The 206,598-nt window shown below is 68.7% G+C and carries 202 protein-coding genes and 3 tRNA genes; 101 read left to right on the forward strand and 104 right to left on the reverse strand.

What is annotated here, in order from left to right:
• The 9 genes from ACIRGA_RS03980 to ACIRGA_RS04020 form a co-directional block, all read left to right on the forward strand.
• A partial coding sequence (locus ACIRGA_RS03980) for an FHA domain-containing protein (protein ID WP_400936305.1) occupies positions 1 to 603 on the forward strand: 603 nt, incomplete at its 5' end.
• Positions 604 to 763: 160 nt separating this feature from the next.
• Positions 764 to 1,231, forward strand: a complete 468-nt coding sequence (locus ACIRGA_RS03985; RefSeq protein ID WP_007030429.1) for an FHA domain-containing protein — start codon at positions 764 to 766, stop codon at positions 1,229 to 1,231.
• Positions 1,228 to 2,625: a PP2C family protein-serine/threonine phosphatase gene (locus tag ACIRGA_RS03990; protein WP_400936307.1), complete on the forward strand. Its 1,398-nt coding sequence runs from the start codon at positions 1,228 to 1,230 to the stop codon at positions 2,623 to 2,625. Before ACIRGA_RS03985 ends, ACIRGA_RS03990 begins: the two co-directional genes overlap by 4 nt.
• A complete protein-coding gene (locus tag ACIRGA_RS03995; RefSeq protein WP_400936308.1) occupies positions 2,625 to 4,103 on the forward strand; it encodes an FtsW/RodA/SpoVE family cell cycle protein in 1,479 nt (492 codons plus the stop codon). The genes ACIRGA_RS03990 and ACIRGA_RS03995 overlap by 1 nt, the downstream gene beginning before the upstream one ends.
• Positions 4,100 to 5,563: a peptidoglycan D,D-transpeptidase FtsI family protein gene (locus tag ACIRGA_RS04000; protein ID WP_400936310.1), complete on the forward strand. Its 1,464-nt coding sequence runs from the start codon at positions 4,100 to 4,102 to the stop codon at positions 5,561 to 5,563. Before ACIRGA_RS03995 ends, ACIRGA_RS04000 begins: the two co-directional genes overlap by 4 nt.
• Before the next feature lie 3 nt (positions 5,564 to 5,566).
• The gene (locus ACIRGA_RS04005; protein WP_400936312.1) at positions 5,567 to 6,862 is read left to right on the forward strand and encodes a protein kinase; all 1,296 of its coding nucleotides are present in this window, start codon (positions 5,567 to 5,569) and stop codon (positions 6,860 to 6,862) included.
• A complete protein-coding gene (gene pknB / locus ACIRGA_RS04010; protein WP_400936314.1) occupies positions 6,859 to 8,820 on the forward strand; it encodes a Stk1 family PASTA domain-containing Ser/Thr kinase in 1,962 nt (653 codons plus the stop codon). The genes ACIRGA_RS04005 and pknB overlap by 4 nt, the downstream gene beginning before the upstream one ends.
• Positions 8,821 to 8,917: 97 nt before the next feature.
• Entirely contained in the window at positions 8,918 to 9,190 is a 273-nt protein-coding gene (locus tag ACIRGA_RS04015) for a type II toxin-antitoxin system Phd/YefM family antitoxin (RefSeq protein ID WP_400936315.1), read from the forward strand.
• Positions 9,187 to 9,603: a type II toxin-antitoxin system VapC family toxin gene (locus ACIRGA_RS04020; RefSeq protein ID WP_400936316.1), complete on the forward strand. Its 417-nt coding sequence runs from the start codon at positions 9,187 to 9,189 to the stop codon at positions 9,601 to 9,603. The genes ACIRGA_RS04015 and ACIRGA_RS04020 overlap by 4 nt, the downstream gene beginning before the upstream one ends.
• Here the strand turns inward: ACIRGA_RS04020 and ACIRGA_RS04025 are convergent.
• Genes ACIRGA_RS04025 through ACIRGA_RS04040 form a run of 4 tightly spaced genes read right to left on the reverse strand, consistent with a single transcriptional unit; the run spans position 9,600 to position 12,221 of the window.
• Positions 9,600 to 10,142 carry an AAA family ATPase gene (locus ACIRGA_RS04025; RefSeq protein ID WP_400936318.1) on the reverse strand — a complete coding sequence of 181 codons (543 nt, stop codon included), beginning with the start codon at positions 10,140 to 10,142 and terminating at the stop codon, positions 9,600 to 9,602. The genes ACIRGA_RS04020 and ACIRGA_RS04025 overlap by 4 nt on opposite strands.
• Entirely contained in the window at positions 10,142 to 10,786 is a 645-nt protein-coding gene (locus ACIRGA_RS04030) for a hypothetical protein (protein WP_400936320.1), read from the reverse strand. The genes ACIRGA_RS04025 and ACIRGA_RS04030 overlap by 1 nt, the downstream gene beginning before the upstream one ends.
• Entirely contained in the window at positions 10,774 to 11,580 is an 807-nt protein-coding gene (locus ACIRGA_RS04035) for an ATP-binding cassette domain-containing protein (protein ID WP_400936322.1), read from the reverse strand. Before ACIRGA_RS04035 ends, ACIRGA_RS04030 begins: the two co-directional genes overlap by 13 nt.
• Positions 11,577 to 12,221 (reverse strand): aminodeoxychorismate/anthranilate synthase component II, encoded by a 645-nt coding sequence (locus ACIRGA_RS04040; protein ID WP_400936324.1) that lies wholly within the window; start codon positions 12,219 to 12,221, stop codon positions 11,577 to 11,579. The genes ACIRGA_RS04035 and ACIRGA_RS04040 overlap by 4 nt, the downstream gene beginning before the upstream one ends.
• Positions 12,222 to 12,332: 111 nt before the next feature.
• On the opposite strand from ACIRGA_RS04040, the gene ACIRGA_RS04045 reads away from it, so the two are divergent.
• Positions 12,333 to 13,652, forward strand: a complete 1,320-nt coding sequence (locus ACIRGA_RS04045) for an FAD-dependent oxidoreductase (RefSeq protein WP_400936794.1) — start codon at positions 12,333 to 12,335, stop codon at positions 13,650 to 13,652.
• A gap of 51 nt (positions 13,653 to 13,703) precedes the next feature.
• Here ACIRGA_RS04045 and ACIRGA_RS04050 read toward each other — a convergent pair whose 3' ends face one another.
• Complete coding sequence (locus ACIRGA_RS04050) at positions 13,704 to 14,360, reverse strand: response regulator (RefSeq protein ID WP_400936326.1); 657 nt, start codon at positions 14,358 to 14,360, stop codon at positions 13,704 to 13,706.
• Positions 14,300 to 16,075: a sensor histidine kinase gene (locus tag ACIRGA_RS04055; RefSeq protein ID WP_400936327.1), complete on the reverse strand. Its 1,776-nt coding sequence runs from the start codon at positions 16,073 to 16,075 to the stop codon at positions 14,300 to 14,302. The genes ACIRGA_RS04050 and ACIRGA_RS04055 overlap by 61 nt, the downstream gene beginning before the upstream one ends.
• A 133-nt stretch (positions 16,076 to 16,208) precedes the next feature.
• Between ACIRGA_RS04055 and ACIRGA_RS04060 the strand changes: the two genes are divergently transcribed.
• The 3 genes from ACIRGA_RS04060 (at position 16,209) to ACIRGA_RS04070 (ending at position 18,171) form a co-directional block, all read left to right on the forward strand.
• Positions 16,209 to 16,919, forward strand: a complete 711-nt coding sequence (locus ACIRGA_RS04060) for an ABC transporter ATP-binding protein (RefSeq protein ID WP_400936329.1) — start codon at positions 16,209 to 16,211, stop codon at positions 16,917 to 16,919.
• Between the two features lie 14 nt (positions 16,920 to 16,933).
• Positions 16,934 to 17,668, forward strand: a complete 735-nt coding sequence (locus ACIRGA_RS04065) for an ABC transporter permease (RefSeq protein ID WP_400936330.1) — start codon at positions 16,934 to 16,936, stop codon at positions 17,666 to 17,668.
• Between the two features lie 110 nt (positions 17,669 to 17,778).
• Positions 17,779 to 18,171: an SCO5389 family protein gene (locus ACIRGA_RS04070; RefSeq protein WP_184897916.1), complete on the forward strand. Its 393-nt coding sequence runs from the start codon at positions 17,779 to 17,781 to the stop codon at positions 18,169 to 18,171.
• Positions 18,172 to 18,176: 5 nt separating this feature from the next.
• Here the strand turns inward: ACIRGA_RS04070 and ACIRGA_RS04075 are convergent, their stop codons facing one another.
• The 3 genes from ACIRGA_RS04075 to ACIRGA_RS04085 are packed head-to-tail and all read right to left on the reverse strand — an operon-like array spanning position 18,177 to position 20,352.
• On the reverse strand, positions 18,177 to 19,148 hold the full coding sequence (locus ACIRGA_RS04075; RefSeq protein ID WP_400936332.1) for an LLM class flavin-dependent oxidoreductase: 972 nt from the start codon (positions 19,146 to 19,148) through the stop codon (positions 18,177 to 18,179).
• 2 nt (positions 19,149 to 19,150) lie between these two features.
• Positions 19,151 to 19,306 carry a hypothetical protein gene (locus tag ACIRGA_RS04080; RefSeq protein ID WP_005161850.1) on the reverse strand — a complete coding sequence of 52 codons (156 nt, stop codon included), beginning with the start codon at positions 19,304 to 19,306 and terminating at the stop codon, positions 19,151 to 19,153.
• Positions 19,306 to 20,352, reverse strand: a complete 1,047-nt coding sequence (locus tag ACIRGA_RS04085; RefSeq protein WP_400936796.1) for a class E sortase — start codon at positions 20,350 to 20,352, stop codon at positions 19,306 to 19,308. Before ACIRGA_RS04085 ends, ACIRGA_RS04080 begins: the two co-directional genes overlap by 1 nt.
• Positions 20,353 to 20,635: 283 nt before the next feature.
• On the opposite strand from ACIRGA_RS04085, the gene crgA reads away from it, so the two are divergent.
• Together crgA and ACIRGA_RS04095 are read left to right on the forward strand one after the other, a co-directional pair.
• Positions 20,636 to 20,902 carry a cell division protein CrgA gene (gene crgA, locus ACIRGA_RS04090; RefSeq protein WP_005161856.1) on the forward strand — a complete coding sequence of 89 codons (267 nt, stop codon included), beginning with the start codon at positions 20,636 to 20,638 and terminating at the stop codon, positions 20,900 to 20,902.
• A 118-nt stretch (positions 20,903 to 21,020) separates the two neighbouring features.
• On the forward strand, positions 21,021 to 21,398 hold the full coding sequence (locus ACIRGA_RS04095; RefSeq protein ID WP_400936334.1) for a PH domain-containing protein: 378 nt from the start codon (positions 21,021 to 21,023) through the stop codon (positions 21,396 to 21,398).
• A gap of 4 nt (positions 21,399 to 21,402) precedes the next feature.
• Here ACIRGA_RS04095 and ACIRGA_RS04100 read toward each other — a convergent pair whose 3' ends face one another.
• Both ACIRGA_RS04100 and ACIRGA_RS04105 read right to left on the reverse strand, forming a co-directional pair.
• A complete protein-coding gene (locus tag ACIRGA_RS04100) occupies positions 21,403 to 22,365 on the reverse strand; it encodes a rhomboid family intramembrane serine protease (RefSeq protein ID WP_400936336.1) in 963 nt (320 codons plus the stop codon).
• A gap of 52 nt (positions 22,366 to 22,417) precedes the next feature.
• Positions 22,418 to 22,978 carry a peptidylprolyl isomerase gene (locus ACIRGA_RS04105; protein WP_034321953.1) on the reverse strand — a complete coding sequence of 187 codons (561 nt, stop codon included), beginning with the start codon at positions 22,976 to 22,978 and terminating at the stop codon, positions 22,418 to 22,420.
• An 89-nt stretch (positions 22,979 to 23,067) separates the two neighbouring features.
• Here ACIRGA_RS04105 and ACIRGA_RS04110 point away from each other — a divergent pair, with 89 nt between their 5' ends.
• Entirely contained in the window at positions 23,068 to 23,778 is a 711-nt protein-coding gene (locus tag ACIRGA_RS04110) for a hypothetical protein (RefSeq protein WP_400936338.1), read from the forward strand.
• 67 nt (positions 23,779 to 23,845) lie between these two features.
• Here ACIRGA_RS04110 and ACIRGA_RS04115 read toward each other — a convergent pair whose 3' ends face one another.
• Positions 23,846 to 24,241, reverse strand: coding sequence for a nuclear transport factor 2 family protein (locus ACIRGA_RS04115; protein WP_400936340.1), 396 nt, complete (start codon positions 24,239 to 24,241; stop codon positions 23,846 to 23,848).
• Between the two features lie 78 nt (positions 24,242 to 24,319).
• Between ACIRGA_RS04115 and ACIRGA_RS04120 the strand changes: the two genes are divergently transcribed.
• Positions 24,320 to 24,907: a TetR/AcrR family transcriptional regulator gene (locus ACIRGA_RS04120; RefSeq protein WP_400936342.1), complete on the forward strand. Its 588-nt coding sequence runs from the start codon at positions 24,320 to 24,322 to the stop codon at positions 24,905 to 24,907.
• A gap of 221 nt (positions 24,908 to 25,128) precedes the next feature.
• Here the strand turns inward: ACIRGA_RS04120 and ACIRGA_RS04125 are convergent, their stop codons facing one another.
• Both ACIRGA_RS04125 and ACIRGA_RS04130 read right to left on the reverse strand, forming a co-directional pair.
• Positions 25,129 to 25,581, reverse strand: coding sequence for a DUF6918 family protein (locus ACIRGA_RS04125; RefSeq protein WP_400936344.1), 453 nt, complete (start codon positions 25,579 to 25,581; stop codon positions 25,129 to 25,131).
• A 169-nt stretch (positions 25,582 to 25,750) separates the two neighbouring features.
• Positions 25,751 to 26,275, reverse strand: a complete 525-nt coding sequence (locus tag ACIRGA_RS04130) for a DUF2020 domain-containing protein (RefSeq protein WP_400936346.1) — start codon at positions 26,273 to 26,275, stop codon at positions 25,751 to 25,753.
• A gap of 72 nt (positions 26,276 to 26,347) precedes the next feature.
• Here ACIRGA_RS04130 and ACIRGA_RS04135 point away from each other — a divergent pair, with 72 nt between their 5' ends.
• The 3 genes from ACIRGA_RS04135 (at position 26,348) to ACIRGA_RS04145 (ending at position 29,089) form a co-directional block, all read left to right on the forward strand.
• Positions 26,348 to 27,076: a hypothetical protein gene (locus tag ACIRGA_RS04135; protein ID WP_400936348.1), complete on the forward strand. Its 729-nt coding sequence runs from the start codon at positions 26,348 to 26,350 to the stop codon at positions 27,074 to 27,076.
• Positions 27,076 to 27,717: a pyridoxal 5'-phosphate synthase gene (locus ACIRGA_RS04140; protein ID WP_400936349.1), complete on the forward strand. Its 642-nt coding sequence runs from the start codon at positions 27,076 to 27,078 to the stop codon at positions 27,715 to 27,717. Before ACIRGA_RS04135 ends, ACIRGA_RS04140 begins: the two co-directional genes overlap by 1 nt.
• A 94-nt stretch (positions 27,718 to 27,811) precedes the next feature.
• Positions 27,812 to 29,089, forward strand: coding sequence for a M14 family metallopeptidase (locus ACIRGA_RS04145; protein WP_400936351.1), 1,278 nt, complete (start codon positions 27,812 to 27,814; stop codon positions 29,087 to 29,089).
• On the opposite strand, the gene ACIRGA_RS04150 is transcribed toward ACIRGA_RS04145, so the two are convergent.
• Positions 29,090 to 30,280 carry a DNA glycosylase AlkZ-like family protein gene (locus tag ACIRGA_RS04150; protein WP_400936353.1) on the reverse strand — a complete coding sequence of 397 codons (1,191 nt, stop codon included), beginning with the start codon at positions 30,278 to 30,280 and terminating at the stop codon, positions 29,090 to 29,092. It abuts the gene before it with no gap.
• A 53-nt stretch (positions 30,281 to 30,333) separates the two neighbouring features.
• On the opposite strand from ACIRGA_RS04150, the gene ACIRGA_RS04155 reads away from it, so the two are divergent.
• Both ACIRGA_RS04155 and ACIRGA_RS04160 read left to right on the forward strand, forming a co-directional pair.
• Positions 30,334 to 31,185, forward strand: a complete 852-nt coding sequence (locus tag ACIRGA_RS04155; RefSeq protein WP_400936355.1) for an ADP-ribosylglycohydrolase family protein — start codon at positions 30,334 to 30,336, stop codon at positions 31,183 to 31,185.
• A gap of 37 nt (positions 31,186 to 31,222) precedes the next feature.
• Positions 31,223 to 31,621 (forward strand): MerR family transcriptional regulator, encoded by a 399-nt coding sequence (locus tag ACIRGA_RS04160; protein WP_400936357.1) that lies wholly within the window; start codon positions 31,223 to 31,225, stop codon positions 31,619 to 31,621.
• Here the strand turns inward: ACIRGA_RS04160 and ACIRGA_RS04165 are convergent.
• The 7 genes from ACIRGA_RS04165 to ACIRGA_RS04195 all read right to left on the reverse strand — a co-directional run bounded on the left by ACIRGA_RS04165 (position 31,536) and on the right by ACIRGA_RS04195 (position 37,310).
• The gene (locus tag ACIRGA_RS04165) at positions 31,536 to 33,002 is read right to left on the reverse strand and encodes a DHA2 family efflux MFS transporter permease subunit (protein WP_400936359.1); all 1,467 of its coding nucleotides are present in this window, start codon (positions 33,000 to 33,002) and stop codon (positions 31,536 to 31,538) included. The genes ACIRGA_RS04160 and ACIRGA_RS04165 overlap by 86 nt on opposite strands.
• Positions 33,003 to 33,046: 44 nt before the next feature.
• Positions 33,047 to 33,559 (reverse strand): YbaB/EbfC family nucleoid-associated protein, encoded by a 513-nt coding sequence (locus ACIRGA_RS04170; RefSeq protein WP_400936361.1) that lies wholly within the window; start codon positions 33,557 to 33,559, stop codon positions 33,047 to 33,049.
• A 2-nt stretch (positions 33,560 to 33,561) separates the two neighbouring features.
• Entirely contained in the window at positions 33,562 to 34,599 is a 1,038-nt protein-coding gene (locus ACIRGA_RS04175; protein ID WP_400936362.1) for a hypothetical protein, read from the reverse strand.
• A gap of 5 nt (positions 34,600 to 34,604) precedes the next feature.
• Positions 34,605 to 34,976 carry a hypothetical protein gene (locus tag ACIRGA_RS04180; protein WP_400936363.1) on the reverse strand — a complete coding sequence of 124 codons (372 nt, stop codon included), beginning with the start codon at positions 34,974 to 34,976 and terminating at the stop codon, positions 34,605 to 34,607.
• A gap of 169 nt (positions 34,977 to 35,145) precedes the next feature.
• Positions 35,146 to 35,230: transfer RNA gene (locus ACIRGA_RS04185), tRNA-Ala, on the reverse strand.
• A gap of 424 nt (positions 35,231 to 35,654) precedes the next feature.
• A complete protein-coding gene (locus tag ACIRGA_RS04190) occupies positions 35,655 to 36,506 on the reverse strand; it encodes a glycosyltransferase (protein WP_400936365.1) in 852 nt (283 codons plus the stop codon).
• 3 nt (positions 36,507 to 36,509) lie between these two features.
• Positions 36,510 to 37,310, reverse strand: coding sequence for a GntR family transcriptional regulator (locus tag ACIRGA_RS04195; protein ID WP_400936367.1), 801 nt, complete (start codon positions 37,308 to 37,310; stop codon positions 36,510 to 36,512).
• A 149-nt stretch (positions 37,311 to 37,459) separates the two neighbouring features.
• Between ACIRGA_RS04195 and ACIRGA_RS04200 the strand changes: the two genes are divergently transcribed.
• From ACIRGA_RS04200 to ACIRGA_RS04295, 20 genes are all read left to right on the forward strand, one after another.
• A complete protein-coding gene (locus ACIRGA_RS04200) occupies positions 37,460 to 37,651 on the forward strand; it encodes a hypothetical protein (protein WP_400936369.1) in 192 nt (63 codons plus the stop codon).
• Positions 37,652 to 37,815: 164 nt separating this feature from the next.
• Positions 37,816 to 38,118: a hypothetical protein gene (locus tag ACIRGA_RS04205; protein ID WP_400936371.1), complete on the forward strand. Its 303-nt coding sequence runs from the start codon at positions 37,816 to 37,818 to the stop codon at positions 38,116 to 38,118.
• Complete coding sequence (locus tag ACIRGA_RS04210; protein ID WP_400936373.1) at positions 38,118 to 38,321, forward strand: hypothetical protein; 204 nt, start codon at positions 38,118 to 38,120, stop codon at positions 38,319 to 38,321. Before ACIRGA_RS04205 ends, ACIRGA_RS04210 begins: the two co-directional genes overlap by 1 nt.
• A 115-nt stretch (positions 38,322 to 38,436) precedes the next feature.
• Complete coding sequence (locus tag ACIRGA_RS04215) at positions 38,437 to 38,925, forward strand: ATPase (protein ID WP_400936375.1); 489 nt, start codon at positions 38,437 to 38,439, stop codon at positions 38,923 to 38,925.
• Positions 38,922 to 39,296: a hypothetical protein gene (locus ACIRGA_RS04220; protein WP_400936377.1), complete on the forward strand. Its 375-nt coding sequence runs from the start codon at positions 38,922 to 38,924 to the stop codon at positions 39,294 to 39,296. The genes ACIRGA_RS04215 and ACIRGA_RS04220 overlap by 4 nt, the downstream gene beginning before the upstream one ends.
• Positions 39,293 to 39,733: an RRQRL motif-containing zinc-binding protein gene (locus tag ACIRGA_RS04225; protein ID WP_400936378.1), complete on the forward strand. Its 441-nt coding sequence runs from the start codon at positions 39,293 to 39,295 to the stop codon at positions 39,731 to 39,733. The genes ACIRGA_RS04220 and ACIRGA_RS04225 overlap by 4 nt, the downstream gene beginning before the upstream one ends.
• Positions 39,730 to 39,960 carry a hypothetical protein gene (locus tag ACIRGA_RS04230; protein ID WP_400936380.1) on the forward strand — a complete coding sequence of 77 codons (231 nt, stop codon included), beginning with the start codon at positions 39,730 to 39,732 and terminating at the stop codon, positions 39,958 to 39,960. The genes ACIRGA_RS04225 and ACIRGA_RS04230 overlap by 4 nt, the downstream gene beginning before the upstream one ends.
• On the forward strand, positions 39,957 to 40,196 hold the full coding sequence (locus ACIRGA_RS04235; protein ID WP_400936382.1) for a hypothetical protein: 240 nt from the start codon (positions 39,957 to 39,959) through the stop codon (positions 40,194 to 40,196). The genes ACIRGA_RS04230 and ACIRGA_RS04235 overlap by 4 nt, the downstream gene beginning before the upstream one ends.
• Entirely contained in the window at positions 40,193 to 40,537 is a 345-nt protein-coding gene (locus ACIRGA_RS04240; protein ID WP_400936383.1) for a hypothetical protein, read from the forward strand. The genes ACIRGA_RS04235 and ACIRGA_RS04240 overlap by 4 nt, the downstream gene beginning before the upstream one ends.
• Positions 40,537 to 40,818 carry a hypothetical protein gene (locus ACIRGA_RS04245; RefSeq protein ID WP_400936385.1) on the forward strand — a complete coding sequence of 94 codons (282 nt, stop codon included), beginning with the start codon at positions 40,537 to 40,539 and terminating at the stop codon, positions 40,816 to 40,818. Before ACIRGA_RS04240 ends, ACIRGA_RS04245 begins: the two co-directional genes overlap by 1 nt.
• Complete coding sequence (locus tag ACIRGA_RS04250; protein ID WP_400936387.1) at positions 40,815 to 41,891, forward strand: hypothetical protein; 1,077 nt, start codon at positions 40,815 to 40,817, stop codon at positions 41,889 to 41,891. Before ACIRGA_RS04245 ends, ACIRGA_RS04250 begins: the two co-directional genes overlap by 4 nt.
• Entirely contained in the window at positions 41,888 to 44,050 is a 2,163-nt protein-coding gene (locus tag ACIRGA_RS04255) for a cell division protein FtsK (RefSeq protein ID WP_400936388.1), read from the forward strand. The genes ACIRGA_RS04250 and ACIRGA_RS04255 overlap by 4 nt, the downstream gene beginning before the upstream one ends.
• A gap of 281 nt (positions 44,051 to 44,331) precedes the next feature.
• The gene (locus ACIRGA_RS04260; protein WP_400936390.1) at positions 44,332 to 44,775 is read left to right on the forward strand and encodes a hypothetical protein; all 444 of its coding nucleotides are present in this window, start codon (positions 44,332 to 44,334) and stop codon (positions 44,773 to 44,775) included.
• A gap of 29 nt (positions 44,776 to 44,804) precedes the next feature.
• The gene (locus tag ACIRGA_RS04265; protein ID WP_400936392.1) at positions 44,805 to 44,981 is read left to right on the forward strand and encodes a hypothetical protein; all 177 of its coding nucleotides are present in this window, start codon (positions 44,805 to 44,807) and stop codon (positions 44,979 to 44,981) included.
• Positions 44,978 to 45,601, forward strand: coding sequence for an HNH endonuclease family protein (locus ACIRGA_RS04270; protein ID WP_400936394.1), 624 nt, complete (start codon positions 44,978 to 44,980; stop codon positions 45,599 to 45,601). The genes ACIRGA_RS04265 and ACIRGA_RS04270 overlap by 4 nt, the downstream gene beginning before the upstream one ends.
• A gap of 14 nt (positions 45,602 to 45,615) precedes the next feature.
• Positions 45,616 to 46,242, forward strand: a complete 627-nt coding sequence (locus ACIRGA_RS04275) for a hypothetical protein (RefSeq protein ID WP_400936396.1) — start codon at positions 45,616 to 45,618, stop codon at positions 46,240 to 46,242.
• Entirely contained in the window at positions 46,239 to 47,198 is a 960-nt protein-coding gene (locus ACIRGA_RS04280; protein ID WP_400936398.1) for a bifunctional DNA primase/polymerase, read from the forward strand. Before ACIRGA_RS04275 ends, ACIRGA_RS04280 begins: the two co-directional genes overlap by 4 nt.
• 25 nt (positions 47,199 to 47,223) lie before the next feature.
• On the forward strand, positions 47,224 to 48,192 hold the full coding sequence (locus ACIRGA_RS04285) for an AAA family ATPase (protein ID WP_400936400.1): 969 nt from the start codon (positions 47,224 to 47,226) through the stop codon (positions 48,190 to 48,192).
• Positions 48,193 to 48,467: 275 nt separating this feature from the next.
• Positions 48,468 to 48,671, forward strand: a complete 204-nt coding sequence (locus ACIRGA_RS04290; RefSeq protein WP_400936402.1) for an excisionase family DNA-binding protein — start codon at positions 48,468 to 48,470, stop codon at positions 48,669 to 48,671.
• Positions 48,671 to 49,858, forward strand: coding sequence for a tyrosine-type recombinase/integrase (locus ACIRGA_RS04295; protein WP_400936404.1), 1,188 nt, complete (start codon positions 48,671 to 48,673; stop codon positions 49,856 to 49,858). Before ACIRGA_RS04290 ends, ACIRGA_RS04295 begins: the two co-directional genes overlap by 1 nt.
• A gap of 52 nt (positions 49,859 to 49,910) precedes the next feature.
• On the opposite strand, the gene ACIRGA_RS04300 is transcribed toward ACIRGA_RS04295, so the two are convergent.
• Positions 49,911 to 49,983 (reverse strand) — tRNA-Ala (locus tag ACIRGA_RS04300).
• A gap of 37 nt (positions 49,984 to 50,020) precedes the next feature.
• On the reverse strand, positions 50,021 to 50,209 hold the full coding sequence (locus ACIRGA_RS04305; protein ID WP_016330468.1) for a DLW-39 family protein: 189 nt from the start codon (positions 50,207 to 50,209) through the stop codon (positions 50,021 to 50,023).
• 155 nt (positions 50,210 to 50,364) lie between these two features.
• Between ACIRGA_RS04305 and ACIRGA_RS04310 the strand changes: the two genes are divergently transcribed.
• A complete protein-coding gene (locus tag ACIRGA_RS04310) occupies positions 50,365 to 50,817 on the forward strand; it encodes a hypothetical protein (protein WP_400936406.1) in 453 nt (150 codons plus the stop codon).
• A 135-nt stretch (positions 50,818 to 50,952) separates the two neighbouring features.
• Here the strand turns inward: ACIRGA_RS04310 and ACIRGA_RS04315 are convergent, their stop codons facing one another.
• A complete protein-coding gene (locus ACIRGA_RS04315; RefSeq protein WP_400936408.1) occupies positions 50,953 to 51,276 on the reverse strand; it encodes a hypothetical protein in 324 nt (107 codons plus the stop codon).
• 1,095 nt (positions 51,277 to 52,371) lie between these two features.
• Between ACIRGA_RS04315 and ACIRGA_RS04320 the strand changes: the two genes are divergently transcribed.
• The 3 genes from ACIRGA_RS04320 (at position 52,372) to ACIRGA_RS04330 (ending at position 53,482) form a co-directional block, all read left to right on the forward strand.
• On the forward strand, positions 52,372 to 52,515 hold the full coding sequence (locus ACIRGA_RS04320; RefSeq protein WP_400936410.1) for a hypothetical protein: 144 nt from the start codon (positions 52,372 to 52,374) through the stop codon (positions 52,513 to 52,515).
• Between the two features lie 120 nt (positions 52,516 to 52,635).
• Positions 52,636 to 52,824, forward strand: coding sequence for a hypothetical protein (locus ACIRGA_RS04325; RefSeq protein WP_400936412.1), 189 nt, complete (start codon positions 52,636 to 52,638; stop codon positions 52,822 to 52,824).
• A complete protein-coding gene (locus tag ACIRGA_RS04330; RefSeq protein ID WP_400936414.1) occupies positions 52,811 to 53,482 on the forward strand; it encodes a hypothetical protein in 672 nt (223 codons plus the stop codon). Before ACIRGA_RS04325 ends, ACIRGA_RS04330 begins: the two co-directional genes overlap by 14 nt.
• A gap of 5 nt (positions 53,483 to 53,487) precedes the next feature.
• Here the strand turns inward: ACIRGA_RS04330 and ACIRGA_RS04335 are convergent, their stop codons facing one another.
• The 10 genes from ACIRGA_RS04335 to dnaA form a co-directional block, all read right to left on the reverse strand.
• Positions 53,488 to 53,730, reverse strand: coding sequence for a hypothetical protein (locus tag ACIRGA_RS04335; protein WP_400936415.1), 243 nt, complete (start codon positions 53,728 to 53,730; stop codon positions 53,488 to 53,490).
• Between the two features lie 128 nt (positions 53,731 to 53,858).
• Positions 53,859 to 53,932: transfer RNA gene (locus ACIRGA_RS04340), tRNA-Ile, on the reverse strand.
• A gap of 47 nt (positions 53,933 to 53,979) precedes the next feature.
• A complete protein-coding gene (locus ACIRGA_RS04345) occupies positions 53,980 to 54,666 on the reverse strand; it encodes a DUF3566 domain-containing protein (protein ID WP_400936417.1) in 687 nt (228 codons plus the stop codon).
• A gap of 36 nt (positions 54,667 to 54,702) precedes the next feature.
• Complete coding sequence (gene gyrA, locus ACIRGA_RS04350) at positions 54,703 to 57,228, reverse strand: DNA gyrase subunit A (RefSeq protein WP_400936419.1); 2,526 nt, start codon at positions 57,226 to 57,228, stop codon at positions 54,703 to 54,705.
• Positions 57,229 to 57,278: 50 nt separating this feature from the next.
• Positions 57,279 to 59,246 (reverse strand): DNA topoisomerase (ATP-hydrolyzing) subunit B, encoded by a 1,968-nt coding sequence (gene gyrB, locus ACIRGA_RS04355; protein ID WP_400936421.1) that lies wholly within the window; start codon positions 59,244 to 59,246, stop codon positions 57,279 to 57,281.
• Between the two features lie 219 nt (positions 59,247 to 59,465).
• A complete protein-coding gene (locus tag ACIRGA_RS04360; protein ID WP_034322026.1) occupies positions 59,466 to 59,957 on the reverse strand; it encodes a DciA family protein in 492 nt (163 codons plus the stop codon).
• A 274-nt stretch (positions 59,958 to 60,231) separates the two neighbouring features.
• Positions 60,232 to 61,386, reverse strand: a complete 1,155-nt coding sequence (gene recF, locus ACIRGA_RS04365; protein ID WP_400936423.1) for a DNA replication/repair protein RecF — start codon at positions 61,384 to 61,386, stop codon at positions 60,232 to 60,234.
• Between the two features lie 9 nt (positions 61,387 to 61,395).
• Entirely contained in the window at positions 61,396 to 62,286 is an 891-nt protein-coding gene (gene gnd, locus ACIRGA_RS04370; protein ID WP_400936425.1) for a phosphogluconate dehydrogenase (NAD(+)-dependent, decarboxylating), read from the reverse strand.
• A gap of 37 nt (positions 62,287 to 62,323) precedes the next feature.
• On the reverse strand, positions 62,324 to 63,457 hold the full coding sequence (gene dnaN / locus ACIRGA_RS04375; RefSeq protein ID WP_020632653.1) for a DNA polymerase III subunit beta: 1,134 nt from the start codon (positions 63,455 to 63,457) through the stop codon (positions 62,324 to 62,326).
• 1,060 nt (positions 63,458 to 64,517) lie between these two features.
• The gene (gene dnaA / locus ACIRGA_RS04380; RefSeq protein ID WP_400936427.1) at positions 64,518 to 66,152 is read right to left on the reverse strand and encodes a chromosomal replication initiator protein DnaA; all 1,635 of its coding nucleotides are present in this window, start codon (positions 66,150 to 66,152) and stop codon (positions 64,518 to 64,520) included.
• 603 nt (positions 66,153 to 66,755) lie between these two features.
• Here dnaA and rpmH point away from each other — a divergent pair.
• The 10 genes from rpmH to ACIRGA_RS04430 all read left to right on the forward strand — a co-directional run bounded on the left by rpmH (position 66,756) and on the right by ACIRGA_RS04430 (position 72,926).
• On the forward strand, positions 66,756 to 66,899 hold the full coding sequence (gene rpmH, locus ACIRGA_RS04385) for a 50S ribosomal protein L34 (protein WP_005154511.1): 144 nt from the start codon (positions 66,756 to 66,758) through the stop codon (positions 66,897 to 66,899).
• Positions 66,900 to 66,922: 23 nt separating this feature from the next.
• Positions 66,923 to 67,315 (forward strand): ribonuclease P protein component, encoded by a 393-nt coding sequence (rnpA, locus tag ACIRGA_RS04390; RefSeq protein WP_400936428.1) that lies wholly within the window; start codon positions 66,923 to 66,925, stop codon positions 67,313 to 67,315.
• Positions 67,316 to 67,319: 4 nt separating this feature from the next.
• Complete coding sequence (gene yidD / locus ACIRGA_RS04395) at positions 67,320 to 67,625, forward strand: membrane protein insertion efficiency factor YidD (RefSeq protein WP_016338357.1); 306 nt, start codon at positions 67,320 to 67,322, stop codon at positions 67,623 to 67,625.
• 4 nt (positions 67,626 to 67,629) lie between these two features.
• Entirely contained in the window at positions 67,630 to 68,733 is a 1,104-nt protein-coding gene (gene yidC / locus ACIRGA_RS04400) for a membrane protein insertase YidC (protein ID WP_400936430.1), read from the forward strand.
• Positions 68,734 to 68,763: 30 nt separating this feature from the next.
• Entirely contained in the window at positions 68,764 to 69,321 is a 558-nt protein-coding gene (locus ACIRGA_RS04405) for a protein jag (RefSeq protein ID WP_400936432.1), read from the forward strand.
• Positions 69,322 to 69,532: 211 nt separating this feature from the next.
• Positions 69,533 to 70,210: a 16S rRNA (guanine(527)-N(7))-methyltransferase RsmG gene (gene rsmG, locus ACIRGA_RS04410; protein WP_400936434.1), complete on the forward strand. Its 678-nt coding sequence runs from the start codon at positions 69,533 to 69,535 to the stop codon at positions 70,208 to 70,210.
• Between the two features lie 64 nt (positions 70,211 to 70,274).
• Positions 70,275 to 71,204, forward strand: coding sequence for a ParA family protein (locus tag ACIRGA_RS04415; RefSeq protein WP_016338354.1), 930 nt, complete (start codon positions 70,275 to 70,277; stop codon positions 71,202 to 71,204).
• A complete protein-coding gene (locus tag ACIRGA_RS04420) occupies positions 71,201 to 72,217 on the forward strand; it encodes a ParB/RepB/Spo0J family partition protein (RefSeq protein WP_400936436.1) in 1,017 nt (338 codons plus the stop codon). The genes ACIRGA_RS04415 and ACIRGA_RS04420 overlap by 4 nt, the downstream gene beginning before the upstream one ends.
• Before the next feature lie 140 nt (positions 72,218 to 72,357).
• Positions 72,358 to 72,543 (forward strand): hypothetical protein, encoded by a 186-nt coding sequence (locus tag ACIRGA_RS04425; RefSeq protein WP_400936438.1) that lies wholly within the window; start codon positions 72,358 to 72,360, stop codon positions 72,541 to 72,543.
• Positions 72,516 to 72,926 (forward strand): hypothetical protein, encoded by a 411-nt coding sequence (locus ACIRGA_RS04430; RefSeq protein ID WP_400936440.1) that lies wholly within the window; start codon positions 72,516 to 72,518, stop codon positions 72,924 to 72,926. Before ACIRGA_RS04425 ends, ACIRGA_RS04430 begins: the two co-directional genes overlap by 28 nt.
• A gap of 48 nt (positions 72,927 to 72,974) precedes the next feature.
• Here the strand turns inward: ACIRGA_RS04430 and ACIRGA_RS04435 are convergent, their stop codons facing one another.
• Both ACIRGA_RS04435 and ACIRGA_RS04440 read right to left on the reverse strand, forming a co-directional pair.
• Positions 72,975 to 73,925 (reverse strand): D-alanine--D-alanine ligase, encoded by a 951-nt coding sequence (locus tag ACIRGA_RS04435; protein ID WP_400936442.1) that lies wholly within the window; start codon positions 73,923 to 73,925, stop codon positions 72,975 to 72,977.
• Positions 73,926 to 73,959: 34 nt separating this feature from the next.
• Positions 73,960 to 75,279 carry a PLP-dependent aminotransferase family protein gene (locus tag ACIRGA_RS04440; protein ID WP_400936444.1) on the reverse strand — a complete coding sequence of 440 codons (1,320 nt, stop codon included), beginning with the start codon at positions 75,277 to 75,279 and terminating at the stop codon, positions 73,960 to 73,962.
• A gap of 195 nt (positions 75,280 to 75,474) precedes the next feature.
• Between ACIRGA_RS04440 and ACIRGA_RS04445 the strand changes: the two genes are divergently transcribed.
• Positions 75,475 to 76,119, forward strand: coding sequence for an N-acetyltransferase (locus ACIRGA_RS04445; RefSeq protein WP_181775548.1), 645 nt, complete (start codon positions 75,475 to 75,477; stop codon positions 76,117 to 76,119).
• A gap of 296 nt (positions 76,120 to 76,415) precedes the next feature.
• Here the strand turns inward: ACIRGA_RS04445 and ACIRGA_RS04450 are convergent, their stop codons facing one another.
• The 9 genes from ACIRGA_RS04450 to ACIRGA_RS04490 form a co-directional block, all read right to left on the reverse strand.
• Positions 76,416 to 77,564 carry an N-acetylmuramoyl-L-alanine amidase gene (locus tag ACIRGA_RS04450; RefSeq protein ID WP_400936446.1) on the reverse strand — a complete coding sequence of 383 codons (1,149 nt, stop codon included), beginning with the start codon at positions 77,562 to 77,564 and terminating at the stop codon, positions 76,416 to 76,418.
• Positions 77,565 to 77,815: 251 nt separating this feature from the next.
• Complete coding sequence (gene trxA / locus ACIRGA_RS04455; RefSeq protein ID WP_007032253.1) at positions 77,816 to 78,139, reverse strand: thioredoxin; 324 nt, start codon at positions 78,137 to 78,139, stop codon at positions 77,816 to 77,818.
• 37 nt (positions 78,140 to 78,176) lie between these two features.
• Positions 78,177 to 79,172, reverse strand: coding sequence for a thioredoxin-disulfide reductase (trxB, locus tag ACIRGA_RS04460; RefSeq protein ID WP_400936448.1), 996 nt, complete (start codon positions 79,170 to 79,172; stop codon positions 78,177 to 78,179).
• Positions 79,173 to 79,387: 215 nt separating this feature from the next.
• On the reverse strand, positions 79,388 to 80,176 hold the full coding sequence (locus ACIRGA_RS04465; RefSeq protein WP_400936450.1) for a hypothetical protein: 789 nt from the start codon (positions 80,174 to 80,176) through the stop codon (positions 79,388 to 79,390).
• Positions 80,173 to 80,832: an RNA polymerase sigma factor SigM gene (sigM, locus tag ACIRGA_RS04470; protein ID WP_037333997.1), complete on the reverse strand. Its 660-nt coding sequence runs from the start codon at positions 80,830 to 80,832 to the stop codon at positions 80,173 to 80,175. The genes ACIRGA_RS04465 and sigM overlap by 4 nt, the downstream gene beginning before the upstream one ends.
• A gap of 31 nt (positions 80,833 to 80,863) precedes the next feature.
• A complete protein-coding gene (locus ACIRGA_RS04475; RefSeq protein ID WP_400936800.1) occupies positions 80,864 to 82,420 on the reverse strand; it encodes a protein kinase family protein in 1,557 nt (518 codons plus the stop codon).
• A 120-nt stretch (positions 82,421 to 82,540) separates the two neighbouring features.
• A complete protein-coding gene (gene murJ, locus ACIRGA_RS04480; RefSeq protein WP_400936802.1) occupies positions 82,541 to 84,547 on the reverse strand; it encodes a murein biosynthesis integral membrane protein MurJ in 2,007 nt (668 codons plus the stop codon).
• 377 nt (positions 84,548 to 84,924) lie between these two features.
• Positions 84,925 to 87,066: a DUF6049 family protein gene (locus ACIRGA_RS04485; protein WP_400936452.1), complete on the reverse strand. Its 2,142-nt coding sequence runs from the start codon at positions 87,064 to 87,066 to the stop codon at positions 84,925 to 84,927.
• Entirely contained in the window at positions 87,063 to 87,587 is a 525-nt protein-coding gene (locus ACIRGA_RS04490; RefSeq protein WP_400936454.1) for an NUDIX hydrolase, read from the reverse strand. The genes ACIRGA_RS04485 and ACIRGA_RS04490 overlap by 4 nt, the downstream gene beginning before the upstream one ends.
• 148 nt (positions 87,588 to 87,735) lie before the next feature.
• On the opposite strand from ACIRGA_RS04490, the gene ACIRGA_RS04495 reads away from it, so the two are divergent.
• The 4 genes from ACIRGA_RS04495 to ACIRGA_RS04510 all read left to right on the forward strand — a co-directional run bounded on the left by ACIRGA_RS04495 (position 87,736) and on the right by ACIRGA_RS04510 (position 92,416).
• Positions 87,736 to 89,154 carry a CCA tRNA nucleotidyltransferase gene (locus tag ACIRGA_RS04495; protein ID WP_400936456.1) on the forward strand — a complete coding sequence of 473 codons (1,419 nt, stop codon included), beginning with the start codon at positions 87,736 to 87,738 and terminating at the stop codon, positions 89,152 to 89,154.
• Positions 89,155 to 89,233: 79 nt separating this feature from the next.
• On the forward strand, positions 89,234 to 90,541 hold the full coding sequence (locus ACIRGA_RS04500; RefSeq protein ID WP_400936458.1) for a sensor histidine kinase: 1,308 nt from the start codon (positions 89,234 to 89,236) through the stop codon (positions 90,539 to 90,541).
• A gap of 16 nt (positions 90,542 to 90,557) precedes the next feature.
• Positions 90,558 to 91,409 carry a class I SAM-dependent methyltransferase gene (locus tag ACIRGA_RS04505; protein WP_400936460.1) on the forward strand — a complete coding sequence of 284 codons (852 nt, stop codon included), beginning with the start codon at positions 90,558 to 90,560 and terminating at the stop codon, positions 91,407 to 91,409.
• 20 nt (positions 91,410 to 91,429) lie between these two features.
• Entirely contained in the window at positions 91,430 to 92,416 is a 987-nt protein-coding gene (locus ACIRGA_RS04510; RefSeq protein WP_400936462.1) for an LLM class flavin-dependent oxidoreductase, read from the forward strand.
• A gap of 127 nt (positions 92,417 to 92,543) precedes the next feature.
• Here the strand turns inward: ACIRGA_RS04510 and ACIRGA_RS04515 are convergent, their stop codons facing one another.
• The 10 genes from ACIRGA_RS04515 to ACIRGA_RS04560 form a co-directional block, all read right to left on the reverse strand.
• The gene (locus ACIRGA_RS04515; protein WP_400936464.1) at positions 92,544 to 94,469 is read right to left on the reverse strand and encodes a TNT domain-containing protein; all 1,926 of its coding nucleotides are present in this window, start codon (positions 94,467 to 94,469) and stop codon (positions 92,544 to 92,546) included.
• Positions 94,470 to 94,509: 40 nt separating this feature from the next.
• Positions 94,510 to 95,631, reverse strand: coding sequence for an ADP-ribosylglycohydrolase family protein (locus ACIRGA_RS04520; protein ID WP_400936466.1), 1,122 nt, complete (start codon positions 95,629 to 95,631; stop codon positions 94,510 to 94,512).
• Between the two features lie 4 nt (positions 95,632 to 95,635).
• Positions 95,636 to 97,660: a YrhB domain-containing protein gene (locus tag ACIRGA_RS04525; RefSeq protein WP_400936468.1), complete on the reverse strand. Its 2,025-nt coding sequence runs from the start codon at positions 97,658 to 97,660 to the stop codon at positions 95,636 to 95,638.
• 19 nt (positions 97,661 to 97,679) lie between these two features.
• Positions 97,680 to 99,926 (reverse strand): ADP-ribosylglycohydrolase family protein, encoded by a 2,247-nt coding sequence (locus ACIRGA_RS04530; RefSeq protein ID WP_400936470.1) that lies wholly within the window; start codon positions 99,924 to 99,926, stop codon positions 97,680 to 97,682.
• Complete coding sequence (locus ACIRGA_RS04535) at positions 99,927 to 101,396, reverse strand: TNT domain-containing protein (RefSeq protein WP_400936472.1); 1,470 nt, start codon at positions 101,394 to 101,396, stop codon at positions 99,927 to 99,929.
• A gap of 5 nt (positions 101,397 to 101,401) precedes the next feature.
• The gene (locus ACIRGA_RS04540; RefSeq protein WP_400936474.1) at positions 101,402 to 101,848 is read right to left on the reverse strand and encodes a hypothetical protein; all 447 of its coding nucleotides are present in this window, start codon (positions 101,846 to 101,848) and stop codon (positions 101,402 to 101,404) included.
• The gene (locus ACIRGA_RS04545; protein ID WP_400936476.1) at positions 101,845 to 108,951 is read right to left on the reverse strand and encodes a toxin glutamine deamidase domain-containing protein; all 7,107 of its coding nucleotides are present in this window, start codon (positions 108,949 to 108,951) and stop codon (positions 101,845 to 101,847) included. The genes ACIRGA_RS04540 and ACIRGA_RS04545 overlap by 4 nt, the downstream gene beginning before the upstream one ends.
• A gap of 10 nt (positions 108,952 to 108,961) precedes the next feature.
• Positions 108,962 to 109,291 (reverse strand): WXG100 family type VII secretion target, encoded by a 330-nt coding sequence (locus ACIRGA_RS04550; protein ID WP_400936478.1) that lies wholly within the window; start codon positions 109,289 to 109,291, stop codon positions 108,962 to 108,964.
• A complete protein-coding gene (locus ACIRGA_RS04555; RefSeq protein ID WP_400936480.1) occupies positions 109,291 to 109,905 on the reverse strand; it encodes a YbaB/EbfC family nucleoid-associated protein in 615 nt (204 codons plus the stop codon). The genes ACIRGA_RS04550 and ACIRGA_RS04555 overlap by 1 nt, the downstream gene beginning before the upstream one ends.
• Before the next feature lie 83 nt (positions 109,906 to 109,988).
• Positions 109,989 to 111,251 carry an MFS transporter gene (locus tag ACIRGA_RS04560; protein ID WP_400936482.1) on the reverse strand — a complete coding sequence of 421 codons (1,263 nt, stop codon included), beginning with the start codon at positions 111,249 to 111,251 and terminating at the stop codon, positions 109,989 to 109,991.
• Positions 111,252 to 111,460: 209 nt separating this feature from the next.
• Here ACIRGA_RS04560 and ACIRGA_RS04565 point away from each other — a divergent pair, with 209 nt between their 5' ends.
• Positions 111,461 to 112,042: a YqgE/AlgH family protein gene (locus ACIRGA_RS04565; RefSeq protein WP_400936484.1), complete on the forward strand. Its 582-nt coding sequence runs from the start codon at positions 111,461 to 111,463 to the stop codon at positions 112,040 to 112,042.
• Between the two features lie 77 nt (positions 112,043 to 112,119).
• Here the strand turns inward: ACIRGA_RS04565 and ACIRGA_RS04570 are convergent, their stop codons facing one another.
• A complete protein-coding gene (locus ACIRGA_RS04570) occupies positions 112,120 to 112,551 on the reverse strand; it encodes a DUF6892 domain-containing protein (RefSeq protein WP_400936486.1) in 432 nt (143 codons plus the stop codon).
• A gap of 50 nt (positions 112,552 to 112,601) precedes the next feature.
• Positions 112,602 to 113,024, reverse strand: coding sequence for an SdpI family protein (locus ACIRGA_RS04575; protein ID WP_400936488.1), 423 nt, complete (start codon positions 113,022 to 113,024; stop codon positions 112,602 to 112,604).
• Between the two features lie 65 nt (positions 113,025 to 113,089).
• On the opposite strand from ACIRGA_RS04575, the gene ACIRGA_RS04580 reads away from it, so the two are divergent.
• The 3 genes from ACIRGA_RS04580 (at position 113,090) to ACIRGA_RS04590 (ending at position 118,085) form a co-directional block, all read left to right on the forward strand.
• Entirely contained in the window at positions 113,090 to 114,241 is a 1,152-nt protein-coding gene (locus ACIRGA_RS04580; RefSeq protein ID WP_400936490.1) for an esterase-like activity of phytase family protein, read from the forward strand.
• 170 nt (positions 114,242 to 114,411) lie between these two features.
• A complete protein-coding gene (gene leuS / locus ACIRGA_RS04585; RefSeq protein ID WP_400936492.1) occupies positions 114,412 to 117,258 on the forward strand; it encodes a leucine--tRNA ligase in 2,847 nt (948 codons plus the stop codon).
• Positions 117,259 to 117,347: 89 nt separating this feature from the next.
• Positions 117,348 to 118,085 (forward strand): 3-oxoacyl-ACP reductase family protein, encoded by a 738-nt coding sequence (locus tag ACIRGA_RS04590; RefSeq protein ID WP_400936493.1) that lies wholly within the window; start codon positions 117,348 to 117,350, stop codon positions 118,083 to 118,085.
• Here the strand turns inward: ACIRGA_RS04590 and ACIRGA_RS04595 are convergent, their stop codons facing one another.
• Positions 118,086 to 118,805, reverse strand: coding sequence for a TetR/AcrR family transcriptional regulator (locus ACIRGA_RS04595; RefSeq protein WP_400936495.1), 720 nt, complete (start codon positions 118,803 to 118,805; stop codon positions 118,086 to 118,088).
• 94 nt (positions 118,806 to 118,899) lie between these two features.
• Between ACIRGA_RS04595 and ACIRGA_RS04600 the strand changes: the two genes are divergently transcribed.
• Positions 118,900 to 119,988: a hypothetical protein gene (locus ACIRGA_RS04600; protein ID WP_400936497.1), complete on the forward strand. Its 1,089-nt coding sequence runs from the start codon at positions 118,900 to 118,902 to the stop codon at positions 119,986 to 119,988.
• On the opposite strand, the gene ACIRGA_RS04605 is transcribed toward ACIRGA_RS04600, so the two are convergent.
• From ACIRGA_RS04605 to ACIRGA_RS04625, 5 genes are all read right to left on the reverse strand, one after another.
• A complete protein-coding gene (locus tag ACIRGA_RS04605; protein ID WP_400936499.1) occupies positions 119,972 to 120,562 on the reverse strand; it encodes a DUF3558 domain-containing protein in 591 nt (196 codons plus the stop codon). The genes ACIRGA_RS04600 and ACIRGA_RS04605 overlap by 17 nt on opposite strands.
• A 32-nt stretch (positions 120,563 to 120,594) precedes the next feature.
• On the reverse strand, positions 120,595 to 120,993 hold the full coding sequence (locus ACIRGA_RS04610; protein WP_400936501.1) for a hypothetical protein: 399 nt from the start codon (positions 120,991 to 120,993) through the stop codon (positions 120,595 to 120,597).
• A 12-nt stretch (positions 120,994 to 121,005) separates the two neighbouring features.
• Entirely contained in the window at positions 121,006 to 121,761 is a 756-nt protein-coding gene (locus ACIRGA_RS04615) for an ESX secretion-associated protein EspG (protein WP_400936503.1), read from the reverse strand.
• 2 nt (positions 121,762 to 121,763) lie between these two features.
• A complete protein-coding gene (locus ACIRGA_RS04620) occupies positions 121,764 to 123,143 on the reverse strand; it encodes a hypothetical protein (protein ID WP_400936505.1) in 1,380 nt (459 codons plus the stop codon).
• 79 nt (positions 123,144 to 123,222) lie between these two features.
• The gene (locus ACIRGA_RS04625) at positions 123,223 to 123,594 is read right to left on the reverse strand and encodes a hypothetical protein (protein ID WP_400936507.1); all 372 of its coding nucleotides are present in this window, start codon (positions 123,592 to 123,594) and stop codon (positions 123,223 to 123,225) included.
• A 190-nt stretch (positions 123,595 to 123,784) separates the two neighbouring features.
• Between ACIRGA_RS04625 and ACIRGA_RS04630 the strand changes: the two genes are divergently transcribed.
• The 7 genes from ACIRGA_RS04630 (at position 123,785) to ACIRGA_RS04660 (ending at position 131,846) form a co-directional block, all read left to right on the forward strand.
• Positions 123,785 to 124,333 carry a YbaB/EbfC family nucleoid-associated protein gene (locus ACIRGA_RS04630; RefSeq protein ID WP_400936509.1) on the forward strand — a complete coding sequence of 183 codons (549 nt, stop codon included), beginning with the start codon at positions 123,785 to 123,787 and terminating at the stop codon, positions 124,331 to 124,333.
• 23 nt (positions 124,334 to 124,356) lie between these two features.
• Positions 124,357 to 124,698: a hypothetical protein gene (locus ACIRGA_RS04635; protein WP_400936510.1), complete on the forward strand. Its 342-nt coding sequence runs from the start codon at positions 124,357 to 124,359 to the stop codon at positions 124,696 to 124,698.
• Positions 124,691 to 125,767 (forward strand): WXG100 family type VII secretion target, encoded by a 1,077-nt coding sequence (locus ACIRGA_RS04640; protein ID WP_400936512.1) that lies wholly within the window; start codon positions 124,691 to 124,693, stop codon positions 125,765 to 125,767. The genes ACIRGA_RS04635 and ACIRGA_RS04640 overlap by 8 nt, the downstream gene beginning before the upstream one ends.
• Complete coding sequence (locus ACIRGA_RS04645) at positions 125,767 to 127,464, forward strand: DUF6346 domain-containing protein (protein ID WP_400936514.1); 1,698 nt, start codon at positions 125,767 to 125,769, stop codon at positions 127,462 to 127,464. Before ACIRGA_RS04640 ends, ACIRGA_RS04645 begins: the two co-directional genes overlap by 1 nt.
• A gap of 320 nt (positions 127,465 to 127,784) precedes the next feature.
• The gene (locus tag ACIRGA_RS04650) at positions 127,785 to 128,645 is read left to right on the forward strand and encodes a ribokinase (protein ID WP_400936515.1); all 861 of its coding nucleotides are present in this window, start codon (positions 127,785 to 127,787) and stop codon (positions 128,643 to 128,645) included.
• A 59-nt stretch (positions 128,646 to 128,704) separates the two neighbouring features.
• A complete protein-coding gene (ptsP, locus tag ACIRGA_RS04655; protein WP_400936516.1) occupies positions 128,705 to 130,339 on the forward strand; it encodes a phosphoenolpyruvate--protein phosphotransferase in 1,635 nt (544 codons plus the stop codon).
• Between the two features lie 103 nt (positions 130,340 to 130,442).
• Positions 130,443 to 131,846 carry an MFS transporter gene (locus ACIRGA_RS04660; RefSeq protein WP_400936517.1) on the forward strand — a complete coding sequence of 468 codons (1,404 nt, stop codon included), beginning with the start codon at positions 130,443 to 130,445 and terminating at the stop codon, positions 131,844 to 131,846.
• Here the strand turns inward: ACIRGA_RS04660 and ACIRGA_RS04665 are convergent.
• Positions 131,843 to 132,505, reverse strand: a complete 663-nt coding sequence (locus ACIRGA_RS04665) for a DUF1707 domain-containing protein (RefSeq protein ID WP_400936519.1) — start codon at positions 132,503 to 132,505, stop codon at positions 131,843 to 131,845. The two genes, ACIRGA_RS04660 and ACIRGA_RS04665, sit on opposite strands and share 4 nt — an antisense overlap.
• Before the next feature lie 120 nt (positions 132,506 to 132,625).
• Between ACIRGA_RS04665 and ACIRGA_RS04670 the strand changes: the two genes are divergently transcribed.
• A complete protein-coding gene (locus tag ACIRGA_RS04670) occupies positions 132,626 to 133,621 on the forward strand; it encodes a hypothetical protein (RefSeq protein ID WP_400936521.1) in 996 nt (331 codons plus the stop codon).
• On the opposite strand, the gene ACIRGA_RS04675 is transcribed toward ACIRGA_RS04670, so the two are convergent.
• Genes ACIRGA_RS04675 through ACIRGA_RS04685 form a run of 3 tightly spaced genes read right to left on the reverse strand, consistent with a single transcriptional unit; the run spans position 133,622 to position 136,637 of the window.
• Complete coding sequence (locus tag ACIRGA_RS04675; RefSeq protein WP_400936523.1) at positions 133,622 to 134,281, reverse strand: response regulator; 660 nt, start codon at positions 134,279 to 134,281, stop codon at positions 133,622 to 133,624.
• A complete protein-coding gene (gene macS, locus ACIRGA_RS04680; protein ID WP_400936525.1) occupies positions 134,278 to 135,444 on the reverse strand; it encodes a MacS family sensor histidine kinase in 1,167 nt (388 codons plus the stop codon). The genes ACIRGA_RS04675 and macS overlap by 4 nt, the downstream gene beginning before the upstream one ends.
• Positions 135,441 to 136,637 (reverse strand): AI-2E family transporter, encoded by a 1,197-nt coding sequence (locus ACIRGA_RS04685; protein ID WP_400936527.1) that lies wholly within the window; start codon positions 136,635 to 136,637, stop codon positions 135,441 to 135,443. The genes macS and ACIRGA_RS04685 overlap by 4 nt, the downstream gene beginning before the upstream one ends.
• 271 nt (positions 136,638 to 136,908) lie before the next feature.
• On the opposite strand from ACIRGA_RS04685, the gene ACIRGA_RS04690 reads away from it, so the two are divergent.
• Positions 136,909 to 137,916, forward strand: a complete 1,008-nt coding sequence (locus tag ACIRGA_RS04690) for a hypothetical protein (RefSeq protein ID WP_400936528.1) — start codon at positions 136,909 to 136,911, stop codon at positions 137,914 to 137,916.
• A 193-nt stretch (positions 137,917 to 138,109) separates the two neighbouring features.
• Entirely contained in the window at positions 138,110 to 141,376 is a 3,267-nt protein-coding gene (locus ACIRGA_RS04695; protein WP_400936530.1) for a beta strand repeat-containing protein, read from the forward strand.
• Positions 141,377 to 141,538: 162 nt separating this feature from the next.
• On the opposite strand, the gene ACIRGA_RS04700 is transcribed toward ACIRGA_RS04695, so the two are convergent.
• Positions 141,539 to 142,729, reverse strand: coding sequence for an ROK family transcriptional regulator (locus ACIRGA_RS04700; RefSeq protein WP_400936532.1), 1,191 nt, complete (start codon positions 142,727 to 142,729; stop codon positions 141,539 to 141,541).
• Positions 142,730 to 142,819: 90 nt separating this feature from the next.
• On the opposite strand from ACIRGA_RS04700, the gene ACIRGA_RS04705 reads away from it, so the two are divergent.
• On the forward strand, positions 142,820 to 143,986 hold the full coding sequence (locus ACIRGA_RS04705) for an MFS transporter (RefSeq protein WP_400936534.1): 1,167 nt from the start codon (positions 142,820 to 142,822) through the stop codon (positions 143,984 to 143,986).
• On the opposite strand, the gene ACIRGA_RS04710 is transcribed toward ACIRGA_RS04705, so the two are convergent.
• Together ACIRGA_RS04710 and ACIRGA_RS04715 are read right to left on the reverse strand one after the other, a co-directional pair.
• Positions 143,983 to 144,753, reverse strand: a complete 771-nt coding sequence (locus tag ACIRGA_RS04710; RefSeq protein ID WP_400936536.1) for a dioxygenase — start codon at positions 144,751 to 144,753, stop codon at positions 143,983 to 143,985. The two genes, ACIRGA_RS04705 and ACIRGA_RS04710, sit on opposite strands and share 4 nt — an antisense overlap.
• Positions 144,754 to 144,813: 60 nt before the next feature.
• Positions 144,814 to 145,164, reverse strand: coding sequence for a MarR family winged helix-turn-helix transcriptional regulator (locus ACIRGA_RS04715; RefSeq protein WP_400936538.1), 351 nt, complete (start codon positions 145,162 to 145,164; stop codon positions 144,814 to 144,816).
• Positions 145,165 to 145,226: 62 nt separating this feature from the next.
• On the opposite strand from ACIRGA_RS04715, the gene ACIRGA_RS04720 reads away from it, so the two are divergent.
• Positions 145,227 to 145,688 carry a MarR family winged helix-turn-helix transcriptional regulator gene (locus tag ACIRGA_RS04720; RefSeq protein WP_037334104.1) on the forward strand — a complete coding sequence of 154 codons (462 nt, stop codon included), beginning with the start codon at positions 145,227 to 145,229 and terminating at the stop codon, positions 145,686 to 145,688.
• On the opposite strand, the gene ACIRGA_RS04725 is transcribed toward ACIRGA_RS04720, so the two are convergent.
• Positions 145,664 to 146,035 (reverse strand): VOC family protein, encoded by a 372-nt coding sequence (locus tag ACIRGA_RS04725; RefSeq protein WP_400936540.1) that lies wholly within the window; start codon positions 146,033 to 146,035, stop codon positions 145,664 to 145,666. The two genes, ACIRGA_RS04720 and ACIRGA_RS04725, sit on opposite strands and share 25 nt — an antisense overlap.
• 86 nt (positions 146,036 to 146,121) lie before the next feature.
• Here ACIRGA_RS04725 and ACIRGA_RS04730 point away from each other — a divergent pair, with 86 nt between their 5' ends.
• Positions 146,122 to 147,075 (forward strand): helix-turn-helix transcriptional regulator, encoded by a 954-nt coding sequence (locus ACIRGA_RS04730; protein WP_400936542.1) that lies wholly within the window; start codon positions 146,122 to 146,124, stop codon positions 147,073 to 147,075.
• Positions 147,076 to 147,079: 4 nt separating this feature from the next.
• On the opposite strand, the gene ACIRGA_RS04735 is transcribed toward ACIRGA_RS04730, so the two are convergent.
• Positions 147,080 to 148,255, reverse strand: coding sequence for a serine hydrolase domain-containing protein (locus tag ACIRGA_RS04735; RefSeq protein ID WP_400936544.1), 1,176 nt, complete (start codon positions 148,253 to 148,255; stop codon positions 147,080 to 147,082).
• 51 nt (positions 148,256 to 148,306) lie between these two features.
• Complete coding sequence (locus ACIRGA_RS04740; protein ID WP_400936545.1) at positions 148,307 to 148,987, reverse strand: TetR/AcrR family transcriptional regulator; 681 nt, start codon at positions 148,985 to 148,987, stop codon at positions 148,307 to 148,309.
• A gap of 69 nt (positions 148,988 to 149,056) precedes the next feature.
• Between ACIRGA_RS04740 and ACIRGA_RS04745 the strand changes: the two genes are divergently transcribed.
• Genes ACIRGA_RS04745 through ACIRGA_RS04755 form a run of 3 tightly spaced genes read left to right on the forward strand, consistent with a single transcriptional unit; the run spans position 149,057 to position 151,608 of the window.
• Entirely contained in the window at positions 149,057 to 150,172 is a 1,116-nt protein-coding gene (locus ACIRGA_RS04745; protein ID WP_400936546.1) for an FAD-dependent oxidoreductase, read from the forward strand.
• A gap of 57 nt (positions 150,173 to 150,229) precedes the next feature.
• On the forward strand, positions 150,230 to 150,826 hold the full coding sequence (locus tag ACIRGA_RS04750) for a TetR/AcrR family transcriptional regulator (RefSeq protein ID WP_400936548.1): 597 nt from the start codon (positions 150,230 to 150,232) through the stop codon (positions 150,824 to 150,826).
• A gap of 2 nt (positions 150,827 to 150,828) precedes the next feature.
• Positions 150,829 to 151,608: an alpha/beta fold hydrolase gene (locus tag ACIRGA_RS04755; protein WP_400936550.1), complete on the forward strand. Its 780-nt coding sequence runs from the start codon at positions 150,829 to 150,831 to the stop codon at positions 151,606 to 151,608.
• Here the strand turns inward: ACIRGA_RS04755 and dnaB are convergent.
• The 12 genes from dnaB to ACIRGA_RS04815 all read right to left on the reverse strand — a co-directional run bounded on the left by dnaB (position 151,605) and on the right by ACIRGA_RS04815 (position 162,702).
• Positions 151,605 to 154,217 carry a replicative DNA helicase gene (dnaB, locus tag ACIRGA_RS04760; protein ID WP_400936804.1) on the reverse strand — a complete coding sequence of 871 codons (2,613 nt, stop codon included), beginning with the start codon at positions 154,215 to 154,217 and terminating at the stop codon, positions 151,605 to 151,607. The two genes, ACIRGA_RS04755 and dnaB, sit on opposite strands and share 4 nt — an antisense overlap.
• Positions 154,218 to 154,692: 475 nt before the next feature.
• Positions 154,693 to 155,490, reverse strand: coding sequence for an ESX secretion-associated protein EspG (locus ACIRGA_RS04765; protein WP_400936551.1), 798 nt, complete (start codon positions 155,488 to 155,490; stop codon positions 154,693 to 154,695).
• A gap of 185 nt (positions 155,491 to 155,675) precedes the next feature.
• Entirely contained in the window at positions 155,676 to 157,028 is a 1,353-nt protein-coding gene (locus ACIRGA_RS04770) for a hypothetical protein (protein ID WP_400936553.1), read from the reverse strand.
• Between the two features lie 3 nt (positions 157,029 to 157,031).
• A complete protein-coding gene (locus tag ACIRGA_RS04775) occupies positions 157,032 to 157,631 on the reverse strand; it encodes a DUF3558 domain-containing protein (protein ID WP_400936555.1) in 600 nt (199 codons plus the stop codon).
• Positions 157,631 to 158,035: a hypothetical protein gene (locus ACIRGA_RS04780; protein ID WP_400936557.1), complete on the reverse strand. Its 405-nt coding sequence runs from the start codon at positions 158,033 to 158,035 to the stop codon at positions 157,631 to 157,633. Before ACIRGA_RS04780 ends, ACIRGA_RS04775 begins: the two co-directional genes overlap by 1 nt.
• A 154-nt stretch (positions 158,036 to 158,189) precedes the next feature.
• Positions 158,190 to 158,645 (reverse strand): 50S ribosomal protein L9, encoded by a 456-nt coding sequence (gene rplI, locus ACIRGA_RS04785; protein ID WP_005168124.1) that lies wholly within the window; start codon positions 158,643 to 158,645, stop codon positions 158,190 to 158,192.
• Positions 158,646 to 158,657: 12 nt separating this feature from the next.
• Positions 158,658 to 158,906 carry a 30S ribosomal protein S18 gene (gene rpsR, locus ACIRGA_RS04790; RefSeq protein ID WP_005168122.1) on the reverse strand — a complete coding sequence of 83 codons (249 nt, stop codon included), beginning with the start codon at positions 158,904 to 158,906 and terminating at the stop codon, positions 158,658 to 158,660.
• A gap of 77 nt (positions 158,907 to 158,983) precedes the next feature.
• Complete coding sequence (locus ACIRGA_RS04795; protein ID WP_007032318.1) at positions 158,984 to 159,490, reverse strand: single-stranded DNA-binding protein; 507 nt, start codon at positions 159,488 to 159,490, stop codon at positions 158,984 to 158,986.
• Positions 159,491 to 159,507: 17 nt separating this feature from the next.
• Positions 159,508 to 159,828, reverse strand: a complete 321-nt coding sequence (gene rpsF / locus ACIRGA_RS04800) for a 30S ribosomal protein S6 (protein ID WP_016338288.1) — start codon at positions 159,826 to 159,828, stop codon at positions 159,508 to 159,510.
• A 78-nt stretch (positions 159,829 to 159,906) separates the two neighbouring features.
• Positions 159,907 to 160,791, reverse strand: coding sequence for a hypothetical protein (locus ACIRGA_RS04805; RefSeq protein ID WP_400936559.1), 885 nt, complete (start codon positions 160,789 to 160,791; stop codon positions 159,907 to 159,909).
• A gap of 100 nt (positions 160,792 to 160,891) precedes the next feature.
• The gene (locus ACIRGA_RS04810) at positions 160,892 to 161,776 is read right to left on the reverse strand and encodes a hypothetical protein (RefSeq protein WP_400936561.1); all 885 of its coding nucleotides are present in this window, start codon (positions 161,774 to 161,776) and stop codon (positions 160,892 to 160,894) included.
• Between the two features lie 134 nt (positions 161,777 to 161,910).
• Positions 161,911 to 162,702, reverse strand: a complete 792-nt coding sequence (locus ACIRGA_RS04815) for a hypothetical protein (RefSeq protein ID WP_400936563.1) — start codon at positions 162,700 to 162,702, stop codon at positions 161,911 to 161,913.
• Positions 162,703 to 162,822: 120 nt separating this feature from the next.
• Between ACIRGA_RS04815 and ACIRGA_RS04820 the strand changes: the two genes are divergently transcribed.
• The 3 genes from ACIRGA_RS04820 to ACIRGA_RS04830 all read left to right on the forward strand — a co-directional run bounded on the left by ACIRGA_RS04820 (position 162,823) and on the right by ACIRGA_RS04830 (position 164,703).
• Positions 162,823 to 163,602, forward strand: a complete 780-nt coding sequence (locus tag ACIRGA_RS04820) for a deoxyribonuclease IV (RefSeq protein WP_400936564.1) — start codon at positions 162,823 to 162,825, stop codon at positions 163,600 to 163,602.
• Between the two features lie 205 nt (positions 163,603 to 163,807).
• A complete protein-coding gene (locus tag ACIRGA_RS04825; RefSeq protein ID WP_400936566.1) occupies positions 163,808 to 164,323 on the forward strand; it encodes a hypothetical protein in 516 nt (171 codons plus the stop codon).
• A 44-nt stretch (positions 164,324 to 164,367) separates the two neighbouring features.
• Positions 164,368 to 164,703 (forward strand): hypothetical protein, encoded by a 336-nt coding sequence (locus ACIRGA_RS04830; protein WP_400936567.1) that lies wholly within the window; start codon positions 164,368 to 164,370, stop codon positions 164,701 to 164,703.
• On the opposite strand, the gene ACIRGA_RS04835 is transcribed toward ACIRGA_RS04830, so the two are convergent.
• Together ACIRGA_RS04835 and ACIRGA_RS04840 are read right to left on the reverse strand one after the other, a co-directional pair.
• Positions 164,660 to 166,207 carry a glycosyltransferase family 87 protein gene (locus tag ACIRGA_RS04835; protein WP_400936569.1) on the reverse strand — a complete coding sequence of 516 codons (1,548 nt, stop codon included), beginning with the start codon at positions 166,205 to 166,207 and terminating at the stop codon, positions 164,660 to 164,662. The genes ACIRGA_RS04830 and ACIRGA_RS04835 overlap by 44 nt on opposite strands.
• 17 nt (positions 166,208 to 166,224) lie before the next feature.
• Positions 166,225 to 167,313 carry an ROK family transcriptional regulator gene (locus tag ACIRGA_RS04840; protein WP_400936570.1) on the reverse strand — a complete coding sequence of 363 codons (1,089 nt, stop codon included), beginning with the start codon at positions 167,311 to 167,313 and terminating at the stop codon, positions 166,225 to 166,227.
• A gap of 55 nt (positions 167,314 to 167,368) precedes the next feature.
• Between ACIRGA_RS04840 and ACIRGA_RS04845 the strand changes: the two genes are divergently transcribed.
• A complete protein-coding gene (locus ACIRGA_RS04845; protein ID WP_400936572.1) occupies positions 167,369 to 168,418 on the forward strand; it encodes a Gfo/Idh/MocA family oxidoreductase in 1,050 nt (349 codons plus the stop codon).
• Here the strand turns inward: ACIRGA_RS04845 and ACIRGA_RS04850 are convergent, their stop codons facing one another.
• The 3 genes from ACIRGA_RS04850 to ACIRGA_RS04860 all read right to left on the reverse strand — a co-directional run bounded on the left by ACIRGA_RS04850 (position 168,419) and on the right by ACIRGA_RS04860 (position 174,383).
• Positions 168,419 to 170,923: a transglycosylase domain-containing protein gene (locus ACIRGA_RS04850; RefSeq protein WP_400936574.1), complete on the reverse strand. Its 2,505-nt coding sequence runs from the start codon at positions 170,921 to 170,923 to the stop codon at positions 168,419 to 168,421. It abuts the gene before it with no gap.
• Between the two features lie 159 nt (positions 170,924 to 171,082).
• Positions 171,083 to 173,473: a transglycosylase domain-containing protein gene (locus tag ACIRGA_RS04855; RefSeq protein WP_400936576.1), complete on the reverse strand. Its 2,391-nt coding sequence runs from the start codon at positions 173,471 to 173,473 to the stop codon at positions 171,083 to 171,085.
• A gap of 496 nt (positions 173,474 to 173,969) precedes the next feature.
• Positions 173,970 to 174,383 carry a DUF5318 domain-containing protein gene (locus ACIRGA_RS04860; RefSeq protein ID WP_400936578.1) on the reverse strand — a complete coding sequence of 138 codons (414 nt, stop codon included), beginning with the start codon at positions 174,381 to 174,383 and terminating at the stop codon, positions 173,970 to 173,972.
• A 247-nt stretch (positions 174,384 to 174,630) separates the two neighbouring features.
• Between ACIRGA_RS04860 and ACIRGA_RS04865 the strand changes: the two genes are divergently transcribed.
• Positions 174,631 to 175,176 (forward strand): PadR family transcriptional regulator, encoded by a 546-nt coding sequence (locus ACIRGA_RS04865; protein ID WP_005168208.1) that lies wholly within the window; start codon positions 174,631 to 174,633, stop codon positions 175,174 to 175,176.
• Between the two features lie 63 nt (positions 175,177 to 175,239).
• Entirely contained in the window at positions 175,240 to 176,328 is a 1,089-nt protein-coding gene (locus ACIRGA_RS04870; RefSeq protein ID WP_219146960.1) for an inositol-3-phosphate synthase, read from the forward strand.
• Positions 176,329 to 176,492: 164 nt separating this feature from the next.
• Here the strand turns inward: ACIRGA_RS04870 and ACIRGA_RS04875 are convergent, their stop codons facing one another.
• Positions 176,493 to 177,128, reverse strand: coding sequence for an HAD family hydrolase (locus ACIRGA_RS04875; protein ID WP_400936580.1), 636 nt, complete (start codon positions 177,126 to 177,128; stop codon positions 176,493 to 176,495).
• 77 nt (positions 177,129 to 177,205) lie between these two features.
• On the opposite strand from ACIRGA_RS04875, the gene ACIRGA_RS04880 reads away from it, so the two are divergent.
• The 8 genes from ACIRGA_RS04880 (at position 177,206) to ACIRGA_RS04915 (ending at position 188,218) form a co-directional block, all read left to right on the forward strand.
• Positions 177,206 to 177,664: a MarR family winged helix-turn-helix transcriptional regulator gene (locus tag ACIRGA_RS04880; protein WP_400936582.1), complete on the forward strand. Its 459-nt coding sequence runs from the start codon at positions 177,206 to 177,208 to the stop codon at positions 177,662 to 177,664.
• Complete coding sequence (locus ACIRGA_RS04885) at positions 177,654 to 178,871, forward strand: MFS transporter (RefSeq protein WP_400936583.1); 1,218 nt, start codon at positions 177,654 to 177,656, stop codon at positions 178,869 to 178,871. Before ACIRGA_RS04880 ends, ACIRGA_RS04885 begins: the two co-directional genes overlap by 11 nt.
• 98 nt (positions 178,872 to 178,969) lie before the next feature.
• Positions 178,970 to 181,012 (forward strand): PhoX family protein, encoded by a 2,043-nt coding sequence (locus tag ACIRGA_RS04890; RefSeq protein WP_400936585.1) that lies wholly within the window; start codon positions 178,970 to 178,972, stop codon positions 181,010 to 181,012.
• Positions 181,013 to 181,191: 179 nt separating this feature from the next.
• Positions 181,192 to 183,285, forward strand: a complete 2,094-nt coding sequence (locus ACIRGA_RS04895) for a PhoX family protein (protein WP_400936587.1) — start codon at positions 181,192 to 181,194, stop codon at positions 183,283 to 183,285.
• Between the two features lie 127 nt (positions 183,286 to 183,412).
• A complete protein-coding gene (locus tag ACIRGA_RS04900; protein ID WP_400936807.1) occupies positions 183,413 to 185,008 on the forward strand; it encodes an SdrD B-like domain-containing protein in 1,596 nt (531 codons plus the stop codon).
• Between the two features lie 32 nt (positions 185,009 to 185,040).
• Positions 185,041 to 185,658, forward strand: a complete 618-nt coding sequence (locus ACIRGA_RS04905) for a class I SAM-dependent DNA methyltransferase (RefSeq protein WP_400936589.1) — start codon at positions 185,041 to 185,043, stop codon at positions 185,656 to 185,658.
• A 53-nt stretch (positions 185,659 to 185,711) separates the two neighbouring features.
• Positions 185,712 to 187,439 carry a hypothetical protein gene (locus tag ACIRGA_RS04910; RefSeq protein WP_400936590.1) on the forward strand — a complete coding sequence of 576 codons (1,728 nt, stop codon included), beginning with the start codon at positions 185,712 to 185,714 and terminating at the stop codon, positions 187,437 to 187,439.
• Positions 187,440 to 187,531: 92 nt separating this feature from the next.
• On the forward strand, positions 187,532 to 188,218 hold the full coding sequence (locus tag ACIRGA_RS04915; protein WP_400936592.1) for an SDR family oxidoreductase: 687 nt from the start codon (positions 187,532 to 187,534) through the stop codon (positions 188,216 to 188,218).
• A 228-nt stretch (positions 188,219 to 188,446) separates the two neighbouring features.
• Here ACIRGA_RS04915 and ACIRGA_RS04920 read toward each other — a convergent pair whose 3' ends face one another.
• From ACIRGA_RS04920 to ACIRGA_RS04930, 3 genes are read right to left on the reverse strand one after another with little or no spacing between them, the layout of a single operon-like run.
• Positions 188,447 to 189,754 (reverse strand): amidohydrolase family protein, encoded by a 1,308-nt coding sequence (locus ACIRGA_RS04920; protein WP_400936594.1) that lies wholly within the window; start codon positions 189,752 to 189,754, stop codon positions 188,447 to 188,449.
• Positions 189,755 to 189,769: 15 nt separating this feature from the next.
• Complete coding sequence (locus tag ACIRGA_RS04925; RefSeq protein WP_038521866.1) at positions 189,770 to 190,420, reverse strand: response regulator transcription factor; 651 nt, start codon at positions 190,418 to 190,420, stop codon at positions 189,770 to 189,772.
• On the reverse strand, positions 190,417 to 192,192 hold the full coding sequence (locus ACIRGA_RS04930; protein ID WP_400936596.1) for a sensor histidine kinase: 1,776 nt from the start codon (positions 192,190 to 192,192) through the stop codon (positions 190,417 to 190,419). The genes ACIRGA_RS04925 and ACIRGA_RS04930 overlap by 4 nt, the downstream gene beginning before the upstream one ends.
• 298 nt (positions 192,193 to 192,490) lie before the next feature.
• On the opposite strand from ACIRGA_RS04930, the gene ACIRGA_RS04935 reads away from it, so the two are divergent.
• Complete coding sequence (locus tag ACIRGA_RS04935; RefSeq protein WP_400936809.1) at positions 192,491 to 193,159, forward strand: ABC transporter ATP-binding protein; 669 nt, start codon at positions 192,491 to 192,493, stop codon at positions 193,157 to 193,159.
• A 73-nt stretch (positions 193,160 to 193,232) separates the two neighbouring features.
• Entirely contained in the window at positions 193,233 to 195,482 is a 2,250-nt protein-coding gene (locus tag ACIRGA_RS04940; protein ID WP_400936598.1) for an FtsX-like permease family protein, read from the forward strand.
• A 215-nt stretch (positions 195,483 to 195,697) separates the two neighbouring features.
• On the opposite strand, the gene trmB is transcribed toward ACIRGA_RS04940, so the two are convergent.
• The 6 genes from trmB to ACIRGA_RS04970 all read right to left on the reverse strand — a co-directional run bounded on the left by trmB (position 195,698) and on the right by ACIRGA_RS04970 (position 200,663).
• Positions 195,698 to 196,381, reverse strand: a complete 684-nt coding sequence (gene trmB / locus ACIRGA_RS04945) for a tRNA (guanosine(46)-N7)-methyltransferase TrmB (protein ID WP_400936811.1) — start codon at positions 196,379 to 196,381, stop codon at positions 195,698 to 195,700.
• 44 nt (positions 196,382 to 196,425) lie between these two features.
• A complete protein-coding gene (locus ACIRGA_RS04950) occupies positions 196,426 to 196,977 on the reverse strand; it encodes a hypothetical protein (protein ID WP_400936814.1) in 552 nt (183 codons plus the stop codon).
• A 159-nt stretch (positions 196,978 to 197,136) separates the two neighbouring features.
• Positions 197,137 to 197,889, reverse strand: a complete 753-nt coding sequence (locus ACIRGA_RS04955; RefSeq protein ID WP_400936600.1) for a hypothetical protein — start codon at positions 197,887 to 197,889, stop codon at positions 197,137 to 197,139.
• Positions 197,886 to 198,806 (reverse strand): ABC transporter ATP-binding protein, encoded by a 921-nt coding sequence (locus ACIRGA_RS04960; RefSeq protein ID WP_400936603.1) that lies wholly within the window; start codon positions 198,804 to 198,806, stop codon positions 197,886 to 197,888. The genes ACIRGA_RS04955 and ACIRGA_RS04960 overlap by 4 nt, the downstream gene beginning before the upstream one ends.
• A 150-nt stretch (positions 198,807 to 198,956) precedes the next feature.
• A complete protein-coding gene (locus ACIRGA_RS04965) occupies positions 198,957 to 199,688 on the reverse strand; it encodes an ABC transporter permease (RefSeq protein WP_400936605.1) in 732 nt (243 codons plus the stop codon).
• A gap of 36 nt (positions 199,689 to 199,724) precedes the next feature.
• The gene (locus tag ACIRGA_RS04970) at positions 199,725 to 200,663 is read right to left on the reverse strand and encodes an ABC transporter ATP-binding protein (protein WP_400936607.1); all 939 of its coding nucleotides are present in this window, start codon (positions 200,661 to 200,663) and stop codon (positions 199,725 to 199,727) included.
• A gap of 190 nt (positions 200,664 to 200,853) precedes the next feature.
• Between ACIRGA_RS04970 and ACIRGA_RS04975 the strand changes: the two genes are divergently transcribed.
• Complete coding sequence (locus tag ACIRGA_RS04975; protein WP_400936609.1) at positions 200,854 to 201,432, forward strand: TetR/AcrR family transcriptional regulator; 579 nt, start codon at positions 200,854 to 200,856, stop codon at positions 201,430 to 201,432.
• On the forward strand, positions 201,433 to 202,344 hold the full coding sequence (locus ACIRGA_RS04980) for an SDR family NAD(P)-dependent oxidoreductase (RefSeq protein ID WP_400936611.1): 912 nt from the start codon (positions 201,433 to 201,435) through the stop codon (positions 202,342 to 202,344).
• Positions 202,345 to 202,439: 95 nt separating this feature from the next.
• On the opposite strand, the gene ACIRGA_RS04985 is transcribed toward ACIRGA_RS04980, so the two are convergent.
• From ACIRGA_RS04985 to ACIRGA_RS04995, 3 genes are all read right to left on the reverse strand, one after another.
• Positions 202,440 to 202,853 carry a VOC family protein gene (locus ACIRGA_RS04985; protein ID WP_400936612.1) on the reverse strand — a complete coding sequence of 138 codons (414 nt, stop codon included), beginning with the start codon at positions 202,851 to 202,853 and terminating at the stop codon, positions 202,440 to 202,442.
• An 81-nt stretch (positions 202,854 to 202,934) separates the two neighbouring features.
• On the reverse strand, positions 202,935 to 203,591 hold the full coding sequence (locus tag ACIRGA_RS04990) for a response regulator transcription factor (RefSeq protein WP_005167029.1): 657 nt from the start codon (positions 203,589 to 203,591) through the stop codon (positions 202,935 to 202,937).
• Positions 203,588 to 204,781: a sensor histidine kinase gene (locus ACIRGA_RS04995; RefSeq protein ID WP_400936816.1), complete on the reverse strand. Its 1,194-nt coding sequence runs from the start codon at positions 204,779 to 204,781 to the stop codon at positions 203,588 to 203,590. The genes ACIRGA_RS04990 and ACIRGA_RS04995 overlap by 4 nt, the downstream gene beginning before the upstream one ends.
• A 209-nt stretch (positions 204,782 to 204,990) precedes the next feature.
• Here ACIRGA_RS04995 and ACIRGA_RS05000 point away from each other — a divergent pair, with 209 nt between their 5' ends.
• Complete coding sequence (locus ACIRGA_RS05000; protein WP_400936819.1) at positions 204,991 to 206,514, forward strand: dynamin family protein; 1,524 nt, start codon at positions 204,991 to 204,993, stop codon at positions 206,512 to 206,514.
• Positions 206,515 to 206,598: the final 84 nt, after the last annotated feature.

Genomic DNA, 206,598 nt, shown 5'->3' on the forward strand with positions numbered 1-206,598 from the left:
GACCAGGGCTACGGCGGCGCGCAGCAGCCCGGGTACGACCAGTACGGCGGCCAGCAGCAGCCCGGATACGACCAGGGCTACGGCGGCGGCGCGCAACAGCCCGGCTATGACCAGTACGGCGGCCAGCAGCAGCCCGGATACGACCAGGGCTACGGCGGCGGCGCCCAGCAGCCCGGGTACGACCAGTACGGCGGCCAGCAGCAACAGCCCGGCTACGACCAGTACGGCGGCGGCCAGCAGCAGTACGGCCAGCCCGCCGCGGACCCGTACGCGCAGGGCGGCGGCTACGGCGGCCAGCCGGCGGCGGCCCGTCAGCTCACCGCGAGCCTCCAGCTGGACGACGGTTCGAACCGCTCGTACTCGCTGAAGCAGGGCGGGAACGTCGTGGGCCGCGGCCAGGACGCCGACTTCCGGCTCCCGGACACCGGTGTCTCGCGCCGTCATCTGGAGATCACCTGGGACGGCCAGAGCGCGACGCTCGCGGACATCGGTTCGACGAACGGCACGACCGTCAACGGCACCCCGGTGCAGACCTGGCAGCTGGCCGACGGCGACGTGATCCGCGTGGGCCACTCGTCTCTCGTGTTCCGTACGCAGGGCTGACCGGCGGCGTCCGGAGGGGGTATCGCAGAATTGCGGTGCGGGACCTGTGGTGGATCGGCACCTCGGGTCGTACGCGGAGAGCAAGGCCGTTCGGAGCCGACCATCCCGGACGGCACGGGCTCTCCGCGGCGTACAGGAGAAACGGGAGCGGACACAACAAGTGCCAGAGCTGGTCGTTCAACTCACCAGGGTGGGCTTTCTCGTGCTGCTCTGGCTCTTCGTGTTCGCCGCGTTGCGTGTCGTCCGTTCGGATCTGTACGCGGCCTCCGGGCTGCGAGTGGCCGTCCCGACGTTCGGTCGCAAGAAGAAGGAAAACAAGAAGCCGCGCGGCGGGAAGTCGCCGCAGCAGCTGCTCGTGACCCATGGTGCGCTGGCGGGAACCAGGATCGCCTTGGACGGCAGGCCGATCCTGATCGGCCGCGCCGACGACTCGACTCTGGTGCTGGACGACGACTACGCGTCGACCCGGCACGCCCGGATCGCCCTGCGCGGGGAGGATTGGTACGTGGAAGATCTGGGTTCGACGAACGGGACGTACCTCGACCGGGCTAAGGTCACGGCACCCCTCCGGGTCCCGCTCGGAGTCCCCATCCGGATCGGCAAAACGGTGATCGAGCTTCGCCCATGACTCTCGTCCTCCGCTACGCGGCACGCAGCGACCGGGGCCTGGTGCGTTCCAGCAACCAGGACTCCGTGTACGCAGGACCCCGCCTGCTCGCCCTCGCCGACGGCATGGGCGGTCACGCCGCGGGTGAGGTGGCCAGCAAGGTCGTCATCGCCTCCCTCGCGCCCCTCGACGACGACGATCCCAGCGACGATCTTCTCGCTCAGCTGCGTGAGGCCGTCCAGAACGGCAACGCCGCCATCGCCGAGCTCGTCCAGCAGGACCCGGACCTCGACGGGATGGGCACGACCCTGACCGCCGTGCTGTTCGCCGGTTCGCGGATGGGTGTCGTGCATGTCGGCGACTCGCGGGCGTATCTGATGCGCGGCGGTCAGTTCTCGCAGATCACGCGGGACGACAGCTTCGTCAACGAACTTCTCGAACAGGGCCGGATCACGCCGGAAGAGGCCGCGGTGCACCCGCAGCGGTCGCTGCTGCTGAAGGCGCTCACCGGCCACGAGGTCGAGCCGAGTCTCACCGTGCGCGAAGCCCGCGCCGGCGACCGGTACCTGATCTGCTCGGACGGCCTGTCCGGCATGGTCAGCGACGAGACGCTGTCCGAGGCGATCCAGATCCCGGATCCGCAGGCCTGCGCGGACCGGATGATCGAGCTGGCGCTCAAGGGCGGCGGCACGGACAACGTCACGGTGATCATCGCCGACGTCGTCGACGTCGACTTCGGTGAGGACGCGCCCATCGTGGGCGGCGCCGCCGGGGACGGCAGCGACGAGTTCCACCAGGGCGACTCCCCCGCCGCCCGCGCCCGTGCGCTGACCCAGCCCGCGCCGCAGCCGCGGCCCGAGGTCCAGCCCCAACAGGAGGACCCCAAGGTCAAGCGCCGGAGGCGATTTCGCTGGCTGGCGGGAGCGGTGGTCGTCCTGATCGTGCTGGCCGCGGCGGCGATCGCCACGCGGTATTTCGTGCTGAGCCAGTACTACGTCGGCGAGGGTCCCGGCGAGGAGGTCGTGATCTATCGCGGCGTCCCCGGCAGCATCCTCGGCATCGACCTGCACGCCTACGAGCAGGGCTCGTGCCCGCCGGGCGGGCTGTGCACCGACAAGCTGCTGGTGCCCGCACTGCAGGAGGACGCGCGGATCGCGGTGAAGAACGGCGTCAAGAAGGACAACCTCGACGACGCCCGCAAGTACATCGACGACTTCCTGCGCCCGCACAAGCAGCTGGCCGACTGCAAGCCGAACACGAGCTCGACTTCCACGCCGCCTTCCGCGTCGTCGCCGCCTCCGGTGTCGTCGTCGGCGGCAGTCCCTTCTACCCCCGCCTCGCCGAGTTCGGCGAACCAGCCTGCGGGGAGGGACTGCTCGACGCCGGCCACGGCAGCACCAGGGGGCGGTAACTGATGAGCACGCCGCTCGCCGATCCGGCTTCGGCCCAGTTCGCCACGAACCCTCCGCGCGAGCTGCCCAAGCGGCGCGGGACGGAACTCGTCCTCCTGGCGTTCGCGACGTTCATCGTCACCGTCGCGCTCGTGCTGGTGGAGGCGAACCAGGAGCAGGAGCTCACCAGCTCGATCATCTGGCTGGGGCTGTCGTACCTCGGCGTGCTGACCGCCGCGCATCTGGCCGTCCGCCGCTGGGCGCCGTACGCGGACCCGGTGATCCTGCCGTGCGTCGCGCTCCTGAACGGGCTCGGCCTGGTGATGATCCACCGGATCGACCTGGCGCTCGCGGAACGCGCGGTCCAGCAGGGCAAGGAGTACACGCCGGACGTCACCAAGCAGGTGCTGTTCACGGCGATCTCGCTGGTGCTGTTCGTGGTGGTGCTCGTGGTGATCAGCGATCACCGCACGCTGACCCGCTACGGCTACACCTGCGGCCTGGTCGGCATCGTGGCGCTCGCGCTGCCCGCGGTGCTGCCGTCGAGCCTGTCCGAGGTCAACGGCGCGAAGGTCTGGATCAAGCTGCCGTTCTTCTCGATCCAGCCGGGCGAGTTCGCGAAGATCCTGCTGATGATCTTCTTCGCCTCGTTCCTGGTGACGAAACGGGACCTGTTCATGGTCGCGGGCAAGAAGATCGTCGGCGTCGAGCTGCCGCGTGCCCGTGACCTCGGCCCGATCCTGATCGCGGCGGCCGCCTGCCTCGGCGTGCTGGTGTTCGAGAAGGATCTCGGGACGTCGCTGCTGTTCTTCGGTGTCACGCTGGTGATGCTGTACGTCGCGACCGAACGGGTCATCTGGGTGGTGCTGGGCGTCGGCTTCTTCGCCGCCGGCGCGATCATCGCCTACAACCTGTTCACGCACGTCCAGCAGCGCGTCCGCAACTGGATCGACCCGCTCGCCACCTACGACGACGCGGGCGGCGGCTACCAGGTCGCGCAGGGTCTGTTCGGGCTCGGCACCGGCGGGGTCGGCGGCACCGGCCTCGGCGCCGGGCGGCCGGACATGGTCCCCGAGGCCAAGACGGACTTCATCACCACCGCGATCGGCGAGGAACTGGGCTTCATCGGCCTCGCCGCGATGCTGATGCTGTACCTGATCCTGGCGATGCGCGGGATGCGCAGCGCCCTCGCGGTCCGCGACACGTTCGGCAAACTCCTCGGCGGCGGCCTGTCGTTCGCCCTGGTCATGCAGATCTTCGTCGTCGTCGGCGGCGTCACGAACCTGATCCCGAACACCGGGATCACCGCCCCGTTCCTCTCCCGCGGTGGTTCTTCACTGCTCGCGAACTACATCCTGGTGGCCCTCCTGCTCCGAATCTCCGACGCCGCCCGCAAACCCGCGGTGCGGCCGAAGCCGCAGCAGCCGCAGGCGCCGCTCGCCGAAGCGCACACGGTGATGGTCCAGCGGCCGTCCGTGAACGGTGAGGGGAGCGCTTCGTGAACACCCCGCTCCGCAAGGTCGGTGTCGCCATGCTCGTCATGGTGGTGCTCCTCCTGGCCAACGCCACCTACATCCAGGTGGTCAAGGCGGACGACTACCGCACGGATTCGCGCAACCTACGGGTGCTCTACGACGAGTTCTCGCGTCAGCGCGGGCTGATCGTGACGCCCGACGGCGCCGCGCTCGCGAAGGTCGACCCGTCGAACGACAAGTACAAGTTCATCCGGACCTACGCCGACGGCCCGATGTACGCGCCGGTCACCGGCTACTACTCGATCAACTACGGCTCGGGCGGCCTGGAGCGGTCCGAGGACGACGTGCTCAACGGTTCCGACCCGCGCCTGTTCGTGCGGCGCCTGTCGGACATGGTCACCGGCCGCGACCCGCGCGGCGGGAACGTGCGGCTGACGATCAACCCGGCCGTGCAGAAGGCCGCGTACGACCTGATGACGCAGAAGGGCTACACCGGCTCGGTGGTCGCGATCGAGCCGAAGACCGGGCGCATCCTGGCCATGGTCTCGACGCCGTCGTACGACCCGAACAAGCTCGCCTCGCACGTCGGCAAGGAGCAGATCGCGGCGTGGGGCCAGTGGCGCGACGATCCGAAGAAGCCGATGCTGAACCGCGCGATCTCGGAGACCTACCCACCGGGTTCGACGGCCAAGCTGCTGGTGACCGCGGCCGCGCTCGAGGACGGCAAGACGGCGGACATGCCGGTCAACACCGCGCCCAACGTCAAGCTCCCCGGCACGCAGACGACGCTGGAGAACTACGGCGGCGCGCCTTGCAAGGGCAGCACACTGAAGGAAGCGCTGCGGTATTCGTGCAACGTGCCGTTCGCCGAACTCGCGGGCCAGCTCGGCAAGGACAAGCTGAACGCGACGGCGAAGAACTTCGGTGTCGGCGAGGACCTGGCCGTGCCGATGCGGGTCGCCGCGTCCTCCCTCGGGCCCCTCGAATCGCAGGCGGCCCTGTTCCAGAGCGCCATCGGGCAGCGCGACGTGCGCCTGACCCCGATCCAGGACGCCCTGCTTTCGGCGACCATCGCCAACAACGGGATGGCGATGAAACCGCAGCTGGTGCAGTCGCTGCTGGCGCCGAACCTGTCGACCATCGAGGACTACACCCCGACCGAACTGACCGGCGACGCCGCGATGTCCAGCGCGAACGCCGCGATCCTGCGCGACATGATGCTGGCGTCGGAGGAGAACACGAAGGGCGCGGGCAAACGAGGCGACATCCAGATCGCCTCCAAGACCGGCACCGCCGAGCACGGCAACGACCCGAAGAACACCCCGCCGCACGCCTGGTACACCGGGTTCGCGCCGGCGATGGACCCGAAGATCGCCGTCTCGGTGATCGTCGAGTCCGGGGGTAACCGCGGGCTCGAAGCGACCGGTGGCACCGTGGCCGCGGAGATCGGCCGCGCCGCCGTCAACGCCATGCTCGGGGGTGGATAGCGGATGCTGTCCTCGGGTCAGCTGCTGGCCGAGCGGTACAAGCTGACGAACCGGATCGCCGTCGGCGGGATGGGCGAGGTCTGGCAGGCCAGTGACACGCGGCTGGACCGGACGGTCGCGGTCAAGATCCTCAAGGCGGAGCTGTCGGGCGACGCGGAGTTCCTGCACCGGTTCCGGACCGAGGCGCGGATGACCGCGTCGCTGAACCACCCCGGCATCGCCGCGGTGCACGACTACGGCGAGACGGTCGCGGACGAGCTGTCGATCGCGTATCTGGTGATGGAACTGGTCGAAGGCGATCCGCTGGCCGCGATCATCACCCGCGAAGGACGGCTGAACGCCGAGCGCACTTTGGACATTCTCGAACAGGCCGGTAACGCGCTGCAGGCCGCGCACGAAACGGGTCTCGTGCACCGAGACGTCAAACCGGGCAACATCATGGTCACCCCCGCCGGGCAGGTGAAGATCACCGACTTCGGTGTCGCGAAGGCCGCCGACGCCGCCCCGGTGACCAGGTCCGGCATGGTCATGGGCACCGCCCACTACATCGCCCCCGAGCAGGCGCTCGGGCACAACGCCGAACCGGCGAGCGACGTCTACTCGCTGGCCGTGTGCGGCTACGAATGCCTCACCGGGCACCGGCCGTTCCTTTCGGAGAACGCGGTGACGGTCGCGATGATGCACATCCGCGACCTCCCGCCGCCCCTGCCGCCGGACGTGCCGCCGGGTGCCCGCGCGGTGATCGAAGCGACCCTGATCAAGGATCCGAGACAGCGGTACAACAGCGGCGGCGAGTTCGCGGCCGCCGTCGCCGCGGTCCGCGCCGGTCTGCCCCTGCCGACGCCGTCCGGGCTGGTCAACGTGGCCTACTCGGCGGGTCAGCCCGTGCTGCAGCCCGGCCCGCATTCCCCGCCGAACCCGATGGCGGCGGTGGGACCGGCGTCGCATCCGGCGATGCACCCGGTCACCGGCCCGCCGCCGATGGCGGTCAACCGGCTGCCCGGCAGACGGCCACAATGGGGCTGGTGGGTGCTGCTCGCGGTGATCCTGATCGCAGTACTGGTGGCAGGAGCCTTCCTCATCGTGAGACTGGTCGGTTCGGGCAACGGACCGCAGTCGGGCGGCGTGGAGACGAGTGAACACGCACCGGCTCCGGGTAAGAAGTCCGAAGGTCCTCCGCCGACATCCGCGTACCCCGCGGTTCCGACGGAGGGCGGCACCGAGGAGCCGGCCGGACAGGCGAATCCAGGAATGATGAGCAGCAAACCTTGGACGGAATGGAACGGCACGCAGAGATGAGCACACCAAGACTGCTCAGCAACCGCTACGAGCTGGGCGAGACGCTCGGCTACGGAGGCATGTCCGAGGTCCACCACGGCCACGACGTGCGCCTGGGCCGGGAGGTGGCGATCAAGATCCTGCGTGCCGACCTGGCGCGGGATCCCCAGTTCCAAGAACGTTTCCGTCGCGAGGCACAGAACGCGGCGGCACTCAACCACCCGGCGATCGTCGCCGTCTACGACACCGGCGAGACGAACACCGAGTTCGGCCCGCTGCCCTACATCGTGATGGAGTACGTCGAAGGACGGACTCTGCGCGACATCGTGAAGACCGAAGGCCCGATGTCGCAGAAACGGGCCATGGAGGTCATGGCCGACGTCTGCGCGGCACTGGACTTCTCGCACCGGCACGGCATCGTGCACCGCGACGTCAAACCGGCGAACGTGATGATCACGAAGAACGGCGCCGTCAAGGTGATGGACTTCGGCATCGCGCGCGCCATGCACGACGGGCAGTCCGCGATGACGCAGACCGCCGCGGTGATCGGCACGGCGCAGTACCTCTCGCCGGAGCAGGCCCGCGGTGAGTCCGTCGACGCGCGTTCCGACGTCTACGCCGCCGGCTGTGTGCTGTACGAACTCATCACCGGCGAGCCGCCCTTCACCGGCGACTCGCCCGTGGCGGTGGCGTACCAGCACGTCCGGGAAGACCCGAACCCGCCGTCGTCGGTGAACCCGGCCGTGGCGCCCGAGCTCGACGCCGTCGTGCTCAAGGCGCTCGCCAAGGGCCCCGCGAACCGCTACCAGTCGTCGGCCGAAATGCGTTCGGACCTGGTCCGCACGCTGTCCGGTCAGCGTCCGGCCGCGCCGATGGTGATGTCGGAGGACGAGCGCACCCAGGTCATGGATTCCGACCGCCGGGCGCCGCAACGCTACGACCAGTACGAGGACGAAGAAGAGGACCCGGCCGCGAAGAAGAAGCGCCGGGCCTGGCTCATCGCCGGTCTCGTGGTCTCGCTGGCCGCCGTGGTGCTGCTGATCATGTGGCTGTCGAACGCCTTCAACAGCACCGGCGCGGAGAGCAAGGCGATCCCGAGCGTGCTCAACCAGAGCGAGGCCTCGGCGAAGGACACGCTCCGGGGCGCCGGGTTCAACTCGTTCGAGCCGACCAAGAAGGTGCCCTGCACCGGTGAAGCCGTCAACGGCATGCCCGCCTGCGACGAGAACGACATCGACAAGGTCATCGCGATCAACCCGAACGTGGGGCAGGTGACGCCGACCTCGGAGAAGATCACGCTGACCGTCGGCGCGAAGCCGGGCAAGGTCAAGACCCCGGACCTCAAGGGCAAGAGCGTCACCGAGGCCACGGCGGCGCTGACCGAAGCCGGTCTGAAGCTCGGTGCGACCACCGAGGAAGAGACCGAAGACACGAACCAGGCCGGCAAGGTCATCTCGCAGAACCCGGCTTCGCAGGCCGAGGTCGACCAGGGTTCGAAGGTCGACATCACGGTCGGCAAGTCCAAGGAACTGAAGACGGTCCCGAACTACAAGGGCAAGCCCCAGGCCGAGGCCGAAGCCGGATTGAAGGCGGCCGGTTTCACCCCGCAGGTCACCAACGTGGACTCCGACCAGCCCAAGGGCACGGTGATCGACCAGACCCCGAACGGCGGCAAGCTGCCCGTCGGCGGTGTGGTCAAGCTGTCGGTGTCGAACGGCAACCAGGAGACCTTCGACATGCCGAACCTGAAGGGCATGACCGAGGAGCAGGCGACGCGGCAGCTGCAGCAGCTGGGCTGGAACGGTCAGCTGGACACGCAGGCCGACAAGAACGGTGACCGGGATCAGGCGGGCAAGGTCAGCAAGACCAACCCGCAGGCCGGCGCGAAGGTCGCGAAGAACGCGCCGATCACGCTGTTCATCGTCGAAGGCGACGAGACGCCGACGTCGTCGAGCTCGCGGCTCTTCCCGCCTCCGTGATCGATCGCTGACGTGAAGAGGGCCCCGCACGGTTTTCGTGCGGGGCCCTCTTCACGTCGAGCGAGTCAAGTCGCTACGAAGCGCTACACTGGGGTCTATGGTCCGGCGGATCACTCAACGCGAACTGCGCAACGACACACCGAACATCATGCGCGCCGTCGAAGAAGGCGACAGCTTCGTTCTCACCCGCAACGGCACGCCTGTCGCGGACATCGTTCCGCACAGCCAGAAGCCGACCTTCGTTCCCTTCGGCGAGCTGCTCGAGCTCCTCGGTGACCTTCCGCCGGAAGATCCTGAGCGGTTCTTCGCGGATGTCGATCGCGCGGCGGACCCTGATCCGCATCGCGGCCCGGGAGAACCGGAGCAGTGACCGACGGGGTTCTGCTCGATACTTCGGCGGTCATCGCCCTTCCTCGTCCCGAGGAACTCGCGCTCGACGCACCTGCGGCCATCAGCTCGATCACTCTGGCCGAACTGGCGGCCGGGGTACACGGTGCTGCCCGCCCCCGCGACCGAGCCTCCCGGCTGGTCCGCCTCCAACGGGTGGAAGCGCGGATGGTCTGCCTCCCGTTCACGCCGGAGGCCGCTCGCATGTACGGCCAGCTGTACGCCATGGTGCTCGACGGCGGCAGGCAGCCACGGGGGCGGCGAATGGATCTCCTCATCGCGGCGGTCGCCGCCATCCATCGGATTCCTTTGGTCACCCGCAATGGCGCGGATTTCACCGACCTCGCACCGCTCGTCAAGGTGATCGCCCTGCCGGCTCTGTCGGCTACCGTTTAAGGCGTCAGACCGTCTAGAAGTCCTTGGTATGCCTGCTGAATCCGCCCGGCGCTCGTGTGCACCACAACCGCCTTCGGTCGCGTCGCGATGAGTGCCACCAGCCGGTCGTACATCGCCGCCAGCCGCTCGGGGCCGCCCAGCATCTCGTGAGCCTCGACGTGTTCGGGCTCGACGGCCGCGCGGGTACGCTCGGCGAACCGTCGGAGCACGTTGTCCTTCGTGTCGAGAAGGACGATCTCGTGGAACTCCGCGGCCGTGTCGCCGGCGAGCGTTTCGAGGCGTTCGAGGAGATCGGGGCGGCCGAGAAACTGCGGGACGATCACGTCGTGGCCCGCGAGCAGATGAGTGCGGGCGGCGCTCACGGCGAGGTCGCGGGCGAGCGTTCCGGCTCGCGCGGGGTGGTCGCGCCAGGCGCCGAGGAGGCCGCGGATCCGGTCGATGTCGAGATTCAACGTCAACGGGTGATCTTCGGCGTACCGCCGGGCGAGCGTCGATTTCCCGCAGGCGGGCGGGCCGTTGAGCACGATCAGCCGCGGCATCAGGCGTTGCGCCGGAGCAGATACGCGACGGCCGTGGTGCTCAGCAGCAAGGCGGCGATCGCCGCCACGACGGCCACCACGAACGGGCCGATCAGGGGTTGTTGCGAGGTCAAGGCCCGCAGCAGCGGGTTGGCCAGCGGCAGCCACTTGACCAGGAGTACGGCCGCGAGAGCGAAGATCGCCGCCAGCACGGACCAGCCGACGCGCGGGATCAGTAGCCGCGAACAGGGCAGGCCGATCGCGATCCCGAACAGCGCGCACAGCGCGTGCGCGGCGGCCCCGAGGGCGAGCGTGCCGATCGGGAAGCCGCCGGAACGGAGACCCGACCAGGCCAGCGTCACGACGATCAGCACCGCGGCGCAGCCGAAGACGGCCAGCGTGGCGCCGCCGAGCACCGATCGCCGTCGTCGTGCGTGGCTGAAGGTCACCAGTCGCTGGACCGGGTCTTCGACGTCGAGCATCGCGATGGTCAGCCAGCACGAGACCACCAGGAGCGAGCCCGCGCTGATCCCGTACTGCGGCAGCAGCGGCGACTTCGGATCCGTGTAGAGCACGGTGTTCACCGCGAGATAGGCGAGGATCGCGGGCAGGTAGCGCTGGGAATGGCCGAGCAGCGCGAGGTAGTAGCGGGTCATGGCGAGCACGGCGCCACCTCCCGCACCGAAAAGCCGCGGTTGAGCGCCCGCAGCAGGACCGCGTCGGCGTGCCCGGGTTCGACCGTCAGGGTGACTTTCCCGTCCTCGGCCACGACTTCGCTCACGCCGGGTTCCGAAGACCAGTCACCTTCGGGTCCGTGGAGGACGATCCTCGTCGCGTTTTCAGCTCTCGTTTCGACGCGGGTCAGGAGGCCGCCGTCGATCCGGTAGACGTCGTCGGCATGGGCGTGCACGACGGAGGCGCGGTGGTCGGTGAAGACCACGCTCGCGCCCCGTTCCTTGGTCTCGGCGACGAGCTCGCCGAGCACGGCGTGGGCTTCGACGTCGAGACCGGACCAGGGCTCGTCGAGGATCAGCAGGTCCGGCTCGGCGAGGACGGCCTGGGCGAGGCCGACCTTCTGGGCGTTGCCCTTCGACAGGGTCCGCAAGGGCGCGTCCGGGCCGCCGACCAGCGCCAACCGGTCCAGCAGCGGGTCGATTGCCGACAAGTCGACATGACCGTCGATGCGGGCCATATGCCGCAGGTACACCCTGGCGCTCATCCGCTGCCCCGCCGGGAAGCGGTCCGGCACGTAGCCGACGCGCGGGCCGCCCGCGACGGTTCCCGAGGTTTCACGGGTGAGCGCCGCGAGGATCCTGAGCAGCGTCGACTTCCCCGAGCCGTTCGAGCCGAGGACGCCGATCACGCGGCCCGCCGGGATGTCGAGGTCGACGTCGGCGAGCACGGGTTCGCCGCGGCCGTAGCGCTTACCGACTCCTTCGAGCCGGATCAGCGAGGTCACGCAGCAGCGGCCTTCTGCAGCGCGCGAGTCGCCTGTTCGAGTTCGTTGACCGTCGCGTCGGGGACCGGGTGCCCGGCGGAGGCCATCCAGTTCGCGAGCATCCGGTGGCCGCCCTGGGTGAGCACGGACTCGGGGTGGAACTGGACGCCTTCGAGCGGCAGCTCGCGGTGCCTCATCCCCATCACGACACCGGACTCGGTGCGGCCTGTGATCTCGAACACGGCGCCGTCGATGGTTTCCGGCAAAACGGTCAGCGAGTGGTACCGCGTCGCGGTGAATTCCGCGGGGAGCCCGGCGAGGACTCCTTCGCCCGAATGGTGGACTTGGCTGGTCTTGCCGTGCAGCAGTTCCGGGGCGCGGTCGACGGTGGCGCCGAAGACCACGCCGAGGGCCTGATGGCCGAGGCAGACGCCGAGCATCGGGATGCGCTTCTCGGCGCATTCGCGGACGACGTCCATGCTCTGACCAGCGCGTTCCGGGGTTCCGGGGCCGGGAGAGACGAGGACCGCGTCGAACTCGCCGAGCCTGTCGAGCTCCACCACGTCGTTACGCCAGACGGTGCAGTCGGCGCCGAGCTGGGCCAGATACTGGACCAGGTTGTAGACAAAACTGTCGTAGTTGTCGACGACGAGCACGCGCATGAAGCCAGCTTAGCGGCTCCCACCAGGTGGACCGTACGCCAGATCACAATGATTGTTAGGGCTGCCTAACTTACCGTGGTAGGAGTGAGCCGTTCTCTTCGTGTAGCCATCGTGGGTGCCGGTCCGGCCGGCATCTACGCCGCCGACATCCTCGACAAGTCCGACGCTGACGTGACGATCGACCTGTTCGAGCGCATGCCGGCGCCGTTCGGGCTGATCCGGTACGGCGTCGCGCCCGACCACCCCCGGATCAAGGGCATCGTCACCGCCCTGCACAAGGTCCTCGACAAGCCGAACATCCGGCTGCTGGGCAACGTCGACTACGGGACCGACCTGAAGCTCGACGACCTGCGCCAGTTCTACGACGCGGTGATCTTCTCGACCGGCGCCATGGCCGACCGCGCGCTCGACATCCCCGGGATCGACCTCGACGGCAGCTACGGCGCCGCGGACTTCGTCTCCTGGTACGACGGGCACCCGGACGTACCGCGCACCTGGCCGCTGAACGCGACCTCGGTCGCGGTGCTCGGCGTCGGGAACGTGGCGCTCGACGTGGCGCGGATCCTCGCGAAGACCGCGGACGAGCTGCTCAGCACCGACATCCCGGACAACGTCTACCAGGGCCTGAAGGCCAGCCCGGTCACCGATGTGCACGTGTTCGGCCGCCGCGGCCCGGCACAGGCGAAGTTCACCCCGCTCGAGCTGCGCGAGCTGGACCACTCGCCGAATGTCGAGGTCATCGTCTACCCCGAGGACATCGAGTTCGACGAGGGCAGCATCGCCGCGCTGCGGGCGTCGAAGCAGATCGACATGGTCGTGAAGACGCTGCAGGAGTGGGCGATCCGCGACCAGGGTGACCGGCCGAAGCGGCTGCACCTGCACTTCCTGCACTCGCCGTGCGAGGTCGTCGGCGAAAACGGCAAGGTGACCGGGCTGCGGACCGAGCGCACCGAACTGACCGGTGACGGCAACGTGCGCGGCACCGGCGAGTTCCACGACTGGGACGTTCAGGCCGTCTACCGCGCGGTCGGCTACCTGTCGTCGCATCTGCCGGAGATCCCGTTCGACCACACCACCGGGACCGTGCCGAACGCGGCGGGCCGGGTGCTGGACATCGACGAGGACCAGGTGCCGGGCGTCTACGTGACCGGCTGGATCAAACGCGGGCCGGTCGGCCTCATCGGCCACACCAAGGGCGACGCGGCCGAAACCATCGCGAGCCTGCTGGCCGACGCCGACAACCTCACGGCCCCGGCCGTCGAGGACCCGGACGCGATTCTCGGCTTCCTCACCGAACGCGGCGTTCCCTTCACCACCTGGGAAGGCTGGGGCAAGCTCGACGCCCACGAGAAATCCCTCGGCGTCCCGCACGGCCGGGAACGCGTCAAGGTCGTGGAACGCGACGAGATGACCCGCATCTCGCGCTCCTGAACCGTTCCGTGAAGGCCTCCTTGAGAAACTCTGGGTCCCTCAAGGAGGCCTTCACGGCGTTCCTAGGTAAGCGAGGACCGCGAGAACGCGGCGGTTCGTGTCGTCCGAGGCGACGATGCCGAGTTTCGCGAAGATGTTCGCGGTGTGCTTCCCCACCGCTCCCTCGCTGAAGTGCAGCCGCCCGGCGATGGCGGCGTTGGAACAGCCTTCGGCCATCAGCCCGAGCACCTCGCGTTCGCGCGGGGTCAGCGCGGAAAGCGGGTCGGAAGCGTTGCCCGCCACCAGTTTCGCGATCACCTCGGGGTCCATCGCGGTCCCACCACCCGCCACCCGCCGCACCGCGTCGACGAACTGGTCCGCGTTGAAGACCCGGTCCTTCAACAGATAGCCGATCGCGCCGGCCCCGTCGGCCAGCAGCTCCCGGGCGTAGAGCTGCTCGACATGTTGGGACAGAACGAGAATCGGCAAGCCCGGGATGTCACGCCGCACCGCGAGCGAGACCTGGAGCCCTTCGTCGGTGAGCGTCGGCGGCATGCGGACGTCGACGACCGAAACGTCCGGCCGGTGCGTGCGCAGCGCCCGCTCGAGTTCCGGCCCGGTGCCCACCGCCTCGACGACGTCGAAACCGTGCGCGGTCAGCAAATGCGTCAAACCGTCTCGGAGGAGGTACTGGTCCTCGGCGACGACGCATCGGGGTCGAGCTGGCACGGGATCTCCATGATCGCCTTCGTCGGCCCGCCGGGCGGGCTGGTCAGAGCAAAAGTACCGTCGAAGGTGCCCAGCCTGCGTTCGATCCCGCGAATCCCGCTCCCCCGGGCCGCGTTCGCGCCGCCCTTCCCGTCGTCGGTCACCTCGATCCGCAACAGACCGTCGTCGTAACCCAGGTCGATCGACACTCGCCGTGCCCCGCCGTGCTTCGCGGCGTTGCCCAGCAGCTCGCTGACCGCGAAGTACGCGCACGCCTCGGCGGGTTGTTCCAACCGAGGCAGCAGGCCGCTCACCGAAGCCCGCAGCGGACTGTCGAGCGCCATCGCGCGCACGGCGTCACCGAGGCCGCGCTCGGACAACACCGGCGGGTGAATCCCGCGCACCAGCAGCCGCAACTCCGTCAGCGTCTCGGACGACGTCCGGCGCAGCTCGGCGGCCAGCCGTTTCGCCGCGGCCGGATCGGTGTCGATCAGCGCTTCGACCGCGCCTAGCTTCATGCCCATCGCGACCAGCCGCGACTGGACCCCGTCGTGCAGGTCACGCTCGATACGCCGCAGCTCGGCGGCCTGCGCGACCGAAGCGTCCGTCCGCGTCTGCTTCAGCCGCTCGACGCGCTGCTCCAGCCGCGAAGCCTCTGTCGGTCCGAGAAGCAGCTTCGCGAAGCGCGCTCCCTGCCGGGCCAGCCACGGCGCTGCAGCCAGTCCGGCGACGAAAGCCACCGCGGCGACAGGAGTCAGCGCGAGCGCTTGCCCGAACGGCCGCCGGATCCAGAGCGCGACCACGCCCCAGAGACCGGAGAACACCAGCGCCGCCGTCGGCACCACCATCAGCAGCAGCACCACGGAGTTGACCACCGCGGCAGCCAGGTCGCGCCAGGTCGCCCGGTCGGATATCGCCCAGCGCAGCCGTGCCAGCCGCGCCGGCCACCACGGCGTGTCGTACAGCTGCCGTCCGTACTGGTACATCCCGTCCGCACGCGGCACCGGGAACGACGGCTCCGGCAGATACGGGCGATCGATCCGCACACCGGTCCAGTTCTTGGCCTCGCGGCGCAGGGTGTCGGTCACCGAACGACCGGCGACGACCATCGCCGGGAACAGCGGCGCCGGCCAGATCAGGGAGAGCAGCGTCGGGATCGCCATCCCCAGCTGCGCGACGGAAAGCGCGAACAGCCCCAGCTGGAACCCCAGTGCCTTCAACCTCCCCTTGACCCAGCCGTCCCGGTCGCGGGCCGGACGAGGTCCGAGCCACCAGCGCGTCCACTTCCCGTACCGCCGGAGGGCACGCGGCCCGGCGAGCAGAACCGCGGGCACGAGCAGCATGCCCGCGAGCGGATTCCACAGCTGCCAGCCGAGATCGCGGCCGGTCGCCGGGTCGTCGGAGATCCACTCGAACCGTTGGGTCCACTTGATGAACCACGACCGCTTGAACAGGCTGTTCCCCTCGCGGTACCAGCCGTCGCGCTCCCGTTCCGGCTCCGGCGGCGCCGGCCGGTACGGCGGCTCGACCTCGATCCCGCACCAGCGTCCGGCCAGCCGCCTGGTGAGCGCGGCGCGCGGACGCGTTCCTTCGAGCGCCAGCGTGTAGGCGAAGACCAGGCCGACACAGAGCAGGCAGAAACCCACCAGTTCGAGCAGCAGGTCCAGCCAGCTCACCAGCGCCAAGCCCGCGAGCACGAAGCCCCGGCGCACTGAGGTGAGGTAGGTGCGGATCATGCGACGAAGTCTTCCCCACCGCCCCGGCCCGGCGCAGTGACCGCAAGCCCCCGATCAGGGTGGGTCCAGCCCCACCCCAGGTGTGGGTTCAGCGCCATTCTGGTGAAGTCCCTTGCGCCATAACGTTTTTCGCATGCCACTCATCGAAGTCACCCACCTCCGCAAGACGTACGGGGAGCACGTAGCGGTCGACGACGTTTCGTTCCACGTGGAACAAGGCGAGATCTTCGGGATCCTCGGGACCAACGGCGCCGGCAAGACCACCACCGTCGAATGCCTCCAGGGACTGCGCACACCGGACTCCGGCACCATGTCGGTCCTCGGGCTCGACCCCGGCAAGGACCACACCGCCCTCCGGCAGCGCCTCGGCTCGCAGCTCCAGGAGAGCCGCCTGCCGGACAAGATCAAGGTCCACGAGGCGCTCGACCTCTACGCGTCCTTCTACGCGAACCCCGCCGACACCGGAGAGCTGCTCGCGAAGCTCGGTCTCACCGGGCAACGGAACCAGTACTTCGGCAAGCTTTCCGGCGGTCAGAAGCAGCGCGTCTCGATCGCGCTCGCGCTGGTCGGCCGCCCCGAGGTCGCCGTCCTCGACGAGCTGACCACCGGACTGGACCCGCACGCCCGGCGCGACACCTGGAAGCTCGTCGAGACCGTGCGCGAAACCGGCGTCACCGTCCTGCTCGTCACGCATTTCATGGACGAGGCCGAACGCCTCTGCGACCGCCTCGCGATCTTCGACGCCGGACGCGTGGTCGCCACCGGCACCCCCGGCGAACTCCGCGACCGCGCCGGTAAATCCACTTTGGACGATGCCTTCGTGACCCTGACCGGCCGCGACTGATCCAGGAGACGGAAATGAACACGCTCGCCAAGATCACCATCACCGAAACGAAACTCGCCCTCCGGACACCGGGCTTCGTCATCGGCGGGCTCGTGCTGCCGACGGCGATCACGGCCGTCCTCGGCGCCATCCCCGCCATTCGCGCGGACAGCGGAACACCGACGGGCCTGCGCTTCCTCGACGCCTGGGTGCCGTCGATGGTCGTGCTCACCATCGCCATGATGGGCCTGCAATCGATCCCCGGGATCATCGCGACCTACCGCGAACAGGGCATCCTCCGCCGCTTCGCCACCACCCCGGTGCACCCGGCCCAGCTGCTGGTGGCGCAGCTGATCATCAACATCGTCGTGACGATCGGCGGGGTCGGCATCCTCCTCGTGGCGGCCGGCGTCGTCTTCGACGTCCCCGTCCCGCGTCACCCGCTCGGCTTCCTGCTGACGTTCATCCTCGGCACGACCTCGATCTTCGGTCTCGGCCTGGTCGCCGCCTCGGTCGCCAAGACGAGCCGCGCCGCGAACGGGATCGCGCTGATCGCGTACCTGCCGATCATGTTCCTCGGCGGCGTCTACCTGCCGCGCCCGTTGCTGCCGGAGGCCATCCGGGACCTCGGCGCGTACATCCCGCCGGGCGTCAAAGCCCTCGAAGACGCCTGGACCGGCACGGGCGCCCAGCCGCTGCAACTCGCCGTTCTGGCGGCTTTCGCGGTGGGCAGTTGCCTCTTGGCGGCGAAGCTCTTTCGCTGGGAGTGACGACGGCTTCCGCCAAAGTGGTGATGATGATCGTTTTCTCTTGTGGCTTGGCCCCCGGGTGAGTAGTCAGGAAGAAGGCCCACGTTCACCGCGTCTCTCTCGGAGGTTCGATGTCTCTGGATGTATCGCCCGCGCTGCTGGAAAAGGCCGAGCGCGGGGAGGTCTCCGACGCCGAATTCGTCGCCTGTGTGCGGGAATCCCTGCCTTACGCCTGGACCGTGATCACCGGTGTCATCGCGGAGGCCGAGGGCGCGTCCGACGGGTTCGCCGACAACGAGACGCCGCCGCCGAGCGAGGCGGAGCGCGGTCAACTGCTGCGGGCGCTGGCCTCGGACGCCATCCGCGGCGGGCTGGAACGACACTTCGGCGTGAAGCTGGCGTTCCAGAACTGCCACCGCGTCGCCGTGTTCAAGAAGTCCCAAGTGGACAGTGACCGCTACCGGGCGTTCGTCTCGGTGCGCGGCCAGCTGCTGAACCAGAGCCCGGAACTGCGCGACTGCTAGCCCCGTCAGCGCAGCGCGGGCAGGACCTCTTCCCCGATCCGCGCGATGTTCTCGAGCGTTCCCTCCGGCGTACCGGACGCTTCCACCATCATGATCACGTGGGAGACCCCGGTACGCCGGATGCTCGTACCCAGCCGGTCGACGCAGTACTCCACTCCACCGATCGGGTGCATCTCGCACAGCCGGTCGGTGTAGGACACCGGATCCTTGTCCAGCCCCCGTTTGCCGTCGAGGTACACGTGCCCGGCGAAGCCCTCTTCGAGGGAACCCGGCAACGCGGACCGCACGACGTCCAAGGCGTCGTCCCCGACCTGGCACATCACCGTCGAGACGTGTTCGGCGGCGGAATCCCCGTACGCGGCAAGGGTTTCGATTTTGGCGTCGTCGCCGGTGTGCAGGCCGAGCAGCATCGGCAGCCCGCGCTCGGCGGCGAGCCGGACCGCACGCGAGCCGGCGTCCCCGCAGGCCACGACCAGGCGTGGATCGCGTTCCGGCCGCGGCACCATCGGCACCTCACGGAACTTGAAATGGTCACTGTCGGCCGAGACCGTCTTCGACGTCATCGCCGCGAGCAACAGGTCGAGGCTCTCCTCGAATCCCGTTTCGTAGCGGGAAGCGCCGGTGCCGAACACCTCGAGGTCCTGCCACGGCCCGCCGCGGCCGACGCCGATCCGCAGCCGTCCGCCGGAAACCGCGTCGAGCAGCGACCATTGTTCGGCGAGCGCCACCGGATGCGCGACGGACAGCACGCTCACCGCGGTGCCGACGGCGATCCGCTCGGTGCGGCCGAGCACGTGCGCGGCGAGCGTGATCGCGGACGGGCAGACGCCGTACGGCATGAAGTGGTGCTCGGCGAACCACACGTCGTCGAACCCGGCCCGTTCCGCGGCGATGGCGGCGTCGACCGACCGGCGCAGCACATCGGCGTCCTCCTGCCCGGGAAACCGGCCGGAGACGAGAAAGACTCCGAATCGCACGCCTACTGAACCGAAACCTCGTTGAACCAGAGGCGCGGTTCCAGCCACGGGAAGACGACGAACATCAGCAGCGCCACGATCCCGAGCGCGAGCACGACCGCCGTCGCCAGCTTCACCGCGAAGGGGCCCGGCAGCTTGCGCCAGATCCAGCCGTACATCAGCGCGCCTCCGAGATCTTGGGCAGGAGTTCGGCGTAGGAACCGACCTGGTTCTTCGGCACCTGCTGGGTCAGCACCGAGTGGATGATGAGCCGTTCCTTCGCCGAGAACTGCGGGTGGCACGTGGTCAGCGTGAGCAGCGAGACCTGATCGGCCTTCGGCAGGATGTCCGGATCCTTGTACGGCACCGGGTTCACCGTGTCGCCCTTGGTCGGGAACACGATACGGCGGCCGTTGGTCTCGCCGTACGGGCCGCCGTCGACGGCGTTCGGGTCGCGCAGTGTCCCGACGTTCTTGCACTTCGGCTGGGCGCCCTTGCCCGCCGCCCAGCCTTCGACCTCGTCCTTGTAGGGCAGCACCTTGTAGATGTAGAAGTCGGTCTGCGTCTCGATGACGATCTGGTCGCACGAGCTGAGGTTGTCGAGGTCGTTGAACGGCGCGCCCTTGCCGACGCGGTGCCCGGCGACGGCGAAGTTGCCCGGTTCGCCCGGCAGCGCGGTGCCCTTGTAGTGGCCGGGGCCGACTTCGAGCGCGGCCTCGGTGGTGCCTTCCTGGATGGTGAAGTTGAAGTCGGCGCCGAACGCCGGGATGTGGATCCTGGCGAACGCCTTCCCGTCGACCAGTTCCGGATGCAGCTGCCGGTCCTTGCCCCACTCGCCGTCCAGTTCCGAACTGGCCTCGGACTGCTTGCCCGCGGAGAAGAGGTCGGTCACGTAGACCTCGTAGACCATGAACAGCAGCACCACCAGGCCGGCGGTGATGAGCAGTTCGCCCACGGTCCGGATCGCGACGCCGCCCTTGCCCAGCTCGCGCGCGGGCGGCCGTTCCTCGGTCGCGGTGCCTCCGCCGACCGGTTCGAAGATGACGGTCTCTTCGGTCGACCCCGGCGGCGGCGTGGGACGACGTCGCGGCGGTGGCGCGTCCGTCCGGCGGCGCGGTGGCGGTCCGTCGTACGCCCTGCCGTCCTGCGACCGCCGTCGAGGCGGCGGCGCCTCTGCGGGGGCACGACGCGGCGGGGTTGCGTCTTCCGGCCTGCGCCGGGGCACTGGACGGCCTCCACCGGGAGGTCGTTCGGGGTACCGCCGTCGGCCCTCGCCCGGCTCTTCCCGCTCAGCCACGCAAAGCTCCTCAGTCTCGAACCAAGCCGCAGTGTCGAACCGGCATCATGTCGAACCGTGTGTGACACCAGTGTCACAGTGCGGGAAATCGACCGGTCCCGGACGGTGCCCAGCGGCGCTCGTTTACGTTAACGTGTGCACGTGGCGCTGGTTGCGCACCCGAAAGCGGGTCATCGCCACCAGGGAAGCCGAACAGTACGCGAGGAACACGATGCCGAAGTCCAAGGTCCGCAAGAAGACGGCGTACACCCCGCCGACCGATCGCCGCACGCCGGTGAAGGTCAAGGCCGCGGGCCCGTCGAACCTGTTCTACAAGATCGTGATGTTCGGCCTCATGTTGATCGGCCTGTTGTGGCTGGTCGTCAACTACATCGCGGGCGACAAGATCCCCTTCATGGCGGATCTGGGCAACACGAACTTCGCCATCGGTTTCGTGCTGATGATCGCCGGGCTGCTCATGACGATGCGGTGGCGGTGAGCATTACCCCGGATGGCGGCTTGACGCCGAATTACACCGGTGTGACTCATCCCCAGTGTGGATAACCCCTGTGGATAACTACCCCACCTCGTGGGCGCCGCAGCGGAACGTTGTGGTAGTGGCCTGGGTGATCACCCTGTTGCTGCTGGCAGGCGTGCTGTGGCTGGCCATCGGCGGCGACGTCGGCGGCACCGTCCTGACCGGGGTCGCGATGCTCTCCGTGGGCGCGCTCGCGCTGCACGGCACCCTGCTCCGCCCCCGGCTGGCCGCCGGCCCCGGCGGGCTCCTGGCCAGGACCGTGGGCGGCACGCACCGCTACTCCTGGGCAGAGGCCCGGCTCCGGCTGCGCACCACGCGACGGCTCGGCCGGGACAGCCTGACCCTCGAGGTCGAATCCGGCGACCACCTGTTGGTATTCGGCCGGATCGACCTCGGCGAAGACCCCCGGGACGTTCTGGACGTCCTCACCGCCCTCAAGGGGCAGGCGTTGGCGTAGCCCGCTAGTCCGGGTAGCAGGCGTAGGACGGCACGCCCCGGCTGGTGGTGAGCTCGCAGGTCGCGGAAATCGTCTGTGAGTCCTTCCAGACGATGAGCCCGATCATCGCCACCACGACGATCGCGATCCCGCCCAGCTGCCATTTCAGCCGGTTCTTGTCCGGCGCGTACAACAGCGCGAAGGTGGCCAGAAGCCCCGCGACGAACCCGCCGGCGTGTCCGAGGATTGAGATGCCGGGCACCTGGAAGGTGATGAAGACGTTCAGGCCGAGGATCACCAGCAGCCAGGTCGGATTGAGCCTCAGCTTGATGACGATGACCGTGTACGCGCCGATGAGCCCGAAGATGGCGCCGGACGCGCCGACCACCGGGACGGCGTCGAGCCCGCTGAAGACCAGGTTGGCGGCCGAGCCGCCGAGCAGCGAGACGAAGTAGAGCACCGTGAACGGGACGCGGCCCAGCGCGGTTTCCAGCGGGCGGCCCACGAACCACAGTGAGAACGCGTTGCTCGCGATGTGCAGCAGGCCGTACTGCAGGAAGCCCGAAGTGACGATCCGCCACCATTCGTCCCCGGCCAGCGTCGCCGGATTCCACAGCTGCCCGAACTGGAACAGCTCGGAGAAGTTGTTGTTGGCGATGCTGCCGGACTGGACGACCGTGATGAGGAAGACGATGACGTTGAGCGCCAGGAGGACAGGCGTCACGACAGCCGTCCGCGCGGGCTGGGCGCCGGCGAGGGTGCGCGAGCCGTAGCCGGCGTCGCGGTACTGCCTCTGCTGGACGCGATCCCGCTGACGGCCCGCCTGCACGCAGTCCGTGCACTGGAAGCCCACGGCGGCTTCGCGCAGGCAATCCGGGCAGGCCGGACGCTCGCAGCGTGCACAGCTCAGCCCGGTCGGCCGGTTCGGGTGCCACCAGCAGCCGGGCATGGCGGCCTGCTGGTACTGGGGATTCGGTGGTTGGCTCACGATGCCACCAACCTACCGAAATCCCCCGTAACCGGCTCTGCGATCAGCGTTGTCAGCCCTCGCGGCTGATGCTGACCTTTTCGATCACGATGTCCTGCAGCGGACGGTCGGCGGGACCGGTCGCGGTGCGGCCGATCGCGTCGACGACGTCGCGGGAAGCCTGGTCCGCGACCTCGCCGAAGATGGTGTGCTTGAAGTTCAGGTGCGTCGTCGGCGCGACGGTGATGAAGAACTGCGAGCCGTTGGTGCCGGGTCCGGCGTTGGCCATGGCCAGCAGGTACGGCTTGGAGAACTGGAGCTCCGGGTGGAACTCGTCGCCGAACTTGTAGCCGGGGCCGCCGCGGCCGGTGCCGGTCGGGTCGCCGCCCTGCAGCATGAAGCCGTCGATGACGCGGTGGAAGATCGACCCGTCGTAGAACGGGCCCGAGTTCGTGCCCTGCGCGTTGGGCTGGGTGTACTCCTTGCTGCCCTCGGCGAGCCCGACGAAGTTCGCGACCGTCTTCGGCGCGTGGTCGGGGAACAGGTTCAGGTTGATGTCACCCTGGTTGGTGTGCAGAGTGGCCTTCAGCGCGCCACCAATGAGGGATCCCTTGCTTTCAGTCACGAGCTTCATCGTGCCATCTGCGGCAAGATCTGGGGAAAAGGGGCACGATAGGTTACAAGCAACGAAGCAGAATCAAAACGATTGATGAGGTGAAGGCCATGACCCGGGCCGCAGATTCGGTGAGCGAGTCGGCGAAGGCCGGCGCGCTCGGCCTGCGCAAACGTGCCGTCGAGGCGGGTAAGGAAGCCACCGCCCACGCCGTCGAGGTAGCCGAGCAGAAGCTCTCCGAGAGCGCCGGTGAGATTTCCAAGACCAGCCGTCGCGCGCGCAAGAAGCTCGCGAAGAAGACGGAACTGACCCGCAAGGAGCTCAAGCGGAGCTCGAAGGCGGCTCGTAAGGAGGCGCTGGCCAGGCTTTCCGAGATGCGGAAGCCGGGCCGCAAGGCACGCAAGGCCGCCATCCAGGCCGCGAAGTCCGCCGGTGAGTCCAAGCGCCGGGGCAAGAAGGACTTCAAGGCGGCGAAGAAGGACTTCAAGGCCGCGCTCGTCGAGGCGAAGTCCGCCGCCAAGGGGACGCGCAAGCGTCGTCGCTGGCCGTGGGTGATCGGTATCGCGGTCGTCGGTGCCGGTGCCGCCTACGCCCTGCGCTCCAAGCAGGAGCCGCCGGTCGCGCCCGCGCCGCCGAAGGCACCGCCCGCTCCGCCAGCCAAGCCCGCCGCTCCGGCCGCGGCCGCTCCGAAACCGGCGCAGCCCGCTCCGGCGAAGCCCGCCGCTTCCGGTCCGGCTGGGGGTTCGGGTGCGGCCAAGCCGTCGGCGCCGAAGAACGGGCACCAGGCTTCGAACGCCGGCTCCGCCGACAAGAAGAACTGACGCCTCACCCTCTTCTGCTTGTCGCGAAGGGCCGCCCAGGACCACTTCTCGGTCCTGGGCGGCCCTTTCACGTCTCGGTGCCGGGGACGGTGCGGGTGAGCATGTTCCCCCGGCGCATCCGGCCGTCGGGGGTGAACTCCCCGAAGAAGTACACCTCCATCGTGAGGTCCCTCTTGCGGTTCGTCACGTACAAGGTGCTCCGGGCGGCGATCCGGTCCCCCTCCGCCACCGCTTCGTGCACCTCCCATCGCGCGGTGGGCCGGTTCTTGCGGACCGGGCGGGCGTGCGCGATGAGGTTGTCCCGGTCGATCCGGTGCCCGTCGGCGATCTGCACGATGTCCGGCGTGTGATAGCGGTCGACGATCACGCCCGCGTCTTCGTCGCTGTTCACCAGTTCGTCGTGGAAGGACAGGTGGAAATCCGCGATGAACTTCTTCGGGTCGGTGCCGTGGAAGGGTTCCATGCTGCTCCCAGCGTCGCGAACGATCTCTTACAAGCTGTAAGATATCCACGACCCGTCAATCCTGACAAGGCGTAAGAGATGCCTCGATCCTTGGCGCGGAACCAGCGTTCCGACGCGCAGCGCAGCAGGGCTTCGATCCTGGACGCGGCGCTCCAGACCCTCGGCGCCGATCCCGACGCCGGCGTCGAAGCCATCGCCACCACCGCGGGCGTGACCCGTCAGACGGTCTACGCCCACTTCCCTTCACGAGGGGAACTGCTGGCCGCGGTACTGGACCGCATCACCGAGGAGGCCGTCACCGCGATGGACGCCGCGGACCTCGACGACGGCCCGGCCGCCGAGGCGCTGGTGCGGTTGATCGAAGCCGGCCGTCACACGTCCGGGCGTTATCCCGCCTTGCTCCGCAAAATCACTTCCCTGCCCGAGAGCCCGGACGCCGATCAGCGGCGCCACTCACCGGTCGCCGAGCGGCTCGAGCGCGTCATCCGGCGGGGCAAGGCGGCGGGCGAGTTCGACGATCGGCTGCCGACGGGCTGGCTGGTGGCGGTCACCGTGAAACTCGGGCACGCCTCCGGCGAGGAGGTCGACTCCGGCCGTATGTCCGCCGCCGAAGCAACAAACGCCCTCCACACCACCCTCCTCCGAACCCTCGGTGCCACCCGATAAACGCGACCCCGCTCCCCACCCGAAGACCATCGCGCCCAATAACGGCACCGGCGGATTCGTCTCGCCGAAAGCGCGCCAGCGCGACGGCGAGACTTCACCAGTCGCGCGCCCTCTTTCGGGCCGAAGGCCCACGTAAACGCGATGAAGGGGCGCCCTCCCCTCCCAACAGGATGTTGAAAGCGGACCGGGCGCCCCTTCGGCGCTTTTACGTCAGCGCGCGATCAGATAGACGCAGCGTGCTTGTCGATCAGCTGGCCGAGGCGGGGAAGGGCCTCCTCGACGTTCTTCTTGCCGTTCGGGCGCAGCTTCGAGTAGACCTTCTTGATGCTGTCGCGGCTGCTCTTCTCGGCGCGCGAGTCGGTGACCGACAGGAGCGCGTCCGAAGCCTCGTCGCTGCGGCCGACCAGGTAGGCGCCGAAGTCGTTGCCGCCCTTGGCCTTGTAGTCGCCGTAGAAGGGCTCGAGGGCACCGGTGAAGTCGTCGAGCAGGGTGTCGACGGCGGCGGGGATGATGCCGGGCTTGATCTTCTTGACGGCGGCGAAGCCGGTCTTCACGACGGCACCCGAAACGCCGCCCTTGTCCGAGACCTCGGCGTCGACGAGGCCTTCGAAGTCGCTCACGACCGCCGGGCGACGGCTGGAGTCGAGCAAGATTTCCTTGAGGGTGTCAGCCACGAAACCTGTCCTTTTGTCTTATGGGGAGAAATGATCTTTTGTGCCGCCGAGCCACACCGCAAGGCGGCCTCCGCCGGATCTGGCGTCGCGCTCTGGTCCCGCGAAACCTCGCGCGTGCGGCACAGGGTAGTACAAGATCAACTTCACTCTGACGTGTGGATACCACTACCTAGAGCTTCAGCTCGCCGATAGCCTCCTTCGCCACCGTACGTGCCTTGATGCTCTGCTTCTGGTTGGTGGTCACGACAACCGCGTTCCCGCCCTTCGCGACGGCGTAAACAGCGCCTTCGCCGGAAGGTTGGTAGCCGCCTTTCCAGCCCGCCGGTTCGTCGGCGGGGTTGGAGGTGTCGATGGGTGCCGCCTGATCCACCAGCGCCTTGGCCACGGCGGGTTCCCCGACGTACACGCGCACGGTGAGCTGCAGTTTCCCGCTGAGCGCGTAGAAGAAACAGGTCGGATGCGGCTGGTCGGCCGAGGTCTTGACCTTGGAGACCTTCTGCCCGTTGGCGTCCGAGACGAACTCGGCGCCCAGGTACGGGCACGGGCCCTTGCCGGTGGGTTCCGGGGCGGGCGGGATGCTGGGCGCCGGGGTGTTCGACGGCGCGGGCGAACTCGCCGCGGGCGGCGGCTGTTCCGTCGGCCCGCAGGCCGCCAGCAGCGGCACGACGAGCGGCAAGATCAGAAGACGTCGCATAGTGGCGTCCAGTGAAGCAGATCGCCTTTCGTGCGACGATGGCCGTGCGCGAGGAGTCTTCGGGAGGCGGCAGTGCTCAGCAAGGAGCAGTACCTGGGTGCGGTGGCAGAGCGCGTCCAGCGCAGCGGGGGCAGGCTGAACACCGTCCAGATCGGCCCGAGCACCGCCGTCGTCGGCCTGTTCACCGAATCCGTGATGCTGTCGACGATGAACTACTGCGTGGTCGCCGCGGCGATCCCGGAGGTGACGGCACCCGCGTTGTACGACTTCACCCGGCTCGCGACGCAGCACGCGCGCGCGAACGTGATGGGCACGGTCGGCTGGACGGCCGCTTCGGTGGTCATCGCCGGGCTGATCGGTGACCGGGTGTACCCGGACGCCGCGCAGGCCGCGTCGGCGAAATCCGGTAACCAGTTCGGCGGCGAGACGCGCATGGTGGCGGTCGACGTTTCGGCGGCGCAGATGTACGCGTTCGTCGGCGGGAAGCTGTGGGGCGCGGCGGTGCAGGGTTCGGTCAACGCGAAGCTGACGTTCTGCTTCCCGCAGCCCGGCGAGGTCTATCAGCAGGTGCAGTGGGCGCAGTCGCAGGGCCAGCAGCCGCCGATGCCGCCCGGGCCGCCCGGGCCGCCCGCCGGTCAGCAGCCGCCGCCAGGCTGGCAGCCACAACAACCGCAGCAGCCGCCACCGCCGCAGTATCCGGTCGGGCCGCCGCCCGCACAGGGCCCGCCGCCGGGGCAGCATCCGCCGCACTATCCGCCGCCCGCGCCCGGTTATCCGCCGCAGCGCCCGCCGGGGTACTGATGGACCGCACCCTGCGCGGCTGGCCTTCGTTCCCCGAAGAACTCCCGGAGTTCGACACCGAGGCCACTCCGGCGGCCCCGCGCGAGCTTTTCCTGGAATGGCTCAACGAAGCGGGTGAACACGTCCTCGCGCCGCACGCCGTCACTCTGTCCACAGTGGACGCCGATGGCGTGCCGGACGCGCGGGTCGTGATCCTCAAGGACGTCGACGGGGACACCTGGGCCGTCGCGACGAGCTCCGAAAGCCCGAAAGGTGTTCAGCTGGCGAAGAATCCGTTCGCCGCGCTGACGTTCTTCTGGCCGGGACGCGGCCGTCAGGTCCGTCTGCGCGGCCCGGTCTCGGTCGCCGATCCCGAAGTGTCCGCGGCCGATTTCACCGCCCGGCCGCCGGCGTCCCGGGTGGAGGCGTTCATCGGCAGGCAGTCGCAGGTGCTGGAGGATCCGGCCGACCTCGACCGCGCGGCCGCGGAAGCGGAGCGGTGGGTCGAGGAGAATCCCGGCGTGGCACCGGAAACGTGGACCCGCTACCTGGTGACGCCGTCCGAAGTGGAGTTCTGGCAGGCGAGCCACGACCGCCGTCACCGGCGGCTGCGCTACCGGCGCGAGGCCGGGACCTGGCACAAAGAACGCCTCTGGCCGTAAACGGTAACTGGGAACGACGATCGTCGGGTTGTCGTGGACGATTCACTTCGGCGACGGTGAACGCCACCTGGTTCCCAGATCGTTCGGAGGCGAAATGTCCACACGCCGTCGCATCGGGGGCGCCTTGGCCGCCACAGGGCTCGCCCTGCTGGCCGTCACGACGCCCGTCGCGAGCGCCCAGACCGGCGACCCGGCGAGAGGGCTCTATTCGGTGGAGGGCGCGTCCACTCCCGACAAACGCACCGAGGTCGCCCGCACCGGCGTCGACGTCGCGGGCTCGCGCGGTGGCGCGCTGACCGTCGTCGCCACGCCGGGACAGGCCGCCGCCCTGCGCGCGAACGGGTTCGGCCTGAAATCGCTCGGCGACTTCGACAGCATGCTCAAGCAGCGCAGTGTCCGGGCGGGCACCGCCGCGGTCGCGGGCGACTTCCCGCCGGGCGACGAGGCGTACCACACCTACGCCGAAACGACCGCGGAGCTGCAGAAGGCCGCGAAGGACCACAGCGACATCGCGACGCTTTCGAGCGTCGGCAAGTCCTACGAAGGCCGTGAGCTGAACCTGCTGAAGATCAGCGACAACGCGGGCACGGACGAGAACGAGCCCGAGGTCCTGTTCACCTGCAACCAGCACGCGCGCGAACACCTCACCACCGAGATGTGCCTGCGGATCGTGCAGCGGTTCACCAGCGGCTACGCGAGCGACCCGGCCATCAAGAAGATGGTCGACGAGCACGAGATCTACGTGATCCCGAACGTCAACCCGGACGGCTCCGAGTACGACATCACCGGCGGCGAGTACCAGGGCTGGCGCAAGACGCGGAAGCCCGTCCCGGGCAGCAGCGCGGTCGGCACCGACCCGAACCGCAACTGGGACTACAAGTGGAACTGCTGCGGCGGGTCGAGCAACAGCCCGTCCGCCGAGGACTACCACGGCCCGTCGGCGTTCTCCGAGTCCGAGACCAAGGCGGTCGCGGACTTCATCAACTCCCGTGTGGTCGGCGGCGCGCAGCAGATCAAGGCGCACATCGACTTCCACACCTTCTCGGAACTGGTGCTCTGGCCCTACGGCTACACCAAGGCCGAGACCGACACGGGCATGAACGAGGAGGAAGCGAAGCGCTTCGCCGACGTCGGCAAGCAGATGGCGGGCACCAACGGCTACACGCCCGAGCAGTCCAGCGATCTGTACGTAACCGACGGCGACATCAACGACTGGGCGTGGGGCAAGCACAAGATCCTCAGCTACACCTTCGAGATGTACCCGAAGGACGGCGGGCTGGACGGCTTCTACCCGCCCGCTTCGGTGATCCCGGAGCAGACCGCCCGCAACGACAAGGCCGTCGACATCCTGATCAACGAGGCGAAGGCCTGATCACGACCGACCACTGAGATCGGCCACTCGCGACGCCCGGCTCTTCGGCGAATCCAAGCTGAAGCTCCGGGCGTCGCCCAGTTGGTCACGGACGAATTCCTCGGTCCTCGCGATCGTCTCGCGCAACGCGGCGTCCTCGTCGCCGAAGAACTCGTAGACGATCTTCCCGGCTTCGGTGTCGAACTCCCACAGACCGGCGACGCGGCCCCTGTCGACGATCACGTGGCTCGGCGGATCAGCCTGCCCGCCCAGCGTCTCCCCCGCCCGGCCTCCGGGCACCGGACGTTCGACGTCGGCGTCGGCGAGCAGCCGCGACATCTCGCGGTGCAGAAGATGGATGCCGTCGACCCCCGCGAGCAGCGCGTAAGACGGCTCGGACGGCACGGTGAACGCGGCGAACTCGTCCGCGAGTTCCTTGGGAATCAAGAGATCGGTGCCGTCGAGCGGCACGAATTCCAGCTGTTCCGCGATCTTCTTGGCACTGGCCGCGGTGAAACCGGAGAACCAGCGGAAATGCTTGAGCGACGCCGGAGCCGCCCACGAGAAGTACCGCCGGGCGAGTTCGGTCCGCGCTGTGTCCATATCGGACAGTCCGCCGCGTGGTGACGGTGTCCAGCGGACGTAGCCGTAACGCTGCTGATCCAGCCGTCCGTTGACCGGCACCCGGCGGATGTCGCCGCGCGCCTGGAGCAGACCGAGCGCGAGCGGCAACGTCGTGGTGGTGCCGCGTTTGCGCCCCGCCTCACCCAGATTGCGCACCGCGGCTCCGGCGGCGTCCTTGATCGCGGCCGGGCCGAGCGGTTCGTCCGACGCCTCGAGTAGGTCGGCGACGGTGACGCACAGCTGCTCGATCTCGGCCTGCGTGACGCCGAGGTACTTCTCCGCGGCCGCGAGTTCACCGGCGGGCGCCCCGGCCCCGACGGTCAGGCCGAGTTCGAAATCCGCCGACGGCAGGACGTAGGTGCAGCCGCGCGCCGAAGGCAGTTCATGGATGGCCAGCCGGGCGACGTCCGCGTCCACCGTCTCGCGATCGAGGCGGGCCCTGGCGAACAGCCCGAGATACGGCGCCGATCCGCCGATCGAGCGCATCCAGCCGGTCCGTTCCAGCACCTCGGCCGCCGTCGACCCGTGCAGCGTTCCGTCGAGCCCCTGCCGATGTGCCCACCACGCGCGCAGCTTGTCGGTCGCCATGACTCCACGGTATGGGTATCAGGCGGCACCCCGCAGCCTGGCAGGATTACCGGATGCTGGTCGAACTGGCCATCGGCGACGCGTACGGGGGCTCCTTCGAGCACGCGTACCCGAGCTTCGTCGCCGAGTACAACAAGCTGACCGGTTACGTGCCGCATCCCGGCCAGCTCGGGGTCCCGGCCGGCCGGTACACCGACGACACGCAGATGACGATCGCGATCGCCGAAGTGCTCGTGTCCGGACGGCGATGGACGCCGCTCCTGCTCGCCGAGCAGTTCGTGCGGACGTATCACCGCGATCCGCACGACGGCTACGCGCCGCGTTTCCATCAGCTGCTCAGCGAGGTCCGGGACGGCGAAGAACTGCTACGGCGGCTCCAGCCGCAGAGCGACAAGAGCGGCGCGGCCATGCGCGCCGGGCCGATCGGGCTCCTGCCGACCGTCGACGACGTCCTCTACCACGCGAAACTGCAGGCCAGGATCACGCACGACACCCCGGCCGGGATCGCCGCGGCGCAGGCCGCCGCGCTGGCCGTGCATTACTGCCACCATCGGGTGGGTCCGCTTTCCGAGGTCGCGAGGTGGATCGACGGGATCCTCCCGGACGACGTCGGGCACGGGGGCTGGGCGCTGCCGTGGTCCGGCAAGGTCGGGCCGCAGGGCTGGATGAGCGTGCGCGCCGCGCTGACCACCCTCGCGACCGGCCGGAGCCTGAGCGGAATGCTCCACTCCGCCGTCGCGCTCACCGGCGACGTCGACACCGTCGCGACGATCGCGCTGGCCGCCGCTTCCCGCTCGCCCGAGGTGGCACAGGATCTGCCGCCGGTGCTGTGGCGCGACCTGGAGAACGGCGAGTTCGGCCGCGACTACCTGGCGGACCTCGATGAGCGGCTGCTGCAAATTTAGGGTTGCCTAACCTTAGTCGATTCGGTGGAATGGGCTCATGTACGTCCTGACGCCGGTTCGCGAGGCCGCCGATCACTTCGGGCTGGCCATCTCCACCCTCCACTACTGGGAACGCCGCGGGCTCATCACGGCCTTCCGCCGCTCGGGCAAGCGGTACTACGACGACGATCAGCTGTATCGCATCGCGCTGATCAAGCACTGGCGGCAGATCGGCGGGCTCGGCCTGGCCAGGATCATCGAACTGCTCGCCGAACAGCACCGCTGGCGGGAGGTGGTGACCGGCAGGCTCGCCGAGATCGAACGGGAGCGCGCACGGCTCGACACCGCGCACGACTACCTGGTCGAACTCCTCACCTGCCGCCGCGAGGCGAACCTTGAGGACTGTCCCTGGTTCCGCGACCGGGTCGATCTGCCCGCGCACGCGGCGGCGAGCTGAGCCCGGGCATCGTCACCGCCGCGACCACCGCGGCGGCCGCGAGACAAGCGGCGGAAGCGAGGAACGCGGCGGTGTAGCCGTGCACCAGCGCCTCCCCTTTCGGCAGGCCGGTCGGCGAACTCGCGGTCACGGCCGCCGCGAGCGCGGTCAACGCGGCGAGACCGAGCGCGCCGCTGGTCTGCCGGACCGTGTTCAGCAGACCGGCGGCCAGGCCGTTCTGGCGTTCCGGTACCCCGCTGGTGGCGGCCACGGTGATCGGTGTGAAGGCCGCCGCCGTCCCGAATCCGAAGACCATTCCCGGCACCAGCACGGAGACGACGTACGAAGCGTGCGCGCCGGCCAGCGCCGCGATTCCGGCGAACCCCGCCGCGCCGATCGCGCAGTACAACGCCGCCGCGCGCCGGGGCCCGATCCGCACCGACAACCCGCCCGCGGTCCGGGCGCCGGCGAACATCGCCACCCCCACCGGCAGGTAGGCCAATCCGGCCCGCAGCGGCGAGTAGCCGTGGACGTCCTGCAGGTACAGCGAAAGCAGGATCGGGCTGGCGAGGAAACCCAGCCCCAGCAAGAAGATCACCAGGTTCCCGCTGCTGACCGAGCGCAGCCGGAAGATCCCGAGCGCGACGAGCGGTTCGTCCGCCCATCGGTGCTGGTGCACCAGGAACACCGCGAGCAGGACGAGCCCGCCGGAAAGCGGAAGCAGCACGGACCCGCTTCCCCAGCCCTCGGACGACGAACGCATCACCGCGTAGACCACGCCGACGAGTCCCGCCGCCGACAACACCGCGCCGAGCACGTCCAGCCTGCCGCGAGGACGGCTTCGCTCCCGGAGCGGCAACACCGCTCCGGCGACGAGAACACTCACCACACCGATCGGGACGCTGACGAAGAACACCCAGCGCCAGCCCGCCCACTGGGTCAGCAGGCCGCCGATCACCGGCCCCGCCGCGGCACCGGCCGCGCCCACCGCGCTCCAGGTGCCCAAGGCCCGCGCGCGGCGGGCGGGTTCGGTGAACGTCGTGGTCAGCAGGGACAACGTCACCGGCATCAGCAACGCGCCACCGAACCCTTGCACCGTGCGGGCGACGAGCAGCGTTTCCGGCGAACCGGCGAGCCCGGCGGCGAGCCGCGCGACGGTGAACAGGCTCATCCCGAGCACGAAGATCCGCCGGACCCCGAATTCGTCGCACAACCGGCCGCCCAGCAACAGGAAACCGGCGAACGCGAGCGTGTACGCGTTCACCACCCACGTCAGCGCGCCCGCGGAGAAACCGAGGCCGAACCGGATCGCGGGCAGGGCGACGGAAACGATCGTCGCGTCGAGGATGACCACGAAGGATCCGGCGCAGGCCAAGGCGAGCACGATGCCTTCACGTTTCATACCGTCAGCGTGCACGCTGAAGCACGCTTGAGGGCAAGCCGTCGCTACCAGGAAGGCCGGTACCGCAGGCCTTGCTCGTAGTACTGATCGTCGGATTCCGCCGGTTCGGGCTGCTCGTCTTCGGCGGGCCCGGCCGGTTCTTCCGAACGGTCCTTGAGCACCACGTTCTCGCCGCCCGCCGTCGGGCGGCGAGCCACCGGCGCCGACGGCGCGACCGGTTCCCCCGCCTGCTGGAACGACGGGGTGAACCCGACCCGCCAGCGGAGCCTGTCCGTGATGTAGCCGGCGTTGCCGATCGGCGCCATCAGCTCCGCACTGCGTTTCGCGGATCCCTGCTGCGCTTCCTGATACGTGCGCATGACGGTGTCCGCGATCTCGGCGGGCGACATCCGCGACACGGCATCGCCCACTCGGAGCCGCGTCATCACGCCGTCGGTGTTGACCGAAACCTCGACCGCCCCGTCCGGCGACGTCGCGTCCACCGAGAGGGCGGCCAGCGCCTCGAGCATCGCTTGCCGGTCGTTACCCGGTTTCTTGGCTGCCGGTTTGTCGGCCACGCTCACTCCTTGAGGGGTGACAGCTCCCGCGGCGGTTCCTGGAACTTGCCGTCGTTCGAGATGTCGACGTTCTTGTCCCGGACCCGCTTTTCCGTTCCCTTGTCGGTGTTCTCCGTTTCGAAGTTGCCGGGATCGAAGGTCTCGCCGGGGCTGACGTCCGGCGGCTCGGGAATGACCGGCAGGTTGTTGATCTCGACGTTGATCTTCGAGATCAGCGACTCCGTCGCGCGGAACATCCCTTCCCGGATGTTGACCACGCCGTCGTGGAAGCTGTTGTAGATGGTTTCGGGGCTGTCCCCCACGACCGCGGAGTTCTCGGCGATCAGCGTCGAGAGCCCCGCACCGGCCGCGGCACCGGCGACCTGGACCCCGTTCGCGGTGGTGAAGAACACCGCCGCGGTGAGGCCGCCGGCCGGGGGCACGGCCGCCACGAGCAGCGCGGTGACAGCGCCGGCGAACCCCGCCGCCAGCGCCTTCATCAGCGCCGATTCTTCTTGCCGTTCCTTGTCTTCGCGGTACTTTTCCGCGGCGGTCAGGAAAGACGCGGCGAGATTGCTCAGGTCCGCCCGTGCGGTCGCGATGGCGTCCCGCGCGGCCACGATGTCGGCTTCCAGCACGGTGAGTTTGGTGCCCACGCGGGAATAGGTGTTCACGAGACCCTGGATGTAACTCTTGGCGGTCTCGGCGCCTTCACCACGCCATTTGAGAAGCAGGGTCAAGGACCGGTCGAGCGGCGCTTTCGTGTCCTGGAAAGCGTTCCAGAGACTTTCGTAGGCCTCGATCATGGTCTGCAGGCTGTTCTCGCCGACGAGCTCCGCCTCGGAGAACTCGAGGAAGAAGTCGCGGACCTCTTCCTTCCGGCCGCCGCTCAAATCCACGTCACTGCCCATGAGCCAGTCCATGAAGAGGATGTCCACCGCGTTGTAGGCCTTTTCGGCCCCCGCGGTGAGATCGTGGGAGATCCCCTCGAGCAGTTCTCTGTTGCGGTCGTCGCCTTCGGAGGTCGTCTCCGCGTCCAGTGCGTTGAAGTACCCGTCCACGCCGCCTACCCCTGGTTCCCGTACGCCGCGCGGTTCATTCGCTGCTTGTTGTCCTCGTCCACGGATTCATACAGTTCGGCGACCCGCTCCAAGGCCCGGGAGGCGTCCTGCGTGCTGCCGTGCAGCTTCGCGAGCATCTTCTCGACGGCCTGGCGGTGTTCCTCGTAAGCCGCCGAAACCCCGCGCATGCCCAGGGTTTTCCCGAAGGCGGTGTCCGGCGCGAAAATACCGGGGAGGAAGCCTCCCGTGACCGGGTCGGGAGCGGGCACGTCCTGCCCTCGCACACCGGTGTGTGCGGTACTGACGATGTCCGCGGCTTTCTGCAGTTCCTTGCTCGACAACCTGAGATCGTCGAGGTCGGTTTCGAAACTGACCATGTCCCCATGTAAGCAGCGTTGACTTGGCTGGGCGCGAGACTTTGTCATCCGCGTACGGTGACGAACGTCACTACCTGTCAGACGCAGACCCAGCAGCAGACCGATCAGCACGTTGGCGAGATCGATCGCGGTAGCCACTACATACTTGTGCGGGTAAGACCGAGGAGAGTGGAGCTGAGGGGAATCGAACCCCTGACCCCCGCCTTGCAAAGGTGGGAACCCGTGTCGCGTCTGACCTGCAGAGCCTCAACTCCCTGGTCAGGAGACCCTGTTCCCCGTTGTTCCCCGTCCGTCTCCCCACGCTCCCCCGGCAACGGGCACGCTAGGGGCACGTGAGGGACACAAGCGGCTGAAACAGGGGGGGCAGCCAAGCCCCGTCCGCCCCACCTGTTCCAGCCGTAGTTACTCCTGTGACATAGAAAAAGAGTGGGAAGAGTGACAGGGCCACCCCTGTCACTCGCCCGTCACCCCTATTTGCACAGGTCACATGGGGTGGAGTGACAGAGTGACAGGGGTGACAGGTTCGACATGCCCCCGCTGTCACTCGACCCTACTGGGAGAACCACGAACAGCAGGGCGCGAAGGTGGTCCCTAACCGGCGATGCCCGACTATGCCGGCATTGCCGTTTCTGCAGGTCGGGCCGCTGTGGATCTTGAACGAGACGGCGCCGACCGAGCTCAACCCCGTTCTTCATCGCCCCTGGTCATGCGCGAAAGCCCCTGCGCTTGCCGCGCCTCCGGTGGCACAGACGTGTCCACCACTGAATCATCGCCGTCGATCGAACCCGGTTGATACCGGGTTCCGTTCGCGTGGATGGCATCCACGCGCATCTGAATTAGCCGCCTGCGCGCCTCATCTTCCTGAGGATTCCAATAGCTCTCAGCGGCCGTGGTCTGAGCTGAATGTTTCCGGTAGAGCATGCTTGGTTCAGCAATGAACTCGCCGGGCGTTACTGCTTCCGCCGCCAGCAGAGTAGCGATCGTTTCGGCTCCCGTGAGCGCCATCCAACCTCCTAAAGACCAGATAAGGTCAGTGTGCATCGCGACATTCGCCGCCAAAACAGATAGCCTGTCTTCTGCCTGCTCTTTATAGAATCGACCAGCCTCAATAGGCCCATTCGGCGGGTCGTACGGACCGGGCGTGATTGTCCCGTCCTCGTGCAGATCAAGGCCTGCAGATACGCACCATGCAACGCGGCGCAAGGTGTCGATATCCCGCGCCAATGCGCCTGGCAAAAGCACGTCATCTGCATCAAGGTTACGGATCACAATCCCCTGCGCTTGAGACAGGGCCATATTGCGCGTGACTGCCGCACGACCCGTGAGGCCGGTACCGTAATGCACCCGTGAGTCGTCGCCGGGAAGCTCCTTTTTCGGAGTACCAGTGTTGCCGTCTTCCTGCACGCACCACTCCCAAGACCAGCCTTTTGGCATCTCCTGCGCTCGTAGGGACTCGTAGGCTTCCCTGAGGTAGTGGTGTCCTCCGTCAAACACAGCTGTCACGACAGAAATCAAACGCGGTGTTGCCATTGCTTACTCGTCCCACTTTCGCAGTTCGGTGGTATAAGACAGGGAAATCCGGTCCGCCGGAGCCAAGAGTTCAGCCACATCCACCGCGCGACCCGACGTGTCGTAACTAATCTTCAAAATTGGGATTACCGGCACATTGAAGGGAATGTCATAGAGTGCCGTCTCTTCCTCGGTGGGCATCCGCGCCGAAACGCGATCCTCAATCTTAGCTACCTCAACTCCGGCCGTATACAGTTGATGAAGAGTGCCACCCGGCCATGGCTCATTGTCCGAGTCGAGAAGCAACGGATGGTCTTTGACGAGCGAATAGGGAAGATAGGAGACCATCCTGCTATACCCCTCCCCTTCCCGATACTGCCGCAAATAGGTTCGCCGGAGAACGTAGTCATCCGGCCCAAGTTCAAGAATCTCGGCGATATTGGCGGGCGCAGGAACGACCTCATACGCAACCGGATCGTCGTTGACTGATTCGATCGCCACATTGGCATCTCGTTCAGCTGAACCGCGGCGACGACGAACTTCCTCACTCGCCTTTACCAGGTCCTTCTCTTCCTGGTAGTTGGTGTTCGAGCGAGTCAGCTTCTGAGGGATCGTGCGTACGCGCACAGGCTGCCCGCGGCCGCCCGGCGCAAGAAGCCCCTCCCCCTTCAAGGTCTGCACAGCCGCTGAGACGACGTTCTTCCCGACGCCGAACCGCTCACGGAGGTGCTCCGTGTTAGGCAGGAGCTCGCCCGGCGCGAACTTGCCACCCTTGATGTCAGCCCGAAGCTGCTCAGCCACCGCTTTCGCGTCCATTCGCTCCATGCCGCCATCCTCCCACACCATCCCGGGTTTTCAAACTCCATCCCGGGATGGTGTTGACAACTCGGGATGGAGTTGGCAGAGTCCTCCTCATGCCATCCCGGGATGGAAACACCATCCCAGGATGAACCACTGAGTAGGGAGACAGCACCATGGCGAAGAACTCGATGCCCCGCTTCAAGCTCGGCGGCGGCAAGGCGAAGTGGCTGGTCGGGGCCCTGCTGGTCCTGGCGCTGGTCTTGATCGTGAAGGCGCCGATCGAGGCGGCCACGTTCGGCAAGTCCGTGTTCGGGGCGATCGACACCGCCGCGACGAGCGTTGTGACGTTCTTCAACAGCTTCTGACCTGCACGTTTACCGCGAATCCAACGCTGAGAGGAATCCCTGATGGTGACCTGTCTCGACTGCTACCGCGCCGGTGAGGGCGACACGGTCCACTGCGGCGACTGCCCGTGCTGCTCGAACTGAATCCCTTGCCTCACAACGAATTCGAACGCTTAGGAGATCCAATGAACGCGAAGCGCAACACCTGGTACCCGGCTTCCCCGGCCACCTTCCCGGAGTTCGCCGACGGCATGACCGGTGAGGGTTTCTACCCGGATGGTCTGACCGAATCCGCGATTGACGCGCTGCTGGAAGAGGTCGATCGGGAGCTGGCGGCCGATGAGCACGCCGCTTCCGCGGCGTTCCTTTACGACTTCACCGACCAGCGCCGCGCGGCACGTACCCGCCGTCGCGCTGGCCGCGAGGCTCTGCGGTCGCTGCCCGCTCGCCTCCCGGTGTCGGTCCCGGCCGCGACCGAGGCCGCGTGATGGCGGCCCCGAACGTGCTCGCCGAACTGGGCGCACTGCACCTGACCCGCCCGGCCGTCGACGCACCGGTGACCTCGATCGCCGCCTGGTACGAGCGCAAGGCCGTCGTGCTGGAGCATCTGGCCGCCACGGGTTCGGCCGGTGCTGCGGAGCAGGCCGACCAGGCACACCGGCACGCGGCCCGCCTGCTGGCGGTGGCGTGATGGGGCAGCACTCGAAGGTCGAGCCCGACCAGCACGAGCCGACGTGTGAGACGTGCGGCAGCGACGAGCACACCGACATGTGGCACGACGACTTTTGGGGCGAAGGAGACGACCTATGACGCACATGACCCCGTTCGGCGACCAGTGGCCCGGAACCGAGATGGTCGGCGACTTCGGACTCCGGGTGACCCCGACCGATTCCGTGACGATCACGCGCGTGGTCATCGAGAGCTTCGGCTACCTGCACGAGGACTCGAAGCCTCGGCCGTTCACCTCTTCGCACCTGGTGATCGACGTGCGCAGCCTGTTCCGAGACCCGCACGTCACCCCTGCTCTGCGCTACAGCACCGGCCGGGACAACGCGGTGCGGGCGAACGTGCTCGACCAGGTCGGCGCGCTCGAATTTGTGCGTGCTCAGGCCGCGGCGATCGCCGCCCTGGTCCCGGCCGCTACTCCGAAGGTGGTCACGGTCGCTGTGGGCTGCGCTGGCGGCCGCCACCGATCGGTGGTCATCGCCGAAGCGCTGGCGCTGCTGCTGGCCGGTGACGGCATCGACGCGGAGGTCTATCACCGCGACATTCGACGGCCGGTGGTGCAGCGATGACCACCAACCTGCAGATCACTTGCCCCGACGCGGCGGCCCACTCCGCCAAGAACGCGCCGACCGCGCCGGGTCCCGACCAGCCAGCTAAGGACTCGAAGGGGTTCCCGATGGTAGAGGAAGAGACCAGCGCCTACGCCGCCCGAACGCGTGAACGCGCTGTGCGGCAGCTCAACGACGCGTTGGACGTCGTGAACGAGTGGGTGAACCTGATCCGCCAGTGCACCGAGATACGCACCGACAGCTTCCGGACCGAGGACCTGGCGACGGACGCCTCCTACGGCGAAGCGCTCGGCCGGTTCGCGCAGCTGTCCGCCGCGGTGGCGTGGTTCAACGAGCGCGGCCCGGTGATCGAAGCAGGTGAGGTCCTGTGAGCGCCGCGCGGATCATCGCCCACATTCCTTGCGGGGACACGGTTTTGGTCGCCGAAGCCCGCGGCTTCCGGGAAGGGCTGCCCTACTTCGGGTGGAACGAGGCCCCGGCCGGGCTCTACACCACCACGCAGTTGCGGGAGGCAGGGTTGTCAGCCGCGGGGCTGGACCCGCGGGCGCTGCTGGTGTTCCGGCACCGCAAGCCCTACGCCCGCGAAACCGTCGCGGAGCTGTTCACCGTGGCCGACGCCGTGGAGCGGCCGGTGCCGTCGCAGGCACAGCAGGTCTCGCGGCTGCGGAACCTGCAGTACGCGATGCGTGCCCGCCGCACCTGCGTCGATTGCGCCGAAGAGAAGGACTACTGCATGCCGACCAGCACCCGGCAGTGCTGGTCCTGCCTCGAAATCGAGATGTCCAACGACGTGGAGGTGGCGGCATGACCGGCCCGGAGCACTACCGCGAAGCCGAACGGCTCGCCGCGATCCTGCTGGCAGGCAAGGACTCCGATGGATGGTGCCTCAATGCTGACCGCGTGGCCCGAATCGGAGCAGCCGCCAACGTCCACGCCCAGCTGGCATTGGCGGCAGCGACAGCAGCAGCCAGCGCCATGGGGATGCCCGTCGGGTACTGGAAGGCCTGGCACGCCGTGGCGGGTGAGAAGTCATGACCACGTTCGACGTGCTGGAAACGCGCGGCACCGGGGCGTTGCTGCGGTTCGTTGCGGCGGTGGTGCTGTTCGCGGTGCTGCAGCTGCTGCGGATTCCGCTGGGGCTGCTGCTGCAGGTCATCACCGGAGTGATGAGCCGCGCGGACGGCTACGCGGTCCGGCAGGTGTCCCGCCCGCCGCGCGGTCCGATCAACCACTTCGCTTGCACGCCAACAGGACGGGAGGTTCGGCCATGAGCAGGAACCGGTGGAACATCGCCGAGTGCCCGGATCTGGTCGCGCATCTGGCGGCCGAGCGGTACGCGGACGCGCAGGAGCAGGCGGCCGAGGACGCCGGGGCCTTGCTGCTCGGTTCGCTGCTGGTGGCCGGTGTGGTGTTCGTGGCCACGCAGGTTCTGTGCGGCGGATGGGTGCCGTTCACGGTCCTGCTGGCCGGGCTCGCCGGGCTGTACGCGGTGTGGGGGCTGGCGAACGTCGTGTCCTTGTTCTCCCGCGGCCGCCCGCTGCTGACGAGCGAGAACTTTCCCGAAGCGCCACCGGCGCACGAGTGCGTGACGGATGAGACGGAGACGCGGTGATGACGAACGAGATCGAGCGGACGCGCACCGAGGCCGCGGTGGCCTGGACGGTCGGGCACGCCGGGGAACTGGCCGGGATCACGCTGCCCGCCGTCGCCGGGGTGCTGGTGTGGCCGTGGCTGGCCACGGTCTCCGGTGCAGTCGCCCTGTGGTGGGCGCTGAACGAGGTCCGCGACCACAAGACGCGGGCGGAGCTGCAGAACAAGGTGGTGCCCCGGCAGATCGAGGCCGGGTCGCAGGGGAATGCCGGCATGGGCAGTGAGCGGGAGGTTCGGGCATGAGCACGTGGAGGGAACAGCAGCGCGCGGACCGGATCGCCGACCGGGAGCAGGCTCGGCTCGATGCGGCCACCCGCACGGAACTGCGGATGGCCGAACGGGCGGCGCTGGCGGAGCAGCAGCGCAAGGACGCCGCCGCGCAGGCCGAGCTCGACGCCGCGGCGAAGACCGCGCGGCAGGCGAAGCGGACAGCCCGATGGGCAGCGCTCACGGCGTGGCTGGCGGCGCACCGGGTGGACGGCCCGATTTACCTGCTGGGTCTGGCCGCGGCAGTGCTGGCGGTGCCCGCGATGGCGCGCCACGGTGTCGAGACCTACGGCAGCGCCCTCGGGGTCGTGCTCCCCGTGATCAGCGAGCTCGGCATGTGGGCGTTCGCGGTCGCCGTGCAGGTGGCGCGGCGGACTCCGGGACGGCCAGTGCGGTCGCTGCAGGCCGGTATCTGGGTGTTCGCCGGATACGGGTTCGCCCTGAACCTGCTGGACGGTCTCCGCCACGGCTGGTCCTCGGGGCTGCTGATGGGGCTCGTGTCGATCGCCGGTGTCATCGCCCACCAACTCGCGGTCGCGTCCCCGCGCCGGACGGCGGCGGAGAAGGCCGCGGCGAAGCTGGAGCGGCAGGCACTCGCGAAGACGATGAAGATCCGCGCGGCGGCGATCCGGCACGCGGTGGGCGAGATCGACCACACCGGAACCGCGACCCTGGTGTTCGCCCCGGGCCGGTACGAGATCAGCCGCCGCGGCCGCCTCACCGAGGTTCCGATCAGTCTCGCCGACGAGGTCACGGCGTGGCTCGCGCAGCAGGATCGACCCTCGATCACCCCGACCACCGACACGGCCGGTACGGGTGTGGTCGCGGTGCTCGATCCGGAGGTTGACCAGCAGGAATCGACCCCGCGGCGCCGCACGATCCGGGCACCGAAAACCCGGTCGGATGCGGAGCTGGAAGCCGAGTTCCGCGCCCTGATCAAGGCCGGGGACGTCAACCCGACGTCGGCCGAATCGATCCGCCGCACCCTCAAGTGCGCGCCGAAGACCGCCCGCAAGCTGCGCGACCAGTTCAAGGGAGACGCCAAGTGAACGAGCACACCACCGAGTCGGCGGAGCTGGCGACCGTGCACCACCTCCCGACCGTCGACGGCGGCGCGATCGAGGGCGAGTTCATCACCGAAGAGGAGTACCAGCGCCTCACCTCGGAGAAGGCGAAGATGATGGCGCGGTACCAGGGGTACCGCAACGACGTGGTCACGGTCGCCCGCGTGACCAAGGCCGTCGCCACGCACGAGCGCACCAAGACCGTCGGGAAGGCGCTGGTCCGCAACGCGGTCTACGTCGGCGGCGGGGCGAAGGTGCTGGTGGTGCGGGCGTGGGAGTCGTCGACGAACGCCCGGTATGAGCGGCTGATGCGCGGGGCGGAGCTGCGCGGGGACATGGAAGCCCTCAAGGAGTGGGACGAGCGCGCCGAAGCGGCGAAGGAACGCCGGCATTCCCGCCGGATGGACCTGCTGCAGGCCCCGGGCAAGGTCGCGAAAGCGCTGGCGATCAGCGTGGCCGCGGGGATCGGGTTCCTGCTGGCGCTGGGGATCGTGCTCGCGGTGGCGAACGAGCGGATCTCGGATGTGATCGCCCCGATCAGCGCGGTGATCGACGCGATCAACTGGGTGGTCATGGTGCTCACGATCGCGTGGGGTCCGATCGTGCTCGCCGCGCCGTGGGTCGCTGTGATCGGCCTGTGGCACCTGGGCCGCAAGGCCGGTGCGGCACCGGGCTGGCTGGCGACGTCGGCGGAGTCCGATGTGGACGTGTCGATTGATGAGACCACGATCGCCGCCGCGCTGTCTGCCCTGCGTATCCCCCAGATCACCGCCTACCTCAAGACCGGTTCGCCGCTGCAGTTCCTCACCCCGGCCCGGGTGGACGGTCGCGGAACCCATGCCGTCGTCCGGCTTCCTGCTGGTGTGACCGCGGAAAAGGTCGCCCGCCGCCGCGGTGACCTCGCCACCGGCCTGCACCGGCTGGCCAAGGAAGTGTGGCCCACCACCGGATCCGAGGCCGGAATCCTCGACCTGTGGGTTGCTGACAAGGGCGCATTGGCCGAAGGAGCGGGCGAATACCCGCTGCTCACCGATGGTGTGGTGGACGTGTTCAAGGGCGTTCCGTTCGGGAAAACGTTGCGGGGCAACCCGATCAACGCCCCGCTGCTGGAGCGCAACACGATCTGCGGCGGCATGCCCGGGCAGGGCAAGTCGTCCGCGGCCCGGATCATCATGGCCGGTGCGGCGCTCGATCCCACTGCTGAGCTGCGGATCTGGGTGCCGGACGCGAACTTCGACTTCGAGGTGTTCAAGCCGCGGTGCACCCGCTACGTGATGGGGGCCGAAGACGACAAGATCGCCGAAATCCTCGCCGACCTGCAGGACCTGCACGCCGAAGTGCAGCGCCGCGGCGAACTGCTGATCAAGTACGAGATCCCCGCCGTGACGCGGGAGTACGCGAACAAGAACGTCGGCCTGCACCCCATCTTCGCGCTGCTGGAAGAGGCGCACGTCGCGATCCAACACCCCTTGTACGGCAAGGAAATCTCGCGGCTGCTGGTCGACATTGTCCGCCTGGGACGCAAGCGTGCGATTCACCTGATCGTCTCCACACAGGCCCCCACCAAGGACTCGATGCCCCGCGACGTCACGCGCAACTGCTCCAACGGTGTCGCGTTCGCCGTCGGGGACCACGTGGCCAATGACGCGCTGCTCGGGCAGGGTGCCTACGCCGCCGGTCACCGCGCGACGGAGCTGATTCCGGGCACCGACAAGGGAACCGCGGTGGTCAAGGGCTTCACCGGCGAACGCTCCGAGATCGTGCAGGTGTACTTCCTGGACGTGTCCCGCGACAACGACCAGGTCACCCCGATCATCGAACGGTCGCTGGCCGCAATGAAGTCCCTGCCGGGAACCCCGGCACCGGCCCGGGAAATCCCGGTCGCCCGGGACCTGCTGGAAGACCTCGACGCCGTCCTGGGGGACACGACAGTGCCCGCCGCGGATGTGCCCGCGCTGCTGGCGGCGCACGCCCCGGGCTGGGAGCCGTACAAGCGGCTCACGGGCAAGGGCTTGCGGGAGATCCTGGCCGCTCAGTACGGGGTCAAAGTGCCTTCCACGGGCAACCGCTGGCCGGTCGATCCGGTCACGGTGCGTGAAGCACTCGCGAAGCAGGCCACCGCTGACCTGGACGGCGACGAGTGACCAGAGTTAGCCCGGTCCAGACGGCGGCAACACCGCCGGAAACCATGATCACAACAGCCTGACGGGCCGGGCTAACTCGCCTCACCCGGCTAACTTTCCGCAGATCAGCAGGCCAGAGCCCTGATCTCACTCCGGGAGTTAGGAACCTAACCGGTCTCCCGGGACCTCACTCCCGATCTCACTCGAACTCCACACCCCGTCGGCGACGCGCCACCGGCCGCCGCCACGGCACCCCCATGCCAAAAACGCTCACTCACCGTCACTGACGAGAGGACTCCGAAATGGGACGCATCGACGAGATCACCGACCTGGAACTGCTGGCGGCCGCCTACCACGAGGGCGGGCACGCCGTGCTCCACAAGCTCAACGGCGGCACCGTGCACCACGTCAAGGTCACCGCCAGCGGCGCGTACACCCGCACCGCCGAAGACTGCCCGGACGAGGACGACCCGTTCCCGTACCTGGTCATGGTCATGGCCGGGCACGCCGCCGAAGCCCGCTTCTACCAGGTCAACGGGTTCGGGAGCTGGAAGGCCGACAGCATGGCCGCCGCCCAGGCAGGCGGGGACCGTGCCAATTTCGGCCGGCATTCCCGCGGCACCGGAATCTCCCGCGGCCAAGCCCTGAACGAGGCGAAACGGCAGGTGCGGCGGCACTGGGGCCGCATCGACCGGGTGGCGCGAGTACTCGCCGCCCGCGGCCACCTGTCCGGCTCGCAGGTCTGACCACCACCCCGTCAACCGGAGGGATCGACATGGGCAGCAAACAGTTCGTTCACCGCGGCAGCAAGAGCTGGTGGTCCGGCGATTTCACGGCCCTGTGCGGGCTGGTCATCCCGGCAGGTGAGGGCCGGTCACCGTGGTTCACCAGCCCGGCCTGTCCGGCCTGCGAAGCCGTCCACAAGGCCAAGAAGAACGGGGGCAAGCGATGAAACCCACGACCACGATCGCCATGGTGGCGGCCGCCGTCGCGCTCGGCACCGCGGCGTGCGTGCCGACACCGGAGACGGCAGCAGCGAAGCAGTCCACCGGCGACTCGAGCACCGTCGCTCGCCAGCTGGCCGCGCTCCGGGTCGCCCCGGCCGACACCGGCGCCCACTACAACCGTGACGACTGGCCGCACTGGGACAGCGTCGGGAAGGGCTGCAACCGCCGCGAGGACACCCTCAAAGTCCAGGGCCGGAACGTGAAGACCGGCAAGGGCTGCAAGGTCCTGAGTGGAGAGTGGACCAGCCGCTACGACGGCATCACGGTCACCGACCCGGAGGCCGTCGACGTCGACCACATGGTGCCGCTGGCCGAAGCCGCCCGCTCCGGCACCCGAGGCTGGTCGGAGAAACAGCGCACCCGCTACGCCAACGACCCCAACGTCTTGGTCGCCGTCACGGCGAAGTCCAACCGCGCCAAAGGCGACCAGGACCCCGCGAAGTGGCTTCCCGCGAAGGACCGGTGCGGCTACGTCGCGCACTGGGTGTGGGTGAAGACCACCTACGCCATGACCGTCGACCAGGCCGAACACGACGCCATCGCCGCCATCCTCCGCCACTGCTGAAAGGGACTCCCGAGATGAGCAGCACCTCCTACCGCGAGACCGCGTCCGCCCCGGGCGTGTGGGCGCACGAGCTGCACGCCACCGCACCCCGCTACCCGCTCGCCGAGATCGTCGACGAAATCGCCGAGCTGACCGGGCGCACCGGTGTGCCGATGACCGCCTACGCCCTCACCACCGGTCATGGGTCGTCCTGGATTCGCCTGGTTCGCGACCCCAGTGTCAGCCACGGCACCCCGGACCCGGACGACTGCGAGCACGCCGCACGCGACCTTGTCGCCGGTGGCCGCTGGGTAAGCGGCGGGCGGCTGGTCCGGCCCGCGGTCATGGTCGCCATCGGCCTGCGCGAGGGCTACGCCCCGGGCAACCGGCTGCACACCTACGACGCCTACCGGGCCCTGCACGACCGCGCCCGGCCGGTCTGGAGCGGGATGCCCGTAGAGCTGATCTCCGCCCGCCTGCAGGCCGACGGCGACGTGCGGACGTATCAGGAGCCGGGCGTGGTGACCATCTGCCCACCGGACGACGTGCCCGTGCACGCCACGATCGCCCGCGCCTTCGCGCAACGCCGGTTCGTCGTCCATGACTGGCTGGCCGATCACACCACCGCGTACGGACGCACCGAGGCCAGGGAGGCCCGATGACCACCACCCTGCTGAGCACCCCCGGCAACCCCTTGCTGGCGGCGGCGCTGGACGCGGCTGGGCGCGGCTGGCACGTGTTCCCGCTCCGCCCTGGCCGCAAGCGCCCGGCCGGGCACAACATCGACGCCTGCCCCCGCACCGGCCGTTGCGCGGATGGTCACCGGACGTGGGAGCAGCGCGCCACCACCGACCCGGACAAGATCCGCGCGGCGTGGTCGCAGGCCGCGTACAACGTCGGGCTGGCCACCGGGCCGTCTGGGTTGTGCGTGATCGACCTCGACGTGGCCAAGCCCGGGGAAGAGATCCCCGCGGAATGGGCGGAGCAAGGCGCCGCCAGCGGGGAAGACGTGCTGGCGATCCTGGCGGAGCAGGCCGGGGAACCGCTGCCCGGGGACACCCTCACCGTCCGGACGCCGTCCGGTGGGCTGCACCTGTACTTCCGGGCCCCGGACGGCGTGCAGCTGCGCAACACCGGTGGGGAGCGCGGGAACGGGCTCGGCTGGAAAGTCGACGTCCGCGCGTGGGGCGGCTACGTCGTCGCGCCGGGCAGCGTCGCCGCTTCCGGCCGGTACAACTACCTGTTCGACGGGCCCGTGGCGGGAATGCCGGCATGGCTCGCGGACCGGCTCACCCCGGCCGCGTTGCCGCCCGCGCCGGTGGTGCCGATCCGACCGGCGACCGGCCGCCGCGACCGCTACGTCACCGCGGCGATCCGGGCGGAGGCCGGGAAAGTCGCCGACGCCACCACCAACCGCAACGCCACGCTCTACGCCGCCGCCGTCGCACTCGGGCAACTGGTGGCCGGTGGCGCGGTCGGTGAGGACGAGGTGCGGGCGGCGCTGAGGACCGCGGCCGGGCGGCACGTCGGGACGCGGCACTTCACCGCCCGCGAGGCCGAAACCACGATCACGTCCGGCCTCAAGGCCGGGGCCAACCGTCCCCGCCGGATCGCCTGACCACCTGCACTACGGAGGCTTGATCATGACTTCCCCGCGCGCTTTGGCGCCCGTGCCGAACCCGCCCGAACGCCGTACCCGGTGGACGGATGCGGAGCTGATGCGAGAGGAGTTCCCGCCGCCGAAGTGGGCTGTCCCCGGACTGCTCGCGGAAGGGCTGAACCTGCTGGCCGGTGCGCCGAAGCTGGGCAAGTCGTGGCTGTCCCTCGGGCTGGGTGCCGATATCGCCAACGGTGATCCGGTGCTCGGGTCGATCGAAGTGGAGCGCGGCCCGGTCCTGTACTGCGCGTTGGAGGACACCGGCCGACGGCTGCAGCGTCGCCGCCGTCAGATGCTGGCCGCCGGTGGCCGGGCCGCGCCCCTGCTCACCCTGGAAACCGCTTGTCCCACCATGACCGCCGGAGGCGAACAGGTGCTTGTCGAATGGTTGGAGGAAAACCCGCACGCCCGGCTGGTCATCATCGACACCTACGAGAAAATGCGCGGTTCCGATGCTCCCGGCCAGTCTGCCTACACCGGCGACTACGCCGCCGCGGGCAGGTTCAAACGCCTGGCCGACCACTACTCCGTGCCGTTCCTGCTCATCCACCACGTCCGGAAACAGGGCGCCGAAGACTGGCAGAACCTGGTGTCCGGAACCGCGGGACTCACCGGCGCCGTCGACGCCACATTGGTGCTCGAACGCGGCCGCGGACAGGCCGACGGAGTTCTTCACGTCACCGGCCGCGACGTCGAAGAAGCCGACTACGCCATGAGCTTCGACGCCCAGGCCGGGGCCTGGACCAAATTGGACGGACCCGCCTCCGACCACACCGTGTCCAACACCCGCGCGGACATTCTCCACCTGCTGCGCGACCACGGGCCGCTCAAACCCGCCCGGATCGCCGAAGCCCTGCAGCTCGTCCCGAACACCGTCCGGCAGACCTGCAAACGGATGCAGGAAGCCGGGCAACTGCAGGTCGACCGTGAAGGCACCTACAGCGCCCCGGAGTGACACCCGGGACACACCCCCACTGTCACCCCCGTCACCCCTGTCACCTCACGACGCTGACCAGCACACACAGCAGTGACACCCGGAGTGACACCCCCAACCACCTGTCACCCGTGACAGCAGGGACCCGTCTCCCCTGTCACCCCTGTCACCTTGTCACCCCAACCGCCTGACCAGCACAAACGCCAGTGACACCCGAGTGACACCAGCAAATCGGAGGGCAGACCCATGACACGACCAGCCGCCAGCCATCACGCCGACGAAAGGTCACCCGCGCCATGGATGAGCGCTATCTCAGTGTCGAACAGGTCGCGAAAGTGCTCGGCACCACGGTCCGCTTTCCGCGACGACTGATCGAAGAACGACGAATCGAGTTCGTCAAGGCCGGGCGACACGTCCGCATCGCCCAAAGCGTTCTAGCCGCCTACATCGCCGAAAACACCGTGACACCTCGACTGACCAACTTGAAGGGAGCTGCCTGATGGCAAGCAAACGTCGCGACTGGGGCCGAATTCGCCAACTGAAGTCAGGCCGCTGGCAGGCGCGCTATCCGGGACCGGATGGAGTACTTCGGCCCGCTCCCGAGACATTCGAGACCCGTAAAGCGGCAGCCGGGTGGCTCGCCGAGAAGCAGACCGAGATCGAGAAGGAAGACTGGGTAGACCCGGACGCGGGCAAAGTCCCGTTCATGGGGTACGCCTCGAAATGGGTCGCTGAGCGCAAGCTGAGCGAGACAACCCGTGAGCGCTATGAAGGGATTGTGCGCAACCACTTCGGCCCAACGTTCGAAGGCAAGAAGGTCGCCGACATCAAGGCGGCAACGGTGCGGCGCTGGCGGAGCGACCTCACGAACGCCGGAGTTGGCGCGCCTACGGTCGCGAAGTCGTACCGTCTGCTGCGCGCCATCTTCAATACGGCAGTGAATGAAGATCGCATGGTCAAGCGAAACCCCTGCAATATCAAGGGCGCCGGGGACGATGACTCTCCGGAGCGTTCAGTCTTGAACATTCGTCAGGTGTTCGCGATCGCGGACGCGGTGCCGCCGCGGTACCGAGTTCTCGTCCTGCTGGCCACCTTCACGTCGCTTCGCTTCGGCGAGCTTGCGGCACTACGGCGTCGTGACGTAGACCTGACGACCGGGGAGGTACGCGTACGCCGATCTCAGGCCGAATTGCGTGGGGGCGCGGTCATCAAGGGACCGAAGAGTGCGGCCGGGAAGCGAACCGTGGCCATTCCGTCAGTCATCGTCGAAGATCTCCGCCAGCACCTGGAGCACAACGCCGAAGCTGGCGCCGACGGCATCGTGTTCATCGGCCCACAGGGCGGCATCCTGCGCCGTCGAAACTTTCGGCGACTGTGGTCGAAGGCGCGCGCGAGTGCTGGCGTCGACGGAGACGTGCACTTTCATGACCTCCGCCACACCGGAAACCAGCTGGCGGCCGAAGGCGGCGCGACCACCAAGGAACTCATGGCGCGGATGGGTCACTCCACATCCCGGGCCGCGCTGATCTACCAGCACGCGACCCGGGAACGTGACCGCGCGATTGCCGACGCGATCAGCAGGAACGTCGACGCGGCACGAAAACCAGAAGGCAAACGAGCCCGCAAGCGGGCCAAATCTCATCGAAAGGGGCACGCGGGGGGCACGCAAGGCGGTAAAGCCGCCTGAAATGACAACGGCCTGGCCGGAGGAAACCCCTCTGACCAGGCCGTTTTCTATGTGGAGCTGAGGGGAATCGAACCCCTGACCCCCGCCTTGCAAAGGCGGTGCTCTACCAATTGAGCTACAGCCCCGGATCGCAGGCGATCATGATAACCGCCCGCGCCGAAATCAGTTGTTGCGGGACGCGTCCGCGGCCTTGGCCGGGGCGCTTCCGTTCGTGGAAGCGGTACCGAGGGGACGCTCGGTGGGGGCGGTGGCCTCACGCCAGAGGTCGGCCTCGGCCTTGGCGGCCTTGTTGCGCTTGATCACGAACAGCACGCCGCCCGCGATGACCGCGAGTGCCAACAGCTTCTTCATCAGAAGCCCCCTCTTTCCGCCGAGTTGCTCCGCTTACCCACCGATGCTACTGCACGCCGTTCTCCGGACGCCCGCTGCCCGACGTTCCACGTGGAACCACAGACCCTGCCGGGAAGCGCCCACGACCTCGGCCACCTGAGCGGCAGGATGTATTCATGCGAGACCCGAAGACCTGGAGCGAGCGCGAGTACTTCGCCTCCGTCGCCGAACGGCCGCCCATGTTCGGAATCAGATCTCTCTCCGACCTGGAGTCGTTTCTGACGGGCTACGACCAGCACGCGTTTCGGCACGGAGGCCCCGGGCTCGACGGATGGCGGGACTGGTTGGTCGCACGTCGCGGGAAGGATTGCAACCACGGCTGGACCGGACAGGTACGTCACCTCGCGTTGCCGGAAGGCTGGACCAGCTGGGACATCACCCCCGAGCAGGAGGCACGCGTCTCCGGACTGCTCTTCGAACTGCTCGACGAGTTCCTGGCCGAACGAGATGCCGCTGAGGGCAGCAAAAAAAGCCGACCCGCGATAATCGCGAACCGGCTTTCGGAGTGGGCCCACCAGGACTTGAACCTGGGACCTCTTCGTTATCAGGCCAAATCTATGGTTTGTTGACCTTGGAACAGCCCTGCGACCTGCATGCCGAACGTCCACTGACGTCCGCGGGCATCCCCTGGTCGCTACCCCGATTGTCGCCCAGAATGTCGCTCACAGCGACGCATCCAAGGCTGCCGCGACCAGGGGAAACACCTACGGGACGTCGTTTGTTGCGACAACCTCAACGAACGTCTCGCCCTTATGCTGCGTGAACACGATCGCGAAGCCATGCCCGCTCTCACAGTGTCCAGTCACAGCGATTCGATGGCGACGACCTGTCCCCATCCTGGGGCCGACCGGTGCAGACGAATCCTCGTGTGTTGCAACACGACCGGTCACGCCGTCCACGAAGATCTCGTTGAACTCACGATCCTCCGCGCGGGCTGCGACACGTACGACGTCGACATGTGTGGCAGCGAAGTCGCAGGTCGGGCACAGCAAACGACTGCCGTCATGGTCATCGAATTTGAGCTTCACGTAGCCAGATCCCTTCACGGTCCTCAAGCGGCTAGTCGACCCTGCCCTCCGATCCCCATGTTCGTCCAGTCCGTAAATCCCTGCTTGCGCGATCAGACACAATTCGGTTACCGGAGTTGTCCCAGCAGTCGCGTTAGAAGATCCTTATCGCCGTAGCCGTCGGGCAGAGCTCGGCGCTCCACCCGACGGCTACATGTATTACAGCAGCGCGTTAAGAATCGTGGTGACCATCAAGATCCCATCGAGGATCAGGGTGATCACCAAGATCAGCAGCTTGACGTACTGCGCGTGTAGCTCGACGGAACGGCGTCGGCCAGGGGTTACGGCCCTGGACCGGCGCCTCCGCTTTCTTCGGTTGCTCGCATCCATCGACACGATCGGTTCTCCTGAGTTAATCGCCTCAATCGAGGCGTAGAGGCCCCGACGCAACCGGTTACGTCGGGACGGGGTGACCGTTGGTGCTTGTGGCCCGTATCGGTCAGCGAGGACGCTAGAGCGCTCAGAAGGACCAGCGCAATTTTACCTGGGGACAACTGTGGATAAGTCGACCGAAAATCTGGGGACAACCTGTTGATACCGGTAGAACACCTGTTCATATCCTGGTGATCAAAACAGGCTACTTCCGGAAAACCGCTGGTCAGACCCTGTGGGGATTTTGTGGACTACATGGGTGTAACTCGTACGGCGTGTCGCGAGAGTGTCGCTTCTTCGGCGTGTCGCGCCGACCCCCCGCAAGCGTTTTCGACCTCCGAAGGGCCTGCCGCCCAGCCAGACGATGAGCCACATGTGAAACAGAGACCAGACCTACTGCGACCTCTGCGTATGACTCAGATGCCCCCAAATCAGGACGACCTTGTAGCAGGCCATTCACGGGACGCTCATGGCGGTCGAGCAGTAGCGGGCCGCATTGCCCCCACTGGCACGTGGACATGCGGAGACTGCGGCCAGGAGATACACCCGCAGATCTACGACGAGGACGACTTCTTGGCTGCGGGCTTCACTGACTTGAAACCGCGAGTTATCCGCCAACCTGTCGGAGGCTGGCACAAGCGACTCCAAGACGAGGTCCCTGAGCCATACGGCGATCGACACGCAGTGAGCGGCGGACGGACGGGAGCGCAGAAGGAAGCGCTCTGCGGCGCTCTCGTGTGGGTGATCGACGGTCCGTTCGAGGCAGGAGTGGGTGGCATGGACCTCCGCAACTGCAAACGCTGCGAACACCTCGCCGATGGGCTCTAGTCCATGATCACGGGGTTGCAACTATCAGCCGGTCAACCCGACCAGTCACGCCTGAGAGATGAAAATGTCGGACCTTGCCGGGATGATGGAGGCTCTGAGCAGCGACGAACGGGAGGCGTCATGGCACATGTCGAAGCGGTCACCCGCGACGAGCTACTACAGCGGCGAGATGGAATTCTCGAACAGCTTGGCACTGACCTGGCCACGTTCACGGAGCGAGCGAGGGCATTCAGCCTCGTCGGCGACGAGTGGGACACGTGGGACGAACTACAGAACATCGCGTTCCTGCTCGGCGATGACGAACTCTGACCTTCAGGAGCAGGTAAATCGGTTCACTTCCGAGACTGAGACGCTGCTCCGTGCATGCTTCGACGATGTCCCCGACAGCGAGGTCAAGACACTGGGCGAACGCGTCGTTACGGACATCAAGCCCGTCACCCTGAAGGCTAAGGGGCGGCCGCTCGCAGAACTGCACGTTTTTCAGCGCTTCCGCCTTGACAGCACCGAGACCTACCTGGCCGTTGAGCAGTCAGTCTTCAAGCTCACTGCAAAGATCGACCGGACGCCTATCGTTCGGTACGACTACGACCGCGATGCTAGAAGTAAGCCTTCATCCCACATCCAGCTACACGCCCATCGTGGAGCGATCTCGCATCTCCTCTCTCAAACTCGTCACTCCAACCCTCATGAGCTCGCGTCGCTCCACTTCCCCACAGGCGGCGCGAGGTTCAGGCCGTGCTTGGAAGACTTCGTGGAGTTCCTTATTCGCGACTGTCGGTTAGATGCCAAGGCAGGTTGGGAGAAGGAAGTAGAAGCCGGACGAGAACGCTGGCGACGTCTTCAGGTGCGAGCAGTCGTTCGCGAGGTACCAAGTGAGGCTGTCGCCGTGCTAGAGCGGCTGGGATACAAGGTCCAGCCGCCTGAAGAGACCAGGCTTGACAGTCAGAAAGCGCTGCGCACCTGGTAACCGCTTCAGATCTTAATGTTCGCCCAGCGGGCGAACCCCGCAAGCGTTTCCGACCTCCGACGGTCCTGCTCGGCGAGCGTGATCACCGTTTCCCGGACGTGCGGGTGGTAGCGGGTCTGCTGGGGCGAGACCTGACGAGCGATCTGTAGCGCCTGGAGCGAACGGGCTCGATCTCCGTGGAGCTGGAAGCCGCGGGCAAGGTCGATTGGCTGGACCCCGGATATGCCTCGGCCGGTGATGATCACCACCTCAGACAGCGAAGGGCGAATCGTCCGGCGACCGCTCGCAGGCTGATCAGAACAAATAGTCGCTCACTTAGTCACCCAGATAGCAAAAGGGCCGGTTTGCGACACTCGCAAACCGGCCTTTACCTGGGTGGGCCCACCAGGACTTGAACCTGGGACCTCTTCGTTATCAGCGAAGCGCTCTAACCGCCTGAGCTATGGGCCCGAACGAGGAGAAGATTACAGGACGCCTTTCGACGCCCTGCAACCGGGTCACTCTCGTTCGGAAAGGGTCACTTCCAGGCCTCCGGCGAGGTCGGCGGAGACGTTGTAGATGAAGGCGCTGACGGTGGCCAGCGCCGAGATCAGCACGATGTTGATGGCGCCGAGGATGGCCGCGATCCCGAAGACGCGGCCGGCGCTGATCAACGGGTCGGCCGGCGCGTCGGCCCCTTCGCCGCCGACGAGCGACGAGTAGGTCCCGTTGAGTTTGTCCCAGACGCCCATACCGTCGAGGACGGTGTAGAGGACGCCGACGGCGACGAGCCACACGAAGAACAGCGCGACGCCGAGGACGAGGGACAGTTTCAGCACCGACCAGGGGTCGAAGCGTTTGATCTGCAGGCTGGCGCGACGCGGTCCGCGGCCGGGGCGGCGGAGCGCGGTGGGGGCGGCACGGGTGCGGGAGGCCGACGGGATGGCGGAGGGGGCGGGGTCGCCCTCTCCGCTGTCGCCGAAGAGCCTCTTCGCGGCCGTACCGCTTACCCCGTGATAGTCGGTCACGGTGGTCGCGTCCCGCTTCGGTTCCGAGTGGGCCACGTCTTCGGTGGCGACCGAAGACACCGAAACCGTCTGCTCGCTGGAGCCTTCGGGTTCCCCGGCGCCGCTGTCGCGCTGCCAGGGCGGGCTCGACGAACCCGCCTGCGCGCCGCCTGCTTCGGGCTTCTCGGATGGTGTCACGAGGTGTCAGTCCTTACCCAGTACGTGGGGCGTCGTCTACTCCTGCTCCGACGCCGGGGTTTCTTCTCCTTCAGCACTACCTGCAGTGGCGACGTCTGAGGGCTCGTCCGCGTTGCGTGCGACCGCGAGAAGAGTGGTTCCTTCGTCGAGATTCATCAGCCGCACCCCCTTCGTCTGCCTTCCTGCCTTGCGCACCTGTCCTGCCGAAGTCCGGATCACCCCGCCGCTGGAGGTGATCGCGTAAAGCTCGTCTTCGGCGTCGACGATGACCGCGCCCACCAGCCTGCCACGTTTCTGGTCGTACTGAATGGTGAGCACACCCTTGCCGCCGCGGCCCTGCACCGGGTAGTCCTCGGTCGGGGTGCGCTTGGCGTAGCCGCCGCCGGTGGCGACGAGCAGGAACTTGTCCGGCTGGACGACGTTGACGCCGAGCAGCTCGTCGCCGTCGTTGAACCGCATGCCCAGCACACCGGACGTCGCGCGGCCCATCGGGCGCAGGGCTTCGTCGGTGGCGTGGAAGCGGATCGACTGGCCTTCCGCGGACACGAGGAGCAGGTCGTCCTCGGCGGCCGCGAGGACCGCGCCGACCAGCTCGTCCCCTTCGCGCAGGTTGACGGCGATGAGGCCGCCGGCGCGGTTGGAGTCGAAGTCGGTGAGCTTGGTCTTCTTCACCAGGCCGCGGCGGGTCGCGAGCACGAGGTACGGCGCGACCTCGTAGTTCGGGATCTCGATGACCTGGGCGATCTGCTCGTCGGGCTGGAACGCGAGCAGGTTCGCGACGTGCTGGCCGCGCGCGTTGCGGTTGGCCTCGGGCAGGTCGTAGGCCTTCGCCCGGTACACGCGGCCCTTGTTCGTGAAGAACAGGATCCAGTCGTGCGTCGAGCACACGAAGAAGTGCTGGACGATGTCGTCCTGTTTGAGGGTCGCGCCCTGGACGCCCTTGCCGCCGCGTTTCTGCGAACGGTACAGATCTGTTTTCGTTCGCTTGGCGTAACCCGTGCGGGTGATCGTGACGACGACGTCCTCGACGGCGATGAGGTCTTCGACCGAGACCTCGCCGTCGAACGGGATGATCTTGGTGCGCCGGTCGTCTCCGTACTTGTCGACGATCTCCTGCAGTTCCTCGGCGATGATCGCGCGCTGCCGCTCGGGCTTCTCGAGGATGTCCTTGAGGTCGGCGATCTCGAGTTCGATCTCGGCGAGGGTGTCGATGATCCGCTGCCGCTCCAGTGCCGCGAGGCGGCGGAGCTGCATGTCGAGGATCGCGGTCGCCTGGATCTCGTCGACGTCGAGCAGGCTCATCAGGGCGGGCCGGGCCTCTTCGGCCGACGGCGAGCGCCGGATGAGGGCGATGACCTCGTCGAGCATGTCCAGCGCCTTGACCAGACCACGCAGGATGTGGGCGCGTTCCTCGGCCTTGCGCAGCCGGAAGCGGGTCCGGCGGACGATGACCTCGATCTGGTGCTTCACGTAGTGCCGGATCATCTGGTCGAGGCGCAGCGTGCGGGGCACGCCGTCGACCAGGGCCAGCATGTTGACACCGAAGTTCTGCTGCAGCTGGGTGTGCTTGAACAGGTTGTTCAGCACGACCTTGGCGACCGCGTCGCGCTTGATCGTGACGACGATCCGCATACCGCTGCGGCTGTTGGACTCGTCGGCGATGTCGGAGATGCCGGTGAGCTTGCCGTCGCGGACCAGGTTCGCGATGTTCTCGACCAGGTTGTCCGGGTTGACCTGGAACGGCAGCTCGGACACGACCAGGATCGTGCGGCCCTTGGCGTCCTCTTCGACCTCGACGACCGCGCGCATGCGCACGGAGCCGCGGCCGGTGCGGTACGCGTCCTCGATGCCGGAGTTGCCGAGGATCATCGCCTTGGTCGGGAAGTCCGGGCCCTTGATCCGGACCAGCAGCGCGGCGAGCAGTTCGTCGTCGGTCGCGTCGTAGTTCTCCAGCGCCCACTTGACGCCGTCGGCGACCTCGCGCAGGTTGTGCGGCGGGATGTTGGTCGCCATCCCGACCGCGATCCCGGAACCGCCGTTGACCAGCAGGTTCGGGAACCGCGACGGCAGGACGTCCGGCTCCTGGGTGCGGCCGTCGTAGTTGTCGGAGAAGTCGACGGTGTCTTCTTCGATGTCCTGCAGCATGTGCATCGCGAGATGCGCGAGCCGGGACTCGGTGTACCGCATGGCGGCGGCGGGGTCGTTGCCCGGCGAGCCGAAGTTGCCCTGTCCGTCGATCAGCGGGTACCGCAGCGACCACGGCTGGGCGAGCCGCACCAGCGCGTCGTAGATCGCGGAGTCACCGTGCGGGTGGTAGTTGCCCATCACGTCGCCGACGACGCGGGAGCACTTGTTGTACCCGCGGTCGGGGCGGAAGCCGGAGTCGAACATCGAGTACAGCACGCGGCGGTGCACCGGCTTGAGGCCGTCCCGCACGTCCGGCAGCGCCCGCGACACGATGACGCTCATCGCGTAGTCGATGTAGGAGCGCTGCATCTCCTGCTGGATGTCGACCGGTTCGATCCGGTCGTGGTCCGGAGCCGGCGGCAAGGTTTCCGTCATGAGGTCCTTCTCGTGGGAGCAGTCCTAAAGGGACAAAAGAGCGGGGGCGCCTAGACGTCGAGGAACCGCACGTCCTTGGCGTTACGCGTGATGAAGGAGCGGCGCGCTTCGACGTCCTCGCCCATCAGGACGGAGAACAGGTCGTCGGCCTGCGCGGCGTCGTCCAGGGTGACCTGGCCGAGCAGCCGGTTCGCCGGGTCCATCGTGGTCTCCCACAGCTCTTCGGCGTTCATCTCGCCGAGACCCTTGTAGCGCTGGATCGCGTCGTCCTTCGGCAGCTTCCGGCCGGCCTCGACACCCGCCTGGATGACGGCGTCGCGTTCCCGGTCGGAGTAGGCGTACTCCGGCTCCTGCCGCGGCCACTTGATCTTGTACAGCGGCGGCCGCGAGAGGAACACGTGCCCGTGCTCGATGAGCGGGGTCATGAAGCGGAACAGCAGGGTGAGCAGCAGCGTGGTGATGTGCTGGCCGTCGACGTCGGCGTCGGCCATCAGCACGATCTTGTGGTAGCGCAGCTTCTCGAGGTCGAACTCTTCGTGGATACCGGTGCCGAGCGCGGTGATCAGCGACTGGACCTCGGTGTTCTTGAGGACGCGGTCGATACGGGCCTTCTCGACGTTGATGATCTTGCCCCGGATCGGCAGGATCGCCTGGTACATCGAGTCGCGGCCTTCCTTGGCCGAACCGCCCGCCGAGTCACCCTCGACGATGTAGAGCTCGCATTCCGACGGGTTGGTCGAGCGGCAGTCCTTGAGCTTGCCGGGCAGCCCGCCGATCTCCAGCGCGCCCTTGCGGCGGACCAGGTCGCGCGCCTTGCGGGCGGCCATCCGCGCCTGCGCCGAGGAGATCGACTTGTTGATGATCGTCTTCGCCTCGGTGGGGTTGCGCTCGAACCAGTCGGCCAGCCATTCGTTCGACGTCTGCTGCACGAACGTCTTGGCCTCGCTGTTGCCCAGCTTCGTCTTGGTCTGGCCTTCGAACTGCGGCTCGGACAGCTTGATCGAGACGATCGCGGCGAGGCCCTCACGCACGTCGTCACCGGAGAGGTTGGCGTCCTTCTCCTTGAGCAGCTTCTTCTCGCGCGCGTACGCGTTGACGACGCGGGTGAGCGCGGCGCGGAAGCCCTCTTCGTGCGTGCCGCCCTCGTGCGTGTTGATCGTGTTGGCGAAGGTGTACACCGACGGCGTGAAGCCGTTGTTCCACTGCATGGCGACCTCGACCTCGAGGCCGGTGCCCTTGGCCTCGAAGGAGATCACGGAGGCGTGGATCGGGTCCTTGCTGCCGTTGATGTGCTTGACGAAGTCCTCGAGACCGCCCGGGTAGCAGTAGGTCTTCTCCTTGACCCGCGCCGCCTGGCCGGAAGCGTCCTCTTCGGTCTCTTCGTCGGCGACGCGCTCGTCGCGCAGCGAAAGGGTCAGGCCCTTGTTGAGGAAGGCCATCTCCTGAAGACGCCGGGAGATCGTCTCGAAGTTGTACGTCGTGGTCTCGAAGATGTCGCCGTCGGCCCAGAAGGTGATCGTGGTGCCGGTCTCGTCGGCCGGGCCGAGATCCTCCAGCTCGCCGGGGATCTGGTCGGTGTACACCTGACGCCAGCTGCGGCCGCCGTACTTGACCTCGGCGACGAGCCTCGTCGAGAGCGCGTTCACCACGGAGACACCGACGCCGTGCAGACCACCGGAGACCGCGTAGGAGTCGCTGTCGAACTTGCCGCCCGCGTGGAGCACGGTGAGCACGACCTCGAGGGTCGGCTTCTTCTCCTTGGGGTGCATGTCGACCGGGATGCCGCGGCCGTCGTCCACGACGCGCACCCCGCCGTCGGCCAGAAGGGTAACCTCGACCTTGGTCGCGTGGCCGGCCATCGCCTCGTCGACGGAGTTGTCGACCACCTCTTGGACGAGGTGGTGGAGGCCGCGTTCACCGGTGGAACCGATGTACATACCGGGACGCTTGCGGACGGCTTCGAGGCCTTCGAGCACCGTGATCGACGACGCGTTGTACTCGCTCTTGTTCTCGGTCACAGGCGTTGATTCTCCTCGTCTCGCCCGAGCGGACGCTCGCTCGTCTCCAGTGTACTTGGCCGCGTTCGCAGACATGCGGCAAGGACACCCCTGATTTGCTCACAGGCGCGCTAATTCGTTCGAAGAAGAGTCTTGACGTTCGCGAAGCGTTCTGGGCGCCTTCTCGGGGCTTTGATGGCACGGTCTCCGAAGGCAAGTCGCGGCGAAGCGCAAGTCGGGTCAGCCGTACGTGTCACGCGGGCCGCGTCCCGGGACGTGCCTCGGCCCTTTCCGCCAGCTCGGCGCCGTCGGACCCTGGATCCGCATCTTCTTCACCACGCCGTGCCCGACGCCTTTGGCGATCTTCGCCAGCAGCTGCCCCTGAAGCAGGCGAAGCTGCGTCGCCCACGCCGTCGAGCTCGCGCGGACGGTCAGCTCTCCGTCCTTCAAGGCCACCGGCTGAGCGTGTTCGGCGACCTCTTCACCCACCAGGCGTGCCCAGTGGCCGAAGACCTGACCGTTGGCCAGCCGCGTGTTCCAGCCGCGGTCGACCGCGATCCGGGAGGCGAGCCTGCCGAGCGGTTGCGGGTCGCGGGCGTCGGCGCCCGGCCCCGACCAGCGACGACGTCGCGGGCTCTGCCCGGCCGAACCGGCTCCCCCTCCGGTGATACGGCCGCGGCGCACGCCCGGTTCAACCCCGCGGGCCTTGGCTTTGGCCTTCGCGGCGTCCAGAGCGGCCCGAGCGAGATCACGGCCGGTAGCCGGTTCCTTGCTTTCGGTATCGGTTGAGCCGTTCGATACCGAGGGGCGCTCACGCCGCGTATCGAACAAGGCTCCCTCGCTCGGGCTACCCCCCGAGCGAGGGGTGTCAAGCCGCTTATCAGGCCCCTTGGTCACGCGGGGCGATAACGCGTTCACGGTGTTATCCACACTGTCCACAGGTTTGTCCCCAGATCGGTGGGCAACTGCTGTGGCGCCGATCACCCGGGGTGTCCGCTTCGCGGGATCACCCTCGGTTGATCTCACCATCCGCCACGAGGAAGCGATGTCCGGCCAATTCGGCGGGCACGTCCTCGTCCACGGCGGCGGTCACCAGCACCTGCTCGGCGCCTGCCGCCACCTCCGCCAGCCGGGCCCGGCGACGCCGGTCCAGCTCGGCGAACACATCATCCAGCAGAAGTACCGGTTCCCCGGCCTCGCCACGCAGGAGCTCGTAGCTTCCCAGACGTAACGCGAGGGCGAACGACCAGGACTCCCCATGGCTCGCGTAGCCCTTCGCCGGTGCTTCGCCGAGGATGAGATCGAGCTCGTCCCGGTGCGGGCCGACCATGCTCACCCCACGCTCGAGCTCCAGATTCCGCGACCGTTTCAGGGCTTCGACCATGACTTCCTTGAGCACGGCCTGGTCGGCGCGAGGTCCGTCCGGAACGCCGTAGCCCTCTGGCATCGCTTCGCCCAGGCTCGACTTGTACGCGATCTTCGCCGGTCTCGAGTCGGGCGCGACCCCCATGTACGCGGAGGCCGCGTACGGCGCGAGGTCCGCGATGAGGTTGAGCCGGGCGGCCAGCAACGCGGCCCCCGCCACCGACAAGTGGTCGTCCCAGACGTCGAGCGTCGACAACGCGTACGGGTCTTCGCGCCCCGTACGCCGCTTGCCCGCCGTCTTGAGCAGGGCGTTCCGCTGCTTCAGCACCTTCTCGTAGTCGGCGCGGACCCCGGCGTACCGGGGAGCACGCAGCACGAGGAGCTCGTCCATGAAGCGACGGCGCTCGCCGGGATCCCCGCGCACGAGCGCCAGGTCCTCCGGAGAGAACAGCACCGTGCGCAGGATCCCGAGCACGTCGCGGGGCTTGCCGACCGCGCCGCGGTTGACCCGCGCGCGGTTCGCCTTGCCGGGCGTGATCTCCAGCTCGACCGTCAGCTCGCGGTCCTCGTTGACCACCGCGACCCTGATCAGCGCGCGTTCGCACCCGTGCCGCACCAACGGCGCGTCGGTCGCGACGCGGTGCGAGCCCAGGGTCGCGATGTAGCCGATCGCCTCGAGGAGGTTCGTCTTGCCGCGGCCGTTCTGTCCGACGAGGACGGTCGGGCCGGGTTCGAGCGCGAGATCGGCTTGTGGCCAGGACCGGAAGTCGGTGACCTGCAGATGTCTTAAGTACAACCCTCTTGCCTAGTCGCCGGCCTTCTTGACCGAGTGCCCGCCGAACTGGTTGCGCAGCGCGGCGACGGCCCGCATGGCGGCGGAGTCCTCCTGGCGCGAGGCGAACCGCGCGAACAGCGCGGCCGAGATGACCGGCGCCGGGACCGCGTTGTTGATCGCCTCTTCGAGGGTCCACCGGCCTTCGCCGGAATCCTCGACGTAGCCTTCGAGGTCGTCCAGCTCCGGGTCCTCGTCGAGCGCGCGGACGAGCAGGTCGAGCAGCCACGAGCGGACGACGGTCCCCCGCTGCCAGCCCTTGATCACCGCGGGCACGTTCTCGACGACCTTCGCGGCTTCGAGCAGCTCGAAGCCTTCCGCGAAGGCCTGCATCATGCCGTACTCGATGCCGTTGTGGATCATCTTCGCGTAGTGACCGGAGCCGACGGCGCCGGCGTGCGAGAAGCCCTCGTCACGCGGACCTTCGGGGCGAAGCGCGTCGAAGATCGGCATGGCCTTCTCGACGTCCGAAGCCTCGCCGCCGACCATCAGGCCGTAGCCGTTGTCCTTGCCCCACACGCCACCGGAAACCCCGCAGTCGAGGTAACCGATCTTCTTCGCGGCGAGGAGGTCCGCGTTGATCCGGTCGTCGGTGTACTTCGAGTTGCCGCCGTCGATCACGAGGTCGCCCTCGGACAGCAGGTTGCCGAGCTCCGCGACGGTCTGCCGGGTGGGTTCACCGGCGGGCACCATGATCCAGACGATCCGGGGGCCGTCCAGTTTGGACACCATGTCCTCGAGTGAGGTGGAGTCGGTGACGTCGGGGTTGCGGTCGTAGCCGACCACCTCGTGACCGGCCGCGCGCAGCCGCTCACGCATGTTGAACCCCATTTTGCCGAGGCCGATGAGTCCCAGCTGAGCCATGAAGATCCCCTTTGGTGCGAACGAAAACGAAGGCCGGTCAGCCCGGGAGGCGAACCGGCATCAGGAGGTACAGGTAGCCGGGGACGACGTTGCCCTCCTCGTCGGCGGGCTTGATCAGCGCCGGCCGGTTCGGGGTGGTGAACGTCAGTTCCGCCCGGTTCGCGTTCAGCGCGCCGAGCCCGTCGACGAGGTAACCCGGGTTGAACGCGATGGTCACCGGCTCACCCTCGTAGTCGACCTGAAGCTCTTCTTCGGCCGAACCCTCGTCGTCGCCGCCGGCGGAGAGCCGCAGCGAACCGTCGTTGAACTCCAGCCGCACCTGGGTGCCACGCTCGGCGACCAGCGAAACACGTTTGATCGACTCGGCGAGCGCGGAGACCTCGATGACCGCGCGCGACGTGTGCTGCGCCGGGAGCAGCTGCCGGTACGGCGGGAACTCCGCGTCGAGGAGGCGGGTCGTGGTGTAGCGGCCGGAGCCGGAGAGGCCGAGGAGGCCTTCGCCGCTGGCGAGCGCGAGCCGGATCTTGGCACCGCTGGCGCCGAGCGTCTTCGCGGCCTCGGCGAGCGTGCGTGCCGGGACGAGCACGGCGGCGTCGGACAGGCCTTCGGCCGGCTCCCAGGTGAACTCGCGCATCGCGAGGCGGAAACGGTCGGTGGCGACCAGGGTCAGCGAGGAGCCGGAGATCTCCAGCCGCATGCCGGTCAGCATCGGGAGGGTGTCGTCCTTGCCCGCCGCGACGACGACCTGGGTTACGGCCTGGCCGAATGCGTCGCCGGTGAGTTCGCCGGCGAAGGCGGGCTGGGACGGAAGCTGCGGGTAGTCCTCGACCGGCATGGTCGGCAGGGAGAAGCGCGCGGAGCCGCAGGTGATGGTCGCGCGGGCGCCGTCGACGGAGATCTCGACCGGCTGCGCGGGCAGCGACTTGGTGATGTCGGCCAGCAGACGGCCGGAGACCAGCAGGCGGCCGCCGTCGGCGATGGTGGCCGGGACGCCGACCGTGGCGGAGACCTCGTAGTCGAATCCGGAGACGGTGAGGGCGTCACTCGTCCCGTCGGATCCCGCATCGAGCAGGACACCGCCCAGAACCGGGACCGGAGGCCGCGACGGGAGGCTTCTCGCCACCCACGCGACGGCGTCGGCCAGCCCGTCACGCTCGACGCGGATCTTCATGCGCGCTTCCTTTCGACAGCCGAGCCCCTGACGGCTCGAAAGCTCAACGGGTCACCTCGGCCGGAGAGCGCGATGGCCAGGTGCCTCGCAGGTGTGTTCGGTCCGAGCGAGGACGCGAACGCACGTCGACACGCAGACCAGGTGCAGGGACCCACGTTAGGCCGTCCCCGGGGTCCACGTCACCTCGGCCTCCCCTTGCTTTTGTCGACAAGACGACACGGCTCACCGGCTGTCCCCAGATTCGTCCTTCGCCTGTTTTTGTTTTGTTCTCTTCTAGAGAAGAAGAAAAGACAGCAGTAGTAATAGGCGTTGTGGATTGTGTGGACAAGGCTCGTTCGCGCAGGTCCGGACGCCCGCGACCCTGTGGACTCAGGGTGTGTACGGACGGTGGACAGCTCGGGCCGTCCGTGGATGGTTTCGAGCCACGCTCGATCTGTCCACAGTCATCCACAGTTGTCCCCATGGTTATCCCCAGTTGTGAGCCGGTTTGTACCCAGGGTTGTGGGCGGCGTTCGTGACCGGAATCGCTCGGGAGAGTGATCCGAGCAGCCCGCATCACCCTTGTGCACAACATGTGGGCAACCTGGGGACAGCGTGTGGATCTTGGTGTGGAAATGCTGTGGATTCCCTGTGAGTGCGATGTGGACGAAATCCCGGTCCCCGCAGCTCCCGTCCCCACCGGAGTTGTGCACAAGCTACCCACACCCTGTGGATTCCCTTTGTACACAAGGAAAAACGCGAAGCCCACCGAGCCTCACTTCGCCCCCTTCGCCGCTTCTCCTCCCCACACACGCTTCGGGCCTATGTAGACACAAAGAAGGGCTCCCACCTACCGGTGAGAGCCCCGAAACCCTTGTCGGCCAAGGGATTGATACTCAGATGACCCCTGCGGTCTCCCCAAGGGCGCCCCGCGCCCGACGGAGACTTCACCCGTCGAGCGCCCTCCCTTGGGCCGAAGGCCCACGAAAACGCGATGAAGGGGCGCCCTCCGCTCCCAACGTGAGTTGTAAGCGATCCGGGCGCCCCTTCGGCGCGCTTTTCGTCAGCGCGAGATTAAAAACTACTGCCTGGCGCGCTGTTTGATCCTCGAAGTCAGTTCCTGCACCTGGTCGTAGATGCGCCGTCGTTCGGCCATCTCCTTGCGGATCTTCTTGTCCGCGTGCATGACGGTCGTGTGGTCGCGGCCGCCGAAAGTCTGTCCGATCTTCGGCAGCGACATGTCGGTCAGTTCGCGGCAGAGGTACATCGCGATCTGGCGCGCGGTCGCGAGCGCCTTCGTCTTGCCGGGGCCGCAGAGGTCGTCGAGGGTGACGTCGAAGAACTCCGACGTGACACCCATGATGGTCGGCGCGGTGATCTCCGGCGCGTGCGAATCCGGGATGAGGTCGCGGAGCACGATCTCGGCGAGTGCCACGTCGACCGGCTGCTGGTTCAGTGACGCGAAGGCGGTGACGCGGATGAGCGCGCCTTCGAGTTCCCGGATGTTCGCCTCGACGCGCGAAGCGATGAACTCCAGGACCTCGCCAGGAACGGCGAGCCGGTCCTGAGCCGCCTTCTTGCGAAGGATCGCGATCCGCGTTTCGAGTTCCGGCGGTTGGATGTCGGTGATGAGGCCCCACTCGAACCGCGTGCGCAGCCGGTCTTCCAGCGTTTCGAGGCGCTTCGGCGGGCGGTCGGAGGAGACGACGATCTGCTTGTTCGCGTTGTGGAGGGTGTTGAAGGTGTGGAAGAACTCTTCCTGCGTACCTTCTTTGCCTTCCAGGAACTGGATGTCGTCGACGAGCAGGATGTCGATGTCGCGGTAGCGGCGCTGGAACGCGACCTTGCGGTCGTCTCGCAGCGAGTTGATGAAGTCGTTGGTGAACTCTTCGGTCGACACGTACCGCACGCGCATGCCGGGGAACAGCCGCTGGGCGTAGTGCCCGACCGCGTGCAGCAGGTGGGTCTTCCCGAGTCCGGATTCTCCCCAGATGAACAACGGGTTGTACGCGCGCGCCGGTGCTTCGGCGACGGCGACCGCGGCCGCGTGCGCGAAGCGGTTCGACGCGCCGATGACGAAGGTGTCGAACGTGTACTTCTCGTTGAGCTTCGTCTTCGACGTCTGCGGCTGCGCCGGCGCGGTGTAGGGCTGGCCCGCGATCGGCTGGCCGGAGAAGGTCGGCCAGATCTCGGTCACGGCGGCGAGGGCCTCGCCCTCTTCGTCGACTTCTTCATCGCTGTCATCGCCATCGTTGAGGCTGTTGTCCACCGGCTGCTGCCTCGGCGGCCTCGGCTTCGGAGGCTCGGGCCGGGGCCTGGTCGGGGACAGCATGCCGTCACCCTCCGGCAGCGGAGGAGTACTCGGCCCCGGACCGGAACCGTTTTCCACCCGGCTGGGTGACGTCGGTTCATAACGAGGGCCCGGAGACGGCGGGGGCATCGACGTGTGGGGCTCGGTGCTGTCGACCTTCACCGCGAGGGAGACCGCGCGGCCGAGCCGTCGCGAAAGGGCTTCGGTGATCGCGCCACGCAAGGCGCGTTCGATCGCTTCCTTGGCGAAGTCGCTGGGGGCGGCGAGCAGTGCGGTGCCGTCGAGCAGGCCGATCGGCCGGGTCACCCGCATCCAGGCGCGCTGCTGCGGGGAGAGGGTGCCGTCGGACAGCTCGCGCACGACCTGCTCCCAGATGACGCCAAGATTGTGCTGGTGATCGGACACCTGCCTGACTCCCCTCCCCTCATCGGTGCGCTGCGGCGAGATCACTCAGCGGCCCGAAACGCCGGGTCGAGCGTCATCATGGCCCGGTCGGCTCATGCGCACAGCAAATATCCACATAGTTGTCCACAGCTGTGCACTAATGTACGGCGGCCCGCGGTGACGCCACCTGCGGGATCGTCGTATGCCGACGGGACGCCTCCACATCCCCAAGGACACCCGGGCGCCTGCACCGTTCCACCTCGGCGAAAACCCGGGAGGGGCACGCTAACAAGCCCCGCTCGTTGCCACAAGGCGTCCTCGCGCGCAAGCATTTCACGGTGTACGGCGTGTTGCCATTCGATGCCCTCGCGTCGTCGGTGATCACTCTCCACGTACCGTCGCGGTCCGTGGTCGAGGGGGTGCCTGCCGGGCCCGGGCGGTGGGTGCGTACCCTCGTAAGGTCTCCCGTATACAGCGGGGGCGTTTCGCGTGCCCACGTTGTCGTCGCTCGACGTGACGAGGCCACACGTTGGTAGGAGACACCAGAGACTGCCGTGCGTCAGCACGACACGCCAGGAACGGGTCGAACCGTTCCCGGCGGCCGAGAAACAGGAGAAGTTAGTCGTGAGCAAGGGTAAGCGCACCTTCCAGCCGAACAACCGCCGCCGCGCCCGGGTCCACGGATTCCGCCTGCGCATGCGGACCCGCGCCGGCCGGGCCATCCTGGCGGCTCGTCGTCGCAAGGGCCGCGGCGCGCTGTCCGCCTGATCCGGCCGCCGTCGAGGGACGTCGTGCTGCCGGCCGCCGCGAGGTTGCGGCGCAGTGAGGATTTCCGTGCCGTGATGCGGCGTGGGGCCAAGGCAGGCAGGCGCCGCCTCGTCGTCCATGCGTTGACCACGGACCCGCCCGATGCCGCCGAAGCGGCGCGGGCGGGTTTTGTGGTGAGCAAGGCCGTGGGCAATTCGGTGGTCCGCCACCGGGTCACCCGCCGGTTGAGGCATCTCGTTTCCGCCAGGATCGGAACACTGCCGCCGGGCAGCTCGTTGGTGATACGGGCACTACCTCCGGCCGCGGACGCGTCCAGCGCGGAACTCGGCTCGGACCTCGACGCGTCGTTGCGGCGCCTCGGGCTGTCCGGGAAGTCCCGCCAGACGCGACCCCCCGACAACGGATCAGCGGTGTAATGGCATGCGAGCCACCGAGAACGAGACCACCGAAGACGCCCGTCCGGGCCCGGTGGCATGGGTGCTGCTCCTGCCCATCAAGCTGTATCGCAAGGCGATCTCGCCCTTCCTTCCTCCGGCGTGCCGGTTCTACCCGAGCTGTAGCGCGTACGCCGTCGAGGCGCTGACCCGGCACGGCGCCGGCCGCGGCACCTATCTCGCGGTTCGCCGTCTGCTGCGCTGTGGCCCGTGGACCATGCCCGGCCGCGACCCGGTACCCGAGACGTTCTCGTGGCGCCACCGCCGACCTGAAACACCGATCGAGGAGTAGCTCAGTGCTCGACTTCATCTACTACCCCGTGTCCTTCATCTTGTGGTGTTGGCACAAGGTCTTCGGGCTCGTGTTCGGTGAGGCGAACGCGGTCTCCTGGATCCTCGCGATCATCTTCTTGACGTTCACGGTCCGCGGCATCATGTTCAAGCCGTTCGTGAACCAGGTCCGGTCGATGAAGAAGATGCAGGACTTCGCGCCGGAGATGAAGAAGATCCAGAAGAAGTACGCGAACGACCGGCAGCGCCAGGCGATGGAGATGCAGAAGCTCCAGAAGGAGCACGGCGTCAACCCGCTGGGCAGCTGCCTGCCGATGCTGCTTCAGATCCCGGTCTTCATCGGTCTGAACCACGTCCTGCGGATGTTCACCATCAACCCGTACGGCGGCCCCAAGACCGAGAACTACTTCTTCGACCAATCCGGCGTCGCGTCGTACGTCAACGCGAAGCTGTTCGGCACCAACCTCGGCGACGCGATCTACACCGGTGTCGGCGTCGTCAGCGGTGGCAACACGCCCGCCGGTTTCCACTGGCACGTCGCGCCCGTCGCGATCCCGCTGATGATCATCGCGAGCATCGCCACGCACCTCACCGCGCGTCACTCGGTCCAGCGCCAGAACCCCGAGTCGGCCACCCCGCAGACCGCGATGATGAACAAGCTGACGATGTACATCTTCCCGCTCGGTGTCCTCATCTTCGGTGCACTGTTCCCGCTCGGCCTGCTCTTCTACTGGCTCGCCAACAACGGCTGGACCCTGATGCAGCAGCGCCTCGTCTACACGCGGATCGACAAGGAAGAAGAGGCCCGCAAGGAAGCCGAGAAGGAGAAGCGCGCGAACCTCGGCCCGAAGCCGGGCCAGAAGCCGACCGCGCCTCGCCCCGGCCAGAAGCCGGTCCAGCAGAAGAAGAACAAGCCGTCCTCCGGCGGTCAGGTCAAGAAGGCGGGCTCCCCGCACGGCTTCGCCCAGACCGGTTCGTCCGCCGCGGAGAAGAAGGACGCCAACGACGCAACAGCCGAGTCGTCGACGAACGGCTCGAAGGAGAACGGTGCGGACGTGCCCGGTCTCATCTCGGACTCGACTAAGAAATCGGGCCGGAAGCGTCGCTGACGCCGATCCGGGCCGGAGAGGAGACCAGTAATGGCGGAGACGATCGACACGATCGACGCCGAGGAGAACAGCGCGACCGAGGTGGAGGGCGCCGCTGAAGAGACCGCTCGCAAGGGAGGTGTCGACGACGACGTCCTCGTGAAGGAGGGCGACATCGCCGGTGACTACCTCGAGCGGTTGCTCGATCTTTTGGACTACGACGGCGACATCGACCTCGACGTCGAAGCCGGCCGCGCGATCGTCAGCATCGACGGCGGCGAGGACTTGGAGAAGCTCGTCGGTCCCCGCGGCACCGTGCTGGAGGCGTTGCAGGAACTGACGCGGCTGGCGGTCCAGCAGGAGACCGGTTCGCGAAGCCGGCTGATGCTGGACATCGCGGGCTGGCGCGCGGACCGTCGTGAGGAGCTCCGCGAGCTCGGTCGCTCGACCGCCGAGACGGTCGTCTCCTCCGGTGAGCGCGTCCGGCTGCAGCCGATGAGCCCGTTCGAGCGGAAGGTCGTGCACGACGCGGTCGCGTCCGTCGACGGGGTCAAGAGCGAGAGCGAAGGCGAGGACCCGAAGCGCCGGGTCGTCATCTTCCCCGCCTGACGGTTACTCGAACGAAGCGGCCCGCCGGTCCTCCGGCGGGCCGCTTCTTTGTGTCGGGGGTGAATTACAGCCGTGGCGTTTCACGTGAAACGCCACGCGTCGAGTGGAGTTGTCCACAACTTCGGACTGTCTCCCCGCTTTGCGCTCGGCGTCATGGACAATCAGTGGAGCGCGTTTCACGTGAAACGGCGTCGAGGGTTGAGGAGCGAGAGTGGGCTTGGACGGGGTCGCCGCATCGGTACGGAGTGCGGCGTCGGAAGTATTCGGAGACCGCGTCGAGCAAGCCGTCGGCTACGTCGAACTCCTGGAGCGGCACGGCGTCGAGCGTGGGCTCATCGGCCCCCGCGAGGTCGACCGGTTGTGGGAGCGCCACGTCCTCAACTCCGCCGTGATCGGCGAGCGGATCCCCGGCGGTGCCCGCGTGGTCGACGTCGGCTCGGGCGCGGGACTTCCGGGTGTACCGCTCGCGATCAGCCGACCGGACCTCGATATCGTTCTGCTCGAACCGATGGCTCGCCGGGTCGACTGGCTGGCCGAGGTTGCCGAGAAGCTGGAACTCCCCATCACCGTTGTCCGCGGGCGCGCGGAGGAGCGGCAGGTACGTGAGGAGCTCGGTGGCGCGGATGTCGTCACCGCCCGGGCGGTCGCTCCCTTGGCCCGGCTCGCGAACTGGTGCCTCCCGCTCGTGCGTTCCCAAGGTGCTCTGGTCGCCCTCAAAGGAGCGAGCGCTGGAGAGGAAATCGAACGCGATCGCGCCGCCGTCCGGAAGGCCGGCGGCGGCGAACCGGAAGTCTTCGAGTGCGGCGGCAAGGTGCTCGAGATTCCGAGCACGGTCGTCGTGATCCACCGTCTGCCCCCGAAACCGTCTCGATCGCGCAGGCGTAGCTAGACCGGTTCCACGTGAAACAACGCAGAACGACTCCCACGTCTAATACAGAGGAGGCTCGAGACCGGTGACTCCCCCGCCGTCCGACCCTGCGAGCGCCGGCCAGGAACTCGGCTGGACGCCCATCGCCGAAGAAGCCGTCCGCGCCGCCAGCGTGCTGCACCCCAAGGAGGGTGCGCTCCCCCGGCCGAACCGCCGGCGAGTGCTGACGGTCGCCAACCAGAAGGGCGGCGTCGGCAAGACGACGAGCACGGTGAACCTCGCCGCCGCCCTCGCCGTCCACGGGCTCAAGACGCTCGTGATCGACCTGGACCCTCAGGGCAACGCGAGCACCGCGCTCGACATCGACCACCGATCCGGCACGCCGTCGATCTACGAGGTGCTGATCGGTGAAGTGTCACTGGCCGAGGCGGCGGCGCAGAGCGAGCAGTCGCCCAACCTCTACTGCGTGCCCGCGACCATCGACCTCGCCGGTGCCGAGATCGAGCTCGTCTCCATGGCGTCTCGCGAGATGCGGCTCAAGGAGGCGCTCTCGTCCGAGATCCTCGACGAGATCGGCGTCGACTACGTCTTCATCGACTGCCCGCCGTCGCTCGGTCTGCTGACCGTCAACGCGATGGTCGCCGCGCAGGAGGTGCTGATCCCGATCCAGTGCGAGTACTACGCGCTCGAAGGTCTGGGGCAGCTGCTGAGCAACATCGAGCTCGTTCAGGCGCACCTGAACCGCGAACTCAGCGTCTCCACGATTCTGCTCACCATGTACGACGGCCGGACGAAGCTGGCCGATCAGGTGACGAACGAGGTCCGGAATCACTTCGGGGACACTGTTCTCAAGACGGTGATCCCGCGCAGTGTGAAGGTCTCCGAGGCCCCCGGTTATGGGCAGACGGTCCTCGCGTACGACCCGGGTTCACGGGGCGCGATGAGCTACGTGGACGCGGCGAAGGAGATCGCCCAGCGCGGAGTGGAGATGAAGGAAAGGAGCGGTACGGCATGAGCGAGCGCAGAGGAGGGCTCGGGCGCGGGCTCGCCGCCCTGATCCCCACCGGCCCTCCGCCGGGTTCGGCGGCTCCCGCCGAGAACGGCTCCCCCGTCCCGTCCGCTCCCGCGAGCAAGCCCGCGGGGCCGGACGACAAGGGCTGGTTCGCGGCCAACGGCGCGGCCGGTTCGCATGGCGGATCGGTCGCCGGCGCGGTCTACCGCGAGGTGCCGGTCAGCCAGATCAAGCCGAACCCGAAGCAGCCGCGGCAGGTCTTCGACGAGGACGCGCTCAACGAGCTGGAACACTCGATCCGCGAGTTCGGGCTCATGCAGCCCATCGTGGTCCGGGAGCTCGGCAACGACGAGTACGAACTCGTCATGGGCGAGCGGCGGCTGCGTGCCTCCCAGCTGGCGGAGCTGGAGGCGATCCCGGCGATCGTCCGTCAGACCGCCGACGAGGCGATGCTGCGCGACGCGCTCCTTGAGAACATCCACCGCGTTCAGCTCAACCCGCTCGAAGAGGCGGCCGCGTATCAGCAGCTGCTCGACGAGTTCGCGGTGACGCACGAGGAGCTGGCGAGCCGGATCGGGCGCAGCCGTCCGGTCATCACGAACACGATCCGCTTGCTCAAACTCCCCCTCGCGGTCCAGCGCCGGGTCGCGGCCGGGGTGCTTTCGGCGGGCCACGCACGGGCGCTGCTCTCTCTCGAGGACGCCGAAAGTCAGGAAGAGCTGGCCGCGCGGATCGTCGCGGAGGGCATGTCGGTCCGCGCGACCGAGGAAGCCGTCACGCTCAAGAAGAGTGAAAAGCCGGCCAAGCCGAAGCCCGCTCCCCGCAAGCCGATCCAGGCGCCCGGTCTCCAGGAACTGGCGAACCGGCTTTCGGACCGGTTCGACACGCGGGTGAAGGTCGACTTGGGTCGCCGCAAGGGGCGGATCACGCTCGAATTCGGCTCCGTTGACGATCTTGAACGCATCGTGGCGCTCATGGATCAGAATCAGGCAAATCAGACACCGGAAACCGATTAGGGATCACCCCGGGTCGTTTTGTCACGGTGACGATAGCTGAGTGCTGATGGTTTAGTGACGCAGAGTGCTTGGACTGGGGGCAAGTGTTAAGGGGCTCTTCGGCGGTCGAAATCCGCGCGCGATGGTCTTCGACTGCGACGATGCCCGGCGCGCGTGAGTTGGTCGAACTGACGGCCGCCGCGGTTCCGGTCGCCGTCGCGAGCAACTCGCCCCGGGCACTGCTGGACGCCGCACTCGTTCGCGGCGGTCTCGCGGAAATGTTTCCCGTGAAACTAGCCGCCGATGAAGAACTGCTGGCGTGGGTGCGCGGCTGGCCCCGGCGATGACCGGCCTGCCCTTCGTTCGTTTCCAGAGTCCGACCCGTGACGAGCGAGGAAACTTCACCGGGGTCTTCGGTCTCGTCAACGGCCTCGCTCGGGCCGGGCGCCTCACCGTCGAGCAGGAAGCGTTCCGCCGGACGAACAACGACTGGTACGACGCGAACTTCACCAACCCCGCGCACACCGATCCGAGCGTCTACGACGCGAGGGTCAATCCTGGGGCCGCGGCGTGGTTCAAGGCGACCGCTCGTGTCTTCATCGAACGAGTCGACGGCTACCTGTCGATCCTGGCGACGCACGAGATTCCGTGTGAAGCCGTCTGGTCGGCGAACCCGGGGCGGATCATCTACGAGGACGAGCACCAGGTCGTCGTCGTGGCGCGGAAATGAAAAAGGGGACTCGCCCGCGATGGGCAAGTCCCCTTTGTCGAATCCGGTTCAGCTCTTGCGGGAGATCGCCCGTCCGACCAGTCCGGCGAAAACCGAGCCGAGGGTGGCACCGGACGCCTCGATCGCCACCGGCACGATCGACGTCTCGGTGAGACCAGGCGAGGGGTTCACCGCGAGGAAGTGGACCGTGCCGTCCTCGGTGATCACGGCGTCGGTGCGTGAGATGTCGCGAAGCCCGAGTTGCCGGTGCACGGCGACGGCCAGCTCGCCGACCGCCTTGGCGGCGTCGTCGGGGATCCGCGCGGGGGTGAAGAAATCGGTCAGCCCGGCGGTGTAGCGGGCGGTGTAGTCGTACACGCCGCTCTCCGGCACGATCTCGACCGCGGGCAGGGCCTCGGGCCCTTCGTCGCCTTCGATGACCGTCACGGCCACCTCGACGCCGGAAACGAACTTCTCAGCGAGAACGGTGTCGCCGTAAGCGAAGCAGCCGACCATCGCGCCGGGCATCTCCGCGGCGTCCTTGACGACCTGGGCGCCCAGCGCCGATCCGCCCTGGTCGGGCTTCAGGATCATGGGCAAGCCCAGCGTCTCGACCATCGAGTCCAGCACGGCCTGTGCGCCGAGTTCGCGGAAGGTGCTGTGCGGCAGCACGACCCAGTCCGGCGTGGTGAAGCCGGCGTCGGCGACGAGCGCTTTGGCCGTCGGCTTGTCCCACGCGCGGCGACAGCCCTGCGAACTGGTGCCGACATAAGGCACGTCGAGCATCTCCAGCACCGTCTGCACCGCGCCGTTCTCCCCCTCACCACCGTGAAGGGCGACGATGGCCGCGTCGGGGCGCTGGGTGCGAAGACGTTCGAGCAGCCCCGCGTCGGTGTCCCACTCCTCGACGACGAGGCCTTCCGCCCGCAACGCGACCGAGAGCCGGCGTCCGGAGCGGAGTGAGACGTCGCGTTCGTGGGAAAGGCCGCCTGCGAGTACGGCAACGGTGCGGTCGACCACCGAGACTCCTTCGTGCTTGGGGACGTTCGGCCGATCAGACCGTGTCCGGAGAGGGGTTCTGCGGCCCCGAGATCGAGCGTGGGCTCGCGTTACCGAAGGTACGCGCCAAGTCCATTTCGGACTCGAGCACCGCGGCAAGCCGCCGGACGCCTTCGCGGATCCGCTCTGGCGTCGGGTAGCAGTAGGAAAGACGCAGTTGTCTGCTGCCGAAACCGTCGGCGTAGAAACCGGTTCCCGAGGCGTACGCGACCCGGGCCGTGACGGCTCTCGGCAGCATCGCCTTCGTGTCCACGCCTTCGGGGACGGTCATCCAGACGTAGAAACCGCCATCGGGTTTGGTCCAGCTGCAGCCGGTGGGCATGTGTTGTTCGAGCGCGGACAGGATCGCGTCCCGGCGCTCCCGGTAGTTCTCGCGGAAGGTCTTGATCTGACCCATCCAGTCATGAGTCGAGAGGTATCGCGACACGATCAACTGGTTAAGCGTCGGCGGGCAAAGCGTCGCGGACTCGGCCGCGAGCACGAGTTTCTCCCGGACGGCGTGCGGTGCGAGCACCCAGCCGACTCGCAGGCCGGAGGCGAAGGTCTTCGAGAACGAGCCCAGGTAGACGACATTGTCGGGATCGATCGAGCGGAGCGCCGGATACGTCTGACCGCTGAATCCGAGCAGGCCGTACGGGTTGTCCTCGACGATGAGGATGTCGTTCTCGCGGCAGATCTCCACGATCTCCGCGCGCCGCTCGACGGCCAGCGTGACGCCGCCGGGGTTGTGGAAGTTGGGGATCGTGTAGAGGAACTTGACGCGACGGCCCGCTTTCCGGGTCTCCGCGAGCGCGGCGCGCAGCCCCTCGGGAACCAGGCCGTGGTCGTCCATCGCGACATGGACGACGTCCGCCTGGTACGCGGCGAAAGAGCCGAGCGCGCCGACGTACGATGGGCCCTCGGCGATGATGACGTCGCCCGGATCGCAGAACAGCCGGGTGACCATGTCGAGCCCCATCTGGGAACCGACCGTCACGACGACGTCGTCCGGGTGGGCCTTGATGCCTTCGAGGGCCATGATTTCGCAGATCTGCTCGCGCAGGGCGGGGACACCGTGCGCGGAGCCGTACTGGAGTGCGACCAGGCCGTCTTCGGCGATCAGCTCGCCGACCTGCGCGGACAGCGTGTCCAGCGGGAGCGCGGCGAGGTTCGGCATCCCGCCGGCGAGCGATACCACTTCGGGACGGCTGGCGACCGCGAACAAGGCCCTGATCTCGGAGGCAGTCATTCCGGCCGTACGCGCGGCGTAGCGGTCGAGATGAGGGTCGAGGTTGTGGCGGCCGGGCTCCGGCCGGACAGGGCGATTCTCGGTCATCAGGCGCTTCACCCGTGCTTCGAAGTGGACATAGTCGCTACCGACTGGTAGTTCCATCGAGTGTAACCACCCTCCCTCTAGGGGCCCTGGCCTTCCGGTGTTCATCACATCGGCCTATCCTCGGGCAGTACCCCTTCGGTGAGCCCTGCTCGGGACAAGGCCGCGTCGGGTGTCGTCATTCAGGGAGGTCTGTCTGTGTCGCGTCGCGTCGTGGGCGTAACCCTGGACAACCTCGAGCATTTGCCCAAGAGCTGCCGCCGCTGCGTGTACTGGGAGCTGGCGCCGCATATGAAGGCGCAGGCCGAGGAGTACGGCGCGACCGAGGTCGAGAAGGAAGCTTGGGTCTCCAGCGTGCTGCTGGAATGGGGTTCCTGCGGCCGGATCGTCTACAGCGACACCTTGCCCGTCGGTTTCGTCCTCTACGCGCCGCCGAACGCCGTTCCGCGCTCGCTGGCCTTCCCGACTTCGCCTCCCGGCCCGGACGCGGTCCTGCTGACCGCCTTCCAGATCCTTCCCGAATTCCAAGGTGGCGGACTCGGCCGGATGCTGGTGCAGGCCGTCGCGAAGGATCTGACCAAACGCGGTGTCCGCGCGATCGAAGCGTTCGGGGACGCCAAGCCCGACGAGACCGATCCGGACGGCGGGCACAGCTGTGTGCTGCCCGCCGCGTTCCTGCAGAGCGTCGGGTTCAAGACCGTGCGGCCGCATCCGCGGTGGCCGCGGCTGCGGCTGGAACTGCGGTCGGCGATTTCGTGGAAGGAAGACGTGGAGGCGGCTCTCGAACGGCTGCTCGGCCAGGTCTCCATCACGACGGCCGAGCCGAGCCTCGGCCGCGCCTGACCCTCACGGTGCCCTCCCCCCTGCACCGTTTAGCAGACTTTTCGAGCGCGCGCCGCAGCCATCCCCGGCCTGGGGACAGCTGTGGGTAACCCGCCGAGTTATCCACAGATCGCTGATAGGAGCGGTGGAAAATCTGTGGATGGGTAGGCTGGACCTGGGGACGCCCCCCGGGAAGGGCGGGGGCTGCGCGCCGGGTGGATCTAGGGGTGGCGTGGTCGGCCGAGGGGGCACACAACCGGTTGTGCCGAGGGCGTCGGCAGTGGGATGTGCGCCCGCGTGCGGGTGTGGGGGACTGGCTACTCCGCTTTGGCGAGTTCGTAGGCCAGGACGTCCGCGAAGGTGAACGTGCCTGTCGGCTGGTCCCCTTCGCCGAGGAGGTACAGCCGCTTCACGGCGACCAGGATGCCTTCGGCGACGACGTCGCGGAAAGCCGGGTCCGCCAGTTTGCGGCTGTCTTCCGGGTTCGTCAGGTAGCCGATCTCGATCCGCACCGCCGGGCAGCGGGTGCGGGTGAAGATCTCCCAGGTCTTGTAGTGCGTGCGGCAGTCGAGCATGCCGGTGCGGGCGGCCAGCTCACGCTGGATGAAGCCCGCCAGCAGCTCACCGACCGTCGACGTGGTGCCGTTGCCGGTGCCGAAGTGGAAACTCGCGATCCCCTGCGCCTTGGGTGAGGGGTTCTTGTCGTTGTGCAGCGAAAGGAACAGGTCGGCGCCCGCCTCGTTCGCGAACTTCGCCCGGTCGCCCTCGCTCGGGCTCTGGTTCGGGCCGCGCGAGATCAGCGCCTCCATACCGGTGGCCTGCATCCGGCCCTCGAGCCGCCGCGCCAGATCCCAGGCGATGTCCGCTTCACGCAGCCCACTCGCGACGACACCGAGGTCCTCGCCGCCGTGGCCCGGGTCGATCACGATGCGCTTGCCGCGCAGCCGGGGACCCGCCTGCCGCACCTGCTCCTGCTCACGCAGGAAAACGGGGCGGCCGCCGCGGGCACGCGGCGACGAGAGCCGGTGCAGCTCACGGATGGTGGCCGGACCGCACATACCGTCGGCGACCAGGCGCATGTCGCGCTGGAAGGTCTTGAGCGCGCGTTCGGTCTGCGGGCCGAAGTGCCCGTCCGGGCGGCCGGCGTCGAAACCGAGCTCGGTCAGCCGTTCCTGGAGCGCGAAGACGTCGTCACCCTGCATGGGGGCGGAGAACATGTAGGTCAGCGGGCGGCTGCCCAGATGGAAGCCCGCGCCGCGAAGCGCCTGGTAGGTCGCCGGACCCACCAGACCGTCGGTGATGAGCCCACGACGCTGCTGGAACGCTCGAACGGCATGTTCCATCGCCGTGTCGAAGACCTCGTACTCCCCGGATTCGGTCACCGGCGGGAGCAGCTCCATCGCCGCCAGCGTGGACCTGATCTCGGCGACGTCCGGTCCGGCGTCACCGCGGCGGAGTACCCGCATGCACTCCTCGCTCTTCCCTTTGGGGCACCGATCGAGCTCGATGCACGACTCTGAAAACCCTGCGGGGCGAACCCCGGTGCTCTATTGTGCCCTGTGAACTCTCGGTGAGCGCGGAGGCCCGGCCGGTGCGTCAAGTCGCCGTTCGTGGAACTCGTCCAGGCGTTCCCGTAACAGGGAGTTTTACCCATTCCGGAGAACGACGAAACCCGGAGCCTGGGCGGGCCCCGGGTTTCGGCAGGTGAAACGCGAGATCAGAGGACGTCGGCGAGATCCGACAGCAGCGCGGCCTTCGGCTTGGCGCCGACGATCTGCTTCACCGGCTTGCCGCCCTGGAACAGGATCAGCGTCGGGATCGACATCACCTGGTAGTCACGCGCAGTGTTCGGGTTGGCGTCGATGTCGAGCTTCGCGATGGTCAGCTTCTCGCCGTTCTCCGCCGCGATCTCCTCGAGCACCGGGGCGACCATCTTGCACGGGCCGCACCAGGTCGCCCAGAAGTCGACCAGGACGGGCTTCTCGCTCGTCAGCACGTCGTCGACGAACGTCTTGTCGGTCACCGTCACGGTGTTGGCCATGGTGTCTCCTTCTGGGTGGTGAACGGGCTCGGAAAAGTCAGTTGGTGGTGGCGCCGTAGCCGCCGCCGACCAGCTCAGGGGTCTCTTGGGCGGTCTCGACACCGGCGTGCTCCGCCAGCCATCGTTCTGCATCGATGGCGGCCGCGCAGCCCGAACCCGCGGCGGTGATCGCCTGCCGGTACGTGCGGTCGACCAGGTCGCCGGCCGCGAAGACACCGGGGAGGTTCGTGTACGACGTCCGGCCCTTGGTGACGACGTAGCCGTCCTCGTCGAGGTCCACCTGGCCGCGCACGAGTTCGCTGCGCGGGTCGTGACCGATCGCGACGAAGAAGCCCGTCACGTCCAGCTTGGACTCCTCGCCGGTCACCGTGTCCTTGAGCGTCAGGCCCTCGACCTTGCCCTCACCCTCGACTCCGGTGATCTGCTTGTTGAGCGCCCACTTGATCTTCTCGTTCTCGCGGGCACGCTCCAGCATGATCTTGGAGGCGCGAAACTCCTCGCGACGGTGGACGATCGTGACGGACTTGGCGAACTTCGTCAGGAAGGTCGCCTCCTCCATCGCGGAGTCGCCGCCGCCGGCGACCACGATGTCGTGGTCGCGGAAGAAGAAGCCATCGCAGGTGGCACAGGCCGAAACACCGCGGCCGAGCAGCTCCTGCTCGCCGGGCACGTTCAGATAGCGGGCCGCGGCACCCATCGAGAGCACGACCGCGCGGGCCGCGTAGCGTTTGCCGTTCGCGACGACGTACTTGACGTCACCGGTCAGCTCGACGGACTCGACGTCCTCCTGGCGCAGATCGGCGCCGAAACGCTTCGCCTGCTCGCGCATCTCTTCCATGAGGTCGGGACCCTGGATGCCTTCGCGGAAGCCCGGGAAGTTCTCGACCTCCGTCGTCGTCATCAGCGCACCGCCGAACTGAGTGCCCTCGAACACCAGGGGTTCGAGCTGCGCTCGTGCCGCGTAGACAGCGGCGGTGTATCCCGCAGGACCCGATCCCACAATGATCAGGTTCCTGATCTCCTCGGCAGCCACCCGTGACCTCCGCTCGTAGTGACCTGTTCACCAGGCTCAACACGATCGTAAGGGCCGGTGTTCCCGGGGTGACCGGCGCTACTTTCTCCCGCCTTGCGCCACGACGGAGATCCGACCTCTAGCGTCGCTAGAAAACCTAGCGTGGTAGCAAAGGTCCCTCGCTCCCCCCGTATTGGGGCTGGTGGGGAGCGAGGGACCAGTGAGGTTTCGGTCGGCTACTTCTGTCCGATGATTTTGTCGAAGAGGATCGCCGGGTTGCCGGGGCCGCAATCGGCACCGAAGGCGACGATGCGGAACTGGGCGAGTTTGCCCGTGGTGTAGATCACCATGACTCCGTCCTTGCCCGCGACGTTCACCGGCCCGATGCCCTCCGGCCGTACGTCGGGGTCCATTCCGGCCGCGGCGACACAGGCATCGAGGCGTTCTTCGGTCTTCAGCGAGCCGAAGTCGCGGACGCCGATCGCCTTGCCGACGAGGGCTTCGGCCCCGCCGCCGTCTCCGCCGACCGAGGGGCCCGAGGGGGCGGGCGGCGGGGGCTGTGCGACGCCGCCCGGCGTCGACTGCTGAGTGGTGGGCACGACGATCGCGACGGCGGCGATGGCCGCGGCGGCCACGGTCGCTATCCCGGCGCCCCAGCCGATCCGCTTGTTCCGCCGCCGCCGTGCGGCCGCGAGGTCCACCACCGGGGCGACCTGTTCCCGCGACCTTTCAGATGCGCCTTGAAACGCAGGCGACACCCGCATTTCGGCGGCCAGCGCGGCGTCGATCCGTGCCGCGTATTCCGCCGGCATCGGCGCGACCGGCTCGTTCGCGAGGTCCGCGAGGTCGGCCGTGGTCGCTTCCAGTGCTTCGATGATCGCCAGTGCTTCGGGGTCGGCGTTCACCAACGGCCACAGTTCGGCCGCCTCACGCTCGCCCAGCACACCTGCGTGCAGGTCGGCGAGCACATCGACAGACCACGGCGGACCGACGGTCCCACCGATCCCCCTGCTCTCGTCTGTCATCGTCCCTCCCCGTCACCCGGCGTGCCCTGAGGACGCCTGGCACCCCGTTGCGGGGTAGCGCGCTCTCGTTTGCTTTCGTGAGTTGGGACGTTCGCAATAGCATCGGGGTTCCGTAGATGTCCGAGAACCTTCGCGAGCTTTCCGCGACCTCGGGCACACCGGCTCTTGACCGTGCCTTCGGCGATGCCGAGCATCTTCGCCGTCTCGGCGACGGAGTAGCCCTCGACGTCGACCAACACGATCGGGGCACGCTGTTCTTCGGGGAGCTGGTCGAGGGCTTCCTTGACGACCAGGCTCGTCTCGCGTTCCGACATCGAGTCGCGCGGCGAGGCGGGCTCGTTGAACTGCCCGGTCTCGGGCAGCGGAACGGTCGGTCTGGCCTTGCCCCGCCGGATGCGGTCGAGGCACGCGTTCACGACGATGCGGTGCAACCACGTCGTGACCTGCGATTCGGCTCTGAAATTGCCCGCTGCTCGGAACGCGGAGATGAAGGCGTCCTGCAGGGCGTCCGCGGCTTCTTCCGGATCCCGCAAGGTGCGCAGGGCTACCGCCCACATGCGGTCTCGATGTCGCTGGACCAGTTCACTGAACGCGTGCGGGTCTCCAGCGGCATGCGCCGCTATGAGATCCGCGTCCGTGGGAGCTGCAGCTGTCACCCGGGAGAGCCTACTGACCCGGTGCCTGACGTCACCCCGCAGGCAGGAAGGTCAGCTCTTTGAGTTCGGTGATGAACTTTCCTTTGTCATCTTCACCCAGCTGAGTGATCCAGATGATGAAGTACTGACCCTGCTGCGGCTGCTGCAACGCGATGGTCGATTCGCCCGCCGCGAGGTCCCCGCTCCCGACGACCTTCGTCTCGTCGAGTTTCGGGTTCTTCTTGTCGGCGGAGCGGATCTCGACCTTCGAACCGGCACTCGCCGCGTCGATCTTGATCTGGCTGAGGTTGATCGGGTCCTTGAAGGTCACGACCAGGCCGACGCCGTCCTTGAGCACGGGGAACTGCTCGTCGTACTGGTCGGTCTTCCACGAGGTGACCGCGTCACCGTCGGTGGCGTTCCTGGCCTTGCCGGGGCTGTCGCCCTTGCTGCCCGGGTTGTAGACGGCCACGGCCGACGGTTTCACCGCGGCACCCACCGCGGGGGGCGGCGGGTTCTGCGCGGGCGGCGGCTGCTCACCCGACGGCGGCACGACCTGCGAAGACGACGCCGCGACGTTCATCTTCGGGCCGCTGGACTTCGACTCGCCCTGGAACAGGTTGATCAGCATCATCCCGCCCCAGGCGAGGATGACCACGGTCGCGACGACCAGCACGGTCACGCCGAACGCCAGCTTCTTGCGCCGCGCGACGTCCTTGACCGGTTTCTTCGTCGTCCAGACCGTGCCGTCAGATTCGGCGACGGCCTCTTCCTCGCCGACAGCCTTGATCAGCTGGGTGCGCTCTTCGGCCTCGGCCACTTGGTCCAGCACGCGCAGGATGGCCGCGCTGGTGCGGATGCCGCCGTGACCGCCGTCCTCGATGGTGCGGACGGCGAGCGAGGACAGCTCGACCGGGACCGTCGGGACCAGTGAACGCGGCGGGATGACGCGCCCGGTCGGCGCGTGCGGCGCCGCCGGGATCGCGGCCGGACCGCCGGGAAGGGCCCAACGGCCGGTCAGCAGCAGGTACAGGACGGCGCCGAGTGCTTTGACGTCGTCGCGAAGGGTCGCTTCGGGCAACGGGCCCGGGAAGGCGAGCTTCAGCGCGCCGTCCGGGGTGAGCCGCAGGCGCTGCGGGTGGTCGAGGCCGAGGACGAGACCGTTCTGGTGGGCGTGATCGACGGCTTCCGCCAGCGCCTGCACCATCCGGGCCGCCGCGGCGGGCGCCACCGGGCGCTGCGCCACGAGGTCGACCAGGTCGCTGCCCTTGGTCCATTCCGCCACGACGACACCGAGCAGACCTTCGCTCGAGGTGACGCCGCTGCCGAGACTGAGCACGTCGAGGACGCGCGCGACCCCGCCGTGGCCGAACTTCGAGGCGTGCGCGGCACGCTCCAGCGTCCGGCGCGCGAGCCGGGCGGCTTCCGCGTCCGCGGGGTCGCCGACCAGCAGCGTCAGCGCCACGTCCCGCTTCAGCTGCCCGTCGCGGGCACGCCAAAGATGCGCGGCTGCCCGCTCGTCCACCCCGAACTGTGCGAGCAGGCGATACCGGCCGTCACCGACGACCCGGCCAGGGGCCAGCGACCCGCCTTGGGCCCGGATGCCCACCTGGCTCGCCTCCCCTGCCTGTTCGCTCCGTCTCGTATCCACCGCACTCTCCCGCGTAGCTCCCGCCCCGAGGGTACCCAGAATACGACCCGTGAACGCGCGCCATCCGTACGTGAATCGTTATCCGCGCTTGATCAACCGGGTGATCCTCGCCGTGGCGGGCTGCAATTCCTCGACCTTCAAGGCCATGAGCACGCCGAACGACACCGCGATCCCGACCACCGTCTGGAGCAGAAGTTTCACCCAGGCATGGAAAGTAGGCCCGAACGAGTCAGGCACGATCTGCCCGGCGAGCCATGCCGCGCCGACCCCGAGCACACTCGCGACGACCGTGAAGAGGATCACTCCGAGAACCCGCTTGCTCCGGAGGTTCCCGAGGGTCACCCACAGCCACACCTGACCGAGGATCGCGCCGACGACGAACGTGAGGCCGTTGACCATCATCACGCCGAGCACGATGTTGTCCGGCGACAGCAACGCGGGGCACAGGTAGAGCAGCGGCACCTTGACCACGGTCATCACGATCATGATCAGCACCGGCGTCCGCGCGTCCTTCATTGCGTAGAACACCCGCATCTGGAGCATGACCAGCGCGTACGGCAGCAGCGCGAACGCGGAGATGGCCAGTGCCTCACCCATGCGCGACGCGTCCTCGACCGTGCCCTTGCCCAGGGTGAACAGGGCGATACCGACCGAACCGCCCACCACGGTCATCACCGCGGAAATCGGCACCAGCATCACCGTCGAGATGCGGGAGGCGTAGGAAAGGTCGCCGATCAGCTTCTTGTGGTCGCCGTCGGCGGCCGCGCGGCTCATCCGCGGCATGATCGCGGTCAGCAGCGACACGCCGATGACGCCGTACGGCAGCTGGAAGAGCAGCCACGCGTTGCTGTACGCGGTCACACCGCCCTGCGAACCGCTGGTCAGCACGCGGGTCGTGATCGTGTAGCCGACCTGGCTGACCGCGACGTAGCCGACGGTCCACAGCGCGAGCCCGCCGAACTCCTTCATGCGCTTGTCGATGCCCCAGCGCCATTTGAACTTGAACCCGGACCGCAGCAGCGGCGGGATCAGCAGGATCGACTGCGCCACGATGCCCGAGGTCACGCCGATGCCCAGGGTCAGCACCTTCGGGTCGGTGATCGACACCGGATCGGTGGAGATGTTCCCTGGCATGATCCACACGACGAGGATCGTGAAGATGACGACGAGGTTGTTGATCACCGGCGCCCACGCCGTCGGGCCGAAGATGTTCTTCGCGTTCAGCACCGCCGAGAGCAGCGCGAACACGCCGTAGAAGAAGATCTGTGGCAGCAGCAGGTACGCGAACGCGGTGACCAGCTCGGGATTCGCCTGGCCCTTGTCGTCGACGTAGAGCTTGGTGATCAGCGGCGCCGCGAAGACCGCGACCGTCGTCCCGACCACGAGCAGTGTGCCCGCCACCGTGACCAGCCGCTGGGTATACGCCTCGCCGCCGTCCTTGTCGTCCTGCGACCGCACGAGCAGCGGCACCACGAGGCTGGACAGCACACCGCCCATCAGCAGCTCGAAGATGATGTTCGGCATCGTGTTGGCGACGTTGAACGAGTCGTTCTCCACCTGGGCGCCGATGGCCGCGACCAGCAGCAGCTTCCACGCGAAGCCGGTGATGCGGCTGATGAGCGAGGCGATCGCCATCCGGCCGCTGGACTTCGCGATCGACGGCGCCTTCGCCGGAGCGGCGACATCCTGCTCGCCCGTCTCCCCCGGCCGCGGTTTGACCAGCGGCGCGTCCTTGATCGCCGGCATGACCTGCGTGGCGAGCTGGTCGTACGGGCGGAGGACGTCGGGGTCGGCGACCGGCCAGCGCGAGCCCATCGGCACGCCGGGCGTGCGCGGGATGAACCGCGTGGCGTCGGGTTCGTCGCGCCGGTCGACCTGCCACGGGCGGACCGGCGGCGGCTGACGGCGCCCGCGATGCGGCGGCGGCGGTGTCTGATGGAGGGCCTGCGGCGGCTGGGACGGCTGGGGTGCTGCCGGGCGGCGCGGCGCCGGGTTCTGCGACGGCTGCGGCAGCGGGGGCCCCGCCGGCGGCGGGACCGGCTGACGCCGGGTCGGCGGAGGCGGCGTCCCCTGCCCAGGGGGCATTTTCCGCGGCGGTGCCTGGTTCGGCGGCGGAGTCTGCGGTGGCCTCAGCCGCCGAGTCTCGTCGTCGGGACGGCCGGCCACCCGCTGGCGGCGGCCGTCCGGCGGCGGCTGCTGGGGAGGCGGCGGCACGGCCCGCCGCGGGCGCTCACCGCGTTCGGGCGGGGGCTGCTGCGGGGGCGGCTGGCGACGCTCCGGACGGCGTGCCGGTCCGTCGGTACGGCGGGGCGGTGGCGGAGTACCTTCGCGCCGGGGACGGCCTGCACGCTCGGGCGGTACACCCGGCTCTCTTTCCAACGTGCGCCCAATCCTCGGTGCTCGACTACGTGATGCCCAGCGGCATCGTTCGACCCAGGGTAATCGGGAACGGCCGGAAACACTTAAACCTGTGCGTCCTCGGTCACACGTGGGGCGGATTCGTTCGCCCGATCGGCCCGGGAGTCCTTGATCCTCCGGTAGATCCGGCGCGACGACAGGAGCAGCAGCGCACCCGCCGCGGTGATGGTGATGATGATGGTGATCGCGCCGTATTCGGTGGAGGTCAGCTCGAACCGCGCGTCGGTGCCGAGCGGGGTCCCGTCCGGCGTGGTCAGGGCCACGTCGACGCTGAACCGGCCCGCTCGCAGCGCCTCCACCGGGAGCAGCTGGTTGATGGCGCCGTTCGCCGGGACGGTCCGCTCCGGGACCGCTTCGGTGGGGCGCAGGCCCACGTTGTTCTTCAGCACGGTGCGGACGTTGATGCCGACCGGAAGGCCGTTGGTGATGTACGCGGGCAGGGGGGACGCGCCGGAGGCCAGCGCGATCGTCTGCTTCGGCCGCTCCACGGTCACCTGGCCGCGGATCGCCTCGAGGTCGCCGCGGGCGTTGCCGGTGACGATCGCGGCGTCCGCGCCACGCCACGAGGTCGACGCGGCCCGGATGAGGGCGAGCCGGACCGGGGCGATCACGTCGGCCGGATTCACCCGTTTGGTGGCATCCATCGTCATCGCCGACGACAGGCCCAGCGTCTCGTTGTCGATCTGGGACATCTTCGCGGTGACGTCGCCGCTGGTCGCGGCCGTCAGATCCTGCGGGTCGTAGTTGACCGACGCCGTCCCGGACGGGCCGTCGGCGAGCTGGTCGGGCAACGGCGCGGGTTTGATCAGGCCGGCGGTGTAGAAGTCGCCCATCCGCCCCAGGAACGTGGTGAGTTCCGTACCGGTGGCGGCCCAGTGCCGCGGCGGAGCGATCAGCAGCCGCGAGCGCGCCGGTGCGTCGGGCTGCCCGCCGAGCCCGGCCCGGAAGGCGATGGCGCCGAGCCCGTTCTGGGTGGAGCCCGAGCCGTTCAGCGCGGACGAGATCAGCGCGTCGATCGGCTGCGCGCGCAGGTCCGTTCCCTCGATCGACACGCCGCCCGAAAGCGGCGAGCCGGACTGGAGCTTGCCCGAATCGGTCAGCAGGGTCTTGACGCCCGCCTTGCCGATCGCTTCGACGGTCTGCGCGTCGAGGGCGCCGCCCGGCCAGACCACCCCGTCCTGCGGTTGGATGCCGAGCACGTTCTTGATCGTCCCCGCGCCGCCGAGCGCGCTCGCCAGGAGCGCGGTGTCGGTGGCGTCGCCCGCGCGGACCTTCGTCAACGCGGTGAGGTCGGCGTCGGCGAACGGGACGGTGACCACGCACCGGCCCGCGACCAGTGCCTTCAGCCTGCCGAGCCAGTTCTTCGCGGTCTCGACGCCCTTGCCGGGAGCGCCGCCCGCGACCTGATAGCCGCGGGTCATCGCGTCGACGGTCGCGACCAGGTCGGGGTCGATGGCCAGGCACAACGACGACGAGACCTTCGTGTCGGCCTCGGCCGCGCGCGCCGCCTCGACCAGCGAGTCCAGCCGTCCGCCGGCGGCCAGCTCATCGGCCAGCCGCTCGTCGGCGAGGGTCAGCGGGCCGCCGAGCGGGGCGGAGACGACGTGCACGGCGCTGTTCGCGATCGGCCACAGCAGGCTGGTGGACGGCGCCGTCGGTGGGCGCGACGCCGGAGCCTTGCCGGGGACGCCGAGCACCGGCATCAGCAGGGTGACCGCCGCCAGCCGCTCCGGGCCGCCGAAATCCGGGGTGCCGTTGACGTTGACCAGCAGCGGGTACACGCCGACCTTCGGGAACTGCAGCTTCGAGGACTGGCCGAGCGGGACGGACAGGTTCAGCGCGCCGCTCTGCCCCGGCTCCAGCCCGTCCGGTTCGAGGTCGACGAACTCGGTCGCCGCGAGATCCTTGAACTTGTCACCGGCGAGGACGTCGCCGATCTGCTGCTCGGTCTGCAGGCGCGTGCCCAGCTGCAGCCGGACGCCCAGTTTGCTGATTCGCCGGTCGCCGATGTTGGTGACGCGGCCGGTGACGGTGAGCGAGGCCGACGTCGAGGTGATCACGCGGGGGTTCAGCTGGTCGAGGTCCACGCGCAGCCGGGGCTGTTCCTGGGCCTGCGCGACCGCGACGGGCAACGCGGAGAAGGCCAGGAACAGGATCGACAGGACAGTGGCGGCAAGCCGCTTCACTCAGGTGCTCCCTCGGCGGTGTGCTGTTGCTGCGCGAAGAGTTCTTTGGCCTTCCGGACGAGCTTGCGTTCGTCGGAGTAGGCGAGTTTGGTCTCCAGCTCGGCGAGCGGGACCCAGGCGACCTCGGTCACCTCGACATCCTCGTCCGAAAGTTCGCCGCCGGTGGATTCCAGGATGAAATGGTGCACCGTCTTGTGCACGCGCCGCCGTTCGGCCACGAACCAGTAGTCGATGGTGCCGAGGGGCTGCAGGACCTGCGCGGAGATGCCCGTCTCCTCCTTCACCTCACGCACAGCTGTCTGCTCCACCGTTTCACCGTCCTCGATGTGGCCCTTCGGCAGCGACCACAGCAGTCTGCCGTGCCGGTCGAGCCGCCCGATCAGCGCGGCGTTCGCCCGTTCGGCGTCGACGACGAGTCCACCGGCCGAGGTTTCGTCGACCGTGGTCAGCCGCCGCCCCCGCCTGCGCCTCCGCCGGCGGCCCGGCTTCGAAGCGCCGGAGCGGCCGGCTGATCCAGACATGCTGCGATGCTAGAGCAAACGGCGGTACAGGTACGCTGGCTCTCCGTGCCCGTGTTGGGCCCGGCCGTAGTAAGTACATCCAAATCGTGGTGGGATTGTCGTGAACAAGGTGGTCGCCGGGCAGGCGATTGCGGGGAAGAGCACTGCGATGCAGAACGCTGTGACAGAGCTGATGCGCATTTCCCCGCTGGCGGACGAGCTCGCGAAGCTCTTCGCGAAGGCGGGGCACAGCCTGTACCTGGTCGGCGGCAGCGTCCGCGACATGATGCTCCGCAGGCTGTCGAACGACCTCGACTTCACCACCGACGCCCGGCCGGACCAGGTGCTCAAGATCGTCAGCGCCTGGGGCGACGCGGTGTGGGACGTCGGCATCGCGTTCGGCACCGTCGGCGTGACCAAACAGGGCATGACCCTGGAGATCACCACGTTCCGCGCCGACAGCTACGACCGCGTCGGCCGCAACCCCGAGGTCACCTTCGGCGACAGCATCGAGGGAGATCTGCTCCGCCGCGACTTCACGGTCAACGCGATGGCGATCGACCTCGCGAACAAGTCGTTCGTCGATCCGTACGACGGCCTCCAGGCACTGCAGGACAAGGTCCTCGACACGCCCGCGACGCCGCAGGAGTCGTTCGCCGACGACCCGCTGCGCATGCTGCGGGCCGCGCGGTTCTCCGCGCAGCTCGGGTTCACCGCGGCGCCGCGGGTGGTCGACGCGATGTCGTCGATGGCCGAGGAGATCGACCGGATCACCGCCGAGCGCGTGCAGGCCGAGCTGTCGAAGCTGCTGCTGGCGGACGACCCCCGGCCCGGTATCGAGCTGCTGGTCGACACGCGCCTCGCCGATCGGGTGCTCCCCGAGGTGCCGGGGATGCGGCTGGCGATCGACGAGCACCACCAGCACAAGGACGTCTACCAGCACTCGCTGACCGTGCTCGCGCAGGCGATCGACCTGGAGAAGACGCACGAGCCGACGTCGGAGCCGGATCTGATCCTGCGGCTCGCGGCGCTCCTGCACGACGTCGGCAAGCCCGCGACGCGCGAGTTCCAGCCCGGTGGCGGCGTGAGCTTCCACCACCACGAGGTCGTCGGCGCGAAGATGGCCCGCAAACGTTTGCGGGCGCTGAAGTTCTCGAAGGAGATCGTCCAGGACGTCAGCCAGCTCGTGTTCCTCCACCTGCGGTTCCACGGCTACGGCAAGGGCGAATGGACGGATTCGGCGGTGCGGCGCTACGTCACCGACGCCGGCGACCTGCTGCCTCGGCTGCACAAGCTGGTGCGCGCCGACTGCACCACGCGCAACCGCAAGAAGGCGGCCGCGCTGCAGGCGACCTACGACGACCTCGAGCGGCGGATCGAAGCGATCCAGGCGCAGGAGGATCTCGACCGGGTCCGGCCGGACCTCAACGGCGAGGAGATCATGCGGATCCTCGGGCTCAAGCCGGGGCCGGACGTCGGCAAGGCGTGGAAGCACCTGAAGGAACTGCGCCTCGACCGCGGTCCGCTGGAGCACGACGAGGCGGTGGCCGAGCTGAAGAAATGGGCCGCGGAGAACGGCATAGGCTGAGATAAACCCCGTTGGTCTCTGGATCCACGCGGCGTAACCGGAGATACTCCTGCCGGTGCTCCGGGCAGGGGGAAAGTCCATGGCGAAGCGGCCGCCCAGTTTTCTGGTGACGTTGCTGCGTCGTGGCGCGCCCGCGCTGGCGACGGCGACGAGCGAGCTATCGGACGAGGTCGGCGACCCGACACCGATGCGCGCGCTCCGCCGCATCCAGCAGATGTCCGGTCCCATCGACACGGCTCATCGCGACAACCTGCTGCTCAGGGCCGCGCGCTACGTCGCGCTCGTCCCGCTGGTCTACCGGCTCTTCGCGGTGCCAGGCGCTTTCGGCGTCTACGTCTCCACCCACGGCATGATCGGCATCGGCCCGGTCGGGCTGGTGGCGCTCGGCTCGGTCGGGCTGTCGCTGTACGGGATCCGGTGGATGCTGCGCTCGGCGCCGTTCCGCCCGCAGCACGCCGCCCGGCTGCTGGCGATCGACCTCGTGTTCACCCTGCTCGCGCCGCTGGCCGTCGGCGCGCTGGTGCCGGCTTCGGTCTTCACCGAGGCGATGGCGGTGCCCGGCAAGCACCTGCTCGGCGAGGTCGCGCTGCTGGCGCTGGCGCTCGGCATGCCCGCCGCCGCGGCGCTCGCCGTCGTCAGCTTCCCGGTGCGGATGCTGGCGTCCCTGTTCGGCACCGGTCACGCCGCGCCCGGCGACGCCATGGCCACCTTCCCCTCGATCCTCGGCGTCCTCTTCACCGCGAGCGGCGCACTCGTGCTGATCGGGCTCGGCACGCGGCTCGCCCTCGCGTACGGCATCCGCAACGGCCGGATCGCCGAACGTGCCCGTCAGCACCGGATGCTGCACGACTCCGTGCTGCAGACCCTCGAAGCGATCGCGCTGGCCAACAAGGGCGACCCGGGCGCGCGTCTCGCCGAGGTGCAGCGGCTGGCGCGGGCGCAGTCGATGGAACTACGGCGGACGATCGAGAACGAGGCTTCGGAACGGTCGGAGGCCGGTTCGCGGCCGCTGGGCGAGAAGCTCGCGTCGCTGGCGGCGGAGATGGCGCGGGACGGTCTGCGCGCCCAGCTCGTGATCGCCGAACTCGACGACGACACGCTTTCCGAGGTCCGGCAGATCGCCATCCGCGACGCCGTCCGCGAGTCGCTGCGCAACACCCTCAAGCACGCCGGGACCGACAAGGTCGTCGTGCGGGTAGAGGAGCAGGAAGGCGGCGTCGCGGTGATCACGCGTGATCACGGCGCCGGGTTCAGCCTCGACACCCGGCCCGCCGGTTTCGGGATCAGCGAGTCCATCACCGCCCGCCTGAACGAGGTCGGCGGGACCGCGCGGGTGGAGTCGGCTCCGGGCAATGGCACCAGAGTCACCCTTTGGGTGCCTTTCTGACGGTAAACAGGAGAACATGAAGAAAACGGACGTCCTGGCCCGAGCGCTCACCGCGTACCGCGACGGTGACCGGGCCGAGGCAGCGGACCTCGCCGAGCGGGCCGGATCCACGCTCGGCATCGAACTGCACCGATACCTGACCGAAGGTGGCGGCGGTGCGGTCTACGACCGGCCCGCCGCGTTCACGGCGTTCATCCGCGGCGGCGGGAACGTCAAGCTCTACCGGCAGCTCAGCGCCATGCTCGCCCGGCGCTACGGCAGCGTCGGTTCCCTGCTCGACCTCGGCTGCGGTGACGGGCTCGCCGTCGTCCCCGCCCTCGAACAGGCGGACCGGCAGCCCGGCCGGATCGATCTGGTCGAGCCGTCGAGCGCGTTGCTCGCGGAAACGCGGAAACATCTCGACGGCACCCACGGCCTGCACACCTGGGACGCCACGGCGCAGGAGTTCCTCGCCCGCGAAGACGACAGGCAGTGGCAGCTGACGCAGTCGACCTTCGCGCTCCAGTCGATCCCGACCGCGGAGCGCACCGAGGTCCTGCGGGCGCTCCGGCCCCGCACCTCCTGTCTGGTGCTGGCCGAATTCGACGTGCCCGAGTACGACGAAGACTCCGCCGAGTACCTGCTTTCCCTGGCCACACGCTACGAACGCGGGATCGCGGAGTACGGCAAGGACGCGTCGCTGGTGGCGCAGGGGTTCCTGCTGCCGGTCCTGCTCGGCCTGGTCGAACCGGGGACGGGCCGGACGAACTGGGAGCAGCCCGCCACCGATTGGGCTTCGCAGCTGAAGGAGGCGGGTTTCACCGGCATCCGGATCGAGCCGCTCGCCGACTATTGGTGGTCTCCCGCGGTGCTGATCACCGCGTCCTGAATTCGGTTACGTTGGGGGCCATGGGGATCCTGCTTTCCGCGCTCGAACTCGCCATCGTCGAGGAGGGCCGCGCGGCCACCGAAGTACTCGCGTCGACAGCGGTCGTCGCCGCGAAACTGGAGGAACTGGGGTATCACCGCGTCTGGATCGCGGAGCATCACGGCTCGCCCGCCATCGCGACGTCCTCGCCGCCGGTGCTGGCCGCGCATCTCGCCGCGGTGACGTCGTCGATCCGGGTCGGTTCCGGCGGGGTGATGGCGCCGAACCACGCCCCGCTCGCGATCGCCGAGCAGTTCGCGACGCTTTCGGCGCTGCACCCCGGCCGCATCGACCTCGGCGTCGGGCGTGGCCCCGGGACCTTCGACGAGAAGATCGTCCGCGCGTTGCGACGGGGCGCGGATCCGGCGACGGACGACGAATATCGCGCCGATGTCGCCGAGTTGCTGCGGCATCTGGCCGGGGAGACCGGGATCCGGGTGCTGCCCGGCGAGGTGGCCACGCCGGAGCCGTGGCTGTTGTGCTCCAGCGCGGCCGGTGCTCTTCTCGCCGCGGAACTCGGTCTGCCGATCGCGGTCGCGCACCACATCCGCCCGCAGAACACGGGCGAGGTCTTGCAGACCTATCGCGAGAACTTCAAGCCGTCCCAGTGGCGCGAAGAGCCGTACGTGATCCTCTGCGTCGAGACCATCTGCGCGGACACCGACGCCGAAGCGGCCTACGTCGCGGGCCCGTGCGCGGTGATCAAGTCGTACCTGCTCAACGGCGAGGGCGGCGACCTCGCCTTCCCGACCAGGGAGCAGGCCGCCGCGCACGAGTTCACCCCGGAATCGAAGGACCTGATCGCGCAGTTCGTCGCCGCGCAGGCACACGGCGGACCGGAGAAGGTCGTGTGGTCGCTGAAGGATCTCGCCGCGGCCACCGGTGCCGACGAGCTGATGCTGACGGCACCGGTGTACGACGCGGCGGCGCGGGCCCGGTCCTACGAGCTGGTCGCGAAGTCCTTCTGACTGGGGCAGTTAAATGTGGCGTGCTCGGACGGGCGGATGGTGGGATGAAGGCTCCCTTCGCCGCGTCTAATGCGGTGAAAGGAGCCTTCGGCCCTGGTCAAGCGCCGGTCCGCCCGCAGCGGCGTGGTCAGACGCGGGAAAGTGCGCCGGTTTCGAGATGCTGGGCGATCGGCCGCGGCAGCACGTACGCCACGGCCCCGCCCGGCGTCCCGTTCCACGGCGCGGTAATCCCGGTGACCACGCGCAGCGGCCGCAGGACACGGTAGAGACGGCGCTCCCGTTCGCGGTCCGCGGCGAGCGACGTCTCGATGAACCGCGCCGATTCGGCGTGCACGAGGTTGCCGGTCTCGTTCCCGAACCGCTGCACCGTGGTGCCCGCCGGCAGGACGACGATCCGCTTGCGGCGGAAGAAGTTCAGCGGCGGCTCGCCCCGCAGCGGCAGGATCGGCCAGTCGGCCGGGTTGTCGGCCTCCTCGCTCGCGCCCGCCGCGGCCCGTGCCGGATACAGCAGCAGGGTGCCGAGGAAGAACCGCGCCGCCTCCTCGATCTTGGCGAACGCCACCGGCTCGTCGGACGGCGGACGGGACACCTCCCAGCCGTTTTCGGTGCGGCGCAAGGTCCACAGCCCCGGCTCCGGGACCGCGTTCGCGCCGATCCGGTAGGCCGTCGGCGCCACGCCGTGCTCGGCCAGCCGCTGGTACAGGACGTCCAGCACCTCGACGGCCCGGATGTCGCGGGTGGGCTCGCCGTCGCGTTCGACCCGGGTGCGGGCGCTTTCGTCCGGCAGGTCCGCGGCGGTCTGCGGCGGCCGAGGCTTGCCGACGATCTCCGCCTCGGCGGTCGCCCGCACCAGCTCGCCGACCAGCGGCGGCCGGAAACCGGCGGCCCGGATGTGCTCGACCAGCTCGGGCTCCGGCGGCACCCCGTACTTGCGCAGGTAGTGCGGGACGGCCGCGGGCCAGATCCAGACGCCGTCGGTGTGGAAGGCGTTCGGCACGTCCGGCGGGCCGTTCGGGGTGAAGATGTCCGGCTGCGGGCCCGGCCGGGTCAGCGCCACGGGTGAACGGAAGAGGTAATCGAGTACGCCGCGCATCAGGTCCGGCGGTACCGGCGGCCGGTTGACGACCGGTCGTTCGCCCTCGTTGTGCGCGTCGACGACCTTCGCGTGCCGGAACACGACGTCCAGCGGGAGCCCCGCCTTGGCCGAAAGCCAGGCCGGGACGTGCTTCGGGTCGCGCGGGAAGATCGCGAGTTCGGTCGCGTACGCGCGCGGAGACGGCTTCCCGCCTTCGTTCGGCGCGAGCCGCCACGTCGGCTCCTGGTCGGCGTCGAAATCGAAGTCGAAATGCGACTCCGAGTCGAGCGTGAACGTGCCCTGGAACCAGGTGCCGGTCTCGGGCTGGTGCATCGCCGCGCGCAGCCGCGCGAACAGCGAGCCGAGCTCCGGCGGGCCCGCGATCGACACCGACACCGGGCCGTTGCCCTCGTCGCCGACCGAGCGGACCTCGAGCTCGGCGTAGTCGCCGACCTGCCGGAACTGGGCGCCGACCCGCTGCCAGCCGGGCGGCAGCACCCGCAGCAGCGTCCGGCCGATGGCGCGCAGCAGCGCGGCCTGGTCACCCGTACCCGCCTCGGGCCGGGCGTCCGGCGTCTCGACGAAGTCGTGCCTGGTCTGCCACAAGGCCGTCAGCCGCGTCGGCGCGGCCGTGGTCGAGAAGTCCGTCAGGCCCAGTTCGGCCGCGCGGGCCGCGTCCTCGCCCGCCCAGCGCAACGTCAGATCGCCGCCGCCGGTGTTCGGCGCGATCTGGAAGTGCTCGTCGTCGAACCGGCCGTACGACTGCAGGCTGAAGGTCGCGCCCGCCTCGCCGTTCAGCACGACCCTGGCCGGACGGCCGTTCCAGTCGCGGTCGAAGCCCTCGGGCGCCGCTTCCCCCGGCGGCGCGATGAGCAGCAGTGTGCCGTCTTCGGTCGACCGCTGGGCCGCGAAGACGGTGTCCCCCCAGACGGCGTACAGGCCATCCGGCCGCTCCGCCGCTTGAACCCGGTAACGCACTATGTGTCCCCTCCCCAAGTACCCCAAACCGGAGGTAAATCTAGTGGGCCGGATAGCGGGCGTACCACCGGTCGTCACCCGGTGCGCTCCCGCCGAACTCCGCGAGCGCGTCGTCCGCCAGTCCTCCGATGACCTCGGCCAGCTCCAGCTTCCCGAGCCAGTCCTTATTGAGCGCTTCCTCGCCGTACATCGCGCCGACGAGGTTTCCGCAGACCGAACCCGTCGAGTCGCTGTCGCCGCTGTGGTTCACCGACGCGAGCAGCGCGACGTTCGGGTCCGTGGTGGCCAAGGCGACGTAAACCGACATGGAGAGCGCGGTTTCGCCGATGTTCCCCTGGCCGAGTGTTTCGAGCTTCTCCGGCGTCGGGACACCTTCCCCGGCCAGGGCGAGCGCCTGGTCCAGCGCGACGCTCTGCTCTTCGTGCCCCTGGTACTTCTCCAGCTCGCCGCGGGCGGTCGCGACGGCGTCGAGCAGCGGTTTCCCGAGCAGCAGTTCGCGCACGATCACCGCGAAGGCACCCGACGAGAGATACCCGCTCGGGTGACCGTGCGTCAGCGCCGCGCTCTCGGCGCCGAGCCGGAACACCTCGGCGAGGTCGTCCGACCACAGCGCGACCGGTGCCGCGCGCATGATCCCGCCGCAGCCCTTCGAGTTGTTCACCGGTTTGTCCATGCCGGCGCGCACGCCCGTCTTGCCGTACGCCTCCAGCTCGCTGAAACAGGTGAGCCCGGGCGCGCGACGGCTGAACAGCTCGCGGTTCGTGATCAGCCAGCCGTCCGGTTCGGTGCTGGTGTCCTGCGGGCCGCGTGCCCGCTCCCACGAGACGCCCTGGGTGTGCAGCCAGCGCTGGTAGGCCATCTGGAGCGACTGCTCGACCGTGGTAGCAGCGGTAGCAAAGGTCCCTTGCTCCCGGCGGGCGGCGGCATGGGCCCTGATCAGGCCTTCGAGGGTGAACAGCGTCATCTGGGTGTCGTCGGTGATCCGCCCGACGCCGCCGTACGCGGGGATGAGGTCGGTGATCCCGGCGGGGCCGGCGATCTCGCGGATGCGGTCGATCGAGTCGAACTCGGTCTTCGCGCCGAGCGCGTCGCCGATCGCCCCGGCGAACAGGCTGCCGCGCAACCGCGACCTGGTCGCCGGATGTTGAAGCCACTCGCGCATTGCTCTACTGATCTCCTCGTGGGTACCGTTTCGCGTCCCAGCGCCGCCGCTCTTCGGGTTCGCGGGGCAGGCCGAAGCGGTTGAAGTAGTAATAGGCGTCGCCGGCCAGATTGTCGATGACGCCGAGGGCGGGATACGCGGCGAGCCAGGCCTCCGGCAGCCCGGGCACGGTGAGCCTGGCGCCCACCATCGCCCCGGTCAGCGCGGCGGTCACCGGGCCGCCGCGAGCGGCCAGTGCCAGTGCCGCTTCGGCGTCGTACCCGCGTTTGGCGGCGGCGAACAGGGCCCGGCCGAGCACCGAAAGCGGCGCCCTGCCGTCCCCGATGCTGTTGAACTGCTCCGCGTCATCGCCGTCAGTGCCGTCGACGTCGTTCCGGAGGTCGAGCACGGTCTTGACCAGCTCGCCGACCTCGCCGCTGTACTCGTCGAAGCCCTCGAGGAAGTTCGCGACCGCGGGCTCGCCGTCGCGGGCCGCGAGCTGGGCGCGGAACACGTTCACCAGCAGTTCGGCGCCGTGGACGACCTCGTGCCCGGCGGCGGAACCGACCAGTTCGCGGACCACCTTCATCGCGTAGAAGGTGCTGTCGGCGGGGCCTTGCACCCCACCGGTCACCGTCGCGGCGAGCGCGGTCGCCAGCATGGCCGAGAATTCGGCGGGCGCCGGTCCGGCGGCCGCGGTGGCCTTGGCGACCCAGCCGTCCGGCCGTCCGCCCGAGGGCAGCGAGGCCGGGATCTCGGGCTTGTCCGGAGTCGGGTCCAGGCCGCGGATCACCGATTCGGTGTGGAACAGCAGCTGCCGGGTCAGGCCGCCGAGCGGCAAGCCGTCGGCGGGATCGGCGCCCGAGCCGAGTGCGTCTCCGAGTGCGAAGCCGACGTATGCGCCGAGAAGCCGCGGGTACGCGAAGCTGCCGACAGGGAGCGTCGGGTCGTAGAACTTCCCGAACGTCCAGGCGGCCGGGCGTGGCTCGCCGTTGTCGTAAAAGTGCGTGACCAGGCCGTTGGCGAACAGGTCTTCGGGCAGTTCGGGCAGCGGACGGCCGTCGTACTTCGCCCGTGAGCGCTCGAACGACAGCGTCGCGGCCCGCGTGTAGCGAGTGAGCTCGTCGCCGCTCAGGGGATAGCCGTTGTCCCTCGCCTGGTCGACGAGGCTCCGCAGGTTCGTGACGGCGGCGCCGCCGTACTCCCCGCTGAAGTAGGCGGGCCGCCCGACGGACTCGGGGCGCTCGGTACCCGCCGGGAGGTCGAGGTCGGCGACCTGCCGCAGCGTCTCCGGGTAGACGTGGAAGGTCTCCGGGCGGCCGGGGTTGACCAGCAGACCGACGCCAGGAGTGTCCTTGGCCCGGCGCAGGAGCACGCGGGGCTGGACCCGCTGCCACACCGTGTACTCCGACGGGACCTGCGCCTCGGAGGTGTAGACGACGAAGCGCGCGCCCGCGTCACCGAAGTCGCGCACCTGCAGGTGGCCGTCCTTCGCCGGGGCCAGCACATCGAGGTCGAGCATCCAGTGGACGAACTCCTCCGGCGTGATCCACTCGACGCGGAGGTAGCCGAGAAGCGTCTCGACGGGGCTTTCCGGTGCCGGGCGGCCGGCGAACCGCGGCCCCGGCCGGTGCTCAGGGTTCGCGCGGACCGCGCCGGTCGGCTCGCCGAAGAGCGTGTGCTGCTCCCAGCGCAGGATCGCCGCCTTCGGCACGGGCAAGCCGGGGACCGCGTCCGGATCGAATTCGGGATCGACGACTTCCGCCCACCGAGTGAACGCGTCCGTATCGTCGCCCGCCGCCGAAACGGCCATGAGCTCCAGGTCGAGGCGGATTTCGCCGCCGTCGTCCGGGACGAAGGCGACCGGGCTAGGGAACAGGCCCGCACCGGGATCGGTGCCGTCGAGCCAGCCGACGGTGTTGTAGGTGACGTTCCAGCCGCCGGTCGCGCGCACGACGTAGTCGCGGCGGACCCGCAGCGCGCCGGTCCCCTCCCCGCCTCGGTCCGTCAGCCATTCCTCGACGCGGCTGACGGCTTCCTCTTCGTTCATCGTCCCCATTTCAGAATCTTCACCAGCGCGGATACCGCTGGGCCCACCCGTCGACCTCGTGCAGCGCCGAGTGGCGGTCGAAGTGCCAGAACGCGTCCGTGGCGATGTTCTCCAGCAGATAGCGCAGTTCCAGCTGCTCGACCCACTTCTGCGGCAGCCCCGGGATACCGGTGCGGGCGCCGAGCAGCGCGCCGGCGATGGCACCGGTGATCGCGCTGCGGCCCGAGTGGTTGACCGCCCGCAGCAGCGCCTGCTCCGGGTAGTTCTCGAAGCCGGACAGTGCCGCGAACGCGCGGCCCAGCACGGAAAGCGTGCCCTTGCCGTCGCCGATCAGCTCCGGGACCCGCAGATCGGGCAGGCCGTGCTTGCCGAAGAACGGCACCGATTCCGCGACCATCGCCTTGAGATCCGTCCACACCGGCCCCCGCTGGTGCGGGTTCTGGTCGCTGAAGATCTCGCGGGAGGTGTTCCAGATCGGGTAGCTGAACGCCTCCGAGGTCAGCGCGGGTTCGAACAGCCAGCTCAGGTAGGTCGCCGCTTCGACGTCGACCTCACCGGGATGGGTGACCGCGACGAGGTCGCGCACCGCCTGCCGGACGCCGCCGCTCATCGCGGTCCCCGGCCCGGCCGCGGTCATCGCCGCCGGCAGCGCCGCGACCAGCGCGTCCGGCCCGCTCATCGGCATCGCGGTCGGCGAAATGGTGGCCAGCGCGTGGTAGGCGTTCAGTTCCGCGTCGTCGGGGGTGCGGCGGACGCGGAGTTCCGGCACCTTCACGAGCCAGCCGTCGGCGTTGTCCAGCGGCGCGCCCTGGGTGTGCAGCCAGCGCATCAGCGAGTTGCGGGCGACCGTGCCGAGCGCCTTTTCGGCGTCGCGGTTCTCCGGCTGCTCGCGATGCGGACTGCGGATCACGGCTTCGGTGTAGAACAGCAGCCGCTGCGTGAGCGGCCCGACGCGACCGGGCAGGTCGAAGGCGACCGTCAGGTCGGAGACGCCTTCGGGGCCGTACGTGTTGTGGATCTCGTCGAGCCGCATCCGGTCGACGGCCGCCCCGAGCGCCTCGCCGAGCGCGAAGCCCACGTACGCGCCCGTGACGCGCTGCCAGCCGTAACGCGAGCTGGAGCGGTCTCGGTCGAAGTACTTGCCGAAGGTGTCCAGACGCGGCTGGATCTGGCCCTCGTTGTCGTAGCTCGGAGCCAGCCCGTTCGCCCGCAGGTCGTTCGGCCGTGCGCGGGGTGGTTCCGGCTGCTTGAGCCGCGCCAGCCAAGACTGGCCGAGGACGGTCTTCTGGCATTCCTCGGCGCTCAGCTCGAAGCCGCGACGGCGTGCCCGTTCGGCGGCGGCCAGCGGCGGCTTCACCGGTTCGGACAGGCCCATCTTCGCGGCGGTTTCGGCGGCGAAGGTCTCCAGTTCGGGTTCCGCTTCCGGGCAGCGTTCGTTGACGTCGACACCCGGGCCCCGGCGAGGGAACCGCTGGGCGGTCTCGGCGAGTTCGGCGCCGCTGACGTCCTCGAACGTCGCGGGACCACCGTTGATCACGAGGTTCGGCGGGCTCTCGTACCCGGCAAGGGTGGCGATGTCTACCTTCCAGTACCCGTGTTCGCGGGACGGGAGGTTCCTGGTCGAGCTGAACACCCGCAGCTCGGCGCGTTCCTCGTTGAAGTAGAACCGCTCCGTCTTGCCCGACGCCAGGTCGAGCGGGACGTAGACCTCGCAGCGCAGCAAGCCGATCAGCAGCTGTTCCCTGGTCAGCCAGCCGACACTGGCGAACGACAGCAGCGTTTCGAGCTTGTTCTCCGGCTTCGGGTAACCACGGCGGACCGGACCGGCCTTGTACTCGGGGTTCTCCCGTTCCTCCCCGGTCTGCACGCCTTCCGCGTTGACCTTGACCCAGCCCGCGACGACCGCCGGCGGGACACCGAGGTCACCGAGACCGGACTTGGCGTACTCGGGGTCGACGACCTCGCGCCAGGCCTCCTGGCCGGGGAACGCGACCGGGACGCTGAGCCCGCCGGGCTGCGGATGCGCCTGGCGCAGCTCGCCGTCCGGCTCGCGCACGATCACCGACGGCGGCGGGAAGATCTCTTTCTCGGCGTGACCCTCGTCGAGGAAGGCGATCGTGTTGTAGGGGACCGACCAGCCCTCGGGGATGCGCAGGACCTTCTCGTGGTGCACGCGCAGGCCGGCGCCGCCCGGTTCGGACACGTCCGGACCGTGGACCGCGCGCAGCCACTCTTCGACCTTGGCTACCGCTTCCGCCGATTCCACCTACTCGATCCTCTCCAGGCTGCCGTCGGACACGTGCTCGGCGATGGTCCTCGGGAGCACGTAGGCCACCGCCCCACCAGGCATGTTCGCCCAGGGGACGGTGACACCGATGATCACGTGGAGCGGGCGTCGCAGCCGGTAGGTCCCACCGACACGCTCCCGTTCCAGCGGCAGGGACGTCGTGGCGAACCGTACCCCTCCGTGGTGAACCAGATTGCCGGTTTCCTCGCCGAACCGCAGTACGACCGTACCGGCGACCATCCGGCTGACGCGCTTGTTGCGGAGCAAGGTGAGGGGAGGCTCACCCGGCGCCGCCCGCACCGGCCAGTCGGCGAGTTCCTTCGCCGTCTCCAGTGGCGTCTCGTGTCCGGCGGTCATTCTGGCCGGATGCAGGAGAAGCGCGCCGAGGAGCTGATGCGACGCGTCTTCGAGCTGGTCGAAGTACTTCGGCGACACGGGGGCGCCGCCCGAGTAGGCCGCGACCTCCCAGCCCTTCTCGGTGAAGTTGAGGCACCAGGCGCCGTCCGCGCGGTCGCCGATGCGGTAGGCCTCCGGCCAGACGCCGTGCTCGCCGAGCCTGCTGACCAGCACCACCAGGAGTTCTTCGTCGGTCAGCGCCGGATTCGGCGACGTCTCCAGCTCCGCGGCGATGTCGCCCTCGGTCTTCTTGACGTCGGAACGGCCCGGTCTCGGCCGGGGCTTGCCGAGCAGATCCGCCTCCGCGGTCCGCCGCACGAGGTGCTCGACGTACGGCGGCTGGAACCGCTGGCCGCGGATGTGCTCGACCAGTTCAGGTTCCGGCGGGATCCCGTATTTCCGCAGGTAATGCGGCACGGACGCGTGCCAGATCCAGGTGCCGTCGGTGTGGTAGCTCTCCGGGACGTCGCCGTCGGCGTCCGGATCGAAGATGTCCTTCCCGAGGCCGCTGCCGGACAGGATCGCCGGTTCACGCTCGAGGTATTGCGCGACCAGCGGTACTTCGGACTCGTCGAGCGCCGGTCTGTCCACCACCGGCGGCTCGCCCTCGGTGTACGCGTCGACGATCCGGGCGTGCCGGAACTCGACGCGCAACGGCAGCTGCGCGCGCAGCCGCCACCAGTCCGGGACGTGCTCGTCCTCGCGCGGGAACGCGGCCAGCTCGTCCGGGTACGCCGAAGCCGGCGGTGCTTCGGTCCACGCCGGCTCGTCGTCGAGGGTGAAGTCGAAGTCGAAGGTGCCGTCGGGCTTCAGCGTGAACCGCGACTGGAGCCAGGTCCCCCGGCCGGTCGCGTACATCCCGGTGCGGAGCCTGCCGAAGAGCTCGTTCAGCTCGGGCGCGGGCTCGACGTTGTGGCCCTCGAGTTCGGTGTGCTCCCCGGCCTGCCGGAAATCGGCGACCGCCGGATGTGCCGCGTCGGTGACACCCGAGCGGATGAGCTTGCCGATCTCGATCAGCAGCCCGCGCTGGTGTTCGGGAGTGAGTTGTTCCACGTGAATCATCGCGCCCGGTTCGGGAAACGGGGTTCGGCCCGGAACGTGGGCGGCTCGCCGGCGGCGCGGCGGGCCAACTCGTCCTCCCACATCTTGAAGGTGCGCTTGCGCAGCGACTGGATCAACGCCGATTCCTGCGGTGCCACGCGACGGTTCTCACGCCTGGCCTGCTGGTAGAGGCCGTCGATGGTCTCGTACAGCGCGAAGATCGGACCGTCGCCCTTGAGGTATCGCTCGCGGGCACGTTCGGTCTCCTGGACGAACTTCTCCTCGGGCACCTTGCTGATGTCCGAACTCGCCATCGCCCACATGACCTCGCGCACGTGCTCCGGTTTTTCGTCGAACTCCCCGGAGCGAAGGTTGAGGAGGTAACCCGTCAGGCCGCCGTCGGGCGTCGATTCGATGCGGTACGTCTTCCCGAAGTAGGTGTAGAAGGACGGTGTCTGGATCACGTGTTCTCCTCAGGCGGCAGGCCCTCGCGCAGGCCGGCCATGAACTTCTCCCGGACCCGGTCCATCAGCGCGGCGTCCAGCAGGGCCTGTTCCGGCGACAACCTCTTCTTGTTGTTCTCGTCCAGTGTCAGGTTGTACGTCGGGAAGTCGCGGCGGACCTCGTACAAGGCGTGTTCGTAGGCCGAGACGGTGTCGATATGCGTCAGATGCAGCCGCAGTTCGGCGACGTGCCCGTTCGGCAGCCGGACGTTCATCTGCAGATCGCGGTACCCGCTGTCCTGCGGGTTGGCGAACCGGTCGTCGAAGCTGACGATTTCGAGGCCCGGGTCGGCGATCACCGCGCCGAGCGCGTTGTAGACATCGGCCAGGGTGTCGAACTGGATCTTCGCACCCACCAGATCCGTCAGCAGGGAAGCGTCACCCTCGTACTTGGCGATCTTCGCCCGGGCTCGATCGTCGTCCTTGGGAGTCTGGCGGCTACCGGCGTGACCGTCGTTCTCGCTCGCGATGCGTTCGGCGATCCGGTTGAGGTCTCCCTGGTTCTGCGGCCAGGCCGCCCGCTCGGCGGCGAGGAACTCGTCGATCTTCGCCGGGTCGCCGATGTGTTCCGGGGAAAAACCGGAGTGGACGCGATGCTCGGGGTCCGACTCGGCCGCGAGCCGGGCCGCCGCCTCGGAGACTTCCCGCTGCTCTTGCGTCAGCGGGGTGTCGCCAGGGCCGGCCTCTTGGACGTCGTCGATCATCTGGTAGCCGCGTTCCTCGACGTCGCGCAGGGCGTCTTCGAGGATCGGGATGGCCTCCGGGTGCAACAGCAGGCTGCCGATGGTCATCGGGTTGTTGAGCAGCGAAGCCCGCAGGTACGCGTTGTCCGGGTGCTCCATCAGCCGGACGAGTTCCGGATGCGCGGGCAGGTGCTCGCGGATGAAGTCCCGCATCGGGCCGACGTCGTGCTTGACGCCGTTCTCGTCCTCGTGGACGGCCCGCTTCTTGTCCGGGTCCAGTCCGTCCACTGCGGCCGCGACCTCGGGATCGTTCAGGAACCGCTCGCCGTCGGCCCGGTCGTTCCGGGCCGGCTCGTCGTGCGCCATGCCGTAGCCCGCGTCCACGATCGGACGGCCGTCCGGCCCGATCCGCGACGGCGGCACGTCGGGCGTGTTTTCCATGGCGTAGGCGATCCGCGGGTCGACAGGCCGCGTCGACGAAGTCTCCGTCGGCGTGGTGTGCCCGTCGGTGTGCTGCGCGGCCGGGCCCTCCGGGACACCGACGTGCATCAGCTTCATGCTCAGCGGCGGATGCGGCAGGTTCATCAGCGCGCCCGACTGCGGGTCGAGGAACGCGACGCCGTCACGCGTGTTCGCCACCATCGCGACGTGGCCGCGCTCGACGCCGTTTTCGTCGAGGTACTTCACCGCGATGACCGCGTGGTGATCGGTCGGCATGCCGCGCATCTCGCGGATGACGGTGTCGTAATCGGCGCGGTCGGAGAACCGCCCGCCGAACCGCTCTTCGACGTGTTCCAGCGTGCCGCGGCTGTCCATCTCGTGCGGGAGCAGCGGGCCGGCGGTCGAGTCGATGCCGTTCAGCTGGTCCATGTACGCGCCCGGCGTGCGCGTGCAGTTGGAGCGGTAGCCGTTCGCCAGCGCGTCGGGGTCGTTGAAATGCGGGTTGACCTCGCCGAGCCGCGGGTGCCGGTCGGCGACATACGCGGCCTGCTGCTCGGGGCTCGCCGAACCGGCGTGGATCGCCGGTTCGCTCGGCGGGTTGGTCGCGACCGCCATCGACGAGTAGTCCCGCTCGGGCGTGGGCAGCTCGGCCGTGTCATCGGTGGCGGAGTGGTCCTGAGCCTGCTCGCCGTATTCGGATCCCTTGTCGGCGTCCGCGACCCCGTGCTCCGCCGGGTTTTCGGCGGTGAGATGCGGGGTCTGCGGCTCGTCGAAGCCGCCGAGGCGCGCCATCGACTGTGCCTGGGCGAGACGCGCGAGTTCGGGCGCCTCCGCGGCGTGCCGGGCCCGCCGCTCGTCCATCTTCTGCTTGGCGGTCTCGGGGTCGAGGTAGCGCGGGTCGCCGGGAGTGACCTCTTCGGCGTGGATGACCCACTTCGGCCGGTCGACCAGCGGCGGAGTCTTGAACTCCTTGCTGTGCACGTAAAGCTGCGTGGCCGGCTTGTTGATGGCCTCGTGCTCGCCGGGGTTTTCGGCGAGTGACGAGACGTCCTTGCCCGTCTTCGAGACGATGTGGATCTCGACGTCTTGGCCGAATTTCGACTTCGTGTCCGGCGACGTCTTGATGGTCGAGCTGGTCATCGTCGGCTCGGGGACGGTCTGACCGGGCTCGTAGTGCGCGGCCATCATCCCGGCCGCCTGCATGTCACCCTTGGTGTCGATGCCGCGGATGGCCTCGCCGTGGAAGTCCGGCAGCTCGTTGAGCGCGCCGACGATCGCCCGGGTGCTGCGCTGGGCGTTTTCGAAGTCGGGGTGCGACTCGCCTCGCCGGTTCGCTTCGTTGATCGCGTAGGCGTGTTCCCGCGAGTACGAGTAGATCGCTTCGGCCGCTTCGGGCGAGACACGGTCCTTCAGCGGGCTGGCTTCGAGACGCCTCAACGCCTTTTCGCGGGCCTGCTCGGCGAGGTCGGCGTTGTCGTAGCGGTCCCGGAGGCTCTTGTGATCCTCAGGCGTGCCACGGAAGTTCTCGTCGCCGAGGTAGCTCTCGTCGAGCCGCGCCGGCGTCTCTTCCGGGCCCTTGAGCCGCTCGGCGATGTCGACTTCGGTCTTGTCGGTGTGCGGCTCGGTGTGCGCTGTCTCCGGTACTTCCGCCTGGTGGACGTGCGGAGCGTCGCCGCCGCCCATCGGCATCGCCTTGATCGACGTCGGATCGTCGGGCAGCGTCGCGAGCCGCCCGGTCATCGGGTCGGCGAAGACCACGCCGTGCGGCGTGTTCACCGCGGCGACGATGCGCGTCTCGATCCGGTCCTTGGCCCGCGGCGAGCCTTCCGGCGCGTTCGGATCGGCGGCGGCGTGATGCTCGAACGCCACCGCGGTCCGGGCGCCGATCGGACGTTCGCCCAGCTCACGGGCGACGTCGGCGAAGCCGTTCCGATCCGACCACTGCCCGCCGAGCCGGTCGCTGACGTGCTGCAGCGGCGAACCACCCGTCGACGGCGCGGCGACGGCGTCGCCACCGTCCATCCGGTTCTCGAACGCGACCAGCGCCTCGGCCGAGTTCGTCTGGTAGCCGTCCTTCCACGATTCGGGCGCGTAGTAGTTGCGGGTGTTGGCTTCGCCGATCGCGGGCAGCTCGTCCATGATCAACCGGACCTGCTGGTGCGGTGTCTCGGTCGAACCGGCGTGGATGACCGGCGTCCCGCCCTCTTCGAGTGGCTTCGCCAGCTCGGACCAGCCACCGTCGGGAGCGTGCTCCCTCGGCGGCTTCGGGGTTTCGCGGACCGGGGCGTCCGCGGCGTCGACCCAGCCACCCTTGCCGTCGGCCAGCTTGGTTTCGAACGCGTCGAAGCCTTGGTGCTGGAAGAGCTCCGGGTGATCGCGGCGCAGCTGGGCTTCCTGCTCGGCCGCCTCCGCCTCCAGCCGCTCCTGCTCGGCGTTGTTGTAGTCGCGCCGCTCGGCGACCTTCTGGTGGACCTCGTCCGGACTCAGATGGCCGTCTTCACCGGCGACGACCTCTTCGCATTCGACGATCCACTTCGGCAGGTCGTTCGGCGAGCCGTCGTCCAGCCGCTTCTTGTAGCCGGGGTGCTCGGGATGGCCCGGGCCCATCTTGACGTCGGTGACGCGCAGCTGCGTCGCCGACTTCATCAGCACTTCGCGTTCGTCCTTTTTGGACGCGAGGTCTTCGATGTGACGCCCGGTCTTCGACTGGATGCGCATCTCGACTTCGCCGGGGAAGTTGCTGCGCGGATGGTCGGGCGTGACCCTCGACGTGCTCAGCATCTGCGGGTCGACGATGACCTGACCCTTGGCGTGCGCTTCGAGGAAGCCCCGGATCGCGCTCTCGTTGCCGCCGAAGTTCACCCGCCGCGAGACGAGGCCTTCGTAGGCGGGCATCTCGTTGAGGCCGGAGGTGATCGCCTCGATATGCGGCCGGAGCGCGTCCAGCTCCGCGCCGCCGTGGCGCTGGGCGTGCGTGATCCGCTCGGCCATGTCGGTCCGCGTGTAGCTGTGCACCGCGTAGGCGCCCTGATCCGACATTTCCTTGACGCGCGGGTCTTCGTGGGCGTCGCGTTTGGCGAGACCCTCACGGCGGACCTGTTCGCTCCGCGCTTCCCCGGTGTCCTTGTCGAAACCGCGCTTGTCGATCTGCGTCTCGGCGAGCGCGCGGTAGGCGGCGGGATCGTCCGTGTGGAAGTCGGGGTCGGTCAGGTACGGCTCGTCGACAGTGGTCCTGTCGTCGGGCGTGACGTCCTGGGGCGCCTCGGTGTCGTGAGGAGTGTCGGTGTCCTTGGGGGCGTCGGTGTCCTTGGGAGTCTCGACTTCCTTCGGCGTCTCGGTGTCCTTGGGAGCGTGAGTGTCCTTCGGCGCCTCGACGTCCTTCGGAAGCTCGGCGTCCTTGGGCAGGGCCGCGCCGCGGTCCTGAGGCGGCTGCTGCTGCGCGTGCTCCACCGGTCGCGCCGGGGGTTGCTGCTGCTGCGGCGGCCGGGTGCGGTCCTGGGGTGGTCCCGCGTACCCGTCCTGACCAGGACGCGGTGCCGGGACCTGCGGCGGACGTTGCGGACCACCGAAACGCGGCGGCTCGGCGCCGGGCGGCATGGGGCGGCCGGGGTGATGGCCGGGCGGCGGAGGCGGCGGCATGGGGCCGCGGTTCCCGGGGAACGGGCCGTTGCCCGGATGCTGGGGCCGCGGCGGAGGCGGCGGATAGCCCGCCGGGCCGCGGTTTCCCGGCGGCGGGCCGGGCGGAGGCGTCTGCGGACGCGGCGGGACCCCGCCGTGCTGGCCGGGACCCGGCCGTCCCTGATAACCCTGGGGCGGCCGAGGCGGACCCTGCGGACCCGGCGGCGGTTGCTGAGGACGCTGCCGCGGCCCGCGGTCCTGCGGATGACCACCCTGGCCGGGGTGCTGCTGTGGCGGCTGCGGTCCGGTCGGGCGCGGGCCCATCGGGCCGGGCTGCCCCTGCGGTCCGCGAGGCGGCATGGGGCCACCGCCACCACCGGGAGGAGGCGGCGGAGGAGGCGCGAAACCACCCGGAGGCGGCGGCTGCATCGGTTGCTGGCCCTGGAAGGGCATCGGGGCGGGCGGCTGGTCGAAGCGCGGCTGCTGAGGTCCGCCGTTGCCGGTGAGGCCCGCGGCCTGGACGCCGTCGTTCGGCCGGAAGGGCCGGGAGGGATCGTGACCGCCGGGCGGCGGGAAACCGCCGGGAGCGGGGCCGTTGCCGGGCGGATTGCCGCCGGGCGCCATGCCGTAACCACCCGACGGAGCGGATGAGCCCGTGTTCGACGCCATGCCGTAGCCGCCCGAATTCGACGGCGCACCCGTCGAGGCGGGGGCACCGGAGGAAGCGGCGGGCGGCATCGCGCTCGACTGCGAAGGACTCGGCGAGGGACCAGGCGCCGGTCCCTGCGAAGGACCGGGCGAGGGACTGGACGTCGGCCCCTGCGAAGGACCGGGTGCCGGACTCCCCGCCGAGCTTGGGCTCGAAGCCGGTGTCTGCGACGGGCTGGGTGCCGAGCTCGCAGCCGGTGTCTGCGCCGGGCTCGCCGCCGGTGCCTGGTGCTGAGCCGCGGGCGCCTGCTGTTGATTCGCCGCCGCGGCCTGCTGCTGACCGGATCCGGCACCGTTGTCCGCCGCGGCCGCCGGAGCATTCTGATGGGGCTGTGCCGCACGCTCACCGGTGCTCGCCGGCGCGTCCGCCGGACGTTCCGGAGCCTGCGTCGACGACTGGCTGACCCGATCGCTGTCCGCCGTCCGCTGCGGTCCGCTCTCGGAACTCGACGTGGGCCGCTGCGAATCCTGGTTCCCGCCGTCCGAACGCGACTGTGGCGCCTCACTGTCCGAAGTGGACCGTGCGGCCGGCTCCGGCGAGGAAGAGTCCGGCCGTGACGAGGAATCCGAAGTGCTCGGAGTGCGCGAAGGTGTCCCGGAATCCCCATCCGGCGTCGAAGGACCGTCGACGTCCGGGGTGGCGCTCGGCGCGTTCGCGGCCTTGATGTCGCCGATCTGGCTCTTGGCCCCGTCGACACCGCCGCCGACGGCTCCGCCGGACGCGCCCATCAGGACGTCCTTGGTCGAAAGCTTGTCCAGGTCGCCGGTGACGGCGGCCTGCCCGACCGTGCTGGCGACCCCCTCGGCCGCGCCGCGGACAGCACCCCGTGCCGCGCTGTCGACGATCTGGCCGCCGACGCTGTCGGAAAGTCCCTTGGTGGCGCCCTTGCCGATACTGCTGCTGCCCGCGCCGACCACGCCGTCGACGGCGCCGCTGATCGCGGAATCCTTGGTCTTGCTGAAATCCCAGCTGTCGCGGTCGCCCTTGGCCATCTGCAGGCCCTGGATCCCCGCGTCCATGGCGAGGTTCATCGCCGTGTTCTGCAGGACCTCCTTGCCGATCTTCTTCAGGCCCTCCTTGAGAAGTTTCTCGAGGAGCTCCTTCGCGACCTTCTTGAAGCCTTCCTGCGCCAGCTTCTGCATCAGCTGGCGGAAGATCATCTGGACGGTCATGCGGGTGGCGATCTGGGCGGGCGCGATCCCGGCCGTCGAACCGCCGAACGTCACCGCCGCGGCCGCGATCATCGCGACGATCTGGGCGGCGAGGATCACCAGCGAGATGATGATCATGTACTTCGTGTACTCGACGTCCAGCGCGGTCGCGTTGCACGAGTCGCCGAGCGCCTTCGAAGAATCGGCGAGCGACTTGAAGTACGCCTCGTCGCCCTCGACGAACTTCTTCCAGGCCTCGGCGAACTTCTCCGCGCCCTCACCGGTCCAGCCGCCGAGGACCTCGGTGGCGCCCTTGGTCGCGGTGTCGGCGATCGGCTGGATCGCCTTCGAGGCGTTGTGCCAGGCGTCGCGCAGTTCGCGGAGCTTGTCCTCGTCGCCTTCGGGCCAGCTTTCCCCGACGACGATCGGCAAGAGCCACTTGACCGCGTCGGGCATCTCCATACCCACGGCGCTAGACCTTCTTGTCCAGCGTCGACTTGATCTCTTCCTCGGCGTTCGTGAAGGCGGTCATCGACCGTTCGACGTTGTGCTGCATGCCCCGCAGCGCCTCGACGATGTTCGCGAACCCCTCGGACGAGCCCTTCGCGCCCGGCTCGTAGTCCTTCGCGAACTCCTTGCCCGCGTCGTCGCCGCCCCAGCACTGGCCGAGCGAGTTCATCGCGGCCAGCAGTTCCTTGCCCGCGTCGTCCAGCTGGTCCGCGGCGATCCCCAGTTTGGCCGCGGCCGTCTTCACCGCGTCCGGATCCGCCGTGAACCCGGCACCGCCCCCACCGTTCGGCATCAGACCCCCCTGGTCAGCCAGCTCGAAGGCGGCTCTTCCTCATCGTCGTCCTGCTGGCGCACCCGTTTCGGAACCGGTTTCGGCGTCGGAGGCGCGGGCGGCGGCGGAGGCGGAGGCGGCGGGGTTTCGTCCTTGATCATCAGCGGGGCATCGAAATCTTCGTCGGACTTCGCCGGTGCCTCTTCTTCCTCCTCCGCGAGGAAGTCCGGGATCACCGGCATCAGGCCCTGCAACGAAGGAGCGCCTTCGATGAGGTCCGAAAGATCCGGCAGCCCTTCGGTGATCGGGGCCATCAGGTCGGCGACCTGCTGCTTGACCTGCAGCGATCCCTGCCGGACCAGGGTCAGCACGGTGTTGGCCAGCTGCGCGGGGTTGGTGCGCTCGAAGGCGTTCGGCTGGAACTCGAGTTTGGCGAGGGTGCCGGTCGCGTCGATGGTGGCGCGGACGAGGCCGTCCTGCGAGACCACCGTCGCCGACGTCTGCGAAGCGGCTTCCTGCGCGTCGCGGAGCTGGGCCGTCTGGCGCTCGAACTGTTCGAGCAGCGTGTCGACCTGGTCCTTCATGGCGGCATTGCGCGCTTCGAGGCGTGCGCTGTCGTCGCCGGCCGTCGTCACTTGAGCCCCCGCGAGTACTTGATCCCGGGCATACGCCACCCGGGGTCGGTAAGCGTCACCCTAATGCCAACCTCCGTGCCGAATCACCGGATCCGGCGTTTTCGCACCGCGAGCAAATGGCAGGCGGCTCCCGCCAGGTAGAGGGCGGTCGCCGTGACGAGCAGACCCGGCGAGCGGCCGTCGTCCGGGATCACCGCCGCGGCCAGCGAGACCGCGACGACCTGGGTGACGTTGAAAAGCGTGTCGTAGAGCGCGAAGACCCGCCCCCTCGCTTCGTCGGCGACGTCGAGCTGGACCGAGGAATCGACGCAGAGTTTCAGCACCTGCCCGGCCCCGGTCACCAGGAACGCCGCGAGCAACGCGGTGGGGATCGTCATCGGCAGGCCTAGCGCGGACTGCGCGACCGCCGCCAGCACCAGCGCCCCCACCACGACGCGGACCCTGCCGAACAGCTTGATCAACCGGGCGGTCAGCAGTCCGGCGACCAGGATCCCGGCGCCGGCGAACGCCGCCATCTGGCCGAGCCCCGTCATCCCGGCGGCGAAGTGGTTGCGCATCAGCAGCACGGTCACCAGTAAGGAGATCCCGTACGACGCGCGATGGGCGAACAGCGCGACGAACCCGGCCGTGACGCTGGGCGTGCGCCAGGCCGCCTTCGCGCCGTCGGCCAGGCCGCGAGCGACGGCGAGGGCCGGGTTCGACGGCTCGTCGACCGTCGAGGGCCCGAGCAGGCCGCGGGTGAACCCAGAGGCGAGGACGGCGGCGCCGATCCCGCCCAGCGCGGCGACGGCGGTGACCCAGGCGGACCCGGCGTCGTCGGCGCCGGTCAGCGCCCGGAGGCCGATCGCGCAGCCGCCACCGACGACGGCGAGCACCGAGCCCCAGGTCGCGGCGAAGGCGTTCGCGGCGACCACGGCCTTCTCGTCGACGACGTGCGGAAGCGACGCGGACAGCCCCGAACCGATGAACCGGGAGATGCCTTCGGACGCCAGTGCCAGGGAGAACAGCCCGATCCCGGCCGCGCCCGTGCCCACGGCGACGGCCGTCGCGAGGATGGTGACCGACCGCAGAAGGCTCGCGAAGATCAAGACCTTCCGGCGGTCCCAGCGGTCGAGCAGGGCGCCCGCGAACGGTCCGACGAGCGAATAGGGCAGCAGCAACGCCGCGAACCCGCCCGCCATGGCGAGCGCGTCGGCGGCGCGTTCGGGGTTGAAGAGGACCGCGCCCGCCAGCCCGGCCTGGTACATGCCGTTGCCCCAGTGCGCGGAGAGCCGCGTGAACAGCAGACGGCGGAAGTCACGGTCGCGAACGAAGGTTGCGGGAGGCGCCGGGGCGCTGATCGTCACAAGCCCGCAGCTTATTAGGCGGCCGGTGCGCTTTAGGGTCGCCTCTCGGCGGCTATGCGCAGTGTGGCTCCAGCCGGACGGTATTCCACAAAGGCGGTTCTTCAGTGAGCCCGGGGGACACGGAAAGCGCACCGACCGATGTGTCCAACGGTGCTCGTGATGCTGTTGTTCCCAGAGCCGGACGATTTGTCCTCACTCGAAGTGGGATCATGGCGGACGTGCCAGCGGACGCCGAGGTCGAACCGGGAACGCTCCTGGTCGCCGCCCCCACGATGTTCGATCCCAATTTCCGGCGAACCGTCGTGTTCGTCATCGATCACCGGGACGAGGGAACGCTCGGCGTCGTGCTCAACCGGCCGAGTGACGTGCCGGTCTACGACGTGCTGCCCAACTGGGGCGGGCACGTCGCCGAACCGCAGTCGGTGTTCGTCGGCGGCCCGGTCGAGAAGAAGACCGCGTTGTGCCTGGCCGCGCTGCGGACCGGCGAGACGGCGTCGAGCGTGCCCGGCGTGATCGCCGTCCGCGGCCCGGTCGCGCTGGTCGACCTCGACACCGATCCCGAGGTCCTGGTGCCGAAGGTCCGCGGTGTGCGGGTCTTCGCCGGATACGCGGGCTGGGATTCCGGCCAGCTGGCGAACGAGATCGAACGCGACGACTGGGTGATCGTCCCGGCGCTGCCCAGCGACGTCCTCGCCTCGCCGAACCACGACCTCTGGGGCCAGGTGCTGCGGCGTCAGGGCATCCCGCTGGCGCTGCTGGCCACCCATCCGGGAGACCTTCAGCGCAACTAGGCGGTGTCCTGGTACGGGCCTTCGTTGTCGCCTACGCCGGGCCACCGAGACCCGCCGTCAACCGCGATGAAAAGGGCTCATTCCACGGCGGTTCCGCGGGCCTTGAGAGTGTCCTCGGCGCCGGGGACGGCCATGATGGACCCGGCGATGTCGTGGATCACGCGGAGGTTGGGCAGCAGGGCGAGGTCGTCCAGTGAGGTGATGTCGAAGAGGTCGTCCTCGCCGTCCCAGAACGGCGAGCACTGGTGATAGATGTCCAAGCCGCCGTCCGTGATCAGTTCGTCCACGGCGGCCAGTTGGTCGGGAGTGAACTCCAAATCGGTGAAGTACTGGCGGGCTTCCTCGAGGACGGTGTTCAGCAGGTCCTGTTCGTACAGGTACTCCCACAGGTCGCCGGTGGCGCCCTTGGCGTGGAGAATTTCGGCGATCTGGAAACGGGGCTGGATGAGCTTGTCCTGGTACATGAGCTTGTCGATGACCAGCAGCTTGAAGTTGAAGTCGCGGAACATGGCCCATGATCTACCAGACCGCTCCGACAATCCGGGCAGTCGCAACGTAACTAGGCGGTGGCGGTGTCGGCCTTCTTGAAGACACCGCAGGTGCCGCACGCGCAGCCACTGCAGCCGGCCGGACGCTCCGGTTCGGGCTCCGGCACCGTCGCGGCGGCGCGGTTGCCGAGCACTCCCCCGGCCACGACCAGCGCGATCATCCCGATCACGCCCACGAACGAGGCGAGCAGCAGCCCGAACGTCGTCGGCATGACCAGCGCGGCGATCCCCGCGAGCACGGCGATCACGCCGCCTGCCAGCGTCGGGAGCCCGGCGACCTTGTTGCCGAGCCGGAAGGCGTCCTCACTGCGCATGGTGGCGGCGGTGCGCACGCCGGCGCCGCGGTCACGCGGCAGCTTCTCGCGCAGGCCGAGGAACCCACCCCAGCCGACGAGGACACCCAGCACGATCGGGACCAGCGCTATGACGAACACTCCACGAGGATAAGCGTGACGTCCCGGCAACCTGCCGGATACCCTGATCGACTGTGCTACAGGCCATGTCACGCCGAGCTTTCGTCGCCGCCCTGATCGGGGCCGTTCCCCTCACCCTGATGGCCGCACCGGCCGCCGAAGCGGGTCACCGTCCGCTTCGCCTGATCGGGGAACAGATCGTCCCGAACGCCCTGCCCTACGAGGGCACCGTCGTCGGCGGCCTGTCCAGCATCGACTTCGACCCCCGCACCGGCGAGTACGCGCTGATCTGCGACGACCGCTCCGCCCTCAACCCGGCGCGGTTCTACACGGCGAAGTTCTCCCTCGACGCCAAGGGCCTCGGCCCGGTGACCTTCACCGGCACCAAGCCGCTCCTGCGGCCCGACGGCACGCCGTATCCGCCGCTCGCGAAGAACGACCCCGCGCAGCCGCCGAACATGCAGACCATCGACCCCGAAGAGCTGCGCGTCGACCCCTGGACCGGCCGGTACGTCTGGTCGCAGGAGGGCGAGCGGTCGGCCGCGGCGCGGATCGACCCGTCGATCCGCGAGGCGGAGCGCGACGGCTCCTACGTCCGTGACCTGCCGATTCCCGCCAACGAGAAGATGGCCGAGACGGCGGGCCCGCGGCAGAACCTCGCTCTCGAAGGCATCACGTTCGCGGGCTTCGGGTCGCTGGTCGCCAGCGCCGTCGAAGGCCCGCTGCTCCAGGACGGCCCGGAGGCGAACACCACGTCGGGCGCCCTTTCGCGGATCACCGTGCAGTCGCGGTTCGGGCCCGTCCTCGCGCAGTACGCGTACCCGCAGGAAAAGGTCTTCGCGTCGCCGAACCCACCCGGCGCGTTCGCGACCACCGGCATCTCGTCGTTGCTGGCCGTCGACCAGGCCGATCCGACGCGCTACCTGGTGATGGAGCGGTCGTTCGTCACCGGCGTCGGCAACAAGATCCGCGTCTACGAGATCGACACCAAGGGCGCCACGAACATCCTGAAAACGCCCTCGCTGGGCGACGCGACGAAGGTCAAGCCGGTCAAGAAGCGCCTGCTCGCGGACCTCGCGGATTTCAAACTGTCCACGGTGGACAACGTCGAGGGGATGACCTGGGGGCCGCGCCTCCCGAACGGGGAGCGCAGTCTGGTCCTGGTCAGCGACAACAACTTCTCCGCGACCCAGGTGACCCAGTTCATCGCTCTGGCGGTCCCCTCGGAACGGCTTTGACCAGGGCGTTAAACTGGACTCATGAACACGGCTCGGCTGCTCCTTAGCCTGCCGCGCTGAACTCGGCCGAACGGCCGGGACCAGCGCGGCGACCCCTCATGCCCTCCGGGCTGAGGGGTCGAGTTGTTTCTGGAGTGGCTTGACGTGGATGAGCACGGAGGATTTCGGCGATGAACCAGGCGAGCGAAGGCGCCGACGCGGCCCCTCAGCACCGCTACACCGCGGAGCTGGCGGGCCAGATCGAGCAGCGTTGGCAGGACTACTGGTCCGACCACGGCACCTACCACGCACCCAACCCGGTGGGCCCGCTCGCGGACGAGAGCGGAGAGGTCCCGTCGGACAAGCTGTTCGTCCAGGACATGTTCCCGTACCCGTCGGGCGCCGGGCTGCACGTCGGGCACCCGCTGGGCTTCATCGCGACCGACGTCTTCGCGCGGTACCACCGCATGATCGGCCGGAACGTGCTGCACACGATGGGCTTCGACGCCTTCGGCCTGCCCGCCGAGCAGTACGCGGTGCAGACCGGGCAGCACCCGCGCAAGACGACCGAAGAGAACATGGAGACCTACCTGCGCCAGATCCGGCGCCTGGGGCTGGGTCACGACGAGCGTCGCCGGATTTCGACGATCGACCCGGACTACTACAAGTGGACCCAGTGGATCTTCCTGCAGATCTTCAACTCGTACTACGACGAGAAGGCGGGCAAGGCCCGGCCCATCGTCGAGCTGGAGACCGAGTACGCGCAGGACAAGCGCCGGACGCCCGACGGCCGCAACTGGTGTGAGCTGACCCGTGCCGAACAGCTGGAGATCATCGACACGCACCGGCTGGTCTACTTCTCCGAGGCGCCGGTGAACTGGTGCCCCGGGCTGGGCACGGTGCTGTCGAACGAAGAGGTCACCGCCGACGGCCGCAGTGAACGCGGCAACTTCCCGGTGTTCCGGCGCAACCTGCGTCAGTGGATGATGCGGATCACCGCCTACGCCGACCGCCTGGTCGACGACCTGGACCTGCTGGACTGGCCGGAGAAGGTCAAGTCCATGCAGCGCAACTGGATCGGCCGCTCGCACGGCGCGCGGGTCTCGTTCGAGTCCGGCGACAAGAAGATCGAGGTCTTCACCACCCGTCCGGACACCCTGTTCGGCGCCACGTACCTGGTGGTCGCGCCCGAGCACCCGCTGGTCGACGAACTGACCGCCGCCACGTGGCCGGAAGGCGTCGACGCGAGCTGGACCGGCGACGCCGCCACCCCGGCCGAAGCGATCGCCGAGTACCGCGCCGCCGCCTCGCGGAAGTCCGAATTGGACCGTCAGGAGAACAAGGAGAAGACCGGCGTCTTCACCGGCTCCTACGCGGTGAATCCGGCCGACGGCAAGGAGATCCCGGTCTTCGTCGCCGACTACGTGCTGATGGGCTACGGCACGGGCGCGATCATGGCCGTCCCCGGCCAGGACACCCGTGACTGGGAGTTCGCCGAAAAGTTCGGCCTGGAGATCATCCGTACGGTCCAGCCGACGGAAGGCTTCGACGGCAAGGCGTTCACCGGCGACGGACCCGCGATCAACTCCGGCTTCTTGGACGGCATGGGTGTCGACGAGGCCAAGAAGACGATGATCGGCTGGCTGGAGGAGAACGAGCACGGCCGCGGCACCGTCCAGTACAAGCTGCGCGACTGGCTGTTCTCGCGTCAGCGCTACTGGGGCGAGCCGTTCCCGGTGGTCTACGACGAGGACGGCCACGTCCACGCGCTGCCGGAGAGCATGCTGCCGGTCGAGCTGCCCGAGGTCGCCGACTACTCGCCGGTGACGTTCGACCCGGAGGACAAGGACAGCACGCCGTCCTCGCCGCTGGCCCGCGCCACCGACTGGGTCGAGGTCGAACTGGACCTGGGTGAGGGCAAGAAGACCTACCGCCGCGACATCAACACCATGCCGAACTGGGCGGGCTCCTGCTGGTACCAGCTGCGGTACCTGGACCCGACCAACCCGGACGTGTTCGTCGCGCCGGAGAACGAGTCCTATTGGGTCGGCCCGCGTCCCGCCGAACACGGCGTCGACGACCCCGGCGGCACGGACCTGTACGTCGGCGGTGTCGAGCACGCGGTGCTGCACCTGCTGTACTCGCGGTTCTGGCACAAGGTGCTGTTCGACCTGGGCCACGTGTCGTCCAAGGAGCCGTACCGGAAGCTGTTCAACCAGGGCTACGTGCAGGCGTACGCGTACACCGATTCCCGCGGTGTGCACGTCCAGGCCGACCAGGTCGTGGAGCGGGACGGCAAGTTCTTCTTCGGCGAAGAAGAGGTCAAGCAGGAATACGGCAAGATGGGCAAGAGCCTGAAGAATGTCGTGACGCCTGACCAGATGGCCGCCGACTACGGCGCCGACACCTTCCGCTTCTACGAGATGTCGATGGGCCCACTGGACGTCTCGCGGCCGTGGGCGACCAAGGACGTCGTCGGCGCGCAACGGTTCCTGCAGCGGCTGTGGCGCCTGGTCGTCAACGAGGACACCGGCGAGCTGCGAGTGTCCACTGTGGACGCGACCGATGACGATCGCAAGCAGCTGCACAAGACGATCGCCGGGGTCCGCGAGGATTACGCGGAACTGCGGTTCAACACGGCCGGCGCGAAGCTGATCGAGCTGAACAACCACGTCACCAAGACCTACGGTTCGGCCGAAGCCACGCCGCGGGAACTGGTGGAGCCCCTGGTGCTGATGCTGGCGCCGCTGGCCCCGCATCTGGCCGAGGAGTTGTGGAAGCGCCTGGGCCACGCGGATTCCCTGGTGCACGGGCCGTTCCCGGTCGTCGACGAGAAGTACCTGGTCGAAGACTCCGTGGAGTACCCGATCCAGGTCAACGGCAAGGTGCGCTCGCGCGTCACCGTGCCCGCCGACGCGGGCAAGGACGCGGTGCAGGCGGCCGCGCTGGCCGACGAGAAGGTCGCCGCGCTGGTCGGCGACGGCACCCCGCGCAAGGTGATCGTCGTGCCCGGACGGTTGGTCAACATCGTGCTGTAGCGCCGTGGCCGATAGCCGCCAGCGTCGAGGGTCATGAGGCGATTCGATGGAGTTGTTCAAGGACAACGAAATCGAACGGAGAACACCCCATGACCCTCGACGGCAAGGTGGCTTTGGTGACCGGCGGCAGCCGCGGGATCGGTGCCGCCACGGCGATCCGGCTCGCCGAGGACGGCGCCGACGTCACGCTCACCTATCAGAACAACGCCGAGCTCGCGGCCGGTGTCGTCGACAAGATCAAGGCACTCGGACGCCGTGCGCTGGCGATCCAGGCCGACAGCGCCGACGCCGCGGCCCTGGCTTCCGCGGTCGACACGGCGGTCGCCGAGTTCGGCAGGCTCGACGTCCTGGTGAACAACGCGGGCGTCGGTTTCGTCGGCCCTATCGACCAGACGAGCATCGAGGACATCGACCGCGTGCTCGCGGTCAACGTCCGCGGTGTCTACGTGGCCACGCAGGCCGCGGCCCGGCACCTCGGTGAAGGCGGTCGCGTGATCACCATCGGCAGCTGTGTCTCGGACCGCGTGCCCGGCCCCGGGATGTCGCTGTACGCGGTGAGCAAGACCGCGCTGCTGGGCCTGACCAAGGGCCTCGCCAGGGAACTGGGGCCGCGCGGCATCACCGTGAACATCGTCCACCCCGGCCCGACCGACACCGACATGAACCCGGCCGACGGCCCGTACGCCGCCGACCAGCGGAGCTCGACGGTGTTCGACCGCTACGGCTCGCCGTCGGAGGTCGCCGCCACCGTGTCGTTCCTGGCGCGGCCGGAAAGCAAGTACGTGACCGCGGCGACCGTCTCGGTCGACGGCGGCCACGCGGCCTAGTTACTCGGTGGACAGGCCGATCTCGCGCGCGAGATCGGCCAGCATCGCGTCGAAGAGGACGTCCGGTTTCGAGAACGGGATCGGATAGTTGCCGAAGACCTCGAGCGTGACGTGCCCGTAGAGCCGGGCCCAGAACTGGATCATCAGGTACGTCACGCCGAGGTCGAGCTTTTCGAGCGGGAACGTCGCCCCGGACTCCTTCAGCACGGCGAGCAATTCCTCTTGGAACGACGTGAGATCGTCGCGCAGTTCGACGGGGACCACGTCGTTCGACGGCGTCACCAGATCGTGCATCGCGAGCACCCGGCCCGCCGCCGCGAGGAAGATCCGCCCGAACGGCTCGTCCAGCCTGCTCAACGTGTCGTCCCCCGCCGGCGACGCGAAGACCAGCGTGAACTCCTTGGTGTGCGTGAGCGCCCAGCGCCGGAATCCCTTGCAGATGGCGAAAAGCTGCAGCGCGCCCTCATCCGGCAGCTGCGCGATGTCCTCGGCGAGCTCGGCCGCCAGATCCGCGACGACGTCCGCGCGAAGATGCTCGACCAGATCGTCGCGGGACCCGTAGTAGCGGTACAACGCCGGCGCCGTGATGCCGAGCTCGCGCGCGATCGCCCGCAGGGTCACGGCCTCCGGCCCCTGCTCGACCAGGAGCGCCCGCGCCGTCCGGCGGATGTCCTGATCGGTCGCGGCCCGCTCGCGACCCCTGCGGCCGGTGTTGGTCATCCGCGCATTCTAGGTGGTCAGTGCCGGAATCGTGGCGGCTGGACTCATCCTGAAGCGGGCTGGCTTCCGCGTCGGCAACTCGTAGCGTTCCAGCTTGATGAAACGCGTACTCCTGTTACTCGCGCCCGCCTTGATCTGCGCGGCTTGCGTTCCCCGGCCCGGGCCGGCTGCCGACCCGCCTCCGCCACCCCGGCGCTTCATCCTGAAGGAAACCCCCAGCGCCGAACCGCCCGCCACCTTCCAGGGTGGGTTGGTCCACAACGCGTGCGCGGTCCTCAGCCCCGAGGTGCTGGCCGCCGCGGGAATGGCGTTGAAGGACGGTTTCCTCCAGGGCGGCGACCGCCTGAGCACCACCGACGGAGACCGCGCCGACCTCGCCGGAAAGGGGTCGTGGGTGAGTACGTGCGGCGGCAGCGTGAGCGTTTCAAGTGCGCCTGAGCTGTCCGGAACGAGCGTGAGCCTGCACGTCCTGCACTCGCGATTTTCGCACCGGATGGATTGGCACGACGCCGTACTGGCGGTCGGTGCGCGTCGAGGATCACCAGACGACGTCAGGGTGAGCATCCAGACCGACTACAACATCCTGGAGCTCGGCCTTACCGGCTTCACCAAACTCCCCGATCCCGAAGCCGCCTTGACCGCACTGCTCGACGGCGTCCGCCGGAACGTCGCCCAAGGGCCGCGGTCCATGCCCGTGCACACTTACCCCGCGCCTTACAGCCTCGTCGCCGACCCTTGCGCCGCCTTCCCGGCGGAGGTCTTCACCACGATCACCGAACGGCCGACCGACGGCCTGCAGCGCGATTTGTTCAGCCTCAGCGAGACCCCCGGCTCGAAGTACAACAGCGTCGAGATGCGCTGCGATCGCGCCGGCCAGGTCGCCCTTTCGGAGGGAATCGCACCGAGCGTCACCGTCAGCCAGACGGTGCTGTCCGTGCCGGACTTCGCCGTCGCCGCTGTTCGCGAGCAGTGCGCCTTCAGCCGGGGCGAGGCGCTACCCAGGCCGATCGGCGAGGCGAGCTGCATCGTTCCCGGCGCCGACGGCGGCCAGATCCTTTTCCGGAGCGGCCGTTCGATGGTGCGGATCAGCCTCGTCGCCGCGAAGACCGATCCGGTCACCATTCGGGAGAACCTGGCCAAAGGTGCGGAGGCCGTCTATTCGCGGCTTACGCCCTCCCCTTGAGGTTCTTCAAGACTTCCGCAGCCACGTCCCGGCCGAGTTTGCAGCCGTCTTTTCCTTGCTGGGTGGCTTTGTCTCCGAGGGACAGGGAAACCGAATAAGCGAGCTGATCGGAGACGCCGACCACGACGGCGCAACCGTCGTCATCCTGGATGTTGGTGTAGCCGATCGCCGGATAGCCGTCGATGGGATCGAGCTCGACCCAGCGAGCTGCTTTCGGTTTCACGTTCTTGTAGGGAAGACTGATTCCTTGATCGGATTTCGTCTGGTAACTGATCTGGAATCCCGCGCCGCTGCCGGATGCAGAGCTCCAGTCGCAGGCGGTGCCGAGGGCGTCGGTCTTGGGTTTACCAGGGCTCGGTTCGCCGATGAAGGTCTCGATCTGCTGAGGAGTGAGTGCGCTGTCGCAAGGGCTTCCGTCGAGGACCTTCGCCGGTAGTGGGTTCTGCACAGCGGGTGCTCCGCTGTTCGGGACACCCGCTGCGCTCGACGACGCGGCAGGTGTGCCTGGCGTCGGGGTGCCGGGCGTGGTGCGATTGCCATCGCAGGCTGACAGGAGCAGGGTGCCGGTGGCCACCAAGGCGAAGGCGGCCAGTTGGTGTCGTGAGCTCAATCGATTGTCCCGCTTTTCTTGGTCGCGTCGGCTGCTTGCCGGTCGGCTTCCTCGGTCAGTCCCAGTGCTTTTTCCAGCCGGAGGATCAGCTCCGTATAGTACTTGTCCTGGAATCGCAGATGTCCCTCATAGAACCGCCCTGTTTCGTTGACGCCGTTCGGGCCGTCGACCGCATGCTTGCTTGCTTGTTCATTGCCTGGTGGTACGACCTGTGACAACTTTCTTGCGTCTCGAAATTGCTCGCGGATGAAATTTCGCTGGTCTTGGCACTTCTTGAGCACGGCCCGCATCTCGTCACCGCTCATGCTGAAGCCCTGGCCACCGGCCGGTGCCGCTCCACCGCCCACGACCGTGTCACTGTTCTGGAACCAGACGTCCCCGAAGAACGAAGTCATCGAGATCTCCCCTTACCTCAGTCCGTGCAGGGTCGCGTAGAGGACGTCGACCAGGACATCCCTCCGCCCCGGTTCGAAGCTGACCAGCGGTTCGCCGTCCTCGCCCGGCAGCACGTAGGTGAGGACGCGTCCGGTGTGGGCGATGTCGACCACGGTCAGCGGAGTGCTCCTGGTGCCGTTGTTGACCGCGTAGAGCTGGTGCACGCCGGTTCGTTTCGCCGCCATCAGCTCCCGTGCCGAGGACAAGGGGTCGTACTCGGGCTCGTCGGTCGGGTCCTCGAGCTCGTACGAATCCTCGTAGACCGGCTGGCCCGAGAAGCGGGATTTCGAGATCTTCACCGGGGCGATCCGAGCCGGTTCGACGGGCGGCAGCATGTCGACCAGCGATTCGGCGCCGTAGCCGGGGTCGATGACGTCGATACGGACCTTCTCGTCCTGGCGGATCACCCGGACCGCGTCCCGGCCGGACGCGGACACGAGGATGTTCCCGGTCTCGCCCGCCTCGATGTCGCCCAGCCAGGCGGTGAACCGGAGCGGGCCGTTGGCCAGCACGCGGAGAAGGTCGCGGAACTCCCTGGTCAGAGTGCCGCCAGTGGCCAGCTTCAGCTCGGTGAGGGTGTCGAGCACCGCGTCGTCGAGCTTCTTCTTGGTGTCCTCGGCGAGCCAGAGGTGGTCCGGGCCGAGCACCGCGGGCGGAGTGCCGTGGCGCTCCCATTCCCATGCGGTGAGCAGCACGGTCTTCGGCAGGTACAAGGGTGCTTCGAACACGGTCAGAGGCCGATCACCGGCGGGACCGGCTTTGTCTCAGTGCCGCCGAAGACGCTGTCGGGATCGGCTTCCTGCAGGTACGAGGCACGCTTGTGCTCCTCGTCCTCTCCGCCCTTTCCTTTGCCCGCACCGGCGCCCATCGGGCCCATTCCGGGTGCGCCCGGCCTGCCCGCGCCTCCGGCGGGACCTCCGGGCATCCCGGGGCGGGCGGCTTGGCCGGGCTGACCGGGAGTCATCGCCCCGCTTCCGCGACCGGCTCCAGGCGCGGCGCCGCTCCCCGGACCACCGGACGAGCCCGAGCCCGAGCCGGGGCCGAAACCACCGCCTACACCAGGCCCGAATCCCGGTCCGAAACCACTTCCGCCACCCCCAGGGCCGAAGTTGGTCCCGCCGCCGGTGCCGGGGCCGAAGGACGGCGGCTGGTAACCCGGATAGGACGAAGGCTGCGGAGGCGTGTACCCCGCCGCCCGCGTTCCGTCGTCGTACTGACCTGGGCGGAAGCCCGGATCGGACGGCTGCGGGCGAGGGACCTCGTACGGCCGGTGGTTCGGCGTCTCGGGGCCGCCTCCTGGCGGAGGCCCCGACGACGGAATCGGCGGCTGCACCCCACCCGGCGGCGGCCGGTACCCGTCGCCACCGGAATCCGAGCGCCCGTCGAACCCGCGCACCTTGCCGCCGTCGCCAGGACCGGGCCGGCTGTCGTCGACCTTGAAGTCTCCGCCGTCGAACGCGCCGAGCTGCCCGTAGTCGATGGTCCGGCCGGCGTTGTTCGAGGTGGACTGGTCGTTGTAGGCGTTGTACCGCTCGAGATTCGCCTGCGCCTTTTGGTTGTACTGGTTGACCTTTTCTTCGGTGTCGGTGTCCCACGGCGTCACGTCGTCGTAGGTGCCCGTGGTCGGCGGGTCTGCGGCGACTTCGCGGTCCAGCGAGTTCTTCAGCGACACGAACTGATCGAGCTGCGTCTGCGTCAGCCCGGAATTGCGCTCCAGGCTCGATGACGCCGACGTGGAAGAGTCGGCGAGCGGCTGAAGCTTCGCCCGCGCCGCGTCCGCCGCGCCACCGGTCCAAGCGGACTCCAGCGCCGTCATCACGTCACGGGTCCCGTCGTGCAGCTGGGTCTGGTTCCGCGCTTGCTCACCGCCGACCCTGCGCGCTTCTTCCAACGAGCTCGTTCCAGGACCGTTCACCACGGCTTCGAGCAGCTGCTTGGGCGTGAGTCCGCCTTGATTGACCGCGCCCGAGCCGTCACTCGCGTTCGACCCGACGATGCCGCCGACGATCGCGCCGACCGGCCCGCCCACGACGAAACCGGCCACCGCGCCGACACCGGTCTTGCCGAGCAGGCCTGCGGCCGCCTCCCACACGTCCCCGAACAAACCCATCGAAGCCCTCCCCGGCCCAATCGGTCGAATTCTTGCGCTCACGCACAATACCGTGCCGATCACACCTGGTAGACGGGTTTCAGCCGAGAAGGCGAGCCTGGAGCCTGGTGAGCGGCCGGAGCACCAGGAAGATCGGCATGGACATCCCGGCCGCGACGAAGAAGTGCACGATCCACGCTCCCGCCAGCGTCGGCCCGCCCCACGTGCCCTCGGGGTCGCTCCCGGTCCAGAAGAGCCCGTAGGTCGCGATGCGTCCGACGAGGTAGAACAGCAGCAAAGCGAGCAGGAACGCGACCGCGCTCGGCCCGAAGGCCGCCACGAACCGCGGCCGCGACCCGGTCTCGTGCCCGAGCCAGCGCCGCGCGAGCCCGTGCTGGGCCTTCGCGCCACCCAGGTAACCCGGAAGTGCGAGAAGCGCGTAGACCGCGCGTTTCCAGTCCGAAATCGTCATGCCGGGCACGCTAAGGCTCGCTGACCTGCGGGAACACCGGGCCAGCCGTCGCATCCGGTAGGGAAAACCGGGGGCCGCTGTGGTGATCCACACGACCGGGGTGCGGATCTACGCCAAACGTTCCCCGATGTCAGACGGGTATGCCACACTCGGTCGCCGAACGGCTACGACGTGAACAGGGGAGGTTCGCGTGTCGAACCCTGAGCAGCTCTTCGCTGATTTCGAGGCCAAACTGGCCGACGCCCAGCGGAAGGCGAATCAGATGCGCACCGAGATCGAAAGCGTCTCGGTGTCCGAACGCAGCAAGGACGGCCAGATCTCGGTCAAGGTCAACCACGCGGGAAACCTCGTCGGCCTGGAGATCGGCCCGTCCGTGCGGGACAACCCCGCGCTCGCGCAGGAGATCCTCCGCGTCGTCCAGAGCGCGCAGAGCAAACTCGCGGGCGCGATGCAGACCGGCGTGCCGTCCATCGCGGGCACCGAGACGATGAACGAGCTGGTCAACCAGCTGCACACCGAGTACCCGGAACCCGAACCGACGGGTTATGTCGAGGGCGGTCACCAGGAGGCGGACGAGGACGCCCGCTTCGTCGCCGAAGACGAACTCGACGCGCCTCCGCCTCCTCCCGCTCCGAAGCCGCCCGCTCCTCCGGCCGCACCCGCGCCGCCGCGCGCCGCGCGTAGGCAGCAGACGGACCATGAGGACGACTACTTCACCGGTGGCGACTTCCTGCGCTGAGCGGGTTCTTGAGGGAGGGAAACATGGGACAGCCGCAAGGCAAGCAGGGCTTCAACGTCGATCCGGTCCGGATCGACGAGCACGCCAAGCAGGTCGAAAAGACGTTGGAACTGCTTCAGACCGCATTGAGCGCTGACCAGACGAACCGGATCAAGTCCGAGGACTTCGGTCTGATCGGTGATCTCGTTCAGCTGGACGCGTGGTGCAACACCGCTGCAGACAAGGCGGTTGAAGCTCTCAAAGCCGCTGTCGACGCCGGGAATCACCACGTGGACACAGTCCGAGCCTGGGCTCAGGCGCGCCGGGTCGACGATGAATCCGCCAAGGATCTGGTCAACCGCGCGGGGCAGGTGAAGCATGGCTGAGCCGGGCTCGAACCAGATCATCCAGGACGCCACGAAGGAAACGGACTCGGAGAAGTATGTCGTCGACAGTGCACTGGAAGGCGCGGGCGCGATCCAGGACACCATCGGCGGCGTCGAAAAGCTCGTCCACGGTGACTGGACGGAAGGCCTGCTCAGTCTGGGTAGTGCGGGCGTCGACATCGGCATGATCGCCGCTGGCGGAAATCCGTTCGAATCTCTTCTGAGTTGGGGGTTCGGGTGGGTTATCGAGCACGTCGACTTCCTGAAGGAACCGCTCGACTACGTCACCGGTGACCAGGACGCGCTGGACCTCGAAGCGCAGAAGTGGACCACTATCAGCAAAGAAGTCCAGAAGATGGCAGAGGAGCTCACGAACGAGGTCCGTAAGAACTGCATGGACTGGACTGGTCAGGTGGCGGATCGGTACCGCGACTATGTCCAAGAGCAACTGGACACCTATCGTGCGCTTTCCGACGCTGCGAGCAACGCCGGTGCCGTCGTCGAGATTTGCAAGACGATCCTGGATGTCGTCCGCACGCTCATCAGGGATCTCATCACAGACACCCTCGCCAAGATCATCTTCATTCTGCTCAGGTATCCCCCGCCTGGATATCCCGGAGCCCTCGCTGGTGAAGGCGTGCCGTTTGCCGTGAAGCAGGCGAGGAAGGCAATGGGGCAGGTTCAGCGCCTGATGAAGGCATTCTCGAATGCCAAGAGCATCCTCAAACTCCTGGGTGAGGCTCTGGAGTCCATCGCAAAGGGGTTCGGCAAGTACGCGAAGGGCGTTGGTCAGGGGCTCAGCCACATGGCCAAGGAAGTTGTCCCGGGTCTCGGTGGTGCGGCGATCAAGGAAGCCGTGAAAGGCGTACTCGACGTCGGCGTCGGCAGCGACAACAACCAGAGCGATCTGGACAAGCGGCGTGACAAGACGAATACCACCATCGAGCCAAAGGACAGCGGAGTAGTCGGCAGCGGTGGCGGAAGGACGCCTGCTTCGTCGGTTCGTAAGGACGGCGTCGAGCCGGTCTTCGACCAGCCTGGTGAGCAGCGGATCTCCGGATCCTTGTAATGAAGAGCGTAAGCCGGACGAAAGCGACCGGCGCGGGCGTGTTGGCCACGGCGGTGGCAGTCGCGTTGGTGATCGGCCCCTATCTCTTCTTCGTCTGCCTGACGATGTTCCGATTGGCGGGAACGCCGGAGACCAACGCCGGGCAGACGGCGGTCGGCAACGCTTCTGCAATGATCAAGACCTGCGATCGTCGAGGTCCCGTTTCCTCCGAGGGCTTCGGCTACTTCTGGGAGTGTGACGCTGAGGTCACAGTGAACGGCCACTCGCTCGGCGTCGTCAAGTTCGATCCCGACGAACTGACGCCGGCCGATGGGACGAATGTGATCGGCGTTCAACGAAGCGGTGACCACTGGCAACGCGATGTCGCACATCCTTATCGTCTGCTGCACGTGGCGGGCCTCGTGATCCTGGTGGTCGACGTCTTCGCTGTGCTAGCGGCTTTGATCCCGCTGCTCATCTCTGTCCTGTGGATGTTCGCCCGATTCCGGCGTCGAAAAGATCCAGAGGCCGTTGACGCGCGGGAGGACGGGCAACAGGTCACTATTCGGCTCAAAGCTCCGCCGAAGCCGAAGCGACGCTCGCCAACCGGAGTCACCATGCTTGGCTTCGGCGGCCTTTTCTCGCTGGTCATCGGCGTGTGGATGTTTTACCTCCACGGACGGCTGAGCGGGGACCTTTGGGGAACCGTCGCTGCTCTGTCGATAGCGCTGCTCGGAATTGTGCTTTCGGCCGCTGCGGCTTGGTGGGCTTTCGCGCCGGAGAAACCTGGAGACGTACAGACGATCGAAATCACTGAAGCGGGGATCAGGCAGCGAGACGACTCGTCGGAAACATTGGTGCTGCCGTGGGAGGACCTTCGTTCTGTGGTCTTCGACGAACGCGGCCAGCCCGGTCGGATCAGCGCCCACTTGACGTTGGTCGACGAGACGTCAAGGGAGAAGCTTCTCAAGGAGTACAGACGGCCCTCGAAGCACGGCGTCCTCCTGACTCCCGAAATCACGATGGAAGAGGCGGAGTCCGCGTCGGAAGCCATCGAAGGTTTCCGACCTGGTCTGGTGCACTGGCGGTCACGCGAACTTGCGCGTAGTGGTTTCGGTCCCGGCAAGGATTCCGTACCCCGTTTGGTGAAATGGAAGGATGGAGCGTCAGCCCTGCGCGGGTTGGATGTCGACACCGCTCGAGCGGAAGATCCGATCAAGGTCCGGTCAGGCCGGATGCCAGGAGTGAGAATTCTCGGTTTCGCCGGCCTTTACGCTTTGATCGTTGTGCTGTTCTTCCTGCGCCGATTCGCCGATGCCGTGCCCTTGTGGCTGTCGCCTGTGGTCGTGCTCGCGACCGTGGCCTGGGCGATTGTTCTCTACAGGACTCGATTCCGAGGAACGCCCGGCGCTTTCGAAGTGGACGAGGATTCTCTGACCTGGTTCGAGCGGGACAAGCCAGCGAGGTATGTCGTACCGCGTGAGATCCCACCGGTCGATGTGCTTCTCACTGAGCTCCAGCAAATCCGTTTCGAGCACGTTTCGTCGGAACGCGGCCGCAAGTACGTCAGGATTTCGGTACGCCACGACGATGTTCGGTCGGTTCTCGCGGAGAAGATCACGACAGCCGCCGCCTCGCGTCTGGTTGAGACGCTGAAGGCACGATCGGCCTTCACTGGCAGTGTCGTGCTCGATGAGCGAGCGAGGACTTCGACCTGATCCGGGCGGGTCGAAGCCGGGGCGCCGCCGGCGCCGATCACTCGGGGGGCTACGTGATCGACGCCGGCGACCCGATGCCCCTTTCCCGACGGGAGCCGGGATCGGGGCAACGTCACCGCTTGGACGCGGCAACGCATCTCAAGAGCGGGCGTGATCGCCGAAGTGACGCCCGGGGGAAGGTTATCCCCCGAAAGAGTGACGGCGTTCCGCTGCTCGCCTGATTGTCGCACTACGCGCCGAGAAAGTTACAAAGTTCTTCACATCTTTGCCTGGAGAAGGGTCATGACCGGACAACTGCTGGTCATGGCATGGTCTCTTCCATGACTTCTCAGGTGCTGATCATCGGGTCCGCCAATGCCGATCTCGTCGTCCCGGTCGACCGGCGGCCAGGTGGTGGCGAAACCGTACTCGGTGGCGACACGGTCTTGTCGCCGGGTGGCAAGGGTGCCAACACCGCGGTCGCCGCGGCCCGGCTCGGGGCGGACGTCGCGTTGCTCGGGGCCGTCGGCGACGACCCGTACGGCGAGTTGCTCAAGCGGTCGCTCGCCGAGTCCGGGGTGGACACCGGCCCGCTGCGCACGAGTGAGCGCCCGACGGGCATCGCGTACATCACGGTCACGCCGGACGGCGAGAACTCGATCCTGGTCTCGCCCGGCGCCAATTCCGCCCTGCGGCCCGAGGACGTCGACCTCGAAGGTGCCGAGATCGTGGTGCTGTCGCTGGAGATCCCGCTTGAAACCGTCGAGCACGCCGTCGCGGAAGCCGTGGAACACGGCGTGAAGACAGTGCTGAACCTGTCGCCTGCCGCCGAGCTTTCCGCGAAGACGCTTCAGGGGCTCGACGTGCTGTTGGTCAACGAGCACGAGGCCGCGTTCCTGCTCGGTGGCGAGGCGGACTTCCCCAAGCTGCTCGACCTCGGTCCGAAGGCCGCTGTCGTGACGCTCGGCGCGAAGGGGGCTGCGGTGGTGACGGCGGACGGGGTGGCGGAGGTGTCGTCGCCGAAGGTCGAGGCCGTCGACACGACGGGCGCCGGTGACGCTTTCGCGGGGGCGCTCGCCACTTCGCTTGTGAAGGGCGAGAAGCTGGCCGATGCGGCGCGTAGGGCGGTGAAGGTGGCGGCGATCACCGTGACCCGGCAGGGCGCGCAGCCTTCGTATCCGACCGCGTCCGAACTGGATTGATCCCTTCTTCTGTGTTCTGCTGAGTCAGATCACGCCGCCTATGAGATATGGTCTAGACCATGCCGTCTGAGTCACTGTCCGGGGTCGCCGTCAGTCCCGGCCGCGCGAGCGGTCCTGTCGTCCGGGTCGCCGAGCCGCTCGGCGAACCCGCGAGCACGCCGGCACCGGCCGATCCCGCCGCCGAGGCCGCCCGGATCGCCCCGGCCGCGCAGATCGTGGCGGGCAGGCTCGAGAAGCTCTCCGAGACGGCGGCCGGTGAGGCCGCGACGATCCTCATCACCACCGCGGCGATGGCCGCCGACCCGGCGCTCGTCTCCTCGGCGGAGCAGCTCGTCAAGGAGCAGAACCTGCCCGCGCCGCGCGCGGTGCACCAGGCGGCGGGCAAGTTCGCCGACGCGCTCGCGGCCGCCGGCGGCTACATGGCCGAGCGGGCTCGCGACGTCCTCGACGTGCGTGACAGGCTCATCGCCGAACTGCTCGGCATCGCGCCTCCCGGCGTTCCCGACCTGGCGTCGCCGAGTGTGCTCGTCGCCCGCGACCTCGCGCCCGCCGACACCGCCGGCCTCGACCCGGAGAAGGTGCTCGCGCTCGTCACCGAAGAGGGCGGCCCCACCAGCCACACCGCGATCCTCGCCCGCGCGCTCGGCATTCCCGCCGTCGTCGCGGTCCGCGGGATCCTCGCGCTCGACGCGCAAGCGCTTGCGGTGGACGGTGACACCGGTGTCGTCGAGGTCGCGGACCCGAACGCCGAGGTCGTCACGGCCGCCAAGACCGGCGCGATCGAGTGGGACGGCACCGGCGCGACCTCCGACGGCCACCGGGTGAAGGTGCTCGGCAACGTCGGTTCCGCCACCGACGCCCAGGCCGCCGCCGAGGCGGGGGCGGAAGGCGTCGGCCTCTTCCGCACCGAGTTCTGCTACCTCGACGCCTCTTCCGAGCCGAGTGTCGAAGAGCAGCGCAAGGCCTACACCGCCGTGCTCACGCCGTTCCGCGGCAAGCCGGTCATCGTCCGCACCCTCGACGCGGGCGCCGACAAACCTCTCGCGTTCCTGGAGCCCGAAGACGAGCCCAACCCGGCGCTCGGCGTACGCGGGCTTCGCGTCGCCTTCGACCGGCCCGAGATCCTTGACCGTCAGCTCGAGGCCATCGCGGGCGCCGCGCAGGACTCGGGCGCCGAGGTTTCGGTGATGGCCCCGATGGTCGCCACCGCCGCCGAGGCCGCCTGGTTCGCCGAGCGCGTCCGTGCCGCCGGAATCGCCCGCGCGGGCGTGATGATCGAGATCCCCGCCGCCGCGCTGACCGCCCGCGAGATCCTCGACGCGGTCGACTTCGTCTCCGTCGGCACCAACGATCTCGCGCAGTACACCTTCGCCGCGGATCGCCAGCTCGGCGCCGTCGCCAAGCTCAACGATCCGTGGCAGCCCGGTCTGCTGCGCCTGCTCAAGGTCATCGGCCAGGCCGCGAAGGACACCGGCAAGCCCGCGGGTGTCTGCGGTGAGGCCGCCGCCGACCCGAGGCTCGCGCTCGTCCTGGCCGGGCTCGGCCTGACCAGCCTTTCGATGAACGCGCCCGCCGTGCGCGCGGTCGGCGCGAGCCTGGCTGCCACGACGCTGGCCGAATGCGAGGCGCTGGCCGAGGCCGCTTTGGCCACGTCGGACCCGGTGTCCGCGAGGCAGGCCGCCTCAAAGCGGTAGCAAAGGTCCCCCGCTCCCCGAAAAGGATCCGGGGGCATGTCGAAATCCGGTCCACCGCTTCGACGCCTAGGTGAAGACACCGAAGCGACGAAAGGACCGGACCATGACGACCACCATGACTCCGACGCGGGCGGGACGCCGGGAATGGGTCGGGCTGGCCGTGCTGGCCCTGCCCACCTTCCTGGTCTCCCTCGACGTGTTCGTGCTGATCCTCGCGCTGCCGAAGCTCAGCCAGAGCCTCGGCGCCGACAGCACCCAGCAACTGTGGATCATGGACGTCTACGGCTTCATGATCGCCGGGTTCATGGTCACCATGGGCACCCTCGGCGACCGCATCGGCCGCCGGAAACTGCTGCTCGTCGGCGCCACGGCGTTCGGGCTCGCCTCGGTGCTGGCCGCGTTCTCGACCAGCGCGCTGATGCTCATCGCCGCCCGCGCGGTCCTCGGGATCGCCGGTGCGACGCTGGCGCCGTCGACGCTCGCCCTGATCAGCAACCTGTTCCTCGACAGCCGCCAGCGTTCGCTCGCGATCGGCATCTGGGCCGGCTGCTTCACCGTCGGCGCGATCGTCGGGCCGATGGTCGGCGGTGTGCTGCTGGAGCACTTCTGGTGGGGTTCGGTGTTCCTGCTCGGCGTCCCCGCGATGGTCCTGCTGCTCGTCGTCGGCCCGAAGCTCCTGCCCGAGTACCGCAACGAGAACGCCGGCCGTCTCGACCTCGCGAGTGTCGCGCTTTCGCTGGTCACGATCCTGCCCGCGGTCTACGGCATCAAGGAGCTCGCCCGCGAGGGTGTGCACGTGGTCCCGGTGGCCTCGCTGCTGATCGGTCTCGGCTTCGGCGTGGTGTTCGTGCGGCGCCAGCGCATCCTTCAAGACCCGCTGATCGACCTGGAGCTGTTCCGCGGCCGGGCGTTCACGACGGCGTTGGGCGGGATGTGCGCGTTCTCGATGCTCGGCGGCACGACCATGCTCTTCGTCGCGCAGTTCTTCCAGATCGTGCTGTCGCTTTCGCCGGTCGGCGCCGCGCTGGCGCTGCTGCCGGGCATGCTCGCGTCGACCGTCAGCTTCCTGGCCGCCCCGGTCCTCGCCCGCCGCGTTCGTCCCGCGACCCTGATCGCCACCGGCCTGGTGGGCGCGATCGCCGGATTCCTGCTGCTGACGCAGGTCGAGGCGGGTGCCGGACCGGTGATCCCCTCGATCGCCTTCGCCATCACCTGCCTGTGCGGCGGGCCGCTGATCACCCTGGGCACGGATCTGGTGGTCGGTTCCGTGCCGCCGGAGAAGGCCGGTTCGGCGGCCTCGCTTTCGCAGACCGGCAACGAATTCGGCTACGCGCTGGGCATCGCGACCGTCGGGACGCTGGGCAACGCCGTCACCCGGTCACGGCTCGCCGACGCGGTCCCCGCGCACGACGCGTTCGCCAGCGGGATGCACGCGGTGTCCGGGCTGGCCGCGCTGGTGCTGGCGGCGGTCGCGTACTTCGTGGTCCGGCACCTGCGCCACATCTAGCCGAAGAAGCCTCGCCGCGGGTACTTGATGATCAACGACCCCCCGTGCACGCGCCCGGTGATGACGAACCGGGGTGTGCCGGGGCGGCCGTTCGAGCGGGTCCGGTCGTCGAGGTTGCCGAACTTGATGTCGGTGATCGAGTTGGTGTCGACGGCGCCGTCCTCGGGGATGGTGATCTCCACCGGCCCCCATTTGGCCTGCAGTTCGATGTGCACCACCGGATGCGGGATATCGGCCTGGGAGAAGTCCAGTTTCGTGGCGCCGTACTTGTTCCGGATCACCATCGACTCGGGGACCAGCCAGTTCCCGTTGCGCTGCAACGCCGAGTACTTGCCGTTGAGCTCCATGACCTGCCCGGACGGCTGCGCGTAGGCGTGCTGCCGCGGCGGCGCCCACGGGTTCTGCTGCTGCCGAGGCACCATCCCGGCCTCGGGATGCACCAGGCCGGGCAGATCCGTGAGCACCGCGTTCAGCTCACCGCGGGTCTTCGAGGCGAGGGCGCGGTCGGTCCGTTCGGTGAACTCGTCGAGGTTCAGCATTCCGAGGCCGATCGCCTTCTGCAGGACCTCGACGACGTGCTCGCGCTCCGCGTCGGAGACCCGGATGTCCCGTCCGGTCAACGGCTTGGTTTCGGTCGCCGGCTGCTCTTCCTCGCCCATGCCAGGAATGGTAGAACCGATTCTCACGCGCGAGATCGGGGAAATACCCTGAACAGACCCGCATTTCTGCCCTGTGCCGCCCTGCTGGCGGCTGTCCTGTCGCTGGCCGGATGTTCCGAAGTGACCTCGCAACCGGCGCCGGCTCCCGAGCCGACCCGGCCGCCACCGTCGAAACTCGAAGGCGAACCGGTGGACTACAGCGGTTTCCGCCTGGTCATGGCGACTTCGCCGCCGTCGGTACTCGATCCCGCCACTGGCGTCACCACCCCGCTTCCGGGTGCTCCGGCCGGCGACCGCGTCAACGACGTCATCCGGGTCGGCAAGTTCCCGGTCGTGCTGTCGGCGGGTCGCTGCGGGCCGTCCTGCCTGGAGCCGTCCGAAGTGCTCGTCTACGGCGATCCCAAGAACCAGCCGTGGAAACTCGGCAAGGCGCGCAGTGCCGCCCCGGCCGCCGACGAGAGCGGCGTCTGGCTGATCCGCGACGACGGCAACGACCTGTGCCGCCTCCAATACGTCTCCTTGCTCGGCGTCGAGCGCGGGCGCGGCCGTCCGGCGAGCTGCACGATGGCGGTGCGTCAGGAAGTGCCGCAGGGCCTGCTGATCACCGTCAACACCGGGACGGCCACCGCCGAGGACGTGCTGATCGACCCCGCCACCGGCCGCGCCGTGCGCCAGTTCCCCCGGGTGCTGGCGATCACCAAGGACCGGATGCTGCTGGCCGAGCTGACCGAGTTCTCCGTGCTCGACCTGCGGAACAACCAGCGCACGCCGGTCAAGCGGCCGGTGGCCAACGGCACGCCGGGCCCGGTGGTGCCGAGCCGCGACGGCTACAAGATGGCCGTACTGTTCGGCGACCCGGCGTGGGCCGGGACGGCCACGCAGACCGCCGACGTCTGGGTGCTCGCCCTCGACACGCTGACCTGGACACACGCGCCCTCGACGCCGGTCGCGACCGAGCTCAAGCGGGTCGCGGTCGAATGGACCGAGGACGACAGCCTGGTGCTCGCCACCGACGTCGTCGCGAGCTGGCGGCTCGACCGGCCACAGTGGACGGTCGTCAAGACCCCGTTGCCCGCCGAGCGGAACCGGTCGGTGGTGACGATCGCCCAGGGCTGACTATTCGGCGTCCAGCCCGTGCTCGATGGCGTAGCGGGCCAGTTCGACGCGGTTGTGGAGCTGGAGTTTGCGCAGCGTGGACTGGACGTGGTTCTCCACCGTCCGATGCGAGAGCACGAGTTTCTCGGCGATTTGCCGCGCCGTCATCCCCTTTGCGACCAGGCGCAGGACGTCGGTCTCGCGTTCGGTCAGCCGCGGCGGTGCGGGTCCGTCGTCCGGGGCGTCGGCCATACGGCGGTACTCGCCGAGGACGAGCCCGGCCAGTCCGGCGGTGAACACCGGGTCGCCCGCCGCGGTCCGCTTGACCGCGTCCACCAGTTCGCTCGCGGAAGCCGATTTCACCAGGTACCCCGACGCGCCGGCCTTGACCGCCTCGAGGACGTCGCTGTGCTCGCCGCTCGCGGACAGCACGAGCACCTTCGTCGACGGCAGTTCCGTGGTGATCTCACGGGTGGCGTCGACGCCCGACGTCTCGCCGAGGTTGAGGTCCATCAGCACGACGTCCGGCCGGACCGTGCGCGCGATCCGCACCGCGGCGGGCGCGTCCGGCGCGGTGGCCTTCACGTCGAACCCGTGCTCGGCCAGGTCGCGTGCGACGCCGTCCCGCCACATCGGATGGTCGTCGACCACCATCACCGAGACCTGAGGCGCTTCGGTCATCGCTTTCCCCTCGCCGCCACTGGAACCTTGACCTCCCATTCCGTGCCCTGGCCGGGCGCGGTGTCCAGGGCGACGCATCCGCCCAGATCCCGCACCCGCCCCTTGATGGACTCCGCGATACCCAGACGTCCCTCGGCCGCCGCGCGTTCCAGGACGCCGTCCGCGATCCCGGGGCCGTCGTCGCGGACGCTGACCACGACCTCGGTGCCGAGATCCTCCAGCAGCACCCACGCGTGCGCGTCCTCGCCCGCGTGCTTCTCGACGTTCGACAACGCCTCGCGTGCCACGGCCACCAGCTCCGCGGTCACGTGTTCGGGCAATCGGACCTCGCCCGCGGGCGTCGAGACCTGCACGGTCGGCGTCGCGAGCAGCTGCAGCGCGGACCGGAGGTCGGTGGTCCCGTTCTCGCTCGGACGCGTCGGCTCGGTGGTGACCAGCGCCCGTAGCGCGATCTCCTGCTCGCCTGCCAGTTTCGCCAGCTCGGCGGCCTCCCCGCCGAATTCGGCGCCGCGTTTGCGCACCCGCGCGAGCACCTGGAGGACGCTGTCGTGGATCGAGCGGGCGAGCCGCTCCCGTTCGGCCGTCGCGGCCTCCATGCGCAACGCCCTGGTCAGCACGTCCGCCGACCGGCGGGCCATGGTCGCGGCGAGCCCGATCACGAATCCGCTCGCGGTCAGCAGGAAGCCGTCCCTCGCGACGTCGACGTCGAACCGCCAGCGCACCAGCCCGGTGACCACCGAGACCACCAGCCCGGCGAGCACCCCGCCGAGCGCGCCGAACCGCGTCCCGGCGGCCGCGGGCGGGACCGCCGCCCACACCGTCGTGATGAGCGGGGTGTTGGCGTCGAACTGCGCGGTGGACAGGATCCACGCCGAGGTGACCATGAGGACGACGGTCAGCGCGAGATCGACGCCGACCAGCCACGGCCAGCGGCTCGACGGCCGCGCGTAGAACATGCTGCTCAGCACCGTCCACGCCGTCATCACGCCGAACGACGTCCACGCCAGCCACTGATTCGCGTAGCCGTCGTAATGGACGATGAACGAGCCGAGCGCGAAGAGCAGCGTCGTCACGCGAAGCACGATCACCCCGCGCCACAACGGAGTGGCCGGGTCCCGCGTGCCGAGCGCCGAAACGGCGCGCCAGAGCGGGGGCTCGGTCATGACTTGGCTTCGGACTCTTCCCCGGGATCGTTCGGCTGCGCCGCCTGATCCCGCAGGACGTCGATTTCGGCCGGATCGGGATCGTGTTCGTGCAGCAGCGACCGGATACCGGCGTTGAGCACCGCGAGCAGCGGCACCGACAGCAGCGCGCCGGCGATCCCGGCGGCGACGAGACCGGCGGTGATCGCGAGCACCACGGCGAGCGGGTGCAGCTTCACCGCGCGGCCGAGCAGGATCGGCTGCAGCACGTGGCTCTCCAGCTGCATGACGCCGATGACGATGGCCAGCACGATCAGCGCGCCGACGACGCCCTTCGTCACCAGTGCGATCAGCACCGCGACCGCGCCCGCGATCACCGCGCCGATGATCGGGATGAAGGCGCCGAGGAACACCAGCGTCGCCAGCGGGATCACCAGCGGCACGCCGACGATCGCCAGGCCGACGCCGATCCCGACCGCGTCGACGACGGCCACCGCAGCCGTGGCGCGCACGTAGCTGACCAGCGACGCGAAGCCACGCCGCCCCGCGACGTCGACCCTGTTCCGCACCCGGCCCGGCACCCCGCGGACGAGGAACGTCCAGATCTGGTCGCCGCCGGAGAGGAAGAAGATGAGGATGAACAGCGTCAGGATGAAGCCGGTGACGATCTCGCCGACCGTGCCCGCGGTGGTGAGCGCGGTGGTGGTGATCGACGCCTGGTTGTTCTGCAGGAAGCTGATCGCCTGGTTGATGAACTCCTGGATCTGCTCCTGGCGCAGGTGCAGCGGCCCGTCGATGAGCCAGACCTTGATCTGGTTGAGGCTCTCCGTCAGCTGCTTCTGCAGTTCCGGCAGGCCGGAGGAGAACTGCGCGACGACGAACGTCAGGAGCCCGCCGAGTACCGCGAGGCCGGCGATCAGCACTATCCCGGCCGCCAGCCCGCGCGGGAACCTCAGCGCCGTCAGCTTGGAGACCGCCGGCGCGAGCAGCGCGGCGAGCAGCAGCGCGATCGACAGCGGGATCACGACCACCGACAGGTAGCCGATCAGGAACACGATGACGTAGAGCGCGGCGATCACCACGATGAAGCGCCACGACAACGCCGCACCGATCCGCAGGCCGCGGGGCACGAGGTTGGTGACGTCTTCGGAGGACTCGGAGAGGAACGGGTTCGCCGGGTCGAATTCCGGCTGTTTGCGCTGGGGCTCGCTCACGCGCCCACCGTATCGGTCCGGGGCGACGTTTCCTGAACATTCCGGGCAACGCGCACGGGTCGAATTCGCCCGATGCGACGCTTGACACATCGCCTGTCGATGGACTCCGGAGTAACCGGGCCCCGCCAGCCGTGATCACTGATCGTGATTTCAGGCTACACCGTGTGTTCTTCACACGATCGTGCCATCAAGGCCTTTCAAACTCGCGCGAGCCTTCCGCACTTTGCTTACCTCGGTCCCGCAACGACGAACCGAAGCGACAGGAGACCGAGTGACGAACGCGGCGAAGAACGAGGGGCGGGGCGCGGCGCGCTTCGGCCGTCTCGCTTCGCGTGCGCTGTTCGTGCTCGGCGGTGCCATCGCCGGTTCCGCCGCGGCGTGGGCCGTTTCCGGCGCCTCCGCTTCCGCGGACATCGCCCCGGTGGTCTCCGCTCCCGAAACCAGCGTCACCCCGGTCACCGACGCCGCCACGGCGGGTCTGACCGACGTTTCCGGTGGCGCCTCGAAGTTCTCCGGCGCTGTCGCCGGAGCGGTGTGCGGCGAGCAGCCCCAGGAAGCCACCACGTGGTCGATGCCGGGCCAGACCGGGCCCGCTCCCGCGAAGCACCACTGCGGCGACCTCCGCGCGGACCAGCACGAGGTCTCCACCCGCGTCAGCGACGCGGTCACCGACTTCGCGGACGACTCGGTGGTCACCCCGGTCAAGCGGACCCTCGGCGCCGTCGAGCACATCGTGCGCAAGCCGCAGGACACCCGGCAGGTGCTGGACGAGACGTTCGCCCCGTCGCCCGACTTCGGCCGTAAGGTCTGGGACCTCCTCGACCCGAACGGACACGGCGACCTCGTCCCGGAACTCCCGGTCGGCGAATCCCCGGTGAAGCCCGAGTCCCCGCTCGACACCATCGGCGCCGGTGAGCAGGTCACCGATTTCGCTCAGCTGGCGACGACGCAGTTCCCCGCTTCCTCCGAGACCGTCCTCCCGATGCCGGCCTTCGCACAGTCGCACGATGCCTTCGATCAGGTCGAGGACGTTCCTTCGCGTGACGGTCACCGCGGTGACCTCCCGCGCCCGATCACGCCGGCGCCGCTTCCCGCCGCGCCTTCCTTCCCGACTGTCCCCGGCGGCTCCGCCCCCGGTGGTCACCTCGACGGCCTGACCCACGGCGTTCCCGCCTGGGTCGCCGCCGCCGTCGAGCGTTCCCTGACCGGCTACGCGCTGGCAGGCACGCGGTACATGCCGCTCACCCCGGGCTCGCAGCCCGGCGTCACTCCCGACTGAACACCTCCCTCCGCGGGGTAGCCGACGCGCCTCACGCCTCCCGATCCCGGGCTTGGCTTCGCGTCCGCTCCTGATCCCCGCGAAACGGCGGTGCGCTTTGTCGCGCCCGCAAATCGCTCCACCCCCTCTGGTGCCGATTCGAAGGCACCTCTCTGAACCCGAAAGGGAACCCGAAATGAAGGAGAAAAACCCCATGCAATCCTGGGCAAAGCGCGGACTCCAGACCGCGTTGGTCACGGGTGGGTTGTTGATGCTGGGCACCGGCATCGCCTCGGCTGACGAACAGGTCAACCCCGACACCCCGGCCTCCCCGCTCGACGCGAACGTCACCGTTCCGGTCGAGATCGACAACAACGCCGTCGGCACGCCCCTCGGCCAGGCCGACCTCCCCGGCTACAAGGGTGAGATCAGCACCAAGGCCGTCACCAAGCCCGTCTCGGACGCGCTGGACTCGGCTTCCTCGCCGGGCGGCAGCACCGACGGCGTCGGCGGCGGGCTCCCGTCCCTGCCGACCACGGGCGCCGTCCCCGCGCCGCTGGCCGCCAAGGACTCGGCCCGTCAGGTCAGCGGTGGGATGACCGAGGGTGGCTTCACCACCACGGACGACATCCTCAAGGGCAACAAGGTCGTCGGTGACGTCGTCGTCCCGATCCAGATCGTCGACAACGCCATCGGCGTGATCGGCGACGCCGAGGTCGAGGGTGGCTCGCACGACCAGACCTGGTCGCACAACCAGGACGTCGAGACCACCGGTGAGGACTCCAGCCTCGCCGGGAACGTCGTGTCCCTCGACTGGGCGCTGCCCGTGCAGATCGCCGGCAACGGCGGCGGGCTCGCCGGCGGCACCGGCCGCGTGGTCGGCGGTTCCGCCAGCCAGAGCACCACCGAGACCGGCAACATCACCACCGACGGCGAGGGCTCCGCCCTGTCCGGCAACGTGGTGGCCGGCCAGTTCGCCACCCCGGTCCAGGTCACCGGCAACGCCGCGTCCTGGATCATCGGCAACGCCAACAGCTCCGGCTACGAGGCCGAGACCGACGCCACCTCCGGCGGCTGGGTCGAGACCGACGGTGACGACTCCGCCCTCGGCGGCAACGTCGGCGCGGTGCCGATCGCCCTCCCGGTGAAGGTGAACGACAACGCCGCCGCCGCGTGGGGTTCGCTCGCGAACTCCAACAGCAGCTCGTCGGCGGACGCCACCGCCGGTGACACCACCCCCGGCTGGAGCAACGTCCCCAGCTACGTGCAGACCTCCGGCGAGGACTCGGCCGTCGCGGGTAACGCGATCGTGCCGCAGACCGCGGACGTCGCGAACGTCGGCGGCGTGGCCGCCAGCTGGATCGGCCTCGCCAACACCGGCAAGGACGGCGGCACCAGCCACTCGAGCGTCGTCGACGCCGGTGGCTTCGTCAGCAGCGAGGGCGAAGGCTCCGCGGGCGGCGGCAACATCGTCGACCCGGCCGTGGCCGCGCCCGTCGAGGTGACCTGCATCGCGGGCACCTACATCGGCAACGTGTCCTCGACCTCGTGCGAGAACACCGTCGACGCGAACGCCGGCAACGGCAGCCACACCACCGGTGACGACTCCACCCTCGCGGGCAACATCGTCAACACCCAGGCCGCGCTGGCCCCCGAGGTCTACGGCGTCGGTGGCTCGCACATCGGCCAGGCCGTCGCCGAGGCGACCGAGACCAAGACCGTGACCGCCGGCGGCTACGACGGCAGCACGGGCGACGACTCCTCGGGCTCGGGCAACATCGTCCAGGTCCCGGCCGCGGTTCCGGCCGAGGTCTTCGGCGTGGGCGGCTCGTTCATCGGCCAGGGCACCGGCACCGCCGACGAGACCAAGGTCGTCTCGGGTGGCGGCGGCGGCAACACCGCCGACGACAACGGCTTCCTCAGCTCCAACCTGGGCACCGTGCCGGTTTCGCTGCCGGTGCAGGCGTTCGGGATCGGTGGCGCGTTCATCGGCCAGGGCCACGGTGGCGCCGACGGCGACACCACCTCCAACGCGGGCGGCGACGTCCACGCGACCGGTGACGGTGGCGCGGGCGCGGGCAACCTGGTCTACGGCCCGGTCTCCCTGCCGGTCCAGGCGCACAACTTCGCCGCGGTGCTCGGCGGGATCGCGTCCGGCAAGGGCACGAACCTCACCGACTCGAACGCGGGCGGCGACGCCACCGCCAACGGTGAAGAGGGCGCGCTGGCGGGCAACATCGTCCAGACGCCGGTCGGCGGCGTGGTCCCGGTGACCGGGCACGGCATCGCCGGTGCGGGCATCGCCGAGGGCTCCAGCGTCAGCGACGTCGTGTCGGAGGCCGGTGGCGACGCCACCACCAACGGCGACAACGGCGCGGTCGCGGGCAACATCATCGGCGCGCAGGCGCTGCCGACGGTTCCGGTCACGCACGACGCGATCGCGGCCGCGGGCATCGCCAACTCCGAGGGTTCCGACACCGTCGACGCCCTTTCGGGCGGGGACGTCGAGACCTCCGGCCTCGACGGATCGCTCTCGGGCAACATCCTCGACATCCCGGCCGCGGCCGACCCCGAGGTGTTCGGTGACGCCATCGCCGCCGCCGGCGGTGTGTCCACCACGGACGCGGAGAGCATGATCACCGGCCAGGCCGGTGGCGACAGCATCACCGACGGCAGTGGAGAGGCCCTCTCGGGCTTCAACTTCCACCACCCGCTGGTCTTCGTGATCCCGCTGAACGAGCTCGAGATCCCGGTGCTGGCCATCGCGGACGAGAACTCGACCGACTCCACCGAGATCAACGACGAGCAGTACACCCGCGCCTTCACCGACTCGGTCGGTTCGGAGATGCCGATCGACGCGCTGCCCGCGCTGCCGTTCGGTGCCCCCGCGGTGCCGTCGCTGAACGGTGCCGGCACCCTGCCGACCACCCCGGCGATCGGTGGCGCTCGCGCCGACGTTCCCCAGGTGGGCACCCTCCCGGTGCAGGTGGCCGGTCTGACCGCGCTGAAGCAGCTGACCGCCGTCCCGACGGCTCTGCCGAAGTCGGAACTGCCCGAGCTGCCCGGCACCCCGGCCCTGCCCGGTGTCCCGGCCCTGCCGAACACCCCAGGTCTGCCCGGTGACGCCGCTCGTGCGGACGCCCCCAAGCTCGCCCAGCTGCCGGCCCTCCCGGCGCTGAACGGGCTTCCCACCGCGGGCACCCTGCCGACCGCCGGCAACCTGCCGGTGCAGCTGCCGACCGCGGGCTCGCTGCCCACCGCGGGCAACCTGCCGGTGCAGCTCCCCACCGCCGGCTCCCTGCCGGCCGCGGGCGAACTGCCGGTGCAGCTCCCCACCGCGGGCACCCTGCCCGCCGTGAACAGCACCCCGGCGCTGCCGACCGCGCAGGTCCCGGCTCTGGCGAACGTCGACTCGTCGCCGATGAGCATGTTCCAGCGTTTCCTCGGCACCCTGACCGGCAAGAAGTTCCACACCATGTGAACCTGCCAGTCGGCTGACGCCACTGAATGAACCGAAGCGGGCCCGGAGTGACTTACTCCGGGCCCGCTTTGTGTTCCGTCCAGGGAGGGCTGAAGGACGCTTTCACCGCATGTGACGTGGTGAAAGAGCCCTTCGCCTCATCGCATGCGGTGAAAGTCCCCTTCAGCTCCCCGGGGTGAAAAGCGCGTCCTGGGCGGCACCCATCGCGGTCAGCACCGCGCCTTCCAGCACCGCGCCCCCGCCGACGGTCCCCGCCCGCACCTCGGTCCGGAGCGGTGAGATCTCCGCGAGCCGTCGGCTCACCCGGGCGGCCAACGCTTCGCCGCCGGCGCGCCCGATCTCCCCGCCCAGTACGAGACAGCCCGGGTCCAGCACCGCGGTGACCGTGGCGGCGCCGATCGCGATCCGCTCCGCGACGACCTCCAGGAAGTCCTCGACGTCCGCGTCGATCGCGTATCCGATAGCCGCTTCGGCCGCTTCGGCGTTGTCCGCCGACGAAGCCGGGATGCCGTGCTCGCGGGCCAGCTCGCAGATCGCGGCGCTGCCCGCCAGGGTGTGGAAGCCGCCGTCGCAGTCGGTCGCGGTCGGGAGCCGTCCGGGTCCCAGCACCGGCAGGAACCCGATCTCGCCCGCGCCGCCCGACGCGCCCCGCCGCAGCGAGCCGTCGAGGACGACGGCCGCGCCCACCCCGAAACCCAGCCACAGCAGCACGAAGGTGTCCCGATCGCGCGCGGCGCCGAGCCGCTGTTCGGCGGCGGCCGCGAGGTTGACCTCGTTCTCCAGCAGTACCGGGACACCCAGCCGCCGCCGGAGTTCGCCGACGAGTTTCCCGTGCCACGCGGGCAGTCCCCCGGCGTTCCGCAGGCCGCCGGTCGCCGGGTCGACGAGACCGGGTGCGCCGACGGCGATCGTGTGCAGCGTGGTCGCGCCCGCTTCGGCGGTGGTCGCCTCCAGCAGGGCGATCGCCCGCGCGACGGCCACGTCGGTGTCGACGTCCGGATCGATCGGCAGCGACGCCTCCGCGCGGGTCCGGCCCAGCAGGTCCGCGACCGAAACGGCCATGCCGTGGGTGCGGATGTCGAGCCCGGCGAGGTACGCGCGGTCGGCGACGATGCCGTACAGCTTCGCGTTCGGGCCGCGGCGTTCCGCGCCGGCCTCGCCGACGATCTCGATCAACCCGGCGTCCTGCAGGCGTTCGACGAGGTCCGCCACCGTCGGCCGGGAAAGCCCGGTCAACGTCTTGAGCTGGGCGGCGGTCAGCGAGCCTTCGCGATGGAGCAGGTCGAGGGCGAGGCGGTCGTTGATGGCACGTGCCGTGCTCGGGGAGGCGGACGGGGTCCGGATGACACTCACCGGCAGATCCTCCCAGAATTAATTATCAGGTTCCCTTCCTGATAGTTTACGCTGACGCCGTCGAGTCGTCTCATGGACCTTGGGGGCCCAGTGACCAACACAGTGGAAACCGTCGGCGGGCCGACGCGGCGGGTGCGGCAGGCGCGGGTCGCCATCGCCGCCGTCTTCGCCGTGCACGGCGCGGTGACCGGCAGTTTCGCCACCCGGATCCCGTGGATCCAGGAACACGCGGGGATCAGCGCGGGCCAGCTCGGCCTCGCGCTCGCCTTCCCCGCCATCGGGGCCTCGCTCACCATGCCGCTCGCCGCGCGGATCGGGCACCGCCTCGGCGGCAGGCTGGGCCTCCGGCTGCTGCTGGCGTACTGGACGCTGGCGCTGATCCTGCCGTCCCTGGCGGGAAACCTCTTCACCCTGTGTCTCGCACTGTTCGTCATGGGCACCGCGGCCGGCACCTCGGACGTGCTGATGAACGCCCTCGGCGTCGATGTCGAGGAGAAGATGGGCAAGTCGGTCATGTCGGGGCTGCACGGCATGTGGACCACGGGCGCGCTCGTCGGTTCCGCCGCGGGCACGCTCGCCGCGCATTCCGGACTGGACGCGCGGATCCACTTCGTGATCGCGTCGGCCGTGCTCACCGTCGCCGGCGCGCTCATCTGCCAGGGCGTCTTCGACGTCCGGAGCGCGCCCGACGAGCACCCGCCGCCGAGGTTCGCGTTGCCGCCGAAGTCGGCCGTGATCATCGGTGCCGTCGCGTTCTGCGCCGTCTTCGCCGAGGGGGCGAGTCTCGACTGGTCCGCCGTCTACCTGCGTGACGTCCTCGGCACCTCGCCGGGGATCGCGGCCGCGTCGACCACCGCGTTCACCTGCACGATGGCGGTCGCACGCCTCTCGGGTGACGCGCTGGTGCGGCGCTTCGGCTCGGTCAAGACCGTCCGCGCGGGCGGGATGTTCGCGACCGCGGGTGGCCTGCTGGTCGTCTTCGCCGTCCATCCGGTGATGGCGATGGCCGGTTTCGCGTTGATCGGTCTCGGCGTCTCCGTCGTCGTTCCGCTCGCCTTCGCGGCGGCCGGACGCAGCGGGCCGACGCCGAGCCAGTCGATCGCGGGCGTCGCGACCATCACCTATTCGTCGGGTCTCGTCGCACCGTCGCTCATCGGCGGGATCGCCGACCTGACGTCGCTGACGGTGTCCTTCGCGGTGGTCACGCTGCTGGCGCTCGGTTTGGTGGCGGGCGCCGGCGTCCTGCGCTCTCGCTAGCCGAACTGGAGAGAGCGCTTGGCGAGGCCGTGCCAATAACCGTCGATCACGGTCTCGCCCTTCCCTTCGGAAGAGCTCGCGCCGAGCGACACGAACAGCGGCGCGAAGTGCTCGATCCTGGGGTGCGCGATGGCCGCGGCGGGAGCCTTGTGCTGGAAGTCCAGCAACGCGTCGAGGTCGCCCTCGCGCAGGGTTTCCGCGCCCCAGTGGTCGAATTCGCTCGACCACGACGGCGGTGTCCCGTCGGTGCCGTCGGTCTGGCTCATCGCGCTCAGGTTGTGGGTGAAGAAACCGCTGCCGATGATCAGCACGCCCTCGTCGCGCAGCGGCGCGAGCTTCCGGCCGAGGTCGAACAGTTCACGCGGGTCCAGCGACGGCATCGACACCTGGAGCACCGGGATGTCGGCGTCCGGGTACATCTCCACGAGCGGGACGTACGCGCCGTGATCGAGGCCGCGGTCGGGAGCGTCGTGGACCGGCGTCTGGGACGAGCGCAGGAGTTTGCGCACCTTGTCCGCCAGCTCGGGCGCGCCGGGTGCGGCGTATTCCACCTGGTAGTAGCGCTCCGGGAAACCCCAGAAGTCGTAGACCAGCGGCACCGTGGTGGTGGCGCCGAGGGTCAGCGGTGCCTCTTCCCAGTGCGCGGAGACGACGAGGATCGCCTTCGGCTTTTCGAGGTCCGCCGACCAGCCGGCGAGCTGGCGGGTCCAGGTGGCGTCGTCGGCGAGCGGCGGCGCGCCGTGGCTGAGGTAGAGCACCGGCGTCATGTCAGCTCCAGGTGTTTGAACTTTCAACTACCAGGATAGACGACGCCGGCCGCCTCCGCCTTATTCCCGCGCGAGGTTCGCCGCCATCCGTTCCAGCACGCCGACCGTCGCCCGGTACTCGTCGTCGCTGATGCCTTCGGTCGCGCGCGAGCGGAACTCGCCGACCTTGGCCTTCAGTCGGGCATGTGCCGCCCGGCCGGCTTCGGTCAGGCCGTCCTCGTCGATCCAGCCGCGAGTGCGCAGGTCCGCGATCGTTTCCTTGACGCCCCCGAACGGCTTCAGCGCTTCGCTGTCGGCGCTGTTCAGGACCTGCCAGTGGCGGCGGGTCAGCGAGTCGGCGGCGAGAACCCGGTCCAGTGATGATTCGAGAGCCTGGTGAAGGTGGATGAACCAGAATCCGATGGGCTTCATGGATACTCCTCAGGGAGACGACAACTACATGTAAAAGTACATGCAATCGATGAGGACGGGCAATGACGGACGCCGTGGCCGACGTGGAACGCGCGATGATCGCCATCCGGCGGAGCCAGGCGAGGCGATCGCTGTCGAAACTCGCCCGCGACCGTGCCGAAACGATGCCGGACCAGGCGATACAGGGGCTCCTCGACGCGGTCGAAGCGGCCGAGGAGAGCGGCGAACCGGGCACCGTCACCAGCCTCGCGGCGGCGTTGACCATCGACCAGCCGCGGGCGAGCCGCCTGGTCGCCCGCGCGGTCGAGGGCGGTTTCCTCCGGCGTGAAGCCGATCAGCGCGACGGCCGTCGCGCCGTCCTCGTGCTCACCGAGACCGGCCGCGCCGAAGTGACGCGTATGCACGAATTCCGCCGTTCTGTCTTCGCCGAGGCGATGGCGGACTGGCCGGACGGCGACCGTCGCGAATTCGCGCGGCTGCTGACGGCGTTCGTCCGGAACTACGGCGCGCTCGGCGTGAAGTAGTTGACGAGGTTGCCGTCGGGGTCGCGGAACAGCAGCGACCGGTTCCCCCACGGCATCGTGGTCGGCTCCTGCACGATCTCGGCCAGCTCCGCCAGCCGCTCGTACTCGCGGTCGACGTCCTCGACCCGGAACTCGAGGATCGCGGTCCGGTTCGCTTCGGGCACCGCGGCGCCGGCACCGAACAGGGTCATCGTCTCGGCGCTACCGATCGCCAAGGTGCACGACGGGCCGACGAGTTCGGCGAACTGCTCGGAGCGCCACCGCGCGTCGAGGCCGGTCGCCTTCTCGTAGAAGCCGGCGAGGCGGGCGACGTCGTGGGTGATCACGCGGACGGAAACGAACTGCACGATGGATCCTTTCGAGTGCCGGAAAGCGGGACACCGGCCACGCTAGGCGCGATACCGGACAGGATCCGCCCGGTATTCTTCCCGCTGTGACCAGGCCCATCGCCCGTGTGCTCGCGCTGCTGGAGATCCTCCAGAGCGGCGGGACGCGCACCGTCGCCGAGCTCGCCGGGCGGCTCGACGTGGACGAACGCACCGTCCGCCGCTACGCCGAACACCTCGTCGACCTGGACATCCCGGTCCGCTCGGTGCGCGGCCGGTACGGCGGCTACCGGCTGGCCCCCGGCTACCGCATGCCGCCGCTGATGCTCACCGACGAGGAGGCGCTGGCCGTCCTGCTCGGCCTGGTCGCGGGACGGCGTGCGGGGCTGATCACCACGTCGGTCGTGGCCGTCGAGAGCGCGGTCGCGAAGGTCCGGCGAGTGCTGCCCGAAGCGCTGGGCCGCCGGTTGGATGCGCTGCTGGAGACCGCCGACTTCACCTCGCCCGCCCGGAAAGCCCTGTCGGCCGAGGCCGAGGTGCTGCTCACCGTCGCGGAGGCCGCGCGGGACCGGCGTCCGGTCGGGCTCGCGTATCTCGCCGGTCACGGTGGTGCGAGCGAACGCGTCGTCCATCCCTACGGCGTCGTGGCGCACTCCGGGCGGTGGTATCTGACCGGCTTCGACTCGGCCAGCGGTGAGGTGCGCACCTTCCGCGTCGACCGGATCAAGTCGGCCGAGCCGCGGGCCGGGACCTTCGAGACGCCTGACGGCTTCGACCCGGCAGAGCGAGTGCTGACCGCGCTGGCCGAGACGCCGCATCGGCACGACGTCTCCGTGCGGATCGAGGCGACCCCCGAGGAGATCCGCGCAGTCTTCCCACCGTCCGTGGCCACCCTCGAAACCGATGGCGATCAGGTGCGCGCCCGCATCCGGGCACAACGGCTGGACTGGATCCCGGCACTGCTCGCCGCGCTCGACCGGCCGTTCGTCATCGAACGGCCGGCCGAGCTCCGGGGACTCGTCAGCGCGCTGGCCGCCCGGCTGGCCGAGCGGGCGCGCTGACCGGTCACTTACCGCAGAACACCGTCCGCACGAGCTTGGTCAGCGCCGCCGGGTACGACGGCAGCGGGTCCTTCGCGGGAACGCCCTCGGTGATCGACGCGGTCAGCGTCTTGCTGCCGTCGGGCGAGCTGTACATCAGCGCCGCGTAACCGTTGTTGCTGCCGTTGTGGTTGACGACGACGCCGCAGCCCGGGCCCAAATCCTGTGAGAACTGCCCGAGACCGTAGAAGCCGTAGAGGCTTTCGCTGCCGGGGTGCGTCTTGCGCATCTCGGCCATCAGCCAGGCCGGAAGGAGTTTTCCGCTCTGCAGCGCGGAAAAGTACGTCTGGAGATCCTTGGTCGTCGAGATCATGTCGCCCGCGCTGGAGATCCAGGACGGGTTCTGGTGGGTGACGTCGATCGTCTTCTGCTGCCCGGCGTCGTCGTAGCGGTAGTAGGCGTGGGCGTACGGCTTCGGCATCCCCGCCCACGAGCCCGGCGACAAGGTGTCACGCAGCTTGAGCGGCCGCAGGATCCGCCGGTCCAGCTCGTCGGTGAAGGGACGGCCGGTGAGCTTCTCGACCAGCAGCCTGGCCACCACGTAGTTGGTGTTGGAGTAGCTCCAGCCCGCGCCCGGCTCGAAGACCGGAAGCTTGGACAGCGCCAGCCGCACGAGCTCCTCCGGCTGGTAGGTGTGGAACCGCAGGTCCACCCATTCCTTGCCCGCCCAAGGGATTCCCGGCGTGACCGTGCCGTCCGGGTGGTACTGGCCGGTGTGGTTGAACAGCCCGCTGGTGTGCTGCAGCAGCATCCGCACGGTGATCCGCGAGTCCAGCCCGAACTCGGGAAGGATACCGGCGACCGGGGTGTCGAGGCCGATCCGGCCCTCGGCCACCAGCTGCAGCACCAGGGTCGCGGTGAAGTTCTTGGACGTGCTGCCGACGCGGAAGTGGCCGTTCGTCGGCGGTTTCGCGGTCCCGCCCAGCTCGCGGACTCCGGCGCTGCCGGTCCATTCGCCCCGCTCGTCACGGACGCGTAGCTGCATCCCGCCGAATCCGGCGTCGACGAATTCTTGGAGGACCTGTCGCAGTTCCGGGCGATCCTGCGCGGCGGAAGCGGCCGGCGCGGCCACGCCCGTCAGCAGCGCGGCGGCCAGCGCGGTGAGACCGAGGCGGCGGAAGGTCTTCAGTGTCTTGGTCATGGCGACCACGTTCGCGGACCGCGCTGACACGGGACGGTCACGGCGCTGACATCAGTTCGCGACGCGGGCCTCGATGCCGTCGAGGAGGAAGCCGAGGCCCATCCGGAAGGTCTCGTCGGCGTCCAGATGGACGGCTTCGCGCACCACCGTGGCCAGCGCGGGGAGCTTGCCGGAGGCGAAGGACCGCATCAGATAGGGCCCGAGCGTGGCCTGCCAGCGCTGCGTGTCCATACCGGTGGCGCGTTCCGCGCGCCGCTCGGCGATCTCCCGGCGTACCGCGCCGATCGTGTACGCGTTGACCGCCGAGACCACCGGCATCGCGGAGTCGACACCGAGGTCGCCCAGTGCCGCCATCACGGCCTCCGAGGTGGCCAGCGCGTGCGGCCCGAGCTGGGGCCTCCCGCCCAGCAGGTCGGCGAGCCATTCGTGCCGGTGAACGGCGTGCCGCATCGCGTCGGCTAGTGACCCCAGCACCTCCCGCCAGCCGTCCCCGGTGGGCCGGATCTCGGCGTGGGCGGCGTCGACCATCAGGTCGAGCAGCTCCTCTTTGCTTTCGATGTAGCCGTAGAGCCGCATCGGGCCGACGTCCAGCGCGGTGGCGATCTTGCGCAGGGACACCGCGTCCAGGCCGTCCGCGTCGGCGAGCCGGATCGCCGCCCGCACGATCAGGTCTCGGCTCAGCGGGGCCAGCGCGGGCCGACTCGGCGGCTCCGGCCGCTCCCAAACCACCATGGCGGTGACAATACATCGCATCGTTCGATACAGTGTATTGATCAATACACTGTATCGAGGAGTGCGATCATGACCATCGCCATCGTCGGAGCGGGCCTCGGCGGCCTGGCTCTCGCCCGTGTTCTGCACGTCCACGGCATCGACGCCGTCGTGTACGAACGGGAAACCTCACGCGACGCACGCGGTCAGGGCGGCATGCTCGACATCCATGCCGGCACCGGGCAGCGGGCGCTGCGCGAAGCCGGCCTGTTCGACGGGTTTTCCGCGATCGCCCGCGGTGAGGGCCAGGACATGCGGCTGCTGGAACCGGACGGCACCCTGCTGTTGCAGGAGGACACGCCGGACGACGCGTCGTTCGAGCGCCCCGAGGTCGACCGGGCCGATCTGCGCGACCTGTTGCTGGACTCGCTTCCCGAGCACACGGTGCGCTGGGGGCACGCTTTCGCCTCCGCCGGAGACGGCGTCCTTCACTTCGTCGATGGGCGCAGCGCGACCTACGACCTGCTGGTCGGCGCCGACGGTGCCAACTCCCGCGTCCGCGCCCTGCTCACCGACGCCCGGCCCGCGCATCTCGGGCAGAACCTGGTCGAGATGCGCATCCCCGACATCGACCGCACCCATCCCGGCCTGGCGGCGATGGTCGGGCGCGGCACCTACTGGGTGCTCGGCGACGGGAAATCCCTCGCGGCGCAGCGCAACGGCGACGGCACCGTTCGCGTCGGCCTCAGCTTCTACAACACCGCCGAGGACTGGTTCGCCACCAGCGGCATGCCGCTCGACGATCCGGCCGCCGCCCGGAGGTGGCTGATCGGGCGGCTCGACGGCTGGGACGCGCGGTTCACCGCGCTGATCGAGGCCTGCGACGACGTGGTCGTGCCGCGGTCCATCACCGCGCTCCCGATCGGCCTGACCTGGCCGTCGGCGCCGGACGTCACCCTGCTCGGCGACGCCGCGCACCTGATGCCGGCGGTGGGTGAGGGCGCCAACATGGCCCTGCTCGACGGCGCCCTGCTCGGACTCGCGCTGGCCGCGCGGCCGGACGACTTCCCCGCCGCCGTCAAGGAGTACGAACGCGAGATGTTCGACCGCGCCGGCGCCGCCGCCCGTATGTCCGAGCGGGTCCACGAACTCCTGAGGGCTCCGGACGCCTCCCGGAAAATGCTCGCGTTCTTCCAGCCGGGCTGACGCTAAGGTGGCTATGAACGAAAATCCAATTCGTTCATAGCCACACAGGAGCCCGAGATGCCGACCCCGTTCAGCGCCGAGGATCGCGTGCGGATCACCGAGCTTCTCCTGGACGCCGGAAGGGGCTTGTTCGCCGCGCAGGGCCTGCGCAAGACCTCACTGGACGACCTCGTCGCCCCCGCCGGGATCGCCAAAAGCAGCTTCTACGCCTTCTTCGACTCCAAGGAGGCCCTGTACCTGGAGCTGATGCTTCGGCAGGCCCCCGAGCTGCACGAACGGCTGGCGGCGGTGGTGAACGAGACCGAAAACGCGCGCGCCGCCCTCGGTGGTTTCCTGCGGGCCACGGTCCGGATCCTGGCGGAGAACCCGCTCTACCGTCGGCTGATCACCCATCCCGAGGAGATGCGGGCGGTGGCCCGGCGGATGGGTCCCGACGAGATGGCCCGGGCGGAGCAGGTGCTGCCGCTGACCGGATTCCTGGCGGCGGCGAGAGCCAAGGGTCAGCTCGTCGACGCCGACGACGACGTGCTGACCGGGGTGCTCCAGGCCGTGTTGCTGCTGCCCATGCACCGTGAGGACATCGGCGAGCAACGCTACCCCGCCGTTCTCGACCGGCTCATCGACATCGTCGCGGCGGGACTGATCAAGGAGTGACCATGCGCGAAGGTGTCCTGGCAGGTGGTGCCCCGTATTTCGAGTTCGGGACCGGAAGCCCGCTCGTGGTCTTCCGCACGGTGCTGCCCGATTCGGCCAACCCCACCGGCGTCGCCCGGTGGGCGGAAGTGCGGTCCCTCAAACCGCTGGCCGCGCGGTTCACCGTGCTGACGGTCGGCCGACGGCCGGGGCTGCGGCCCGGCGTCACCATGGCCGAGCTCGCCGCCCACCACGCGGAGGAGCTGCGGGAGCGGTTCGACCGCCCTGTCGACGTGCTCGGCGTGTCCACGGCCGGTTGCCTGGCGCTGCAGTTCGCCGCCGACCACCCCGGCCTGGTGAATCGGCTGGTGGTCGGCGCCGCGGGCGCGCGCCTCGGCTCGACCGGCCGCCGCGTCCAGCGCGAATACGCGGATCTGCTGGCCGCCGGACGGCACCGGGCCGCGGCCAGGGCGCTGGCGCCCACGGTCGCGGAATCCCGGCCGGGGCGGGCGTTGCTGGCCGGTCTGCTGGCGCTGACCTCCGGGCCCCCGGCGGACCCGAGCGGCATGGTGGCCATGCTGCGGGCCGAAGACGCGTTCGACATCGAAGACCGGCTCGGCGAGATCACCGCGCCCACCTTGGTGATCGCCGGTTCGCGGGACGCCCTCTATCCGCTCGAACTCGCCGAGCTGGTGGCCGACAAGGCACGCCGCGGCGATCTCAAGGTCTACCCGGGACGACGGCACCACACCGTGATGAGCGATCGCCGCTTCACCAAGGACGTCTTCGAGTTCCTGCTCTAGTCGTGTGAGAGGTCGACGAAGCGGCTGTAGTGCAGCTGGTGCGCCACGGTGATCGTCGCCGTCGGCCCGGCACGGTGCTTCGCGATGATCAGGTCCGCCTCGCCCGCCCGCGGGTCGTCCCGCTCCCAGGCGTCGGGGCGGTTGACCAGGATGACGAGGTCGGCGTCCTGCTCCAGCGAGCCGGACTCACGGAGGTCGGACAGCATCGGGCGTTTGTCGGTCCGCTGCTCGGGACCACGGTTCAGCTGGCTGATCGCGATCACCGGGACCTCGATCTCCTTCGCCAGAAGCTTCATCTGCCGCGAGAACTCCGAGACCTCTTGCTGCCGCGACTCGACGCGCTTGCCCGAGGTCATCAGCTGGAGATAGTCGAGGACGACGAGCTTGAGGTCGTTGCGCTGCTTGAGCCGCCGGGCCTTCGCGCGGATCTCCATCATCGTCATGTTCGGCGAGTCGTCGACGAACAGCGGCGCCTCGGAGACCTCGCTCATCCGGCGCGCGAGCCGCGTCCAGTCGTCGTCGGACATCTTGCCACCGCGCATATCCGCCAGGCGGATCCGAGCCTCGGCCGAGAGCATGCGCATGACGATCTCGGTCCTGCTCATTTCCAGCGAGAAGATGACGCTGGTCAGACCGTGTTTGATGGACGCCGAACGCGCGAAGTCCAGCCCGAGCGTCGAGTTGTGGGTCGGGACCATCGATCGCCCGGCCAGGTACAGATGGTCCGGCGCGTCGACTTCCACACACCGCACCGGGACGGACGCCACCGGACGGACGTCCACGATGTAGCGCAGGTGGGGCCGGACGCGGACGTTGGTGAGCCGTTCCTTCTGCAGCAGGTGCTTGCGCTGCAGCCAGAAGACCCGATCCTGGGTGGTGAAGCCGAGAATGTACGCCGTGGAGGTCTCTTCGCTGCGCCCCTTGACCTTCTTGGTCGTGAGCGAGCAGCGATACCCGAGGCTGACGATCAGTTCCCGGGTCTGCTCGGCGAGCACCCTGTTCGTCACCGCGAACTGGACCGCGCCTGAATGGGTGACGGTGCCGTCGGTGTCGAGCAGACCGGCCAGCAGTGCGCGGCGTTGCTCGACGGACGCCCGCAGGTAGTCCACCGGGATGTGCTTGTTCCCGAGCACGCCCAACGTACGGAGGATCGCCTGCACACTGCCGTGTTCGTTGCGGCAGGCCTGGCACAGGCGGAAGCCGGACGACGGGCGCCCGCAGTCGGGGCAGGCCGGCGCGGGCACCGGGGAGCTCTGGAAGCGCACCTTGCCGCCGCAGGAACGGCCGCACGTCCGCACCTGGGAGGTCCGGGGAAGGAACGGTTCTCCGCATACCTCGCAGCGCCGGTACTCCACCGGATCCGGGGGGACCAGCCGCAGGGTGTACGACAGTTCACCGTGGCGCTCCACCAGGAGCCCCGCTTCCCCTTCCAGGTAGAGGATGATCTCCGGGTCCGCCGTGGTGAAGCGCGCGCCGGCCGAGTGGCCGTCGCCCAGCCAGGCGCCGAGCGCGTAGGGGTGGAGCGGGAGTTCGCGTTCGGGCAGCCGCAGCGGAGCCGTGGTCGCGATCGAGTGGTTGGCACGTCCGTCCGCCGTCTCGCACCGCAGGGTGGCCGCCAGCTCTTCCGTCGTCCGCACCGCCGGGCCGGCGGTCGAACGGCGGGACGACCTCGTGTCGGTCAGCCACTGGTGTTCGGCGTCCGCGAGGAGCACCGTGCCGTCTGAGAACTCGACTTCGTAGCAGGGACGGCCCGTCATGACCTCGGTCGCCGCGACCACGGTCGTGGGGTGGCCGTTCGCGCCGATCAGCCTGTCGCCGGGCTGGACCTCGCCCATGGTCGTCCAGCCGTCGGGAGTGGCCAGCGGGGTGTCCAGCGCGAGCGCCTTCCCGACACCGGGCCGCGCCGCGACGATGATCATCTGGCCGGGGTGCAGACCGTTCGTCAGATCGTCGAAATCGGCGAACCCGGTCGGGATGCCCTGCGACTGCCCGCCGCGCGACGCGATCGCGTCGATCTCGTCCATGGTCGGCTGGAGCAGCTCTTCCAGCGCGACGTAGTCCTCGCTGGTGCGCCGCTCGGTGACGTCGTAGATCGCGGCCTGCGCGCGGTCGACGACCTCGTCGATGTTCGCGCCGTCGGCCGCGGCCGCGCCGTAGCCGTACTGCACGATCCGCGTGCCCGCCTCGACCAGGCGCCGCAGCACCGCCTTCTCGGAGACGATCTCGGCGTAGTACCCGGCGTTCGCCGCCGTCGGCACCGTCGCGATCAGGGTGTGCAGGTACGGGGCGCCGCCGACGCGGCCCAGCTCGCCGCGGCGTTCCAGCTCGGCGGAGACGGTGATCGGGTCGGCGGGCTCGCCGCGTCCGTAGAGGTCGAGGATGACGTCGTAGATCGCCTGATGCGCGGGCCGGTAGAAGTCGTCGGGGCCGAGGGCTTCGATGACGTCGGCGACGGCGTCCTTCGACAGCAGCATGCCGCCGAGCACGGATTGCTCGGCCGCGATGTCCTGCGGAGGCTGGCGGTCGTATTCGCCGCCACGCGGACCGGGGTCGCCGGGACCCGGGTCGGACTCCGAGTACATCGGATTGCGGTCGTCGGTCAGCGCCACCGCTGCTGCCACCTCCTCAAGACATCGAACACGCGTTCGATTATGCCAGAATTTCCCCGGTCGGTCCGCCCGCGCCCGCCTGCCCCTCCCGCGGCTCTCGGCGCTCCCCTGTGCTCCCCGCTCGGACCGGACGGCCACCACGGTGTGTACCGGCCCGGCGGGCACGCTAGGCCCCCTGAAAGGACCAGCGCAATTTCGCCTGGGGACCGCCCTGTGGATAACCTGGGGATGACTGCGGGCATCCCTTCACAGGTGGCCCAAACCCTGTGTACAACTTGTGGGCAACGCTGGGATGGTCTGACAAAAGCACTGGTCAGCGCCTGTGGAGACACTGTGGAGAACTTTATTCGACTCGCGACGGCGTGTCGGGCGAAACTCGTCGTTCGGCGTGTCGCACGCGGGCGCACAGGGGTGCCCTGTGGATGAATGCCACCGAGGGTAGAGGGGTGACCCGACGGGCTGAACGGGCCGGAATTCAGGACGCGAACAACCTGCCCTGTGCGCTCCGTAGTCGTTCTCCGAGAACCTGCTGGTCGGCGGGTGTGAAGGCGATCTGCGGCTCGCCACTCCCCGGTACCTCTTCGGTCAGCCACCGGCCCTCGGTCGTATCGATGTAGTTCACCGGGCGTTCGATCCGCTGCCGCGCGCCGCTCCGGCCGCGGGCCGCGACGTAGAGGCTTCCGCTCCCCAAACGGCGTAACGCGAGGATGCGGCGAAGCTCGTCGGCCTCCTGGCTTCCGGTGCTCTGCCGTCCGCTGCGAAGCACCTCGAAGCCCTCGTCCTGCGCCGTCGACGACGAGCGCGGAGCTTCGACCTGACTCTTCGGGACGGCGATCGGCCGCCCGCGTCCCGGCGCGAGCTTCGGGATCTGGTCGAGGAACTCGGTGAGCAGCTCTTCGGGCCGCACGGAAGCCAGCGCGACGCCGTCGTGCTCGCTGTGCCGGGCGAGCACGAACCCCTCGCCGCCGGCGCTCCCCGCGAGCAGGCTGAAGCTCAACGCCTTCCCCTCGAACCCGCCGTCGACCCAGCCGTAGTACTCCAGCGCCGGCCTGGCGATCGCTTCGATCGTCGCTTTGAACCCGGGGTGCAGGCCCCTCGCGCCGAAGAGGCCCTGGCTCGCCAGCTCCTCGTTGGCCCGCTCGTCCTCGGCCCGCTGCGCGTCCTCGTCGTACCAGGTCGGGGTTTCCGACAGGATCGTGTGCGGTTCGCCGCCTCGGCGGCGGATCAGCGTGATGAGGGTGCCGGTCGTGATCGTGACCTGTTTGTCCAGCACCGGAACTGCCCCCTAGTCGTTCTGTTCGTCCAGCCCGGGACAAGACAAGCCGGGCGCGGCCCCAATCTTGGCACGCGCCCGGCCCGCTCGTGACGACTAGTCCTTCATCGGTGAACCCGCGACCTCGATCGAGAGGGCTTCACTCCGGTGGCCGCATCCCGCCATAGCCCAGCTCCGCCCCCGACTTACTCGCCGATCACCGGCGGTGCGGTGAGTTCGTCGGTTCCGAAGATCTCGTTGGGGTCGTCGCCGACGAGGAATTTGGAGCTGCGCTCCTCGTCTTCGCCGCCCTTCCCCTTGGCGCCACCGGCTCCCATACCGCCCATGCCGCCCATCATGCCGCCCGCACCGCGACCGGCTCCGGCACCGGAACCGGCGCCACCGGCACCGGCACCCGCGCCCATCCCGGCGCCGCCCATCGCGCCCGCGTTGCCGGGCAGGGCCGCGCCGCTCCCGCCACCGGGGCCGAAGCCGCCACCAGGACCGAAGCCACCGTCCGGGCCGAAACCGCCGGCGCCGGGGATGTCGGTGCCGCCGAAGCCGCTCCCGCCACCGCCTCCGCCGCCACCCGGGCCGAAGCCACCGGCGCCGGGGATCTTCGGCGGGGTGTAGCCGGACGCGTTGGTCCCGTCGTCCCAGGACGGCGGCTTGTAGTTGCTGCCGGGGATGTTCGGGTTGTACTGCCCGCCGGGAATGTTCGAACCGGGCATGTTCGACCCGGGGAGATTGCTGCCCGGCAGGTTCGAGCCCGGCGTGCCGATGCCCGGCATGTTCGAGCCGGGGATGTTCGGGCTGGGAACGTTCGGCATCCCGCCGGGCGGCATCGAGCCGGGCGGCGTCGAGATGCCCGGCATGCCGTTGTTGCCGTTCCGGTCGCCCTGGCCGTTCCCGTTCCCGTTGCCGTCCTTGTCCTTGCCTTTGTCCTTGCCGCCGCCGTTGACGTCGACGTTCGTGTTCTGCCCCTCCATCTTGTTGTAGGTGGGCAGCTTCTTGCCGTTCTCGGAACTGGCCTTGAAGTACTCGTTGAACGCGTCGACGTTCGCTTGACCCTTTTGGTTGTAGTCCCGGATCGCGCGGTCGGTGTCGGTGGTCCACGGGGTGATGGAGTTGAGCAGGTTGTTCTTCGGCGGATCCTTCGGGACCTGCTGCACCTTCGCCTTCACCGTGGTGAAGGCGGTGTTCTGCTCGCCGAGGTACTTGTCGGAGTCCACCAGCTTCTTGCCGGAGTCCTCCATCCACGTCCGCAGCGGATGCGCGCCGGACTGCTGCGCGGCTTCGGCGCTCTTACCGGTCCAGGCGGCGTCCATCTCCTTCGACAGGTTGTCGATGGTGGTCAGCCTGTCCTGGTAGCCGGCCTTGAGCCGGGTCGCCGCGGCCTGGCCCTCCTGGATCGACCCGGTACCCGGACCGGTGACGATCTTCTCCCAGATGTTGTAGCAGTCGATCTTGCGATCGCCGCCGGACGCTTCGAAGTCGCCGGATTTCGTGGTCGCCAGGTTGTAGGCCGAGTACCCGGCGATGATCGGCAGCAGGAACACGAGTCAGCCCTCCTTCAACGTCTCGATCATCGCTTCCCCCACTTTGAGCGCGACCGGGCACGGATCACTCGCGCCGGGTCCGTTGTCGTACTGCACCAGGATGTTCACGGCGAGCTGGTCGGTCACTCCGACGAAGAGGCCGCATTTGCCCTGCTTGCGGCCGTCGAGCGCCGCCGCGTACACCGCCGGATAGCCGGCGACCTCGGTCGGCTCGAAGTACTCGTCGTTGGCCTTCGTGTCGTAGACGTCGCTCAGGCCGTTCTTGTTCGCGAGCACCGGGCTGATCTCGATCTGGTTCAGCCGGTCGTCGGCGGCGAAGATCGAGCAGCCGGGTCCGACGCTCGTGGTCCGCCGCTCGCCTTCACCGAGGCCGAGCTCGGATCGCTTCGCCGCGGAAAGCGCGGAACAGGCGTCGCTCTCGATCGACGAGGTCTTCAACGGGTTCGACACCTTGGGCGCGGAGCCGGACGAGCCGCTCGACGCGCTGGAGGAACCGGCCCCGGTCGTGAAGGACGGCTCCGACGAGGCGGTGCCGTTCTTGGTGCCCGAACAGCCGGCGACCAGCGCGCCCGCGGCCAGGAGGAGAACGAGGGAACGTCGCATCACACGGCCTTGTGCTTGTTGAGCGAAGCCTGCGTTTCGGCCTCGTTCGTGGCGATCTTCTGCTTGGCGGCGGTCAGCTGGTCGATGTAGTTCTTGACGTATTCCTGCATCTTCTGGTTCTGCTCCAGGAACGCCTTGCCCGACGGGTTCGCCAGCTTCTCCCAGTCGCCGCTCGCGAACTCCTTGCCGGGCGCCTTGACGTTCGCCATCAGGTTCGCGTCGTTGAAGTCCTTCTTGAGCTCGACCTGCAGGTCCGTCCACTTCTTGATGATGCCGTCGATCTTGTCCTTGTCGAAGGTGAACCCGCCGCCACCGCCGCCCGACTTCGTCGTGTCGGGATTGGCGGGCGCGGACACCGTGACCTTTTCCTGCCGGTTCTGCTCGGCGTTGCTGTCGTAAGCCATGCGTCCAGATCTCCCCGTGCCTCGACGTCGAGTCTCGATAATGCCTTGATCCCCAGTCAAGCTTAAGACGTGGCCCGGCGGGGTGGGGTTCCCCGTAAAACAAAGGGCGGGACACCTCCGAATGGAGACGTCCCGCCCTGTTACCGAAGCGGTGTTACTTGGCCTTGACCTCGAGCCGCACGTCGACGCGGACGTCGGGGTGCAGACGGGCGCCGACCGAGTGCTTGCCCACGGTCTTGATGTGGTCCTTCAGCTCGATGACGCGCTTGTCGAGCAGCGGGCCACCCGCGGCCTTGATCGCGTCCACGATCTCGGCGGTGGTGATCGAACCGAAGAGCTTCTTCGAGCCCTCGGCCGCCTTGCCGCTCAGCTGGATGGCGCCGAGGCCCTCCAGGGTCGCCTTGATCTCCTTGGCGTGGTCGAGGTCGCGGATGCGACGGCTCTCCTGCGCCCGCTTGATCGTGCGCACGTTCTTCTCCGCGCCCTTGGTGGCCACGATGGCGTAGCCGCGGGGGAGCAGGTAGTTGCGCGCGTAGCCGTCCTTGACCTCGACGATGTCGCCGGGCCCACCGAGGTTGGCGACGTCGGTGGTGAGAATGATCTTCGCCATTGACGTGCCTCCTTAGCGTGCGGTCGAGGTGTAGGGCAGCAGCGCCATTTCGCGGGAGTTCTTGACCGCGATGGCGATGTCACGCTGGTGCTGGCTGCAGTTGCCGGTCACTCGACGGGCACGGATCTTCCCGCGGTCGGAGATGTACTTCCGAAGCAGGTTGGTGTCCTTGTAGTCGATGTTCTCCGGGCGGCCCTTCTTCTCGGCCTTGCAGAACACGCAGACCTTCTTCTTGGGCTTGCGGATGGGTGGCTTGGCCACGGTATTTCTCCTGGATTTCTACGTAGTGGTTGTCTCGCGGCGTCTCGCGGAGCTTTCGCCCGCGGCGGAGCGCCTGATCAGAAGGGCGGCTCGTCGGAGAAACCGCCGCCACCGCCGCCACCGGCGGGCGGGGCGGAACCCCACGGGTCGTCGGCGGGCGGGCCGGACTGGCCGCCACCGCCGCCACCACCGAAGCCGCCGCCACCGCCACCGGTGCCACGGCTGACCTTGTTCACCTTGGCGGTGGCGTAGCGCAGCGAGGGGCCGATCTCGTCGACCTCGAGCTCGACGACGGTGCGCTTCTCGCCTTCCTTGGTCTCGAAAGACCGCTGCTTGAGGCGCCCCTGCACGACGACCCGCGCGCCCCGCGTCAGCGACTCGGCGACGTTCTCGGCCGCCTGGCGCCAGATGTTGCAGCGCAGGAACAGGGCCTCGCCGTCCTTCCACTCGCCGGACTGACGGTCCAGCGTGCGCGGGGTGGACGCGACGGTGAAGTTCGCGACCGCCGCACCGGAAGGGGTGAAGCGCAGCTCCGGGTCGGACGTGAGGTTGCCGATCACCGTGATGACGGTGTCTCCAGCCATCGGGAAAGTCCTTCGGCTCAGGCCTTGGCGGCGGCGGTCGCGGCGCGCTTGATCTCGCGGCGCATGACCTTGGTGCGGAGCACGGTCTCCTGCAGCGAGAGCTGACGGTCCAGCTCCTTGACCGCTTCCGAAGTCGAGTTCAGGTCGAGGAGCGCGTAGATGCCCTCGGCGTGCTTCTTGATCTCGTAGGACAGCCGGCGACGGCCCCAGACGTCGACCTTCTCGACGCTTCCGCCCGAAGTGCGGATCACGTTGAGGAAGTTGTCCAGGGTCGGGGCCACCGTACGCTCGTCGAGCGTGGGGTCCAGGATGACCATTACCTCGTAATGGCGTGACACAACCACTCACCTCCTATGGGCTCGCGGCCACGGACTGTCCGTGGCAGGAGGGTTTGTCCAGGTAAGCGTACCTGGCGGTCAGGAGACGCGGCGCAGGACCCAGGTGCGGACCAGCGCGGCGGTCACGCCGGCGAGCACGAGCACCGCCAGGAGCATCGGCAGCTGGACGTCGCCGCCGGGCATGCCGTCGGTCGCGAGCGCTTCGGCGTTGCCCGCGTTACGGACGTCGGGGCCCTGCCCGGCCTGGCCGTCGGTGCCGTACTGCGGGGCACCCTCGCCCGGCAGCGGGCTGTTGGCCGGGTAGCGCACGCCCGGCGCCACCGCGACACCCGGCTGCGCGACCGGCAGGTTGCCGTAGTCGCGCGGCGGGGCGTAGCCGGTGCCGTTGCTGCCGCCGGGCAGCAGGCTCGGCGAGGACGGGAGGCCGTTGGTGCCGCCGCCGTTGCCGCCCTGCTGCGGGCCGGTGGTGCCCGGGGTCGGCAGGGTGGGCGCGACGTAGTTCGTGGCGACGGTGGTCAGGCCGCAGCTGCCGGTGACCTTGTGCTCGATGGAGTCGAGGGTCTTCTCGGGGTTGAGCCCGAGGCCCCACGATTTGGTGTCCTTGACCGCCTGTCGCACGGCCGTGCCGATCGCCTTGGCCTCGATCGAACCGCCCGCCGCGTTCGGGACCGTGCCGAGCTCGATCTTGTTGACCTTCGCGATGTCGTTCGCGGCGACGTCGTAGAGGGCCAGCGTGCCCGCTTCCTTCGCGCCCGCTCGCACCAGTTCCTTGACCGAGGTGCCGGTGATCGCGACGGTGTCGCCCATCCCGCCGTTCACGGTGCCACTGCACGCGTTCGCCAGCGTGGTGCCCGCCGCGGAGGCGGTGCCCGCCGTCAGGAGCGCGCCACCGGTGACCATGGTCGCGAGTGCGGTGACGGTGAGCGCCTTGCGGGTGGTCTGCCAGATGGTGGTCTTCCGCACGAGCGCGATCCTCCGGGTGGTGGGGGCGTGTGGCAGTGCATGAGGAATCACTGCAACGGGGACAACGAGGGAGTGATCTGAAAGATACTAGGCGGTAGGACTAACTTGTAGCGGCCATTCGGCGTAGGACCCAGGTGCGGACAAGGCCCGCGCTGACTCCGGAGAGTGCCAAAACGGCGATGAGCAGCGGCAGTTTCCCGTCCTGAGTGAACCCGTCGCTCACGCTTGGTAGCGCTTCGGCCTGTCCCGCATTCTGGACGTCCGGGTTCCCACCCTGGTTTTCGGTCGCGACGCCGAACTGCGGCGCGTAACCCGGGATCTGGCCGCCGTACCGGAGGCCGGGCGACGGGCTGAAGAGACCGGCCGTCGCCATCGGGATGGAGCTGTAGTCGCGCATCGGGGCGTAGCCCGTGTTGATGCTCCACGGCAGACCGCCGAAGTTCGGGGTGAAGGTGCCGGGCAGCAGCGGGCTGTTCGCCGCGGGGATGCCCGCCGGCGCGCCGCCCTGCGCGGGAGCACCCGGTCCACCCGTCTGCGGGCCGCCGCTGCCGGGGGTCCCGGGAGCGGGTTTCCCTGGCTGGGGCTGGGTTCCCGGGGCTGGCTTGCCGCCGCCGGTCAAGGCTTGGGTGGTACCGGAGACGGCGCCGTTCAGCGCTTCCGCGGCGGGAGCGCCGACGACCGGCACCGGCGCGACGACCGTGTTCACGATCGTCACCGTCACCTTGCAGACCGTGCCGAGCAGCGCGTTGATCGTGCCCGTGAGCACGCCGGAGACCGAACCGGCCTGGCCGAGGTTGAGCGGAATGCCGAGCAGCGGCGTGGTGCCGAGGATCTTGTCGCCTGGCTTCGCGGTCACCGATCCGCCGCAGGGGGCGGTCTTGGTCTCGGCGGCGGCGGCCTGGCCGGGCATGGCGAGGGCGGCCGAGCCCGCGAGAATGAAGGCCGACGCACCCAGGGCGGTCGCCCTCCGTGTCCGTTCGCGCATGCCTTCGACTCCTCCGTCGTCGGGGTCACCTACCGGCATAACGACGCTAATGGAGACGAGTAACGCCCGCTCACTCGAAGAGGTCAGGCATTCGAGTGGAAGCGGGCGTCACCGGGAGTCACTGACGGTGAAGATCAGGCGGGCTTGCCCCGCAGCCAGGCGCGGACCAGAGCCGCGGCGACGACGGCCAGCGCCAGCACCGCGAGCAGCAGCGGCAGCTTGGCCGGGGTGACCGGCGCCTGGACGGCCTGCGCGTTGCCGGTGTCCTTCTCGTCGACGGTGGGCGGCGGCACCTGGCCGGGGATGATCTCGGTGATCACCGGCGCCTGCACGAAGTTTCCGGGAAGCAGCGCAGCGTTGCTGATCAGGCCGGCGATCGAGTCGCCGCCGATGCCGGTGGAGGAACCGGGGGCGGTTTCGACCGGGAGTTCACTGCCCGGACCACCGGGCTGACCCGGCCCCGGCTTCGGGGGCTCCGGCTTGGGCGGTTCGGGCTTGGGCGGCTTGGGCACTTCCGGAAGCGGCAGCTCTTCGGCGACGCCCTGGGTCAGGTTCCCGACCGCGTTCACCGCACCCTGCGCGGGCTTGCAGACGCCCTGCGCGACGAGATCTCCGGCCTGGTTGTCGGTGAGCCCGGTCGCCTTGACCACGTCGCCGACCGGCAAGGAAAGGAGCGGCTTCCGGCCCTCGGCGGTCTTGGCCTTCGAATCCAGGCCGACCGTCAGCGTTTCGGACGAGCCGAGCGGGGCACCCGCGTCGAGAACGAGGCCGTCGGCGGATTTCCCGTTCTGCAGCGTCGATCCGCAATCACCGGAAAGGGTCGGGCTCGGTTCCTCGGCGGCCGTCGCGGTCATCGGGAACGCAAGACCGGCCGTGACCGAAAGCGCGAATCCCCAAGCCGTGATCCGCCCGGCAGTCTTCCCCATCGAGTTCGTCCTCCGCCCCTCAAAGACCCAACGCGGTTTAACGGAACGCGCTCACGCTACCTCACGAGCGTGACCGACTGGGCCGCGCCGGTGAGAAATGCCCAAGGGTAGTTTGCAGGCATGAAAATCGGTGCCCATGTCCGCGACGACGATCCCCTCTCCGCGGTCGCCGAGCGCGAGGCCGAGGTCCTTCAGTTCTTCCTTTCCGACCCGCAGGGCTGGAAGGCTCCCAAACCCCACCCGCACGGCGAAGCGATCAAGGAATCGCCGGTCGAGGTGTTCATCCACTCGCCGTATCTGATCAATGTGGCGTCGATGAACAACCGCATCCGCATCCCGTCGCGGAAGAACGTCACGCAACACGCGAACGGCGCCGCCGAAATCGGCGCGAAAGGGCTCGTCGTGCACGGCGGCCACGTCGGTGCGGGCGAAGACGTCGAAGAAGGTCTCGTCAACTGGCGCAAGCTTTTCGAGCGGGAGCAGGAAAAGGGCGGTTTCGCCGTGCCGATCCTGATCGAGAACACCGCGGGCGGCGACAACGCGATGACCCGCGACCTCGACACGATCGCCCGGCTCTGGGACAAGGTCGGCGAATTCGGCGCGGGTTTCTGTTTCGACACCTGCCACGCGTACGCGGCGGGCTGGGATCTGACCGAGGCGGTCAAGAAGGTCAAGGCCATCACCGGCCGGATCGACCTGGTGCACCTCAACAACTCGCGCGACGAGTTCGGTTCCACGCGGGACCGGCACGCCAACGTGGTCGGCGGCGACGGCACGATCGATCCCGAGGTGCTGGCCGCGGTCGCGGCCGAGGCGGGTGCGCCCGTGGTCGTCGAGACCCCGGCCGACGGGCAGGCCGCGGACATCGCCTACGTCCGGGAACGCGTCGCCTCCGCCTGACGTCGCGTTGGGGGGGGGGGGGGGGGGGGGGGGGGGGGGGGGGGGGGGGGGGGGGCGCGCCCCCCCCCCCCCCCCCCCCCCCCCCCCCAACCGGACCGGTGCTACCCGCGCGGGAGATCGTTCCCTCTCCAGCGGGAGGGCCGGGCACGCCGGGCACGGAAGGCTCGATTCCAGCCGGGACACACCCGGTTTCTGGAGGGAAGTCATGAAGCTCAAGGCCAAGATCGCCGCCGTCGCAGTGCTCGCCGTCGCCGCGGGAACGCTGGGGGCGACACAGGCGACGGCGGCGCAGGCCCCGCCGTCCGGCTCGGTCGTCCTCGGGTCGGCAGGCGGTCCGCTGACGTTTCCGGGCTACGAAGGCGATCCGGTCCGGTTCGACTTCGCCGCCTTCGGCGATCCCGGGAAGTCCTCCGGCCGGTTCCACGTGAATCATCTGACCAAGGACGGAAAGCCCTTCGCCGATTTCGACGGCAAGGTCGACTGCGTCTCGCGCGACGGCGACCTCGCGATCCTGACCGGCGTGATCGAACGTGCCGACATCCCCGGGCTCCCGGTGAACCTGGTCGGGCGCCGGGTCGGCTTCTCGGTGCGGGACGTGCCGGGCGGTCACGACCGGATCGGCTGGAGCTGGGCCGTCGGGGGCCTCGAGCAGGACGTTCTGCGTTGCACGGCCCCGATCCCGTTCTTCGAAACGAGCACGGGCGGCTACCTCGTGCGCTGAATCGGCTTGACCCTCACGCCACGGGAGGGTCGAACCTTGTCCGCATGAAGAATCGGACCGTGTACCGGGCGGAGGACGGCGAGCACGTCGGCTACGTCGTCCCCGCGCCGGAAACCCGTTGGCAGGCACTGACCGTTTTCGGCTACCCGCTCGGCGGGCCCGCCGCCTTCGACGACTCCGTCGCGTTGCTGGAAGCCGAGGGGCTGGCCATCCTCGCCGAGCGCTGGTCGGTCAGGCACGGCGAAGACTGGTTCACCTGCCGGCTGGTCGAAACCTCGCCGGAAGCCGTCGTCGTGCGGATCGAAGACTTCGGGGCCGAGGACTTCGGCAAGCACATCAGGCTGGAGCGTCCTGGGCCTGAGGTGCTGAAGCGCGGTTGACCGTGCGCGCGTCGGGGGCGCCGTCGAGGAAACCGCCGATCGGATCGTCGTCACCGGCGAGGCGGACGAGGTCTTTGCGCGGCTGGTGGATGTCGCGGATCACCAGCGCGCAAAGGCCGAGTACCGCGAGGTCGCGGACCACGACGGCGCCGAGGAACCATTCTTGGGGCAGGCCCTTGTTGTCGACGCCGAGGTAGTACATCATCCGCGGCGCCCAGACCAGCGCGTCGAGGATCATCCAGCCGAGCAGCAGCCGCCAGCGCGGGATCGCGAGCACCGCCAGCGGAACCAGCCACAGCGAGTACTGCGGGCTCCACACCTTGTTGGTCAGCAGGAACGCGGCGACCACGAGGAAGGCCAGCTGGCCGAGCCGCGGACGGCGCGGCGCCTTCAGCGCGACGTACCCGATGCCGGCGCAGGCGGCGAGGAACAGCACCGCGACGACGGCGTTGAGCACGACCGGCGTCTCGCCCGTGGCGAGCTTCCCGTCGAACCCGGCCCAGCCGGACAGGTGGGAGATCACGTTGTAGAGCGAGTCCGGGTCCATCGGGCGCGCCGTGTTGAGCCGGAAGAACTCCCACCAGCCGGTCGGCGCGGCGAGCGCGAACGGGACGTTGACCACCACGAACGTCGCCACCGCGAGTCCGGCGGCGAGCGCCCACTGCTTGACCTTGCCCGCGCGCAGGCACAGGAAGAACAACGGGATCAGCAGGAGCAGCGGATACAGCTTCGCCGCCGCGCCCAGGCCGAGCAGGAATCCCGCGACTTCGGGCCGTCGCCGCGCCCACGCGAGCAGCGCGGTCGCGGTGAACGCGGTCGCGATGGCGTCGAAGTTGGTGAAGACGTGTACCAGCACCAGCGGCGAGATCGCGACCAGCGCGGCGTCCCACGGACGGCGTTTCAGCGACCGGCCGGTCGCCCACACCGTGACGAGCCAGGCCAGCGCCAGCCAGAGCGCCGAAATGTTGAAGTACACGGCCACCGGGAGGGCGCTGGGCAGCCAGCCCGCTTCCGCGACCGAGAGCCAGGCTTCGGTGAGCTTCGCGTTGATCCACTGGAACAGCCCGGTCGCCACCGGGTACTCCATGTACCGCGTGGTCTCCTTCGCCGTTCCCGCGTCTTCGGTCCACGAAGTCACGTACGGGAAGGTGTCGGAATGGTTCAGCCGCTCGGAACTGTAGAGCGGGATGATGTCCGAGTAACACATCGCGACGAACGGGCGGCCCGCCCGCCAGTCGAGCTGGTGGGCGCCGGAGTCGTCGGTGTACTGCTGGATGCACGACGCCTTGCCGAACCACGAGAGCAGCAACGCGAGGCAGGCCAGCAGCAGCCCGACCCGCTGCGGCGACCAGAACCAGTGCCGCCCCACGGCCGCGTGCTCGCCGAGCGGGCCGCCGATCGGCCGGGTGGCCGCGGCCACGAGCGGTTCGTTCCAGCTCGGGATGACCCGCTCGCCGGGGGTGAGGGAGAGCGGAGCCTCGGGCTGGGTCGTCTGGTCGGACACGTGGCGGATGTTAGCGCCTATCCGGGTGACCACCCGGTGATGTCGCCGCTCTCGTAGAACCTGGCCAGCACCCCTGCGGCCGCGCCGAACGCCACGACGTCGTCGCCCATCTCGTCGAGATCGACCTGGATCCGTTGCCAGTGCGGCAAAGGCAGGAGTTCCCGCAGTCGCGCGGCGACGGTGTCGCGGTACACCTCGGGTTCCGCGCGCACCGCGCGTCCGGTCAGCACGACCCGTTCGAGGTCGAGGACCTGGACGAGGTCGGCGAGCCCGATCGCGAGCAGGCCCGCCGCCTCTTCCGTGGTCGCCGCAGCGTTGTGCAGCACCTCCACGCAGCCGCGGCGGCCGCACGCGCAGCGTGGTCCGTCGAAGGCGAGCGTCGTATGCCCGAACTCGCCGGCGTTGGTCCGCGGCCCCCGGTACAGCCTGCCGTCGATCAGCAGGCCGACGCCGATCCCGGTGCCGACGAGCACGACGGCGGTCGCGGCCTGGTCGCCCTCCGGCCAGTGCTGGGCGAAGGCGGCGGCGTTGGTGTTCTTGTCGAGCCGCACGGGCAGCCCGGTGCGGTCCGCCAGCAGGTCGCGCAGGGGGACGTGGTGCCAGCCCGGCATGTTCGTGGCGTCTCGGACCACTCCTTCGAGGTGGTCGAGCGGGCCGACGCTGCCGACGCCGAGGCCGAGGACACGTTCCCGTTCGACACCGTCGAGCAGCGCTTCGGTCGCTTCGCCGAGGGCGGAAACTGCCTGGTCTGGGGTGAATCCGGCGGTCAGCGGCCCTCCTCGCGACGCGATGATCTTCCCGGTCAGGCCGGTCAGGACGACCCGGAAGGAGTCCCGGTCGAGCTGGGCGCCGAGCGCGTACCGGGCGTCCGCGCGGACGCGCAGCAGAGTGCGTGGTTTGCCGACTCCGGCCGCGGGCTGGCGTTCTTCGTCCACCAGGCCGGCTTCGAGCAGTTCGGGGACGATCTTCGAGACGGCCTGCTGGGTGAGCCGGGTGCGTTCGGCGAGTTCGACGCGGCTGAGGCCGCCCGCGCGCAGGACATGCGTGAGCAGCAGTGTCCGATTGTGCTGGCGCAGGCCGCGCAGATTGACCCCGGTCTCCGGCATAGCGCGCATCCTGCCATGACTGGCTGATTACGCAACACTGTTGTTTAATGGGGTCATGGCTGACTTGCGAGTGGGGATCTTCGGATACGGCACCGGCGGACGCGTCTTCCACGCGCCGCTGATCGACGCGACACCGGGGCTGACCCCGGCCGCCATCGTCACCTCGAATCCGGACCGGGTCGGGCAGGCCCGCGCCGACCATCCCACCGCCGACGTCTTGCCCGACGCGGACGCGTTGTTCGCGAAGGCAGGCGAGCTGGATTTGGTCGTCGTCAGCACGCCCAACCGCACGCACGTTCCGCTCGCGCTCCGGGCGATCGAGGCCGGCCTGCCTGTCGTCGTTGACAAGCCCTTCGCGCCGACGGCGGCCGAAGCGGCGAAGGTCGTCGAAGCCGCGAAGGCCAAGGGTGTCGGACTGACGGTGTTCCAGAACCGCCGGTTCGACTCGGACTTCCTCACCGTCCGGAAGGTCCTCGAGGCGGGCCGCCTCGGCGACGTCTTCCGCTTCGAGTCGCGCTACGACCGCTGGGTGCCGAAGCCGCGGGACAACTGGCGCGAGTTCGGCGATCCCGCCGAGGCGGGCGGGCTTCTCTACGACCTCGGCGCGCATATCGTCGACCAGGCACTGCAGCTGTTCGGCCCGGTCGCCGAGGTCTACGCGGAGGTCGACAGGCGCCGCGCCGGGGTGTCCGTCGACGACGACGCCTTCGTCGCCCTTCGGCACACCAACGGCGTGCGTTCGCATCTGTGGGCGTCCGCGCTCGCGGGCACGCGGAACCCGCGATTCCGCGTGCTCGGCGACAAGGCGACCTTCACGAAGTACGGCCTCGACGTCCAGGAGCCGCAGATCAAGGCCGGGCTGCGGCCCGGCGACCCCGGCTGGGCCGTCGAACCGGCGTCGGACGCCGGCATGCTCGGCGTGAACGACGACGTCGAGACCGTGCCCACCGAGGTCGGCCGCTACGAGGACTTCTACGCGCAGGTGCGCGACGCGCTGCTCGGCAAGGGCGGCTTCCCGGTCGATCCCGCCTCCGCCGTCGAGACGCTCCGGGTCATCGAAGCCGCTCACCTCGCGGGTGCCGAACGGCGCGTCGTCACCCTCTAGCTATTCGTTGTTGTCGCCTCTGCCGCCCCGGCCGGGAGGACCCCCGTTGCCGCCTTCTTCGTTGTTCTCACTCGACGAAGGCGGGTTCTTCGAGCTTGACGGCGGGTCCTCTTCGTTCCGCGAAGACGAGGGCCCGGTCGACGGGCCGGTCGACGGCGTGCCGGTCTCGGTCGAGTCGTCGTCCCCGTCCGGCGGGGTCTGCGTCGACGGGACGGTGTTGTTGTCGTCCCCGCCGATGATCTTGACCTTGTCGAAGCGCTCCCCCGGTTTCCCGTTCAGGTACAGGGAAAGGAACTTCTGCCAGATCGGCCCGGCGATCGTCGAACCGAAGATCGCCTTGCCGTTCTTGCCCTTCAGCGGCTTGTCGCCGTCGCCGCCGACCCACACCGCGGCCGAGATCGACGGCGTGTAGCCGACCATCCAGGTCTGCGAGTTGGAGTCCTTCGCCGACGCGGGCTCGCCCGGACGGTAGGTGTGCTGCTGGGTTCCCGTCTTGCCCGCGCACTCGTGGTTGTTGGGGCACTTGAGCTTCGAGAACGGGATGACACCCTTGAGCGATTCGGTGACGTTGCCGGCGATCTGCTTGCTCTTGTCGGTGTCGTCGGCGAACGCCGGTTTCGCTTCTTCCGGAGCGGAGTACGCGGCTTCGTCCTGCGAGTTGGTCACCTTGACGACGAAGTGCTTGTCACGCCGCTGGCCCTCCGCCGCGAAAGTGGCGTACGCGGCGGCCATGTCCTCCGGGCTGACGGCCGTCTTGCCACCGCCGAGCGCGATGTTGTTGTCGGCGTACAGTTCCGAGCTGCCGTCGGGCGCGGGTTTGACACCGGCGTCCTTGGCGGCCTGTGCCACCGGCCCCGGTTTGGTCACGTTCACGACCATGTCGTAGAACACCGTGTTCGCCGAACGCTGCATCGCCTCGGACACCGTGCACTGCGCCGAACAGGAGCTGCCGGGACCGGCGTTCCGGATCGTCTGCTTGCCGAACTGCCGGTTGTTGGACCCGTCGAACGTCGAGTTGATACCGCCCTTGCCGAGTTGCAGGTACGCCGTGAGGTCGAACGGCTTCATCGACGATCCGGGGTTCTGCGGCGTGTTCGCCCAGTCGCGGCCCTTCTGGTCCTGGCCGTTGGGCCCCTTCACGATGGAAGGGCCGCCGTAGTACGCCTTCACCCCGCCGGTCTTGGGGTCGACGGCGACGAGCGCGTTGAGCAGGTTCTCGTCGGTCTGGCCCTTCATCCCGTCGGCGATCGCCTGTTCGGCCGCGGCCTGCGCCTTCGGGTCGATGGTCGTGTAGACCTTGTAACCGCCCCGGTAGTAGACGTCGTCGGTGATGCCGTTCGCGGCCAGCTCTTCCTTGACCTTGTCGCGGATGAACGGGTTGACCACCCCGGCCTGCTGCTTGTCGGCCTGCGGGATCGGCGTCGGGAACTGCAGGTTCGCGCGGTCCGCGGGAGAGAGGAACTTGTTCTCCACCATCCGGTTCAGCGCCACCGTCCAGCGGTCCTGCGCGACCTTCGGGTTCTCCGAACGGCCCGGCTGCTGGATGAGGCCCGCGAGGAGCGCCGCCTCGGACGCGTTGAGCTCACCGGCGGGCTTGCCGAAGAACGCCTGCGCGGCCGATTCGATCCCGTACGCGCCGCGGCCGAAGTAGATGATGTTCAGATACGCCGAGATGATGTCCTTCTTCTCGTACGTCTGGTTCATCTTGAAGGATTTGGCGAGCTCGGTCCATTTACGGGCGAGCGACGATTCGTCGTCACCGCTGGCCACCTTGATGTACTGCTGGGAGATGGTCGAACCACCGCCCTTGCCCGCGGTCACCTGGTTGTAGACCGCGCGCAGGATGCCGCCGATGTCGAAGCCGGAGTTCGTCTCGAAGGAGGCGTCCTCGGTGGCGATCACGGCCTTCTTGACGATGTCCGGGATCTGCTCCGGCGTCAGGATCTGCCGGTTGCCGCCCTTGGGGACGTCCTTGCCCATCTCGGTGTTGTCGGCGTAGTAGTACGTCACCGCCTGGCCCTGCGTGGCCGCGACGGACTGCGGCGACGGCACGTCGACCGCGAAGTAGGTGATCACGAACGCGATCGCCGGGATGACGACGAAGAGGCAGAAGAGCGCGAGCAGCACCCGCCGGATGCGTCTCCACCTGCGCTTCTTGCGCTGAGCCGGGGTGAGGATCGGCTTCCCGTTCTCGTCGGTCTCCGGGCCGTACCGCTCGTCCTCGTACGACTCTTCGTAACCGCGATCGACGGTGCCGTTGTGCTCGTGATGCGTGATGAGGTCCGGCTCGTGCTGCGGCGCGACCGGTGGCCGCTGCGGACGCCGCGGGGGCGGCTGCTGAGGCGTGCCCTGCCGCTGCCACGGTGCCTGCGATCCGGGACCTTGCCGCTGCCCGTGCCCCGGGGGCGGTCCGGCGGGACGACGGGGCGGTCCGGCCGGGCGTTGCGGACGACGGGCGGGGTCAGGGTCCTGACCTGGCCATCCGCCGTGGGGATCGTCGTTCACTGGGACGTCCTCCGAACCTTTCGTGGGTGAGCGCGGTCCTGCGGTCGCAGGTCTCCTTCTAGTTAAGACGTATCGGATCGGTTCAGGTTCACCGTTGCCACGAAAAAAAGGTGTGCCGGGCACCCGCCCGGCACACCTTTCGTCACGTGCTCAGCCCGCTCAGCCCGGGTCTTCGGCGTTCGGGAACAACGGATCCGAAGTCCCCGGGCCCGGCCTTGTCGGCTTGGTGGGCTTGGTCGGCTTCGTCGGCCAGCCACCGGTTTCCGTCGGCTCGGTCGGCTGGGTGGGAGTCGTCGGCGTCGGGGTGGTGGACGGCGTCTCGGGTGTCGTGGTGACCGGTGGCGGCTTCGACGCCGTCGTCGTCGGCACGGAGCGCGCGTCCTTGCCGATCGGCTTGACGTTGTCGAACTTCTCCGACGGCTTGCCGGTCATGTACCGGGACATGAAGTCTTCCCAGATCGGACCGGCGATCGTCCGGCCGTAGATCGGCTTGCCGCTCTTGTCGTGCAGCGGCTTGTTGCCGTCGCCGCCGACCCACACCGCGGTCGAGATGGCCGGCGTGTAGCCCACCATCCACGTCTGCGCGTTGCGGTCGCGATAGCTCGCCGGGTCGCTGTCCTTCGGGTCGTACTGCTGGGTCCCGGTCTTGCCCGCGCAGTCGTGGCCCTTCGGGCACTTGAGCTTCGAGTACGGGATGACCTCTTCGAGCGCGTCGGTGACGTTGCCCGCGATCTGCTTGCTCTTGTCGGCGTCGTCACTGAAGGCGGGAGCGCCCTTGGGAGCCGTTTCGTCGAACTCGACCTCGTCCTGGGAGTTGGTCAGCTTGGCGACGAAGTGCTGCTTCTGCCGGACGCCTTCACCGGCGAAGGTGGCGAACCCGGCCGCCATGTCCTCCGCGGTGGTGACCGTGCCACCACCGCCGAGCGCGATGTTGATGTCGGGGCTCAGCTTCGCCTTGCCGCCGTCGGCCTCCACCATCACGCCGGCTTCCTTCGCGGCCTTCGCCACCGGGTCGACCTTGGTCTCGTTGCGGACCATGTCGTAGAACACGGTGTTCGCGGAGACCTTCATCGCCTCGGCGACCGTGCACTGCGTGCCGCAGTTGGAGCTCTCGCCCGCGTTGCGGATCGTGCGGCCGTCGAACTTCCGGTTGTTGGAGCCGTCGAAGGTCTCGCCGAGACCGCGGCCCATCTTGAGGAACGCGGTCAGGTCGAAGGCCTTGAACGCCGAACCGGGGTTGTGCGGCACGTTCGCCCAGTCGATGGCCTGGACGTCCTGCCCCTGCTCGTTCTTCTTCCAGTCCGGACCGCCCCAGTACGCGACCACACCGCCGGTCTTGGGGTCGACCGCGACCAGCGCGTTCAGGATGTTCTCGTCCGTCTGGCCCTTCATCCCCTCGGCGACGGACTCCTCGGCCATCTTCTGGGCCTTGGGGTCGATCGTCGTGGTGATCTTGAAGCCGCCCTGGTGCAGCCGGTCCTGGTCGTAGCCGCGGGCTTCGAGCTCGTCGATCACCCGGTTGCGGATGTGCAGGCTCAGCGTCCCGGCGTCGTCGGCCTTCGCCTGCGCCTTCGGGATCGGCTTCGGGAACTGCGCGGCGGCGCGCTCACCCGGGTCGAGCCACTTGTTCGCCACCATCTGGTCCATCACGAAGTTCCAGCGTCGCTGCGCGTAGGCGTCGTTCTCGGACTTGCTCGGGCCCTGGATCAGCCCGGCGAGCAAAGCCGCCTCCGCCGCGCCGAGCTCCTTGGCAGGCTTCTTGAAGTAGGCCTGCGCGGCCGCTTCGATGCCGTTCGCGCCGCGGCCGAAGTAGATGGTGTTGAGGTAGGCGGTGATGATCTCCTCTTTGGACATCTGGTTGTTCATCTTGAAGGATTTGGCCAGCTCGGTCCATTTACGGGTGAGCGTCGGCGCCTCGTTGGCCGTGGCCTTCTTGATGTACTGCTGGGAGATCGTCGAACCGCCGCCCTGGCCGCCGGTGACGTTGTTGTAGACCGCGCGCAGGATGCCGCCGACGTCGAATCCGGAGTTCGTCTCGAACGACGAGTCCTCGGCCGCGTACACGGCCTTCTTGACCACTTCCGGGACGTCGCCCGGCTGCAGCAGGTATCGGCTGCCGCCGCTCGCGGGCGCGATCTTGCCCATCGGGCTGCCGTCGGCGTACATCAGCGTGATCGGCTGGCTCTGCAGGCTCGCGACGCTTTCCTGCGTCGGGACGTCCACCAGGAAGTAGGTGATGACGAACGCGATCGCGGGCACCACGACGAACAGGCCGAACATCGCGTAGAGGACCCGGCGGACGATCCGCCAGCGGCGCTTCTTGCGCTGCTTCGGCGTGAGGACCTTCTTTTTGCCGTCTTCTTCGTCTTCGGCGGGCTGGTCGTCGTACGGGTCCTCGCCCTCGGCGCCGAACGCGGCGCTTTCGTGACGATCGTCATAGCGATCGTCGTACGGGTCGTAGCCGTACGGGTCTTCGGTGCCGTTGTGCGCGTGATGCGTGATGAGCTCGGGCTCGCGCTCGTACGGCTCCGGCTCGACCGGCCGGACCATCGCGGTCGCCTGGTCGGCCGGGGCAGGCGGACGGCGGTTGCCGGGCGGGGGCGGCGGCGGGCGATGCCCGGTGGCACCTTGACGGGCCCGCGGGTCACCCGCGGGACGGCCACCGGGCGGCGGGGGCCCCTGCCTGCGCGGGGGCATGCCGTTGGCGCGCCGCGGCGCCGCGGGACGGCGCGGCTCGGGCGCATCGTTGTCGGAGGGCCACTCCGGGCCGCCTGCGTCGCCGCCCGGCCACTGAGGACCGGGCGGGCCCGCCGCGCGTGGCGGGCTCTGGCGGGGAGTGCCGTTCGGAGGCGTCCGGCGCTGGGGGCGGCGCGGCGGTTCTTCACTCGGCCAGCCGGGTTCGTCTTCGCCCGGCCATGGGGCACGGCGAGGTGCATCAGGCTCCTGGCCAGGCCAGGAGCGATTGCGGTCGTCGTTCACGAATGGGCCTCCCAGACCGGCGCTTCGGGGGACGCCGCTCTGTGGTCAACTGCGTTTTCGATACCTGTCACTGACCCGCTGTCCTCTGCGACCGGGTCCGTGGCCGGGTGGTTCCCGGTTCTCCTGTTCCGAGGACGTAGGACCGCACCAGGTGGTTCCAGTGACAGCTCCCGCAGACCTCGACCTCGTAGACGGTGAACTCCGCGAAGAGCCCGTCCATTCGCACCAGTTCTTCCGGCGTCTTGGCCGATCCGGCGGCGTGCTTGAGCTCGTCGCCGTACACCCAGGACACCAGGGTCAGTTTCTCCCGATGGCAGACCGGGCAGTCCTGCTCGCCTGGTCGTCCGTGGAATTTCGCGGCCCTCAGGAGATACGGACCCGCGTCGCAGACGTCGTATGTGCCGACCCGTCCGGAGTGGACGCCCTTGAGCAGCGCGCGCCGCTGTAAGGCGTAGTCCACGACCTGCCGCTGGTTTCGCACGCCAACAGAGTACGGGCTCTCGCTGTGTGGTCCACGCCCCGTTCTCGGGGGGACGGTCCGCACACGGTCGGACACGCCGACGATTCGATAACTCTCCGATGAATTTCGCCCGGATCCACCAGGGCTCGATCGGGTTAGCTACGCCACTCCGATGTATCGGCGCGATATAGTGGGCCGGTAGGTTGACCGAGCCGGTCACGGTGGCCAACGCGACCGGTCGCGGTTTGTTCCCGGAAGGGGGTGCGGTGTGCTCGAGCTCGCGATCTTGGGGCTGCTGCACGAGACCCCCATGCACGGTTACGTGCTGCGCAAACGTTTGCATGAGACGCTCGGGATGTTCCGGACGTTCTCGTACGGCTCGCTGTACCCGACCCTGCGTCGGCTGCTTCGCGCCGGTTACCTCGTCGAGGAGCTCGAAGAGGTGGAAGACCGGGCATGGGCACGCCGGGGCAAGCGCGTGTACAAGCTGACCGCGGAGGGCAAGGAACGGTTCGCCGAACTGCTCGGCGACGCCGGGCCGCAGACGTGGGACGACGAAGGCTTCGGCGTCCACCTGGCGTTCTTTTCGAGGACACCGGCCGACGTCAGGATGCGAATCCTGGAAGGCCGTCGTCGTCGGGTCGAGGAACGCCGAGAAGGACTTCGGACGGCAATGGCGCGGGCCGAGGAGAAGATCGACCGCTACACCCGTGAGCTGCACCGGCTCGGGCTGGAGTCCAGTGAGCGGGAGGTGCGCTGGCTCAACGAGCTGATCGCGCACGAACAGGCCGAGCAGCGCGGACCGGAGACCTGAGGCGCTCCGCGGTCCCTGCTGCGCATTACCTACAACTGTTGGACTAATGAAGGAGAAACCGGCATGGGCGAGAACCGCCGCGTTCGGGTGGCCATCGTGGGCGTCGGCAACTGCGCGGCCTCACTGGTCCAGGGCGTTCAGTACTACCGCGACGCGGATGCCGGCACCCGCGTGCCCGGTTTGATGCACGTCGTGTTCGGCGAGTACCACGTCCGCGACATCGAGTTCGTCGCCGCGTTCGACGTGGACGCCAAGAAGGTCAGCCGTGACCTGTCCGAGGCGATCTTCGCCTCGGAGAACAACACGATCAAGATCGCCGACGTGCCGCCGCTGGGTGTCACCGTGCAGCGCGGTCACACCTACGACGGTCTCGGCCGCTTCTACCGCGAGACCATCGAGGAGTCCGACGAGACCCCGGTCGACGTCGTCGCCGCGCTGCGCGAGGCCGAGGTCGACGTGCTCGTCTCGTACCTGCCGGTGGGCTCCGAAGAGGCCGACAAGTTCTACGCGCAGGCGTGCATCGACGCCGGTGTGGCGTTCGTCAACGCGCTGCCGGTGTTCATCGCCTCCGACCCCGAGTGGGCGGAGAAGTTCCGCGCGGCCGGCGTCCCGATCGTCGGTGACGACATCAAGTCCCAGGTCGGCGCCACCATCACGCACCGTGTGCTGGCGAAGCTGTTCGAAGACCGCGGCGTCCAGCTCGACCGGACGATGCAGCTCAACGTGGGCGGGAACATGGACTTCCTGAACATGAAGGAGCTGGAGCGGCTCGAGTCGAAGAAGATCTCGAAGACCCAGTCGGTCACTTCGCAGGTCGACCGCGAGCTCGGCAAGGGCAACGTCCACATCGGGCCGTCCGACTACGTGCAGTGGCTCGACGACCGCAAGTGGGCGTACGTCCGGCTCGAAGGCCGCGCCTTCGGCGACGTGCCGCTGAACCTGGAGTACAAGCTCGAGGTGTGGGACTCACCGAACTCGGCGGGCATCATCATCGACGCCGTGCGTGCCGCGAAGATCGCGAAGGACCGCGGCATCGGCGGCCCGATCCTGTCGGCTTCCTCGTACTTCATGAAGTCGCCGCCGGAGCAGTACGACGACGCCACCGCGCGCGACGAGGTGGAGAAGTTCATCTCTGGTTCTGTCGAGCGCTGACGTAAACGTGCCGAAGGGGCGCCGTTCCGCTTCCACCTCACGGTGAGCGCGAAGGCGCCCCTTCATCACGTTTCCGTGGGCCTTCGGCCCAAAAGAGGGCGCTCGACGGTGAAGTCTCCGTCGGGCGCGGGGCGCCCTTGGGGAGACCCTTCTGGTCGCGGTCTCTAGCGCTCGGCAAGTGCTGCGGGTAGGTCGGTGATCTTCCCGACCACCGTCGTCTGCTCCAGCACCGCAGGATCCGGCGGGAAATGCGGATTCGGCACCGCGTACACCGTCATCCCCGCCGCCAGCGCCGCGCGCAGCCCGTTCGTCGTGTCCTCCACGGCCGCGCAGTTCTTCGGCTCCGCGCCCAGCAGCTCGGCCGCCTTCAGGTACACGTCGGGCGCCGGCTTGCCCGCCCCGACCTGCTCCGACGACACCGCCGTCGGCACCGGCAGCCGCGTGATGTCGAGGAACGCCTTGATCAGCAGCGGCGGCGACGAGCTCGCGATCGCCACCGGCCAGTGCTTCGCGACCTCCCGCACGACGCCCGGCGCGCCCGGGATGATCGGCGGCTTCTCCGCGTACCGCCGCGCCATCCGGTCGATCACCACCTGCGCGACGTCCGAGGGCCGGAGCTGGACGCCGAGGTCGTGCGCCAGGTAGGCGGCCCATTCCGGGGTGCTCATCCCCTGCATGGCCCTGGTCGATTCCTCCCGCCAGGTGCCGTGGAACTCGTGGACGACCGCCCGGCGGACCTCGTCCCACATCTTTTCCGAATCCACCAGGACACCGTCGAGATCGAAGATCACCGCTTCCACGCCACCAAGCCTAGGCGGTGGAAACCTGTGCGGCAGATTACTTAGCCATGCTCAGTAATTTTAGTTAGCATGGCTAAGTGACCACGAAAGTCGCCGACCTCGCCCACCGGCTCCGCCCGCTGGTGTTCCGGCTGTACTACCTCGTCCGCCGGGAGACCCCGCAGGTGCAGCTCACCCTCACGCAGGGTTCGGTGCTGTCGGAGCTGCTCAACGGCGGTCCGCGCCGGATGAGCACGCTCGCCGAGCTGGAACGGGTCCGGATGCCGACGATGACCGACGTCGTCCGCCGTCTCGAACGGCTGGGGCTGGTCAGCCGCCGCCGCGACCCCGCCGACGGCCGGGCCGTGCTCGTCGAGGTCACCGAAGTCGGGCAGCGCTTCCATCGCCAGTTGATCGTCGCGAGGGAGGAGTTCCTTCGCGAACGGCTCCTCGAACTCGACGAGACCGACCGCGTCGCGATCGAAGCCGCGCTCCCCGCCCTCACCAGGTTGCTGCACGAAGACAAGAAGGAGGAACTGATCCGCGATGAGCGCTGAGCACCACTCGAGCCTGTTGGACGCCGTCAAGGGACAGCCCAAACAGGTATGGATCACCGCGTTCGCCGCGGTCATCGCGTTCATGGGCATCGGGCTGGTCGACCCGATCCTGCTGTCGATCGCCGAAGGCCTGAAGGCGACGCCGTCCGAAGTGACCCTGCTGTTCTCCAGCTATCTCGGCGTCCAGGCGGTCGCCATGCTGGTGACCGGCGCGATGAGTGCCCGGTTCGGGGCCAAGCGGACCGTGGTCGTCGGGCTGACGCTGGTCGTCGTCGCCACCGCGCTGTGCGCCGCGTCCGGGTCGATCGAGCAGCTCATCGGGTTGCGCGCGATCTGGGGTCTCGGCAACGCCTTCTTCATCGCCACCGCGCTTTCGGTGATCGTCGGCGCCGCGACCGGCGGCCAGGCGGGCGCGATCCTGCTGTACGAAGCCGCGCTCGGCGTCGGCCTCGCGGTCGGCCCGCTGCTGGGCGCCCTGCTCGGCAGCATCTCCTGGCGCGGCCCGTTCCTCGGCACTTCGCTGCTGATGCTGTGCGGTCTCGTGCTCTGCTCGATCTTCCTGACCGCCGACGCGAAGGAGAAGCGGCCGAAGATCCGGCTGCTCGACCCGTTCCGCGCGCTGAAGCACGGCGGGCTGCTGCGCACTTCGATCGGTTCCGCGCTGTACACGGCCGCGTTCTTCGTGGTGCTGGCCTGGTCGCCGTTCGTGCTGGAGTGGAGCGCCGTCGCCGTCGGGCTGATCTTCTGCGGCTGGGGCCTTTCGGTCGCCGTCGCGGGTGTGGTGCTGGCGCCGAAACTCGCCGCGAAGCTCGGCGAGCGGCACGCGACCGTGGTCGCCGTCTTCGGTTACGCCGTGCTGCTGCTGATCATGGCGGTCCCGAGCAAGCCGGTGCTGGTCGTCGGCATCATCCTGTCCGGGCTGGTGTCCGGTCTGCTCAACACGCTCTTCACCGGGACGGCCATGTCGATCAGTGACGCCCCGCGTCCGGTCGCGAGCGCCGGGTACAACTTCTGCCGCTGGCTCGGCGGTGCGGTCGCCGCGACCGTCGTCGGTCACCTGGCCGAGTGGTTCGGCGCCAAGCAGGCGCCGTTCGTGATCGCCGCGATCCTGTGCGTGCTCGCCGGCGCCCTGCTGACGATCCGCGAGAAGACCGCGGACCCGCACACGATCCCGGCCGAAGCGGTCCTCGTGGGCGAAGAGATGTAAATCGGAACAAAAGGTGAACACCGGACCAACGAGGGGTTTCCTCCCGTTGGTCCGGTGCCTTAGCGTCGACCTCCCGAACTGCAGATGCGGAGGTCCGCGTGAAGTTTCTTCCGTTGCTGGCCGGTCACTCGCCAAGCCGGGCGTCAGTGACCTGTACTTACCGCTGTGGCGACGCGTGCTTCCACGACGCGCCGAACACCTCGGACAACCCCACCTTCGCCGACGTGCTCGGCTCGGTGAGCCGCCGCGGCGCGTTGAAGGCGACCGCCGTCGTCGCGCTGGCGGCCGGTACGCCGCTCGCGCTCGCCGCGCCGGCTTCCGCCGCACCTGGGGGACGGCCGAAGCCGCCACCCGGCACCGACTACCAGCGCGTCCAGCCGAACACGCTCGACGCCGTCGTGGTGCCCGAGGGCTACGAGCAGGGCATCGTCATCCGCTGGGGTGACGCGGTGCTGCCCGGCGCGCCGGAGTTCGACTTCGACCACCAGACCGCCGAGGCGCAGGCGAAGCAGTTCGGCTACAACTGCGATTTCGCCGCGTTGCTGCCGCTCGATCGCTGGGGTCTCTCCTCGCTCCTGGTCACGAACCACGAGTACACCTCGGAAGAGTTCATGTTCCGCGGCTACGACCGGGACAACCCGACCGAGGAACAGGTCAAGATCGCCTGGGCCGCCCACGGGCTGACCGTCGTCCAGGTGTCGCGCGGACGCGACACCGGGCACCTGCGGCCGAAGATGTCCCGCTACAACCGGCGGATCACCCTGCACACGCCGTTCAAGGTGACGGGCCCCGCCGCGGGCAGCGACCTGCTCAAGACCGCCGCCGATCCCACCGGCACGGTGGTGCTGGGCACGATGAACAACTGCGCGGGCGGCGTCACGCCGTGGGGCACCATCCTGTCCGGCGAGGAGAACATCAACCAGTACTTCGGGAACGCGGAAACGGTCACCGACCCCGTGAAGCGCAAGCGCTACGCGCGCTACGGCATCAAGGGCACCGCGACCACCCGCAAGTGGGAACGGTTCGACGCGCGCTGGGACATCGCCAGGGAACCGAACGAGGCCCACCGCTTCGGCTGGGTGATCGAGCTGGACCCGAACGATCCGGACAGCACCCCGGTCAAGCACACGCATCTGGGCCGGTTCAAGCACGAGACGGCGAACATCCGCGTCGCCAAGGACGGCCGCGTGGTCGCCTATTCCGGTGACGACGAGCGCTTCGAGTACATCTACAAGTTCATCTCCAAGGGCCGCATGAAGCCGGGCGACAGCGCGCATGCCCGGCGCCACAACATGACCCTGCTCGACGACGGCACGCTCTACGTCGGCCGGTTCACCGGCGACAGCCCGCCCGCCGAGATCGACGGCACCGGGAAACTGCCTTCAGACGGCGAATTCGACGGCAGTGGCGAATGGATCCCGCTGGCGTCGGGCGACAAGTCCTTTGTGGACGGAATGACCGCCGAAGAGGTGTACGTCTTCACTCGCGAGGCGGCCGACCGCGTGGGCGCCACCAAAATGGACCGTCCCGAGGACATCCAGGCGCATCCGTACACCGGCCGGATCTATTGCGCGCTCAGCAACAACGTCGAGCGCGGCAACCCCGGCAAGGAGGGCGCCACCGAGCCCAACCCGCGGCTGAACAACAAGCACGGTCAGGTACTGGAGCTCGAAGAGCGTCGCGGGGACGCGCTCGCGCTGACGTTCAGCTGGCGGTTGTTCCTCGTCTGCGGTGATCCGGCGTCGCCGGACACCTACTTCGCCGGTTTCCCGAAGGACCAGGTCTCGCCGATCTCCAGTCCGGACAACGTGGCCTTCGACCGCCACGGGAACCTGTGGATCTCCACCGACTCCGCGGGCGCGCTCGGCATCAACGACGGTCTCTACTCGGTGCCGCTGGAGGGCCGCAACCGCGGCGAGCTGAAGCTGTTCCTCACCGTGCCCCGTGGCGCGGAGACCTGCGGCCCGATCGTCGAGCGGAAGATCGTCACGGTCTGTGTCCAGCATCCGGGTGAAGTCGACGGCGCGAACGCCGACAAACCGGCCTCCCATTGGCCGGACGGCGGCGAAAACCAGCCTCGTCCCTCGGTGGTGGCGGTGTGGAAACCCGGCAGGCACGGGTTGTCCGACATCGGTTCCTAGTCGAAAAGCAACGATCTAGCAGTACTTTTGGTCGATGGCGCGCTGCGAGGTCCGGCAGCGCGCCATCGCTCGTTCGCGCGCTGTTCACCTGCTGGCCAGTGCTGGATCGTTTTGGTCGCTTAACGTCACGGCGTTCCCCCGACTGGACTACGTGTACCCACCGCGACCATGGAGGCCCTGTGTCCTTCGAGCCTCAGCGGCTGCTGCCGTTGATCACCTCCCACCCCGGTGGCCGCTCCGCGGTCACCTGCGAGTACCGCTGCGGCAACGCGTGCGCCCACCCCGAGCCCAACACGTCGGACAACGAGTACTTCGGCGACGTCGTCAAGAACATGCTTTCCCGCCGTGGCGCGCTGAAGGCGAGCGCCGTGCTGGCCGCGACCGCCGGTGGTTTCGCCGCGCTGTCCGGCACGGCCGCCGCCGAAACCCCGGCCGACGTTTCGGCCGCCGGCCGCGGCAAGCCGGGCCGCCCGGTGCCCGGCACCGATTTCGAAGCGGTGCCGCCGAACAAGGTCGACGCGGTCACCATCCCCGAGGGCTACGACCAGCGTGTCGTCATCCGCTGGGGCGACGCCGTCGAATTCGGCGCGCCGAAGTTCGACTTCCACAAGCAGACCGCGGCCGCGCAGGCGAAGCAGTTCGGCTACAACAACGACTTCGTCGGCCTGATCCCGCAGGATCCGCTGGGCATCCGCAACCTGCTGGTGGTGAACCACGAGTACACCACCGAGATCCACATGTTCCCGGCAGACCAGTACGACCCGGCGAACCCGACCGAGGAGCAGGTCAAGATCGCGTGGGCCGCGCACGGCCTCTCGGTCGTCCAGGCCTTCCGCGACCCGATCGGCGGCGCGCTGCGCGCCGTGCCGAGCCCGTTCAACCGCCGCATCACGCTGAACACCGCCTTCGAGGTGCGCGGCCCGGCGGCCGGTTCGAAGTTCCTCAAGACCTCCGCGGACCCGACCGGCCGCAAGGTCCTCGGCACGCAGAACAACTGCGCCGGCGGCGTGACCCCTTGGGGCACCGTGCTTTCCGGCGAGGAGAACGTCAACCAGTACTTCGCCAACGCGGCGAGCGTCACCGACCCGGTCGCCGCCGCGCGCCTGAAGCGTTACGGCTTCTCCGGTGGCGCCACCACCCGCAAGTGGGAGCGGTTCGACAAGCGCTGGGATCTCGCGCAGGAGCCCAACGAGGCCAACCGCTTCGGCTGGGTCGTCGAAATCGACCCGAACGACCCGAACTCGACGCCGGTCAAGCACACCGCGCTCGGCCGGTTCAAGCACGAGGCCGCGAACGTCAAGATCACCAAGGACGGCCGCGTCGCCGTCTACTCCGGTGACGACGAGCGCTTCGAGTACATCTACAAGTTCGTCTCCAAGGGCAAGTACAAGCCGGGCAAGAGCGCGCACGCGCGCCGCCACAACTCGGCGCTGCTCGACGAAGGCACCCTGTACGTCGCCCGTTTCACCGGCGACAGCCCGGCCGCCGAGATCGACGGCACCGGGAAACTGCCTTCGGACGGCGAATTCGACGGCGTCGGCGAATGGATCCCGCTGGTCTCCGGCGACAAGTCCTTTGTGGACGGTTTCACCGCCGAAGAGGTCTACGTGTTCACACGGCAGGCCGCGGACAAGGTCCAGCCGACCAAGATGGACCGGCCGGAGGACATCGAGCCGAACCCGGTCAACGGCCGGATCTACGCCGCGCTGACGAACAACAGCGACCGCGGCGCCGCGGGCAAGGCGGGCGTCGACGAGCCGAACCCGCGCGTCAAGAACCGCAACGGGCACGTCCTCGAATGGGAGGAGGACCGCGGCGACTCGGCGGCCACCAAGTTCTCCTGGCGGCTGCTGCTGGTCTGCGGTGACCCGAAGACGGCCGACACCTACTTCGGCGGCTTCCCGAAGGACCAGGTCAGCCCGATCTCCTGCCCGGACAACGTCGCGTTCGACCGGCACGGCAACCTGTGGATCTCCACCGACGGCAACGCCCTCGGCGCCAACGACGGACTGTTCTCGGTGCCGGTCGACGGTCCGGAACGCGGGCACGTCAAGCAGTTCCTGTCGGTCCCGGTCGGTGCGGAGACCTGCGGCCCGGTGGTGACCGACCACCTGGTGCTCGTCGCCGTGCAGCACCCGGGCGAGAACGCGGAGAGCTCCGCGAACCCGACGTCGCACTGGCCGGACGGCGGCACCACGCAGCCGCGGCCCGCGATCGTCTCGGTGTGGAAGAAGGGCCGCTGGGGCCAGGTCGGCCGCATCGGCGTCAAGTAGTGGCTTCCGGCGCCCCGATCACTCTCGGCGAGACTTGTTCTCCCTGATCGGGGCGCCGGACGACACCGTTCGGTGATGACGCGGCGACGTCGCGCTCATTAGCTTCAGGCCTGTGAAAAGGGCACTGGTGTTGATGGTGGCGGGCGTGCTGGCCTCGGGCGTCGTTCCCGCGTACGCGCGGGCGGAGACCGTCCCGTCCGGCTGCACCGGCGGCGCCGCGCCGAATCCGAGCGTCGAGCAGGGCAGCCCGCCCGCCGGGTACACGTTCAGCCCGGCCGCCCCGGTGCCTCCCGGCACGCCGAGGAGTAAGCAGCCCCGGCTGTCCACGGCGAGCGGCTACCAGCCGGACGGCGGCAAATACGCCCTGATCTCGACCCCGGACAAGATGGTCAGCACCGCCTACGCGGCGCTGAAGTTCGTGCCGGGCGCCGTCTACAGCCTGACCGACTGGACCGGCACGAACGTCCAGCGCGCGGGCGCCGTCCAGGAGACGGGCCTGCGGTTCTACGACGGGTCCGGCAAGGTCGTCCTGGAGAACAAGCTCAAGGTCGTGCACGCCGTCGAAACCGACGGCGCGCTGGCGCGGCAGGACTTCCCGCCGTCCACCGCCCCGCCGTCGGCCGGCGCCGTGAAGTTCTTCGCCGCCACCGACCGCAACTGGGTCATGTGGGACTGCGTCCACCTTCAGGTCGCCTCGTTCACGGCGAAGGCGGAGGTGCGCGATCCGGCGAGCGGCGCCTGGGGAGACACCGCCACGCTGGAGGCGGGCACCACCGCGAACTACCGGTTCACGGTCACCAACGACGGCACCACGACGCTGACCGACATCAAGGTCGAAGACCCGTACTGCGACGTGAAACCCGCGCCGATCGCGACTCTCGACGGCGGCAAGTCCGCGACCGTCACGTGCGACCACAAGAACGTCACCGAAGCGGACAGCGGCCACGTCAGCACCGTGACCGTCGCCAGCGGCACCCTGCCGAAGAAGACCGCGACCACGACCATCAAGGTCACGCCGCCGCCCGCGATCGACGAGATCGGCGAGTTCGTCTGGAACGATCTCGACCGGAACGGCCTGCAGGACGCCGGAGAGCCGGGCGTCCAGGGCGTGAAGGTGACTTTGAAGGACGCGTCGGGCACGGCGCTCGGCACGCTCACCACGGACGCCGGCGGCAAGTACCGCTTCACCAAGCTGAAGGACGGCATCTACCGGGTCTGCTTCGACATCGGCGGGCTTCCGTTCACGTATACGGCCAAGGACGCGGGCGACGACACGAAGGATTCGGACGCCGATCCCGCGACCGGCTGCACCGCGACCACCACCGTCGGCCCGCGCAAGCGCGTGGACCTGACGCTCGCCGCGGGGTTGAACGCGCCTGCGAGCAGGCTGGGCGACTTCGTGTGGCTGGACAAGGACAAGGACGGCCTCCAAAGCCGTGACGAGCTCGGCGTCCCGGACGTGAAGGTGACGGTGAAGGACGCTTCGGGCAAGGAGCTGGGCTCGGCCGTGACCGGCCCGGACGGTCGGTACACCTTCGAACGCCTCGCGCCGGGTTCGTACCAGGTGTGCTTCGACGTCGGCTCGCGTCAGCTGACCCGCTCCGGCGCCGCGCACTACAACGGCACGGATTCGGCGGCGGACCCCGCGACCGGCTGCACGCCGGTGGCTTCTTTGGGGGCTCCGGAGGATCTGACCAAGGACGCCGGGCTGCTCGATCCGTGAATTGTCGGTGGGTGCCGCTAACGTCGCCCACCGTGACCTCACATCTCGACGCCACCCGCGAGTCCTACGACACCGTCGCCGAGGACTACGCGGCGCGGGTCGGACCGCTCTTCGACCAGGAGCCGGTCAGCCGCGCGATGCTGGCCGCGTTCGCCGAACAGGTGCGTGGCCCGGTCGTCGACGTCGGCTGCGGTCCCGGGCACGTCACCGCCCACCTGGCGTCGCTCGGTCTCGACGTCACGGGTGTCGACTTGTCGCCGAAAATGATCGAGGTGGCTCGTCGTCAGTATCTTGACCTGCGGTTTTCGGTCGGCTCGATGACGACCCTCGACCTCCCGGACGGCGAGCTCGGCGGCCTCGTCGCCTGGTGGTCGATCTTCCATCTGCCGCCGGAGGTGCTCCCGGAGGTGTTCGCGGAGTTCCGCCGCACGCTCGCGCCCGGAGGTCGTCTGCTGGCCGGATTCCACGTCGGCGACGAGCGGCTGAGCCCGGAGACGGCGTACGGCCACCCGGTCACCTACGACGCCTACCTGCTGGATCCCGGCAGGGTCACCGCCCTGCTGAGCCAGGCGGGTTTCGAGGTCACCGCGCGGCTGACCATGGAAGGGAGGAAGTGGCCACAGGCCTGTCTGTCCGCCCGCGCGGTTTGACTCGCGGGCCGCGGACCTGATCTCCTGCGCACGCAACCGAGCCGGGCGGGGTCATGACGCAGACGAACACGACCACGGGTGAGAACACGCCCGACTGGCCTTCGCGCGCCTGGTATCTGAGGCCGTCGACCTGGACGTGGTTCGGGTTCGGCCTGGTGCTGATGGTCTACGCCGACCTGGCCTGGCGCCGTCGTTGGATGAGCGACGACGGGTTGATCGTGCTTCGGACGGTCCGTCAGATCCTCGCCGGCAACGGGCCGGTGTTCAACATCGGCGAACGCGTCGAGACGAACACGAGTCCTTTGTGGACGGCGGTCCTGAGCGTGCTCGGGCTGCTTCCGGGAGTGCCGCTGGAGTGGATCTCCGTGGTCACCGGGCTGGTTTTTTCGGTCGCCGGGTTGTTCTTCGGCCTGGACGGTGCCCGGCGGCTCTACCAGCCGCTGGCGTTCCACGGGCTCGCGCCCGCCGGGGCCTTGGTGGTCTGCGCGCTGCCGCCGTTCCGCGACTTCGCGACGTCCGGGCTGGAGACCGGCCTGATCACCTTGTGGCTGGGCGGTACCTGGTGGCTGCTCGTCCGCCGAGCGTCCACAGTGGACGATCTGCGCACCTGGCCCGTCGCGGTGGTCGCCGGGCTCGGGCCGTTGGTACGACCGGATCTCGCCCTCTTCAGCGTCGTCGCGTTGGCGGCGCTGCTCGCGCTGGTGCGGCCGGGACGTCGTCGTGCGCTGGGCCTGCTGGCCGCGGCGGGCGCGCTTCCGTTGGTGTATCAGGTGTTCCGCATGGGCTACTACGGTCTGCTCACGCCGAACACCGCCTTGGTCAAGGAAGCGTCGGAGGCGAACTGGGCGCGCGGTTGGGCGTATCTGGTCGACCTCGTCCAGCCGTACTGGCTGTGGCTTCCGCTGCTGGTGCTCGCCGTCGCGGCGGTCACGGTCGCGTCCACTGTGGACAAGACGTTCGTGGTGCTCACCGCGGTCCCGCTCGTCGGCGCGGTGCTGCTCGCGCTGTACGTGATCCGCGTCGGCGGGGATTTCATGCACGGGCGCATGATGCTCCCGGCGCTGTTCTGCCTGCTGTTGCCCGTACTGGCCTTGCCGGTCACGAGGCTGACCGTGGTGTTCCTGGTCGTCGTCGGGATCTGGGCGTTCGTGGCCGCCGCCTCGCTTCGTCCGGCGTACTCGGCTTCTCCGCGCGCCGTCGGCGTCACGGACGAGCGGTCGTTCTGGTCGCGGTCGACCGGGCACGAACACCCGGTCCTGGCGGAGGACTACGCCGATCACCCGTTGATGCCGTCGACGCTGGACGCCGTCCACGGCGTGACGGGTCCGGCGGTGCTGATCCAGGACTACGCGACCAGACGCTGGTACGCGTATCCGACGGACCGGCCGTACGTGACCGTCGCGGCGGACAGCATGGGCGCGCTCGGCCTGCTGATCCCGCTCGACATGCGGCTGCGTGACGGTTACGGCCTCGCCAACCCGTTCGCCGCGCATTCGACGTCGCTCCCCAACGGCCGCCCCGGACACCAGAAATGGCTGCCGCCCGTATGGGAACTGGCGAATTCCGCGCGGCTCCCCATCGCCGAGGGCGGCCCGGTTCGCAGTGAGGACGTCGCCGCAGCCCGAGCTGCGCTCGACTGCCCGGACCTCGTCGCGATCGACGCTTCAGTGCGGGATCCGCTGACCGCCGGCCGCTTCGCGGACAACCTCGTCGGGTCGTTCACGCGGGGCTCGGTCCGGTTCCCGAGAGTGGCGACCCCACCCGTCACCTGCGCCCCCTGACGCGAGTTTCGCCTCCAATCACGCGAGTTCGCTCTCCAATCACGCGAGATACGCTTTCGATCACGCAAGACCGCCGTACTAGCGTGGCGGCCATGGCTGATCTCCCCCTGGCTCTCGTCACCGGCGCCACCCGCGGCATCGGTGCCGCGGTCGCGCGCGCACTCGCCCCGACCCACCGGCTGCTGCTCGGCGGTCGCGACGCCGACGCGCTCGGCGAGCTCGCGGGCACCCTGCCCGACGCGCGGCCGTGGCCGATCGACCTGACCGACGACGAGGCACTGGAAACGGCGACGACCGAATTCGGCGAACTGGACGTGCTGGTGCACTCGGCGGGTGTGGCGCGGCTCGGCACGGTCGAGACCGCGACCGACGCCGACTGGCGGGCGAACTTCGAGGTCAACGTGCTCGCGGTCGTCACGCTGACCAGGCGGCTGCTGCCCGCGCTGCGTGCTTCGAAGGGGCACGTCGTCGTGATCAACTCAGGTGCCGGACAGAACGCGCGGCCGGGCTGGGGTCCGTACGCCGCGAGCAAATTCGCCGTCCGGGCCTTCGCCGACTCGCTGCGGGAGGAGGAGTCCACGCTTCGGGTGACGTCGATCTACCCCGGCCGCACGGACACCGAAATGCAGCAGGCGATCGTCGCCGGCGAGGGCCGTGCGTACGAGCCGGAACGCTTCCTGCGCCCCGAATCCGTCGCGGCCGCCGTCTTCGCGGCGGTCTCCGCCACCGGCGACGCGCACCCGACCGAGGTGACCCTCCGGCCGCGCGGCCTGGTCTAGCCGCCCCCGCTTCGCCGGTCGCGTTTTGCGCCCAATGTGGCATTGGGGTCGCTCAACGTCCCCAATGCCACATTGGGCGCGCAGGCCCAGCCGCGAGTTGTCCACAGCGTTGCCCCGTTGTGGACAACCAGCCCCTGAACAGCACTTTTCCGCAGGCCCCGCCCCCAACCCCCGATAGACTGGCCTCGGGGCCGCCCCCTGGGACGGGTGGGGGGCTGGGTAGGTGAGTTAAGAGCGAAGGCGCACGGAGGTGTCGGCGACTTCGGCCTGCACCTGCGTGCGGTCCACCCGCAGGGATTCGCCGTCGCCGACGACCTGCTCGCCGGCCACCCACACGTCGCGCACGCGGCGTGAGCCGGCGGCCCACACCAGGTTCGAGAGCAGCTGCACGTCGGGCACGTCGAGGCCGGCCGCGAAGGCCGGGTCGTCGAGGTCGACGTGCACCATGTCCGCCCAACGCCCGGTTTCCAGCGCGCCGATGTCGGTCCGGCCCAGCGCGTCCGCGCCGCCGCGGGTGCCGAGCAGGAACGCGTCGGCCGCGGTCAGCACGGTCGAGTCGCCGGTCGCGAGCCGCGCGAACATCGCCGAGAGCTGCAGTTCCTCCCACAGGTCGATGTCGTCGTTCGACGCCGGGCCGTCCGTGCCGAGCCCGATGGCGACGCCCGCCTTGCGAAGCTCCGTCACGCGAGCGATGCCCGAAGCGAGCTTCGCGTTCGAGCCCGGGCAGTGCGCCATCCCGACACCGCGCGCGGCGAACAGCGCGATGTCCTCGTCGGACAAGTGGATGGCGTGCGCGGCCAGCGTCCGCCCCCGCAGCATCCCGACCTTCTCCAGCAACGCGGGCACCGAGCCGTGCTCTTCACGCTGCTTGACGTCTTCGAGCGCCGCCTCGGCCACGTGGATCTGCACCAGCGCGCCCCGCTCGGCCGCCGATTCCGCGGTCGCCCGCAGCGCCTCTTCGTTCAGCATGTACGCCGAGTGCGGCCCGTAGCCGACCTCGATCCGTTCGCCCGGCCCGAACCGGAGACCGTCGGTGTCGATCCAGCGTTCGATGCTCTTCAGCATCGCGCGCCAGTCCATCCCGGGCAGTTCCATGATCGGCGGGCCCAGCACCGCGCGGCCACCGGTCGCGAGCACCGCGTCGGCGAGCTGCTCGCCTTCGAAGTACATCTCCGCGCTGGTCGTGACGCCGTGCCGCAGCATCTCGACCGAGCCCAGCAGCATGCCGGTGCGGATGTCGGCGGGCTTCAGCTTCGCTTCGGTGGGCCAGATGATCTCGGTCAGCCACGGCAGCAGCGGCAGGTCGCCGCCCATCCCGCGCAGCAGCGTCATCGGGCTGTGCGCGTGCGCGTTGACCAGACCGGGCAGGAGGATGCCGCTCAACCGGGTCACGGGAGCGGACGTTTCGGGCGCCTCGGAAGCGGGACCGACATGGGTGATCCGCCCCGCCTCGTCCACGTCGACCACGGCGTCACGCAGCAACGAGCAGGCGGGGTCGGCGGGGAGAACGACGGGAGCGTGGAAACGGCGTTGCATGAAGGGAGCTTACTTTCAGTCCACCACGCCGCTCCGCCACGCCCAGGCCGCGATCTCCACCCGGTTCCGCGCACCGACCTTGCCCTGCACCGACGCCAGATGCGTCTTCACCGTGGACAGCGACAGGAACAGCTCGGCCCCGATCTCGGTGTTCGTCAGCCCCTTCGCGGCCGCCTTGACCACGTCCAGCTCCCGCGCGGTCAGCGGCTCCGAAGGCGGGCTGACGTCGCGTTTCACCGTCCCGCCGTCGAAATGCTTCAGCAGCCGGACGGTGATCTGCGGCGACACCAGCGCGTCCCCGCGCGCGGCCGCGCGCACCGCTTCGATCAGCAACGCGGGCCCGGCGTCCTTCAGCAGGAACCCGCTCGCACCGTTCCGCAGCGCGGTGTGCACGTACTCGTCGAGGTCGAACGTCGTGACCACCACCACCTTCAGCGGATCGGTGACATCCGGGCCCGCCAGCTGTTTGGTGACCTCGAGCCCGTCGATCCCGGGCATGCGGATGTCCAGCAGGCAGACGTCCGGCCGCAGTTCGCGCGCCTTCGCGACCGCCGAGACCCCGTCCGCCACGTCGGCGACCACTTCGATGTCGTCCTGCGCGTCCAGGATCATCCGGAAGCCGATCCGCACCATGTCCTGGTCGTCGGCGATCAATACCCGGATCACTCTTCTCCTTCAAGGGGTAGCCACGCTTCGACGCGCCATCCGCCGCCCGGCGCCCGCCCGGCGGAAAGCCGGCCGTGCAGCAGGGCGACTCGTTCGCGCATGCCGATCAGACCGTATCCGCCCGACCCACCGGCCGGACGCCGCTCCGGCTCGCGTCCGTCGTCGGTCACCTGGAGGTGCAGTTCGTTCCCGGTCACCTCGGCGATGACCAGCGCCTCCTTCGCGCCGGACGCGTGCTTCCCGACGTTCGTCAACGACTCCTGCACCAGCCGCAACGCCGACCGCCCGACCTCGTGCGGCACATCCGGCGGCAGTTCGAGCTTCATCGACGTCTTCACGCCGTGGTTCGACCGTTCGATCAGCGTCCGCAGGTCGGCGGCGAGATCGGTGGTGGCCTGTTCGCTGAACTCGCTGCTCCCGGCCGGGGCGTCGCCGCGCATACTCCGCACGAGCCGCCGCATCGCCGCGAGCGCCTCCACTCCGGCGTCCTCGATCCGGCCCATCGCCTCGACCGCGACCTGCGGGTTCTTCTCACCCATCATCTTCGCCGCCTGCGCCTGCACGACGATCCCGGTGACGTGGTGGGCGACGACGTCGTGCAGTTCCCGCGCCAGCGCCATCCGTTCCGACGTCTGCGCGTCGCTGATCGCCGACTGGATGACCTGCGTGCGTTCCGAATCCCGCGACCGCAGTGCCAGGCCGACCGCCACCGAGATACCGAGCAGCAGCAGCGCGGCCACGGCGAAGCCGGCGATGTCGTCCGGATCGGTCATCAGCCGCGGGGTGGGCCGTTTGGTGTTGAGGATGGAGGCCACGGCGACCACCACCGACAGCCCGGCGATCCTGGGCAGGGCCTTGCTCAACCCGACCGCGCGGACCAGCGTGACGACCAGCCCCATCCCCGCGACGATCTGCGTTCCCGGCACGCCGCCGGGCGTCACGTAGTCGTAGCGCAGCCGGAGGAACGGCGTCACCAGCGCGGAAAGCAGCATGACCGCGGTGAGCGCGATCATCGCGTCGGCGGGCCGTCGCGGCGCGGCGATCGCGATGATCGCCGCGACGATCGAGCAGACCAGGATCGGGAAGCCGTGCGCCCCGCTCTCGTAGGTGAAGCCGAACTCGAGGAGCAGCGCGACGCCCAGCAGGCCGATGAGCGGCCATTGGCCCATCACCAGTTTGTTGAGCTTCTGCAGTTTCTCGTAGCGCTTCGGATGCGCCGTCCGATCGCGTCCGGGGACCGCGAAGACCAGCGTGCCGCCCAGCAGGATGCTGCCGAAGAGCATCGCCTGCGCCATGGTGCCGTTCGACTCGCTGCCGGAGTAGTACCGGCCGGACACCGCGGTGAGGGTGGCCAAGACCAGGCCGGAGATCACGGCGAACGCGACACCCGGCCGCGTCCGGCGCGCGGCGTAGAACAGGATCTCGACCCCCGCCACCACCTCGGTGATGGACAGGTGCGCGAGCACGCTCGAGTAGGTCGGGACGTTGAAATACCGGACGACCAGCGTGTACGCCACCAGCACGACCGAGGCCGCGACGGCGGCGACGGCGGCCCGCTTCTGCGCCCAGAGCGCGCAGAACACCATCGCGAAGATGCCGGGGAACAACAGGAGATCGATCCCGCGGGTACCCGTGTCGTCGAGGGCGGCGTCGGTGATGAAGACCAGGTCGAACGCGAGCGCGGCCAGCAGGACGACGGCGGGCATGCCGATACGTCGCGCGAGCGCACTCACCCGCGCGGTGAACTTGTTGTGGGCCGGACCTGCTGTCACACCGTGACGGTAGAGGATCAGCCGCCGTCCGCACCTTGGCCGACCGGCCCGAGCCGGGTCGGCCGATCGGCCGATGCGCGCGTGATCAGCACTGGCCGTCTGCCCGAAGTGGACAGACGGCGGTTTCGCGAAGCTGAGTGCGGCTGACAAGACCGAGGTCTTTTGATCTTTTGAAGTCGCGCCCTTTTGACCATCAGGTCCCGCGATCGTGATGGCAGGGCGCCCTTGCGTGGGAGGTAACGTGAATTCCGAAGCAGCGCCCTGGCAGCACGATCACGGCAGGCGCGATGATCGCACAGTGCTTTCGGGCCGTGGGCTGGTGAAGCGGTACGGCACACAGCACGCGCTGGCCGGGATCGACATCGACATCCAGGCGGGTGACGCGGTCGCCATCGTCGGGCCCTCCGGCTCGGGCAAGACCTCCCTGCTGCACGTGCTCGCCGGGATCCTCCGCGCCGACTCCGGGCAGATCTTCCTGGCCGGGCAGCGGGTCGACCAGCTCAACGAGCGCAAGCGCAGCGAACTTCGGCGCACCGAGTTCGGCTTCGTCTTCCAGTCCGGGATGCTCGTCGCCGAACTGAGCGCCGAGGAGAACGTCGCGCTGCCGTCGCTGCTGGGTGGCAAGGGCCGCAAGGAATCCATCGAAGCCGGCCGCGAATGGCTGGCGAAGCTCGGCCTCGCGGGCAAGGAGAAGCGCCGCCCCGGCGAGCTTTCCGGCGGTGAGGCACAGCGCGTCGCGATCGCCCGCGCGCTGACGCACCGGCCGAAGGTGATCTTCGCCGACGAGCCGACCGGCGCGCTCGACACCCGCACCGGCCGCGCCACCATGGACGCGCTGCTCGCCGCGGCCGCCGACAGCGGCGCCGCGGTGATCGTGGTGACCCACGACCGCGAGCTCGCCGAAGCCATGCCGCGCACCGTCTCCATCCGGGACGGCCTGATCGCGACGAGGTTGGCCCCAGCATGACGCGCGGCAAGCAGATGGACCACGGAGCGCGCTCGACTCACCGCGCGCGCAAAATCGCGGAGGTATCGGCGTAATGAACAGCTTCCAGCTGGCCATGCGGGTGCTCCGGGTCGACCGCCGGACCCGCACGTCGGCCATCCTCACCGCGGTCGGGGTCGCCGTCGCGACCAGTCTGGTGCTCCTGCTCGCCTCTCTGCCCGGTGCCACGCAGGCCCGTTCCCAGCGGGCGATCTGGCAGGACATCGGCAGCTACTACTCCCAATCCGGGGAGAGCCAGCGTCCGGCGCCGCTGCTGATGGCGGCGAACAAGGACTACTCGGGCGACCGCGAGATCATCCGCGTCGACATCGCGCAGACCGGCACCGCGCCGACGCTCAGCCTGCCGCCCGGCATCCCGAGGTTGCCCGGCCCCGGCGAGTCGATCGTTTCGCCCGAACTCGGGAAACTGATCCAGTCCGCGCCGCAGGCGCAGCTCGGCGACCGGTTCGGCAAACTCGTCGACGCGCTCGGACCCGAATCCCTGATGTACCCGGAGCAGCTGGTCGCGGTCGTCGGCCACACCCCGGAGTCGATGCCGCAGACGGCGCTCGCCGCGGACGGCTTCCCCAACAAGCAGGCGAAACCCGATCCGATGCTCGAACTGCTCGCCTGGGTCGGCGTCATCGTCCTGCTCGTGCCGAGCCTGGTGCTCGTCGCGTCTTCGGCCAGGCTCACCGCCGCCCGGCGCGAGCTGCGGATGGCCGCGCTCCGGCTGGCGGGGGCGACCCCGGGACAGGTGACGAAGATCGTCGCCGCCGAGACGGCGTTGTCCGCCACCGTCGGCGCCCTGCTCGGGATCCTCATAGCGCCCGCGCTGCAAGGGCTCTCGACGTTCGTCCCGTGGGCAGGCGGAACCTGGCTCGCGTCGGACTTCAGCCTGTCGGCCGGCTCGACCATCGCGGTCGCCATCGCGATCCCGCTGCTGGTCGTCTTCGCCGGGGTCCTCGGCATCCGCCGCGTGCTGAAGACACCGCTGTTCGCGGCCTCGGCGCACGCTCGCAAGCCGCTGCACTGGTGGCGGCTGCTCGCGGTCCCGGTGGCCGGCGCCTTCTTCCTCTTCGCGATCAGCCAGGACAACGCCAGCTTGCCGATGGTGATGCTCGGGCTGTTCCTGCTGGTCGGGTCGGCCGCGATCATCGGACCGTGGGTCACCTCGGCGGTCGGTGGCACGTTCGTCCGGATCTGGCGCAAACCGGCGTCGCTGCTGGCGGGGCGCAGGCTCCGCGACGACCCGAAGAGCGCCTACCGCGCCACCGCGGGTGTCGTGCTCGCCGTCTTCACCGGTTCGATGGCGCTCACCCTGCTGCCCTCGTTCGAGTCGATGGCGGGCGGCGGCCGGACCTTCAAGGACAACGTCCTCTACGCCCAATCCGACGCGACCCAGTCGCGACAGGTCGCTGACCAGACCAACGCGTCGCTTGCCCGGTACGGGATCACCGAGAAGGCCGTCTCGGTCGGGCAGGTCTACCTGTCCACCGGCGAGCCGGGCACCCGCTCCCAGAATTTGAGCCGGGCCTTCGTGATGTCCTGCGAGGACGCCACGAAACTGCTCCGGGTGAACATCGGCGGCTCCTGCCAGCCGGGGCCCGCGATCTACAGCAGGTATGCGATCAACCCGGCGGAGTACCGCGTGATGTCGGAATACGACAAGGCCGGTCCACCGCTGGATCCGAAGGCTCCCGTGCACCTCTTCCCGAACGGCGACGAGGACACGGCCGGCACGATCGTCATCGACCCGGCCCTGGTGCCCGCGGGTGTCACGCCGGAGCGCTTCGACGTGATCGTGCCGACGACCCCCGAGAACGCCGAGGTCGTGCGGACCGCGCTGGTCGGCGCGGCCGCCGGCCAGGAAGTCGGCAGCCGCGGCCTGCACCTGATCGGCCAGCAGCAGGAGCTCGGCGACCTGCGGCGCGTCACCGTCATCGGCCTCATCGCCGCCGGGGTGCTCGCCGGCTGCAGCGCGGCCGTGGCGACCGCGGGTTCGGTGATGGACCGCCGCCGCACCTTCGGGGCGCTCATCGCGGCCGGGACACCGGTCCGGGTGCTGTCGAGGGCGCTGCGGATGGAAGCGGCCCTGCCCGCGATGGTGGCCACCATCGGCGCGGGGGTGGTCGGGATCGGCGTCGGCATGGGGCTCTACAGCCTGGTCGAGAAGGAGGCGGTCGTGCTGAGCCCGTGGCTGCTGGCGCCCGTGGTGCTGGGAATCGGGGTGGCGTTGCTCGGGGCATCCGTCTCGACCCCGGCGCTCAAGCGGGTGCAGTCGGAGCCTCTGGCCGACGAATAAAAAGTTCGCCCGAATGGCGTCATGGCGCCTGGGCGGGCAGGTCTCGTGGGTGGAGTCGGTGATCACACCCACGAGGCCGGATGCCCGGTCGTCCCTCTGTCGGGGGAGGGATGAACGGGCATCGGGGACGCGCAGGGGGCGTTCCAAGGTGCGGGGGTGTGAAGAAAGGGCCGGTCAGGGACGTGGGGACGTCCTGACCGGCCCTTTCTGTGTGCTCAGACCCGCTCGAAGATCAGGTCGTGCGAGATCCGGCCCTCGACGTCGGCGCGGTTCTCGAACTTCGTGATCGGCCGCCACTCGGGGCGCGGCGCCCAGCCGCCGGGCTCGCCGGCGTGACGGTTGCGCAGGAGCGGCTCGGCCGAGCAGACCTCCATCATCTGCTCGGCGTAGTTCTCCCAGTCGGTCGCCATGTGGAAGGTCCCGCCCGGCGCGAGCCGAGAGGCCACCAGCGCGACGAATTCGGGCTGCACGATCCGCCGCTTGTTGTGCCGCTTCTTCGGCCACGGGTCCGGGAAGAACAGCCGGACGCCGGACAGCGAGCCCGGCTCCACGTGCGAGGTCAGCAGCACGACGGCGTCACCGTGCATCAGCCGCAGGTTCTTCACCCCGAGCTTCTCGGCGCGCAACATCAGCTGGCCGAGGCCCGGGTCGTAGACCTCCACCGCGACGTAGTTGAGTTCCGGCGCGGCGGCGGCGAGCTGGGACGTGGTCTCGCCCATGCCCGAGCCGATCTCCACCATGACCGGGGCCCGCCTGCCGAACCAGTCGTCGAAGTCCACCGGTCCTTCGGGCAGTTCGCCGACGGTGCGGCCGAGCGACGGCCAGAGTTCGTTCCAGGCTCGCTGCTGCCCGACGGTCATCCGGCCGCCGCGTTTGACATAGCTGACCACGCTGCGCATCCGTGGCTGGTCCTCGTTTTCCACCAGCCCATTAAACGCGGGGGTTACCGGACGGCTTCGAACTCCCCCAGCCGTGACCGCAGGCCGGCGAATCCGGCGACCGCGATCGGCGAGGGTGTCGTACTCGAATGGGCGGGGAGGACGTCGATCCAGCCGTCGTGGCGGCTCGTGTTGAGCACCGTGGTCGGGATCGAATGCCCGGAAGCGCCGCGCTCGGACGGCATGAACTCCCAGTAGCCGGATTCCCCGTCCGCGGCCCACGGGACGAATTCCCAGCCCGGCCGCCTGCCGAGCACGCCGGCGATGCGATCTTCGATGCGGAAACCGAGTTCCCGCGATTCGAGCCGTCCTTCCACGATGGCGCGGAGCCACCAAGGCGCGGGAATTTCACCGTGCATTCCGCTCGACGCGCGGTACAACGCGACGACGAGATCTTCGGGCGCGCGATGCACCCAGGCGCGGCGGATATCCGACGGCCGGGTCGCGGACGCCACCGTGCGGGGCAGTTCGATCGCCTGTGACCATTCCAGGTCGAGCATGGGCTCGAGCCGGGGCTGCATACTTTCCGTGCGTGCTTGCGGGATCGTGCGTTCCACTCCCTGACCGGAATCCACCGTCAAGGATCACCTCCGGGGCCGAGAGCCGAAAATAGGCTCATCCCGAGCATCGCCCGGTCAGGAACAGTATGTCCGCTTCCTGTGAGAGAAGCCACAGCCTCTTAACGTGGACTTAACTCCTTTGGGGGCGGTAAAAGCTCACGCGTCCCGGCGATGGGTGATCATCAGTCCGGCCGTATAAACAACCACGCAGATCCCGGCGAAATAAGCCAAATAGCCCCACGGTCCCAACGGCGGTTCGAGTTTCAACATCGAAACCGTCAGATCCGGCCCGGAAAACTGATTCGCCGCGAAGAACGGCATCCACTGGTAGATGTCGTCGCCCACTTTCGGGATCAGCATGACGAGTCCCTCGAGCAGTTGCGTCCAGGCCAGCGCGAATCCGAGCGCGAACGCGGGGTTGCGGAACAGCAGCCCGAGGCCGACGCCGAGCAGACCGGTCAGGAAGAAGGTCAGGCCCTGGCCCGCCACCGCGCGCCAGTCGGCGCCCGAAGCCAGGCCCAGGTCGGCGGCCGGTTTGATCAGGTACGCGATCGCCCACGAGCCGAAGCCCACCAGCAGGCCGATCAACCCCGAGAACACCCCGACGACGGCGCCCTTCGCCAGCAAGGCGGGCACCCGCGAGGGCACCGCCTGGAAGGTGAGCTTCATCGTGCCCCAGTTGAACTCCGTCGCCGCCGCGAGAATGGCGAGGACCAGCACCACGGTGCGGCCGAGCGCGCTGGCGACCTGCGTCGAGTTGACGCCTGTCTGGCCCTCGAGCGGGACGAAACCGAAGAACAGCGCTGTGTAGGCGAGCGCCACCACGATCGCGATACCCGCGCACCACCAGGGCATGCGGGTGCTCAGCAGCTTGATCCGCTCCGCGCGGAGCATGTTCGCCGCGGTCATCGGACGACCTCCGGGACCTGGCCGGTGCCGTATTCGACGGCCTCGGCGGTGAGTTGCATGTACGCCTGTTCGAGCGAGCCGACGAGCGGCTTCAGCTCGTGGAGGGTCGCGCCCGCGGCGAACGCGAGTTCGCCGATGTCGTCGCTGTCCATTTCGGACACGACGAGCGCGCCGTCCTCCTCGCGGAATTCGGCGCCCTTGTCGGTCAGCGCCGTCCGCAGTGCGGGCAGATGCGGGCTGCGGACCCGCACGCCGAGCCCCTTCGCCCGGCCGACGAAGTCCTCCATCGTGCCCTGGTAGATCAGCTTTCCGCGCCCGATCACGACGAGGTCCTGCGCGGTCTGCGCCATCTCCGGCAGCAGATGGCTGGACACGAACACGGTGCGCCCCTCGGCGGCGAGCGCGTGCATCAGCCGCCGGATCCACACGATGCCCTCGGGGTCGAGCCCGTTGACCGGCTCGTCGAACAGCAGCACCCGCGGGTCGCCCAGCAGCGCCGTCGCGATCCCGAGCCGCTGCGACATCCCGAGCGAGAACTGCCCGGCCCGTTTGCGGGCGACCGATTCCAGCCCGACCAGCCGGAGTACTTCGTCGACGCGCTTGTCCGGCAGGCCGTTGGTCGCGGCGATCCACCGGAGGTGCTCGCGCGCGGTGCGGCCGGGATGGCGCCAGGTGGCGTCGATCATGCCGCCGACCGTCCGAAGTGGATCATGCAGCTCGCGGTAGGCCTTGCCGTCGATCGTCACCGTGCCCGACGTCGGGTTGTCGAGCCCGAGCATCATCCGCATGGTGGTGGACTTCCCCGCCCCGTTGGGGCCGAGGAATCCCGTCACGCGCCCCGTTTCGGCGGTGAAGGAAAGGTCGTCGACGGCGAGCTTGTCGCCGTAGCGTTTCGTGAGTCCGGTGGCCTCGATCATCAGCCCTCCCGCCAGTGGGTTCCGACATTACGCGGGAAAGGACCGGGCTGCCCCCCGATAGGCGGCCCGGTCCTTGTTCCCCTTTTTCTCCCCGTCCGGACGTCTCGCTCCCCCGAGTGAGACGTCCGGCTTTCTCCCCTGTGGAAGTCCTTACGCGTCGCGCTTGTTCGCGACGACCAGCGAGATGACCAGCAGCACCAGCGCGAAACCGGCGAAGTAGGCCAGCGAGCCGGCCTGGCTCAACGGCGCTTCCGCCCTGGCGGGGCCCGAACCGGTGAGGAACCTGTCGGCGACACGGAACGGCATCCACTCGTAGATGTCCTTGCCGATCTTCGGGATGAGCTGGATCAGGTTCTCCACCGCGAGGGCGTAGATCAGCACGAGCGAGATGGCCCCGGCGCTGTGCCGGATCAAGATGCCGACGGCGATCGCGATCACCGAGGCGAGTGCGAACACGACGCCCACCCCGGCGACACTGGTCCATTCCGCGGCGGTGTCCAGCGCGAGGTCTTCCGGCCGCATGACCGAGGCGAGGCCCCAGGCGCCGAACGCGGCGACCTCGCCGATCACGAGCGAGAGGATCGCGACGACGCCGGTCTTGGCCAGCAGTGCCGCGGTGCGGTTCGGCACGGCCTGGAAGGTGGTCCGGATGGTGCTGAAGCGGTATTCGGTGGTCACCGAAAGCGCGGCGAGCACCATGATCACGGCCATGCCGAAGCCGTAACCGAACTGGGTCAGGCTGACGTCGGTGAGTTCCCCGGCGGGTGCGGCGCCGGAGACGATGGCGGCGAAACCGATCACGACCGCGAGTGCGGCCAGCGCGCACCACCACGGTGAGCGGGTGGTGAACAGCTTGATGCGTTCCACGGCGAGCAGAGTCATGGCTTTTCTTTCCTCGAAGAGTGAAGGCTGTGCCGGTTACTGGACGGCGGTGACCACTTCGGCGGCTTCTGCTTCGAGACCTGTGTGGTACTCGACCGAATCGCCGGTGATCTGCATGAAGGCCTGCTCCAGGGAGCCGGTCTGCGGGCTGAGCTCGTGCAGCACGATCTGGTTGGCCGCGGCGATCTCGCCGATCTTGTCACTGTCCAAACCGGACACCACGATCGCTCGGTCGGCGTCGGCGACCTGAGCGCTCGCCTGCGTCAGCGCGGCGCGCAACGCGGGCAGCTGCGGCGACCGGACCTTGACCGTGTTCTCGGCGGCCCGCGCCACGAAGTCCTCGGTGGAGGACTGGGAGATCAGCTTTCCCTTGCCGATCACGACCAAATGGCTCGCGGTCAGCGCCATCTCCGAGAGGAGGTGCGAGGAAACGAACACCGTGCGGCCTTCGTCGGCCAGCCGGTGCATGAACTTGCGGATCCAGAGGATGCCTTCGGGGTCGAGGCCGTTGACGGGCTCGTCGAAGAGAAGGACCTCAGGGTCGCCCAGCAGTGCCGCCGCGATCCCCAGCCGCTGCGACATGCCGAGGGAGAACCCGCCGGCGCGCTTTCCCGCGACGCTGGTGAGCCCGACGGTTTCGAGCACCTCGTCGACCCGGCTCTCCGCGATCTTGTTGGATTTCGCCATCCACCGCAGATGCGCTCGCGCCGACCGGTTGGGGTGCACCCATTTGGCGTCCAGCAGCGCGCCGACGGTCCGCAGCGGGTCCTTCAGTTCGCGGTAGAGCTTGCCCCCGATGCGCACCTGGCCCGAGGTCGGGTTGTCCAGCCCGAGGATCATCCGCATGGTCGTGGACTTGCCCGCCCCGTTGGGGCCGAGGAACCCGGTGACCTCACCCGCCGCGACGGAGAACGAAAGGTCGTTCACCGCCAGTGTCCTGCCGTACCGCTTGGTGAGGCCCGCTGCCTCGATCATGTCTGCTCCCCTCGGCGACTGCGAGAACAATCGTCGTCCATGTGGGTGGCCGAGCGCGTCATCCTGAGGTGCCAACCTGATACCCGACCTGAGACGTAGCTTGCCGTCTTCCGGCGGCGTACGCGATCGGTGATACCCCTGAGAGTGACCCTGATTCGCCAGGGTTAATGAACCGTGGTTCAATAATCGCATGGCGCGGCCCAGGAGCATCACCGACGAACGACTGCTGACCGCGGCGGGAACCGTGATCGGCATGGTCGGCCCGGGTTTCACGCTGGCCCAGGTGGCGGCGGAGGCCGGGGTCGCGGTCGGCACGGTCGCCCAGCGGTTCGGCTCCAAGAACGGCCTTTTGCAGGCGTTGAGCCGGTTGAACACGCGGTCGGTCGTGGGGCTGATGCGGGAGTGCGGTGAGCTGGCCGATCCCGTCGAGGCGTTGCGAGCGGCGGTCGTCGTGGTCTACGAGGGGCTGGGCGACGCGGAGACCGCGGCGAACCATCTCGGGCAGCTGGGGGTGGACATCGGCGACCCGGAGCTGCGCGCCCTGCTCGGTGAACATTTCACCGCCGTGGAAACGGAATTGCGACGGCTGGTGCGTGTCGCGGCGCGTGACCTGCCGGGCGCGCCGGGTGTGGTCCGCGCCGCGCGAGTGCTGCTGGGGGTGGCGAACGGGGCCGCGCTGGACTGGTCGATCCGGCCGAAGGGGCGGATCACCGATCGGATGGGGCAAGACGTGGACGCGGTGCTCGCCGCGTGGAAAGGAGTGTCCTGAATGGACCGGAAAGTGGCCGTCGTCACGGGGGCGACGCGGGGATGTGGCCGGGCGATCGCGGTGGAACTGGGCAGGCTCGGCTGGACGGTGTTCGTCACCGGCCGCACGACACGGGACCACCAGTCGCCGATGAAGCGGCCGGAGACGATCGAAGACACCGCGGAACTCGTCGACGCGGCGGGCGGCTGGGCGATCCCGGTCCGGACCGATTTCACCAAGGTGTCCGATGTGGACGCTCTTCGGGCGCGTATCGAGTCCGAAGTGGACGGCCGGATCGATCTCCTGGTCGACGACGTCTGGGGTGGAGACCCGTTCGCGGATTTCGAGGGGGCGTACTGGGACTCCAGCCTCGACGACGCGCTCACGCTGGTGCACAACGCGATCGACACGCATCTGATCGCGCTGCACCGGCTTCTCCCGCTGGTCGTGCGACGGGAAGGGGGCCTCGTCATCGAGGTCACCGACGGCGACCACGACGAGTACGTCGGCGCGGGGATCCCGTACTTCCTCGCGAAATGCGGGATCCGCGCCATCGGCAGGGCGCTCGGCGCCGAACTGAAGAAGTACGGCTGCGTCGGCATGACCGTCACACCGGGCTTCCTGCGCTCGGAAGCCATGCTCGACCATTTCGGCGTCACCGAGGAGACGTGGCGTGACGCGGTCGGCAAATCCGCCCCGGTCGATTTCGCCATCTCGGAGACCCCGGCGCTGCTCGGGCGCGGTGTCGCGAAACTGGCGACCGACCCGGAGGTCTCGCGGTTCGCCGGCAAGACGCTCGCGTCGTGGACGTTGATGAACGAATACGGCCTGACCGACGTCGACGGCTCACGCCCCGACTTCGGCAAGTGGATGGCCGAAGTCAGGGAGCCGGGCAAGGACGCGGCGACGGCGGATCACTCGCTGTACCGCTGAGCCTCGTGAGTGGCGTTTCGGGTTCTAACCCGAAACGCCACTCACGACCCGCGCCGGTGGCTTTCGCAACCCCTGCCGACTCTGGTGGCCGGCATCTACTTCTTCCCGGCCAGCACGTCGAGGTAGTGCTGGTTGACCATGACGCCGAGGACGTTGCCGAACGGGTTGACGACGGCCGCGGTCACGAAGCCCGGCCCGCGTTCGATGATCGGCTCGTACTCCTTCGCGCCCTTCTCCAGCAGCCGCGCGAAGACGTCCTCGACGTTGTCGACGGCCCAGTTCGCGATGGCCCCGCCGGGGCCGGGCTGGGCCAGCGGCGGCCGGAAGTCGCCGCGGACCAGGCCGAACTCGTGCTGGTAGTCGCCGATCCGGAACTCGGCGTACGCCGTCGTGCCGTCGGGACCGTTGCGGACGAAGTACGGCTCGATCCCGAAGAGGTCCGAGTACCACTCGATCGCGGCGGTCAGGTCGTCGGCGTAGAACGTGGTGGTGGTGAGGCCTCGCAGCATTTCGTTCTCCTCGGGTAGTGGCTCCGAGGACAAGCATCCGCCGCAAAGTGCTCACCGAATGACCACTTTTCCGACGCGATCTCAGGTGACCCCGGGACGCGCCAGCCCGGTCTCGTAGGCGAGCACCACGGCCTGCACCCGGTCACGCAGATCCAGCTTCGACAGGATCCGCCCGACGTGCGTCTTCACCGTCGCCTCGGACAGGAACAGCGTCTCGGCGATCTCCAGGTTCGAGAGGCCCTTCGCGATCAGCACGAGCACCTCCCGCTCCCGTTCGGTGAGGACGTCCAGCTCGGCCGCGTCCCGCATCGGCTTCCCGCCGCCGCCGACGAACCGGTCGAGCAGCCGCCTGGTCACCGACGGCGAGACCACGGCGTCGCCCGAAGCGACCGCTCGCAGCGCCGACACCAGGTGATCCGGCTGCGTGTCCTTCAGCAGGAACCCGCTGGCCCCGCCCTGCAACGCCGAATACACGTACTCGTCCAGGTCGAACGTCGTCATCACGAGCACGCGCGCCGTCCCGGCCTCGACGATCCGCTTCGTCGCCTCGACGCCGTCCAGCACCGGCATCCGGACGTCCATCAGCACGACGTCCGGCCGCAGTTCCTCGGCCAGCCGGATGGCCTGCGCGCCGTCACCCGCCTCACCGACGACATCGATGTCGGCCTGCGCGCCCAGGACCATCCGGAACCCGACGCGCATCAATTCCTGGTCGTCGACGACCACCACCCGTATCACGTCGCCAACCTAACCGGGAGCCTCGCGTGCACCTGCCACCCTCCACCGGGGGCGGGCCCGACCTCCAGCGTGCCGCCGAAGACGTTCGCCCGTTCCCTCATTCCGATCAATCCGTTCCCACCGGGGACGGTGAGCCTTCGCGGTCCCGGCGGCGCGGCGTGCGACGCCGTCTTCGCCGCCGCGGGCACCAGTTGTTTCGCGCGGCCGGCGCCGTCGTCGGTGATCCGGACGTCGATCACGTCCGCCTCCCGGCGCACCAGCACCTCCGCCTGCGCGCCCTGTCCGGCGTGTTTCAGCGTGTTCGTCAGCGACTCCTGCACGATCCGGTACACGCCGAGGGAGACACCGGCGGGTAGCCCGTCCAGCGCGTCCGACCCGATCGCCAGCGTCACCGGCACCCCGGCCTGGCGGATCCGGTCCGCGAGGTCGGTCAGCGCGCTGGCGTCCGGCTGCGGCACGCGCGGCTCGTCGTCGCCGTCGCTGCGGAGCACGTCCAGCAGCCGTCGCAGCTCGGCGAGCGCGCCGCGGCCGGTCTCCGAAATCGTCTGCAAGGCCCGTTTCGCCATCTCGGGATTCCCGTCGACCGCGTAGGACGCGCCGTCGGCCTGCACGACCATCACGCTCACCGCGTGCGCGACGACGTCGTGCAGCTCGCGGGCGATGCGTCCGCGTTCCTGGCCGACGGCGATCCTGGTCGCCTGGTCCCGTTCCGTCTCAAGCAGATGCAATCTGGCTTCCACCTCCTCGTGATAGGCGCGCCTCGCGCCGGCGAACTCGCCGAGCGTCCAGCACAGTGCGGTGGAGAAGGTGGCGATGATCGCCAATATCCACACGTCTTCCGGCGTGTCGATCCACATCTGGAGCCCCGACGTGGCGACGGTCGCCAGCAGGTACAGCAGCCCCTGTTTGCGCCCGACGTAGACCAGCACCGAGTAGAGGCTGATCATCATCGCGAACGCGCTGGCGGCGCCCAGCTCCAGCAGACTGTGCGGGATGCCGATCAGCAGCAGCAGATACGCCGACCACAGCGTCGCCTTCCGCCGGAACACCAGCGGGGCGACCATCACCATGTCCATCGGGACGACCACGTACCAGGGCGGCATCGGGACTTCCGGCGTCTCGGCGGCCGCCACGTAGAACAGCAGGTCCGTCAGCAACAGGGCGACGGCGATCGCGCTGTCCCCTGCCATGGGGTGGGCACGCATCCAGAGGCTCAACCGTCGCACCTGGCAACACTATGTCGGCCGATGCCGTTCGCGCGTCGGTCGCCGGTACCACCTTCGGTGCGACCCGAGGATGAGCGGCATGGCACGATTCTCCTCGGCGTGCTCGACGACCGGGAGGGGTGGGCGCCGTGACCTCAGCGACGGAGCAGGGCCGTCTCGCCGGCCCGCTGTCGATGTCGGTGGCGAATCTCTGCCATCGGCTCCAGCCCCAGGTGTCCGCGCGGACCGCGGCCGGCTTCGCCGAAGTGCTGCGCAGGCTGGGAGGCCCGCTGCAGGTCGCCGTCGCGGGCCGGATCAAATCGGGGAAGTCCACCCTGGTCAACGCCCTGATCGGACGCCGGGTCGCGCCGACCGACGTCGGCGAGTGCACCCGGCTGGTGACCCGGTTCCAGTACGGCACGGTCGACCGCGTCGAGATCGTCTTCACCGACGGCCGCAAACAGGTGCTGCCCTTCTCCGCCGACGGGATGATCCCGGCCGAGCTGGGCATCGACATCGACAAGGTCTCGCATATCGAGGCGTACCTCACCAACGCGGTCCTGCAGGGCATGACCGTGATCGACACCCCCGGCCTCGGCTCGCTCGACGCCGCTTCGGTGTCGCGGACCGAGGAACTGCTGGGCGCGGCGAAGCACCGTAAGCCCGAAGACTCCGAAGAGGATGAAGAAGGCTCCGACGAGCTGGACGACACTTCGCGAAGCGCCGTCGCGGGTGCCGAGGCCGTGCTCTACGTGGTCACGCAGGGCGTGCGCGCCGACGACCAGCAGGCGCTGGCCGCGTTCACCGCCGCGACCGCGAGCCGCGAGGCGGGCCCGGTCAACGCGATCGCGGTGCTCAACAAGGCGGACACCATCGCGCCGGAGTCGGTCGAAGGTTCGGGCGGCGACGTGTGGAAGGCCGCGACGCTGCTGTCGGAGAAGCAGGCCGCGACGCTGAAGCCCCGCGTCGCGGACGTGCTGCCGGTGATCGGGCTGATCGCGGAGTCGGCCGAGTCCGGCGGGTTCACCTCCCCCGACGCCGAGGCGCTGCGCCAGCTGGCCGAGATGGACGACGACATCCTCGAGACCATGCTGATCTCGGCGGACATCTTCACCAGCTGGGAATGCGACGTCGCGGCGGGCACCCGGCTGCGGCTGCTGGAGAAATTGGACCTGTTCGGCGTCCGGTACGCCGTCGAGGCGATCCGCAAGGAACCCGAGATCACCGCGGGCTCGCTGCGCCGGAAGCTGCTCGACGCCTCCGGGCTCGAAGCCGTCCGACAGCGGCTGAGCATCGTGTTCGCCGCCCGCGCCGACGGCATCAAGGCGGCCGCCGCGCTCGCTTCGGTCACCGCGCTGGCCCACGCGTCCGGCGACCCGGCCGAACGGCAGCGCGTCCACGACGCGATCGAGGTCCTGCTCGCCAAGCCCGAGGCGCATCAGCTGCGGCTGCTCGAAGCGCTCACGCTGGTCGCGTCCGGTGCGGTCGACATGCCCGAGGATCTGTCCGAGGAGGTCCTGCGGGTCGGCAGCAACGCCGACATCGGCGCCCAGCTCGGCAAGCCGGGCGCTCCCCGCGCCGAGCTCGCCGCCCACGCGCTGGAACGCGCCGGCTGGTGGCGCTCCTTCGCATCTTTCGGCGCGACGCCCGCCCAAAGCCGCGTCGCGCACGTCGTGCACCGGGCCTACTTCCTCATCTGGCAGCAGATCCGCGACTGACCTCCCGCGTTTCGTCCTCTGGATGCGGTCCTTGCGCGTGCAACTACCGCATCCAGAGGACGAAACGCGCCCCAAGATTGTTAA

The sequence above is a fragment of the Amycolatopsis sp. NPDC102389 genome (assembly GCF_044765885.1).
GTDB lineage: Bacteria > Actinomycetota > Actinomycetes > Mycobacteriales > Pseudonocardiaceae > Amycolatopsis.

Bases quoted from the DNA above. Each gene is read 5' to 3' on its own strand.
- ACIRGA_RS03990 (WP_400936307.1), top strand. From the start codon at position 1,228: ATGACTCTCGTCCTCCGCTACGCGGCACGCAGCGACCGGGGCCTGGTG.
- ACIRGA_RS03995 (WP_400936308.1), top strand. From the start codon at position 2,625: ATGAGCACGCCGCTCGCCGATCCGGCTTCGGCCCAGTTCGCCACGAAC.
- ACIRGA_RS04005 (WP_400936312.1), top strand. From the start codon at position 5,567: ATGCTGTCCTCGGGTCAGCTGCTGGCCGAGCGGTACAAGCTGACGAAC.
- pknB (WP_400936314.1), top strand. From the start codon at position 6,859: ATGAGCACACCAAGACTGCTCAGCAACCGCTACGAGCTGGGCGAGACG.
- ACIRGA_RS04015 (WP_400936315.1), top strand. From the start codon at position 8,918: ATGGTCCGGCGGATCACTCAACGCGAACTGCGCAACGACACACCGAAC.
- ACIRGA_RS04025 (WP_400936318.1), bottom strand. From the start codon at position 10,142: ATGCCGCGGCTGATCGTGCTCAACGGCCCGCCCGCCTGCGGGAAATCG.
- ACIRGA_RS04040 (WP_400936324.1), bottom strand. From the start codon at position 12,221: ATGCGCGTGCTCGTCGTCGACAACTACGACAGTTTTGTCTACAACCTG.
- ACIRGA_RS04055 (WP_400936327.1), bottom strand. From the start codon at position 16,075: ATGATCCGCACCTACCTCACCTCAGTGCGCCGGGGCTTCGTGCTCGCG.
- ACIRGA_RS04060 (WP_400936329.1), top strand. From the start codon at position 16,209: ATGCCACTCATCGAAGTCACCCACCTCCGCAAGACGTACGGGGAGCAC.
- ACIRGA_RS04065 (WP_400936330.1), top strand. From the start codon at position 16,934: ATGAACACGCTCGCCAAGATCACCATCACCGAAACGAAACTCGCCCTC.
- ACIRGA_RS04070 (WP_184897916.1), top strand. From the start codon at position 17,779: ATGTCTCTGGATGTATCGCCCGCGCTGCTGGAAAAGGCCGAGCGCGGG.
- ACIRGA_RS04080 (WP_005161850.1), bottom strand. From the start codon at position 19,306: ATGTACGGCTGGATCTGGCGCAAGCTGCCGGGCCCCTTCGCGGTGAAG.
- crgA (WP_005161856.1), top strand. From the start codon at position 20,636: ATGCCGAAGTCCAAGGTCCGCAAGAAGACGGCGTACACCCCGCCGACC.
- ACIRGA_RS04105 (WP_034321953.1), bottom strand. From the start codon at position 22,978: ATGAAGCTCGTGACTGAAAGCAAGGGATCCCTCATTGGTGGCGCGCTG.
- ACIRGA_RS04110 (WP_400936338.1), top strand. From the start codon at position 23,068: ATGACCCGGGCCGCAGATTCGGTGAGCGAGTCGGCGAAGGCCGGCGCG.
- ACIRGA_RS04115 (WP_400936340.1), bottom strand. From the start codon at position 24,241: ATGGAACCCTTCCACGGCACCGACCCGAAGAAGTTCATCGCGGATTTC.
- ACIRGA_RS04120 (WP_400936342.1), top strand. From the start codon at position 24,320: ATGCCTCGATCCTTGGCGCGGAACCAGCGTTCCGACGCGCAGCGCAGC.
- ACIRGA_RS04130 (WP_400936346.1), bottom strand. From the start codon at position 26,275: ATGCGACGTCTTCTGATCTTGCCGCTCGTCGTGCCGCTGCTGGCGGCC.
- ACIRGA_RS04140 (WP_400936349.1), top strand. From the start codon at position 27,076: ATGGACCGCACCCTGCGCGGCTGGCCTTCGTTCCCCGAAGAACTCCCG.
- ACIRGA_RS04145 (WP_400936351.1), top strand. From the start codon at position 27,812: ATGTCCACACGCCGTCGCATCGGGGGCGCCTTGGCCGCCACAGGGCTC.
- ACIRGA_RS04150 (WP_400936353.1), bottom strand. From the start codon at position 30,280: ATGGCGACCGACAAGCTGCGCGCGTGGTGGGCACATCGGCAGGGGCTC.
- ACIRGA_RS04155 (WP_400936355.1), top strand. From the start codon at position 30,334: ATGCTGGTCGAACTGGCCATCGGCGACGCGTACGGGGGCTCCTTCGAG.
- ACIRGA_RS04160 (WP_400936357.1), top strand. From the start codon at position 31,223: ATGTACGTCCTGACGCCGGTTCGCGAGGCCGCCGATCACTTCGGGCTG.
- ACIRGA_RS04165 (WP_400936359.1), bottom strand. From the start codon at position 33,002: ATGAAACGTGAAGGCATCGTGCTCGCCTTGGCCTGCGCCGGATCCTTC.
- ACIRGA_RS04180 (WP_400936363.1), bottom strand. From the start codon at position 34,976: ATGGTCAGTTTCGAAACCGACCTCGACGATCTCAGGTTGTCGAGCAAG.
- ACIRGA_RS04190 (WP_400936365.1), bottom strand. From the start codon at position 36,506: ATGGCAACACCGCGTTTGATTTCTGTCGTGACAGCTGTGTTTGACGGA.
- ACIRGA_RS04195 (WP_400936367.1), bottom strand. From the start codon at position 37,310: ATGGAGCGAATGGACGCGAAAGCGGTGGCTGAGCAGCTTCGGGCTGAC.
- ACIRGA_RS04200 (WP_400936369.1), top strand. From the start codon at position 37,460: ATGGCGAAGAACTCGATGCCCCGCTTCAAGCTCGGCGGCGGCAAGGCG.
- ACIRGA_RS04205 (WP_400936371.1), top strand. From the start codon at position 37,816: ATGAACGCGAAGCGCAACACCTGGTACCCGGCTTCCCCGGCCACCTTC.
- ACIRGA_RS04210 (WP_400936373.1), top strand. From the start codon at position 38,118: ATGGCGGCCCCGAACGTGCTCGCCGAACTGGGCGCACTGCACCTGACC.
- ACIRGA_RS04215 (WP_400936375.1), top strand. From the start codon at position 38,437: ATGACGCACATGACCCCGTTCGGCGACCAGTGGCCCGGAACCGAGATG.
- ACIRGA_RS04220 (WP_400936377.1), top strand. From the start codon at position 38,922: ATGACCACCAACCTGCAGATCACTTGCCCCGACGCGGCGGCCCACTCC.
- ACIRGA_RS04230 (WP_400936380.1), top strand. From the start codon at position 39,730: ATGACCGGCCCGGAGCACTACCGCGAAGCCGAACGGCTCGCCGCGATC.
- ACIRGA_RS04235 (WP_400936382.1), top strand. From the start codon at position 39,957: ATGACCACGTTCGACGTGCTGGAAACGCGCGGCACCGGGGCGTTGCTG.
- ACIRGA_RS04240 (WP_400936383.1), top strand. From the start codon at position 40,193: ATGAGCAGGAACCGGTGGAACATCGCCGAGTGCCCGGATCTGGTCGCG.
- ACIRGA_RS04245 (WP_400936385.1), top strand. From the start codon at position 40,537: ATGACGAACGAGATCGAGCGGACGCGCACCGAGGCCGCGGTGGCCTGG.
- ACIRGA_RS04250 (WP_400936387.1), top strand. From the start codon at position 40,815: ATGAGCACGTGGAGGGAACAGCAGCGCGCGGACCGGATCGCCGACCGG.
- ACIRGA_RS04260 (WP_400936390.1), top strand. From the start codon at position 44,332: ATGGGACGCATCGACGAGATCACCGACCTGGAACTGCTGGCGGCCGCC.
- ACIRGA_RS04265 (WP_400936392.1), top strand. From the start codon at position 44,805: ATGGGCAGCAAACAGTTCGTTCACCGCGGCAGCAAGAGCTGGTGGTCC.
- ACIRGA_RS04270 (WP_400936394.1), top strand. From the start codon at position 44,978: ATGAAACCCACGACCACGATCGCCATGGTGGCGGCCGCCGTCGCGCTC.
- ACIRGA_RS04275 (WP_400936396.1), top strand. From the start codon at position 45,616: ATGAGCAGCACCTCCTACCGCGAGACCGCGTCCGCCCCGGGCGTGTGG.
- ACIRGA_RS04280 (WP_400936398.1), top strand. From the start codon at position 46,239: ATGACCACCACCCTGCTGAGCACCCCCGGCAACCCCTTGCTGGCGGCG.
- ACIRGA_RS04285 (WP_400936400.1), top strand. From the start codon at position 47,224: ATGACTTCCCCGCGCGCTTTGGCGCCCGTGCCGAACCCGCCCGAACGC.
- ACIRGA_RS04290 (WP_400936402.1), top strand. From the start codon at position 48,468: ATGGATGAGCGCTATCTCAGTGTCGAACAGGTCGCGAAAGTGCTCGGC.
- ACIRGA_RS04295 (WP_400936404.1), top strand. From the start codon at position 48,671: ATGGCAAGCAAACGTCGCGACTGGGGCCGAATTCGCCAACTGAAGTCA.
- ACIRGA_RS04305 (WP_016330468.1), bottom strand. From the start codon at position 50,209: ATGAAGAAGCTGTTGGCACTCGCGGTCATCGCGGGCGGCGTGCTGTTC.
- ACIRGA_RS04310 (WP_400936406.1), top strand. From the start codon at position 50,365: ATGCGAGACCCGAAGACCTGGAGCGAGCGCGAGTACTTCGCCTCCGTC.
- ACIRGA_RS04325 (WP_400936412.1), top strand. From the start codon at position 52,636: ATGGCACATGTCGAAGCGGTCACCCGCGACGAGCTACTACAGCGGCGA.
- ACIRGA_RS04330 (WP_400936414.1), top strand. From the start codon at position 52,811: ATGACGAACTCTGACCTTCAGGAGCAGGTAAATCGGTTCACTTCCGAG.
- gyrA (WP_400936419.1), bottom strand. From the start codon at position 57,228: ATGACGGAAACCTTGCCGCCGGCTCCGGACCACGACCGGATCGAACCG.
- gnd (WP_400936425.1), bottom strand. From the start codon at position 62,286: ATGGCTCAGCTGGGACTCATCGGCCTCGGCAAAATGGGGTTCAACATG.
- dnaN (WP_020632653.1), bottom strand. From the start codon at position 63,457: ATGAAGATCCGCGTCGAGCGTGACGGGCTGGCCGACGCCGTCGCGTGG.
- yidD (WP_016338357.1), top strand. From the start codon at position 67,320: ATGCGAGCCACCGAGAACGAGACCACCGAAGACGCCCGTCCGGGCCCG.
- ACIRGA_RS04405 (WP_400936432.1), top strand. From the start codon at position 68,764: ATGGCGGAGACGATCGACACGATCGACGCCGAGGAGAACAGCGCGACC.
- ACIRGA_RS04420 (WP_400936436.1), top strand. From the start codon at position 71,201: ATGAGCGAGCGCAGAGGAGGGCTCGGGCGCGGGCTCGCCGCCCTGATC.
- ACIRGA_RS04425 (WP_400936438.1), top strand. From the start codon at position 72,358: ATGCCCGGCGCGCGTGAGTTGGTCGAACTGACGGCCGCCGCGGTTCCG.
- ACIRGA_RS04440 (WP_400936444.1), bottom strand. From the start codon at position 75,279: ATGACCGAGAATCGCCCTGTCCGGCCGGAGCCCGGCCGCCACAACCTC.
- ACIRGA_RS04450 (WP_400936446.1), bottom strand. From the start codon at position 77,564: ATGCGGGTACTCCGCCGCGGTGACGCCGGACCGGACGTCGCCGAGATC.
- trxA (WP_007032253.1), bottom strand. From the start codon at position 78,139: ATGGCCAACACCGTGACGGTGACCGACAAGACGTTCGTCGACGACGTG.
- ACIRGA_RS04465 (WP_400936450.1), bottom strand. From the start codon at position 80,176: ATGACAGACGAGAGCAGGGGGATCGGTGGGACCGTCGGTCCGCCGTGG.
- murJ (WP_400936802.1), bottom strand. From the start codon at position 84,547: ATGCCCCCTGGGCAGGGGACGCCGCCTCCGCCGACCCGGCGTCAGCCG.
- ACIRGA_RS04490 (WP_400936454.1), bottom strand. From the start codon at position 87,587: ATGTCTGGATCAGCCGGCCGCTCCGGCGCTTCGAAGCCGGGCCGCCGG.
- ACIRGA_RS04495 (WP_400936456.1), top strand. From the start codon at position 87,736: ATGCAGAACGCTGTGACAGAGCTGATGCGCATTTCCCCGCTGGCGGAC.
- ACIRGA_RS04500 (WP_400936458.1), top strand. From the start codon at position 89,234: ATGGCGAAGCGGCCGCCCAGTTTTCTGGTGACGTTGCTGCGTCGTGGC.
- ACIRGA_RS04505 (WP_400936460.1), top strand. From the start codon at position 90,558: ATGAAGAAAACGGACGTCCTGGCCCGAGCGCTCACCGCGTACCGCGAC.
- ACIRGA_RS04510 (WP_400936462.1), top strand. From the start codon at position 91,430: ATGGGGATCCTGCTTTCCGCGCTCGAACTCGCCATCGTCGAGGAGGGC.
- ACIRGA_RS04520 (WP_400936466.1), bottom strand. From the start codon at position 95,631: ATGCGCGAGTGGCTTCAACATCCGGCGACCAGGTCGCGGTTGCGCGGC.
- ACIRGA_RS04525 (WP_400936468.1), bottom strand. From the start codon at position 97,660: ATGAACGAAGAGGAAGCCGTCAGCCGCGTCGAGGAATGGCTGACGGAC.
- ACIRGA_RS04545 (WP_400936476.1), bottom strand. From the start codon at position 108,951: ATGGAGATGCCCGACGCGGTCAAGTGGCTCTTGCCGATCGTCGTCGGG.
- ACIRGA_RS04550 (WP_400936478.1), bottom strand. From the start codon at position 109,291: ATGCCGAACGGTGGGGGCGGTGCCGGGTTCACGGCGGATCCGGACGCG.
- ACIRGA_RS04565 (WP_400936484.1), top strand. From the start codon at position 111,461: ATGGCGGACGTGCCAGCGGACGCCGAGGTCGAACCGGGAACGCTCCTG.
- ACIRGA_RS04570 (WP_400936486.1), bottom strand. From the start codon at position 112,551: ATGTTCCGCGACTTCAACTTCAAGCTGCTGGTCATCGACAAGCTCATG.
- ACIRGA_RS04580 (WP_400936490.1), top strand. From the start codon at position 113,090: ATGTCACGCCGAGCTTTCGTCGCCGCCCTGATCGGGGCCGTTCCCCTC.
- leuS (WP_400936492.1), top strand. From the start codon at position 114,412: ATGAACCAGGCGAGCGAAGGCGCCGACGCGGCCCCTCAGCACCGCTAC.
- ACIRGA_RS04590 (WP_400936493.1), top strand. From the start codon at position 117,348: ATGACCCTCGACGGCAAGGTGGCTTTGGTGACCGGCGGCAGCCGCGGG.
- ACIRGA_RS04595 (WP_400936495.1), bottom strand. From the start codon at position 118,805: ATGACCAACACCGGCCGCAGGGGTCGCGAGCGGGCCGCGACCGATCAG.
- ACIRGA_RS04610 (WP_400936501.1), bottom strand. From the start codon at position 120,993: ATGACTTCGTTCTTCGGGGACGTCTGGTTCCAGAACAGTGACACGGTC.
- ACIRGA_RS04620 (WP_400936505.1), bottom strand. From the start codon at position 123,143: ATGGGTTTGTTCGGGGACGTGTGGGAGGCGGCCGCAGGCCTGCTCGGC.
- ACIRGA_RS04625 (WP_400936507.1), bottom strand. From the start codon at position 123,594: ATGACGATTTCGGACTGGAAACGCGCGGTCTACGCGCTTCTCGCACTT.
- ACIRGA_RS04635 (WP_400936510.1), top strand. From the start codon at position 124,357: ATGGGACAGCCGCAAGGCAAGCAGGGCTTCAACGTCGATCCGGTCCGG.
- ACIRGA_RS04640 (WP_400936512.1), top strand. From the start codon at position 124,691: ATGGCTGAGCCGGGCTCGAACCAGATCATCCAGGACGCCACGAAGGAA.
- ACIRGA_RS04645 (WP_400936514.1), top strand. From the start codon at position 125,767: ATGAAGAGCGTAAGCCGGACGAAAGCGACCGGCGCGGGCGTGTTGGCC.
- ACIRGA_RS04650 (WP_400936515.1), top strand. From the start codon at position 127,785: ATGACTTCTCAGGTGCTGATCATCGGGTCCGCCAATGCCGATCTCGTC.
- ptsP (WP_400936516.1), top strand. From the start codon at position 128,705: ATGCCGTCTGAGTCACTGTCCGGGGTCGCCGTCAGTCCCGGCCGCGCG.
- ACIRGA_RS04660 (WP_400936517.1), top strand. From the start codon at position 130,443: ATGACGACCACCATGACTCCGACGCGGGCGGGACGCCGGGAATGGGTC.
- ACIRGA_RS04665 (WP_400936519.1), bottom strand. From the start codon at position 132,505: ATGGGCGAGGAAGAGCAGCCGGCGACCGAAACCAAGCCGTTGACCGGA.
- ACIRGA_RS04675 (WP_400936523.1), bottom strand. From the start codon at position 134,281: ATGACCGAAGCGCCTCAGGTCTCGGTGATGGTGGTCGACGACCATCCG.
- macS (WP_400936525.1), bottom strand. From the start codon at position 135,444: ATGACCGAGCCCCCGCTCTGGCGCGCCGTTTCGGCGCTCGGCACGCGG.
- ACIRGA_RS04695 (WP_400936530.1), top strand. From the start codon at position 138,110: ATGCAATCCTGGGCAAAGCGCGGACTCCAGACCGCGTTGGTCACGGGT.
- ACIRGA_RS04710 (WP_400936536.1), bottom strand. From the start codon at position 144,753: ATGACGCCGGTGCTCTACCTCAGCCACGGCGCGCCGCCGCTCGCCGAC.
- ACIRGA_RS04715 (WP_400936538.1), bottom strand. From the start codon at position 145,164: ATGAAGCCCATCGGATTCTGGTTCATCCACCTTCACCAGGCTCTCGAA.
- ACIRGA_RS04720 (WP_037334104.1), top strand. From the start codon at position 145,227: ATGACGGACGCCGTGGCCGACGTGGAACGCGCGATGATCGCCATCCGG.
- ACIRGA_RS04735 (WP_400936544.1), bottom strand. From the start codon at position 148,255: ATGACCAAGACACTGAAGACCTTCCGCCGCCTCGGTCTCACCGCGCTG.
- ACIRGA_RS04740 (WP_400936545.1), bottom strand. From the start codon at position 148,987: ATGGTGGTTTGGGAGCGGCCGGAGCCGCCGAGTCGGCCCGCGCTGGCC.
- ACIRGA_RS04745 (WP_400936546.1), top strand. From the start codon at position 149,057: ATGACCATCGCCATCGTCGGAGCGGGCCTCGGCGGCCTGGCTCTCGCC.
- ACIRGA_RS04750 (WP_400936548.1), top strand. From the start codon at position 150,230: ATGCCGACCCCGTTCAGCGCCGAGGATCGCGTGCGGATCACCGAGCTT.
- ACIRGA_RS04755 (WP_400936550.1), top strand. From the start codon at position 150,829: ATGCGCGAAGGTGTCCTGGCAGGTGGTGCCCCGTATTTCGAGTTCGGG.
- ACIRGA_RS04775 (WP_400936555.1), bottom strand. From the start codon at position 157,631: ATGCGACGTTCCCTCGTTCTCCTCCTGGCCGCGGGCGCGCTGGTCGCC.
- ACIRGA_RS04780 (WP_400936557.1), bottom strand. From the start codon at position 158,035: ATGGCTTACGACAGCAACGCCGAGCAGAACCGGCAGGAAAAGGTCACG.
- rplI (WP_005168124.1), bottom strand. From the start codon at position 158,645: ATGGCGAAGATCATTCTCACCACCGACGTCGCCAACCTCGGTGGGCCC.
- ACIRGA_RS04795 (WP_007032318.1), bottom strand. From the start codon at position 159,490: ATGGCTGGAGACACCGTCATCACGGTGATCGGCAACCTCACGTCCGAC.
- ACIRGA_RS04810 (WP_400936561.1), bottom strand. From the start codon at position 161,776: ATGCGCGAACGGACACGGAGGGCGACCGCCCTGGGTGCGTCGGCCTTC.
- ACIRGA_RS04815 (WP_400936563.1), bottom strand. From the start codon at position 162,702: ATGGGGAAGACTGCCGGGCGGATCACGGCTTGGGGATTCGCGCTTTCG.
- ACIRGA_RS04820 (WP_400936564.1), top strand. From the start codon at position 162,823: ATGAAAATCGGTGCCCATGTCCGCGACGACGATCCCCTCTCCGCGGTC.
- ACIRGA_RS04825 (WP_400936566.1), top strand. From the start codon at position 163,808: ATGAAGCTCAAGGCCAAGATCGCCGCCGTCGCAGTGCTCGCCGTCGCC.
- ACIRGA_RS04830 (WP_400936567.1), top strand. From the start codon at position 164,368: ATGAAGAATCGGACCGTGTACCGGGCGGAGGACGGCGAGCACGTCGGC.
- ACIRGA_RS04840 (WP_400936570.1), bottom strand. From the start codon at position 167,313: ATGCCGGAGACCGGGGTCAATCTGCGCGGCCTGCGCCAGCACAATCGG.
- ACIRGA_RS04845 (WP_400936572.1), top strand. From the start codon at position 167,369: ATGGCTGACTTGCGAGTGGGGATCTTCGGATACGGCACCGGCGGACGC.
- ACIRGA_RS04855 (WP_400936576.1), bottom strand. From the start codon at position 173,473: ATGGTCCGGCCGGTCGAGCCGGAGCCGTACGAGCGCGAGCCCGAGCTC.
- ACIRGA_RS04870 (WP_219146960.1), top strand. From the start codon at position 175,240: ATGGGCGAGAACCGCCGCGTTCGGGTGGCCATCGTGGGCGTCGGCAAC.
- ACIRGA_RS04885 (WP_400936583.1), top strand. From the start codon at position 177,654: ATGAGCGCTGAGCACCACTCGAGCCTGTTGGACGCCGTCAAGGGACAG.
- ACIRGA_RS04910 (WP_400936590.1), top strand. From the start codon at position 185,712: ATGACGCAGACGAACACGACCACGGGTGAGAACACGCCCGACTGGCCT.
- ACIRGA_RS04915 (WP_400936592.1), top strand. From the start codon at position 187,532: ATGGCTGATCTCCCCCTGGCTCTCGTCACCGGCGCCACCCGCGGCATC.
- ACIRGA_RS04920 (WP_400936594.1), bottom strand. From the start codon at position 189,754: ATGCAACGCCGTTTCCACGCTCCCGTCGTTCTCCCCGCCGACCCCGCC.
- ACIRGA_RS04940 (WP_400936598.1), top strand. From the start codon at position 193,233: ATGAACAGCTTCCAGCTGGCCATGCGGGTGCTCCGGGTCGACCGCCGG.
- trmB (WP_400936811.1), bottom strand. From the start codon at position 196,381: ATGCGCAGCGTGGTCAGCTATGTCAAACGCGGCGGCCGGATGACCGTC.
- ACIRGA_RS04955 (WP_400936600.1), bottom strand. From the start codon at position 197,889: ATGACCGCGGCGAACATGCTCCGCGCGGAGCGGATCAAGCTGCTGAGC.
- ACIRGA_RS04960 (WP_400936603.1), bottom strand. From the start codon at position 198,806: ATGATCGAGGCCACCGGACTCACGAAACGCTACGGCGACAAGCTCGCC.
- ACIRGA_RS04965 (WP_400936605.1), bottom strand. From the start codon at position 199,688: ATGACTCTGCTCGCCGTGGAACGCATCAAGCTGTTCACCACCCGCTCA.
- ACIRGA_RS04970 (WP_400936607.1), bottom strand. From the start codon at position 200,663: ATGATCGAGGCAGCGGGCCTCACCAAGCGGTACGGCAGGACACTGGCG.
- ACIRGA_RS04975 (WP_400936609.1), top strand. From the start codon at position 200,854: ATGGCGCGGCCCAGGAGCATCACCGACGAACGACTGCTGACCGCGGCG.
- ACIRGA_RS04980 (WP_400936611.1), top strand. From the start codon at position 201,433: ATGGACCGGAAAGTGGCCGTCGTCACGGGGGCGACGCGGGGATGTGGC.
- ACIRGA_RS04985 (WP_400936612.1), bottom strand. From the start codon at position 202,853: ATGCTGCGAGGCCTCACCACCACCACGTTCTACGCCGACGACCTGACC.
- ACIRGA_RS04995 (WP_400936816.1), bottom strand. From the start codon at position 204,781: ATGGCAGGGGACAGCGCGATCGCCGTCGCCCTGTTGCTGACGGACCTG.
- ACIRGA_RS05000 (WP_400936819.1), top strand. From the start codon at position 204,991: ATGTCGGTGGCGAATCTCTGCCATCGGCTCCAGCCCCAGGTGTCCGCG.